Raw genomic sequence first — 161,890 nt, 5'->3', positions numbered from 1 at the left:
GGAACGGAGACTTCGGGGCGTTGCAACCTCCGGCCTCCGGCCCCGGCGGTGTCCCCCGGGTGCGGCGCAACCTTGAAATTGTCCAATATCCGAATCTGCGTGGGAAGGGCCTCCAGGGCCTTTTTGGACAAAATCAATATCGTACTGGACAAAATCGAAGGTTATTTGAGCGGTTTTGAAAATCAATTCTTCAATTCTCGGGGTCTCTCCGGAGGCTTATCGGTACTTTTGTATACCGAAAATACCCTGAACACAAAAACCTGAACCATTCATGAGAAAAAACCTCCTCCTGATTCCGGGACTTTTTTCCCTGTTAGTGCTGGGCTCCTGCGGTGCGGGTCCCGATCCCAAACTCGAGAGCGTGAAGCATGCCATCGACGTGGCCCGTTCGCAACTCGAACTTTCGTCGGCGGAGTTTGATTCACTGCCGGGATTTCCGCGCTCGCTGATGCCGAAATTCAAGGCCGTGGACGCCAAGGACTGGACCAGCGGTTTCTATCCCGGGACGCTGTGGGAAGCCTACCGTCTGACAGGCGACGAACATCTGCGCGCCGAGGCTGAGAAATTCACCGCACGGCTCGAGGGCATACAATATTATAAGGGAACCCACGATCTGGGCTTCATGGTCTTCTGCAGCTACGGACAGCAACAGCAGACGCTTCACGACGCCCATTCGGCCGAGGTGATTGTCGAGGCGGCCAACAGCCTCGTTTCGCGCTGCGACTCGACCGTCGGTCTGATCCGCTCGTGGGACTTCGGCGAGTGGAACTACCCGGTGATCATCGACAACATGATGAATCTCGAGATGCTCTTCTGGGCCTCGAAGCACACGGGCGATCCGAAATACCGCGACGTGGCTGTCCGCCATGCCGACCTTACGATGCAGAATCACTTCCGCGAGGACGGCAGTTCGTACCACGTGGTGAGCTACAACGACGACGGCACGGTCGAGAGCCGCGGTACGTTCCAGGGCTACTCCGATTCGTCGGCCTGGGCCCGCGGCCAGGGGTGGGGCCTCTACGGCTATACGATGTGCTACCGCGAGACGGGCGACGCGAAGTATCTGGACCACGCCCGTCGGATCGCCTCGTTCATCATGAACCATCCCCGTACGCCGGCCGACCTGATTCCCTATTGGGACTACGATGCCCCGGATATTCCCGATGCACCGCGCGATGCGTCGGCTGCGGCGGTGATCGCCTCGGCGCTCTTCGAACTCTCGACGCTGGTTCCCGAGGAGGAGGGGCGCAGCTACTTCGGACGTGCCGAGCGGATGCTGATGAGCCTCTCGTCGGATGCCTACCTGGCCGAGAAGGGGACCAACGGCGGCTTTATCCTCCGCCACAGCGTCGGCCACCTGCCGGCCCACAGCGAGATCGACACGCCGCTCAACTATGCGGACTACTACTATCTGGAGGCCATCGGCCGCTATCTGTCGCTGCGGGGAGTGTCGCCCCGGGAGCTTTAAAGCGTAAAAACCCTAAAACCAATAATCTATGAAACGAATCTTTACGAAGATCTCGCTGTATGGTCTCGTGATCTCGACGGCCCTCCTGACGGGGTGTCTGGGCGACGAAATCCGGGGCACCGATGACGGCAGCGGTTCGGAGACGACCGATTCGACGATTCCCGGCAACAGCGTGATTGATGCACGCGTTTTCGAGGCGTTGAATCTGGATCTTCCGGAACTGGCCTCCGTGAAGGCCTACTACGAGTCGGATCAGTACTATCTGGCTGCGCAGGCCCTGCTGAACTATTTCCGTACGCGGACGCAGGTCAATGCCAACGTCAACCTGATTGCGCCGTCGATCACGGCCGAGGAGCAGGCCCGGGCCGACTGGGCGCTTCCCGTCACGGGAGATGCGCAGGACGGCTATCGCTTCTGGGTCGACGGCTATGCCGACGGCGACCGTCCCTACTCCTACCAGACGGGCAGCAAACTCGACTGGACCAAACGCGCAACGGCCGAGACCGAGGAGCGTTTCCGCCTGCACCGCCTGCAATGGATGATCCCGCAGGGCAAGGCCTACCGCACGACGCTCGACGAAAACTACGTCACGTCGTGGATGTCGGTCTACGAGAGCTGGCTGGAGACCTTCCCGCTTCCGGATGGCGACTACGATTTCAATGCCGATCCTTCGAGCCAGCCCGAGGAGGTGCGTGAGGCACTCTACGCCTGGCGTCCGATCGACGTGTCGTACCGTCTGGCCGATCAGTGCGACCTGATCTATTATTTCATGCAGTCGACCGCCTTCACGCCGCAGATGCTCTCCTCCTACCTGTCGAATCTGGTCGAGCAGGCCGACCACGTGATGAACCACTACTCGGAGAACGGGGAGGAACTGGCCCAGGAGTCCTATGCCGTATGGCGGGCCGGTACGATCTTCCCCGAGATGAAGCAGGCGGCCGAGTGGGTCGAGAGCGGTTCGCAGGCGATGTACGACGGCGTCGACATTTCGGTTCTCAATCTGCTGGATCTTTCGTACGGCGGATTGTCGAAGGTTTCGGCAGCCTATGCCGCCGGAGACTACCGTCTGGCCCTGCAGGAGCTGCTCAACTACTACCGTACGCGCACCCACGGCCTGAACCCCAACGTGAAGATCGAGAGCGACGAGGCTACGGATAACGAGAAGTCGTGGGCCGACTACGCCTTCCGTGAAAACGGCTACCGCTTCTATGTGAAGAACTATTTCGATGCGTCGGCCGGTTCGAACGTCCCCTATTCCTACATGAATGGGGAGGGGACGGGCATCGACTGGACGATTTGGCCCACGAAGGAGCAGGAGCACCGCTACCAGCTGCACCGCCACCAGTGGATGATCCTGCAGGGCAAGGCCTACAATGCGACGCACGATGAGCGTTACGTGGCGAACTGGATGGAGGTCTACGGCGACTGGCTGCGTCAGAATCCCAAACCCGACGTGGATCTCGACTATACGGTCTATCCCGAGAATCTGCCTGCGGAGTATCGCAATGCGGGGTGGTCGTGGCGACCGCTGGACGTTGCGGCGCGGGTGATCGACCAGTGCGGGCTGCTGGAGTACTACCAGAATTCGGAGACCGTGACGGCCGAGTGGCTTTCGACCGTGCTCAAGCACCTCGACGAGCAGGTGAACCATATCATGAAGAACTACTCCACGACGTCGAACCATCTGATCACGCAGGCCCAGGCGGTGACCTTCGCGGGCATGCTCTTCCCCGAGCTGAAGAATGCCACAACGTGGCGGACGAACGGTCCGGGCGTGCTTGGACAGCAGGTCACGGCGCAGTATTTCAACGACGGCTGGCTCAAGGACGGCGACCTTTCGTACCACATTTCGGGCATCGAGGATTTCCGTTCGTCGCTGCTCGTGGCGCAGCTCAACGGCGGTGAGAGCTACTTCCCGTCGAATTTCGTGGCGTCGATGCGCAAGATGACCGACGTGGTGATGAACATGATCTACCCGGACTATTCGGTGCCCAACATGGCCGATACGCGGGCCGCGTCGTGGACCAAGAGCGTGCTGACGCGCAACCTGAAGAACTACATGACGCTCTTCCCCGATAATGCCGGGCTGGCCTGGCTGGCCACCGAGGGGGCGCAGGGAACGCAACCCACGACGAATGTCGTGACGTTCCCCGACGGCGGCTACTACGTGATGCGTACGGGCTGGACGATGCAGGACCTGATGATGGTGCTGCAGAACACGCCCGACGGCCCCTCGGAGCAGTGGCACCGCCAGTCGGACAACAACACCTTCGAACTCTGGGCCAAGGGTCGCAATTTCTTCCCCGATTCGGGCGCCGGTTCCTACGGCGGATCGTCGGAGACGAACGCCATCCGTTCGCGCTATGGCGCCACAACGGCTCACAATACGCTGACGCTCGACGGTAAGAATGTGGCGAGCGACGGCCGCATGCTCAAGCAGGAGTCGAAATCGACCTCGTCGTATGCCTACGAGGTGCTGGTGCTGGAGAACCCCTCGTACACGGGGCTGACCCACCGGCGCTCGATCTTCCTGGTCGACAACAAGTTCTACGTGATCCTCGACGAGGGCTACGGTTCGGCCGAGGGTACGGTCAACCTGAATTTCAACGTGACGCTGGGCGACGATTCGCAGGTGGTGCTCGATTCGTCGGAGGGTGGTTTCCACACGGCCTTCGGCGACGGCAACAACCTCTACGTGCGGAGCGTTTCGGACAAGACGATGACCTTCGCCGAGAAGCAGGGCTTCGTGGCCTACAACGTCGTGACCTCCACCTACAAGGAGACCGCTCGCAAGGCCTATCAGCTCAACGTGACGAAGAGCGCTTCGGACGAGGCGGTTCGTTACGTGACGGTGCTCTATCCGACGACGGATGCCACGGCCATGAAGGGCTTCGAGAGCGACCTGGGCGAATGGTCGGCCTCGGGGGCCTCGATCTCGGTTCGCATCGACGGCAAGACCTACAACCTGTCGTATACGCTGTAAACCTAAAACTGCAAAACGAATATGAAATCACTGTTTCGAAATATCTGTCTTGCCGTGCTCGGACTGTTGGGTGCGGCGGCCTTTACGGCCTGCGGAGAGGATGAGACGTCGGACGGCGGTCTGGATCTCTACTATGCGTCGATCGTCGACATCGGTCCTTCGATGCTCTTCAATTCGGATGCGCCGACGTGGTACGGCCCCACGCCGTCGGAGTTTGCCATCACGGCCATCACCCTCAATGATGCGGTGATCACGAGCGAGAGCTTCGCGATCAACTCGACGACGGGTGTGGTCTCGATCACCCATACGGAGAATCTCGAGCCGGGGGTCTACAAACTGACCGTTTCGTGCCTTTCGGGCGGCGTCCGCCATACGTTCAAGGATATCTTCACGGTACACATGTCGCCGGCCACGCCCGAGGCGCTGGAGCTCAGCTCCCCGACGCTGGAGATTCCCTATGCTGAACTGGAGACCAGCGAGGCCAAGGTGACGGTGACGCCCGTGGGTGAATCCGTATCGATCCAGAGCTACAGTCTGGTCCAGCCCGAGGGCGCGGAGTACTTCGCGATCTCGCTGGCTGGTGAGGTGACGCTCAACGCCGACTTCAAGGGCGAAGTGATGCCGGGCAACTACCCGTTGCCGATCACGGTGAAGACCTATGCCGGCGAGATGACCTACGAGGGCCTGCTGACGGGCCGCATCACGAGCGAACCGCTTTCGGTGAGCTATCCCACGTCGTCCGGCCGCATTGAGGCCGGGTTGTCCTTCCTCGGCACGACGCCGACGCTGAAGGGTTCGCCCGACGAGGTGGCATGGGCCATCCGCCAGGTCCGCCCGGGCGAGGGGAGTCCGGAGACGGATCTGATCAAGATCGATCCGGCGACGGGTGTCATTTCGGTCGACGAGGGCAACGACCTGCAGGTTGGTGCGGTCTACACGCTGGACCTGACGGTGACCAACAGCTTCGGGTCGACGGATTTCGACGGCGCCTACACGCTGACGGTTGTCGACTACATTGAACCCATCGACGCGTCGAGCTTTGCCTACGATCCCGTTGAGGCGATCCAGGGCGGCGAATTCAAGGCCGAGAAGCGCAGCGGCTTTGTCGGTGACGAGGCGGTCTTCGCCTTCGGAACGCTGCCGGCAGCCGTCGAGGGCCAGTTGACGATTGACCAGGCAACGGGTGCTGTTTCGGCCGCCAAGGGCCATTCGATTCCGCTGGGCGATTATGAGATTCCGGTGGTGGCCTCCAACCTGAAGGGTCAGGCCGAGACCACGCTCCGACTGACCGTGGGCGAGAATCCCTACTACTTCACGACGATCAGCTACGGCAATAATCTGGGTCTGACGCCGGCGGAGAACTACGCCAGCCAGTTCCGCTGCCCGACGTCGGGCGATCTGACGTCGCTGCAGCTCACCCCGACGACCGATGCCAAACCGGGTACGCAGCTGACGTGGTCGATCGCGATCAAGCATCAGTGCTCGGGCACGCTCATCGACTCGCAGACGGGCGTCATCTCGCCCAAGGGCTTCAAGGCCGGCAACGGCGGTCTGATTCTGGTGACGGCGACGGCCGGCAAGGGCCAGGTCGGCGAGACCTCGGTGACGGTTCCGGTCTTCTTCTCGTTCATCCAGGCCGTGAGCGGCGTGACGATCCACTATACGCCGTTCGTCTTCCAGGTGAACCCGCGCACGGGCGGCACGTCGGCTGCGCCGACCGTCGAGGGCGTCGATCCGTCGCTCTTTGCGATCGACTACCGTCGTACGTTCAACTATTACAACATTGCCGGTCCGCACACCGACGGACAGCCTTCGGTGGCAGGGTCGCTCATGAACATCGTCTGGAGTTCCTACTACACGAGCATCGGCAGCGCCACGGTCAACACGGGCTCGAAGGATCCCGTCTCCTACTATTCGAACTCGTCGCGGTTGAGCTCGGCGCTGTGCTACGTCGATCCCACGACGAAGGCGCTGGTTGTCAACCCGAACAAGTGGGTCGATGGCAACGGTGTGGCCGCCAACGGAGCGATGATCGGTCAGATGACCTTCGTCACGGACGGCAATTCGGGCAATGTGAGCAACGGTTCGCAGGTCTTCCCGATCTGGATCTGGTTCGACGAGAAATTTTAACCTAACGGAATGAAACCTATGAAACATATATTGAACCGGGCATTCGGGCTGCGGGGGGTATTGACCCTCCTGGCCCTGACGGTGGTCTTCGCGGCCACGGCCCAGAACAAGATAACGGGCAAGGTGACCGACGAGAACAACCAGCCGGCCATCGGAGCCAACGTCGTGGTGAAGGGCACGACGCAGGGCGTCTCGACGGACCTGAAGGGCACCTACACGCTCTCGGTGAAGAAGGGAGCCGTGCTGGTCTTCTCCTACCTGGGCTACAAGCAGCAGGAGGTGACCGTGAACACGCAGACGGTCATCGACGTCAAACTCGAACCCGAAACCAACGTGATGGACGAGGTGGTCGTGGTGGGTTACGGCGCCCAGAAGCGCAGCGACCTGACGGGAGCCATCGCCTCGGTCTCGGCCAAGGATGTCGAGGGCTTCAAGTCGGGATCGGTCATGGAGGCGCTGGGCGGCCAGATTGCCGGTGTGCAGATTACGGCGACGGACGGTACGCCGGGTGCGGGCTTCGACATCAAGATCCGCGGTATCGGCTCGGTGAACGGTGAGACGACGCCGCTCTACATCGTCGACGGCTTCCAGGTCGACAACATCGACTACCTCTCGAACTCGGACATCGCCTCGATCGAGGTGCTGAAGGATGCCTCGTCGTCGGCCATCTACGGATCGCGCGCCGCGAACGGCGTGGTGATGGTGACGACCAAGTCGGGCAAGGTGGGACGTCCGGTGGTGACCTACAACGGATCGGCCAGCTACCGCGACATCTCGCGGACGCTCGATCTGCTGACGCCCTACGAGTTCGTGCGGCTGCAGACCGAGGCGTGGCCCGACAAGTTCGGCGACACCTACTACAAGTCGGGCAACGACGACAACGGGGTTCCCTATCGTTACCAGACGCTGGACGACTACATCGGCGTAGCGGGCATCGACTGGCAGGGCGAGACCTTCCAGCCCACGTGGTCGCAGGATCACAATGTCTCGGTGTCGGGCGGTTCGGACAAGACGAAGTATGCCTTCTCGTTCTCGGACTTCCTCGAGAACGGTATCTTCAAGAACAGTGCCTTCAACAAGATCACGGCCAAGATGCGCGTGAACCACAAGATCTCGAAGCTGCTCTCGATCGACGCCACGGTCAACTACGCCTTTACGGACAAGCGCGGTATGGGAACGTCGGGCGACAACGGCCGTTTCAACATGCTGGGTCAGATTCTGCGGGCCCGCCCGACGGGCGGTCTGCGGATGACCGACGAGGAGCTGCTCAATTCGGCGATCGACCCGCTGGAGCTCGAGTCGTCGGAGTCGCTCTCGCAGGTGAACCCCATCAAGCAGGCCGAGTCGGTGACCAACACCAAGAAGGCGGAGATGTGGGGCGGCAACCTGGCGCTGAACTTCAACTTCGGCAAGGGGTGGAGCTTCCGCATGGCCGGATCGTACAACACGACCAACACGCGCAACTACCAGTTCTACTACGACGGATCGAAGGAGGCCTACCGCAACGGCCAGACCCCCTACGGCTCGACGCAGATGACGCGCGACGTGCGCTGGACGAACTTCAACTACCTGACCTACAAATATAAGCAGAAGAACGGCCACGCCTTCGACGTGATGCTGGGTCAGGAGACTTCGTTCCGCGGAACGGAGTATCTGAAGGGACAGGCGACCGACTTTCCGTTCGACAACCTGGGCAACGACAACCTCGGTCTGGGCGCCACGCCGAGCCAGGTGACCTCGTCGCGGTCGGACAACCTGCTGGTGTCGTTCTTCGCGCGCGGCAACTACAGCTACAAGGACCGCTATCTGTTCACGGCGACGATCCGAGCCGACGGTTCGACGGTCTTCTCGAAGAACAACAAGTGGGGTTACTTCCCGTCGTTCTCGGCGGCATGGCGCATCTCGGAGGAGCCCTTCATGAAGAAGCAGGAGGTGATTTCGAACCTCAAGCTGCGAGCCGGCTGGGGCGTCGTGGGTAACGACCGCATCACGAACTACCTCTCGCTGACGCTCTACACGCAGAACAAGTACGGCTACGGCAACAGCCTCATCACGGTGCTCTCGCCCAAGCAGCTGCCCAACGAGGATCTCAAGTGGGAGGCTTCGCAGAGTACGAACATCGGTCTGGATCTGGGTCTGTTCCGCAACCGGCTGAACATCACGGCCGACCTCTTCCTCAAGGATACGAAGGATCTGCTGATGGCGGCCAACAAGGCCTATGTTTCGGGCTTCGGGTCGCAGTGGCAGAACGTGGGCAAGATCCGCAACAAGGGTCTCGAGCTGGCGATCAACTCGACGAACATCGCCTCGAAGAGCGGCTTCCGCTGGACGACGGACTTCAACATCTCGTTCATCCGCAACGAGCTGCGTGCGCTGGCCGACGGCGCCCGGACGATGTACACGGCCGCCAGCTGGAACAGCGACTACACGGGTTACGACTACATGGCGCAGGTGGGTCAGTCGCTGGGTCTGATCTACGGTTATGTCTTCGACGGGGTCTACCAGTCGTCGGATTTCGAGGTGGACGCCGCCACGGGTGAGACGCGCCTGCGTGCGGGCGTGCCCGACATGTCGGAGCACTACACGAGCGGCACGTTCGGCCCCGGCGTGGTGAAGTACAAGGATGTGGACGGCGACGGCAAGATCACGACGAACGACCGCACGGTGATCGGCAACGGTACGCCGAAGTGGTACGGAGGTATCACCAACACCTTCTCCTACAAGGGCATCGACCTGAGCTTCATGTTCCAGTTCAACTACGGCAACGACGTCTACAACGCCACGCGCATGTACGCCTCGCAGACGCAGGACCAGCGTTCGAACATGATGGCCGAGGTGGCCGACCGCTGGACGGCGACCAACGCCTCGAACAGCGTTCCGCGCTGGGACGGCTACGTGAAGAACGAGCTCTACTCGCGCTTTGTCGAGGACGGATCGTTCCTGCGACTGAAGAACCTCACGGTGGGGTACACGCTGCCGCAGCACTGGACGCGGAAGTTCTACGTCTCGAAGCTGCGCATCTACTTCACGGCGCAGAACCTCTTCGTGGTGACGGGCTACTCGGGCTACGATCCGGAGGTGAACATGCGGGCCTCGAACCCGATGACGCCGTCGTTCGACTGGGGCGCCTATCCGCGCAGCAAAGTATATACGATGGGTCTTGACCTGTCCTTCTAAAAAGCAAACGAACTATGAAAAAGATCTTAATATACGGTTTGTCGGCCCTGGGCCTGATGTTTGCGGCGTCGTGCTCCGATCTGCTGGAGGAGGAGTCGTACGTGGAGGTCGGCAAGAACAACTACGTGAACAATGCCGAGGAGGCCGAGACGGTGCTGATGGGTATCTACAAGGATCTGGCCAACGAGTACATGTATTCGTACCATCTGTCGCTGCTGTTCACCATATCGTCGGACATCGCGCAGTGCGAGGGCAGTGCGACGACGTCGTTCCGCGAGATCCCGACCAATTCGCACAACCCCTCCACGTCGCAGATCATGCAGACGTGGCAGAAACTCTACTCGTCGATCTACGAGGCCAACGACTTCATCGAGACCGTTTCGGCGCGCATGGGTTCGTGGAGCTCGTCCAACCGCGAGCTGGCGACCATCTACCTGGGCGAGGCGCATGCGCTGCGGGCACTGTTCTATTTCGAGCTGGTGCGCTGGTACGGGAACATCGTGCTGATCACCTCGACGGAGCAGTCGAGTCTGCCGGCCACGGAGTACGTGCAGGCCGATCCGAAGGATGTCTACGCCTTCATCGAGTCGGATCTGAAGTATGCGGCCGAGGTTCTGCCGTGGGCCGTCGACGACACGAAACGCTCGTCGAACGCCTACCGCATGTCGAAGGGTGCGGCGCTGGGCCTGCTGGCGAAGGTCTACTGCACGTGGGCCGGCTATCCGGTGCGTGACGAGTCGAAGTGGGCCGAGGCGGCGAAGGTGGCGCGTCAGGTGATCGAGTCGGGCAAGCACCGCCTGATTCCCGACTACAAGACCGTGTGGAGCAACACGTGCAACGGCATCTGGGATGCGGGCGAGAGTCTGATCGAGGTATCGTTCTACTCGCCGACGAGTCTGGACAGCGACCAGACGGCCGGTCGTATCGGCAAGTGGAACGGCGTGGTGGCCGACGCGGTCGAGGGGCAGCGCGGGCGCAATGCCGCCAACTGGAAGGTGGTCTACACCTTCACGCGCGAGTGGGAGACGCACAACGACCCGCGCATGGCGCTGTCGATTGCCGACTACAAGTACGATTCGTCGAAGGGCGACGGCCCCGTCACCTATATTTCGACGGTGACCAACCCGACGGAGGACAATCTCAACAAGCAGCGTCAGCTCTATACGCCGGCCAAGTGGGATACGGAGAAGTATGTCAACTCGGCCAACTACATGGTCAACAACGACAAGTCGTGTATCAACTGGTACATTCTCCGTTATTCGGACGTGCTACTGCTGTTTGCCGAGGCGCTGAACGAGTCGGGCGGATCGATTGTCGATGCGGTGGATGCGGTCAATGCGGTACGTCGGCGCGGTTTCGGGGATTCGGACCACGATCTTTCGTACGGTCTTTCGCGTGAGGCGCTGCGCGAGGCGATCCGCAAGGAGCGTGCCTATGAGCTCTGCTTCGAGGGTCATCGCAAGCAGGATCTGATCCGCTGGGGCATCTACTATCAGACGATCCGCAATACGGCCCAGGAGCTGGTCAACTGGTTCTCGAATGCGAACTACACGGTGGGCCGCTTTACGATCGAGGGCCGCCACGAACTGCTGCCCATCCCGCAGCGGGAGCTGGATCTGATGACGCAGTGCAAGCAGAATCCCGGATGGGGTGAATAGCCCGTCCGTTCAGGAGAAACGGAAAATCCCGGTCGGAATCACTCCGACCGGGATTTTTTTGTGATTTTCGTGCCTGACGGCATCCGGCGAACCCGTTTCCTTCCGGCAGAACCCGTTTCCTTCCGGCAGAACTCGTTTCCCTCCTCCATCCGGCCGGTCTGTTTCCGCCCGGCGTTACCTGTTTCCCTACTGATGCCGGACGCACCTTCTACCTCCTCATCCCGGGCTTCACCGGTTGGCCTCGGGGGCGGCATTGTGGGACCGGTTTAGAGGCTGGGCGCTGCTTCCCGGGCATGAGAAAAGCCCCGACGTCGGACAGTCGGGGCTTGGGGTGTGCAGGTCGCGGGCGGCGGGATCAGTCGAGCGGCTGCTGGGTGAATCCGGCAAGGTTGTAGCTCACGGGAACGGTGCTGCCCGCCACGCGGTAGATGCCGTACTTGAAGTAGTAGCCGGCCTCGTCGTTGCGGCCGATGAGGATCTCGCGGTTGTCGACCAGTTTGCGCGTGCGGCCGTCGCAGCGCATCTCGATGTCGAGACGCCCGGGTGAGACGATCGTCTCCGCCTCACCGCCGTAGCGCGTCCAGTCGATCTCGACGGTGAACTCCACCCAGCAATCCTTCGGAAACTCCGCAAAGGGCATCTTGCAGGCGATCGTCGAGCACTTGTACTCCGAGCAGACGGGCTGCATGACCTCGGCTTTGGCGGGGTTGGCGTTGCAGCGGTCGTCCTTGTCCGAGAACCAGCGGCGGTCGGAGTTGGCCTTGACGTAGAACCACCCGCCGGAGAATCCGAAGGCCAGCGGGGGATAGCCTCCCTGTTCGACCTTCCAGCCCGTGGGCTCTCCGGCGCGCATGACGGGGCGTCTCCGGCGGTCGGTCGAGGCGACGGCGCGATAGACCTTCTCCTTCCTGATGACCGTTGTGTCGCTCATGGCGACGAACTCCCGCACGGGGAGCTTCATGACGCGGCCGTCGGGTGCCGTGACGAGCGTACGGTCGGGCATTCCGTGCCATTGGGCGAAGATCGTCGAGACCTGGCTGTCGAGTTTCGAAGGGATGTAGACGGCGAAGGTGTAGCGCCACGAGGAGCCCTGCGGACAGATTCCCTTGCCGTGGTGGTAGACGGTCTTCATCTTCTGGGCATCGACGTACTCCTCGGGGGGCAGGGAGGCAAAATCGGCCGCCGTAGCGTAGCAGTAGGAGAGTTCCGAGCGACCCTTCGTCTCGCCCGGGGCATACCCCTTGAGGGTGTTGTCCTCCACGCCGAGTGTGAAACGGAACGAGGGTTTCCCGGCGTAGGGACGGGTGAAGTCGCGGCACAGCGTCCCCTCCTTGCGGATCCCGACGGCGACCCACTGGCCGTCGATCACCTGCTCCATGCGGGCCGAATCGGCCTGAACGTTGACCCGATCGGGAATGGACTCCAGTCCCGGGGTTTGGGCTGCCGCCGGTGAAGCGGCCAGCAGCAGTCCTGCAATCCAGTGTGTCTTCATGGTCCGAGGGTCAGAGTTCGTATCGGAAATCGTAGGTGCGGGCCCCGACACGTACGGCCACCTGGAAGCGGTCGGCCGTCGAACTGCGGTCGGGGACGATGGCGATCGACCCGCTCCGCTCCTGGTCTTCGGGCGTGATGACGGTGACCATCCAGAGCTCCTCGCCGGCCGCCTTCTCCATCTCGACGACATAGGCCGGGCGCTGCTCCTTCTTGCGGTAGGCCGACGATACCCAACCCTCCTCCTGCTGGATGCGAAGGGGTTTGCAGCCCGTGCTTTTGATGCGGATGTTGTTCGCGTCGTCGAACAGCGTGCGGAGCGTTCCGTCCTTGGCGAAGGAGACCTCGCCGGGGCAGAGGTTGAAGTGCACGCCGACGGTTCCGGCCGCTTCGCCGCGGGCCATGTCGACGATGACGAGCAGGCCATCCTGCGTGGCGAAGAAGGCCCGGCGGTGGGTGAGCCCCTCATAGGAGGGGTTTTCGGTCACCAGCACGGTCTGCTCGGGCGACGTTTTCCACAGAAGCCGCTTCGAATCGGTGACCTCGAGGTTGCGGTTGTCGAGCGTCAGGGTGTTGTGGACGCGGGTCTGGCGGAACCAGTTGCGCTGGGCCAGCACGGCGCTGTCGCCTCCGTAGACGTAGCTGCCCGAATCGGGGAAGAAGTTGCGGCCGCGGTGCCAGTAGTCGAAGGTGCCGTTGTCGGGTTGGTTGTGCCAGAAGGCCGGGGGGCCGGCCTTGACGACGGTGACGGTGGCCTGCGGATCCCAGCCGGTGCGCAGGACGTAGAAACCCGACTGCGGGAACTCCTGCGAGGTGTAGTCGGGACGCGATCCGCGGTTGCCCTCCCAGGCGAACCATTCGAGCTGACGGTCGTCGGCGAAGACGCGGCTCCAGCTGCGGAACTGCTTGAGCAGCGAGGCCTTGTCGTGGCTCTTCGTGTCGCCGAACATCGGGTTCGAGTAGTCGGGGAAGAGGAGGTTCCACGTCACGGTGGTCATCCGGTGGACGGTCTCCGTGTAGCTGGCCGGGAACTCCTCCTCGAATCCGTTCTGACGGGCCATGCCCAACGCCTTGAGGAAGATGTCGATGGCGGCGATGTGGTATCCGAAGTCGAGTTCGAACTGCATGCCGTCGGGGTAGACCTGCACGCCGATTTCGCGGTTGAGGATCTCGATGCCGCTGCGGCGCCACTCGGCGGCCTCGCGGAATTCGGGGAAGTAGATGCCGGCAAACAACATGCGCTGCGCCTCGAAGAGCAGGTGGTTGCCCTGTTTGGAGTAGTTGTTCAGGATATGGTCGGCATGTTGGCGGTAGGTGCGCAGGAAGAGGTTCAGGAACTGGGGCGTGAAGCGCGGCGACTGGATGGTCAGGGCAAATTCGGTGAGCAGATCCTGCAGCCGTCGTCCGGCCTCCATCGGACGCCACGCAAAGCGGACGTTCTCGCGTTCGGCGGCGATCTCCTCTTCGGAGGCACCGGCGGCCCGGAGCCGTTCGACGCCGTCGAGCGGATTCTTCTTCACCCAGTCGGTGTACTGGTCGATCCAGGCGTCGATGTAACGGTTGTCGTGGGTCACGTAGTAGCACTTGGCCAGCGGGATGAACCAGTAGTGGCGGTGGAGCTGCCAGCGGAGTTCGTTGTCCTTGACGGGCCAGTATCGCCAGTTGATATCGTCGCCGTAGAAGAACGACGGCTGATAGCCCTTGTGGGCATAGAACTTGTGTTCGAGGGCCTCGTCGGCCTGGCGCTGTTCGAGTTTGCTGACCTTGACGTTCTGGAGGTCGAGCCCGAACAGGGCGACGGGTTTGCGCGTGCGGTAGTACTTGAGCAGCTCCTTGTCGGCAGCCTCGAAGTTGCCCTTCGAGACGGCCTTCTTCACGGCCTTGAGTTCGGGACGGTCGAGGTCCAGCAGGTCGTAGAGCGACTTTTCGTCGCCGAGAGTCGGAACCTCGCCGGCCAGGGCCGTCGTGCCGATTGCCAACAGGGCGCACAGCGCCATCAGGATTCGTTTCATGTCGGTTTTTCTGTTTTCGGTTATCGTTGTCTCGTGTTGTTTCGGCTTGTATCGCCGTTATTTCAGTTTGTATCGCCGGCCGTCGATCTTCACCTGCAGGCCGTTGCGGCGTTCGGCGAGTTCAATGCGGTGGCCGTCGGCTTCGGTGACGGGCAGCAGCACGGTGACCATGCGCACCGTCTCACCGGCCTTTTTTCCGTGCGTGAAGACGTAGGCCGGCCGCGGGCTGCGTTCGCGGTAGCGGTACGATACCCAGCCCTCCTGCGGCTCCAACTCTTCGGCTCCGAATACCTTCATCAGCAGGTTGTTGCCGTCGTCGTAGCGGGTTGCCACGGTACTCGTCGCCGCGTCGGCTGCGGGATTGCCCTCGGCCAGGTTCCAGTGGAGCATCACGCGACCGGCTGCCGGGCCTTCGGCGCGGTCCTCGATGACGAAGAAGCGCCGATCGACGAACCACACCGTGCGGCGGTGGGTGAGTCCCTCGTAGGAGGGGTTTTCGACCGAGAGACGGTCGGTCGGACTGTCCGTCTCCCAGCGGAGGCATTTCGAGTCGGTCGTCTCGAGGTTGCGGCCGTCGAGCGTCAGGGTGTTGTGCACACGGGTCTGGCGGAACCAGGCGCGCTGGTCGTTGACCTCCTTGTCGCCGGCGTAGACGTAGCAGCCCGAATCGGGGAAGAAGTTGCGGCCGCGGTGCCAGAGTTCAAAGGTGCCGTTGTCGGGCTGGCAGTGCCAGAAGGCCGGGGGACCGGCCTTGAGGATCATCACCGTGGACTCCGTGTCCCAGCCGTTGCGCAGGACGTAGAATCCCGAGGTGCGGAAGGCCCGCGAGAGGTAGTCGGGGCGGGCGCCCTGGCGACCCCGGGTGGCGCAGTAGCGGATGAAGTCGTTGTCGGGGAAGACCTCGAGCCATTCGGCATAGGAGGCGAGCAGATGGGCCTTGTCCTGTTCGCGGTTGTCGCTGAAGAGCGGGGTGGTATAGTCGGGATAGAGGCAGTTGAGGTGGACGTCGATCATCCGCTCGACGGTAGCCAGATACGAGGCCGGGAATTCGCCGCGGTAACCGTTGGCGTCCATCATCCGCAGCGCCTTGAAGAAGATGTTGATCGACTCCAGGTGGTAGTGCGGATCGAGTTCGTACTGCATGCCGTCGTCGTAGACCTGCTTTTCGATCTCGCGGTTGAGGATTCCGACGCCGGTCGAGCGCCAGTGGGCGGCATCGCGGAATTCGGGGAAGAAGGCTCCGGCGAAGAGCAGCCGCTGGGCCTGGAACAACAGGTGGTTGCCCGAGGCGGAGAAGTGGCCGAGGATATGCTGGGCGTGACGGTGGTAGTTCCGGAGGAACTGCAGCAGGAATTCGCCGTCGAAGGCCTTGGCCGGCAGGAAGTAGAGGAACTGATGGATCTGGAACTCCAGCCGGTCGCTCACCTCGAGGGGGCGCCAGGCGAAGTAGACGTTGTCGGCCTCGTTCCAGTCGCCGATCGAGCTTTCATCGTACGGCCCGAGGGGGTTCTTGCGGATCCAGTCGAGATACTCCGCACACCATTCCTTGGCGTAGCGTTCGTCGCCCGAGAGGCGGTAGGCCTTGCCCATGGGGACCCACCATTTCATGCGGTGCAGCTGCCAGCGGAGCTCGTTGTCGCGCACGGGCCAGTACTGCCAGTCGATGTCGTCGCCGTAGAAGAACGAGGGCTGGTAGCCCGTGTGGACGAAGAAGCGGTGTTCGAAAGCCTCGTCGGCCCAGCGCTGCTCGTCGGGGGAGATGGTCACCGAGTCGAGGTTGACCTCGGGGCATCGGACTCCCGTGCGCGAACGGTAGTAGGCGAGCAGGGCCCGGGCGGCTTCCGGGTCATTGCCTGCGGCATGGAGGCTGTCGACGCGTTCGAGTCCCGGACGCGAGAGGTCCAGCAGCGCAAAGACTGTCGTGTCGGCGGTCCGGACAGCTTCGGCGGCGCGGGCTCCGGCGGGGAGGCTTGTCCCCAGGGCGAGCAGTCCCAGCAGCGGGAGGAGCAGTTGGCGGTTTTTCATGGGTATGGCAGTTTTCGTGGTTTCGGTTGTCGGGGTTGGGGCCACGGTCCGGATATCGGAGACCGGCTCGCCGCAAGAACAAAGATACGACAAAGTGCGGAGCTCGTTTATCAGAATCTCGCAAACCTCGGCGGAAATTCTGCAAAGCGCTTTCAGTTTTGTGCAATCGGATGCGGAATTTGTCGAATCTGGCTCTGCGGAGCCCCATGGAGGGTGCTTTTGGGACAAAAGTGAGATCGGATTCTACAAAATCGAAAGGCTTTTGCACACGATTCGGGATTTTGGCAACAAACGCGGCGCCCGCGAAAGCGGGATTCCGTTAACTTTGTATTCGGAAAGATCGGCATGCGGCCTGCCGCCGCCAATGCCGGTCGACCCGACCAATCGATAACCCGAAACCGCCCATGAACCTCGTGAATCCCGCCCTGTTGACGGCCTCGTTCGCCGCACTGGCCTCCGCAGCCGACGCTGCCGCCGCCCCGGCTCCCGAACCCAAACCGGCCCGTGAGGCCGATCGCCGCCCGAATATCATCGTCATCATGACCGACCAGCAGACGGCCGGCGCGCTGTCGTGTGCCGGCAATCCGTGGGTCGAGACCCCGGCGATGGATGCGCTGGCGGCCGACGGCGTGCGCTTCACCCGGGCCTATTGCCCCTATCCGCTGAGCGGACCCTGCCGCGCCTCGCTCATCACGGGGCGGATGCCCTTCGAGACGGGGGCCACCGACAACGGCGTGCGCCCCTCGGCCGAGGCCCTGCGCGAGGGGATCGGCCATCGACTCTCGGCGGCGGGCTACGAGTGTCTCTACGCCGGGAAGTGGCACGTTCCGGAGGTCAACCTGCCCGATTCGGGGACGGGTTTCCGCCGCATTGCCCGGATGGGCGACCCGATGCTGGCTGCGGCGTGCGACGAGGCGCTGGCCGGGTATGACGGCCGCCGCCCGCTTCTGCTGGTGGCCTCGCTGCTCAATCCCCACGAGATCTGCGAATACGGCCGCCACGAGACGCTGCAGTATGGCGAACTGGCCCCCTTCGCGACGGAGGAGTGTCCCAATCTGCCGGCCAATTTCCGCCCGTCGACCTATGCGGCCGAGGCGCTGACGCTCGAACGCACGGCCTCGCCGCGCTACCACGATACCTACACCTTCACCGAGGATGACTGGCGCCGCTACCTCTATGCCTACTACCGCTTTGTCGAGCGGGCCGACCGCGAGGTGGGGCGGATCGTCGAGGTGCTGAAGCGTCGCGGACTCTACGACGATGCGCTGATCCTCTTCCTCTCGGATCACGGCGACGGCGTGGCGGCTCACGGCTGGAACCAGAAGTGGAACCTGCAGGAGGAGGTCATCAACGTGCCGCTGATCGTCAAGACGCCGAAGGGATGCGGACCGCGGGGTGTGGTCAACCGCGAGGCGCTGTCGAACGTCGGGCTGGACCTCTATGCCACGCTTTGCGACTATGCCGGTGTGGAGCTGGACCCCGAACGCTACCGGGGCCGGAGTCTGCGCCCGGTGGCCGAGGGGCGTTCGGCGACGCTCCACGACGACGTCTTTGTCGAGACGCTGCTCTCGGGGGTCGGCATGCGGGGCTGGAGCCTTGTCGGAGCGCGTTACAAATATGTCCTCTACCAGTGGGGCCGCAACCGCGAGGCGTTGTACGATCTGCAGCAGGATCCGGGCGAGATGGTTAATCTGGCCGTCGACCGGCGCTATGCCGACGAACTGGGCCGCATGCGCAAAGCGCTCTATGAGTGGGGAGTCCGGATCGGCGAACAGCGTCTGATCCGCAATCTGCGCCCCTATGCCGGGGAGGCCGAAGCGGCGGATTGACCCCGGGGCCGGCCGCCCGACGTTCCCACCGGCCGTCCGACGTTCCCCCGGCCGCCCGATGTTCCCCCGGCCGCCCGAATTACTCCGGATGCCGCCCGGCGTTCCCACCGGCCGCCCGAACCGTCCCGGCGTCCCGGAAAATCCCGTCGGCCATTCCGAAATCTCGCTGACGAACCGAACCTATGAAATCAATACCGTTGACCGGAACCACCTTATGAAAAACCTCGAAACCTTGCGGAGCGGCGCCCGATACGCCGCGCTTCCGCTGACGCTGACGGCCCTGGCGGGTTGCAGCGAGGGGCAGCCCAAGCGCCCCAACATCCTTGTGATGATGACCGACGACCACACGGCCCAGGCCATGAGCTGCTACGGGAGCCTGCTGGTCGAGACCCCGAATCTGGACCGTCTGGCCCGCGAGGGGATGCTCTTCGAGAACTGTTATGTTTCGAATGCCATTTCGGGTCCCTCGCGGGCCTGCATCCTCACGGGCAAGTACAGCCACGTGAATGGCTTCACGGACAATTCGCGCACCTTCGACGGCGACCAACAGACCTTCCCCAAGCTGTTGCACGAGGCGGGTTACCAGACGGCGATGATCGGCAAGTGGCACCTCAATTCCGATCCGCAGGGCTTCGACTTCTGGAGCATCCTCGTGGGACAGGGCGAATACTATGCTCCGCAGTTCATCGAGAACGGCGAGAACCGTGTCGAGAAGGGTTACGTGACGGACATCATCACCGACAAGGCCATCTCGTTCCTCGAACACCGCGATCCCTCGCGGCCCTTTGCCATGCTCTACTACCACAAGGCGCCGCACCGCAACTGGATGCCGGCACAGCGCCACCTGGGGATCAACGACTCGCGGGTCTATCCCGAGCCCTTCAACCTGCTGGACGACTATGCGGGCCGGGGCCGAGCCGCCCGGGAGCAGGCCATGGAGATCGGGCGTGACATGTGGCCCGAGTGGGATCTGAAGCTGATGACCCCCGAGGAGCTGTCGCGCTCCTACGAGCTCGAGAGCACGGGCGATGCCAACCGGGACGACGTTGCGCGGGCCAACGACTGGCGGAGCAGCGTCATGCAGTACCAGGCGGCCTACAACCGCATGACCGACGAAGAGAAGGCGCGCTGGAACGAGGCCTATGCCCCGCGCATTGCCGAGTACAAACGTCTGCGGAAGACGGCCACGCCCGACGAGCTGACGCGCTGGAAGTACCAGCAGTACATGAGGGACTACTGCGCGGTGATCCAGGCCGTCGACGAGAACGTGGGGCGCCTGCTCGACTACCTCGAAAAGATCGGCGAACTCGACAACACGATCATCGTCTACACCTCGGACCAGGGCTTCTTCCTCGGAGAGCACGGCTGGTTCGACAAGCGCTTCATGTACGAGGAGTGCCAGCGCACGCCGCTGCTGGTGCGCTATCCGCCGATGGTCGGGGCCGGGACGCGGAGCCGGGCGCTGGCCATGAACATCGACCTGGCGCCGACGTTCATCGATCTGGCGGGGCTGGCGGTTCCCGACGACATGCAGGGACGTTCGCTGCGCGGGGTGCTCGCCTCGGGCGGCGAGGCTCCCGAAGGGTGGCGTACGGGGGTCTACTACCATTATTACGAATACCCGTCGTGGCACTCCGTCAAGCGCCACTACGGCATCCGCACGGCCGACTACAAGTTGATCCACTTCTACAACGACGTCGACGAGTGGGAGATGTACGACCTGAAGCGCGATCCGCACGAGATGCACAGCGTCTACGACGATCCGGCCTACGCCGAGGTGCGCCGTGGGCTCCACGTGCAGCTCGAGGAGCTGCAGCGCGAATGCGGCGATACGGATCCCTGCGAACGCGAATACGAATTTTTCCGGGGCGCCGACCAACTGAAATAACCGGCCGGGCGACCGATTTCATCCGATAACCAGAGTCGGATCCACCGTGGCTTCACGCGGCCGGGTCCGGACCCCAAACTGCAACGATATGGACAGACGAGAATTTCTGAAAACTTCGGGATGGACCCTGTTGGGTCTGGCGGCGGTCAATGCGCTGCCGGGCTGCTCGCATCTGGGCGATGCGGAGTCGCTTCCCGACGACGTGAAGGGAGGATTCCCTTCGCTCCGCGACCTGAAGGTCTTCTGGGGCGACGTACACAACCACTGCAACGTGACCTACGGCCACGGCGATCTGTCGGATGCCCTGGCGGCGGCCGAGCAACAGCTGGACTTTGTCTCGGTGACGCCCCATGCCATGTGGCCCGACATTCCGGGTGAGAACGACCCGCGGCTGAACTGGGTCATCGGCTACCACACGGCGGCTTTCCGGCGGCTGCGTGCCGGCGGCTACGAGAAGTACCGGCGGATGATCGAGGCGGCCAACCGCCCGGGCAAATTCCTGACGTTCGTCTCCTACGAGTGCCACAGCATGGAGCACGGCGACCACGTGGCGCTGTTCCGCGACTTCGACGTGCCGCTGGTCGAGTGCACGTCGGTGCCCGATCTGAAGGAGAAGCTGCGCGGCTATGCCTGCTACGTGACACCCCACCACATGGGCTACCAGACGGGGTTCCGCGGCTACAACTGGGCGGCTTTCCCGGACAACGATCCGCAGACGCCGTTCGTCGAGATGTTTTCGCGCCACGGCCTGGCCGAGAGTGACACGGGCGACTACGACTACCTGCACGACATGGGGCCGCGCGTCTGGGAGGGCTCGATCCTCTACGGACTGGAGCAGGGCCACAAGTTCGGACTGATGTGCTCGACGGACCAGCATGCCGGCTATCCGGGCAGCTACGGCGACGGCCGCATCGGTGTCTACGCCCCGTCGCTGGAGCGTGAGACGCTGTGGAAGGCGATGGGGCAGCGGCACGTCTGCGGCGTGACGGGCGACAAGATCAAGATCGACTTCCGCATCAACAGCGGGATGCCGGGTGACGTCATCCGCGCCTCGCGCCGCGAGATCTACCTCAATGTCGAGGCGCAGAACGCCATCGACTACGTCGATCTGATCAAGAACGGACAGTGCGTGGCGCGTCTCAACGGTCCGTACCGTGCGGCGGCCCCCTCGGACGAGGTGATCCGCACGAAGGTGAAGGTCAACTTCGGCTGGAACCGCGAGGAGGAGTATGTCCACTGGACGGGCCGGCTGTCGCTCGACGGCGGAACGATCGACGATCTGCAGACCTGCTTCCGCGGGGCGGCCTTCACCTCGCCGCAGCCCGGCGAGACGGAGTTCCACACGCGGGTCAACCGCGTCCTGGAGCACGATGCGCACAGCGTGGTGCTGGACCTCTACTCGACGAAGAACCCCAACGTCATGACGCCGGCCATGCAGGGCGTGGTGCTCGACCTGACGGCTCCGCGCACGGCGCGCCTCGTGGCGGAGTTCAACGGCCAGCGCTACGAACACACGATCGGCGAACTGCTCGAAGGGGCGCGTGCCCACTTCCTGCGGGGATGGCTTTCGGAGGCGATCCAGTTCGAACGGGCGCAGCCCGAGGCGGCCTTCTGCGTCGGCCACCGCATGGTCGACAAGGAGCCGCAGCGCGATACGGACTACTATTACGTACGGGTTCGCCAGCGCGACGGACAGTGGGGCTGGTCGTCGCCGATCTGGGTGGAGAGAGCTTAGGAGATGGAACGTCATGCCATAGGAATCGACCTGGGCGGCACTTCGGTGAAGTACGCCCTGGTCGCCGCTTCGGGGCGGATCCTCTACGCCGGGGAGCATGGCTCCCGGGCTGCGGAGGGTGCCGAAGCGGTTCTGGATGCCATCCTGGGGGGTGTTGAGGCCTGTCGGGCCTTTGCCGCACGCGAGGGGCTGACGCCCGACGGCGTGGGGATCGGAACCCCCGGAGTGGTCTCGGACGACGGCCGCACGGTGCTGGGCGGTGCCGAGAACATCGCGGGGTGGGAGAACCTTCCCCTGGCGGATCGGATCGAGTGGGCGGCGGGAATGCGCTGTGCAGCCTGCAACGACGCCAACGCCATGGCATGGGGTGAGACGCTCTACGGTGCGGCGCGCGGTGCGACGGACGTGGTCTTCGTGACGGTGGGGACCGGCATCGGCTGTGGCGTGCTTATCGGCGGGCGGCTCTTCCGCGGCTACCGCAACCGCGGCATGGAGATGGGTCACATCACGGTCAAGTGCGACGGCGAACGGTGTGCCTGCGGCGGGGTGGGGTGCCTCGAGCACTACGCTTCGACGGCGGCGCTGGTGGCGCGTTACCGCGCGCTGAGCGGCGCGTCGCAGGCCGACGGCCGCGAGGTGGTGCGCCGCTACGGAGCGGGCGATCCGGCGGCGGTTCAGGCTCTGGAGGAGCACTGGATGTACCTCTCGCACGGCATCGCCTCGATGATCAACCTCTTCGCACCGCAACGGATCGTCGTCGGAGGCGGCATTTCGGAATCGGGCGAATTCTACTTCGAGCACCTGCGCGAGGGGGTTCGCCGCCAGGTGATGGCCGTCTGCGGCGGGGAGACTGAGATTGTTCCCGCGCAGCTGGGCAACCGGGCCGGAAGCCTCGGTGCCGCGGGGCTGATCCTCGGGGAGGGGGCGCAACGATGAGACGCAGCTACGCCCTGGTGGGGCTGATCATGCTCTTCTGGTTCGTCATTTCGTTCATCACGGACATCATCGGACCGCTGATTCCCGATATCATCGACAACTTCCACCTGCAGCACCTTGCGCTGGCGGGCTTCATCCCGACGTCGTTCTTCGTGGCCTACGGCATCATGTCGATCCCCTCGGGGCTGCTGATCGAACGCTTCAGCCAGAAGACGGTCCTCACGGCGGGCTTTGCGCTGCCGCTCATCGGGTCGCTGCTCTTTGCCCTCGTGCCGACCTTCCCGGTGCTGCTGGCCTCGTCGTTCACCATCGGACTGGGCATGGCCATGCTGCAGACGACGATCAACCCGCTGACCCGCGTGGCGGGCGGCGAAGAGAACTTCGCCTTCTTTTCGGTCATGGGCCAGCTGGTCTTCGGGGCGGCGTCGTTCGTCAGCCCGCTGGTCTACGCACGGCTGGTCGCACGCCTCACCTCGGGTGAAACGCTCCACGGCCTGACGGGCTGGCTGCAGTCGCTGACCCCCGCCACGCTGCCGTGGGTCTCGCTCTACTGGCTCTTTGCCGTGATCCTGGTGGCGGTGATCATCGTGGTGCTGGCGGTCCGCTTCCCGCGGCTGGAGCTGCAGGAGAGCGAACGCAGCGGCGGCCTGCACTCCTACCGGGAGCTGCTGAAGAATCCGCGGGTCTACCTCTTCTTCCTGGGCATGCTCTGCTATACGGCCTCGGAACAGGGCGTGGCCAACTGGATCTCGGAGTTCCTGCGGCAGTACCACGGCCTCGATCCGCAGACGGTCGGCGCCCCGACCGTCGGACGCTTCTGGGGCTACATGTCCGTGGGGTGCCTGGTGGGGCTCTTTGCCCTGAAACTCTGGGATGCGCGCGACGTGCTGAAGGTGGCCGGCGTGCTGGCCATCGCTTCGCTGCTGGCGGCGCTCTTCGGAAGTGCCGGGGTGGCGCTGGTGGCCTTCCCGGCCGTGGGATTCTCCATCTCGGTGATGTTCTCGATCGTCATGTCGCTGGCGCTGAACTCCGTCGACCGTTACCACGGTTCGTTTGCCGGCATCCTCTGCACGGGTATTGCCGGCGGAGCCCTCGGTCCGCTGATTGTCGGCTGGCTGGGGGATCTGGTGGGGCTGCGCCTGGCGCTGCTGTTCGTCTGCGTGACGATCGCCTATATCGTCGGCATCGCCTTCTGGGCCCGGCCGCTGGTCGACAACAAACGCTGCTCGCTGCGTGAGCTTTTCCATAAAAAGAACCGATCATGAACCGAATCGTCATCCTGGCCGCCGTGCTGCTGACCGCCGCGGCCGTCCCAACACAACTCCCGGCCGAAACGCGGCATCCGGCCGAACAGCAATCCGCCGCCGCATCTCCGTCTGCGGATGGTGAGTGGCTTCCGGCCGAACAGCACCTCGACAAACAGGCGTTGAGGCCCCGCTACCGGCAGAGGATGCAACCCGCCGGCGGCGTTCCCGTGACGCAGAACCCGCCGGCGCTGCTCTGGCCCGCGGGCGGTGACGACGTGACGGGCTACCGGATCGAACTCTCCCCGTCGCCGGAGTTTCCGGCCGCGCAGACCCTCACCAGCGAACAGCCGTGGGCCGTCTGGGCGCTTCACCGTCCGCTCGCGCCGGGCCGCTACTGGTGGCGGGTGACGACCTTCACCCGGAAGGGGGCACCGCAACGCTCCGCAGCGTGCGAATTTGTCGTCGCGGACTCCGCGCGACGCTTCGCCACCCCGACGGGCGACGAACTCATACAGCGCCTTGCCGCGCAGTCGCATCCGCGCCTCTACGTGACGGCGGACGGCATCGGGGCGCTGCGCCGCCGCTCTGCGGCGAATCCCGAGGCGCAGGAGTTCCTCACCCGGGCTCGTCGCCGGATCGACATGGAGCCCGTTCCGGTGGCCCCGACGCGGCCGCGCGACACGACGGGCATGAGCCCCTTCCAGAAACGCTCGCTCATCAACTTCATGTACCACAAGTTCGGCGAGGTGGTGACCCAGCCGATTGTCGACTTCTCGCTGGCGTGGCTGCTGACGGGTGACGAGGCGTGGCGTACGGCCGTGGTGCGCCATGCGCGCTATGTGGCCTCGCTGCCGGTCGACAGCGACGCCACGTCGGAGGATTTCAACCGCTCGGCCATCATGTACGGACTGGCCTTCGGCTACGACACGGCCTGCGAACGGATGACCGACGACGAACGGGCCGCCGTGCTGGAGGCGATCCGCGTGCGGGGCGAACGCTTCTACCGGCAGTATGTGCGCGATTTCGAGTGCCACTCGATGGATAACCACGTCTGGCAGCATACGTTCCGCAACTTCCTCTTCACGGCCCTTGCCACACTGGGCGACCTGCCCGAGGCCGAGCAGTGGCTGCGCTACTGCTACGAGGTGTGGTGCGGCCGCTTCCCGATCCTGGGGGGCGACGACGGCGGCTGGCACGACGGCAGCAGCTACATGCAGGCCAATCTGGTGACGTTCATCTACGTGCCGTTCGTCCTTTCGCGGCTCACGGGGAGCGACTTCTTCGCGCTGCCGTGGTACCGCAACCTGCCTTCGTTCCTGGCCTACTCCTTCCCGAAGGACTCCTACGCCACGGGGTTCGGTGACGACTACGAGAAGATGACCTCGCCGACACAGCTCTACATGGGTTTTGCCGATGCGCTGGCCCGCGAGACGCACAGCCCGCTGGCACGCTGGTATGCCGACCAGCTGATCGGTGCGGATCCGGCGAACCTCTACCGCTCGAAGGGCTTCATGCTCTACCGCATCCTGACGGACAAACCGCGTGATTGCGTGGCGCCGGAGCCTCCCGTACGCAATACGTCGCGCTTCTTCCCCGATGCGGGCTTCTCGCTCATGCATACCGATCCGGCCGATGCCGGGGACGATCTGATGGCGGCCTTCTTCGCCCTTCCGTTCGGCTCGACGGGCCACGCCCACGCCGCCCACAACGGCTTCACGATCAACTACGGCGGCCGGCCGCTCTTCGGCGGTACGGGCTACTACTCGAACTTCAACGACCGCCACACGCTGCTGCACTACCGCACGCGGGGCCACAATACGCTGCTCATCGACAGCCTGGCGCAGGTCATCGGCGAGAACGGCTACGGATGGCTGGCGCGCTTTGCCGACACCGAGGCGCTGACCTACACGCTGGGCGACGCCTCGCACGCCTACGACTCGATCCGCACGCCGTTCTGGATCGACCGCATGGAGAAATCCGGCGTCGAGTATACACGGGCGAACGGTCTCGGTGACCCGGGTGTGACCCGTTTCCGGCGTCACTTCCTCTTCCTGCGCCCCGACGTGATTGTCATCTACGATGATCTGGCGGCCCGCCAACCCGTCACGTGGACCTGGCTGCTGCACGGCAACAACCGCCTGACGCGCTGCGGTGCTGCGGCCGTCGAGACGACGAACGGCCGGGCTACAGGACGGATGGACCTCTTTACGGCAGGACCGCTGCAGTTGCGCATCACCGACGAATTCTTCTCGCCGGCCATCAACTGGAAATGCCGCACGGGCCCCGACGGCCGCGTGCTGGAGTATGCACGGCAGTGGCATTCGGAGTTCACCCCCGAGGGGCGGAGCCGCACGCAGCGTTTCCTGGCCATCTTCCGCATCACGCCCGAGGGGGCCCGGCCGCTGAAGCTCACGCAGCGTGCCGACGGAACGATCCGCGTCGGGGAGTGGACCGTCCGGGCCGAACTGGACGGCAGCCGGCAGCCCCGCCTCGAGGTGACCGACCGCCGCGGAAACGGCGTGCGCTACAATACCGGGGCATCGACCGTTGCCGGCAGTACGCTGATTCTCCGCCCGGGGGTTCCGGCTCGCGAACTGGTCGATACGGTGCCGGCTTCGGTGCGCTGACCGCCCGCGAAGTGGTCGATACGGTGCCGGCTTCGGTGCGCTGACCGCCCGCGAAGTGGTCGATACGGTGCCGGCCTCGGTGCGCTGACCGCCCGCGAACTGGTCGATACGGTGCCGGCTTCGATGCGCTGACCGCTCGCGAACTGGTCGATACGGTGCCGGCTTCGATGCGCTGGCTGCCCGTGTGCGTGGAGAAGGGGCGTCGCTGCTCTGCTCTCCGGTACAATCCGAAGGAGGGTCAGCTTTCCGTCCCGTCCCGATTTCCGAAAGGCCGATCGGCTCCGCCGCTGCGTCGGTCGGCCTTTTTGTTGCCCGGCCGGTACGGCCGGACAACAGCCCCGGAAGCGGAAAGCCGGTGCCTGCACGCCGAAAATAGCCATCCGGCCGACGGCGTTTGCGAAAAAAATCGTATCTTTATCTCCTGCAAATTCGGTTACGCTACTACGCCCATGGTTGGATTTCGACATACGTTCTTCACGCTGTTCCTGCTTCTGGTGACCTTCCCGCTCTTCGGAGCCATTGAATTCCGAACCCTCTCGGTCAACGACGGCCTCTCGCAGTCGACCGTACTGGCCATCACTCAGGATCCGCTGGGCCGCATCTGGATGGGAACGCAGGACGGTCTGAACTGTTACGACGGCTACACCTTCCGCGTCTACCGTCATGTCGAGGAGGATCCGCAGAGCCTCGACGACAATGCGATCAGCGCCCTGCTCAGCGAAGGCCGCTATCTCTGGATCGGCACCTCTTCGGGGCTTTCGTGTTACGACGCCTCGACGCAGCGTTTCGAGAATTTCCGCCTCGAGGGCTACCGCATGCAGGTCTCCGACATTGCCCGGCAGGGGGACGGCAATCTGCTGCTGGCCACCGATCTGGGCATCGTGCTTTTCGACCGCCGGAGCCGTCGGCTCGAGATTCGTACCTACCTGAAGGGAATCAGCGCCCATACGATCTGCCCCTCGCCCGACGGCTTTCTGGTCGGCACCTCCGACGGCGTCTACACCTACTCGTCGACCTACGGCAATGCCATCCGCGTCCTTCCGCAGATGGCACGCTTCGACGTGGCCAGCATCGTGGCCGCCGACGGCGGCTACTGGGTCGCCACCCACGGCAACGGCCTCTACCGGCTGGACACCCATCTGCAGGTGGTCGAACGCTATTCGGCGGCACGGAATCCGGGACTTGTTTCGGACTATATCCGCGTGCTGCGCCGCGACTCCGAGGGGCGTCTCTGGATCGGCACCTTCGACGGACTTTCGATTCTCGATCCCCGTACGGGGCGTTTCGACAAGTATGTCTACACCTCCCGCCCCGGATCGTTGAGCCACAACTCCATCCGGGCGATCTTCATCGACAGCCAGCGCGGCGTGTGGCTCGGCACCTATTACGGCGGTGTGAGCTACTACCATCCGCTGGCCCGGCGCTTCGGGGTGCTGAGCCACGATCCGGCGCGCAATTCGCTGGGTGACAATACGGTGAGCTGCATCGTCGAGGATCCTTCGGCCGAGAGCCTCTGGATCGGCACCAACGACGACGGCGTGAACCGGTATGACCGCCGTACGGGCCGCTTCGAGGAGTTCAACGTGGCCTCGGGTTCGCTGCTCTCGAACAACGTCAAGTGCATCCTGCCCGACGGCCCCGACCGCCTCTGGATCGGGACCCATGCCGGCGGACTCACCCGCATGGAGACGTCGACCCGGCGCACGCACCACTATCCGGTCAACGCCTCGATCCCGATCAACAACAGCTGCTACGCCCTGCTCAAGGACGACGACGGGATGCTGTGGGTCGGGACGCTCAACGGCCTGCTGCTGTTCGATCCGGCAACGGGACGCTTCCGGCCCCATCCCTGCGCGGACCTCGAACCCCGGCTGGGGATGCTGCCCGTCACGACGCTCTTCCGCGATTCGCAGCAGCGCGTATGGATCGGCACCCAGGCGGGACTTTATCGCTGGGAACCGGATCAGCGACGGGTCATCGCCTGCGATCTGACCACCGCGGAGGCTGAATTTACCCCCCCCCGACTGCAGGAGGTCGTAATCATGAGCGTTACGGAGGATTCGCACCACGATATCTGGATCGGTACCCGGCAGGGGCTCTACCGCTTTCGGTCGAAGATGCCCGGATTCAGACGCTATGCGGTGGCCGACGGACTTCCCAACGACGTCGTTTACGGTATTCTGGAGGACGAACTTTCGCGTCTCTGGATCTCGACCAACGCCGGACTGGCCTGTTTCGACATTCAGAAGGAGACGTTCCGCAACTACACGCTGCGCGACGGCCTGGCCAACAACCAGTTCACCCCCTATGCCTATTGCCGCAGCCGTGACGGGGCCTTCTGGTTCGGGGGACTGGGCGGCATCACCTGGTTCCGGCCTCACGAACTGGTCGACAACCCCTTTGCCCCCGTGGCCCGGATCACGGATGTCGTGGTGACCGATGCCGAGGGAGACCGCCGCGTGCGGATCGAACGCGATTCGGTGGGTCAGGTTGTGCGGGCGGCCTTTCCGTCGATCCGCAACATCTTCACCATCCAGTTCGTGGCGGTCAATCCGCTGGCCGGCGGGCGCAATACCTTCGCCTACAAACTCGAGGGATTCAATACGCGGTGGTACGAGACCTCGCATCTGGAGGCCAACTACTCGAACCTCAAGCCCGGACACTACCTTTTCCGGGTGCGTGCGGCCAACAACGACGGCCGCTGGAGCGACGAGGTGGCAACGGTTGCCATCCGCGTGCTGCCGATGTGGTGGCAGACGCTGGCGGCCCGGCTGCTGTGGGTGCTGCTGGCGCTGGGCGCCGTCGGCGGGGTGATTGCCGCCATTGCCGGGCGTATGCGGATGAAGGTGCAGCTGCAGATGGAGCGCCTCGAAAAGGAGTCCATCGAGGAGCTGAGCCAGGAGAAGATCCGCTTCTACATCAACCTTTCGCACGAACTGCGCACGCCGCTGACGCTGATCCTCTCGCCGCTGCAGGAGATCCGCGACCACGGCACGTCGGACAAATACGTCGTCTCGCGTCTGGACTATATCCGCCGCAACAGCCTGAAACTCCTGCACATCGTCAACCAGATGCTGGATTACCGCAAGGCCGAACTCGGCGTTTTCCGCATGCGGGTGGCGCTTCAGGACGTGGATGCCATCGTGGCGGAGGTCTTCTCGCTGTTCGAGGAGGCGGCCCAGAACCGGGACATGGATTATATTCTCAGTTCGGACCTCAAGGGCGAGGCGCTGCCCGTCGACCGGATGTTCCTCGAGATGATGCTGACGAATCTGCTCTCGAACGCCTTCAAGTTCACGCCCGACGGCGGGATCATCCGTGTGACGCTGCAACGCGGCGAGGGGTGTTTCCGCATCCAGGTGCGCGACAACGGTATCGGCATCACGCGCGAGCAGCAGGCACACGTCTTCGAGCGTTTCTATCAGGGCGACGAATCCTCGTCGGGTTCGGGGATCGGCCTTTCGATCGTCCACCGGATCGTTGAACTCCACCAGGGAAGCGTCACGCTGAGCAGCGAACCCGGCCGTTTCACGGAGTTCACCATTACGCTGTCGGACGATCTGGAGAGTTATCCGGCCGAGAAGCGGGCCCGGGAGAACGACATTCGGGGATCGATCATCCGTGATGCGGGGAAGTCGCTGCCCGAGGCGTGGCTGGGTGTCGACGGGAGTCCGCTTCCGGCGGAGGAGTCCGATGCCCAGACGCGCGGGACGATTCTCGTTGCCGAAGCGGATGCCGAGGTGGCGCGTTACGTGGCGGATTATTTCCGCCAGCACTATCGGGTCGTTACGGTATCGGACGGAAACGAGGCGCTGGAGCAGCTGAAGAGTCTTGAGCCCGATCTGATCATTGCCGACCGGATGCTGCCGGGGGTCGACGGACTGAAGCTTTGTCAGACGGTGAAGCAGAACATCCGCACGTGCCATATCCCGGTGGTGATGCTGGCTCCCGATGGGGGCCTCGAGGAGCAGATCACGGGTATCGAGGCCGGAGCGGACAGTTACCTGCCGATGCCGCTGTCGATCACGCTGTTGGCGGCCAAGGTCCAGAACCTGCTGAAGGCCCGTTACCGGATGCGGCACCACTATTCGGACGATGCGGAGATCGATCCCGACAAGATTACCTCCAATTCGATGGACGGGGAGTTTCTCAAGAAGGCGATCCGCATCGTCGAGGAGAATCTGGACAACGAGGAGTTTTCGTCGAACGATTTCAGCAAGGCCCTGTGTATGAGTCGTTCGAACCTTCACCTGAAGATGAAGTCCATTACGGGCGAGTCGGCCACGAAATTCATTCGCAAGATTCGGTTCAACCGGGCCTGCCAGCTGCTGCTGGAGCGTAAATATTCGATTGCGGAGATCAGTTCGATGGTGGGCTTCAATTCGCCGTCGTATTTTGCCACGAGTTTCAAGAAGCATGTCGGGTGTCTGCCGACGGAGTATGTTCGGGCCCGCACGCGCGGCGATCGGGACAAGGAGAGCCGCGACGGACGTGATGGACGCGACGGGCGTGAAACCGGCCGCTCCGGGCAGGAGAGCCGCGAAAACCGGGAGAAATAACTTTTCGGTCCGCGGCTTGCCCGGGGTCGGCAGAGTAATTCCAGTCGGATGGGATCTGCGTTAAAAAAGCCCCCGGCGACAGTCTGTCGCCGGGGGCTTTTCGTTTTCGGGCCGGAGCCTTTCGGGGCGGCCTATTTGAAGAAGATCGAGGAGATCTCCTTGTAGTTGTGGACGCGTTCGATGACGTCGGCAAAGATGTCGGCCACCGACAGCACCGTAAACTTGTGCAGATCCTTGTCGGGGTTGAGCGGAATGGTATCCGTGACGATCACCTCCTCCAGGGCGCTGTCGTTGATGCGCTCGTAGGCGGGACCCGACAGCACGGGGTGGGTGATGGCTGCGCGCACGCTCTTCGCACCGCGCGACATGAGCATGTCGGCGGCCATGCAGATCGTACCGGCTGTGTCGATCATGTCGTCGACGATCAGGATGTTGCGGCCCTCGACCTCACCGATGGCGGTCATCTTGCCCACGACGTTGGCCTTTGCGCGCTCCTTGTGGGAGATGATGATCGGCGTACCGAGGTGTTTGGCATAGGTGTTGGCCCGTTTGGCGCCGCCCATGTCGGGCGCGGCGATCGAGAGGTCCTCGATGTTGAGGCTCTTGATGTAGGGGACGAAGATACCGCTGGCGTAGAGGGCATCCACGGGGACGTCGAAGAATCCCTGGATCTGATCGGCGTGGAGATCCATCGTCATGACGCGGTCGACGCCGGCGGCCATCAGGAGGTTGGCTACCAGTTTGGCTCCGATCGGCACGCGGGGACGGTCCTTGCGGTCCTGACGGGCCCAGCCGAAGTAGGGCATCACGGCAACGACCTTGTAGGCCGAGGCGCGGCGTGCGGCATCGATCATCATGAGCAGTTCCATGAGGTTGTCCGAGGGCGGGAAGGTCGACTGGATGATGAATACCGTGCAGCCACGGATCGATTCGTTGTAGCAGGGCTGGAATTCGCCGTCGCTGAAGCGCAGGACTTCGACCTGACCGAGAGTCGTGCCGAAGCTGGCGGCGATTTTCTTGGCGAGATACTCCGAACCGCGGCCGGAAAAGATTTTGATTTTGTGGATAGCCATAGGTTACGAGGATTTTGACGATGCAAAGATAGGATAATAGGATGAAAAAATGCGCCGCGGGGGGCGCTATTTTTCAACAAATGTTAAACTTTCAGACAGGAGTCGATGAAATCGAGAATTTCGTCGCGTCCGAGCCCCTGTTCGGAGGAGCTGACCAGCATCGGAGGCAGCTCTTCCCACTGTTCGGCGAGGGCCTTTCGGAAACGTTCGATGCTCTTTTCGCGCTGGGTTTTGGAGAGTTTGTCGGCCTTGGTGAAGATGATGCCGAAGGGGACGCCGTTCTGGCCGAGCATCTCGATGAAGCGCAGGTCGATGCGCTGGGGTTCGAGCCGGATGTCGACCAGCACGAAGAGGTAGTGCAGTTTTTCGCAGCGCAGGACGTAATCGGTGATGATACGCGAGAATTCGCCGCGCTGGAGCTTCGACGTGCGGGCGTAACCGTATCCCGGAAGATCGACCAGATACCACGAGTCGTTGATCCGGAAGTGGTTGATCAGACGTGTTTTGCCGGGTGTTCCGGAGACTTTGGCCAGCCCCTGACGGCCGGTCAGCAGGTTGATCAGCGACGATTTGCCGACGTTGCTGCGTCCGATGAAGGCGATGTCCGGCAGATTGTCCTTGGGGACCTGGGAGATCCGCTCGGAGGAGCATTTGAATTCGGCTTTCGAGATTTGCATCGGTCCGGTTTTTTCGGCAAAGATAGTGTTTGTCACGGGGATCACCAAATTTCGGGTCGCGAACCCTTCGTGAGCAGGCATTTGCCGGGGCATCGGTTCAGACCGCCGTTCTCCGTCTCCCGGCCGCCGTTCTCCGTCTCCCGGCTGCCGTTCTCCGTCTCTCGCCCCGCCGGCGTCAGCGGTGGCGCGGGTACTTGTTGTTGAAGCGGTATCCGACGCCCAGCATCAGGAAGTTGGGCATGTGGAAGTCGCGCAGGCTGTAGCCGATGTGGACGAACGAACTGTGGGTGACGGCAACCTTGAGGGTCAGCATCTGGTAGAACGACCTGAGGTCGCCGCCCTTGTGCAGGACGTTGACACCCAATCCGATGCCGATGTTGAAATAGGGCATGACAAACTCGCCGCGGGCCGAAATCCCGAGGGCGATCTGGCGGTCGAATCCCGGATTGACGGTTTCGATCTCGGCCGTCGAACCGAGCTGTTCGATCGAGGAGGCCGCGATGACGTTGGCGCTGCCGTCATAGACGCCGTCCAGCGAGACGCCGGCGCGGAACTTGTAGCCGAAGTTGTACATCGGCGCAAAGTTGAATCCCACGACTGTGTAGGCATCCGGGGCGGCATATTGCTTGTCGCCGACCTCGATTCCCTTGCGGCGCCACGACCCGAAGAGGACCAGATCATAGCTCACGTGGCGCGGGAAGGCGGGACCGAGTGTCCGGGGAGTGGTTTCTGGCGAGAGGCGTCCGAAATTACAGGTCAGTCCGATGCGTCCGCCGAGCGAATTCAGCCCGGCGTTCGGGTATTTGGTGTTTCCGTTGGAGAAGTGGGTGAGGGCCACGCCGGCCGTGAGGTCCACCTCGCGCAGGATGCGCCAGCGGAGCAGCAGATCGACGTTGAGGTAGGCGTTGATCTTCGACCCCATCATCTTGTTGTTGGGGTTCGTGTTGAGATCGTAGGGCTGCCAGCCGAACGAGAGACCGAAGTTCCACTCGTAGTCGAAGGTCAGCCGCGGAGCCAGCCGTGCGATGCGGGCCCCCTGGAAGAGGTACAGGGCCACGGGATTGCCCAGTTCATCGGGGCGCTGGAAGTCGTAGTAGGCCACGCCGAGACCCTGATAGGCGCCGCCGTAGATGCGGTCGGGGGTCGACCCGGGGCGGAACTGGAACGCATAGCGGAGGTGTCCCGAGAGGGCGAGGTCAATGGGGAGTCCGGTGTTGTTTTCACCCCGCAGGAAGGGATTGGTCGGGAAGATGTACTCGGGGCGGAATTCGGCTCCGAGACGGTGCATGAAACGGCGTCCGGAGGTGTTGTCATCGGCAAAAGCCTTTTGACCGAGGTTCCGACGCTCCGCACCGAAACGGTTTGTCGAGGTGTTCCCGAAGCGCAGCGGGCTGTTTTTGCCGGTTTGGTTGCCGGTCCGGAGTCCGGTTTGTCCGTTCGGAGCGGTGCTGCCGCCTTCGGCCCGGCCGGCCCGGTATCCGGCCTCATAACCGGCTTGATATCCTGCTTCGTAGGCGTTTTGGCATCCCTTGAGAGAATCGCACTCCGTGCCGGGATTTTGTCCCCGGGCGAAGCCCGCACCGCATGCGATCACTCCGGTCAGGAGCAACAGGATTCGGCGTCGGAGGGATCGGTTCATGGCAGGTCGGATGCGTTTTTTGTCGTCGAAGATACGAATTTTTTCTCCATTCCGGCTCTGCGGGGAATGTAAAAATGAAAAAGACCCTGTTTCCGATTGAAAGCAGGGCCTTGGTTTTTTGCGTTTTGTGTGTCCGGGGCTTTTCCCGAGGGCTGGGACGGCCGGTTTGTCTTCCAGGGAGGCGCTTGGCCTTTTCCCCGTTCCGCGTCCGGGATTTTTCCCAAGGGTTGGGGCGGCCGGTTTGTCTTCCGGGGAGGCACTTGGCCTTTTCCCCGTTCCGCATCCGGGATTTTTCCCAAGGGTTGGAACGGCTGGTTTGTTGCTTTCGGGAGACTTGGAGGCTCCTTCGGTCTCTTTTGATCTCCTTCGGTTGCGGTCTCTCTCCCGTGGCCTCTCCGGCTCTTTCCCGTGGCCTCTCCGGCTCTTTCCCGTGGCCTCTCCCGGCTCTCTCTTGCCTGGCCCCCGCAGCCCTCCCCCCCCCTCAGGCCCACCTCTTGCGGGCCCCGGGTCAGTAGCCCAGGATGCGGAGCATCGAACGGTAGGACTGCTCCTTGGCGAACAGACGCGTGTAGTACTCGTTGTTGGACTTGTCGCGGTCGATGACGATGTGCTTCGGGGCGGGGATCAGGCAGTGCTGGATGCCGCCGAAACCGCCGAGCGACTCCTGGTAGGCTCCCGTATGGAAGAAGCCGATGTATTGGGTGTTGCCGGGTTCGAGTTTCGGGAGGAAGATGGCGTTCGAGTGGCACTCGGAGTTGTAGAAGTCCTCGCTGTCGCAGGTCAGACCGCCGAGGAGCACGCGCTGGTACTCCTTGTCCCAGTTGTTGATGGCCAGCATGATATAGCGCTGGTTGATACCCCAGGTGTCGGGCAGCGTGGTGATGAACGACGAGTCGATCATGTACCAGTTTTCACGGTCGTTCTGCTGTTTCTGGTTGACGATCGAGTAGAGGGCGGCGCCGCTTTCGCCGACGGTGAAGGATCCGAATTCGGTGAAGATGTTCGGCTCCTCGATTCCGTTTCGCTGGCAGATGTTCTTGATCTGGGCGACGATCTCCTCGGTGAGGTATTCGTAGTCGTATTCGAAGTTGAGCGAGTTCTTGATCGGGAAACCTCCGCCGATGTTCAGACTGTCCAGTTCGGGGCAGATGGTCTTCAGTTCGCAGTAGACGTTCATGCACTTCGACAGCTCGTTCCAGTAGTAGGCCGTGTCCTTGATGCCCGTATTGATGAAGAAGTGGAGCATCTTGAGCTGGAATTTCTTGCTGTTCTTGAGTTTCGACTTGTAGAACGCGACGATGTCGTTGTATCGGATACCGAGTCGCGAGGTGTAGAAGTCGAACTTGGGCTCCTCCTCGCAGGCGATGCGGATGCCGACCTTGCATTTTTTGGTGAAGGCATCCTCGAAGAGGTCGAGCTCCTCCTTGTTGTCCAGCACGGGGATGGTGTTCGTGAATCCGTCGTTGACCAGCTGGGCAATGTTTTCGACATACTGCGGGCGTTTGAAGCCGTTGCAGATGATGTAGCGGTCCTTGTCGATGATTCCACTGTCGTAGAGGGCGTTGATGATGTGGATGTCGTATGCCGAGGAGGTTTCCAGGTGGATGTCGTTCTTCATGGCCTCTTCGAGCACGAAGGAGAAGTGGCTCGACTTGGTGCAGTAGCAGTAGTTGTAGGAGCCCTTGTAGTCGACCTTTGCCATGGCCACGTTGAACATGCGTTTGGCGCGGTTGATCTGCTGGGAGATCTTCGGCAGGTAGGTGATCTTGAGCGGGGTTCCGTACTGTTTGATGATCTCCATGAGGGGGATGTCGTGGAAATTGAGCTCGTTGTCCTCGACGGAGAACTCATCCTGCGGGAAATCGAACGACTGTTCGATCAGGTCGATGTACTTGTCTTTCATGGTCGGTTCAGGGGCTTTTCGACAATCCGGCTCGGCTACATGGCGAAAATATGGCGGAAGTAGCTCGATTGGATTTTCCAAAATTTCGGGATGCAAAGTAGGTGAATATTTTTCTTTTAACCAACACTTTGTCCGAATATTTTGAAAAACCGGGTCATATTTTGCTTTTTTCTCTGAAAAAGGGTATTTTTGGAGCCGGATTCAAAGCTGCATTCGATCGTGTTGATAGCTGTTCTCACACAATATCTGGAGTCGCACAAGCGGCTCGTCATACCTCAGCTCGGGGCGTTCATCGTCAAGGAGCCGGGGCAAAGCATCCTGTTTTCGGAGCTGCTCAAGCGGGACGACGGTGTGCTGCGGGGCCTGCTGCGCGAGCAGGGAATGGGTGATCTGGAGGCTGCCGGGGAGATCGACCGGCTGGTTTTCGAGGTTCGCCACGCCGTGGAGCATGGCGAGGAGTACCGGCTCGAGGGGTTCGGAACCCTGAAGCCCGGTCCCAACGGAACGATCGCCTTCCATTACGAGCCGCGCCCTGCCGAATCACCGGCGGCAGGTTTGACACCGGCTGCGGCCGGAGCGGAGCCTGCCGGATCGGCGTCCGAGGCTTCGGAGCGTGAAATCCCGGCTGACGGACGCAAGACGCCTCATGCTGCGCATGTCCATCCCGAACGGGTGGCCGAGGCGGTGCGCACGGCCTTTACCGAACCGCATGTGTCGCGTTCGGCGAAGATGAATCCCGATCCGTCGGTGCGGGGTCTGCGCTACGGCAAGCCGCCGAAGAATACCGATGCCTACACCTATGTCGACCGGCCGCCGCGTCGGCGGGCCGACTGGTTCATCTGGATCGGGGTCGTTGTGGCGGTATTGGCGTTGGGGGCCATTGCCTTCGGGCTTTGGAACGATGCGCGCGAGAAGCAGGCGGAGACCGAAGTGATCGAACTGCCGGTCGTCTCGACCGACGAGGCGCCGCAGGCCGCTGCCGGGGCTGAATAAACTCCGTGCGGGGGGCGCCAGGTGCCGAATAACGTGCTGCGGGCGTGAAGCCGCTGCCGGGACCGAATAAACCCGAGTCGGGGGGGGGGGAAATCCGACTTGATTCGGATGTTTTTGACAGATTGAATAGCCCGAACAGACTGAAAAATGACAGAAATAACCACCGTAAAACAACGCTTCGGCATCATTGGCACCTCGCCCCTGCTGGACAGGGCGCTGGAGGTGGCGCTGCGTGTTGCGCCGACCGACCTGACGGTTCTGGTCACCGGAGAGAGCGGCGTGGGCAAGGAGTTCTTTCCGCAGGTGATCCACGCCTACTCTGCGCGCAAACACAATAAATATATCGCCGTCAACTGCGCGGCCATCCCCGAAGGGACGATCGACTCCGAGCTCTTCGGGCATGAAAAGGGGGCCTTCACCGGGGCCGTCGAGGCGCGTAAGGGGTACTTCGAGGAGGCCGACGGCGGGACGATTTTCCTGGACGAGGTGGCCGAACTTCCGCACTCGACCCAGGCGCGTCTGCTGCGCGTGCTGCAGACGGGCGAATTCATCCGCGTGGGGTCGTCGAAGGTTCAGAAGACCAACGTGCGGGTGGTGGCGGCCACGAATGTCAACCTTCCGGAGGCCATCTCCGCGGGACGCTTCCGCGAGGACCTCTACTACCGCCTGGCGACGGTTCCCATCACGGTTCCGGCGCTGCGCGAACGTCCGGACGACATTCCGCTGCTGTTCCGCAAGTTTGCGGCCGACGTGGCCGTGCAGTACCGCATGCCGGCCGTGACGCTCGACGATGCGGCACGCGATATGCTGAAGAGCTACTACTGGCGGGGCAATATCCGCCAGCTGAAGAACGTCGCCGAGCAGATTTCGGCCATCGAACAGGTGCGGGTCATCACCCCCGAGGTGCTGGCCAAATACCTGCCGCCGCAGGAGGGGACCTCGACCATGGCGGCGGCCGGCGCCCCGCGCATGGACGATCAGACGATGTCCACCGAACGCGAACTGCTCTACAAGGTGCTCTTTGATCTGCGGGCCGACATCAACGACCTGAAGCGCATGATGGCCGAACTGCTCCGCAACGGCGGAGTGGCGGCTTCGGAACCGGTCCGCGATATCCGGGCGCTGCTCCCGACCACGACCCCGGGGCGTTACGTTCCGGCGGTGCAGACCCCGGGAGCCTACGGCCATCAGGTGGCGCCGGGCTACGGACCCACGGCAGGCCAGCCCTGCGGCCCCTCGACGGGCCAGCCCTGCGGACCGACGGTGGGGACGGCCGACGTGCAGCCTTCGGCGCCGATCTATGCCGAGAGCGAGGAGGTGACCGACGAACCGCCCCGCGAGAAGACCAAGGCCGACATGCAGCGCGAGCAGATCATCCGCGCCCTGAAGCACAACAACGGACGCCGTCGCGAAGCCGCTGCGGAGTTGTTCATGTCCGAACGGACGCTGTATCGTAAAATCAAGGAGTTGGGCATCGAGGATGTCTGACCGCCAAATACCGCGAAATGAAACTGAAACACAGAAATCTGAAACTCTTCCTGGCGACCGCGGGCGTGTGCCTGCTGACGGCGTGCGGCGTGTCGATCAAATATTCGTTGTCGGGCGCCTCGATTCCGCCCGATGCGAAGACCTTCTCGGTGGCCTACTTCCCGAACAACGCCACGATGGTCTCGCCGATCCTGAGCTCGACGCTCACCGACGCGCTGGTCGACATGTTCTCGCGGCGGACGCGGCTCATGCAGGTCGACGAGGGGGGTGACTTTGCCTTCGAGGGTGAGATCACGAACTATACCTCGACCACCTCGTCGGTCTCGAGCGACGACTACGCGCTGTTGAACCGCCTGACGATCACCGTCAAGGTGCGCTTCACGAATGCCCTTGACGAGAAGGCGTCGTGGAACCGCACCTTCTCGGCCTACGAGGATTACGAATCGACGCAGCTGCTGACCGAGGTCGAGGGAACGCTCATTCCCGAGATTGTCGACAAGATCGTAACCGACATCTTCCAGGCTTCGGCCTCCAACTGGTAACCGGGATGGCGGATCTGAAGCAATATCTCATCGAAGCGGCCGCGGCGCAGGGCGGACTGGATGCCGCCGTGGCGGCCGTGCCGTGGTTCATGCCGCTGCGGGTGCTGCGCGTTGCGGAGCGGGGCGGGATGGACCCGCGGGTGGAGCTGATGGCGCCGTGGCGTGCGGAGAGTTCGCTGTGCGGCGAGTGGGTGGATGCCGGGGCGTTGCTCCGACGCACCTCGGAGGAGATCATCGACACGTTCCTTCAGGAGCGGGACCTGCGTATCGTGGCGCGAGACGACGAACCCGAGGTGGAGGTGCGTCTGCAGCCCGATCTGGACGATGACGACGAGGTTGTCAGCGAGGAACTTGCCGAAATTTATCTTTCGCAGGGGCTTCGGGAGCGGGCCGCAGCGATTTATCGCAAATTAAGTTTGCTAAATCCCGAAAAAAGTGTTTACTTTGCCGAGTTAATTCGCAAAACGCAGAACAATAATTAAAATTTGATGATATGTTATACACGATTTGCATTGCGCTGATCCTCATTGCGAGTGTTCTGGTTATCCTCGCGGTATTGGTGCAGAACCCCAAGAGCGGTATGGCCGCCAACTTCGGAGCCTCGAACCAGGTGATGGGTGTCCGTGAGACGACGCACTTCCTGGAGAAGTTCACCTGGGCGATGGCCATTGCCATTGTGGTGCTGAGTCTGGTAGCCACGCTGGCCATGGACAGCACGAAGGTTGCCGAGAGCAACTCGGAGATTGCCAAGGATGCCAAGGCTCTTCAGGAGCGGATGCTTGAGACGGAGGCTCCGGCCGCAATGCCGCAGGCCGAGATCCCGGCCGCCGGGTCGACGACGGAGACGCCTGCCGAGACGCCTGCCGCCCAGCCTTCCAAGTAGTCCGGGCCGACGGGGGGAGAGGAATGAACGCCGAATCGAGAACCTCCGATTAAGAATTGTGTACGAACGGGACCTGAAACCCTGAAAAACCGGGGGAGGGAAAAAAAAGGGGGACTGAAACCCTGAAAAACCGAGGACCTGAAATCCTGAAGAACCGGGACCTGAAATCCCGAAAGGAAAACCTGAAAAGATCGTGGTGAAAACCGCGATCTTTTTTTGTTCGAATAATCCGATAAATACCGATTTTTCGTGTAGGCATTGCCGCGCTATTTATTATCTTTGTACTTAATTATTGCTCAAATCATAATCCTGATGAACCTGAACTTTTTGAAAACGATCCCGGTGTTGCTGCTTTTTGCAGGTTGCGCCGGAAACGGGGGCTCTTCGACCACGGTAGCCTCCTACCTGAATGAGAACCTCCCGCTGGAAGAGCGGATCGAAGACGCTCTTTCCCGCATGACCCTCGAAGAGAAGGTGGCCGTGCTGCACGCGCAGTCGAAATTCTCGTCGGCGGGAGTGCCGCGACTCGGCATTCCGGAACTCTGGTGTACGGACGGCCCCCACGGAATCCGCCCCGAGGTGCTGTGGGACGAATGGAACCAGGCCCGCTGGACGAATGACTCCTGTACGGCATTTCCGGCCCTGACGTGCCTGGCCGCGACGTGGAATCCCCGCATGGCGGCCCTCTACGGCCGTTCGATCGGAGAGGAGGCCCGCTACCGCGAAAAGGATGTGCTGCTGGGTCCCGGCGTGAATATCTACCGCACCCCCTTGAATGGACGTAATTTCGAGTATATGGGCGAAGATCCCTACCTGGCCTCGCGGATGGTGGTTCCCTATGTCCGCGAGGTGCAGAAGAACGGCGTGGCGGCCTGCGTGAAACACTTTGCGCTCAACAATCAGGAGACGCGCCGCCACTCGGTGAATGTGGTTGTGGACGACCGGGCGCTTCGCGAGATCTACCTTCCGGCCTTTGAGGCGGCCGTCAGGCAGGGCGGAGCCTGGTCGGTGATGGGTGCCTATAACAAATACCGGGGGGAGCACTGCTGCCACAACCGGTACCTGCTCAACGACATTCTGAAAGGTGAGTGGGGCTTCGACGGAGCGGTGATCTCCGACTGGGGCGGAGCCCACGACACGAAACAGTCGGCCGAGAACGGACTGGACCTCGAGTTCGGCACCGGAACCGACGGACTGCGGGCCGGAACGCGCAACGCCTACGACAACTACCATCTGGCATTCCCTTACCTGGAGATGCTGCGCCGGGGCGAGGCCGATCTGGCGACGCTGGATGACAAGGTGCGCCGGGTGCTGCGGCTGAACTTCCGCACGGCGATGAATACGCACAAGCCCTTCGGGTCGTTGAACTCTCCGGAGCATCTGGCCGCGGCCCGGCGGATTGCCGGCGAGGGCATGGTGCTGTTGAAGAACGACGGCGGGGAGCTTCCGCTGGATTCCGTGGCGGTGAAGCGGTTGCTGGTCGTCGGGGAGAACGCCGTGAAGATGATGACCGTCGGCGGGGGCTCCTCGTCGCTGAAGGTGCGCCACGAATATACGCCGATGGAGGGGATCCTCGAGGCGGTGGGCGATCGCTGTGAGGTGACCTTCGAACGCGGATACGTGGGTGATCCGACGGGCTCCTACAACGGCGTCGAGACGGGCCAGGACCTCTCCGAAACGCGCAGCGAGGAGCAGTTGATTGCCGATGCCGTTGAGGCGGCAAAGCGGGCCGATGCGGTGATCTTCGTGGGCGGACTGAACAAGAGCGCCTATCAGGACTGCGAGGGCACCGACCGTCGGCAGTACGGGCTGCCCTACGCGCAGGATCGGGTGATTGAGGCCCTTGCGGCGGCCAATCCCCATCTGACCGTCGTGCTGGTTTCGGGCAATGCCGTGGCCATGCCGTGGCTGGATCGGGTCCCGGCGGTTCTGGAGGCCTGGTTCTCGGGTTCGGAAACGGGACATGCGCTGACCGACGTGCTCTTCGGACGGGTGAATCCGTCGGGCAAGCTTCCCTTCACCTTCCCCGTCCGGCTGGAGGACAATGCGGCGCATGCCATGGGCGAATTCCCGGGCGGCGATTCGGTCCGCTACAACGAGAGCATTCTGGTCGGTTACCGCTGGCACGATACGAAGGCGATCCGTCCGCTGTTTGCCTTCGGCCACGGCCTGAGCTATACGACCTTCGAGATCGGCAACGTGAAGGCCGACCGTACGACGCTGACGCCGAAGGGCGTGTTGCACGTGACGGCCGATGTGACCAATACGGGCGATCGGGCGGGCGCCGAGGTGGTCCAGCTCTATATCGGAGACGAGGAGTCGTCGCTGTCGCGCCCCGTGAAGGAGCTGAAGGGCTTCGAGAAGGTGCAGCTGGCCCCGGGCGAGACGCGGACCGTTACGTTTGAAATTGCCCCCGAGGCGCTGCGTTACTACGACGACACGAAGGGACAGTGGGTGGCTGAACCGGGACGCTTCACGGCCTATGTGGGGGCAGCCTCGGATGATATCCGCGGCCAGGTGGAGTTTACGCTCGAGTAACCCTTTGCGGCTTTTGGCCGCAGAAACAGCGGGCCCCGCAATCCGATCGGATTTGCGGGGCCCGCGTCTTTGTTGCGGAGCACCGAACGGGAGGGGAGTCCTCCCGCCCGCCTGCCCGAATGGGCTCAGAAGGTGTGCACGATGAAGGGCTTGCGGCCGATTTCGGCGGCGAACTGCGGGAATCCGCTTCGGTACATCTGTCCGGTCTGCAGCAGATGAACCTCTTCGGCCCCCATGATCAGGTAGAAATCGAGGAACGATTTCAGGAAGACCTGACTCTCGCCCGGATAATTCATGTGGGCTACCTCCCCGGGGATGACGTAGGTCCGGGGCAGCTGCCGGACGCGGTTGAGGAACGTGATGCTGTCGGAGGTCACCAGAATGCGGCGGGATTGGGGCACGCAGCCGATCAGTTCCGCGAGTTTGTCCAGACACTTTTCGATGAGTCTCTCCCGTTCGGGTTCCTCCAGCACCGGGAAGGGCCCCTCCCTGAAGTCGCCCAGCAGCTGTTGGAACCGGAGCGTGAAGGAGACGTAGGGGCCGTTCAGCTGTCGGCGATTCTCGTCGATGGCCTGCTGCAGCAGCGGCGAGGGTTTGAAGAGTTCACCGAAAGATCGGCTCCACGCCTTGCGGCAGAGCATCGTGTTGGTGTAGAGGTGATACTGCGTGTGGGAGTCAGAGCGCAGCTGCCGGGCGACTGCGCATCTGTCCCAGATCTCCTCGCCGGGGAGATCGAACGTATAGCGAGCCACGGGCTGTGAATAGGGGGTTTCGTAGACAATCTGCCGGGGATCGATCCGCCAGTCGTAGCGGGCGGGCTCCAGAAACAGCTGCAGGTCGAACGGATAGCACCAGTTGATGCGAAACGGGATGTCTCGTTTTTGGCACAGGGCGTAGATACCCAGACAGCCGCGGATGCGGTCGGCCATTCCGCCATGCAGCGTGCGGCCGTCGATCATCAGGATGACCATCCTCCGGTGCAGATCGAGCGGTCTGTCCGAGGCTTGGTAGTATTGGTTGGAAATCTCGGCCCGAATATGGCCCTGGTGACGCCTTTTGTCCCGGATCAGTTGATGGATCTCGTGCACGGAGCGGAATTTCATGCTTGCGGATATTGGTCGGGAAAAACTATCGGTTCCGGTACATCTCGTCGTAATACTTCTCGTACTCGCCCGAGGTGATGTTGTCCATCCAGGCCTGGTTGTCCAGATACCAGCGCACGGTCTTCTCGATTCCCTCCTCGAACTGCAGCGAGGGTTCCCAGCCCAGTTCGCGCTGCAGCTTCGACGAATCGATCGCATAGCGCATGTCGTGGCCGGGACGGTCCGTTACGAAGGTGATCAGATCCATGTCCTCGTCTTCGCGGCGGCCCAGCAGACGATCGACCGTCCGGATGACGACCCGGATCAGGTCGATATTCTTCCACTCGTTGAAACCGCCGATGTTGTATGTCTCGGCCACGCGTCCGCGATGGAAGATCAGGTCGATGGCGCGGGCGTGGTCCTCGACGTACAACCAGTCGCGGACGTTTTCGCCCCGTCCGTAGACGGGCAGCGGCCGGCGGTGACGGATGTTGTTGATGAAGAGCGGAATCAGCTTTTCGGGAAACTGATAGGGGCCGTAGTTGTTCGAGCAGTTGGTCACCAGGGTCGGCATGCCGTAGGTGTCGTGATAGGCCCGGACGAAGTGGTCGCTCGAGGCTTTGGAGGCTGAATAGGGGCTGTGCGGGTTGTACTTCGTCGTCTCGCGGAAGAACTCCTCGCCGTAGGCCAGGTGGTGCTCCGAGGAGGAGGCCGTGGTTGAGAACGGCGGTTCAATCCCCTCGGGGTGGGTCAGCTCCAGCGCCCCGTAGACCTCGTCCGTGGAGATGTGGTAGAAGAGTTTGCCCTCGAATCGCTCGGGACGCGACTCCCACCAGCGGCGGGCCGCCTCGAGCAGCGAGAGGGTTCCCAGGACGTTGGTCCGTGCAAAGGTGAACGGGTCGCGGATCGAACGGTCGACATGGCTTTCGGCGGCCAGATGGATGATTCCGTCGACCTCGCAGCGGCGCATCAGCTCGCTGACAGCCTCGAAGTCGCAGATGTCGCCGCGGACGAAGGTGTAGTTCGGCCGCTGTTCGATGTCCCGCAGATTGGCCAGATTGCCGGCATAGGTCAGCTTGTCGAGGTTGATGATGCGGTAGTCGGGGTATTTCGTGACCAGCAGCCGGACGACGTGCGAGCCGATGAATCCGGCGCCGCCCGTAACGAGGATGTTTCGTTTCATGATTGTTCCGAGGGTTGGTTCTGCATGGCCTGCAGACGTTTCAGACAGTAGAACATCGACTCCCGCCAGTGGGGGATCTCGATGCCGAACGTGCGTTTGAGCTTGCCCTTGTCGAGCACCGAGAAGGCGGGGCGTACGGCCTTGGTGGGGTAGTCGGCCGTGCGGCAGGGCGAGATGCGGCAGCGGTCGTGGCCCGCAGCGCGGGCAATCTCCACGGCGAAGTCGTACCACGAGCAGACGCCCTCGTCCGAGAAGTGATACGTTCCCTCGTGGCCGCGGTCCAGGCCGCCCTCGAGGATCGAGAAGATGGCCAGTGCCAGATCGCCGGCATAGGTCGGCGTCCCGACCTGGTCGAAGACGACGTTGAGCGTTTCGCGTTCGGCCGTCAGACGGAGCATCGTCTTCAGGAAGTTGTTTCCGTATTCGGAGTAGAGCCAGGCGGTGCGCAGGATCAGATGGCGGCATCCCGAGGCCCGGACGGCCTCTTCGCCGGCGAGTTTCGTGCGGCCGTAGGCGCTGCGGGGGGCCGTTGGGTCCTCCTCGGTGTAGGGGAGCGAGGCGCAGCCGTCGAAGACGTAGTCCGTCGACACGTGGACGAGCAGCGCATCGGCTTCGGCGGCCGCCCGGGCCAGATTCCCGACGGCGGCGCGGTTCAGCCGGTCGGCCGTAGCCTCGTCCTCCTCGGCGCGTTCGACGTTGGTGTAGGCGGCGCAGTTGACGATGGCCCCGATGCGGTTTCCGGTCACACAGCGGCGGACGGCCTCCGGGTCCGTGATGTCGAGTTCGGCGACATCCGTAAAGAGGTAGTTGTTGGGCGAAACGGCTCCCAGACGCTGCATTTCGCGTCCCAACTGGCCGTTGGCGCCCGTTACGAGTATATTCATCGCTCAATAGAGTTTTTCGTGGTAGTCAAAGAGCCACCCGGCGTCGCGCAGACGGTCGTGGTGACGGTCCTTCTCCGAGAGGAGGATCCGTTCGGCCGGGATCCGCCAGTCGATCCCCAGATCGGGGTCGTCCCAGGCCAGGGCCCCCTCCGACTGCGGGGCATAGAAGTTGTCGCACTTGTACTGGAAGATCACCTCGTCGGTCAGGACGCTGAATCCGTGGGCGAATCCGCGCGGGATGAAGAGCTGGCGGTGGTTTTCGCCCGAGAGTTCGACGGCGACGTGGCGCCCGAAGGTCGGCGAGCCGCGGCGGATGTCGACCGCCACGTCCAGCACGGCACCCCGGATGACCCGTACGAGTTTCGACTGCGCATGGGGCGGCTTCTGGAAGTGCAGTCCGCGGAGCACGCCGTAAGTCGACATGCTCTCGTTGTCCTGGACGAAGCGCGTGTTGCAGACCTTTTCCTGAAAATCACGCTGCGAGAACGATTCGAAGAAATAACCGCGTTCGTCGCGGAAGAGGCGGGGTTCGATGATGACCACCCCGTCGATATCGGTTTTGATTACCTCCATGGCATACAGGAATGTGAAGTCATTCTGCAAGGAGTTGCGGGTCGCCGGCCTCCGTCTCGTCGGCCACCTTCAGCAGGTATTGTCCGTACTGGTTTTTCGACATCGGCCGGGCCAGTTCGCGCAATTTGTCGGCCGAGATCCAGCCCATGCGGAAGGCGATGGACTCCAGACAGGCGATCTTCAGTCCCTGGCGTTTTTCGATCACCTCGACGAAGATCGAGGCTTCGGCCAGCGAGTCGTGGGTTCCGGTGTCGAGCCAGGCGAACCCGCGCTGCAGGGTCTGGACGCGCAGTTCGCCGGCCTGGAGGAAGGTCTGGTTCACGGACGTGATCTCGAGCTCGCCGCGGGCCGAGGGCCTGATGCCCTTGGCGACCTCCACCACCTTGTTGGGGTAGAAGTAGAGTCCGACGACGGCGTAGTTGGACTTCGGGCGGGCGGGTTTCTCCTCGATCGAGAGGCAGTTGCCCGCGGCGTCGAACTCGGCCACGCCGTAGCGCTCGGGGTCCTCGACGCGGTATCCGAAGATCGTGGCGCGGCCCTCCTCTTCGGCGGCGCGGACCGCCTGGCGGAGCATGCCCGTGAAGCCGGATCCGTGGAAGATGTTGTCGCCCAGCACCAGACAGACGCTCTCCGGGCCGATGAACCGTTCGCCGATCAGGAAGGCCTGGGCCAGGCCGTCGGGCGAGGGCTGTTCGGCATATTCGAAGCGCACGCCGAAATCGGAGCCGTCACCCAGCAGGCGTTTGAATCCGGGCAGGTCGACGGGTGTGGAGATGATCAGGATCTCGCGGATTCCGGCCAGCATCAGCACCGAGATGGGGTAGTAGATCATCGGTTTGTCGAAGATCGGGAGCATCTGTTTGCTGACTCCCTTTGTGATCGGGTAGAGGCGGGTGCCGGAGCCTCCGGCCAGGACGATACCTTTCATGGCGCAAATACGGTTTCAGATGGACAAAGATAGTTTTTTCCTGTCGAAAGGAAAAATATTTGCTTCATTTACATCGGGTGTTTTCGCCGGGCGCGGTTTTTGCGGCGGGGGGGGGAATCCCCGGCGTCAGGGGTGGAGGCTCCCGATGCCGCGATGTGGGAGCGGATTTTCCGGCGGCCATTCCCGAGGGGCTCTGGCGTGGGATTTACTTCCGATGGCGGCGCTGGCGGCGGTTCCGCTGGATGCGGCGGATGGCCTACGGCGACTCCCTGCCTGCGGACCTGCTGCGCACGGTATGGCGTCACCTCCGGCGGCATCTTTCGCCGCTTCGCCGGCGAGAGGCGGAAGAGCGTGTACGCCGGGCCGCCCGTCCATTCCTCTGATTTCCGGGCCTTTAAAAAAAAGCGGCGTCCGGGAAGCCGGACGCCGCAGGGCACAAAAAAAGGGTGAGCTACTTGCATCGCACCGCTACAACCACATACCCTTGCTCGATTCCTCGCCTGGGGGATTCTGCAGGAGCTGGTCGTGTAAGACTCACCCGGGATGCAAAAGTAGGAATATTTTCCTATCTTTGCAAAAAAATCAGGCGAAATGCAGAAAAAAACCTTGTTGCGCATCCTTGCGGGGGTTGCAGTTGTCGTGGTCGTGGGGGCTGTCCTTCTGTTTATCGAGTTCCGGGGCAGTGCGGTTCCGGCGCAGCGCGAACTCTTCGTCAGCCGCACGGCCACGTACGATCAGCTGACCGATTCACTGCTGCCGTCGATCCGTCGCCATGCCGCCTTCCGGGCCTATGCCCGGCGGCTTCGCCTGGCCGACAGCTTCAAACCGGGCCACTACGTGCTGCGTCCCGGCATGAGCGTCATCGAGATCGTCCGCATGCTCAAACTCGGCATGCAGACTCCCGTTCGGGTGACGGTCCAGAACGTGCGCACGCCGGCCCAGCTGGCCCGGCGCCTCTCGCGGCAGCTCGATGCCGACTCGGCGGCGCTGATGGATGTGCTGACCTCGCCGCAGATGGCCGCCGAGGTGGGTTTCGACAGCGTGACGCTCTTCTCGATGTTCATTCCCGACACCTATGAATTCTACTGGACGGTTTCGCCGCGGGACTTCGTGCTGCGCATGAAACGCGAGTACGACCGTTTCTGGACGCCCGAACGGGATGCCCTGCGCCAGCGCAGCGGTCTGAGCCGGCTCGGGGTGATGACCCTGGCCTCGATCGTCTACGAGGAGACCTCGAAGAGCGACGAGATGCCCCGCATCGCCGGGGTCTACGTCAACCGCCTGCGCTGCGGCATGCCCCTGCAGGCCGATCCCACGGTGAAATACGCCCTGCAGGATTTCACGCTGCGCCGCATTCTCCACCGGCATCTGAAGACGCCGTCGCCCTACAATACCTATGTAAACCGGGGTCTTCCGCCTTCTCCGATCTGCATGCCGGGCAAGAGTGCCATCGAAGCGGTGCTTCACTTCGAGGAGCACGATTATCTTTATTTCTGCGCCCGGCCGACTTTTGACGGCTACCACAACTTTGCGCGCACCCTCTCCGAGCACAATCGCAACGCCCGGGCCTACAGTGCCGAACTTAATCGGCGAAAGATTAAATAATTTCACTATATTTGCGGTCCCATGTTGGTGAAGATCTACGGACAGAATCCTTCGGAAAAGGAGTTGAAACGGGTTGTGGAGGCCCTGGAGCACGACGGGGTGGTGATTTATCCCACCGACAGTGTCTATGCCTTCGGGTGTTCGCTGCGTTCGGCGCGGGCCATCGAGCGGCTTCGCCGGTTGCGCGGGCGCAGCGAGGATTCGTTGAGCGTCGTTTTTTGCGACATTGCCCAGGTGGCCGAATACTGCAGGGTGGACAACGCGGCGTTCCGGATTCTGAAGCGCAATCTTCCGGGACCGTTCACCTTCATCCTGCCGGCCTCGTCGCGGGTTCCGGACAAGGCGCTGGAACGGCGCCGCACGATCGGGATCCGCATTCCGTCGCACCCTGTGGCGCGGGCGGTGGTCGAGGCGCTGGGGAGCCCGATGATCACCGCGTCGGTCAAGGACGACGACGAGGTGGTGGAGTACACGACCGATCCCGAACTGATCGAGGAGCGTTACGGCCGCGAGGTATCGCTGGTCATCGACGGCGGGATCGGCGACAATGTCCCCACGACGGTGGTTGACCTGACGGGCGACGAGCCGGAGATCCTGCGCGAAGGCCGGGGCGACCTGCAGTAAGCCGCCGGGTGCCGAGAGACAGCCCCCGGGGCCAAGAGCGAGGGGGGCGAGGGGCGAGAGACCGGGATCGGGCGAGATGCGACGGCGGCCGCGGCTGAGAGACTCCTCCCCGGCAGAGAGAAGCCCCCGGCAGAGAGAAGAGGCCGCGGCTGAGAGACCCTCCCCGGCAGAGAGAAGCCTCCCTCCCCGGCAGAGAGAAGAGGCCGGGGCGACCTGCAGTAAGCCGCCGGGTGCCAAGAGCGAGGGCCGAGGAGACGTTTAGGAAAAGAGCAATATAAAAAGTAGATGGAAAAGACGAATTTCTGGAAAGATGCCGCCTTCTACGGCGTAATCATGGCGTTGGTCGCCTTTGTGTTCGATACGTTGAACTTCTATACCCGGCATGCGATCATATCCCTGGTGTCCCTGCTTCTCTTTCTGGGTCTGCTGACCTTCTTCACGAAGCAGCGTGTGGCCCGCTACGGAGCCAACGGTTACAGCTATGGGCAGTGCCTGCGGTTTATTCTGGCGGTGATGCTCTGTGCGGGATTCCTCGACGGCGCCTACATGAGCGTGGCAGCCAACTGGCTCTTCGCCTCGAAGTACGAGGCGATGATGGCTCCGCAGATCGAATTGCTGGAGTCGACGGGCTTCTACACCGACGACCAGATCCTGCTGGTGTCCCGCATGCTCTACTCGCCGCTGGCGCTGATCTTCTCGGCCATCGTCGGGGCGCTCGTCAAGGGGGGCTTCTTCGGCCTGTTCATCTCGGCCTATGCACGTCGTGAAGCGCCGGTCTTCGCTCCGGCGAACGATTCGCGGAGCGGGGAGGGGGATTCCGACACCGACACCGACACCGACACCGACACTACCAAGAACGCGTAATGGACAAACTGGATATTTCGGTCGTCGTTCCGCTTTACAACGAGGAGGAGTCGCTGCCCGAGCTGGCGGCGTGGATCGACCGCGTGGCACGCGAAAACCACCTCACCTACGAACTGATCTTCGTCGACGACGGATCGTCGGACCATTCGTGGCGGGTGGTCGAGGAGCTCAAGCAGCGCTATCCGGCCATCCGGGGCATCAGCTTCGGCCGCAACTACGGCAAGTCGGCCGCGCTGTACTGTGGTTTTGCGGCTGCCGAGGGGGAGGTGGTCTTCACGATGGATGCCGACCTGCAGGATTCGCCCGACGAGATTCCGGCCCTGCGTCGGATGATCCTCGAGGAGGGTTACGACCTGGTCTCGGGGTGGAAGAAGAAGCGCTACGATCCGATCGGCAAGCGCTGGCCGAGCAAATTCTTCAACTGGACGGCCCGCCGGGCCTCGGGCATCCGTCTCCACGACTTCAACTGCGGTCTGAAGGCCTACCGCCGCAAGGTGGTCAAGTCGATCGAGGTCTACGGCGAGATGCACCGCTTCATTCCGATCCTGGCCAAGCAGGCGGGTTTCCGGCGCATCGGCGAGAAGGTTGTCGAGCACCACGCCCGCAAGTACGGGCACTCGAAATTCGGTCTGGAGCGCACGGTGAAGGGGTATCTCGACCTGATATCGGTGATGTTCATGACCCATTTCGGTCGATCTCCGATGTACTTTTTCGGGAGTCTCGGGACGCTGATGTTCCTTCTGGGCGGGGGTACGACCTGCTGGCTGATCGGCGAGAAACTCTGGAAACAGTCCCAAGGGCTTCCGCTGCGGGCCGTAACGGACCAGCCGTTGTTCTATCTGGCGATTCTGGCGGTGATTCTGGGCGTACAGCTCTTTCTGGCGGGCTTCCTCGGCGAGCTGATCAACCGCAATTCGACGGATCGCAATACCTATCTGATTGATAAAACCCTGTAAACGATGATACAACGCATTCAAACACTTTATCTGTTGATCGTAACGGCGCTTGTCACGGTCACGCTGTTCACCCGTCTGGCCTGGTTCGGCGGTGCAGGCGAGGAGTTTTCGCTCTATGCCTTTGCCTTGAAGAGTGCCGACGGCGAGGAGCTTTATTCGGCGGTTTATCTGGGCATTCTGCTGGTATTGGCGGCGGTTCTGCCTCTGGTGACTGTATTTCTGTATCGCAAGCGGATGCTTCAGATCCGGCTGTGTGTGGTTGAGATGGTGCTTCTGGTGGGCAGTGCGCTGATGGAGGGGATCTATTATTACCTGGGGTGCCGTGTCGTCGCGGAGCTGTCTCAGTCGGCCCACGGGATGCAGGCCACGATTGTTTTACCGGTTGTAGGACTGTTGTTTGCGTGGTTGTCGGTGCGGGCCATATTCCGGGATGAGCTGCTGGTTCGGAGCACGGATCGTATTCGCTGAAAGCAAGGAAATGTCCCGAATATTCCGATTTATATTAAAAGAATGTTACAAAACTTTGTAAAGCCGGGAAATAATTTTAACTTTGGGGCGTAATATTCATATTATGTATACTATATTTTAAAATATAAATAAATAAGATAGACTACTGTTTTTATTTTTAACTAACACTCACTTTTATGAAAAAAGTCAATCTTTGGAAGACATTGTTCCTCTCGGCATTGGCTGTAGCGGCCTTTACGGGATGTTCGGACGATGATCCGGATGATGGCGGCGGGATGCCGTCGATCACTGTGAACGGAGCGGAGTCGGCACGTGTTGCCGTCGGGCTCGACGGCGGCAAGACCGAAGCCGTTACGATCGAGTCGTCGGGCGACTGGACGATTACGTTCGAGGGCTCGGATACCGACGACTGCGTGGCCGTACCGGCAACGGGCGGCAAGGGCTCGACGTCGGTCTATTTCGAGCTGGGTTCGCGCTCGGCCGAGCGTACGATCACGGCCAAGGTGGTAACCTACGGAACGATTGCCGGTCTGAGCGTGCCGGTTCCCGCCAGCGTGACGATCACGATTCTTCAGAACAGCGACGGTACGACCGAGTTGCAGACCAACGTGAAGCAGGTTCGCGATGCATTGTCTTTTGATGGCAGTGCAGTGAGTGCATCCACGGTTATAACGGGTATTGTTGTTTCGGATTACGTGGGCAACAACATCAACAACCACCAGATCATGATTGCCGATAATTCGACGGAGGCTGGAGCCGGTATGCTGATTCGTTTCAAGGGTTATGTTGGCAGCAAGGATACGGATTACAACCTGACGAAGGGAATGCTCATCTCGCTTGATCTGCAGGGCGGTATTGCTCAACGTTATAACGATATCCAGTATCAGGTAGATTTTACCTCTGCTACGAAGGATCCTGATATCACGATTAAGGATGCGGGCGATAATACCCCGGCACCTATTACGGTGAATGATGTGGCTGATCTGGTCAACTATCAGTCGCAGTATGTTCAGCTTTATTCGCAGCCGATTGAATCGATTCGTGGTGAAAAGTATTACAATGTAAGTTCGGGCTATGCCAACCAGACGTTCCAGACCAAGAATGGATCGACGTTTGCTCTGTCGTTCATGAGCTTCACGTCGTCGTGGGCCAAGGATGTGACGATTCCGTCGAATGCCGGTTATATCAAGGGTTGCGTATCGTTCAACTATCAGACCCCGACGCTCTCGCCGCGCAATGCCGACGACCTGACGGGTATGACGGAGTCTCTCTTTGATATTGAGGCATCGGAGACGACGATTAAGGATATAGCCGAAGGCTCTTATAAACTTTCCGATGTTACGATTGTAGGTGTTCACCAGAAGGGTGTCATGTTTGCCCAGGAGGTATCGGGCACCGTATACTATGTGCTGGGCTTCAACAACGGTTGGACGACCCAGACCTCGAATCCCTATATCAATTCCGTTGGCAAACTGGCCGACGTGGAGGGTACGAGCGAGGATCGTTACGGACTGTATCAGTTCTCGACCTTCGAGGTGACGACCGGCAGCGATTCGTCGCTCAAGCTTCCGACTCCCGAGACCTTCGATGCAACCGCCATTGAGGCCTACACGAAGGCTCCCGCCTACAAATATGTGAAGCTTTCGGGTGTTCTCCACATCGAGAAGGGCTCCAGCTACAATACCTACACGATCACCGTAGCCGGCTCTTCGGTTCAGAATATCACGTTCGCCTACGGCCTGGATGACATGTTCTCGGGTGTAAGCGACGGTGACGTGGTTGACGCTACGGGCTTTGCGCTGGGTTATGATTCGAGCAGCTCGAAGTTGAACATCATGCTCACGGAGATCGCAAAGAACACCTCGACGGCCGCAGTTACGATTACGACGACCCCGACGACCTTCTCGGCAGATGGCGCCACGCAGGACATCGCCTTCACGGTGGCCAATGCCGGCAGCAACAAGACGTACGCCAAGATCGAGGGCACCGGCTTCTCGGTACCCTCGGGTGAGGTGACCAGCCCGGTCAAGGTTACGGCTGAAGCCAACTCGGGTGAGGCACGCGAGGCCAAGCTGACGATCTATGTAGCCGCATCGGAGAACGGCGCGGCCGTTGCCGAGGCATCGGTAACGCTGAAGCAGTCGGCAAAAGCCACTGGCGATGAGGGCGTTGCCTATACTTGGACGCTGGCTACTGGAGTATTCGAGACTACAGCCGGTGTTGCCGAAAATTGCGGTACTCCTGCAATGAACTGGAATTATCCTGACGCTACTTATATCGGATGGGATACACAGAATGGCAAGGGTGTTCAGATTGGATCTAGCAAGAAACCGGCGGGATCATATACTTTGACGACCTCCGATTATACGGGCTCGGTAGTTAAGATTGTAGTCAACGCAGCCATTGCATCGGGTGGAGATGGTAAGTTGACCGTAAAAGTTGGTGGAACTCAGATTGGAGAGACCCAGACTTTGGTTCTTGAGTCTACTGACTATACGTTTACGGCGTTATCGCCGGTTTCGGGTGATATCTCGATCGAACTGACGAATACGACGAAAGCAATGTATATCAAGTCGATTGCCATTAATCCGGAAGAATAGTTTCTCAGTCGAGGAAACCGACTTATAAACCAACCACTCTTGGCGGGGTATTGCAAGATGCCCCGTCAAGAGTTTGGTTTTCTAAAAACCAATCTCACAATTTTCTATTTCCCACCGCTGTTTTTGATGTTTTCTGACCTTTTCCACAAGACAGGCTTGACCGGCGTGATGCTCGCAATGCTTGTCCTTTTCTCGGGATGCAGCAAGGACGAGGACACTGCGGCCTCTTCCGCGTCGCTCGCCGCTACAACCGTGAATTGTAACGCTACATCGAACCGGATCATCACCCTCGGCCCGGCCGGCATGGCCTATGCCGCAACCCTCGCTTTCGACGGAGGGGAGAAGTGGTGCTCGTTCGAATCCAATACCACGGTGGCAGCCGGGGTTGTGGGGCAGGATCTGCCCCTCGTGCTGGAGGTGAATACCTCCGACCAGTACCGCACGGCCGAAATCACCGTAACCTTTGCCAACGGTTATTCAACCCTGCTGCAGATGTGGCAGATGCCCGCAGCCTCCTCAACGGATGCGGCCGACTACCAGCGCTCCTGGGGCGAGCAGCCCGCCTATCGTCAGGGTAGCGATTATATCTACAAAACCTATCATACGACGCTCCTCACGACGAGCAAGTACCTCATGGGGGGCGTACGACGCAACTATTCGATCTGCTTCGATGCTGCGAACCGCATATCGCTGTGGGTAGCCTACCCGCTGCACGGGTGCTACACCTCGCCCAATACGGGACGTACGGACGTTTGGGCCTATGATCCCAATGCGCAGCTGCCCGTGATCGAGCAGTCGCAGCAGGCCAATATCGTCCAGTCGTACGGCACGGGCGATGCCCGCGGTCACCAGTGCCCCTCGGCCGACCGCTACAATACGGCGGCCACCAACGAGATGACCTTCTACGCCACGAACATCATGCCTCAGAATTCACAGTTCAACAGCGGCAGCTGGGTGCGGCTCGAGACTCTGATCCGCAACTGGGCGCCGACGTCGGTCACCGAGATGCGTTACGATACGCTGTTCGTCGTCACGGGCGCACACCTTTCGGGGCGGACCATTACGGACCGCAGCGGCAAGCGGGTCGGTTATCCCGACAAGTGCTGGAAGGTGTTGCTCAAGCAGAAGCGCGGACAGAACGAAAACCGGCAAATCTGGGAGTTCTCGGCCGACGAACTGCAGGCCGTGGGCTTCATCTTCACGAATGACCGGGCGGGCGGCCAGACCAAACTGCTCGATGCGGCCTGTACGGTTGAGGAGGTCGAGCAGCGGACGGGCTTCACCTTCTTCCGGAACCTCGATCCGGCGGTGGCCGCCGAGGTGAAGAGCCGCGAACCCGATGCGACGCAATGGCCCGGACTGGCAATTAACTGACAGACATATGTTTACTTAACTGCACAACCTTATGAAGAAAAACCTTTTGACAGGACTGATCGCCGTATTGGTGGCGGTGGCGTGCTTTGCGCAGAAGCCCTATAAAGTGGTCTTCTACAACTTCGAGAACCTCTTCGACACGATCAACGATCCCGGAGTGAAGGACGAGGAGTTTACGCCCGACGGTCCCAAGCGGTGGAACACGGTCAAGTATGAGAAGAAACTGGGCAATCTCGAACGCGTGTTGTTCGACATTGCGGCCGAGGACAGGGATTTCCCGGTGGTGATCGGCGTTTCGGAGATCGAGAACCGTTCGGTGATGGAGGATGTCATCGCGCAGCCCAAACTCGCACACGGCAACTACCGCATCGTACATTATGATTCGCCCGATGCGCGCGGCGTGGATGTGGGATTCTTCTACCGTCCGGATGTCTTCAAGCTGGAGGGAAGCGCCCCGCACCGCTTCGTGATGCCGGGGATGCCCGATTTCCGGACACGTGATTTCGTGACGATGTGGGGTACGATCGAGGGCGAGCCGTTCTTCTTCGTGGTGAACCACTGGCCGTCGCGTCTGGGCGGCAAGGAGGCCTCGTCGCCCAAGCGTGAGGAGGCCGCCCGCCAGGTGAAGCACATCGTCGATTCGGTCATGGCGCGGAATCCGGCCACGAAGGTGGTGGTGATGGGTGACCTGAACGACGACGCCACGGACCGCAGCGTCGTGGAGTGCCTGCAGGCCAGGGGCAAGATCAAGGAGGTCCACAAGGGCGAGATGTTCAATCCGTTCATCGCGCTGCTGAAGGCCGGATACGGCACGCTGGCCTATCGCGACGAGTGGAACCTGTTCGACAACATCATCGTATCGGAGAATCTGGCCACGGGATCGACCGGCAAGCTGAAGATTCTGCCCGTCGGCCACTCGAAATTCTACGGAGGCATCTTCCGCCGTCCCTACATGCTGCAGAAGGAGGGTCAGTACAAGGGCTATCCGCTGCGTACGTTTGTGGGCAACGACTTCCAGGGGGGCTTCAGCGACCACTTCCCCGTCTATATCTACATTGGCAAATAACCAGCTAACAATAATTGTATGAAACTGAAAGCTCTACTTTTTCTGATGCTCGCCGCCGTGAGCTTCGTCTCCTACGCCCAGCAGGGCGGGGTCCGGGGCACGGTGGTATCGCGCAACGGGCGCGTGGCGCTGAGCAACGTCGAGGTGAAGATCGAATCGCTGGGCCTGACGGCCACGACCGACAACGACGGCCGGTTCCAGTTCGAGAGTCTTCCGGCCGGCAGCTACCGGGTGCAGTTCACGACCCCGGATTTCGAACCGCTGGAGTTGCTCGTGCGCGTCGGTACGGACCATGTGCAGGATCTCAAGCAGGTGATTCTGGTTCCGGGCAACCCCTCGTACGGAGGGTTCCTCGACGATGCGGTCTTTGCGGAGTTCGACAGCGACTCCTCGTCGTCGGACTCGCAGGCGCTTCCTTCGTCGCTTTCGGCCTCGAAGGATCTGTTCAACAACATTGCCTCGTACCGTTTCAGCGAGATGCGGTTCAACGTCCGCGGCTATGATTCGCAGTTTTCGGACATCTACCTGAACGGCATCCGCTTCAACGACGCCCTGACGGGCTACGGCCCGTGGTCGCTGTGGAGCGGTCTGAACGACGCCACGCGCAACCAGGAGAACCACACGGGGCTGGAAATGGCCGACTTCGGCATCGGCGGCATCGGTGGTCTGACGAACATCAACGCCCGGGCTTCGCAGTTCCGCAAGGGCTTCCGGGTGAGCGTCTCGAACGCCAACCAGATGTACCGTTTCCGGGCGATGATCTCCTACGGTTCGGGACAGCTGGACAACGGCTGGTCGTACGCCATCTCGCTGAGCACGCGTCAGGGCGGCAACGGCTATGTCGACGGTGTCTACTACAATTCGTATGCCTATTTTGCCTCGGTGGAGAAGCTCTTCGGCGACAACCACCGTCTGGCGCTGACCTTCCTGGCCTCGCCCACGGAGCGCGGCGCGCAGCAGGCTTCGACCGACGAGGCCTACGCCCTGTTCGGCAACAACTACTACAATCCCAACGTGGGTTACCAGGCCGGCAAGCTGCGCAATTCGCGCGTGCGTAACACGCACGAACCGATCGCCATGTTGAACTACACGTGGGACATCTCGGAGAATACGCGTCTGAATGCGGCCACGTCGCTTCGCTTCGGCAAGAACGGCTACTCGGCGCTGACGTGGAACGGCGGTTCGGATCCGCGCGGCGACTACTACCGTTACATGCCGTTGTCGGACATGACGCAGTATGTTCCGGGCACGACGACTGACCAGACCTACTACTACTATCTGCAGAGCGCCGTTCAGGGGGCCCAGGTCTGGGACGGCATGCTGAAGTTCGATGACTTCTACCACATGAACCAGTATGTCGATACGGAGCTGACGGATCTGATGGGCGACAGCCGCCGTTCGAACTACATGATCGAGGAGCGTCACACGGACCAGCTGGACTACAACCTGGCCGTGAACGTGCAGCACAACATGCGCAACAACATGAAGATCGTCGGCGGTGCGAACCTGCGGGTGAACCGGACGAACTACTATTCGCAGGTGAAGGATCTGCTGGGCGGCGACTACTGGTACGACATCGACAAGTTTGCCGAGCGGGACATGGCCAGCGAGACGGCCTACCAGAACGATCTGGACTACTACTGGTCGACGGGTCACGCACGTATTGCCCGCGAGGGTGACATGTACGGCTACTATTACCGGGCCCACCTGCTCGAATCGGAGGCCTGGGCCAACTACTCGTGGGCCGTTGGCGGATTCTCGCTGGGTGTGGCCGGATCGGTCGGCTATTCGCAGATGTACCGCGAGGGTATGTGGCGCAAGGGCCTCTTCCCCGACAACTCGAAGGGCGATTCGAAGAAACTCGACTACCTGACCTATGAGGGCAAGCTCTCGCTGGGCTACAAGTTCTCGGGCGCCCACTCGCTGGAGGCCAACGCGGTGATTCTGCAGCAGGCTCCGAAGTTCAACACGGCCTTCGTTTCGCCGCGTACGCGCAACAACGTGACGCCGGGTCTGAAGGCCGAGAAGGTCTTCGGCGTGGATCTGACCTACAACCTCAATCTGCCCTACATCAAGGCGCGTCTGTCGGGTTACTACACGACGATCGCGGACCAGGCCAAGGTGATCTCGTTCTACGACGATACGCGCAGTTCGTTCACGAACTTTGCCATGAGCGGCATCGACAAGCGCCACTACGGCGTGGAGCTGGGACTCTCGATTCCGGTGTGGAACGGCATTTCGGTCGTGGGAGCCGTCAGCTGGGGTGACTATACCTACACATCGAACGCCGACTTTGTCCAGACGGTGGACAACGTCGACCGCATCGTGCTGCGCGACAAAGTCAACTGGAAGGGAATGCACGTCGAGAGCTCGCCGCAGACGGCCATCAACGTGGGTTTGGACTACCGCGGAGCCCGCAACTGGTTTGCCGGCGTGAATCTGAACTACTACGATCGCCTTTACCTGTCGATGAACCCCTTCTACCGGACGAACACGGCTTCGGAGTACTTCACGAATCTGATTCTGTCGGAGCTTTCGATGCCGGAACCCAACATGACGACGATTGACGGAGCCCTGAGTTCGATCAACAAGTTGCGGGCTCAGGAGGAGTTCGGCGGTTACTTCACGCTGAGCGCCAACGTGGGCAAGAACTGGTATATCGGGCGCTACATGCTGGGCATGAGCCTCGAGGTGAAGAACATTCTCAACGATCAGGATATCCGCACGGGCGGTTACGAGCAGATGCGCATGAGCAAGGTCCGTGCGGCCAATACGGGCGATTATGTCTTCGGACGCTTCCCGTCGAAGTACTTCTACATGCTGGGTACGACCTATTTTCTGAATGTCTATTTACGATTCTAACAACCGAGAAGAGCACACATTATGAAAAGTCTTAAAATAGCAATAGCGGTTCTTGTCGGCGCATTGGCTGCGGGCTGCTACAACGATTTCGACACGCCGGCGCCCCGGAAAATCTATACCGATTCGGATATGGAGACGCTTGGTCTGGAGCAGGTGTCGATCAAGGAGGTCAAGGGATGGTTCGAGTCGGCCTTCGGTTCGATCTCGGGGACGGGAACCAACGACAACTGGGAGACGACCAATACGCTGAAATTTGGCGATCTGGCGCCCGAGGAGACGAAATTCGAGGGGATGAAGGGTTGGCCCGACGCCTCGAACAAGTACATCAAGGGCAAGGTGATCAGCAGCGACCGCCAGGGTAACCTCTACAAGTCGCTGTTCATCGACGACGGTACGGCCGGCATTGAGCTGAAGCTCTATAACGGCCTCTACCTGGACTATTACCTGAATCTGAATACGATGGAGAGCCAGTGGGTCTACGTCCGTCTGGACGGGCTCTTCCTGGGCAACTACCGCATGATGCTCTCGATCGGCGATGCGCCGTCGGATTCGAACAACACCGCGGGCAAGCACAAGTACTATGCGAACTCGAACCTCGACAATCCGAACATTGCCAGGCAGTATGTGCTGCCGGGCGAGCGGACGACGCTCGATGCGTCGAACATCGTGGAGGTCGACGCGTCGAACTACACCACGGCGCTGGGTCCCGATCAGTTCGGCCGTCTGGTCCGTTTCAAGGATGTGACGGTCTGCTATGCCGGAGTTCCGAACCAGGACCACCAGGTTCATCCGGCGCTGAAGAACGGTACCTACGAGAGCCTCTTCCCGACGTGGATCGTCACCGACTCGGGTACGCCGCAGAATGCTCCGTGGTACTATTGGGCCTATAACATCGACAACATCCGTCTCTATACGTCGGTACTGATCACCTACCAGTACGACGCCATCTGCAACAGTACGTCCGAGTCGCCGGTCTATACGTCGGATCCGGGCGTCTATTCGGTGCGTACGAGCGGTTACTCGCAGTTTGCGATGAATCCGATTCCGAAGGACGGCGCCGTGGGTACGGTGCTGGGCATCTACGCCATCTACTCGAAACAGAGCACCTTTACGGGCGGCAGCCGCGATTATGCACAGTACCAGATCTCGGTAAGCCGGCTTGAGGACCTCAATTTCAAGACGGAGGATCTGCTGACGGAGACGGAGGCCGATGCGCTGGCCCGTTGGGCCTATGATAGTGGATATTCCAACTACGATCCGTTCGATCCTCCCGTGAAGTACGACCCGATGGGAGGTATGGAGGGGGGTGAATAACCTCCATCCAAGAGACCGATAAGGAAGGCGGCCCGGGAATCCCCCGGGCCGCCTTTTTGCCGTGCGTCCACCGGCTTTTGCGGTGCGTCCACCGGCTTTTGCGGTGCGTTCGTTGGCCGGGACCCTTCCATCCCGGGAGGACCGGATCGGGTTCCGGCCGGAACCCGATCCATCCGCTGTTCCGGGAGCGGAACCGGAACTGCCCGGGAGAGAGGGGCGGAATCAGCCTGTTTCGGCTACAAATAGAAAGGGTCGGGACCTGTCAGGTCCCGACCCTTAACGTATCGGCGATTGCCGTCGTATGGGGTTATTTTGCCTCTTCGCCGGCGTCAGCAGCCTTTTCGGGACGCATAACCACCTTTACGAGATTGCCCTCGGCGAGGACCTTCCGGGCCATGGCCTGCACATCGGCTGCGGTCAGGGCACGCAGAGCCGGCTCGTAATCCTGAACGAAGTTGAGGCCCGAACCATACTTGGCCTGAATGTACCCGAGCCAACCGCTGTTGATCTCCAGACTGTTCTTCAGGCTCTTGAGCAGGTATTCCCGGGTCTTCTCGATATCCTCGCTCTTGGGTCCGTTTTCGGCGATCTGGCGGATCTCCTGCATGATGATCTCGCAGAGTTCGTCGGCCATCTCCTCGTTGGTGTCGAACGAGATGGTCATGTCGTAGCTTTCGTCGGGAATGTAGTCGGTCGAACCCTTGACACTGACGCCGTAAGTTCCACCCTTCTCCTCGCGGATCGACTCGAGGTAGCGCGAGTTCAGAGCCTGGGTGAGGAACGTCAGCGCGAGCTTCTCCTTGAACTCGTAGGGCATTTTACCCGAGAAATAGTAGTAAACCGAGACTTTGGGCTGCTGCATTTCGATGCGGAAGTCGTCGGTGATCTCCCCCTGGACGGGCTGGGTCTTGTCGTCGATCCAGTTCATGGGCTTCTTGGTCGTGGGGAGCGAACCGATGTACTTCTCGACCAGGGGCTTCAGGGTCTCCGGATCGACGTTTCCGACAAAGGTGAACACGAAGCTGTTGGCGCCGTTGTAGAGTTTCGAGTAGATGGCGGGCAGCCGCTCGAAGTCAAACGTGTCGAGGAGTTCGGGCGTGATGTTCTGTCGGCGCGGATTGTCTCCGTAGACGGCCTTCAGGATATGCGTCTGCAGCTGGAAATCGGGGTCCGACTCCGAGTTGGCGAGACTGGCTCGGAACATCGTCATGAGTTTGTCGTAGTCGGTCCGGTCGAAACGGGGCTGCGTGAAGTGGAGATAGAGCAGCTGGAGCATGGTTTCGAGATCCTTGGGCGAAGCCGAGCCGCTCATCGAACTGTTGTAGTTGCTGACAGAGGGTGCGACGCTGGCGGCCTTGCCCGAGAGTTGTTTGCGGAGTTCGGTTGCGGAGAACTTGCCGACGCCGGACATGAGGTTGATGGCGGGCATGATGCTTCCCATGTAGTAGTCCTCGTTGGAGAGGAGCGAGAGACCGCCCTTTGCCACGGCGCTCATCAGCACCTCGTCGGCCTTGAAGGTGGTGGGCTTGACGACGATCTTCACGCCGTTGGCGAGGGTCCACTCCGTGGTTCCGAAGAGCTTGTCGACGTGTGTTTTCTTCACGCGCGAACCCTTGAGCTGGGTGCCTTCGGGGATGAGCGGCTCCTTGACGACGTTGTCCTCATAGGGATCGATCTCCGAAGCGATCACCTTGTCGCGGATGGCGAGCAGTTCTTCGGCCGAGGGGTTTGCGAGGCCCTCCTTTTCGGGGGCGGTAACCGCAATGACCTGATTGTTTTCGGTGAGGGTTTTGCTGGCGAAGTCGTTGACCATGTCGACGTTGATCGAGCAGATGAGCATGCTGTCGAGCTGCCATTCGGTCTGGGCGTCGGGCATGGGTGTGTTTTTCTGGAAGTTGCTCAGATAGGTCTGGACGAACGAACCGTTGTAGCGGTCGTTTCGGTTGGTGTAGGATCGTTCGACGCTGCGCAGCAGGTTTTTCTGGGTGCGTTCGAATTCGCTCTGGGTGAATCCGTGGCGGCGCAGGCGTTCCATTTCGGTGTAGATCGCCTCGAAACCGCGGTTGATTTTTCCATCCTGCGTAGAGACAACGAAAGCCGTGGCGTTGAGCGTGGGGATGATTCCGACGACGTCACCCGTGGCCATTCCGGCGCTGAGGAACGGGGCATCGGGCTGCATGGCGATCTCCTGCAGACGGCCGTTCTCCATCGAGGAGACGTACGCCTGGATGATGTTGAGTGTCTCACCGGCCACGGTGTTGGCCAGCTGCTGGGGGAATGCGGCGCGTTTGATGAAGATCTGCACCTTGGAACCCTGCATTTCGGGGTCGGTGTAGATGCTGACGATGGGTTCCTCGTTGTCGGGGACGGTGATCACCTCCTTTTGGGAGGCATCGGCTCCCGGAGCCGGGATATCGGCCATGAGTTTGCGGACCTTGGCCTCGACGGCTTCGGCATCGATGTCACCGACGATGATGACGGCCTGATAGTCGGGGCGATACCACTGGTGGTAGAAGTCGACGAGCTCCTGGTGCTTGAAGTTCTTCAGCCCGTCGAGATAGCCGATCAGGTTTCGGTGTTCGTATTTCGAACCGCGGCCGAGCGCCTGGATGAGCTTCATCGAGGATCGCCACGAAGCGCCGTCACGTGTGCGGAGCTCCTCCATGATGACGCCGCGTTCGGAGTCGATCTCCTCGGGCTGCAGGGCGATGAAGTGCGACCAGTCGTGGAGGATCAGCAGGGCGGAGTCGATGATTCCCTCGCGCGAGGTGGGGACATCCTTGATGTTGTATACGGTCTGGTCCCAGCTGGTTGCGGCGTTGAGGTTTGCGCCGAACTTCACGCCGACGGATTCGAGGTATTGGGTGAGTTGCTTTCCGGGGAGGTTTTTCGTACCGTTGAAAGCCATGTGTTCGAGGAAGTGGGCGAGGCCCTGCTGGGCATCGTTTTCCTGGATGGCGCCGACGTTGTGGATGATGTAGAAGTCGGCCTGCCCTTTGGGTTTGTCGTTGTGGCGGATGTAGTAGGTCATCCCGTTTTCGAGTTTCCCCGTGCGTAGTTCGGGGTCGACAGGGATCGGCTGCATCTGCGCGGTGGCTCCATAGACGGTGAACGCCGCCAGGGCCATCAAAATCAATCTCTTCATACGATTTTGAAATTAAAGGAGTTTATTGGTTTTGAGTATTTTCGGGACGATATTCGATGATGTCGCCGGGTTGGCAGTCGAGTTCGCGGCAGATGGCCTCGAGGGTTGAGAATCGGATGGCGCGGGCCTTTCCGTTCTTGAGGATCGAGAGGTTTGCCGGGGTGATGTCGATCCTTTCGGCGAGTTCTCCGAGGGAGATCTTGCGTCGGGCCATCATGACGTCGATATTGATGATAATGGGCATGTCAGCGGGGGAGGTTTGTCAGATGGTGAGTTTTTGTTCCTCGCTGAGGTTCTGACCGATGGCGAAGACTTCGGCCGAGAAGAGGATCAGGATACCCATGATGATCATGGTGTAGGAGAGTTGGAATCCGGTATCGACCGTAAAGCCGCTACCATCGAGGAGTCTGGCAGCATGGAGGTTCATGATCCGGTCGGCCAGGGCATTGACCAGTTCGGAGAGGATGGTCAGCACGCCGATTGCACGCAGGCATCGTACGTTCCGGCGGTCGAGGGTCTTTTCCTGACGGATCGAGCGTCGGAGCGAGTGGATGATGAGCACCATCAGGACGATGATGGCGATAAAGAGCAGGGGGACCAGCAGGGTGAGCAGATAGAGTCCGATGCTGCCGCCGACGGAATGCAGTGCGAGGTGAATGGGCGAAGAGTTTTCGGCGGGTTCGTCGACGAAGAGTTCGAGTTGGGAGATTCGGGCCTTGAGGTTGATCTGCTTGTCGGACGATTGGATGTCGAGTTCGGGTTGCGCGATGATGTGGATGTTTCCGAGGAGATAGATCATGCGGGGGTCACCCGACTGGAGCCGTGCCGCGATCTCTTCGCCCATCTTCATGCCGGTTTCGGCGCCGCGGCCGAAGTCGCCCAGGACGTTGTGGATGATTCCCGCGACGATGACCAGGAAGAAGGCGATGTAGATGAACAGGAGCCTTTTGAGGAGCGATTTTTTGTTCTGCATGACACGTACGGTTGTCTGTTACGGAAACAAAGATAGCGAAAATTTCGAAAAACAAATAATATTTATCGTTTTTCGATAAATTTTTTTGGAATAGCGAAAAAACGGTCTCCCAATGACTCGGGAGACCGTGCGAAGCTTCCGCGGGGTATGGATTATTCGACGTTGTCCTTGAGCTGTTTCCAGAAAGATGCGTTGACGGCCATGTTGATCGAGATGGCCAGCACGTAGAGGATGAACATCACGATGGTGGTGATGATGCTGACGTTGATGGCGTTGCAGAGGGCCTGGAAGAGGGAGAAGACGATTCCGACGACGATACCGATAACCAGCGATACGAAGAACATGATCCATTTGCTGCCATAGGTAGCGTCGTTCGAGGCCTTGATGGCCTGAATGGGGTTCTTGCCCTTTTCGATGAGGAAGTAGTATGCCAGCGACCAGGAGATGGCCAGGACGACGGCCGGAGCGAACATGAAGATGGCGCCGATCAGGATCGGAAAGACCATCAGTCCCATGGTGATGAAGAATTCACCCATGTAACGGCGATATTTTGCGTCGAAGATTCCCAGCGGGTTGATGATTTCACCTTTGGCGAGCTGGGTGGGGAGCAGGGTGATTGCGATCGTGGTTCCGATGTTGAGATAGGGGATCCAGATGGTGATGAGCCAGAGGGCAACGGCAGCGATGATCGAGGGGGCATTTTTCACGCCGATGGTGATTGCATCCTTGAGCGTTTCCGAGAAGTCGAGTTTTTTCGTCTCCATGGTTTTGAATTTTAGGGGTTAAAGAATAGGGTTAATGGAATGTCGGGTTTCGAAACCGGAGCCGGTAGCGGGTAAAAAAAATCCCGGGAGTCACGGGCAAACCACCGATGCCGTTTGACAAATATACGAAAATTTCCTATCTTTGTTGCAACAAATGACGGATATGGCAGAAAAATCGCTTTATCACTATCGGATTGAGCCTCAGGATGTGGATTTCACGCTGCGGGCGACGCTGGCATCGCTCGGGGGTTCGATTCTCAATACGGCGGGTGTGGATGCCTACGGCAAGGGTTTTGGAGTGGATGTGCTCAATGCCGGGAACCATTCGTGGGTTCTTTCGCGCATGGCCATCGAGATTGACCGTCGGCCTGAACAGTATACCGACTATACGATAGCCACGTGGATCAGCGACTACGGTCGGGTGCTGTCGACGCGTAACTTCACGCTGACTGACGCTGCGGGACATGAATTCGGGCGTTCGGTGACGCAATGGGCGATGATCGATCTGACGACACGCTCGGCGGTGGATCTTTCGTGGGTGGGCCGCGAGCACAACGATGCGGTGGTGGCGGTTCCGCCTCCGGCCGAGAAGCCGCGCAAGATCCGCGAGGTGAAGCCCACACGCAGCACCGAACACCGGGTGGTCTACAGCGATATCGACTTCAACCGCCATGTCAATACGATGCGCTATATCGAGATGATGCTCGACATGCTGCCTCTCGAGCGGCTGACGCTGGAGGTTCCTGTCCGGCTGGATATCCACTTCCTGAAGGAGTGCCGTTACGGACAGACGCTGACGGTAGGGTGCGAGGAGCGGGAGCAGTCGGTGCTGTTCGAGATCACGGGCGACGGAGCGACGGCGGCCGTACGGGCTTCGTTGGAGTGGCGCGCGTAACGCCGAGCCGACCTGCCGAGCCGACCTGCCGAGTCGAGGTGCCGAGTCGAGGTGCCGAGTTGAGCTGCCGAGCCGAGGTGCCGAGTCGAGGTGCCGAGCCGATCGGTTGCGCGGTATCGGCTGTACACCGGCAACTGACCGACAAATGACCGGCGTGCTGCGGCGTCCTCTGCGGTACGCCGGGCCGCATGTCAACAATCGCCAGCGGACGGGACGTGATCCGTTCGAAAATTTCGTAAAACCGATTCCATGAAAATCACGATCGTGGGCCCCGCCCACCCGTATCGGGGCGGATTGGCCTCCATTCTGGAGATTCTGGCGCGGACATTCCAGCGCCGGGGGGCCGAGGTCCGCATCCGGACCTTCACGCTGCAATACCCCTCGCTGCTCTTTCCCGGCGAGAGCCAGACGGTAGATACCCCGGCGCCGGCGGATCTGCACATCACACGGTGCGTCAATACGGTCAATCCGCTGAACTGGCTGCGCATCGGGCGTGCGATCGGCCGGGATCGGCCCGATTTTGTGCTGATGAAGTACTGGACGCCCTTCATGGCGCCCTGCTTCGGTACGATCGCGCGTCTGGCACGGCGCAACGGCCATACGAAGGTCCTTTGCCAGATCGACAATGTCGAGCCGCACGAACATCACCTGATCGACCGTCCCTTCAACCGTTATTTCCTGTCATCGGTCGACGGCTTCATCTACATGTCCGAACAGGTTCACGGCGAACTCGGTGCCTATACGTCGGTTCCGGCGCTCTTTTCGCCTCATCCGCTGTTCGAGAATTTCGGTGAGCGGGTCGAACGTTCGGAGGCCTGCGTGCGGCTGGGGTTGAATCCCGACCTGCGTTATGTGCTTTTTTTCGGGCTGGTCCGCGACTACAAGGGGCTTGATATCCTGCTCGACGCGTGGTCGCTTCTGCGGTGTCAGGGCAAGACTGCCGGCCGGCGGCTGATCGTGGCCGGAGAGTTCTACACCTCGAAGGAGCCCTACCTGCGGCAGATAGCCGACAGCGGGCTGCAGGACGAAGTGCTGCTTCACGACCATTTCGTTCCGGACGAGGAGGTGAAATACTACTTTTCGGCGGTTGATTTCGTCGTGCAGCCCTACAAGACGGCCACGCAGAGCGGTGTGACGCAGATTGCCTATCAGTTCTGTGTGCCGATGGTGGTGACCGACGTCGGGGGGCTGGCTGAGATTGTTCCCGACGGTCGGGTAGGCTACGTCTGCGAGCCGACTGCGGAAGGGGTCGCGGCTGCCATTGAACGGATGTATGAAGGGGATCATCTCACCCGTTTTCGGGAAAACTGCGTCGAGGTACGTCGGCGTTTTTCCTGGGAGGAGATGTGCAACCGCATCACGGAGCTCTACGAACTGGTTGCCGGGAAGTGATTTCCTGAAGGGGAGGGGGTGAGCTTGCCCTCATCGCGGTTCCCGTCTGTTCCTGCCGAGTCTCTGCCTGCCTCCGTTGCAGTCCCAGTTTGTCCTCGTCCGAGGTCCCTCCTGCCTCCTGCCTCCTGCCTCTGCCTCCGCCGAGTCCCCTGCCTGCCTCTGCCTCCGCCGAGTCCCCTGCCTGCCTCTGCCTCCGCCGAGTCCCCTCCTGCCTCTGTCCCCGCTCGAGTCCCAGCCTGCTCCGCTGCAGTCCCCGCCTGTCCCCGCCTGTCCTCGTCCGAGGCCCCGCTTGCCCTCACCGCAGTCCCCGCCTGTCCTCGTCCGAGGCCCCGCTTGCCCTCGCCGCAGTTCCCGCCGCAGTCCCGACTCGCCCATGTCGCAGCTCAACCCCGGTCTTTCATAGATTCAGTCTGATTCCGGCTCGGTCCCACCCCGACACTTGCCTTGGTCCGGTCCCGACACTTGCCTTGGCCGACCCCGGCTTTTGCTATGGTCCCAATCCGCCCCGTCGCGGTTCCAACCGAATCCTTGCCGTCCTTTCCTTACGTCGTTGCCGCTCAAGCCGCTGCTGTCGGCCGACCTCATCCCTCCCCACCCACGAAAATCCCCTGCCCGGGATAAACCGCAGGCAGGGGGCTTCTCCATGTATCGTTCGGAGTTCGGGCTATTTCTTGATGTTGGGCAGTTCGAGGCCGTAACCCTTCTTTCGGTCTTCGATCTTGAGGTAGAAGCTGAAGATGAAGGCCAGCACGCCGAATGTCGAGAAGATCATCATCGGGACGGTGTATCCGCCCGTGGCATCGAGGACCTTGCCGATGAGCAGCGGCACGAGGCAGAGACCGACGTTCTGGATCCAGAAGATCAGACAGTAGGCCGAGCCGAGGATCTTCGCATCGATGATCTTCGGTACCGAAGGCCAGAGAGCGGCCGGCACCAGGGAGAACGAGACGCCGAGGACGACAACGAGCAGCAGGGCGAACCATTTCGAGGGGAATGCCGGGAGCAGGAAGGCGAAGCTCAGATGGCAGGCGATCATGATCACGGCTCCGACCATAAGCATCGTGGCCCCCTTGCCGCGGAAGTCGAGCATGGCGCCGAGGAACGGCGTGAGGATCATGGCCAGAATCGGGAAGCAACTGAAGAGACGAGCGGCGGATTCGGCGTCGATCTGAAGCGTCACCTCGAGGAAGTTGGGGGCGTAGCGCTGGAAGGGGAAGATGGCCGAGTAGTAGAGCACGCAGAGCAGTGCGACGAGCCAGAACATCTTGCTGCGGAAGATCAGGCCGAGGTCCTTGACATGGAACTCTTCGTCGGAGGATTTCTGCTCCTTCATCTCACCGGCCGCGATGAGCTGTCGGTCCAGTTTGCGGTCCATGTAGACGAAAACCGTGTAGCACAGCAGTCCGATGATGAGCAGCACGGTGCAGAAGGCGACCGGAGCGACGACCGAGTGGTCGAATCGGTTCGAGATCATCGGGGCGAGCCACATGACAGCGAAGACACCCAACCGTGCGATAGCCATTTCGAGGCCCATAGCCAGAGCCATCTCCTTTCCGTCGAACCACTTGGCGATGGCCTTGGAGACGGTCGTACCGGCCATTTCGCAGCCGCAGCCGAAGATCATGAATCCGAGCGAAGCCATCTTGGCGCTGCCGGGGAAGGAGACCCACCAGCTGTTGAGCCACTCGTTGAAGGCCGTGGTCTGGAACCAGTCGGAGATACCGACGAACTTGATTGAGGCGCCGATGACCATCAGCGATGCGGAGAGCAGACCGGTGAAGCGGATTCCCATCTTGTCGAGGATGATGCCGGCGAAGATCAGGAAGAAGAAGAATACGTTGAGGAAGTATTCCGAGGCGGCATAGGTTCCGAAAGTACCGCTGTCCCAGCCGCGGGAGGACTCGATCAGAGATTTGAGCGGGGACATCACGTCCACGAACATGTAGCCGAAGAACATCATCAGAGCGATGAGGACCAGGGCTGTCCACCGCGCCGCGGGCGAATCGTTGAGTTTGCGTTGGATAGTTGCTGTCATGTTTTATTGGGTTTGGATTAGTCGTCGAGTTGAGCGTAACGCTTGAGGATGTTGTAAGCCTCGGTGATTCCGAGTTCGCCGGCCTTCGAGAGGTCGAGACAGCCTTTTCGGGTATCCTTCATGAAGATCTGGATGACGCCGCGGTTGTAGTAAGCCTCGGCGAACGCGGGGTTCAGTTCGATGGCTTTCGAGTAGTCCTCGTAGGCTTCGGGCAGGCTTCCGGAGAGGGCCCGGAGGTTTGCGCGGTTGTAGTAAGCCTCGGCGAACGCGGGGAAGAGCTTGATGGCCTTGTTCAGGTCGGCCACGGCCTCGTCGTAGCTGTACGTTCGTTTCGAGTTGTTGTTCAGCCGGTTGGCCGGATCCGAGTCGATTGATATCCGCTGATAGGAGTTGTCGATCGAGGAGATGAAGTCGATCATTTCGGCGCGGGTCGTCGAACGGTTCAGATAGAGGAACGGGTTCGAGGGGTTCTGCTCGATGGCCGTCGAGAAGGTGTTGACCGAGTTGGTGTACTGTTTGATGAGCGACTGCGAGACGCCGCGTTGGAAGAGCAGCGCCCAGTTGGTTTCGCCGCTCTTGAGCCTTTGGACATACTCCTTGTCGAGCATCACGAGCGTATCGGGAGCGATGTTGCTTTCGCGGCACGAGAGGGTGAGGTATTCGTTGCCGATACGGCGTTTGAAGTCCTCGATGCGCTGCAGGCAATAGGGTTCGGGCATCGAGTCGGGGCGCATGAGCGTGAACTTGAAGAGCGGCAGCAGACGCATCTCCTCGTGTCCGCCGTTGTGTCCGGTGATGCTTTCGAAACCGGTCCCGGCCAGTTTGCTGTCGAACGACAGCAGACGGTCGAAACGCTGTGTGGTATCGGCGAAGATCGAGTAGGTGCTGTCGCTCAGCCTCGAACGGTATTCGGCGATTTTGCGCTGGGCGGTTTCGCGGTCGCTGCGGGCGCCCTTGGGGTCACGCAGCAGTTCGCGCAGCTGTCCGCGGTAGATGTATGCGTTCGCGAAGTCGGGATAGAGTTTGATGGCCTGGGTGTAGTCCTTGACGGCCTCTTCGATTTCGCCCAGCTGGGCATGTACGCCGGCGCGGTTGTAGTAGACCAGCACGTTATTGGGCGAATAGAGGGCCACGCGGTCGTAATCCTCCAGCGCGCGGTTGTAGTCGCCGATCTGGGTGCGGAGCATGGCGCGGTTGAAGTAGGTGAGCGAGTTGGTCGAGTCGAGCTGGATGACGCGGTCGAAATCGGCCAGCGCCTGCATCGGGCGGTTGGTGGCGTTGTAGACCAGTGCGCGGTTGAAGAACGAGAGCAGGTAGGTTGAATCGCACGAGATGGCCTTGTTGAAGTCGGCCTCGGCCTCCTTGTAATGTTTCTGTTCGAGATAGAGGCCTCCGCGGCGGTTGTACCCGTTGGGATCTTCGCGATTGGTGCGGATGGCGGTGTTGAAGTTCTCGTAGGCCTTCACCGTGTCCTTGAGGTGGAGATAGCTCAGTCCGCGGCAGATGTAGGCATCGGCGACCTTGTTTTCCTGGCGGATGAACTTGTCGAAGTCGGAGATAGCCTCCTTGAACTGTTGGTTAAGCAGACGGGTGACCCCGCGGCTGTAGTAGGGGCCGGGCAGATCGGGGCGCAGTTCGATGGCTTCACGGAAGTCCTGCAGGGCGTCGTCGTAGTTTCCGAGGCGCGAGCGGGTGATGGCGCGATAGGTATATGCCTGGGTGTAGACGGGATTGAGGCGGATGGCCGTCGAGAAGTCCTCCTCGGCGCCGAGCAGGTCGTCGAGGTTGTATTTGGCGATACCGCGCAGGAAGTATCCCTCGAAGGCGTCCTCGTCGAATCGCAGCAGGATGTTCAGCGTGCGGATGGCCTCCTGGTAGTTGTTGTTCATCATGCAGGTGCGGCCCATCCAGAAGAAGTACTCCCGGTTGTATTGGGCGTGAGCCGCGTGAGACCCCAGCAGGGCGATACCGGCCAGCAGGGCGATGATGAATTTCCGCATTTTTCGAGTTTTTGTTGTAACGTCCTTTTGAGGGACTTTATTGTTTTGTTACGGTTCGGGCCTCTTGTGGGTGCCGGGATCCGTTGGTTTTGGGGCCTTGCCCCGGGACTTCTTGCGTGACTGCGGTCCGGAGCCCCTTCCCAAGCCTTCACGCGCGATTGTGGCCCGGGTCTCACGCGACCCTTCCCGTCCCCTTACCTTCCCGCCGGCCTTTACGCGCGAGTGCGGGACGGGCCCCGGGAGTGTTGCCCCGGGCCGGGCGGTCGGCTATTCGGTTTCGTATCCGAAGCGGCGGAGCTGCCGATCGTTGTTCCGCCAGTCGTCGCTGACCTTGACGAAGAGCTGCAGGAAGACCTTCTTGCCGAGGAACTGCTCCATGTCTTCGCGTGCGGCCTGCCCGACGCGTTTGAGTTTTTCGCCCTTGTGTCCGATGATGATCCCCTTCTGCGATTCGCGCGAGACGAAGATCGTGGCCGAGATGCGGTCGATCGTGGGTTCCTCCTTGTAGCTTTCGATTTCGATTTCGCAGCAGTAGGGGATCTCCTTGTCGTAGAAGCGGAGGATCTTTTCGCGAATGATCTCCGAGGCGAAGAATCGCAGGGTTTTGTCCGTGAGTGTATCCTTGGGGTAGAAGGCGGGGCCTTCGGGCAGCAGTTCGAGGATGGTCTTGAAGAGCCCCTCGAGGTTGAACTGCTCCTTGGCCGAGACGGGGACGATCCGGGCTTCGGGGAGGATCTGGTGCCACTTTTCGACCAGGGTGTCGAGAGCCGCGGGGTTCGAGAGGTCGATCTTGTTGATAACGACGATGGCGGGAATCCCGCTGTGGCGGATGTTCTCGAGGATCTGGGCCGAGCGGTCGCTCTGTTCGACGGTGTCGGTGACGTAGAGGATGACGTCGGCATCCGTCAGGGCGCCGTTGACGAATTTCATCATCGACTCCTGGAGTTTGTAGGCGGGTTTGAGGATCCCCGGGGTATCGGAGTAGACGATCTGGAAGTCGTCGCCCGATACGATACCCATGATTCGGTGACGGGTAGTCTGGGCCTTGGAGGTGATGATCGAGAGCCGTTCGCCGACCAGGGCGTTCATGAGCGTTGATTTTCCGACGTTGGGATTTCCGATGATATTGACGAAGCCCGATTTATGCATGTTGCGGGATAAATTTCTATTTAATGGTCCAAAGGTACGATTTTTTTAGTATTTTTGTGCAGGACAAACATAAAACACTTGCCTATGAAACAATAAAGGATTGAAATTCAGTTTTACGAAACTTATTATGTGCCGTCCCCGCACGAAAAGCGCCGGCACGAACATATAAAAAGCGTTAGCTTTACACTTGTCTTTCGAAATCTGGAAAATTTCAAGCACAACAAGCGTAAGGTGTAAACGCTCACGTACTGCGTGGGCTTTACTCTGTTTGTTGTGCACGGTTATTCCAGAACCTCGAAAGGCAAGCAAAAGTTCTGTCCCACGTTTTTTATATGCACATATTTGAAGGGCAGAATTATAATAATGAATGAATGTTATGATTGCAGTTTGGCAATGGCAGTGCTCAAAATGCGGCACTCAGGCGATTAGTCCTATGACACCTCTTTATGGAAAGTGCCCTTGTGGAGGAACGCACTCTTGGAGAAAAGTAAGCAAACTTTTTTAATGTAATTTGTTATATTAAAGCCTCTGTCTTTTGTAAGAGACAGAGGCTTTCTATTTTTGTCCGACAGATTATTACCGCCGCCGCATCATGCCGGGCATTTTGGGCATCTTCATGCCGCCGCCGGCTACGGCTTTCATCATCTTGCGCGTGTCGTCGAACTGCTTCATCAGGCGGTTGACGTCGGCCACGGTCGTTCCCGAGCCCTTTGCGATGCGTTCGCGGCGCCGGGCGTTGATGATCTCGGGGTGTTCGCGCTCGGCGGGGGTCATCGAGGAGATGATCGCCTCGGTCTGCTTGAAGACGTCGTCCGGAATGTCGACATTCTTGAGCAGCTTGCCCATGCCCGGAAGCATCGAGGCCAGATCCTTCAGGTTGCCCATCTTCTTGATCTGCTGGATCTGTGCGATGAAGTCGTTGAAGTTGAACTGATCCTTGACGAGTTTCTTTTTGAGTTTGCGGGCCTCCTCCTCGTCGAACTGCTCCTGGGCGCGCTCGACGAGCGAGACGACATCACCCATGCCGAGGATTCGATCGGCCATGCGCTCCGGGTGGAAGACCTGCAGGGCATCCATTTTCTCGCCGCTGGAGATGAATTTCAGGGGCTTGTTGACCACCGAACGGATCGAGATGGCGGCACCGCCGCGCGTATCACCGTCGAGCTTGGTCAGTACGACGCCGTCGAAATCCAACCGGTCGTTGAACTCCTTGGCCGTGTTTACGGCGTCCTGACCGGTCATGGCATCGACGACGAACAACGTCTCGGAGGGTTTTATGGCGGCCTTGATGGCCGTGATCTCCTGCATCATGGCTTCGTCGACGGCCAGACGGCCGGCCGTATCGACGATCACGACGTTGCAGTTCTTCTGCCGGGCATACTGAATGGCGTGCCGGGCGATCTCCACGGGGTTTTTGTTTCCCTCTTCGGTGTAGACCTCGACGCCGATCTGCTCACCGAGGACCTTCAGCTGGTCGATGGCCGCGGGACGGTAGACGTCGCCGGCCACCAGCAGCACCTGACGTCCCTTCTTGCTTTTGAGCATGGCGGCGAGCTTTCCGGAGAAGGTCGTCTTACCGGAACCCTGCAGACCGGCGATCAGCACGACGGCGGGCGTACCCTCCAGCCGGATATCCGTAGCCGTACCACCCATCAGGGCGGCGAGTTCGTCGCGGACGATCTTCGTGAGCATCTGCCCGGGCTTGACGGCCGTGAGGACGTTCTGTCCCAGAGCCTTCTGCTTGACCTCGTCGGTGAACGACTTGGCGACCTTGTAGTTGACGTCGGCGTCGATCAGGGCGCGACGGATCTCCTTGAGGGTTTCGGCGACGTTGATTTCCGTGATGCGGCCTTCGCCCTTGAGGATTTTGAACGACCGTTCGAGTTTATCGGTAAGGTTTTCGAACATATTTCTTAAAAAGGATTTCGAGCGTTTTGGTTTCCAAAGCGCAAAGTTAATAAGAAATTCAGAAAGCGCAATCCGGGGCCGGGAAAATTGTCCCGTGAGCGCGATCGGTCGGCCGCGAAAAAACGGGGAGCGACGTGCATGCATGTCGCTCCCCGTCTCGGGATGGCCTGTGCGGGGTGCGCCGCGGGGCGCATCTGCCGCAGGGGTGTTCGGTTCGGTCTATTTTTCGCTCTCTTCGGCCTCGATTTCGTCCTTGTAGGCATCGAGGATCTCCTGCGGCACGCCCGGGCAACGCTTGTAGACGGAGACATTCCGGGCGTCGTCGGTGGCGATCCAGGTCATGCGGTCGGAGAAGAGGTCGCGGATGATGTAGCGATGGTTCCAGTCTCCGTTCTCGTAGTCGTACATGCCGCGGATGACCGAGCCGAGGGATTCGTCGGTCGAGAGGTTGTAGACACCGGTGATCCGGCGGGGACCGAAGCTGTCGAGATTCTGGTAGATGGTGAACTCGTTTCCGTCGCGGTAGGAGAGCTCGATGTAGACGTAGCTGCCGTCGGCCAGGGCTTCGCCGTTGTTCCAGGAGTCGAGTTTCCACGTACCGGAGAGGTTGTAGAGCGAGACTTCGAGTCCGGGGTCGTCGTAGCTTTTGTCGTCATCGCAGGCGGTCAGGCCGAATGCGAAGAGCATCAGGAGCGAGATTTTGAGCAGATTTTTCATATTTCGTTAGTTGTTGTTCACAGATTTGGATTCGTTGGTGGCAGGGTCGAAGTAGACCGTCACGGCGCTTTGCGAGGGCGGGAGCCCCACACCGCGCAGGAAGAGCGGCACCCGCTGGGGGGCACGGCCGGCCGTCGGATCGAACTGCACGATCAGCTCGCCGATCTCTCCCGGCCGGAGCACCTCGGGCTTGAATCCGGCCCGGATGCAGGGGGGCAGGATCCGCGTATCGACGCCGATGCGCAGGGTGTCGTTTCCGCCGTTGAGGCACTCGATTCGTTCGACGGCCTTCAGCTGCGGGTCGAGGTGGATCGCCTCCTGCTTGAGGAGCAGATTCCCGCGGGCATGGGGGTAGGCGTAGGTCGGACGGGCCGAGGGGATCACCTCGCCGGAGAGTTCGAGGATGGCCGTCGGCGCATTCGCGGCGAGTTGCGTGAAGAGGAAGATCTTCCGCGTGAAGCTGCCGGGATGGCCTTTGGGGTGGTAGGTGACGGTAACCGTCGCCTTCTCTCCGGGTTTGACCGGCTGGCGGTCCCACGACGGGGCGGCGCAGCCGCACGTGGTCGTGATGCGGGTGATGACCAGGGGTTTGTCGCCGACGTTCTGCCACTCGAAGCGGTAGTTTTTCGGGCCGTCGTCTTCGCCGATCGGACCGGTTTCGATCCGTTTGGCGACGAACCGCATTGCCTGAGCGCCGTTGGCCAGTGCGGGGTTGGCCATGCTGTCGAGCCGCTGACGGGGAACGATGTGAAACTGTCCCCGGACGGGGGAGGCGGCGCCGAGTGCCGCCGCCATCCCCATCGGGACCAGAATCTTCGTTATGAGCGATCTTCCGGGCATAAGCCTTCCTTCTCCGAATTAGAGCCAGCCGTTACCGTTGGCCGTCTTGCGGACGGTGATGTTGAATTTCTGTACCGTGCCGTTGGCTTCGATCGAGGCGGTCGTTACCCCCTCCTTCAGGCCGGTGAAGACGGCTTTGCCCTCCTTGATTTCGCCCGTTGCGACCGAGGTATTGTCGATCTTGAGCGTGTAGGAGAGGCTTTCTCCGTTGACGAAGTAGCGGGCGGGATCCTCCTTGACGGCATTCTCCGCCCCGATTCCGAGGTAGATGTTCGGGAAGGTGACGGCCGTACCGGCCTCTTCGCCCTCGATGGCGGCCAGGAGCTTGTCGGCATTGACCAGACCGCCGGTCTTGCCGACATACTGCGACAACTGGATGATCTTGGGATAGTTCTTGCCCATATCGCTCACATAGTGGTAATACTTCTTGTTCCCGGTCTGGTAGTCGTCGATCGGGGTAACGCTTTCGACGAGCAGTTTGCGGAACTCGGCGGCGGTGAAGTGCTTGCGCAGCTTGACGGCGTAGGAGAGGCCCAGGGCGGCGACACCCGATACGTGGGGGCAGGCCATCGAGGTACCCTCCATGTAGCCGTATTCGGTTTGGTCGCTGACCTGCGGCGGCAGCGTCGAGAGGACGCATCCGACGGCGCCGCGTGCTGCCGTGTAGGCGGGATTCTGGTTGTCATCGGCCACATTGACATAGTCGAAGTAGTAGTCCTGATCGCCGCCGGGAGCGGAGATGTTCGAACCGGGGCCGTAGTTCGAGAAGGTCGAGATGGTGTAGTCGGCGGCGATGGCATTCACCGAGACACAATAGTCCGCGGCGCCGGGGAATCCGGCCGAGGGGGCATACTCGTTACCCGACGCAAAGACGGGAATACCGCCTTCGATGGGTCCGTTGGGCGAACCGGCGTTGTGGACGAAGTAGTCGAGCGAAGCCTTCTCCAGCGGGCAGTTGGTCTCCCACTCCTCCTGGGTGGCGAATCCCGGGGTGTTTTCATAGCCGTTGGCCGTACCGGAGGTGTAGCCCCAGCTGCACTGCAGGATGACGGCCCCGTTATCGGCCGCGTACTTGATGGCGCGGGCCAGGCTGACCGTATTGCTCGAGACGTCTCCGGAGAAGATCTGGCAGGACATGATCTTCACGCCGGGATTCTCCTCCGTGCCGCCGGCGATCGAGGTGATGCCGATTCCGTTGTTGTTTCGGGCGGCGATCACACCGGCCACGTGGGTTCCGTGGCCCGTATCGGCCGACTTGTCGCAGGAGATGATTCCCGTATTGTTGATGAAGTCGTATCCGTAGTAGTCGCCGACATATCCGTTGCCGTCGTTGTCCTTGTGTGAGCCGTAGGTTTCTCCCTCGTTCTCCCACATGTTGTACTGCAGGTCGGGGTGGCGGAAGTAGATGCCCTCGTCGAGCACGGCCACGATGATCGACGGATCACCCGTCGTACGCTCCCAGGCCTTTTCGCAGTGGACGTCGGCACCGATCTGGAACTTGGCTTTGGCTACCTCGGCATCCTCCTCGGCATCGATGGTGAAGTGGTCCTGATAGCCGCGGTTGATCATGTGCCACTCCCATTTGAGGAGCTGGTCGTTGTAAACGTATCCGTTCTCACCCTCGGCACGGGTTGCGGGGGCATTGAGCAGCTCCTTGGGGAAGGGGATAGGCTTCCGGTCGGTGCGATAGGCCCGTTTGATGGTGCGGTTGGGCGTGGCGGTCTGGACCTCGCCGAGCGTCGAGAGGCGGTCGACGACCTCCTCGACGCTGTACTTGTCGCTGAAGCGGACGACATACCACAGATGGAGACCGGCCTGACGGGTCTGTTCTTCGTGGAGGGCGTCGACCGGGAATACGCGTTCGAGCTGGCACTCGCCGAGCATGTCGAGCACCTCGTCCACGGAGTAGATACCGCTTCGGGTTGCAGCGGCGTCGCTGCGGGTCTGAGCCAGGCCGCGTTCATCGAGCAGATCGCTGACCGCGGGGTCGAACTTCACGATGACCTCACCGCTCATCTCCGTGGGCTCCGACTGAGTGTTGGAGGCGGAGGGTTCGACGAGATCTTCGGTCGAGCAGGCATGGAAGGCGAACAGCGCCACGACGCTGAGGGCCGATACAAGATATTTGTTCATTTTCATATTGTCTGTCAGATCATGGTGTTAACGGCTGCCGGTCTGGGATCCGGAGTCGGTTCCCGTCTCCTGGTCGCTGGAACTGCCGGCCATCTCCTTCTTGGTGTACTTTTCGTAGTAATAGTTCAGGTTTACGGGCGTATTGGAGAAACCTGCCAGGTTACCCTTTTCGTCCTTGCCTTCCTGAGTGAAAAGCAGGGTGTAGGGGTCCCACCAGTCGAGAGCCGGGTGGTAGAGGATCCATTCGGGCAGCTCTCCGGTCAGACGGTTGAGGTTCAGGGCGAACATCTTCAACTGGGGCATGACGCGTTTGACATGTATGGCCGGGATGGTGTCGGGCCGGATGAAATCTTCATCGTCGTAATAACCGATCGTGGCGTCATCCTTGAAATCGGGGATTGAACCCTGGAGGTAGTTTACCGAGAGGTTCAGCGTGTCGAGACCCGCGATTCCCTTTGCCGCGTCGGGCTCCCACTTGAGCAGCCACGTGGGGAATTCGCCGAAGGTCTCCTGGGCCGAATCGTACTTGGTATGCTGATAGAGACCGCCGAAGTTGGTCGAGATGCTGTTGCTCAGGTCATAGATGAGCAGTCGCTGGTTGTTGGCCATTCGCAGTGCATGGAGCTTCGGGAAGTTCTCCGGGTTGATGACGGCAGGCACCTGTTCGAAATTGTTGCTGCTCAGATCGAGGTACTCGAGGTTCTTCAGTTTGGTGAAGTTTTCGTCGAGTTCGGTCAGACCGTATGCACCGATCGTCAGCCGTTTGAGCTGCGTGAGTTCACAGATGTAGGGACCCGTGCCGAGGTTGAGCTGGAAGGTATTCACGTTGCTGTAGAACCTGAGTTCTTCGGCAGCGGTCAGATACTGCACCTCGTAGGGGATGCCCTCCTTGGTGGAGAACGAGGTGAACTCGGCCGACTTGACACGGCCCTTCAGCGAATCGACGTATCCGGTCATGCCCTCTTCCCAGAGAACTACGCCGTCCCAGTTGTCCATTCTTTCGCCGGAGCTTTCCCAATCGGAGGCCCAGACTTCGAGCGACCGGGCAATGCCGAGCAGGGCTATGGAGTCACCGCCGCGTCCTGTGACGATGCGTTCAGCGGCATCTTGGTTGATGGTCAGTTCGTCGTTCCGGTCGAGTTTGACATCCGTTTCGGCAGGCGTGAACGAGAGGCGGGCATTGCGCTGCATCGGGGTGGAGTTGATCCCCCAGGTGATGCGCAGGGAGACTTCGCGGGGGCGACGGCCGTGGTCGAGGTTGACGTTGAACTGACCGACATCGATCCAACTGGGTTCGGCTCCGGTCTCTTCGTCGACGACCTTGACATTGAAGGCGACATTGGTTTTCACCTTCACGTCGAAGTAGCGTTTGTCGAGCGTTGCATAGTTTTCGATGTTTACCGATGGCTCATCAAGGGTGATGGCATAGTCGAAACCCTTCTGCGATACGTCGACACGCTTGTATTCGGTGTTGTTGTCGGTATTGATAAAGAGGACATAACCGTCGCGAGGCGAGGTGGTGATGGCGGAGTCGATAATCAGGCTGCACTCTTTCGAACCGCTGCCGTTTGCGGGCAATACGGTGATCCAGGGTGCGGAGGAGGTAGCGACCCAGTTTTCGCCGGCCGATACGTTGACTTTACGGGTGCCGCCGACGGCTTCGATGTCGATCGAATTGTTGTCGACCCCGAACTCGATCGTCTTGTCGGCCTCGGAGCAGGAGGCCATGAAGGCGACGGCAAGCAGCGCGAGTAAGATATGATTGCGTACTTTCATGGTTATTCGAGCATTTCAGGACAGTTGATGATATTCTGCGTTTTGTCGTAGGTCAGGGTATACGCTCCGGCTTGCCAGTAGTAGCAGATGTCCGTAGCGTCGAACGTGATGTTGGGGTTGTCGCTGATATCGAGGTTGTAGATCAGATAGGAGATCGTGTCGTCGACTTTGCGCAGGTCGTTCGACCCCAGATAGAGACCGCGCAGACCGGTGTGCTTGTAGATGCCCGTGGGCCACTCCTTCAGACAGCGGTTGCCGTTGTCGTCGCGCTGGCCGCGGACGGCATAGACCGTCAGCGTGAGGGCGTCGGTCGGTTCCCAGGGGAACTTCGAGAAGGCGTTGTAGGAGAGGTCCACACCGTAGAGGTAAGGCATGTTTCCGGCATGGAAATCATCCGGAAGCTCCTTGATCCGGTTGTAGGTCAGGTCGATGGAGATCAGGTTAGCCTGGTTTTCGGGTTTGGGGGAGGTGAAGCAGTCCTTCTCGAAACCCTCCAGACCGTTTCCGGCCAGCAGGATGTAGCTGATCCGCGACTGGCTCTTGGCCATGCAGGCGGGATAGGTCTTGATCCGGTTGCCCGAGAGGGTGAAGGTCGTGACGTTGATACCCTGATAGCCGTTGTCCTGGTTTTCGAAACCGTCGATCTCGTTGTAGCCCAGCGAAACGCTCGACACGTAGTAGGGGGTGTCGCTGGTGAAGATGTCGGGGACCTTCTTAAGCTTGTTGTACGAAGCGGAGAAGGTCTCCAGGTTGTCGGTGTTGCAGAAGATGCGGCGGCCGTTGACCGTTTCGGTTCCGAAACCGGTGATTTCATTGTTCTCGAAGTAGAGCTCCGAGGGCATGAAGTTGTTGCCTAACGCGGGAATCACGCCCTTGATCTTGTTGTTGGCCAGATCGAGCAGGCTGAGGCGCTCCATCTGCTTGACATCCTCGGGGAACTTCTCGAGGTTGTTGTCGCGGGCATAGAACATCTGGATCAGATCCTGCGACTTGCCATTGGCCAGGTATCCGATCGACTGGGAGATCTCGTCGGCCGTCCAACCGGGATGCTGGGCGGTACCCTGGTTGCAGGAGATGTTGACCTGTACCAGGGCGGGCATGTCGCCGACCTCTTTGGGCAGGCCGTGGAGGTTGGGGCAGTTGTAGATCTCGAGCAGCGTGCACGACGCGAGTTTGGCGATCGTCGTGGGGATATTCGAGATGGGGCTGTTGGCGATGTAGAGATACTCGAGCTTGGTCAGGTTGCCGATTTCGTCGGGCAGGCTCTTGAGGTTGTTGCAGAAACGTCCGGCGATGACATCCTTGGGTTGGATTTCTATCTGGCGGCCGCTCTTGCGGTCAAAGATCTGGTTCTCGGTGTAGCCCTGCTCATAGAGATAGATGGCCGGGCTGGTGAGGTTGTGCTCTTTGAGGGCCAGGGCGCAGGGATAGGACATCTGGGGCTGGATGTGCGTGGCTGCCAGATACTGCTTGTTGTAGGCGAGCCGGTTTCGATTGCGGTCTTCGAGCGACTTCGACTGGTCGAGCATCGGGTCGTAGGTGCCGGTGTTGGTATCGCTGTGCGAACCGAGGTAGAGTTCGACGAGCTCGGTGAGCTGACCGATAGCGGCGGGCATGTCGCCGCTGATTCCGAACTCGCTGAGCACGAGCTTGGCCACACGGCCGTTCGAGTGGACCTCGACACCGGGCTGATCGATCCACAGGTCGGGCGACTTGTTGAAGTCCCAGTTGCAGCCCTTGTTGTAGTCCTCACCGCCGTAGTACCAGTTCGGGCCGTCGAGGGCCTCCCAGATGGCCTTCAGGGCGTATCCGTCCTGAATGTACTCATCGGCCTCCTGCATGGTGACGGGGGCTTTGGCATCGATCGTCTCGTTGTCCGAGACCGTAAAGTTGTACTTCTCGGGGATTCCGCCGGAGATGGTTTCGAGCAGGAGTTTGTTGGTGTCGTAGGTGACCAGGCCGGTGATTTCGTAGTTTCCTGCGGGGAGGAAAAGGAGCGAGTCACAGGTGATCGACGAGGTCTGGTATCCGAATTTGTCGCTTTCGGCATTCTCTTCGTCGAAGTGAACGTCGAAGTTCGCCTTCAGGTTTGTGAAGGTGATTTCCTCTTCGTCGGAGTCGATCTTGTGGACGGAGACGTCGAAGTAGGCGATTTCGTCGAAGGTATATTCGCGGTTGCGGGATGAGCTTCGTGTAGCGTTCCATTTCCCGGTGAGTTCCGAGATATCCTTTACGAGGTTGAAACGGACCTTTCCGCGGGGGGCGACGTTTGCCGTAAGGTCATGGATGGTCAGGCCGCCGGCGACGACCGAAAGCCGGTTGTCGGAGACCGTACCGCTGTAGATCGGGGTATCGGTGATATCGTAGAGGATGAACGAGATGATCTGATAGTCACCGGCCATGAGTTCGAGTTTGTCGCTGCGCAGGCCGAACTCGGCAGCTTCGCTGCTGGTGGCCGAGAGGGTAAGGGTCTGCGAGATGGTCGTCGATCCGGACAGGAGTCTGATCCGGAGCTTGCAGGCCTGGGAGAGGTAGTCGAGCTGATCGACCATGTGGTCGGTCTGGTCGGCACGCGAGAGGCGCTGGGCATCCTGTGTTTGCGGATAGGAGGCCTCCTTGTAGAGCTTGAACTGGACATAGCCGTATTCGAGCTCGCGGTTGTCGATACCGTCGTCGTCGGAGCAGGCTGCGGAGCAGAGCGCGGCGCAGGAGACGACGAAGGCGAATAAGGATTTGATATTGAAAAGTTTCATGGAAAACTTGTGTCTTGTAAACTCTTTAATCATCGTATTTTGAAAACAGGGACCCCGGCCCATTCAACGGGGCCCCTGTTTTTGCAGTGTCAGAAAGCGTCAGTTGCCGAAGACTCGCCGCCTGTGCCTTCACCTTGTGCAGGTTCAGAACCGTAGTCATGGACGACGATAATAACACCGAGCGTACCTTTTACCCAACCTTCGGGAGCGAGTTCCTGGAACACGATGGTTGCCGTATCTCCTTTCTGGGCCGTATCCGTACCACTCATTCCCTCCGTGCTGATGAAAAGCTCGGTCTTCCCATTGACAGCCTCCATCGGTTCGCATGCCAACCATGTGGTTCCTTCGGGATCTATCTTGATCTGATTGTAAGTGGCCTCTGCGAAGAGAATGCCGATACCGCGATCGGGGTCGTTCGACTGCATCGGATTGGCCTTGCAGGTCAGTAGATAGACCGGGTAATTTTTGTTCATCCAGCCTTCGGCATAGTTGACGATGTGGCTATCGTCCATGTGATCCATGAAGAACTGGAAGTCGTCCTCCTTGTCCGGATCGAGCTTGGTAAGGGTTGCAATGGCATCTGAACCCTCGAAGCGGTCTTGTACCTCCGGGTTGATGGTGATGAAATCGTCGGTATCGCCGCTGGACGAAGCGTCGCTCTGTTCGATGGTAGCATAGACGTAGGGCTTGTACTCCGCCTTGAAGTCCGTCCCCTCCAGCATGTTAAATGGATCATCATCCTGCAGTTCATCGGCCAGACTCTTGGGCAGGGCGATCAGCTTGGCCGTACGGGCGGCTCCGGTTTCGTTGGGAGCTACCGTCACGGTGTACTGGTGCTCCTGAAAAACGTCTTCGAGTTCGGAGTTCCATGTGTCGGCGATGGTCACCCATTGTGCCGGGCCCTGTTTGAATACATATCCATACTCAGTCTCCTCGGCCACGTAGAAGGCCAGCCCTTCCGTACTGGAAACCGTCGTGGAGAGATTTTCCGAGATGGTTTCGTTCCCCAGTGAGTTGCTGATATACTTGCCTTCGTTGTTGAAGGTGAAGGTGGCGTTGGTGTTGGCCAACGGATGGCGGACGATGTCGCGGAATCCGGGGATGCGCAGACAATATCGGTTGTGGGCGTTGTTTCCGGGATCCTCATCGCGGTTGATGGACTTGTCGTAGAAGTCGATTACGGCCGTGTGGGTGTCCAGATTGGTTGCGGAGAAGTCACCGGTGACGGTGATCTGGTAGCTGCCGGGATCATCCGCAATGGCCATTGAGGAGATCTCCAGCCCCTCGGGTTTCGAGATCAGCCAGTTGAAGTTGCCCTTGGCCTTGAAGACATACATGAAACTGCTTACGCGGAAGGGCCATTTCAGCTCTACGATATCTCCGGAGTCCTGATCTGGACCGGAGTATTTCTTCAGAGCGGTCTCCGGGTAGACATAGGGGATGGTGAAATCATCCTTTGTGGAATCATCCGTCTTGTTGTACTCCGAGGCGTAGAGTTCGAATTCGCGGGCCTTGTTGCCGCGGGTGATCTGGGCGATAACCTTGGTTTGGCCGTTCATCGTGAGCGAGACCTCGCAGACGGGGTTTTCGTCGAAGGTTCCCGTGGAGATGGATTCGACATATAGGGTGACGGGCTCCGTGCTGGCTTTTCCGGATACGGATACGCCTTCGAAGGGGTCGTAGCGGAGTGTGAACCAGCGTGAAGTTACCTCGTCGGTGGGGATCGACGCGCTCCAGTCCATGTTGGGGGTGAAGGTCACGGCGCAGGAGTTCTCACCGGCGGGAATGGTCGCCTGCAGCAGCTCCGGGAACGCGGGAGTGATCGGTGTATCAACGCTGTCGTCCTCCGACTTGCAGCCGGAGAGTATCAGGGCTGAACTCGCCAACAGAACCGATGTCCAATATAAAATCGTGTTTTTCATAAGACATTGCGTTTAGTGGTACTATAATTGGAGAATGAGAATTTGGATGGAATTTTCGGGTTTCTCATTCTTGGGCATTCCCGGGGTAGTTCGGATCCTCGCGCGGATCGCGTGCCCCTGACATGTTCTCTTCGGTTTTGAGCCGGACGGCCTCCTCGAGCGATACCCACTCCAGGGTGTTGTAGTAGTGTCCGACCGCACCCACCATGGTTCCGACGTTCTTTATATATACGTAGAGCCAGGCGGAGATGGATTTCTGGCACGTATTGTAATACGAGTCGTAGTAGGGGCTGACGGTACCGAGGATCTTGTCATCGCCGTTGATCTGTCCGAAGACGGTCTGCTCGTCGCTGAGGACCTGGTCTTCATCCATCTCAATGATCGGATTGTTGGGATCGTCGTTCGTCAGACGCATCGTGACATCGTATCCGTTGTAGAGGAAGTCGTGCAGGATGATGGTGTTGGGTTCCGTGGGGTGCTTTTCGGTGTAGATGAGCCGCTGGTAGTTGGTGTCCAGTGCGCTGGGGTAGTCGTAGAGCAGCAGCGACGTGACGACGCACCAGCCGCTGAACGTATCCAGATCATAGTTGCAGCCCTTGTAGAGGACAACCTTCGTGTAGTCGCTCTCGGGATAGAGGCTCGTCCAGCGGAGCTGGTCGGGCATCACCAGATGGAGTTTGAATCCCAGCGAGTCGGTATCCTGAATATGATCGTAGCACCCGGCGATTTCGACATTGGCGGTACGTTCACCGGCCTTGATGGTAATGGTATTGGATAGGATCCGGTAGTGGTAGCCGTCGATGGCGTTGCTGCCCTGATCGATGGCCTCGACGGCGAACGTGCGGTCGTAGTCGCAGGCGACGGTCGAGGTTACCGGGACGGAGAAGCTGGCCTCGTCCGGGAAAACCCTGTAGGTCGACATCGTGTCGGCGAACATGATGTATTCGGCATCGGAGTAGGTCTTTTTATCCGCGTTGCATCCTGTGGCGAGGAGTCCGCCCAGGGCGGCCGTGCACAGTATGACAGTAATTCGTCTCATGTTTGAAAGGTCTTAGTAAACGGTGAATGCGTTAGTTGTTGCTCTCGTTGGGCTCGATTTCGGCGCCGGGCGATTCGAGTTCGTGGCGCGGGATGGGCCAAACGAAACGCGGGTCGTCGGCCTCGATCTTGAGCGAGCTGCCTTCGGCGAGCGAGCACGACTGGGGTTTACGTTCGAATCCCATGTGCCAGCGTTTGAGGTCGTTCAGACGGAAGCCCTCCATGTAGAGTTCGCGGACGCGCTCGGCGGAGATGGTTTCGAGCCAGTTGTTGGCGCTGACGGTGATGGCTCCGGCGCCGCCCGAGTAACGTTTCTGACGCAGCGTGGTGAGATCCTTGCCGGCTGCCGAGTAGTTGGGCGTCGGGAGGTTGCAGTAGGCCTCGGCACGGATCAGATACTGCTCGGCCAGACGGAAGAGCTTGGGCATCGAGACCATGTAGAGGTTTACCGAGGCGATGAACGACTGGTTGCCGAAGTACTTGTACAGCAGGGGCCACGTCAGTCCGTTGGCATAGCCGGTGGTGTACTCCTTGAAGTAGGCGTCGTAACGCAGGTCCGTATCGGCATAGGCGTCGAGCACCCACTGTGCGGGCACGTAGTCGGGATAGGTGTACGTGTAGTCGCGGTTGGCGTTGAAGAACACCTGACCCAGGGCGCCGCCGTAGGAGGTGGTCGTGAATCCGACCTTCCAGATGATCTCGAAGCTCGAGTCGTAGTTCCACATGTAGGTCAGATAGGTATCCGTGGATGAGTACTGCTCGTTGGCGTCGGCCAGCTTGAACATCTCGTTGTCGATGACCTTCGAGGCGTAGTCGACGGCCGTCTGATAGTCCTGCATGTAGAGGGCCACGCGGGCATGGAGGGCCTGTGCGGCAGCGGCCGTGGCGTAGATGGTGTTGTACTGGTCGTTGTCGTTGTCCAGCAACTCTTCGGCACGGTTCAGGTCGTCGATGACGAACTGGTAGGAAGCCTTGAGCGAGGCGCGCTTCATGGGTTCGGGCGTGGAGTACTTCGAACGCAGGACGACGCCGAGTTCGTTTTCGGCCGTTGCGGGGTCGTATGCCTTGCAGAAGCACTCGATGAGTTTTGAGTAGCAGAGTGCGCGGATGGTGTAGACCTCGCCGGCGTAGGTGTCCAGGGCATCGATGTTTTCGTAATTGGTCTCCTGCTGCTTGACGGCGTCGACGCGCTCGAGGAAGAAGTTGCAGCGGCTGATGACGCCGTAGAGAGCGGCATAGACCGATTCGACATCCTGATCGGTCGAGAGGAGGTTCCAGAGCCATGCGGGGCCGTAGACGTTCGAAAAGTTTTCGACGGCGTAAGCCAGGTCGGCTTGAATGTCGGGCATGACGGTAAGGGTCCCGCTGAAGAGCGAGCTGCTCATCAGACCTGCGTAGATGCCCGTGACGATCTGTTCGGCATCGTCGAAGGTCTGCATGGCCTCGTCTTCACGGATGGACGATTCGGGCAGTTTGTCCAGACACGACGAGGTGCCGGCTACCAGAAGAATCGCGGCGATGAGTGACTTGATATTTCGTAACATATTCATTGGCTGTCGATTAGAACGTGAGGTCGAGACCGAACGTGAATTGGCGGGACATGGGATATTGCGCCTGATACATGTTTCCGATACCTTCGGGATCGAGGCCCGAGAATTTGGTGAACGTGAAGAGGTTCTGCGCCTGGGCGTAGATTCGTATTCCGTTGATGAACCGGGTTTTGCGCAGCAGTTCCTGGGGGAACGAGTAGCTGAGCATGAGGTTTTTCAGACGCAGGAACGAGGCATCCTCCAGCAGACGGTCGTCAAACTCGGTGTAGACGCCGTGACGCGGGATGTCGGTGATGTCACCGGGCTTCTTCCAGCGGTCGAGCAGCTTGCGCGACTGGTTGTAGGCGCTGTAGCGGCCGTTCGACTCGTCGAAGTATCGGTCGTTGTTGATCATCCAGCGGTCGGCCACCCACGAGAACTGGGCCGAGAGCGAGATTCCCTTCCAGGAGAGGTTCGTGCCGAAACCGCCGGCCCAGGGGGCGTTCATGCTCTTGCCGACGAGCACCTTGTCTTCGTCGCGCATTTCGGTAGTGATTTCGCCGTCCTTGGTGTACCAGAGGGCGTCTCCGTTTGCGGGGTTGACGCCGGCGAAGCGGTTGACGTAGAATTCGCCGCTGTCGTGACCGACGACGAGCTTCATCGACGTAGCGGACATTTCATACTCCTGCACGCCGTTGTAGAGTTCGAGGATCTTGTTTTTGTTGTAGGAGAAGTTTGCGTTGAGCGACCATGCGAAGTCTTTCGTGGCGACGACCGTACCGGAGAGGTTGACCTCGGCGCCGCGGTTGACCATCACGCCGATGTTGTCCCAGTAGTAGCCGTATCCTTTGTCGGCGTAGGACTGGGGGACCTGCATGAGCATGTCGGAGGTGCGCTTGTTGTAGAGTTCGAAGTCGACGTTCAGGCGGTTCCAGAAACCGAAGTGGAAACCGAGGTTTGTGGTCCAGGTCTTCTCCCAACCGAGGTCCTCGTTACCGGGCTGGCTGGGGGCCATACCGGCATCGCCGTAGTAATTCAGGCCTCCGCTCACCAGGGCGAGGTGTTCGTAGTTGGGGATGGAGGAGTTGCCCGAGGTACCGGTGCTGAAGGAGATCTGTGCGTTCGAGAGCCAGCGGCTGACGTTCTCCATGAAAGCTTCGTTGCGGAGGTTCCACATCAGGCCGACGCTCCAGAAACCGCCCCAGCGGTGTCCGGTACCGAAACGCGACGAGGCGTCGGTACGCAGCGCAATGTCGGCGTAGTAACGCTGGTCGTAGTTGTATTCGCCGCGGCCGAAGACCGACATGTAGGAGTAGTCGTCATCGGTCGTGTCGCTCCACGAGGTGACGCGCGTACCGGAGGTGATGTTGACCAGTTTGTCGTTGTTCTGACCTTCGGCCCGCAGCGTGAATCCCTCGTAGTGGTAGTTGACGCCCTCCTGACCGAGCAGGAAGTTGAACGAGTGCTTGTCCTTCTGGAACTGATAGTTGAGCGTGTTGGTGACCGAGAGGGTCAACGCATCGCTCGAGAGGCGCTGGGCGTTGCCCTGACCGAGATTCGGGGCATAGCTCGGGGCCGAGGTGCTCAGACCGGTCATGTGTGAGAAGTCGACGTTGAACTGCGACTTGAAGGTCAGCCCCTCGATGATGGTAGCCTCGGCGAAGATGCTCGACACGAGTTTGTATTTCTTGTAGGAGCGCTGGTTGTTCTTGATCCACTCCAGGGGGTTCTGTCCGTCACCCTTCCACGATCCGTCGTTGACCGAAGCGAGCGATCCGTCGGGGTTGTAGGGGTTCCAGTAGGGGAGCATGAATCGGGCGGCGGAGATCGGGGTCACGAGGGTGTATTCGCCATCGTCGGCCTGTTCGATATCCTGGTAGTTGAGCATGGTGTTGGTCCCGATCTTGAGCCACTTGGCGGCGCGCTGTTCGATATTGGCACGGATGGAGTACCGGTCGAAGTTCGAGCCCAGGGCGATACCCTCCTGGCTGTAGTATCCGCCCGAGACGTAGTAGTTTGTCTTCTCGTTGGCGCCCGACACGGAGAGTTCGTAGTTCTGGAGCATGGCGGCGTTGTTGTAGACTTCGTCGAGCCAGCAAACGTCGGTTTGGCTGAGGAGGTTGTAGTCCTTTCCGTCGGTCAGTCCGATCTCCTTTTCATACTGGATGCGCTCCTCGGTGTTCATCAGGTCCCAGTTGCCCTTGGCGATCTGGGAGAAACCGAGCTGCATGCGGTAGGAGATGATGGGCTTTTCGGCCATTCGACCGCGTTTGGTGGTGATGACGACGACGCCGTTCGAGGCACGCGAACCGTAGATCGAGGTCGACGAGGCGTCCTTGAGGACGGAGATCGACTCGATGTCGGAGGGGTTGATGGCGTTGAAGTCGGAGCTTGAGATGGGAATACCGTCGAGGATGTACAGGGGGGCGGTACCGGAGTTGATGGAGTTTGTACCGCGGATGGTGAACGTAGCGGCGACGCTGGGTTCACCGGTGCTGGACATGACGGTCAGACCGGGGACCTGTCCCTGGAGGGCCTGGTCGAAGGCGGCCGTAGGAGTTGATTCGACCTTTTCGGCCTTGACGGTTGAGACCGAACCGGTGATTGTTCCCTTTTTGCGGACACCGTAAGCGATGACCACGACATCGTCGAGGGCCTGAGCTTCGGGCTGGAGCTCGACGTCGTGAGTGAGTTTGGCAGTTCCCTCGGGGACGGTGAATTCGGCGACCTTGAAGCCGATGTAGTGATAGGAGAGAACTGTTCCGGGAGTGACGACGATGGAGTAGGATCCGTCGCCGAGGGTGCTGACACCGCTGGTGCTGCCGGAAAGTACGTGGACACCGACCAGAGGAGCCTTGTCTTCGGCCGATGTGACGACACCGCTAACCGTGATACTTCCCCCCCCCTGGGCCAGGGCGGGTAATGAACACAAAAGGAAAGCGAATTTCAGTAGTAGAATTTTTGATTGTTGCATAGTGAAATTACTTTCTGTCGCCACAAATGTGAATAATATAAATGATTTAAACAAACCGGTGAATGGACCGAAATGTAATCTTTCTGTCGGCAAAGTGTATTGCCGCCTATTATTGAAATAATTTAATATCTTGTTTTACAGTCTTTTAATGTGAAATAACAGTTTGTAATCTAAAAGGCGAAAAAAATATAAAAAAATTTTTTTCAAAACTCGGAAAATGGGGCGGAAAAGGGGGAATTTGGCAGAAAACAAGGAGGAGTTCCCGGAGCGGAGACAGGTTGATTCTTGAAGGTTGCCGAGGGGACGTAATGTACTAAAAGTAGCCTTATATGCCCTTGTAGGGCGGTTTTTTGGATTGATTGCCAATTTTGGCAAGGAACGGGGATTGGCTTCCTCAACTCTTGAATGACCCGTTGTGTCGATCGTTTATGTGGTGGGGGGGGGTAAAGTAACAGATTGTAATCAAAAATGGCCAAAATGCTTTTGATACGAAATTTTGATGCGATTGGTAACCGGATTTTACGAGCGTTGTTTCCGGAAAACTATTTCGGCCATTTTCGTTTATATGATCGGATCTGCTTATTGTTGGATTTGGGGGGCGGGGCGATCCGATTCGGCTGGATCCCGTTTTGACGCGCAAAGTCCTGTAAATGTATATTTTCCGGATATTGACAGCACTCCCGATGGGTTTTGTCCGGAGCGGGGGGGTGACTGTCCGGATTGTCCGATGGGGAGGGGTTGCGGACCGGGCCGGGTCAGCGGATCAGACCGGCTTCGTAGTAGATGATGATTTGTTCGATCATCTTGTCTTCGCCCTCGCGGTCGTATTGCGATTTGAGGTCCTGTCCGAAGACCTTCGAGACGCCTTGCCAGAATCCGGCGATGAATCCACCGCGGAACTCCTTGAGGACCTGGTAGGCGGTGTATTCGGTTTCGCGGTCGATGAGTTTGAGCAGGACGCGGCCCTGGGTTCGTGTCATGTGTTTCAGTACGGGGGTGTACTCCTCCTTGATCTGGTTGTACACCTCCTTGATATAGGCTTTCTGGGCTTTTTTGGTTGGGAGGCGGCAGAGTTCGTCCTCCATTTCGGCCATTTTGGCGCGTGCGATCTTGGCGATGGGGTATACCTTTCGCACGGCATCGACCAGCCGGCGGTAACGTCGCAGGTCGACCGGTCGGCTGAAGACGTAGACGGGCAGGATATGGACCAGCGCGATGGAGTCGCCGTTTTTCTGGACTTCCCACTCCTGATGCCAGAATCCGCGACCGCCCTGGGCCATCACTTCGGGGAGTGCGGCCGTGATCAGGAAGAGGAGCAGGAACCACTTTTTCATGATCGGCAATGGGGGTTCAGTCGATGGAAAAACGGGCGGCCCGGGGTTAAAATTGCGTCGAAAGGTCGTTTTTTGCGCCCGATTTGCTTATCTTTGCCGGCGTCACACCTGCGCAAATATACGACAACTTCGCGGGAGAAGCAAATCCTGGGGGTGCGGAACGGATCCGGATGTCGGGAGCGAGTGGTGTGCGAATGAAGAAAAACGAACCAAAACAGGAAAAGGAGATGCTTGAAGCAGGACTTTCGGGCCGCAGCACCACGACGGTGACGGCTGAGAATACGGCCGCCGCGATGGGATCGGGCGACCTTGCGGTATTTGCCACGCCGGCGATGGTGGCATTGATGGAGCATGCGGCGATGGAGGCCGTGGCCGGGGAGTTGCCCGAGGGGTCGACGACCGTGGGCTCGGAGATGAACACGACGCACGTGAAGCCTTCGAAACTGGGGGCCGAGATCACCGCCACGGCGGTTTTGACGGCGGTTGAGGGGCGCAAACTGACCTTCAACGTCGGAGCGCGCGACGAGGTCGGACTGATCGGCGAGGGGACGCACGTCCGCTACGTGGTGGACCGCCGCCGCTTCTTGGAAAAACTGGGCTGATTCAGCGGTCGGTGAACGACGCCGGCCCGTGCCGTACGGCAAACAGGGTGGCTGCCCCTTGGGGCGGTCACCCTGTCTGCTCTCGGGGGTTGCCTTGTCTGTTCTCGGGGCGGTCACCCTGTCTGTTTTCCGGGGGTGGTTATCCGCCGAATCCGAACCAGAGGTGTTCGATCCAGATGACGCCGATTCCGGCGGCATATCCGGCCAGAGCCAGGAGCGAGATATGACGGGCATACCATCCGAAGGAGATTCTTTCGAGTCCCATGGCGACGACACCGGCGGCCGAACCGATGATGAGCAGACTGCCGCCGACGCCGGCGCAGTAGGTCAGCAGATGCCAGAAGAGGCCGTCGGGGAGGAATGCCCGGGCAAAGGCGGGATCGGCCGCCGCGGCCACCGCGGCGGCATCGGCCACGGGATACATGCCCATGCAGGCGGCCACCAGCGGGACATTGTCGACCACCGACGAGAGCAGGCCGATGACCGAAGCGATCGGGAAGGCGGCGTGTACGTGCAGGTCGAGCCAGCGGGCAGCCGACGCGAGCATTCCGGCCGATTCGAGGGCACCGACGGCCATAAGGATTCCGAGGAAGAAGAGGATGGTCGGCATGTCGATGTGCTTGAGGACCTTGGCCACGCGGGGTTGGATCGACTCCTCGAGATTTCGCAGCGCGCGTTTTCGGTAGTAGATCACCTCGGAGAGAATCCACATGGCGCCCAGCGAGATCATCATGCCCATGTAGGGAGGCAGTCCGGTGAGGCTTTTGAAGAGCGGGACGAAGAGCAGGCTGAGGACACCGGCGAGGAGCATGAAGCGCCGCAGCCGAGGGCCGATATAGGGAGGACAGACGTTCGGGAGAGGTTGCGGAGCGGGGGTGCTGCCCGGGGTGATGAAACGCATGGCGAGCAGCGTGGGGAGGGCGACCGAGACCAGACAGGGCAGCAGCAGTGCCGCGACGAGCCGGGCGGCGGTGACATTTCCCCGCATCCAGAGCATGATGGTCGTCACGTCACCGATGGGCGACCATGCTCCGCCGCTGTTTGCGGCGATGACGATCACCGAGGCGAAGATCCAGCGTTCGCGCGGATCGGCGATCAGCCGCCTGGCGAGCATCACCAGAATGATCGTGGTGGTCATGTTGTCGAGTGCGGCCGAGAGCAGGAAGGCGACTGCGGCGACGATGAGGAGGAGTTTGCGATGGTTTCGGGTGGAGATGTGGTCGGTGATGACGACAAATCCGCCGTAGGAGTCGATGAGGTTGACGATGGTCATGGCTCCGATCAGGAAGACGAGGATTTCGCACGTGTCGCCCAGTTGTTCGACGAGTTGCTGCTGGATCGAGGGGTCGTTTCCGGCGAGGCTGAGCAGGGTCCAGATTCCGCCGGCCATCAGCAGGGCGATGGCTGATTTGTCGATATGTGTTTTGTGCTCGAGAGCGATCAGGAGATATCCGATCGCGAAGAGCAGAGCCATGGAGGTGATCATGCTGTCGTGGTGGTGAAGGTTTGGGGTCCGGAGGAGCGGGCCAGAGGTTACAGATTTTGAAACCGGGCTTTTTTTGAAACCGGGCTTTGGAATTGGAAAAAATTTCGTATCTTTGTCCCGCTTTCGAGCAAGAGATTGAGCTGTGGTGTAATGGTAACACAGCAGATTTTGGTTCTGTCGTTCTGGGTTCGAATCCCGGCAGCTCAACCTGAGAAAGGTGGCCATCCGCAAGGAGTGGGCCACCTTTTTTTGGATGAAGAGGGATGAGGTGGGGGGGTGAGAATGGAGTGAGGGCAGGGGAGGCCCACTTTCGGGAGGGGCGGTGAGAACTCCTTTTTGTCCGGAAGGAGCCTCTGTCGGAACCCATCCGAAAGTTTTCCGGAGTTTTCCGGAGTTTCCCGGAGCCTTGGAGCGAACCTGCGGACCCCCCCCCGTGTCAAAGCCCGGGCCAATGTCCGACGCCGGAGCCCGGTGCCGGAACCGCACATCGCCCTCTTCCTGCCGAAATCCTTCCCCTGCCGGAGTGCCGGAGCCGGTTATTGTCGGTGCTTGTGCGCTTCCGGCCGGGACTCCTGGTCGCACTCCTGCGTTTGAGACCCCTCGGCGGGATTTTCTCGGGAGCAGCGGGTGCGGCTGTCGATGCGGGAGGAGAAGAGTGCCATGGTTTCGAGATTGTCCGGGTCCGTTTCTGCGGAATTCGCGTTTTCGTTCGAAGGACGTGAGGTGTCGTGCGTGGATTGTTTCATGCGCTTGTCCGTTCGAGGACTATTTGCGGTTTGTTTTTTTGCGGTGAGAGATCAGTGCGGCGATCCACAAGAGCAGGATGGCGCCGATGACGGCCGTTACGAGACTGCCGAGAGTTCCGACGGGAACGAGCCCGATCCAGGAGAGGACCCAACCGCCGAGCATGCCGCCGATGAGTCCGACGAGCAGATTGACAAATAATCCCGAGCCGCTGCCCTTGACAATGAGGTTGGCGATCCATCCGGCCGCCAGACCGATCAGAAGATACCAGATAAAATACATGGGTCGATGCGTTTTTTGATTACGCATCGCAGGGGAGCAAAATCCGTTCCGAAACCGGATCCGGGCGACGGACGGAGCCATTCCTTTCAGCGCTTTGCCGTCGGAGCGGGGCTCAGCACCCGGTTTTGAGGGCCCGGGCCAGCTGATCGGGACAGGAGGTTCCTTTGCCGTGGCAGTCGATACCCTCGAGGCGGGCGATCACCTCGTCGGCCTTCATGCCGCGGACCAGGGCGGCAACCCCCTGCGTATTGCCGTGACAACCGCCCGTGAAGGAGACGTTGCGGACGATTCCGTCTTCGATATCGATGTCGATCTGCCGCGAGCAGGTTCCCTGGCAGGGGTGGGTTATGTGTCGGATCATGGAATGAATCGTTATTTGGGTTTTCCGCCTGCAAATATACGAAAGCGGAGGGCTTCGTGCAACTCCCGGTGCCGGAGCGAGGATCTTTCCGTCAGAGGGGTAAAGGAAAGAGGGCCGCAACTTCTGAGTTGCGGCCCTCTTTGGCGGGGGATCCGAGCGGGAATATTACTGACGCTGGAGATCCGAGTTGTCGGCAACGACCATGTTTTTGTCGATGCGGAGCGTTACGTTGCTGTCCACCTCGATCAGGAGGGTCGTCTCCTTGATCTCCTTCACGGTACCGTAGATACCGCCGGCGGTGATGATCTTGTCACCCTTTTTGAGGCCGTCGCGGAACGCCTGCATCTGCTTGCGGCGCTTGGCTTCGGGTCGCCACATGAAGAGCCAGAGGACCAGCACCATCAGGACGATCATGATAATGAAACTGTACTGCTGCATGAATCCGGGCTGCGGTTCCACGGGCGGAGTTTGAAGGAATTGAATCATAATGGTTATTCGGTTTTTTTGGTGAAAATTTCGGGTGTTTGGAAAACTTAACGCGACAAAGATAGAAAATATTGTCGAAAAAACAAGGATTTATTCGATGTCGGCCTCGACGAAGATCCGCAGGGGCTTTTGGGCGCCGGAGAGGATGAGATCCATGCGTTTGAGCTGCCAGCCGTATTCGCCGCGGGAGTCGAATGTCATTTCGAGGGTTCGGGCCTGGCCGGGTGCAAGGGGTTGGGCGTCATGGTCGAGCGAGATGCAGCCGCAGCTGCGTTGGGTGGAGAGGATGACCAGAGGTTTGGCCGAGGTGTTTTCGAGTTGGAAGCGCAGGACGGCGATTTCGCCGGATCCGAGGCGTCCGAAACGAAGCGTATCCGTGCTGCCGTGCATAAGCACCGAGTCTGAAATTGCGATGATTCGGCCTCGGAAAGGCTTCCGTTTTCCGGGCTGGGCGAGACTCTTGCCGTCGGATTGCGCCGATGCTTTTCCTCGGAGAGCGTCGTGGCCCGCCGCCGCACCATCCGTTGTTCCTGCCGCCGCGCCATCCGTTGTTCCTGCCGCCGCTCCGGTTCCCGTTGCTGCATCCGCCGTCACGCCATCCGTTGTTCCTGCCGTCTCTTCCGCCGCCGTTTGCCCCGTTTCGGCCCCGGCCGTAGCCCCGGCTTTGCGGGACGCGCCGCCACAAGCGGCCAAAGCCGCCAGGATGGTGCCGGCGGCAAGGATTCGGATCAGGAATCGCTGCATATGCATGATCCGTGAGGATTTAGATCAGACCGCGTCCGGCCTTTTTGATGCGTCCCTCTTCGGTGAGCGATGCGACGATCTTGTCGAGCACGCCGTTGATGAAGGTGCTGCTGCCGGGCGTGGAGTAGTATTTCGAGATTTCGATCCACTCGTCGAGGGTCACCTTGACGGGGATCGAGGGGAAGGAGGTCAGCTCGGCGATGGCCGTACCGATGATGAGGTTGTCCATGAAGACGATTCGGTCGACGTCCCAGTTTGCGGTGAACTTTTCGATGTAGTCCTGATAGGAGTTGTAGTTGACCAGAGCCTTTTCGAAGAGGGTCTTGACGAATTCGGGATCCTCCTGGCTCTTGAATTTGGGCGGGATGCGGATTTCGGAGTGGGAGGCGCGCAGGCCTGAGAGCGAGCGCAGGATCATCATGGTGATGTAGGGCAGGTCGTCGCTCCAGAGCAGGGAGATCTCCTCGAGGGCCTCTTCGAGGGCGTCGGACTCCTGCAGCGACTTGAAGAACTCTTCGACGAGCTGTTTGTCCTCCTCGAACGAGCGGCTGTCGTGCTGCATGTACTCCTTGTAGGCGGGGGTTTCGGCGAACTGCGCGTAGAGGGTCCGGATGAGTTCGGGGTATTGGCTCCAGCCGAGTTTTCGGGCGGCGATCCGGTCGTTGACGGCATCGCTGTTGGCGATGATGCGGATGACGGCGTTGTCGACGAACTTGGTATTGGGGTTGAGGTCCTCGTAGGTGGGGAGTTTCTTCTGTTTGGCGATATCGATCCGCTGCTGGGCGTAACGGGCGACCTCGACGGGCAGGATGAGGATCTGGAAATAGAGGTCGTAGGCCTTGTCCACGGAGGCCATCAGGGTCTTTTCCGAAGCCATCATGTTGTCGGCTCCCGATTTGAGGTGTGCGAAGAGGGCCTTGATGACCTTGATGCGGAGTAATCTTCTGCTCAACATATATAGAACGATGTTTTTCGGGCGCAAAGGTAGTGAAAAGGGGGCAAAAAATGAAAAATTTCGCATTAAATTCCTAATTTTGCAGCGTATGGAACAGAATGAAGAAAAACAACCCTGCGACGTGATCGTCATCGGGGCTGGAGCCGCGGGACTGATGGCTGCGGGCACGGCGGCACAGAACGGCCATCGGGTGCTGCTTCTGGAGAAGATGGAGAAGTCGGGTCGCAAGGTCCGCATAACGGGCAAGGGTCGCTGCAACGTCACCAACGCCCGGCCGGCCGAGGAGTTTGCCTCGCAGGTGCGGACCAACGCGGAGTTCTTCGCCCCGGCCTTTGCGGCCTTCAACAACCGGGCGACGATCCGTTTTTTCGAGCGCCGGGGGGTGAAACTCGAGATTGAACGCGGCGAACGGGTCTTTCCGAAGAGCGGCAAGGCGTGGGACATCGCCAATGCGCTGCTGGACTACTGCGTCGAGAACGGCGTGAAGATCCTCTACGATACGCGCGTGACGGGGATCCTGACCCTTGCCGGTCGGGTCTTCGGGGTGAAATACATCAACAAGCGGGGCTTTGAGCGCAAGGAGGAGGCTCCGCGGGTGATCCTGGCCACGGGGGGTGTTTCGTATCCGGCCACGGGGTCGACGGGCGACGGTTACGCCTTTGCGGCGGACCTGGGCCACACGATCGAACCGTTGCGGCCGTCGCTCACGCCGCTTGTGACGTCGCACCCGCAGGTCCGCTACCTCCACAAGCTGCTGCTGCGCAACGTGCGGGCGACGCTTTACGTCGATAACGCTCCGGTCCGCGAGGAGTTCGGCGAACTGGGCTTTTCGGAGCGAGGCATCGAAGGGGCCGTGGCGCTGCGGATGAGCCGCGATGCGGTTGATGCGCTGATCGACGGCCATCGGGTGAAACTCGTGGTCGACCTCAAGCCGGCGCTGACCGAAGAGCAGCTGCGCGACCGCATCGCACGTGAGCGGGCCGAGATGGCCCCGACGGAGTTCTTCGGCGAGTTGCTGCGCAAACTGGTTCCGCAGCCGCTGGTGCAGCCGCTGGCCCACGAGATAGACATCCACACGAAGGATTACGTTTCGAAGATTACGGACGAACAGGTGACGCGCCTGATCCGCACGTTGAAGGGGCTGACCTTTCCGATCTCGGACTACGCGCCGTTCGAATATGCCGTGACGACGGCCGGCGGGGTCCGCTGCGACGAGGTCAACCCGCAGACGATGGAGTCGCTGAAGGTCCCGGGGCTCTACCTGGCGGGCGAGGTGCTCGACCTGGATGCCAATACGGGGGGCTATAACCTTCAGATTGCCTTTTCGACGGGGCGTCTGGCAGGCCAGCTCAGGAAATAATCGGGGGGGGCGCAACAGAATGAAACTTACCGGACACCGTTTGTCATTGCACCTTCCGCGACGGATGGCCGAATTGCGCAACCGCCTTTCGCGGGCGCGCTATTTCCGGGGTCACGGTGTCCATTCGCCCTTTGTCTACGATATCGTGCGGGAGGTTTTCATGCGACACACGCTGCTGGACGGCGACCGGCGGCTCTACGAGACGCTGTTGTCGGCCGGCATTCCGCACCGGCGGGCCGTGCAGCTGCAGAATCTGGCGATCCATTGCGGCTATGCGAGCTTCGGCATGAATCGTGCGGATGCGGATCTGTGCATCGTCACGCGGGATCTTCCGCGGGCCGAGACGCTGGCCCTTCTGCGCCGGGCGCGGGAGGAGGGTCATACCGTGGCGGTGATGTCGCCCTACGACGGACGCGAGCGGCAGGCGCTCTGCGCGCAGATTGTGGCGGGCCACCGCTCGACGACGGTCGACAACCGGGGTTACCTGCTTGTATTCAATAATTATTTACCGAAACAACATTTCCGACTATGAAAGTGTATACGAAGACGGGCGACCGGGGCCAGACCTCGCTGATCGGGGGAGAGCGGGTCCCGAAGAGCGACGAACGGGTCGAGGCCTACGGTACGGTGGACGAACTGACGGCCTTCACGGCGCTGTTGACCGACCAACTGCGGGGCGATGCCGCACTGGCCCCGACGGTCGACGATCTGAACCGGATCCTTTCGCGGCTGATGACGGTCGAGGCGTTGCTGGCGGCTGACAGCGAGGGGCGTAAGAGACTCTCGCCGCTGTCCGGCGAGGCGGTTGCATGGCTTGAGGGGCGGATCGACGCGATGCAGACCCAACTTCCGGCGATCGACAAGTTCACGATTCCGGGGGGTCATCCGGCCGTGTCGTGGAGTCACGTCTGCCGGACGGTGTGCCGCCGGGCGGAGCGGGCGGCGCTGCGTGCCGATGCAAAATACGGGGCTGACCCGACGGCGCTGGTGTGGTTGAACCGGCTGTCGGATTACTTCTACGTGCTGGGGCGGATGCTGACGGTCCATTTCGGCGTTGAGGAGACGCTGTGGATCCCCTGACCCGCTTCGCAGGACTTTTCTTTATAAACCGGCATTCCACGGATGCCGGTTTTTTGTTTCCGCCGGAGTCTCAGCCCGAGTTTCCGCCGGTTACTTGATCAGCATGATGATGCTTCCGCAGGTGATCAGCAGGGCTCCGGCCACTACGCGGGGCGATGCGGGTTCTTTGAGGAAGAGCATCGACAGGACGATGGTGATGACCACGCTCAGTTTGTCAATGGGGGCGACGCGCGACACATCCCCCGTCTGGAGGGCCTTGAAGTAGAATAGTCAGGAGAGTCCCGTGGCGATTCCCGAGAGGACGAGGAAGAGCCACGTGTGGGTTTCGATCTCGCGGATGGCAGCGGCCTGATGCCGGAAAATCACGATACCCCACGTCAGTATCAGGATGATGGAGGTGCGAATAGCTGTGGCAAGATCCGAATTGATCTCCCTGACGCCGACTTTGGCAAAGATGGCCGTCAGAGCGGCGAACAGGGCCGAGAGCAGGGCATAGTATTTCCACATGGTTTCGAATGGTTAAAGGTTTGGGAGGGGGCGGCGGCAGGGTTCGAAAAAAAATGCGACCCCGCGGGTCGCATTTCAGTTTTCGAGACAAGTTTCGGGACCGGGGCCTCCGACTCTGAACTAATACTCCTCCTCGTTGAAGAAGAAGTCGTCCTTGGAGGGGTAGTCGGGCCAGATATCCTCGATGGATTCGTATATTTCGCCTTCGTCCTCGATCTCCTGAAGATTCTCGAGCACCTCGAGTGGGGCACCCGAACGGACAGCATAGTCAATCAACTCGTCTTTTGTTGCGGGCCAGGGAGCATCTTCGAGCTTCGAGGCCAATTCCAGCGTCCAGTACATAGCTATAAAATTTTAAGTTGTTAATAATCAGCAGTTTGGTCGCTTTCGGGAGGATTGCCTTCCGATGATTGAATTGCAAAAGTATAAAAAAAACGAGAAAAACAAAAAAAATTGCAGAATCTTGAGACCAGTGTGTACGAAGTGGACAGAAAACGGCCCTGGCGGTGCTTTTAGGGCCATTTTTCGGCGAAATCAGGTTTCGGGACCGATTGTTTTGCTGAGCGGTGCAGGCTGACGTGTGGAGCGGCGTGGAGCAGCCTTGGCGGAGTGCAGCCGCGCCCCTTCCCCACTGGCCGGCCGCACCGTTTTGCACACCTATTTTACGGCGACGAAGAAGAGGTCGTAACACCCGTCGGCCACGGGCGCAATGCGGTAGTCGTCCATGCGGATGGAGACGGTCAGATCGCTGTTTTCGCGCAGGAGCCGGCGTCGGTTGAGGCGGTTGAGCAGGTCGTAGGGGATCTGGAGCATCCAGCGGGGCAGCCGGTGCTGGAGGTCGAGCACATCGAAACGGATGACACGTTCGACGCCGCGGCGGTTTTTTTCGTAGTACTCCGCGACGCGGTCATTTCCGAAGACGCCGAGCGCCTCGACCTGGCTGAATACGCTGCCAAGCAACTGCCGGAGCTCTGCGGCGGAGTATTCACGTACGTGCCAGGGGTTCCTCGTGAGCGACATCGGGGCATTGGGGGTGGTGACGATCAAGCGGCCGCCGGGGCGCAGTACGCGGTGGATTTCGTCGACGAAGCGCCGGTCGTCGCGGATGTGTTCGATGACCTGGAACGAGATGACGCAGTCGAACGACTCGTCGGGGAACTCCAGCGGCGGGACGACGGCCTGCCGGAACTCGACGTCGGGCCGTGCCAGCAGCTCGGGGGCCGGAATGTGCTTGTCGAGGGTGACGAATCGCCGGGCATGGGGAGCGACGACCTCGATTCCGTAACCGGCACCCGTACCGATCTCTAGCACATCGCCCGCAATGCGTTGTGCGGCGGCGTGGTAGGCGAGCAGCGAACGTTGGAAGACGAAGTTGTCCGAGGCTTCGCGCGAGACCCTTTCGGCAGTATTGATCGCAGCCATTTTTCGGGGGGGGTTAATGTTTCTCTTTCTCGGGGAGTTTCTCCACCAGCCGCATGCCCTCCTCGGAGGTGACGACGGCGCCGCGTTTGAGGAGCATGCCGAGCGAGCGTTTGAAGACCTTCTTGCTCATTTGCGTCAGGTGTTTGACCGCTTCGGGCGACGAGTCGTCGTTCAGGGGGAGGAATCCGCCGTTTTCGCGGAGCAGCCGCAGGAGCACCTCGGCCGAGTCCTTGACCTGGGCGAAACCGGTCTGCTGGAGGGAGATGTCGATGCGGTTGTCGTCGGTGATGCGGCTGACATAACCTGAGAGACGGTCACCGACGGCCACGGGGCGGAAGATCTGGTTTCGGTAGATCATTCCCCAATGGCGGTTGTTGACCACGACGCGGAATCCGATCGGGCTTTCGGAGGCGACCAGCAGCGAGACTTCGTCGCGGGGTTTGACCGTGATAGAGTCGTTGTTGACCCAGGCCTTGAACTTTTCGGTGGCCACGCAGCGGCCGGTGATGGCATCCTCGTAGAGATAGACGACGTAGGAGTGCCCGACCAGCACGCCGCCCTGCTGATTGCGGTTCGGGAGGAAGAGGTCCTTGCCGTGGAGGCCCCAGTCGAGGAATGCGCCGTGTGGGGTTTTGTCGACGACGCGCAGACAGCCGACCTCGCCGACCTTGAGCAGCGGGGTTTCGGTCGTGGCGACGAGCCGGTCCTCGGAGTCGTGGTAGACGAATACCTCCTTCTGGTCGCCGACCTTGTCGGAGAGCGAGGTGTAGCGGTTAGGCAGCAGGACCTCCTGCTGCTCTTCGTCGGCGAGATAGAGACCGTGGTCCGAGACGCGGCTGACGGTCAGGGTTTGCATGTATCCGGCTCTGAGCATAACGTGGTGGAAATAGTCCGGTGCAAAAGTACGTTTAATTTCGTGGGTTTGCAAACTCCGGTGGGGACAAGGCGAGAAAAAAGGCCGTTGGGAGTTGGAAAATCGGACGAAAATGGTTACCTTTACAAGAGTCCGGGCCACAGGTCCGGAGCCAGGCGACAAAAACAGCAACATTTTATGAAAAACGACGAAATTTTCGATCTGACCGTGCTGCAACTCGATGCGGCAACCGTTTCCGCGCAATCGCTCGAAACCATCGGCGAAGCCGTTCTCCGGGCCCCGGGCGATCTGGTCCTGCTGCCCGAGATGTTTGCCACGGGTTTCCGCCCGGATGCCACCGCGGTGGCGCAGCCCGCCGACGGGGAGATTGTCACGGCGCTGCGTGGGTGGGCGGCCGAAAGCGGCAAGGCCGTAGCGGGGAGTGTGGCCGTGCGTGACGGCGCGACGCTGCGCAACCGCCTCTTCTTCGCCCACCCGGGCGGAGAGCTCGCCTGGTACGACAAGCGCCACCTCTTCCGTCCGGGGGGCGAGACCGGGCACTTCACGCCGGGCAGCGACCGCACGGTGGTCGAATACCGGGGGCTGCGTTTTCTGCTGCTGGTCTGCTACGACCTGCGCTTTCCGGTGTGGAGCCGCTGCCGGCGGGATTACGACGTGATTCTGTGCAGTGCGGCGTGGCCCGAGTCGCGGCGCGACGTATGGCGGACGCTGCTCTGCGCGCGGGCGCTGGAGAACCAGGCCTGGATCGTGGGGACGAACTTCTGCGGCGAGGATTCGTCGGGGCGTTACGCCGGCTCGTCGGCCATCATCGACTGCTACGGGCGCTTTCGGGCCGAGGCTCCCGAACGCGGGGCGGCGTGCCGCACGGTCCACTTTTCGCTCGACGAGCAGAACCGCTTCCGGGAGCGCTTCCCGACGTGGTGCGACGCGGATGACTTCGTTTTGAAGCAATAAATCGCGGAAAATATCGTATCTTTGCACGATTCCCCGCGCCGCGAGGGGCGGGGAGGAGAGGGAGGTTGTGTGCCTCCCGGGCTACGATACGCACATTATGGAGGAAACGATCAAGATACAGGGTGCGCGGGTCCACAACCTGAAGAACGTGGATCTGGAGATTCCGCGCCACAAGCTGGTGGTCATCACGGGCCTTTCGGGTTCGGGCAAGTCGTCGCTGGCCTTCGACACGATCTACGCCGAGGGACAGCGGCGCTACATGGAGACGCTGTCGACCTATGCGCGTCAGTTCGTGGGGACGATGGAACGTCCGGACGTGGACAAGATCACGGGTCTGAGCCCGGTGGTCGCCATCGAGCAGAAGACGACGAACAGGAATCCGCGTTCGACGGTGGGCACCGTGACGGAGATCAACGACTTTCTGCGCCTGCTCTACGCGCGGGCGTCGCGGGCCTATTCGCCGGTGACGGGCGAGGAGATGGTCCACTATACCGACGACCAGATCGCCGATCTGATCCTGAAGGGGTTCTCGGGCCGGCGCATCGCGCTGATGGCGCCGATCGTCAAGGGGCGCAAGGGCCACTACCGCGAGCTGTTCGAATCGCTGGCCAGGAAGGGGTATATCTACGCCCGCATCGACGGTGAGATCCGCGAGATCTCGATCGGCATGCGTCTCGACCGCTACAAGATCCACACGATCGACCTGGTTGTCGACCGGCTGGTGGTGAGCGAGGATTCGCGCGAGCGGCTGATGTCGTCGCTCAAGGAGTCGATGCGGCAGGGCAAGGGGACGATGGCCGTCTACGACTACGGGACGGAGCAGCAGCGCTTCTATTCGCGCCACCTGATGTGCCCGACGACGGGCATTGCCTTCGAGGATCCGGCGCCGCACACCTTCTCGTTCAACTCGCCGAAGGGGGCCTGCCCCCACTGCAACGGTCTGGGCGAGGAGGCGGTCTTCGACGTGGGGAAGATCATCCCCGACCGTCGGCTGTCGCTGCGCGAGGGGGCTGTCGAGCCGCTGGGCAAATACCGCAACAACATGCTCTTCGCGACGCTCGAGATGCTGGGGCGCCGCTACGACTTTACGCTCGATGACCCGATCGAGAGCTTCTCGGAGGAGGCGTTGAACGCCGTGCTCTACGGCGATTCGGAACCTTTGACGGTCGATCTTTCGGAGTTCAGCTCCTCGGGCGGGCGGCAGTTTCTCTCGTGGGAGGGGGTCGCCGAGTATATCGGGCGCACGGAGGATGACGACTCGAAACGCGGGCAGAAGTGGCGCGACCAGTTCCTCGTCTACCGCAAGTGCTCGGTCTGCGGGGGGACGCGCCTGAAGAAGGAGGCGCTGCAGTTCCGCGTCGCGGGCAAGAACATCGCCGAGGTTTCGGCCCTGTCGATTGCCGAATTTTCGGAGTGGGTGCCGACCATCCGCGCCTCGATGACCGACAAGGAGTGGCGCATTGCGCAGGAGATCGTCAAGGAGATCTCCGAGCGGCTGCGCTTCCTGATGGACGTGGGGCTGGGCTACCTGTCGCTGGCGCGCTCGTCGCGATCGCTGTCGGGGGGCGAGAGCCAGCGCATCCGGCTGGCGACGCAGATCGGCTCGAAACTGGTCAACGTGCTCTATATCCTCGACGAGCCCTCGATCGGCCTCCACCAGCGCGATAACCGGCGGCTGATCCGCAGCCTGGAGGAGCTGCGCGACGCCGGCAACTCGGTGATTGTCGTCGAACACGACGAGGACATGATGCGCGCGGCGGATTTCATCGTCGACGTGGGGCCGAAGGCGGGGCGCCGCGGCGGCTACATCGTGGCCGCGGGGACGTTCGACGACATCCTGCACGCGAATACCATCACGGCCGACTACCTCACGGGCCGTCGCCGCATCGAGATTCCTTCGACGCTGCGGCCGGGAACGGGCGAGTCGATCACGCTCCGCGGGGCGCGGGGCAACAACCTGCGCAACGTGACGGTGAGCTTTCCGCTGGGCAAGTTCATCTGCGTGACGGGTGTGAGCGGTTCGGGCAAGTCGACGCTGGTGAACGAGACGCTGCGTCCGATCCTCTCGAAGGCGCTCTACCGGTCGCTGGACCAGCCGCTGGAGTACGACTCGATCGAGGGGATCGAACACATCGACAAACTGGTGGTCGTCGACCAGTCGCCCATCGGACGCACGCCGCGGTCGAATCCGGCGACCTATTCGAACGTCTTCGCGGACATCCGCAAGCTGTTCGAGCTGACGCCCGATGCCCAGATCCGGGGCTTCAAGGCGGGGCGCTTTTCGTTCAACGTCAAGGGGGGACGGTGCGAGGAGTGCCGGGGGGCCGGTGTGCAGACCATCGAGATGAACTTTCTGCCGGACGTCTACGTGCGTTGCAAAGCGTGCGGCGGCCACCGCTACAACCGCGAGACGCTCGAGGTGCGCTACAAGGGCAAAAATATCGACGACGTGCTGAACATGACGGTGAACATGGCCGTGGAGTTCTTCGAGAACATCCCGTCGATCTACCAGAAACTCAAGGCGATCCAGGAGGTGGGGCTCGGTTATCTGACGCTGGGGCAGCCGTGCACGACGCTGTCGGGGGGTGAGAGCCAGCGGATCAAGCTCTCGGCCGAGCTTTCGAAACGCGATACGGGCCGTACGCTCTACATTCTCGACGAGCCGACGACGGGCCTCCATTTCGAGGATATCCGCCTGCTGCTGGAGGTGCTGAACAAGCTGGTCGACCGGGGCAATACGGTGATCGTCATCGAGCACAACCTCGACGTGGTGAAGGTGGCCGACCATCTGATCGACATCGGGCCCGAGGGCGGGGTAGGCGGCGGTGAGATCGTCGCCCAGGGGACTCCGCACGAGGTGGCGCAGTGTGAACGCAGCTATACGGGCCAGTTCCTGAAGCGAATGGGCCTTTGAGGAAACGCTCCCGGACGCCATGATGGGTGTCCGGGTTTTTTTTGCCGCGGGGACGGTCGCGGGGCGATCGGGCGGGCGGTTGCGGCATTGGTTTTGCGTTCATGGACGAAACCAAACCTTATCGTGCCATGAAAAAAACAGCCATTATCCTCCTTGGCCTTCTGCTGTGTGCGGGGGCCGTCGCCGTGATTGGACAGAAGAAGGTTCTGTCGCCGAAACAGGAGCAGCGCGAAGTGCGCGAGCAGCGTCGGGCCGAGCGCCTGGCCAACTACCAGAAGACGATGGATTCGATCATTCTGTCGCGCAACTTCCAGTTCAACCCGCAGACCATGCAGCGCCAGCCGGCCGGGCCGCTTCGCCAGATCATGAACCCGACCTTCAACGTGGGGATCTGGGACGGGACGGTGGACATCTGCCTTCCGTACGTAAAGGGGTACGTTCCTCCCTACTACACGACGGTTCTGAACTGTACGGTTCCCAGCGTACAGGGCTACACGACCGAACAGACCCACGAGGGGTGGATGGTAACCTTCTCGACGTCGCTGTTCACGGCCTCGACCTATACGTTTACGTTCGAGATCTTCTCGCAGACGGGCGGTGCCAACCTGACGATCACCAACCCGTGGTACAATCCCGTTCAGTATTCGGGGACGATCTCGCAGCTCTATTGATCCGGAAGGAGCTGCCGGTGTACAAAAAACGGACTGCAGCCATCCTGCAGTCCGTTTTTTGCGGTACGGGGTGTAGCTGCATCCGCGTGTAGGTCTCCCGGTTGTAGTGTTCGTAGCTGTATTCCGGCTGAATGGTGTGCTGGACGAGAACCGGCTGTGATTCGGAGAGCTCCTCCACGGTATGGGTTTTCCGGTCGCCGTCGGCCTTCGGGAAGGAGACGGCCAGCGTCTTGCCGGTTTCGGTGTATACCCATTCGACGGGCTCCGTCGATTCGTTTTTTTGTGCTTCAATTTCGGAAGATGAGTGCCACGGCCGAGACCGAGACGCCCTCTTCGCGTCCTTCGAATCCGAGCCGTTCGGTGGTCGTGGCCTTGACCGAGACGCGGTCCGGGTCGATGCCCATGTCGGCGGCCAGTGTTTCGCGCATGCGGTCGATATGGGGACGCAGCTTGGGGCGCTGCATACGGATGGTGCAGTCGACATTTCCGATCTGATAGCCCTTTTCGCGGACCATCTCCGCGACGCGGCGCAGCAGCCGGCGGGAGTCGATTCCTCGGAACTCGTCCGACGTGTCGGGGAAATGGAGGCCGATGTCACCAAGGGCGGCGGCACCGAGCAGGGCGTCACACAGGGCGTGAATGGCCACATCGCCGTCCGAATGGGCGACGCAACCCTTCGAGTGAGGGATCTCCACTCCTCCCAAAACGAGGCGCAGCCCGTCGGCCAGCGCATGGACATCATATCCGTGTCCGATTCTGAAATCCGTCATAACGTGCAATTTTGGTTGCCAAAATAGGGAAAAAAGTGTAACTTTGCAAAAATACAAGAAACCTATGTCAGCAATCTCAACCCTTGAACCGCGCCTGGTATGGGAGCAGTTCGACGCCATCACCCAGGTACCGCGCCCCTCGAAGAAGGAGGGCAAGATCATCGATTTTCTGGTTCGTTTCGCCCGGGAACACGGGATCGAGTATCAGAAGGATGCCATCGGCAACGTGGTGATGCGCAAGCCGGCGACGCCGGGCTATGAGGATCGTCCGGCGGTGATTCTTCAGTCGCACATGGATATGGTGTGCGAGAAGAATTCGGACGTGGAGTTCGACTTCGAGAACGACCCGATCCGCACGCGCATCGACGGCGAGTGGGTGAAGGCCGAAGGGACGACACTGGGCGCCGACTGCGGCATCGGCATGGCGGCGGCGCTGGCCGTGCTGCTCGACGCGGAGGTGCAGCACGGACCGCTTGAGGCGCTGTTCACCGTCGACGAGGAGACGGGCCTCACCGGAGCCTTCGAGCTGGGCGAGGGGATGCTCACGGGCAAATACCTCATCAACCTCGATTCGGAGGACGAGGGCGAGCTTTTCATCGGCTGCGCCGGCGGCATCGACACCATTGCCACGTTCCACTGTACGATGGAGCCGGCCCCGAAGAACTATTCGTTCTTCCGCGTGGATGTCTCGGATCTGCTGGGCGGCCACTCGGGTGACGACATCGACAAGGGCCGTGTCAATTCGAACAAGATGGTGGCGCGTCTGCTGTGGGACGGGATGCAGTCGTGCGAGCTGCGGCTGAGCTATTTCAGCGGCGGCAACCTGCGCAATGCGATTCCGCGTGAGGCTTACGCCATCTTCGGAGTTCCGACGCGTCTGAAGGGCGATTTCGAGAAACGCTACCGGCTCTTTGCGGCGGATCTCGAGGCGGAGTTCCGTTTCCGGGAGCCGAATTTCAAGATTACGCTCAACGAGATGCCCGAGGTGGAGGAGGTGCTCGACGCGCGGACGCAGTTCGGACTGGTCTACTCGCTGGTTGGGGTTCCGAACGGCGTGGTAGCCATGTCGTTTGCGGTTCCGGGTCTGGTGGAGACGTCGACGAACCTGGCTTCGGTGAAGTTCGAGGGTCGCGACCGCATCGTGGTGACTTCGTCGCAGCGCTCGTCGGTCGAGAGTGCCAAGACCTACGTGATGCAGATGGTCGAGTCGGTCTTCGCGCTGGCGGGAGCTGACGTGGCCCATTCGGACGGCTATCCGGGCTGGACGCCGAATCCGACGTCGCACCTGCTGAAGGTGACCGAGGAGGCCTACCGGCGTCTTTTCGCCACGGATCCGAAGGTTCGTGCGATCCACGCCGGACTGGAGTGCGGGCTCTTCCTGGAGAAGTATCCCGATCTGGAGATGGTGTCGTTCGGTCCGACGCTGCGGGGTGTCCACTCGCCCGACGAGCGGCTGGAGATCTCTACGGTCATGAAGTTCTGGCAGCTGCTTTGCGAGACGCTTCGGACGCTCTGACGCCGGCGGCGTGAATTCCCATACGATGCGGGACCCCGGCCGATCGGACCGGGGCCTGCTTGTTTCCGGCGGGGCGTGTTACGGAAATCTAACCGCCGTGTTACGGTGTTGCAACAACTGTTTCAGACCTTTGCCGACACAACAAGTAACGTCCATGAAGAGATCCATCCTCTCCCTGATTCTGGCTTCGTTTCTTTTGATCCCTGCGGCCGAAGCCGCAAGCCCCGTTGCAGGTCCCGCTGCCAGTCCTGTCATAGACCCCGTTGCAGGTCCCGCTGCAAGCCCCGTCACAGACCCCGCCACGACTCCCGTTCTGAGCCCTGCCGCGCCGGATTCACTGCGTACGGAGTCTTCGTCTTCTGCGGTTCCCGCACCTTCGGGCGTCTCCACCCTCTCTGCGGCCGCCATGCCCGTTTCGGTTTCCCCGACCGCCGATGTTCCGACGACTCCGACTGCTCGGGCATCTGCGATTTCTGCCACGGCCCCTGCAGCCCCTGCGGCTTCGTCCGCATCGGCCCCGGCTTCGGCGGTCAAGGAGCCGCCCTTCACGGTGCAGCTCCACGGAACGGTGCGGGCGAAATTCGAGTACCAGCCCGACCTGGGGAAGAGCCGCTTCGAGGTGCGCAACGCGCGCTTCAGCCTTTCGGGCCAGGTGACTCCGCTGGTGAACTACAAGGCGGAGATTGACCTTTCGGACGAGGGTTCGATCAAGATGCTGGATGCCTACGCACGGTTGAACCTGCTGCAGCGGCGTCTGCGGTTCACGATCGGCCAGATGCGCGTACCCTTTACGATCGACGCCCACCGCTCGCCCCACGAACAGTACTTTGCCAACCGCTCGTTCATTGCCAAACAGGCGGGCAACGTGCGTGACGTGGGTGCGACGCTGGCGTGGAGCTTCGGCCGGCGGGTTCCGGTGACGCTCGAAGGGGGGCTCTTCAACGGCTCGGGGCTGACCAATCAGAAGGACTACTGGACGCGGTCGTTCAACTATTCGGCCAAGGCGCGCTTCCGCTTTGCCGAGCGGGTGAACCTTTCGCTGAGCATCCAGAAGACCCACCCGGATCTGGTCGACATCCACATGTACGACATCGGCGCCTACTACGAGAATAGCCTGTGGCACATCGAGGGGGAGTACCTGCGCAAGAACTACGCATCGGAGGCCTTCCCCGGGGTGAATGTCGTGGATGCCTTCGTGTGCCGGAACTTTCCGCTGCGAAGCCGGGCGCTGCGCCAGATTTCGGTGCTGGCGCGCTACGACTATATGTCGGACCACAGCACGGGTATTGCCGGAGCGGGAGGCGTGCTGCTTGTCGACGATCCCGAACGCCACCGGGTGACCGGCGGTCTGACCTTCAGCCTGGGTCTTCCCTTCCGGGCCGACATCCGCGTCAACTATGAGGCCTACTTCTATCGTCCGACGGCTGAGCCGGACCTCTCCGAGCAGGACAAGTTCGTAGCGGAGTTCATGGTTCGCTTCTGATTCCGGGGCGGCAGAAACCGTGCAGAATATTTCCGCAATTGACATATTTCGCTATCTTTGTATATGAAAAAGTTTTTCGGAATATGTCGAACGGGCATTTTTCTCTGCTGGCCATCGTCATGGTGGGGTTGTCATACCCCATGACGTCCGCGGCCCAGCAGCATCCCGACGATGCATATTATCCCTATGCCGGGCGGGAGGAGCGACCTGTTCGGCTCCAGACCGATACGACACTCTTCTACCGGGCGATTCAGGGTCCGGCGGATCTCTATGGCATCTCCACCGATTTTACGCTTCCGGGAGTGGCCCTTGCCCGTCGGGGGTGCGGCTATGCGTCGGAACGGACGCAGCTTTCCGGAATCGACATCTCCTATCGTTATCTCGGGCTGATGCGTCTGCTGGGCGCCGGGGAGCAGCGTATTGCGGGACTTCAGAGCTCACCGGCCCCTTTCGGGGGTGCCGTCTCCACGACGCAGCTCCACTTTCCGGCCGGCGAACCGCTCCAGCCCTACCTGGTTTCGGTGCGCTTCTCCGACCGCAACTACCGTTTCGGTTCGCGTGTGGCGGCCACCCGCCGCCTGGGTCACGGCTGGCAACTGACGGCCGCCGCGGACTTCCGCACGGGCCGGGACCTGCACGTCGAGGGGGTCTTCACGAATGCCCTGACTGCGGGAGTGCGCTTGACGCGCCGCTGGGATGAGCAGGGCGAACTTTCGCTCGTCTGCATCGTCCCGGCCTCCGTGCGGGGCACCCGCCTCACGACCTCGGAGGAGGCCTTTCAGCTGACGGGCGACCGGCTCTATAATCCCGCCTGGGGCTATCAGGACGGCCGGGTGCGCAATTCGCGGGTCCGGCGCGAGACGCTTCCGCTGGCCGCGGCCGTGTGGGAGCGGCAGCTCACCGCTTCAACGCGGCTTTCGGCCTCGGCGGGCGTTGAGGCGGGCAAGAGCCGCTACAGCATGCTGGGGTGGTACGACGCGCGCACGCCGATGCCGGACAACTACCGCTACCTGCCGAGCTATACGGGCGACCGGGCCACCGAGCAGGCGTGGCTGACGCGGGATCCCCGCTATACGCAGATCGACTGGGACGAACTGATCCGCGAGAACCGCATGGCGGGCGGCGAGGCGGTCTATGCGCTGGAGGACCGGGTCGAGCGGCTTTGGGACGCGACGCTTCACCTCAGCTTCACGACGGAGGCCGAACGTCGCCTGACGCTTCGCTACGGGGCGCAGCTGCAACTCGACGACCGCCGCAACTACAAGCAGATGCGCGATCTGCTCGAGGCGGACTACCTCACGGATATCGACCAGTTTCTGGTCGACGACGACACCTACGGCACGCTGCTTCAGAACGACCTGCGCCATCCCGGCCGGAAGATCCGTCGGGGCGACCGCTTCGCCTATGACTATTCGCTCACCACGCGCTCGGCCGAGGTGTATCTGCAGGCCGACTACCGTTCGGACCGCTTTCGGGGCGAGGTGCTGCTGGCTGTCGGTAGCGGGGCCGTCAGCCGCCGGGGCCACTACGAGAAGGAGCTCTTTCCGGGCAGCCAGTCCTTCGGACGCTCACGGGTCATGCGCTTTTCGCCCTACCGGCTGAAATTCTCGGGCGGTTGGTCCTTCACGCCGCGCCACTACGTCGAGCTGTCGCTGCTGGCCGCAGCGGAGATCCCCGACGCCGAAGATCTCTTCTACCAGCCGCTCTACAACAACCGCACGCTCACCGATGCAAAGGCCGGGCGCACATATGGCGCCGAGTTGACCTACCGCCTGACGGGTCCGACCGTCAACCTTCAGACGTCGCTTTTTGCGTTGTTGCGGCTCGACGGCTCGCAGACTCTCCGCTATTACGACGACATGTCCTACGTCTATTGCGACCTGGCCGTCACCGGGATCGGAATTCGGAGCCTGGGTATCGAGACGGCAGCGAAGATTCGTCTGTCGGATCGTTGGCGGCTGACGCTTGCGGCCTCGGCGGGGAGTTATCGGTATGTCCGGGATCCGCGTGTTGAGGTGCTCTCCGACGTGGACAATACGCCGGTCGACCGGGGTTCGGCGAGCCGGATGGGCGGATGCCGGGTGGGCGGGGCTCCCGCCGTGACCGCCTCGGCCGAACTTTCGTGGTTCGGGCGTCGGGGGTGGGGAATCCACGCCTCGGCGGGGTATGCCGCGGAGCGCTACGTCGAGCCGATGGCGCTACGGCGTACCGATCGGCTGGCCGGCCAGGGCGGCATCACGCGGGAAGCCTTCGCTGCCTTCACGCACCAGGAGCGGCTGCCGGATGCCTTCACGCTCGATGCATCGCTCTTCAGGAGCTTCTGGTTCGAGCGTTCGCGGCTGACCGTGGCGCTGCTGCTTCGCAATCTGCTGGGCGATTCCGATATGGTCTACAACGGTTACGAATCGCTGCGCGTGCGGCGGATCCGGAGCGGCGATGCGACCTTCTACACGCCGCAGGCGACGCGTTACAGCTACGTGCCACCACGGTCGTTCTATGTGACGGTCTCCTGCCGATTCTGAGAGATCGGTCATATTGTCGGAATTTTTTTTGGGAATTAGCTGACGATTTCGTATTTTGAGAGGCGAAAACCTTAAAAACTTCAAACCCATGATTGTCGGTATTCCAAAAGAGATCAAGAACAACGAGAACCGCGTTGCTCTGACCCCGGCGGGCGCCCAGGAGCTCGTCAAGCGGGGACACAAGGTGTATGTGCAGGCTACGGCCGGAGAGAACAGCGGATTTGCCGACTCGGCCTATACGGCCGTCGGGGCGGAGCTTCTGCCCACGATCGAGGATGTCTACGCCACGGCGGAGATGATCGTGAAGGTCAAGGAGCCGATTGCCCCGGAGTACAAACTCATCCGTCGCGACCAGCTGGTCTTCACCTATTTTCACTTTGCGAGCAGCGAGGCGCTGACCCATGCGATGATCGACAGCGGGGCCGTGTGCTGCGCCTATGAGACGGTCGAGCGTGCGGACCGGTCGCTGCCGCTGCTGATTCCGATGTCGGAGGTTGCCGGGCGCATGGCGGCACAGGAGGGGTGTTATTTTCTGGAGAAGCCGCGTGGAGGCAAGGGCGTACTGCTGGGAGGTGTTCCGGGCGTGAAGCCGGCGAAGGTCTTCGTGATCGGAGCGGGTGTTGTCGGGACGGCTGCGGCGCGTACGGCGGCGGGCACGGGAGCCGACGTGACGATCTGCGACATTTCGCTGCAGCGCCTGACCTATCTGGCCGACGTGATGCCGAAGAACGTCAAGACGCTCATGTCGTCGGAGTATAACATCCGCGAGGAGCTGCGTCATGCCGATCTGGTGATCGGTTCGGTTTTGATTCCCGGGGCGAAGGCACCGAAACTCGTGACGCGCGACATGTTGAAACTGATGGAGCCGGGAACGGTGATGGTAGACGTTGCGATTGACCAGGGAGGGTGCTTCGAGACGTCGCGCCCGACGACGCACGAGGATCCGGTCTACTACGTGGACGGTATTCTGCACTATTGCGTGGCGAATATTCCGGGAGCCGTGCCGCGGACCTCGACGCTGGCGCTGACCAACGCAACGCTTCCCTACGTGCTGCAATTGGCCGACAAGGGCTGGCAGCGGGCCGCGCGTGAGAATGCGGAGCTGGCGCTGGGGCTGAACGTGGTTTCGGGCAAGGTGGTCTACCGGCCGGTAGCCGAGGCCTGGGGGCTTCCCTGCGAGCCTCTGAGCCTCTGAATCCGAGAAAACGGAATGTCTGAGCTCCTGAGTCTTTGAGCCCCATGGCCCCCAAAGACTCAGGACCTCCTTATTTTTTTGCGTATTTCCCCGATTGGCGTATCCGTTCCGATCGTCCTTTGGGAAATGTTATATCTGACGGAATATCTGTCCGTTATGCCGTCTTTGTTTTATTTAATAAATTTAAGAAAGGGACTGTATATCTGAAAAAAGAGTCAATAAAAAGAATATCATGCGCTTTTTTTATATATTTGTAGCGTTAGTTAGGCTATTATGAGACGATATCTACTCCTGTTGGTATTGTTTTGGGCATTACCGACTGCCTTAATTGCACAGCAATACAACGTGTCGGGACGTGTACTGGTCAAGGGGGGGGGAAAGAAACCGACCCCGATCGGGCTGGCCGTCGTGGAGCTTCCGAAGGCGGGTTTGTGGGCCGTAGCGGACAACGAGGGAAACTTTTCGGTGAAGAACGTACCGGCGGGCAAGGTGCTCTTTTCGGTCTCGTGCCTGGGCTACGTGACGACGCTTACGGAGGTTGAGGTTCACCGCGACCTGGATTCGTTGTGCCTCTACGCCCCGGAGGACAACCTCAAGCTGGAGAGTGTGGTGGTTACGGCGCGTGAGGCGACCAACGCCATGGCGACCTCGCGTACGATCGAGGGGAATGCCATCAACCACCTGCAGATGGTCAACGTGTCGGACATCTCGACGCTGCTTCCTGGCGGCAAGACGGTGAATCCGGACCTGATGGAGAACAACACTTTTTCGTTGCGCGACGGCGGGTCGACGGCGGGCAATGCCTCGTTCGGAACGGCCGTAGAGGTGGATGGCGTACGCCTGTCGACCAACGCTTCGCTGGGGGACCTGACGGGCGTCAGTACACGCAACATCTCCTCGACGTCGATCGAATCGGTCGAGGTGATCACGGGCGTGCCGTCGGCCGAGTACGGGGATATTTCGTCGGGTATGGTGAAGATCTCGACGCGCAAGGGTCGCACGCCCTACATGCTGGTTCTCTCGACCAATCCGCGGACCAAGCAGATTGCCGCCTCGAAGGGTTTTGATCTGGGCGACGACCGCGGAGTGCTGAATTCGAACATCGAGTATACGCGGGCGACGAAGAATCCGACCTCGCCCTATACCTCCTATTCGCGCACGGGGCTTTCGCTCAACTACCAGAATACCTTTGCGAAGGTGCTGCGCTTTGATTTCGGGGTTTCGGCCAACGTGGGCGGCATGAACTCGGAGGATGATCCCGACGTGCAGGCCGGCGAGTGGGAGAAGGACCGAGACAATGCCCTGCGGGCCAATACGTCGCTCAAGTGGCTGCTCAACCGCAAGGCGATCACGAGTGTGGATTTCGACGCCTCGATCAACTATGCGGACAATCTTACGCGGATCCATACCTATAATACGAGTTCGACGATGAGTCCGGCGGTCCACGCGACGGACGAGGGTTACTTTGTAGCGGATCTGCTTCCGTCGACCTACTATACGACGCAGTGTGTCGATTCGAAGGAGCTGGACTATGCGGCCAATCTCAAGGCGACGTGGATCCGCAGTTGGGGAGACATTCACAGCAATGCCAAGGTGGGCGTATCGTGGCGAGCCGACGGCAACGTGGGCCAGGGGGCCTACTACGAGGATCCGACGCTGGCGCCGAACGGCTACCGTCCTCGGCCCTATACCGACATTCCGTACATGCACAATCTGGCGGCCTACCTTGAGGAGACGCTGACACTGCCCGTGGGCAGCGGATCGGTGCAGCTGATGGCGGGACTGCGTGCGGAGAAGACCTTCATCAAGGGGACGCGCTACGACAAGACGCAGAGCCTCTCTCCGCGACTGAACCTGAAGTACCGCATTACGGACTGGCTGACGATCCGCGGCGGGTGGGGTCTGACCGACAAACTGCCGTCGTTCAAGATTCTCTACCCGGACCCGAACTATCTCGACCGTCAGGTCTACGGCGTTTCGTACGGCGGCCAGAGCCTCTACGTTTTCCACACGCGGCCCTATGAGATCATGTACAATCCCGACCTGCGTTGGCAGCGGAACCGCAATTCGGAGGTGGGAGTCGATCTGCGCATCGGCGGGACGTCGATTTCGCTGGTTGGCTACTTCAACCGCACGAAATACCCCTTTGAGCTCAAGAACGAGTACGAACCCTATACCTACCGGCTGAGTTCGCTGCCGACGACCACGCCGGACGGCGAACCCTTCACGATGCCGACCCATCCGCTCTTCAAGGTGGACAGCCAGACGGGCGAGATGTTTATCCGCGATGCGGACAACATGTCGCAGGGATGGATCCTGATGACGGGGAGTGACAAGCAGACCTTTGTTCGGAACACTTACCAGAGCAACGGATCGCCGGTCGACCGCATGGGACTGGAGTTTGTCTTCGACTTTCCGGAGATCCGGCCCCTGCGGACGCAGCTTCGGCTCGACGGAGCCTATGGCTATACGAAGTACATCAATACGGGTGAGGCGTGGTACTATCCGAGTGTCACGACGGGCGGAAACTTCTACCCCTACGTGGGCATCTACGCCGACAACGGGAGCAACTCGACGATCACCTACAACGGCACGAAGACCCACTCACTGGATGCGAACCTGACGGCGACGACGCACCTGCCGTCGATCCGGATGATCATCTCGCTGCGGCTGGAGGCGTCGCTTCTTAAGCGTTCGCAGCACCTTTCGGAGTATAACGGCGAGGAGTACGCCTTCAACGTCGACGAGAACCGCAATCCGACGGGCGGGAGCATCTACGACGGCAACAGCTATACGGCCATCTGGCCGATTGCCTATATCGACCAGTCGGGCGAGCGGCATCCCTTTACGGATGCCGAGCGGAACAATCCCGATTTTGCGTCGCTGCTGCTGCGTTCGGCCAACACGTACGCCTTTAACGAAGATGGCTACGACCCCTATTTTTCGGCCAATCTGAGCATAACGAAGGAGATCGGCGACCATGTGTCGATTTCGTTCTACGCCAATAACTTCACCAATTCGCGACCGTTCATGCGCTCCTATGCGACGGGAGTACGGGTGGTCTTCACCCCGTCGTTCTACTACGGCCTGACGGTACGCCTCAAATTCTGACGACGATGAAGAAGCTGACACTTATCTGTTTTGTGATGTTTTCGGCGGCCTGCACGTCGTTCGGAAGTGATCCCTACGGGCGTTCGGTCCGCAGCCTGCATGTGGCGGTGAGCTACCCGGAGGAGTATGCGGACTACCTGCGCGAGGGCGTTGCGGTGACTCTTTCCGACCGCAATTCGGGCAATGTCTATACGGCGCTGACCGATGCTGCGGGAGATGTTGATTTCCGCGTTTCGGCGGGCCACTACAAGCTTTCGGTGCTGGACCTTGCCGATGAAGAGTCGGTTTTCAACGGTTCGGTGGAGCTGGTGGATCTTTCGTCCGGGGACCAGAACCTGACCGTTGCACTGTCGTACTCCAAGCCGGGTACGGTCATCATCAAGGAGATCTACTCGGGCGGCTGCCCGCAGGATTACCCCTCGACGGGAACCTATACCAACGACAAGTACATCATCCTGCACAACAATTCGTTTGAGACGCAATATCTCGATGGATTGTGTCTGAGTACCGTAGCGCCCTATAACTCGTCGGCGACGAACAACCCGTGGACGACGACCGATGCGACGGGCAATCTGGTTTTCCAGGATTTCGCTCCGGTTCCGGACTGCGTCTGGCAGTTCCCGGGCAGCGGGGAGGATTATCCGCTGGCACCGGGCGATGATGCGGTGATCGCCTACCACGGCGTGGACCATACGCAGACCTACTCGATGTCGGTGAATCTGAACCGCAAGGGCTATTTCGTCCTCTACGATCTGCTGAACTATCCGGGAACGACGACCTACCCGACGCCGGCTCCGGGCGACCAGATCGACGAGGCGCACTACCTGAAGATGCTCAAGAAGACGGGCAAGAGCAGCGCCTATGTGATATCGAACAATTCGCCGGCGATCATCATCTTCCGGGCCCCGGAGGGGTATGATCTGACGTCGTATCTGGCGTCGAAGGATTCGGAGACGCAGGACGGATCGCTGCTCTATACGAAGATTCCGTGGGACTGGGTCATCGACGGTGTTGAGGTGATCGACAAGACGGGAGCGACGCGCACCAAGCGTCTGCGGGCGGACATCGACGCCGCGGGTGTGGAGTTTTCGGCCATGTCGCAGGGACATACGCTTCACCGTCGGCTGAACGAGACGACCACTGCATCGGCCGGTTTTGACGTCTATTACGATACGAACAACTCGTCGAACGACTTCTATGAGCGGGAGACACAATCGCTGCGAGAGGGCTTATGAGACGGATTGTAACCATACTGCTTCTGATCGCCGCCACGGGAGCCGTGGCGCAGGATCGCTTTGAAGAGACCTTCCGGCGCAATGCGTGGAACGGGTCGGTCAACGCGGCGGGGCTTCGCCAGGACAGCGTGAGCCACTCCTACGCGGAGGCCTACTTCACGAAGGAGAACGGCGGGCTGACGGACCCTTCGTCGTCGGACAACAGCTGGAACGCCGGGGTGCGTACGGAATCGATCCGCCACCTGAACCGGATTTCGTTTGCCGGCGGCTTCAACTACGACTATTTCGACGGCCGGAACATGTGCGGGTCGATGTTTACCGTCCCGGGCTACTATCCGGTTGATATCGTGGAGTTCACGCCGGGACGGAAGGTTCGTGAGAGCTATAACTTCCGTGCGGGGCTTTCTGCCGAGCTGACCCGGCGGTGGCTGGTGGGACTGAACGTCTCGTTCGAGGCGCGCAACTACGCCAAGCGCAAGGACCTCCGCCACAAGAACACGCGTCTGGATTTCGAGTTTTCGCCGGGCGTGATGTATCGTTCGGGACGTTTTGCCGTGGGCGCGGCCTATATCGTCGGGATCGACAACGAGAAGATCGAGGCCGAGGAGATCGGCTCAACGCCGGAATCGTACCAGGCCTTTTTTGACCGGGGGCTTCGCTACGGAACGCTGCAGTTGTGGGAGAGCAACGACCTTCACCTGACGACGTCGGGCGTGACGGGCTTCCCGATCCGCGAGACGACCCAGGGCGCGGGGCTCCAGCTTCAGTACGGTCCTCTCTACGTGGATGCGGCCTACCGCAACCGGCAGGGGCGCACGGGCGAGGGCGGTGCGATCTGGCACGAATACGATGCCGATCTGGTGACGGCAAACGGTGTGCTGACCCTCGGCGAGGCGTCCGACCTCCACTACGTACGACTCGGTATGGAGTGGGAGTCGCTTGCCAACCGCGAGAACATCCTCACCTACGAGTCGGTCAACGGCGTTTCGACCCCTCACCTGCACGGCTCGACGCCGATTTTCGGACGCAAGCGGCTCGACCTGAGCGCCGAATACGAATGGACGACGACACGCATGGACTGGCGTGTGGGTATAAACCATACGGATCTGAACCGCGAGTCGACGCTGATGTACCCGCAGACGCGGGGTCAGCGGCTGCAGTGGACGATGGTCTGGAGTACGTGGCTTTACCGCTTCGGGGCGTGGGAGCTGACCCTTGCGGCTGATTTCCGGCGGGGCGGTTTCAGCGAACGGGAGGAACTGGGCGAGTCGCCGGCCCGGCCGGGTGAATACCCGATGCAGCTGACCGACTTCTACAACTGCGAGAACGAATACTGGACGATGCCGCGGGTTGGGGCCGGAGCGGGCGTGCGGCGCAACATCCGGCGGTTCTATATCGACCTGTCGGCGCGCTACGAGCATGGATTTGACGTGCATTACGTGTCGCAACCCAACCGGGTTCGGGCGACACTGGGCGTAGGATATAATTTTTAACCGATAAAAACTGACGCTTATGAAAAGGATTCTGACGATGGCAGTGGCTGCTGCGATGGTGGTGGCCTGTTCGAAGGAGGAGAGCGGGCCTTCGGGTCCGATGCAGTTGACGATCGATCCGACGATCACGCGAGCCACGGAGGTGGATTTCGAGACGGGGGATGCGATTGGCGTAACGGTGACGACGGCAGCGGAGGCCTACGTGGCCAACCGTAAGTTTGTCTACGGCAGTGACAGCCGCTTTGCGGGCGAGGAGAGTCTGCTGTGGTACGAAGATGTGAATGCCCCGGCGACGTTATTTGCCTACTATCCCTATTCGGATCCGGCGCCTTCGGAGTTTACGGTGAAGGCCGACCAGGGAGGTGACGGCTACGGTGCTTCGGACCTGATGACGGCCCTGAAGACGGGCGTCTACCCGACGAAGAATGCCGTGGGGATGACCTTCCGCCACAAGATGTCGCGTCTGGTCTTCACGATCGACAACGAGACGGACTTCCCGGTGACGCAGCTTGTGGTGACGGGGACGATCGGCACGGCCGTGATCGACGCCGCGGCCAATACGGTGACGGTCAAGTCGGATGCTGCGACGCAGGACATTACGGCGCGTGAGGTGACGGCCAATTCGAAATACTACGCATTGGTAGTTCCGCAGTCGGCGAAGTTCAGCGTAACGGTGACGACGGCCGAGGGCACGCGCTCGCAGAGCTACAGCGAGACGGAACTTGAGGGCGGCAAGAGCTACCCGGTGACGGTCCGTGTCAAGCCGACCAACATGGAGATTGTGATGGATGGCCCGATCGAGGGCTGGGAGGATGCCGAAGAGATTCCGACCGAGGGTCAGGGTACGAGCGAAGCAGCCACGGTCGAGTGGGGCGGTGTGAAGTACAAGATCGTGACGCTGAAGGACGGCCGGACATGGATGGCCGAGAACCTGCGCTACGTACCCGAAGGCAAGAGCATTTCGAGCAATCCGGCCGATGGCAACGGCGTATGGTACCCGTGCAACCTGGACAAGGAGGTCGATCCGGATCTGGCCGAGACGAACGGCCTGTTGTACAGCTATCCGGTGCTGCTGGGTCTGGATGGCGAGCTGACAGCGGAGAACTACAATACGAAGGAGGGTGCTCAGGGTATTTGCCCCGACGGCTGGCACATCCCGACGAAGGATGAATGGATGAAACTGGCCGGAGCCGGTTCGGGCGGACTTTCCGATCCGACGGCTCCCTATTATGATGCGGCCCAGAACGGCGGTTCGATGGTCAAGCTCAACGAAGACGGCTTCAACTTCTCGGGCTGTGGTTATATCAACGCCAATAATGCGACTGCAACGCCTGCTTATATGGCGTCGGTATCCAAGGCTGATGATACGGCCTACGGTATGGGCTACTATGCCGGATCGACGGCCTACCAGATCACCTATAATACGGCAGGCGATGCGATGAGCGGCATCAAGAATATCCAGTATTTCGCGGCTATGATTACCTATAATGACACCTATAACCGCGTGACGGTCGCCTACAACAGCGGCTTCTGCGGAGTCCCGGTCCGTTGTATCAAGGATGCGGAGTAGCACCGGGGCTGAACAGGCAAAGACAACACACACAACACTATTAACGATTCATGAAAAGAAAACCCAATTACCTGAAACACGTGCTGCAATGGGGCGTTCTGGCCGCCATTGTGGTCACGGTGCTTTGGAGCACGTTTGCCGACAAGGCGGTTGACGTGGAGAAGTATTGTCCGTTCGGCGGACTGCAGGCCTTCGGCACCTATGTGGTCAACAATTCGCTGGCCTGCTCGATGTCGATGCTTCAGATCATGATGGGGCTGGTGCTGGCCGTCGGGGTGATCCTCTTCTCGAAACTCTTCTGCGGCTACCTCTGCCCGGTAGGCACCGTGGGTGAAGCGATGGGCCGCGTGGGCAAGAAGCTGCACGTACAGGTTGAGATCCGTCCGGGGAGCATTGCCGACCGCGCCTTGCGCGTCGTGAAATACGTGCTGCTGTTCACGATTCTCTACAACACGCTTTCGTCGAGCGAGCTGTTCTGCAAGCAGCTGGATCCCTACTACGCCGTGGCCACGGGCTTCAAGGGCGAGATCGTCCTCTGGATGTCCATCACGAGCCTTGTGCTGCTTCTGCTGGGCGGTTTTGTGGTGAAGATGTTCTGGTGCAAGTACATCTGCCCGCTGGGCGCCGCGAGCAACATCTTCAAGTTCACGTGGCTGCTGCTGGCCGCCGCGGTTGTAGCGTGGATTCTCGGACTGACGGGAGTCGAGGGGAGCTGGCCGTGGATCATCGGTGCGACGTGCCTGGCGGCCTACCTGATCGAGATGATCAAGCTGCGCAGCTGCACCTTCCCGCTGATGTACGTCGTGCGTGATGCGGAGGCCTGCAACGGGTGCGGACTCTGCACGAAGAAGTGCCCCTACGGGATCCGCGTGCAGGATCTCGGGAAGGTGAAGCATGTCGACTGTACGATGTGCGGACAGTGCATTTCGTCGTGTTCGCAGGATGCGCTTCAGTTCAACGGGCGGCGGTCGCTGCGCTGGGTGCCGGGTATTCTGACTGTGGTACTGTTTGCCATAGCGCTGTGGCTGGGCAACACGCTGGAGCTTCCGACCATCGACGAGAAGTGGGGTGACTATGAGAAGGTCGAGAACCTGACGACCTACGAGATGCAGGGGCTGCAGACGGTGAAGTGCTACGGCTCGTCGAAGGCCTTCTCGGCCAAGATGCAGACGGTGCCGGGCGTCTATGGCGTGAAGACGTATGTCCGTCACCACGGCGTCGAGATTCTCTATGACCCGGCGAAGACCGATACGGTGAAGATCCAGGAGGCGATCTTTACGCCGACGATGCGCAAGTATGCCATGCCGACGGCCGATGTGCCGACGCTGCGGGTGCTGCAGTTGGGCGTTGAGGGGCTCCACGACCGGATGGACATGGTCTATTTCGGCATGGTGCTCCAGAAGATCGAGGGTATCTACGGCTTCACGTCGGAGTTTGCCTGCCCGGTAGCGGTGACGGTCTATACGGATCCGTCGGTGACGATTACCGAGAAGCAGATGGCCGAGGCAATCGATGCCAGGGAGCTGATCATTCCGATGAAGGAGGGTGAGAAGACGATCCCGATGCACACGGTGCTGAAGAGCTTCGAGTGGGCGGAAGAGGTTTCGCGCGAGGAGTTTGCCCAGGTGATGTTCCGCGAGATCGAGGAGATGAACGGACGCTTCGTGGCCAACCAGGAGAAGTGGGGCGACGACGCGGCCTTCCCGAAGGCGGTCTACGAGATGGAGTTCCCGAGCATCGAGAAGCCGCTTATCCGCCGTACGTTCCCCTATTTCAAGAGTTTTCTGTCGTGCCAGGATGGCATCACGTCGCTGGACTTCGTGCTTCGCGACACCGTACCGGTGATGCGACTGCACTACGTGAAGTCGATGTGGGACGATGCGCGGATCTGGAAGGAGATTTTCCAGGCCGAGAAGTGGACGCTTCGCATGGCCGACGGCACGTTCCAGGAGTCGGCACCGCGGCTGAAGTTCACGGTTGAGGGCCACACGGTCGAGGAACCGGCCGCCGCGGCAGCTACGAAGTAGTGTTCCGATACCGGTAAACCGCAGCAAAGCGACACACACCCGGGCCCGATGGGGGCATCAAGGGGCGTGTGTCGCTTCTGCGATGAGGAGAAAGCAGACAACAAGCGAAAAAGAGACAACATGAAGAGATGGATTACGGGCGCCCTGGCGCTGTTGACGATCCTTCAGTCGGTACGGGCCGACGAAGGGATGTGGCTGATGACCGATCTGGGGAAGATCTACCCCCGGATGCGAGCCGAGGGTCTGAAGCTGAAGGCTTCGGCCATCTACGACGAGCAGACTCCGGCATTGTCGGATGCGGTGGTTGCCGTTGACGGAGGCATGGGTACCGGAAGCATGATTTCGGACGAGGGGCTGATGATCACGAACCACCACGTGGCCTACAGTGACATCTGCGCTCTTTCGACCGAGGAGCACAACTACCTGGAGACGGGTTTCTGGGCGCGGACGCGCGGGGAGGAGATCCCCGTACCGGGCAAGACGGTGTCGTTTCTGCGTCGAATCGAGGATGTGACGGCGGAGGTCGAGGCGATCAAGACGCGCCTTAGGAACGAAGGGAAATGGGGCCCGATGTCGATGCGTCGGGTCTACTCGGAGATCGAGAAGAAGTACGCCGCGACGACCGACCTTGAAGTTTCGTGCATGTCGATGTGGGGCGGCAAACTCTACCAGATGTTCTACTACGAGGTTTACCGTGACGTGCGTCTGGTTGGTGCGCCTCCGGTTTCGATCGGAGCCTTCGGCGGCGACTACGACAACTGGGGCTGGCCGCAGCACAAGGGAGATTTCGCCCTCTACCGGGTCTATACGGCTCCGGACGGCCGTCCGGCGGAGTACGCAGCGGAGAACGTTCCTCTCAAACCGCGCACGGTGCTGCGGATTGCGACGGGGGGAGTCCACGACGGCGATTTCCAGATGATCCTGGGCTTCCCGGGCCGCACGAACCGCTACGCCTCGTCGTATGCCATTGATGAGAAGCAGTACGTCAAGAATCCGGTGGTGGTCCAGAACCGCCAGGAGCGCATGGACATCATCCGGCGCCACATGGAGCGGGATCCGCTGGTTCGGATGGCCTATTCCGATGCCTTCTTCTCGCTGAGCAACTACGCCGACTACGCCAAGTGGGAGACCCGCTGCCTGCAACGGTTCGGCGTGTCGTCGATCCGCCGAGCCGAAGAGGAGCGCCTTCAGGCGTGGATCGACGCCGATTCGGCGCGGCGGGCGCAGTATGGCGATCTGCTGGAGTACCTTTCGGCGGGCTACGCGAAGCGCCGCGACGCCGAGGTGGCGCTGAACTACTTCCGCGAGGCATGGCTGGGTCCGAGCGAGGCGCTGTTGACGGCCAATCGGGTAGCCTCCTATCTGGGCAAACTCGAGCGTACGCATCGCGATTCGCTGCGTCGTTCGGACGAGGACGTTGCCGGCGTACTGCGTGCGGGCTTCCGCCTGCGCAAGAACTATGATCCGGCGACGGATCGCGATTTGTTCGCCCGCATGGCGGTGAACTTTACGGCAAGTGTTCCGCGCGAGATGTGGGGAGAAGCGCTCTGCCGGCAGTACGATGCGGCGGGCGGCGATGCCGACCGCATGGCGCGTGCAGCTTTCGATGCATCGTTCTGCTCGTCGGCCGACCGCTTTGACGCCTACTTTGCCTGCGACCGTTCGGTTGCCGAAATCCAGCAGGATCCGCTGGTAGCACTGACCGAATCGGTTCCGGTGCAGACCTTCACCCACTGTGTCGACCGGGCCGAGCACGAAGCCTGCTGCGGCTACGGCGCCTTCCGGGGCGAGGGTCGTGGCAAGGGCCCCGGCATGGGTCGTGGCAAGGGCAAAGGTATGGGTCGGATGCTGGGGGGCAACTACGTGATGCGCCTCGAGTCGATCTATGCCGATCTGCTCTACGATTTCCGGGACTCGGAGGGGATCCTCCAGTACCCGAACGCCAACTCGACGATGCGCCTGACCTACGGCACGGTGGGCCCGGTTTCGCCCTCGGACGGAGTGCACTACGATTCGCGCTCGACGACGGCGGGCTACATGGAGAAGTACAATCCCGGACAGTATGAATACCGGGTCGACGACCATCTGCGACAGCTTCTGGCGGCCCGGGACTGGGGTCGTTGGGGCGAGAAGGGGACGCTCTACGTCGATTTCCTGACCAACCACGACATTACGGGCGGCAATTCAGGCAGTCCGGTTCTCGATGCCCGGGGCCGTCTGGTGGGTCTGGCCTTCGACGGCAACCGCGAGTCGATGGCCGGCGACGTGTGGTTCCATCCGGAGCTGGCCAAGACGGTCTGCGTCGACATCCGCTACGTGATGTGGGTGATCGAGAAGTATGCCGGAGCGACGTGGCTGCTCGACGAGCTGACGTTTGAAAAGTAGGCCATTCCGGAGCCGAATGTTAACGGGACTGCGGATTCGCAGTCCCGTTTTTTTGTCCGTGAGGTGATGTAACGGATCGATATTTTGCGGATTTGTTTTTGAAAATCTTAAAAAATGATTATATTTGCCAAAGAACGAGCGCGTTATGAACGGGCTTCGATTCTGGAGTGATAGGGTGGATGGCGGTTCTTGGCTGAAACAATCGTAAAAAAAGCGTCTTTAGGTTACGGATTGTAATCTACGGGCGAAAAAAATAGAAGAACGGTGGCGTATGCAGCACGGCGATCGTGAGGCTGCGTCACTGAAATTTTTACCCATTAAATACGACGTATCGAGTATGAGCGAAAGACTGTACATTTTCGACACGACCCTGCGCGACGGGGAACAGGTTCCCGGATGCCAGTTGAACACGACGGAGAAGATCGAGGTAGCCAAACTGCTGGAGGCCCTTGGGGTGGATGTGATCGAGGCGGGCTTTCCGATCTCGAGTCCGGGCGATTTCAATTCGGTGCTTGAGATCTCGAAGGCGGTCTCGGAGCCGACGATCTGCGCGCTGACGCGGGCCGTGGAGAAGGATATCGACGTAGCGGCCGACGCCTTGCGGCTGGCCAAGCGCAAACGGATCCATACGGGGATCGGGGTGTCGCCGCAGCACATCTACGACAAGCTTCGCTCGACGCCGGATGAGATCTACGAGCGGGCCATTGCGGCGGTGAAGTATGCCAAACGCTACGTCGAGGACGTGGAGTTCTACGCCGAGGATGCGGGCCGGGCCGATACGGAGTACCTGGCGCGGGTCGTCGAGGCGGTGATTGCTGCGGGGGCGACGGTGGTGAACATCCCCGATACGACAGGCTACTGCCTTCCGGACGAATACGGGGCCAAGATCCGCTACCTGATGGAGCACGTGCCCAATATCGACCGAGCGATTCTTTCGACGCACTGCCACAACGACCTGGGCATGGCGACGGCCAACACGCTGAGCGGCATTCTGAACGGGGCCCGGCAGGCCGAGGTGACGATCAACGGCATCGGCGAACGGGCTGGCAACACCTCGCTGGAGGAGGTGGTCATGACGCTCCGCTGCCACAAGGATGTGGATATCGACACGGGGATCCGCTCGCAGCTGATCACCAAGGCCTCGCACCTGGTGTCGAGCCTGATGAACATGCCCGTCCAGCCGAACAAGGCGATTGTCGGGCGGAATGCCTTCGCGCACTCGTCGGGCATCCACCAGGACGGGGTGCTGAAGGATCGGCAGACGTACGAGATCATCGATCCGCACGATATCGGGCTGAACGAATCGGTCATTGCGCTTACGGCGCGGAGCGGGCGTGCGGCACTGGTCCACCGGCTCGAGCTGCTGGGCTACGACCTCACGCCGGAGGAGCTGGACGCCACCTACGAGAAGTTCCTGGCGCTGGCCGACCGCAAGAAGGAGATCCACGACTACGACCTGCTGTATCTGGTGGGCGACATCGACCGGATGAAGCAGCAGTCCATTGCGCTGAAGTTCCTGCAGGTGACCACCGGTACGCTGGTTCCGACGGCCACGGTGGTACTGAAGTTCGGCGACCACGAGCGGATGGCGATCGGGACGGGCAACGGACCGGTCGATGCGGCCGTTACGGCGATCAAGAAGCTCATCAACGAGAAGGTCGTGCTGACGGAGTTTCTGATGCAGGCCATCACGCGGGGCTCGAACGACGTGGGCCGGGTTCATGTGCAGGTCCAGTGCGGCTCGCGGACGGTTCACGGCTTTGCCGCGCATACGGATACGACTCGGGCGTCGATCGAGGCCTTCCTCGATGCACTGCGGGCGCTGAACGTGACGGAACGTAAAGGGGAGGAGTAGCTTATGGGACGGACACTTTTGGACAAGATCTGGGATGCGCACACGGTGCGTGTCGAGGACGGAGGGCGGTGCGTGCTCTATATCGACCGCCAGTATATCCACGAGGTGACCTCGCCGGTGGCCTTTGCGGGGCTCGAACGCCGGGGAATCGGCGTGGCGCGGCCGGCTCAGATCACGGCGACGGCCGACCACAACATCCCGACCGTGAACCAGCACCTGCCGATCGAGGACCCCGAGTCGCGGCGTCAGGTGGAGACCCTTGCGGCCAACTGCGCACGGTACGGCATCGAACATTTCGGAGTGGGGAATCCGCGCCAGGGGATCGTACACATCATCGGCCCGGAGCTGGGCTTCACGCAGCCGGGAATGACGATCGTCTGCGGCGACAGCCACACCTCGACCCATGGAGCGCTGGGGGCCGTAGCCTTCGGCGTTGGGACGTCGGAGGTGGAGATGGTCTTTGCGAGCCAGTGTATCCTGCAGACCAAGCCCCGGACGATGCGCATTACGGTCGACGGACCGCTGCGCCCGGGTGTCGAGGCCAAGGATGTGATCCTCTACATTATTTCGCGGATCACGGCCTCGGGCGGCACGGGCCACTTCATCGAGTTTGCCGGCTCGACGATCCGTTCGCTCTCGATGGAGGGTCGCATGACGGTCTGCAACATGAGCATCGAGTGCGGTGCGCGGGGCGGGATGATCGCCCCCGACGAGAAGACCTTCGAATACCTCCGGGGGCGTGAACGGGCGCCGCAGGGAGCGGCCTTCGATGCGGCCGTCGGACGGTGGCGAGAGCTTTACAGCGATCCGGACGCCGTTTTCGACAAGGAGTACCGCTTCGATGCGGCCGACATTGCACCGATGATCACTTACGGCACCAACCCGGGCATGGGAATGGCCGTCGACGGGACGATCCCGGCGGATGCCGACCCGAAGGCGCTGCACTATATGGATTTCCGGGCGGGTGAACGCCTGCAGGGCCATCCGATCGACTACGTCTTCGTCGGGAGCTGTACGAACGGTCGGATCGAGGATCTTCGGCGCTTTGCGCAGCTGGTCCGGGGGCATCACCGGGCCGACGGCGTGACGGCCTGGATTGTTCCGGGTTCGAAGGGCGTCGAGGCGCAGGCGCGGGCCGAGGGGCTCGACCGCATCCTTTCGGCGGCGGGCTTCGAGCTGCGGCAGCCGGGATGCTCAGCCTGCCTGGCGATGAATGCCGACAAGATCCCGGCGGGGAAATACAGCGTTTCGACCTCGAACCGCAACTTCGAGGGGCGACAGGGCCCCGGCGCCCGGACGCTGCTCTCGGGAGTAGCCGTTGCGGCGGCCGCGGCGGTTAGGGGCCGCATTACGGACCCGCGCGAACTCTTCGGCGAGGAACTTTGACAGAAAGAATCGGAAATATCCCGGCACGACGGAACCGGCACGACGGAACCGGCACGACGGAACCCGCATGACGGAACCCGCATGGCGGAATCTCCATGACCGCCCCGATGCCGGATGCAAAATGCAGTTAAAACCATGTCCATACCCAAATTCACAACCCTCACTTCGCGGGCGGTACCCGTCGAGGTGGAGAATATCGATACCGACCAGATCATCCCGGCCCGCTTTCTGAAGGCCACCCAGCGCCAGGGCTTTGGCGATAACCTCTTCCGCGACTGGCGTTACGACGCCTCTGGAGCTCCCGTTGCGACCTTTCCGCTGAACGATCCGCGCTACGGGGGAGAGATCCTCGTGGCGGGGCGCAACTTCGGCTGCGGAAGTTCGCGCGAACACGCCGCGTGGGCGCTCGCCGACTACGGTTTCCGGGTGGTGGTGTCGAGCTTTTTCGCGGACATCTTCCGCAACAATGCGCTGAACAACGGGCTGCTGCCGGTTCGGGTCGAGGAGTCGTTCCTGCAGCGGATCTTCGAGGCGATCCGGCGTGATCCGCAGGCGCTCTTCACGGTCGATCTGGACCACCAGCGCTTCACGATCGAGGCGAGCGGCGAGAGCACGCCGTTCGAGATCGACGCCTACAAGAAGCGGTGCCTGCAGAACGGCTACGACGATGTGGACTACCTGCGGAGCATTCTTCCGCAGATCGAGTCGTACGAAAAAACACACGCGGTCCGATGACGACGCCGATGCCCGCAGGGGTGGAGATCCTCGACACGACGCTTCGTGACGGCGAACAGACCTCGGGTGTGTCGTTCAACGCGCGGGAGAAGCTCTCCATAGCGCGTCTGCTGCTCGAGGAGCTTCGCGTCAACCGGATCGAAATCGCCTCGGCGCGGGTCTCTCCCGGCGAGGAGGCGGCCGTACGGGCCATTACGGAGTGGGCGCGCAAGCGGGGCCATCTCGACCGGATCGAGGCGCTGGGCTTCATCGACGGAGGGATCTCTGTCGAGTGGCTTTGGCGGGCGGGCTGCCGCGTGGTGAATCTGCTGGCCAAGGGTTCGCGTCGCCACTGCGAGGAGCAGCTTTGCCGTACGCCCGCGCAGCACCTTGCCGACGTGCGGGCCGAGATTCTGCGGGCCGCGGATCGGGGCATGCGGGTGAATCTCTATCTTGAGGACTGGTCGAACGGCATGCAGCACGCGCCGGATTACGTCCATTCGATGGTGGAGGGTCTTTCGGATCTTCCGGTCGAACGTTTTCTGTGCCCCGATACGCTGGGGATCCTCGATCCGTGGACGACGGAGCGCATCTGCCGGGAGATGACGACGCGCTATCCGACCCTTCGTTTCGACTTTCACGCCCACAACGACTACGATCTGGCCGTGGCCAATACGGCGGCGGCCGTGCGGGCGGGTTTCCGGGGGGTCCACGTGACGGTCAACGGACTGGGCGAACGGGCGGGCAATGCGCCGCTGTCGAGTACCGTGGCGGTGCTCCACGACCGATTGGGGTGCCGGACCGACATTGTCGAGCGGAAGATCTACCGCGTGAGCCGCACGGTGGAGTCCTATACGGGCGTCCGCATACCGGCGAACCGGCCGATTGTCGGAGAGAGCGTCTTCACGCAATGCGCGGGGGTTCACGCTGACGGCGACAATAAGAACGGCCTATACTATAATGAATTGCTTCCCGAGCGCTTTGGCCGGGTGCGCGAATATGCGCTGGGCAAGACCTCCGGGAAGGCGAACATCCTGAAGAACCTCGAACTGCTGGGCATCGACCTGGACGATGCGGCGATGCGCAAGGTGACCGAGCGGGTCGTGGAGCTGAGCGACAAGAAGGAGCTGGTGACGTTGGACGACCTGCCGTATATCATTGCCGACGTGCTGCGTTACGACCAGACGGACGCACCGGTTCGGATTCTGAACTACAGTCTTTCGCTGGCACAGGGTTTGCATCCCGTTGCGACACTGCGCATCGAGATCCACGGCGAGCCCTACGAGCAGACATCGGCGGGCGACGGACAGTACGACGCCTTCATGCGGGCCCTGCGCCAGATCTACCGCGAGCAGCTGGGGCGGCGCTTCCCGATGCTGGTGGACTATGCGGTGTCGATTCCGCCGGGGGGCCGCACGGATGCCTTCGTGCAGACGATCATCACGTGGGAGGCCGACGGCCGCACGTTCCGGACCCACGGGCTGGATGCCGATCAGACCGAAGCGGCGATCAAGGCGACGATCAAAATGTTGAACATCATAGAAACCAATCCAACGAATCATGGAAATCAGGATCGCATTGTTGCCCGGTGACGGAATCGGGCCGGAGATTATTTCGGAGGCGGTGAAGGTGCTGGACCGGGTGGCCGAGCGCTTCGGTCACCGGATCACATACCGTCGGGCGCAGGTTGGCGCCGCGGCGATCGACGCCACGGGGGATCCCTACCCGGAGGAGACCCACCGCATCTGTCAGACGTCGGATGCCGTGCTGTTCGGGGCCATCGGGGACCCGAAGTACGACAACGACCCGACGTCGAAGGTGCGTCCCGAACAGGGTTTGCTGCGCATGCGCAAGTCGCTGGGTCTTTTTGCCAACCTGCGTCCGGTGACGCTTTTCGAGTCGTTGGTTGACCGTTCGCCGCTGCGGCCGGAGGTGGTGCGGGGGACGGACTTCATCTGCGTGCGCGAACTGACGGGCGGTCTCTATTTCGGACGTCCGCAGGGTCGTGACGAGGATGGCCGCCGGGCCTTCGATACATGCAGCTATACGGTTGAGGAGATTGACCGCGTACTTCATGTGGCTTTCCGGCTGGCGATGTCGCGACGGCGCCGTCTGACGGTGGTTGACAAGGCCAACGTGCTGGAGACGTCGCGGCTGTGGCGGGAGCGGGCGCAGCAGGTGTCGAAGGAGTACCCCGAGGTGAAGGTTGACTACATGTTCGTCGACAACGCGGCGATGCAGCTCATCCGACAGCCGGCGCACTTCGACGTGATCGTGACGGAGAACATGTTCGGGGACATCCTGACCGACGAGGCGAGTGTCATCAGCGGCTCGCTCGGCATGCTGGCCTCGGCGAGTGTCGGGGCCGAGGTGGCTCTGTTCGAACCGATCCACGGCTCCTACCCGCAGGCTGCGGGGCGAAACATCGCCAATCCGATGGCGACGATTCTCTCGGCGGCGATGCTGCTCGAACACCTGGGGCTCGAGGCGGAGGGTGCGGCCGTTCGCGAGGCGGTGAATACGGCCCTTGAAGCAGGCGTTGTCACCGAGGATCTGGTCCGCGAGGGCGGGCGTTGCTATTCGACCTCGGAGGTGGGTGACTACGTGGCGGCGCACGTCTGAGGCTGGGGGCCGGTGATGCCGGAGGAGAGCCCATCCTCCCCGGGGCAGCTCCTCTCGGGCCGGACTCTTCCGGATCAGATCTTCCCGGACCCGTCCCTGCTGGTCGGATCTGGTCATGAATCTCTTCCTCGGTAAAGGCTCAAGTGCAGACCGTTTTCGCGGTCTGCATTTTTTGTACTATCTTTGCAGGCGGATTTATCCGGATACCCCTAATAAATACAGCGTATGGCAGGATCGAATTTTGTGGATTACGTCAAGATATTTGCCCGATCGGGCCACGGCGGAGCGGGCTCGGCCCACTTTCGGCGGGAGAAGTTCGTGGCCTTCGGCGGCCCCGACGGCGGCGATGGCGGCAAGGGCGGAAGCATTGTGCTGGTGGGCGACCGCCAGTACTGGACGCTGATCCACCTCAAATACCAGCGCCACCAGTTTGCCGAGGATGGCGAAAACGGCTCCGGAGCGCGCTCATCGGGCAAGGATGCCAAGGATATCGTGATTCCGGTTCCGCTGGGGACGGTAGCGCGGCGTGTGGTGGAGCAGGAGGACGGCACGACGACCCTCGAGACGGTGGGGGAGGTGACGGCCGACGGCGAACGTCTTGTGCTGCTGAAGGGGGGCCGCGGCGGCTTGGGCAACTGGCACTTCAAGAGCGCCACGAACCAGACGCCGCGCTATGCGCAGCCGGGCGAAGAGGGCGACGAAGGGGCTTTCGTGCTGGAGCTGAAGGTGCTGGCCGACGTGGGACTGGTGGGCTTTCCGAATGCCGGGAAATCGACGCTGCTGTCGGTCGTATCGGCGGCCAAACCCAAGATCGCCAACTACGCCTTCACGACGCTCGAGCCCAACCTGGGGATCGTCGAGGTGCGCGACCACAAGTCCTTCGTCATGGCCGACATCCCGGGCATCATCGAGGGGGCCCACGAGGGACGGGGCCTCGGGACGCGCTTCCTGCGCCATATCGAGCGCAACTCGGTGCTGCTGTTCATGATTCCGGCTGACAGCGACGACATCTGCCGCGACTATGAGATTCTGCTGGGCGAGCTGACGCAGTACAACCCCGAACTGCTGGACAAGGAGCGGCTGCTGGCCATCACCAAATGCGACATGCTCGACGACGAACTGATCGGGCAGATGCGCGAACATCTTCCCGAGGGAATTCCGTCGGTCTTTATTTCGTCGGTCACGGGGCTCAACATCCAGACCTTGAAGGATATGCTTTGGGAGGCTCTGCAGCGTTAGCTGCGGAGTCTTTCGTTTTTTCCGACGCGCGCCATTTCATTCCGGGAGTTCCATTTCGGGAGCGTAATCTTACACCGGGTGCGCGCAATCTCACACCGGGCACGCAATCATCTCCGGCGGATAATCATTTCCGAAACACAATCAGATCCGGGCGCGATCAACCCCGGAGGAGCCATCGTATGACTGCTTGTCAGGGCCGGATGTCGTATTCACGACCGACAGGCGACTGACAGGCGACCGCAACGACGGCGAAAGGCCGTTCGGAGGACCGTCCGAGATGACCCGTTCCGGGAGAGCGTTGGTCTGGAAGACGAATTCATGAAAGGTGACCCGCAGGGAAAATTCACCGTTGAAATAGTCGATCACGCCGAACAGGGAGCCTTGGCCGTTGGGCAACGCTTCGCCGGCATAGTGACATTTGCCCAACGTTCTGACACGAAACCGGTTTCCGTTGGAATCGATGATTTCGCGTTCGGTCGTCACGAGTTCTCCGGTTTCGGGATCGGTGTCACACCAGGCGTTTCCGGCCTCGGCGAATCGCACTCCGTCAAAACGCACGCGGGTGTCGACATGGCGGCTCTGCACCTCGTCGAACGAGAGCTTTACGGCCCGTGGCAACTCGCCCTGGGGCTCTTTGACGCGAATATACCGATTGATTTCGCTGCTTGGAATACCTCTGTTTCCGTAGGCGTCGGGTGCGGCTCCGAGTTCGATTTTTCCGCCGTAGTCATGCAGCACCAGACCGTTGCAACGCACCTCGACCCATGCACCGAACGGGAACGTCTTGTTGAGGTTGTTGTCGTTGATGGCGATTGTGATGCCGCCGCTGTCGTCTTCGATGATGATTTCGTGGTAGAATTCGTCGTAAAGATCGTTAGCCACGACTTTACCGCAAATGGCGGCATCGCGGGAGATGGTGGTGCTTCCCTGCGAGTCGCACAGGGCCTTGAGTCCGGCGATTGAGATTTCGGTTTCGAGGGGAGTTTCGTTGAATTCGGAAGAGGAGCTCCTGTCGCAACTGCCGGCCCACATCAGCACCCCCAGACTAAAACAGGCAATCGGTCTCATCGCGGAGTTTGATCAGGAAATGGCCTTCGCCGGAGTCGTCGTACTGGAGGATTCCGATCAGCGAGATGACCGTTTCGGGGATCTCTCTGTCGGCGAAGTCGGCATAGTCCCGGACATAGGAGTGGATGGCGCAGCCGTCCGGGTCGACAAATTTTCGGTATCCGCTCCACCCGCTTTCCGTTTCGGATTCGGGGGTGTATTGGAGGTTGTCGATTCTGACGAGCGTACCGCATAGCAGGGGGTCGAGCTCCGGGATGGTCAAGCGGGCGGGCTGCGGATCGACGAGTTCCTCGGAGTTGCGGACGAGACACTTTTCCAGAGCGGGGAGCGAACCGATGTAATCGACATCATATCCGCTTCCGGACCGGGGTTGGGCGCCGACCTGCAGGACCCCGAACTTTTCGGCGACGGTGAGTCCCTTCAGACGGAGTGTCACGGAGCACCCCACGGGGAACAGGTTGTGCGACTGATCGATGCCGGTCAGGATTTCGAGAGCGGCCTGCTCCTTTTCGATGCAGATCGAGCGATAGAAGTTTCCGGCCTGATCCGACGAGACGACCCGGCCGTTGACGGAGATGTCGCTGTTCACGACGAACGGGGTTCCGAGGAAGCGTTTTCTCAGTTCGGCAATGGAGGATGTGACGGGTTCCACGGTATCATCCCGCTCCGGGGATCCGAATCGGGAGTCGTAACAGCCGCAGAGAAGTCCGCCTCCGAGGAGGATCAGCACCGATCGTCGGGTCATCCGTCCAAGTCGGGATCGAGCCGTAAGCGCGGCCGCAGCGGACGGAACGCCGGTGCCGTCCGACCGGTTGATGGGACAAAGCGTCATGCTTCGATTCGGGAGTCTTTCAAGCCGAGGAAATAGAGGATTCCGTCGAGGCCGATGGTTGAGATCGACTGGCGGGCCGTGGCCTTGACCTTCGGTTTGGCATGGAAAGCGATTCCCAGGCCGGCGAGGTTGAGCATCGGGAGGTCGTTTGCGCCGTCGCCAACGGCCACGGACTGGGCGATGTTGATCGACTCGAACTGACAGAGCAGCCTCAGGAGTTCGGCCTTGCGCCGGCCGTCGACCACCTCGCCGACGTAACGGCCCGTCAGTTTGCCGTTTTCGATTTCGAGTTCGTTGGCATAGACGTAGTCGAAGCCGTATTTCTGGCGGAGGTAGTTTCCGAAGTAGGTGAAACCGCCGGAGAGGATGGCGGTTTTGTAACCGACGCGTTTGAGGACGGTCATCATGCGTTCGAGACCTTCGGTGATGGGGAGGTTCCGGGCGATATCCTCCATGACCGAGACGTCGAGGCCCTTGAGCAGGGCGACGCGGCGTGTGAAGCTTTCGCAGAAGTCGATTTCGCCGCGCATGGCGCTGGCTGTGATTTCGCGGACCTGGTCACCGACGCCGGCGCGTTCGGCGAGTTCGTCGATGACTTCGGTTTCGATGAGCGTGGAGTCCATGTCGAAGCAGATCAGGCGACGGCTGCGGCGGTAGATGTCGTCCTTCTGGAAGGAGACGTCGAGGCCGAATTCGGACAGGTTCATGAATCCTTCGTGCATGGTGCTTCGTTCCTCGTCGGTGAGCGATCCGCGCACGGAGAGTTCGATGCAGGATTTTGCGGCACGGTTGTCCTCCTTGAGGGGCATGCGACCGGTCAGACGCTTGATGGCGTCGATGTTCAGGCCGTGTTCGGCGACGACCTTCGTCACTTCGGCGATGTGCCGAGCGGTGACGGTCCGTCCCAGGAGGGTGATGATGTATCGGTTTTTGCCCTGGCGGCTGACCCAGTCGTTGTATTTTTCCTCGGAGATCGGGGTGAATCGGATCATCACGCCCAGCTCCGAGGCCTTGAACAGGAGCTCCTTCATGATGAATCCGGACTTGTCGGAGGAGGTTTTGATCAGGATGCCGAGGGTCAGCGACTGGTGGATGTTCGCCTGACCGATGTCGAGGATGAAGGCATCGTATCGGGCGAGGATTTCGGTGAGCGAGGAGGTCATTCCGGGTTTGTCTTCCCCGGAGATATTTATCTGGATGATTTCGACGTTGTTCTGCATGCTGTCACGGGTAGGATTTTGTGATTGGGGCAAAAAGCCTATACAAAGTTAATAAAGTTCTGCAAAATTTGGTTATTTTTGCACATAAAACAGGAGAGTCCGGCGCAGAGAGGCACAGGTGGATGCATTTTTGCAGGGGACGACAGGTTGATAAAACTGGAGAAAGCTATGTGGAGAATACTTGCGACCGTTGCGGCCGAGGAGCCGGCGGCTCCGCTCATTGTACCGGACAGTGTGCAGAAGGCGAATTTTGCCGAGGCGGTGAACCGGCTGGTGAATCTGGATTTCAGTCAGGTTGCTCAGAATCTGTTGTCGGAGACGCTGTGGGTGGTGATCAAGATCGTCATCGCGCTGGTGATCTACTATATCGGGCGCTGGCTGATGCGGCGTCTGGTCCGGCTGATTGACGTGGCGATGGAGCATCGGAAGGTGGAACTTTCGCTTCGGGCCTTTACGCGGAGTTCGGTGCGTGCGGTTTTCATGCTGCTGCTGATCCTGATCGTGGTTTCGACGCTGGGCGTCAACGTGACGTCGCTCATTGCGGTGGCATCGGCCGCGACGCTGGCCATCGGTATGGCGTTGAGCGGCACGGCGCAGAACTTTGCGGGCGGCGTGATGATCCTGCTGATGAAGCCCTACCGGGTAGGCGATTACATTTCGGCACAGGGAGAGTCGGGCACGGTGCGCGAGATCAAGCTCTTCTCGACGGTGATCACGACCAACGACAACCAGACGATCTACATCCCGAACAACTCGATCGCCACGGCCATCATCGACAACTATTCGACAGCCCCCGAACGACGGGTCGACTGGACGGTAGGGATCTCTTACGGCGACGACGTAGACGTGGCCCGGGCGGCGATTCTGGCGATGTTTGCCGCCGACGAACGGATTCTTCCGCAGCCGGCACCGGTCGTCGTTGTCGAGGCACTGGCCGACAGTTCGGTGAATCTGAAGATCCGGGCGTGGACGGTGAATGCCAACTACTGGACTGTCTTCTACGAATATAACGAACGCTTCTACAAGGAGTTGCCGAAGGCGGGGATCAACTTTCCGTTCCCGCAGATGGACGTTCACGTGAAGCAGGATTGACGGGCCGGCATTGGGTCGGTTGCGAGCGAGAAACGATCATTTATGAACCCAACAAGCAATAAGAGAAACAAATTATGGAACTGAAAGAGATTCTGGCTATTACGGGGCAACCCGGATTGTATAAATACGTGGCGCAGTCGACGCGAGGCGTGATTGTGGAGTCGCTTCTGGACGGCCACCGGATGAATGCTTCGGCGAGTGCACGAGTGAGTGCGCTGTCGGACATATCGATGTTTACCGAAGGGGATGACATTGCCTTGGCCGATGTTTTTACGCGCATCTACGAGCACACGGGGGGCAAGGAGACCATCAGCCCGAAATCGACGCCCGAGCAGTTGAAGGCGGCTTTTGCGGAGGTTCTTCCGGAGTACGACCGTGATCGGGTGCATGTATCGGACATCAAGAAGTGCTTCTCGTGGTATAATATCCTGCTGCAGGCGGGCTTCACGGAGTTCAAGCCTGCCGAAGAGCCTGCCGGCGAGGCAGACGCGAAGTAGCGCCGGCCGCCGGGGGGGGGAGAGAACGACCGGGAGAGAGAACAGCCGAGGAAGAGAACGGCCGAGGAAGAGAATGACCGGTAGAGAGAATGACCGGGGGAGAGAACGGCCGAGGAAGAGAATGACCGACGGAGCGGTGTCAGCCGTTCCGCTACTTATCAAAAACAGAGAGGGATATGGAAAAGCAACCGAAAGTGTTGGCTTTGGTCGCGCACGACAACATGAAGCGTGACCTGGCGGAGTGGGTGGACTGGAACAGTGAGAAGCTGAGCCGTCATCACCTTGTGTGCACGGGAACTACGGGCAAGATGGTCGAGCGGACGCTGCGGGCTCGAGCGCACCATCTGGAGCAGCAGACGGAGGGCAACGAGACCCCCGAACTGGAGATTACGCTGTTGAAATCGGGCCCGCTGGGCGGCGATCAGCAGTTGGGCTCGATGATTGCCGATGGCAAGATCCATGCCCTGATCTTCTTCTGGGATCCGATGTCGGCCCAGCCGCACGACGTGGACGTGAAGGCGCTGCTTCGGCTGGCGACGCTGTATAATGTTCCGACGGCAGTGAACCGTTCGTCGGCGGATTTTTTGATTTCGTCGCCGCTGTTCGAGGACGAGAACTACACGCCGGTGGTCAAGGACTACAAGGCCTATATTGAGCGGGTGCTGCTGTAGGACGCAGCTCCGGACGAATGACAGAAGCCGGTCTTCCTGCGGGGAGGCCGGCTTTTCCGACCTTCTTCCGGCACCTCCTAAGCCTCTTCTCCGGGGCGTCAGAGGTCGTGGGAGAGGGGAGCGGGCACGGCCGCCGAGAGGTCATAATCGCCCCAACGCGCGGCGATGTAGTCGAGCGTTGAGAACAATTCGTCGATGTCGAGCGAGGTGACGAGCTTCAGCCGTGTCGACTTGAAGTCGGGCAGCCCCTTGAAGTAGTTGGTCAGGTGGCGTCTCATTTCGAGAATACCGACATGATCGCCCTTGATTTCGAGCGACTTGTGCAGGTGCTCCTTGGCGATGGCCACACGTTCCGAGACCGACGGCTGGGGCATCACCTCGCCCGTCGCGAGAAAGTGCTTGATTTCGCGGAAGATCCAGGGCCGTCCGTAGGTGGCACGGCCGATCATCACGCCGTCGACGCCGTAACGGTCGAACATCTCCCTGGCTTTGGGGCCCGAATCGACGTCGCCGTTTCCGATGATGGGGATGTGGATTTGGGGGTTGTTCTTCACGGCTCCGATGAGGGTCCAGTCGGCCACGCCGCGGTACATCTGGGCTCGGGTCCGGCCGTGAATGGTCAGGGCGGCGATGCCGACATCCTGCAGACGGAGGGCGATCTCCTCGATGTTTTTCGAGGTGTCGTCCCAGCCCAGCCGGGTTTTGACGGTGACCGGGGTGTGGACGGCGCGGACGATCTGCCGGGTCATTTCGACCATCAGGTCGGGCGTTCGCATCATGCCCGAACCGGCGCCTCGGCCGGCGATCTTCTTGACCGGACAGCCGAAATTGATGTCGATGATGTCGGGGCCGGCGGCTTCGGCCATACGTGCGGCCTCGACCATGGGTTCGATCAGATGTCCGTAAATCTGAATGCCGACGGGACGTTCTGCGTCGTCGATTTCGAGTTTTTTGAGCGATTTTGCGGCGTCGCGGATCAGTCCGTCCGAGGAGATGAACTCGGTGTAGACGACGTCGGCGCCGAAGCGCTTGCACATGTATCGGAACGAGGGGTCGGTGACATCCTCCATGGGGGCGAGCAGCAGGGGCTGTTCGCCGAGTTCCAGATCGGCTATTTTCATGCTTCCTCTTCGGTGGTGGGTTTGTGGTATACGGCGAGGATCTTGTCGATTCGGGCACCGTCCATGTCGACGATTTCGAAGGTAAATCCCCGCCATTCGACCTTTTCTCCGGTCGAGGGGATGTGTCCGAGCAGATCGAGGATCAGGCCGCTGAGGGTGTTGTATGCGTTCGACGGGATATCGTCCTCGATTCCGTATGCGGCCAGGAAGTCGTAGAAGGGGCACTGCCCGTCGATGAGCGAGCTGCCGTCGTCGCGGCGGACGATGTCGGGCTCCTCGCGCGGATCGGGCAGTTCGCCGACCAGGGCTTCGAAGATATCCTTCAGGGTGATGATTCCGCGCGTAACGCCGAATTCGTCGCAGATGATGCCGTATCCGAGTTGTTCGGATCGGAGCTGTTCGAGGGCGTTGTAGACTTCGAACTCTTCGTGGAAGAACTTGCCTGGGGTCAGGATCTTGCGGATGTCGAAACCGGGCTCGTTGAGGTGGAGGAAGAGGTCCTTGAGATAGACCACGCCGAGCAGCTTGTCGAGGCTTCCGTCACCGACGGGATACCGGTTGTGGGGGGCTTCGGCGACGATCCGGTTGATCTCGTCGACGGACATTGCCACGTCGATCCAGGCGATTTCGCTGCGATGTGTCATGATTGACTCGACGGTCCGGTCACCGAGCGAGAAGACGCGACCGACGATCTGCTGTTCGACCTCCTGGACCTCGCCGTCCTCGGCGCCCTCCTGGATGATCGATCGGATTTCGGCTTCGGTGACCTTGCTTTCGGCCTTCTGGAGCCCGAGCAGACGGGTTACTGCGGCGGTGCTTTTTGCGAGCAGCCAGACGAACGGCGAAGCGATCGTGGAGAGCGCGCCCATGGGTCGGGCGAGGATCGATGCGGCCTTTTCGGCGGCATTCATGCCGATACGCTTGGGGACGAGTTCGCCGAAGATGATGGTCAGATAGGTGACCAGGATGACGATGACGACCTGCGCGATGGCCGTTGCCGAACGCAGCGAGAGTCCCAGGCGTGCGAGCTGTTCGCCCAGGCGTGCGGCGAGTGTATCCCCGGAGTAGATACCCGTGAGGATTCCGATCAGCGTGATTCCGATCTGTACGGTCGAGAGGAAACGGTCGGGATCCTTTGCCAGCCGCAACGCCTTGCGGGCACCCCGGCTGCCCTGCCGGGCCTGCATTTCGAGGTTGGACTTGCGGGCGGAGACGAGGGCCATTTCGGACATGGCGAAGATGCCGTTGAGCAGGATCAGCAGGGCGATGATGAGGATTTCCATGATTGGATAAGGGGTGATTCGATGTGCAAAGATAATGGAAGTCGGGTGAAAAGCCAAAAGAAAGGGGCGGAAGGGATTGGTAATTCGATGAAAAACGTTAAATTTGCGGTCAAAATCGGACAGAAAAATGAATATTGAGAGTTATCTTACGGAAGCGGTTCGGCGGTCGGTCGAGGCGCTGTACGGTCCGCTGGGCGACGAGCAGCTGCAGCTTCAGAAGACGCGGCGGGAGTTCGAGGGCGACTATACGCTGGTCACGTTTCCGCTGCTGCGCCGGAGCCGGAAATCGCCGGAGGCCACGGCGCAGGAGATCGGCGAGTACATGACGGCCAACGTGCCGGAGATCCGCTCCTATAACGTCATCAAGGGCTTCCTGAATCTGGTGCTGGATGCGTCGTTCTGGAAGGGGCGCTTTACGGATCTTGCCTCGGACGAGCACTACGGCGAGGCGCCGTCGACGGGTCGAACGATCATGATCGAGTACTCGTCGCCCAATACGAACAAGCCGCTTCACCTGGGCCATATCCGCAACAATCTGCTGGGCTATTCGGTGGCCCGGATCCTCAAGGCCAACGGCCACACGGTGATCAAGGTCAACCTGGTGAACGACCGCGGCATCCATATCTGCAAATCGATGCTGGCGTGGAAACTCTACGGCGGAGGCGAGACCCCCGAGTCATCGGGCATGAAGGGCGACCACCTGGTGGGCAAATACTACGTCGAGTTTGACAAGCACTACAAGGCGCAGATCAGGGAGCTGATGGCGCAGGGGCAGAGCGAGGAGGATGCCAAGAAACACGCACCGATCATGCTTGAGGCGCAGGAGATGCTGCGCAAGTGGGAGGCGAAGGATCCGGAGGTCTACGCGCTGTGGGAGAAGATGAACAGCTGGGTCTACGCGGGTTTTGACGTGACGTACAAGGCGCTGGGCGTCGATTTCGACAAGGTCTACTACGAGTCTCAGACCTACCTTCTGGGCAAATCGCTCGTTGAGGAGGGTCTGAAGAAGGGGGTCTTCTACCGCCGTCCGGACAATTCGGTGTGGATCGATCTTCGCAACGACGGACTGGACGAGAAGCTGCTGCTTCGCGGCGACGGCACGTCGGTCTACATGACGCAGGATCTGGGTACGGCCTACCGCCGTTTCGAGGACAACAAGCTCGACGACATGATCTACGTGGTGGGCAACGAACAGAACTACCACTTCCAGGTGCTGAAACTGGTGCTGAAGAAGTTGGGCTACGCCGAGTGGAGCGACCACATTACGCACCTTTCGTACGGCATGGTGGAGCTTCCCGAGGGGAAGATGAAGTCGCGCGAGGGCACGGTGGTTGATGCCGACGACCTGATTGCCGACATGGTGAAGACGGCGCGCGAGATGTCGGCCGAGCTGGGCAAGCTGGACGGCTGCACGGAGGAGGAGGCCAATGCCGTCTCGACGATGGTGGGCCTCGGGGCGCTGAAATACTTCATCCTGAAGGTTGACCCGAAGAAGACGATGCTCTTCGATCCGCGCGAGTCGATTGACTTCAACGGCAATACGGGTCCGTTCATCCAGTATACGCACGCGCGGATCTGCTCGGTGCTTCGCAAGGCAGCGGAGAGCGGGGTAGAGGCATCGCGTGAGATTGCCCCTGAGGTGACGCTGCTTCCGGAGGAGATCGACCTGGTGAAGATGCTGACGGAGTACCCGGCCACGGTGAAGGCCGCCGGGGAGAACTTTGCGCCGTCGCTCATCGGGGCCTACGTCTACGACCTGGCCAAGCAGTTCAACGGCTACTACCACGACCACTCGATCCTTAAGGAGGAGGATGCCGCCACGCGGTCGATGCGCCTGGCGCTGGCTGCACAGGTGGCCCGTGTAATCCGTAAGGGCATGTCGCTGCTGGGCATCGACGTCCCGGAGCGCATGTAGTCGGGGCGGGTAGCCAGGGATGGGTGCCCCCCCCCTCCCGGGTCGACTGGGACAGGGGGCTCGAGGATAAGCCGCATCCAGTCTCCATCCTGCGGACAAGCCCCGTAACGAGAGAACGAAACGGAGGTTCCGAATTTCGGGACCTCTGTTTTTTTGTGTCCGGGCTTTGGCGTGGCAACCGATGCCAGGGGTTTTGTGGTACGAAACTTGTGAATGGGAGTGTTCGTAAACCAACACTCAACAAACGTGAAAACAATTGTATCAACCATCGCACTGTCGGTTGCGATGATGGGCGCTGCCGGAGCGACGGCGCAGACGGCGGTCAAGGCCACGTGTCCAGCCGCCGATACCGTGATGTTGTCGGATCGGGTCGAGGGCGACTACCAGGTTCGGCGTTATCTGATCCGCAGCATGTCGGATGTGGACTATTCGGTTCTTTATCGGATCAGCGTGGCGCAGCTCAATGCGGCCCTGAAGGGCAATGCCCAGGCGCTGAGTGAGCTGAACAGCTTCGTGGAGGGATTGATGCAGGACACGACGCGTCGGGTCTGCGAGGTGATCATTACGGGCTATGCCTCGCCGGACGGCAGTGTGGCCTATAATGAGGAGCTGGCGGCTCAGCGGGCGAATGATTTCAAGGCGTACGTTGACGGCAAGTATAACTTTTCGAAGCATTATAACGTAACGGTGAAATCCGTAGCCGAGGATTGGAAGTCGACCCACGCAGCGATAGCCTCGTCGTCGGTTCCCGACCGCGCGATGGTTCTCGGGATCGTCGACGGGACGCAGCCGCCGATGGCGAAGGAGCAGGACTTGAAGCGCAATCCGGCGGTCTGGAACTACCTGGCCGAGGAGATTCTGCCACCGATGCGGCGTGTTGAGGTGATGATCGGCTACGCGACGGATCGGGTTGTGGAGGAGCGTACGCTGATCAAGAAGCCGACTCCGGCGCCGAAACCGGCAGCTCCGGCACAGGATTACGTGGTGGTTGAGGAGGATGTGAACGGCGTGATTGTCGAGATGCCCGACAAGGGGGAGGTTCGCAAGGCGGTTCGCGAGGAGACACACGCCGTAAAGAAGGATTCGAAGGCGGCCGTACGACAGGCCAAACGGGATGCACGTAAGGCGGCCAAGATTGCCCGGGCACAGGAGAAGGCCGCGAAGAAGATTGCCAGGAAGGAGGCCAAGGCAGCCAAGAAGGCGGCCCGAGCCACGGGCAAGACCTATAAGGAGCTCGAGAAGATGTGATGGTTCGGAGTTCTGCGTTTGGAGTCTGATTTCCGGCGTTCGGGTTCCGAATTCCGGTTCTGTTTCCCGGTTCCCGGACCTCGTTCCCGGACCTCGTTCCCGGACCTTGTTCCCGGACCTTGTTCCCGGACCTTGTTCCCGGACCTTGTTCCCGGACCTTGTTCCCGGACCTTGTTCCCGGACCTCGTTTCCGGACCTCGTGCCCGGACCTCGTGCCCGGTCCCCGTTCCCGGTCCCCGCTCCTCGTTCCCGGACCTCGTGCCCGGTCCGGATCCCGATTCCAGCTCCTCGGCCCCTGGAGCCTGACCCTTCGAAGCCTCGATGCGGGCCTTGCGATATCTTTTCAGCCCGGAGAGTTTTTCCGGCCAGCCTGTTTTCCGACCGACTGACAGCCGAATGGAGACCCGACCTGAACAGGCCGGGTCTTTTGTGGTTGGTTTTCTGTAGGGTAGGGCAATAGACAGCAAATCGGGGGAAAAGGTTTGTTAATCCGAAAGGAATTGCTACCTTTGTCGAAGCAAGAATTCTAAAACCGAGATACAATGGCAAATTTACGTGTCCTGAAGAAGGAGATCGACTACCGCCTCGAGGAGGTTGTATTCGACTGCGACATGGCAATCTGTTTTCAGCCCTCGAAGGAGAAGGAGATCTTCGAGGTGATGCAGGAGGCAGTTTCCGTTCGTAACGATCTGTTCGTCAAAGCGATGAATCCGGCCGAGCCTCATAATCGTTCGTTGGTCCGCAAGCACTACGCGGCGCTTCGGGCCGAGATGGAGGATTCATTTGGCAAGTTGTTCGAGAAACTGAGCGCGATCAACGGCGCCAAGTAGCCGTTCGATTGCCGGAGGATGCCGGAGCAGATCCGGCCGACGATAAGACAGGGAGAGCATCCGTTGGGATGTCCTCCCTGTTTGTTTTGCAGGGGCTGCATCCACCTTGGAAGCGTCAATGCCGGCTTTAGTCGTAATACGGTGACTCCCAGTGGTATAGTCGAATTACGGTGACTGCCGGGCCTATTCGTGGTCGGAGCAGCAGTCGCCGGGGTGGTGCTCCAGGACGGTGTGCGGAATGGTTCCGTGGGTGATCAGCTGAATCGGGCAGTCGTAATTGTGCAGTTGTTCGGGAGTAAGGATGTTCGAGTGGTGCCGATGTACGTGTCGGTTGACGCAAACGATCTGCTTGACGACGCTGGAGATGGTTCCGATGTCGTGCGAGACCATGACGATGGCCATGTGGCTGTTCAGCTCTCGGAGCGTATTGTAGAGCTCCTTTTCGAAGCGGTTGTCGACGAAGTTCGTGGGTTCGTCGAGGATCAGCAGGCGGGGTTCGGAGATGATGGCGCGGGCAAGCAGGGCGCGTTGCATCTGCCCGCCGGATATCTCGCCGATGGGGTGGCGGGCCACGTTTTCGAGTCCCGATTGTGCGATCAGCTCCATGGCCCGCAGTTTGTCTTGCCGGGAGTATCGCGACCGGAATCCGTGATGGCCTTGCAGCCCGGATAGAACGACCTCGAATACGGAGATCGGGAAGGCGCGGTCGAAGTGTGCGATCTGGGGCATGTATCCGATCAGCCGTTCGCGACCCCGGAAGAGTTCCGGAGCATATTGAATGACTCCGGAGTAGGGTATAGCCCCCAGAATAGCCTTGACGAGGGTTGTTTTACCGCCGCCGTTGGGTCCGATGATCCCGAGGAAATCGCGGTCGAATATTTCGAGGTTGACATGCTGTAGCGCCTCATGGCCGTCGTAAGCGACCGAAACGTCGTGTAGAGAGACCAGGGTCATGGCAGGGTGATTAAGTCGGTGATTCGGTCGATATTTTCGATGACCTGTTCCTCGAGGGGGTCGATTTCGATGTACCGGGCCTGCATGTCACGGGCGATGACCTCGACGACCGACTTCGGGAACTGATTCTGATAGAATATCTTGTTGATGCCGTCCTGCCGGGCCTGGCGGATGATTCCGGCCAGTCGTCGGGCCGAAGGCTCCTTGCCTTCGGATTCGATGGCGACCTGGCAGATTCCGTAATCGCGGGCGAGATAGGTGAGAGCCGGGTGGTAGATGATGAAGTATTTGAGTCCGCTGCGATTGATTTTTTCGCGGACGCGCTCATCCGACTTTTCGATTTTCTGGATCAGCCGTTTGTAGTTTTCTTCATACTTGATGGAATCCGGATAGGCAGTCCGAATGGCGTCGAAGGCATTTTTCGCCATGATTTCCAGAGCTTTCGGCGATGTCCAGATATGCGGGTCTACGCCATGCGCATGGCTGTGTTCCTCCGGGCGGTTTGCAGTCTGGCCCTCGTTTGCCACGGCATCGTTTGCCGAACGGTTTGTGACGTGAGCACAGGACCCCTCGATGAGTTGAATCCCCCGACTGAGGTTTACGATCTTGTCCTTGTCCTGAATTTTGTTGATCAGCGAGTTTTCGAAGTCGATCAGGCCTACACTGAAGATCATCCGGGCTTTGTTTATTTCGACGAATTGCCTGGGAGTAGGTTCGAAGGTTTCGGGGCTGGCGCCTTTTGGGACGATGACCTGGATTTCGAAATCGTCTCCGACGATCTGTTCGACGATGCTTTTCAGGGGCAGAATGGATACACAGAACGCTCTGTTCTGAACCGGTTCCCGGGTCGAGCAGGCCATGCAGAGTGCGAGTGCAGCCAGGAGGATTGTAATTTGTTTCATACTTTTTAGCGCGGGGGAGTCGGGAATTTCGACTCAATTTCTTCCCGCAAAGGTAATAAATAATGGAGTGAATTGTGCAGCCTGGAGTTTTCGGATTGGTTTCGTCCGTACATTTTGCCGTCAATTATCGCATCCCAAAGTTGCTTTTCCGGAGGGTAGGGGAGTTCCCTTCTCTGCTTGGTTACGAGTCTTTGTTTGCAGGCCTGCGATCCGGATAGCCGGCTGGACATTTGATTGTTTCAAGTCCGACCGTGTTTTTTACGTTCTTCCTTGAAGATTCCTGCCAATATGCGAGAGCCGAAACTCCTGATTCTTAGGTTAGCCGAGCGATGATCCGGATACGACTGCGATCACTTATGTTGTGAAGAGTTTGTTTCGCCGCGTTTAGTTCGTCGATTTTTCACATTCTGAGGGGCAAGGCACAAGTCAGCTTCCGGACTGCATTTCCGGGATCTCTGCGATGATATGCTGCTGTGTAATCATTTTTCGAATCGTCATTTGTCGTATTTTGTCCGTATGGATTTACCGGGCGCAGATTCTTTTGTTCCGAACCGTATTTTGTCTGTTCGAAACCGTATTTTGTCTGTTCGAATTTACCGGGCGCAGATTCTTTTGTTCCAACCGTATTTTGTCTGTACGAATTTACGGGCACAGATTCCTTAGTTGCTGAGTTCGTAACCTGACCGCTGATCGGAGGCCAGCCAGCTCGTAAATTTCGTGTTAATCGTTAGACAGTCTGTTATCCTCTTATTGTAATTTAACATAATATAAATATTATTTCATATCTTGGTAACGGATTGATACTCGGATAGGTCGAAAAATTACGTACTCAAATATCGTAACTTACCTAAGGTAACATATGTAAAACAACCTCAAAAACAACAACTTGCTATGCTCTCACCAAAACAGAAAAAGGCGCTCTTCGGAGCGTCGATCGAATCCAGACCGCGTTACGTGCGGGTCCCTCTACAAATGGTAAACTCAGTGCGCGAACTCAATACCGATGTCAACTTCGCACGCCTCGTCGCTCAATTCGAACAGACCGACTGCGTTTTGGCGTTTTCTGGCGGTTTCATGCCCATCCATCGAGACGAGAGGCAATGATGCCTCCAGCCACCGTTCGACTATGTACATTGTGCGAGTTCGGATGCCGATGACTCTTCGGATGGACGGTCACGGATGGACGGTCACGGAAGCCCTGCATTTGTTGCCATTTGAGAAAAAGTCGCGAACGATCCACAGATTTATTCGCAACCTGGCTGCTGATTGAGGCCAGCCCCAGTCTGTTTTTCAGAGTGTGCGTTTTTCCGGGAATCCGAAGTTGTCCGAAGTCGTCCGGAGTCGTCCAGCCTCAGCCTCATCAAAGCCCGGACTTCACTTACGTACGCAAACAACCCCTGGCAAACAGCGCTTAATTATGCGTTCTGAGAGTGCCGTATTTGGGAACGTGTGTATATGGAACGGTCAGCTTTAGCGTATTCTCGCGCACCTTCGCGGAATGACACCCCGTGTGCTTCCGGTTGGACCAGATTTCCTTTCCGACGACGTTGCGGCTCTTCTTTACCGGCTTCCGTTTTAGAGGTTGGCCGGAGTATAGGTTTCGAAGGTTTGATCCTCGTAAAAGATGACGATCCGTTTTATACCGGCTTTCGAGAGATTGCCGGTCGTCGGAATGTTCGATGCGACCGGATGACCACCGTTTGCAGATTCGGGGAGGGCCGTATTTCCAGGCGATGTAATTTTGGGAGTCCCCGACTTGCTGCCGCCATTTGACGTATTTCCAAACAAGGTATTGTCCAGGTTGTTTTTCTCCGCTTGGGTTTTGTCGGTCGGACTTCCCGAAACGGGATTGGGGATTTCGGATCGGTAGATCTGGTCTGAATCGAGCAGGAGCCAGTCGGGATTGATTTTGGGAAAACGCCGGAGGATTTTCTGGAGCAATTCGAAACTGGGTTTGTTCCGTCCGGCGAGAATGTGGGAGATTCCTGCCGGATTGATTTCGAGGATTTCAGCGAGCTGACTGGGTCTCAACCCTTCGCGATTCAACAATTCGAGCAATTTCTCCCTCATCTGCATAATTTTTTACAAATATAAACACTTTTCTTTTGTAAAACAAGAATTTTCTACATTTGTAAAATGTTAATAAGTGTTGATAGAGTTTACAAAAGTAAAATTGAAAATATGGTAAAAATCAGCTCTGCTTTTATTTGTTGTTTTACTTTAGGTAAATAGTTGTTATACGTTGATAATAATCAATTTATTAGTGGTTTTTTCATAGAGTCGCCTCTTATGGAGCCCCCAGTTGTGATTAACCTCCTCTCTGTTATATTTTACTTTATATATTTCATGTAAATAACTGACTATTAACGTTTATTCTGCATATAATTTAATATTTTAACCAGGTATTCCGCGGTCTTATTCCGCCATTTCTCGCCTGCTCCCCTATTATTTACAAAAATAACAATTAACAACCTGACCGCAGCTTGTTAATTGATAAATGTAATTACATTTGGAAAGCAGAGCTCTCTTGATGATTTACAAATGTAAATTTACTACCCTTTCCGATGAATTTTGAAGTAAATTTTTCATATTCCGAATCCTTGTAAATCAATTTTGTTAACAACTCTTGTTTTACGCTACATTATGTTAAATAAAAAAGAGTCGGGCAGTGTTTACAACACGCTACCCGACTCTCTTACAGAGTCTTTTCTATTTGTTAACAGTCTTTTATTTGGCGAGTTTTTCGGCGATTTCGTGGAACTCTTCTGGCGTCAGTTTGAGCTTTTCGCGGTGGAAATCGACGTCATTTTCGCTTTGCATGGGGATCAGATGGATGTGTGCGTGGGGAACTTCGAGGCCCAAAACGACAACGGCGACCTTTTTACAGGGGAATTCGCGACGGATTTTGGCGGCCACCTTCTTGGCAAAAACCATCATGCCGCCAAGAGTCTCGTCATCGAGATCAAACAGATAGTCGACCTCCTGCTTCGGGACAACGAGTGTATGTCCTTTTGCCAGCGGATTAATATCCAGGAAGGCGTAGTAGCGGTCATCTTCGGCCACTTTGTACGAGGGGATCTCCCCTGCGATGATGCGTGAAAAAATTGTTGCCATATTTTTCGATTTAATGGTTTTCTTTTCTAAAACACCCTGTCGGCGGACCGGTTCTCTGCGTTTGCCGTCCGACGGTTCACCTGCCTCTATCGGCTTTTGGGGCCCCTGTCCCACCCTTGATAGGAGCGGCGGGTTTTGTGGTTGCAGGCGGAGCCCGGACATATCCCTACCGCACCCTCGGCTAAGCGACAGTACGCGCTATGCGACACCCTTCGCTATGCGGCCAGTTCCGCTATGTGACCATCCTCCCCCCCCCCGGCTAAGCGTCACACCCTGCTATGCGATACCCTCCGCTATGTGATCTCCCCCGGCTAAGCGACACACCCTGCTATGCGGTACCCTCCGCTCTGTGACAGCCCCCGCTATGTGTCAGCTCCCGTTAAGCTGCAGACTGCATGCCGCAGACTTCAGGCGTCAGCGCCTGCAGGACGTATCTTTATTCCCTTTCTGCCTTTGATCGACGTTGCGAACGGACGTCTCTCTGCGGTTGAATTTTTCATTGCGTAGTGCCGCTTGTGAAGACTCATCTTTGATTGGCCGGATTGAACTCCTCATCAAATTTGGGTTTCAGAATTTCGGAGTAGATGACCGCACGGCGCAGATCAAACTCTTCCACCATTTCAGCGAGGCTGTCCGGAGCAGGAGCGCTGTTCTGAGACTGTTTTCCCTGTTTAGCGCCTCTCCGTTCATTTCGGACGGTTAATTGGCTGCCCAGTCCCGTGAGTGGCGTAAAAGAGGCCGTTTGGGGCTCTTCTTCCGTGTCGAGATCGGAAGCCGTGTCGAGATCGGAAAAGTACTCTTCGGAGAAAATCTCCTCCAGACTCTGGCATTCATCGGTGAAAGTCTCGGATACGGGATGTTGATCGCCACTCTTTCCGTCCTTCTGCCGATTGTTGCCCGGGTTGCAAGTTTCCTGTACGGTCGGATGAATGCTCGATAAGGGGGTGCTTTTCTCCCGATTCGGCCACCTTCTGCCTCCGTTCACCGATTGAGCCGTTTCAGCCACCGGAGCCGTTTGGGCGGGCGTTTCAGAACGGGTGTTGGCCGTCGGGACGGACGGCTTCGTATTATCCTCTTCGTCCCAGGGTATCGAAGGCCAGGCCTCACCGTGCTGTGGAGGGGGATTTCCGCCCTCCTGGCGGGCTTTGCGGGCCTTGCGGGTCTTGGATATGTAGCTATTGACCATCGCTCCGACGATGATCACGATCCAGAGTATGGTTAATGTGTCCATTACGGGGTCAGTTCATGGTCCGTTTGATGGTTTCTATTCCTTTGATCTGGCGCAGTTTGTCCATGACGGCATTGAGACTCTCGGCATCCTTCACATAAAGGCTGACGCTGCCTTCGAAAATTCCGTCGTGGCTGTGGATGTTGACCTCGCGGATGTTGATGTTGAAGTCGTTTGTGACGACTTTGGCCAGGTCGAGCAGGAGCCCCTGCCGGTCGATTCCGCGCAGTTCGGTGGTTACCAGGTAGGACATGGCCTTGTGCTGCGACCATTTGATCTCCTCCTTGACGATATTTTTGCCATACTGGGCGGCCAGCCGGTTCAATTCGTCGCACGTGGCCTTGTGGACGATGATCTTGCCGGTTGCGGGATCGCGGTATCCGATGACCTTGTCGCCGGGGATGGGCTTGCAGCACTCGGCGATTTCGAACTGCGGTTCAGCCGAGGCATCCGACGTCGATGAAGGGGTGATCTCGCCGTCGGTCTGCGTCGTATCGTCCCCCTCGTCCTCCTCCTTCTTGGGGATAAAGAGGGTCCAGAACTTGAGTATTTTGCTTTTGGCGTTGACCTTGAGGGCCTTGTCGAGATTCTCGAGCGTCACGATGCCGGCTCCGATTTTGCTGTAGAGCTCCTCTTTGTTGCTGCAGTCGTAAATGGGGACGATTTTGCGCAGGACGCGTCCGCTGAGCTTGACGTTCAGGGATTTCATCCTTTCGTCGAGCATCTGCATGCCGCGCTCGATGTTGTTCTGGCGCTCGCGCTTGAGGAAGCTCTTGATGGCTTGCTTGGCCTTGGCCGTGGTGACCACATCGAGCCATTCGGGTTTCGGACGGGCCGTGTCGGCTGTGATGATCTCGATCTGATCGCCGCTGTTGATCTGCGTGGTGATGGGCTCGAGCTTGTGGTTGATCTTGGCGCTGATGGCGTTGTTGCCGATCTTCGAGTGAATATCGTACGCGAAGTCGAGGGCCGTGGCGCCGTAGGGCATTTTCCGAGCCTCCCCTTTCGGTGTAAATACTACAATCTCTGACGTATACAGCGATAACTTGAAGTTATCCAGGAAGTCGACGGCATTCTCCGTCGGGCTGTTCAGCGCCGCGCGGATCTGCTTGAGCCACTTGTCGAATTCGTCCTCGTCCTGCGAGATGGTGGCATGTTTGTATTTCCAGTGGGCGGCGAAACCGCGCTCGGCGATATCCTCCATGCGCTGGGTGCGGATCTGCACCTCGACCCAGACGCCGTCGGGGCCCATGACCGTCGAGTGCAACGCCTCGTATCCGTTGGCCTTGGGCATCGAGATCCAGTCGCGGAGCCGGTCGGGCTTGGGGGTGTAGATGTCGGTGATGGTCGAGTAGATCTGCCAGCACTGGGTCTTTTCCGAGGGGAACGGCAGGGGCTTGAAGACGATCCGGATGGCAAACAGGTCGTAAATCTCCTCGAAGGAGATCTGCTTGCGCTGCATCTTGCTCCAGATGGAGTAGACGCTCTTGACGCGGCCCGAGATCTCGTAGTTGATGTTGTCGCGGTTCAGGGCGGCAATGATCGGGGCGTTGAACTTGTCGATGAACTCCTTGCGGGAGGCCTCGCTCTCCTGAAGTTTGCGGGTGATCTCGGCATACTGCTGCGGGAAGCGATACTTCATGCAGAGATCCTCCAGCTCGCTTTTGATCGAGTACAAGCCGAGGCGATAGGCCAGCGGCGCGAAGAGGTAGATGGTCTCGCCGGTGATTTTGATCTGCTTGTTGAGGGGCATCGAGCCGAGGGTTCGCATGTTGTGCAGCCGGTCGGCGATCTTGATCAGGATGACGCGCACATCGTCCGAGAGGGTCAGGAGCACCTTCCGGAAGTACTCGGCCTGCTCGGAGGTGTCGGCGTTGAAGACGCCGGACATTTTGGTGAGCCCGTCGACCATCGAGGCGATCTTGGGACCGAAGATGCGCTCCATGTCCTCGACGGTGTACTCCGTATCCTCGACCACGTCGTGCAACAGGGCGGCGACGACGGATTTGACACCCAGACCGATCTCCTCGATGACGATCTTGGCTACTGCAATAGGATGCAGGAGATACGGTTCGCCGGAGCGGCGCCGTACCCCCTCGTGAGCCTCTTTGGCGAGGAAAAACGCACGTTTGATCAGATTCCAGTCCTCATCGTTTTTGCAGATTCGGGTACAGGAGAGCAGCAGATCGTCCCATTTTTCCTTGATCAGGGCCTCATCCTCGGCAGTATATCCCATAGGCTACTCCTTTTTGGGGTTTTTCAGAGCTTCGCGGACCTTCTGTTCGATTTCGTCGGCGAGCTCCTTGTTGTTTTTGAGCAATTCCTTGACGGCATCGCGTCCCTGGCCGATCTTGCGATCGCCGTACGAGAACCACGAACCGGCCTTTTTGATGATCCCGTAGTCGACGCCCAGGTCGATGATCTCGCCGATCTTGGAGATACCCTCACCGAACATGATGTCGAACTCGGCGCGTTTGAACGGGGGTGCCACCTTGTTCTTGACGACCTTGACCTTCGTACGGGTACCCAACTGCTCTTCGCCGTCCTTGATGACCGACATGCGGCGGATGTCGATCCGCACCGAGGCGTAGAATTTCAGGGCGTTACCGCCCGTCGTGGTCTCGGGGTTTCCGTAAACGACGCCGATCTTGTCGCGCAGCTGGTTGATGAAGATGCAGACGGTCTTGGTTTTGGAGATGCTGGCGGTGAGTTTTCGCAGGGCCTGGGACATGAGTCGGGCCTGCAGACCCATCTTCGAGTCACCCATTTCGCCTTCGATTTCGGCCTTGGGGGTCAGAGCCGCCACGGAGTCGATGACGATGATGTCGATGGCGCTCGAGCGGATCAGCGAATCGGCGATTTCGAGGGCCTGCTCGCCGTTGTCGGGCTGCGAGATCAGCAGGTTGTCGACATCGACGCCGAGTTTCTGGGCGTAATAGCTGTCGAAGGCGTGTTCGGCATCGATGAAGGCGGCGATACCGCCGGCCTTCTGGGCCTCGGCAATGGCGTGGATGGCCAGGGTGGTTTTCCCCGAGGATTCGGGGCCGAAGATTTCGATGACACGCCCCTTGGGGTAACCGCCGACGCCGAGGGCCATGTCCAGAGTGATCGAGCCCGTGGGGATGACCGGGATGTCGTTGACCTCGGTGCTGTTCATGCGCATGATCGAGCCTTTTCCGAAGTCCTTCTCTATTTTTTGCATCACCGCGTCCAAAACCTTGAGTTTGTCCGCGTTAACAGGTACTTTTTCTGCCATTTTGTGTATAGGTGTTACTTTGTTACTTTTTCTTTGTCTTTTTTTGTTCGGTCCGGCCGACTTTTCTGCGGCAGGGCCATTCGCGAAGGCCGTCTACCCTTTCCTTTGTGCCCGGTTGCCTTTCCCCGGTAGCCTTTCCTGCGTCCGGTTGTCCGTCTCCGGTGATTGGCTCCCCTTCCTTTGTGTCCGGTTGTCCATTCCCGGTAGCCTTTCCTGCGGCCGCTGTCCATCCCCGGTGATTGGCTCCCCTTCCTTTGTGTCCGGTTGCCTTTCTCCCCCCCCCTCCCGTGATTGCCCCTCCCCTCTCTCGATACCTCTCCTTGGGGCCCGGTTGCCTATTGCCGCTTTTCCTGCCTCATGCGTTCGAGCGCCTTCTCGGCCGGCGTGCGGTTGTCGGTTTTCATCCGCAGCGGGAAACGGATGTTCCGCGCATCGAGCTCCCGATCGGGATAGGGACTCCAGTTCCCGTTGTTGCCGATGCTGAAACGCCAGTCACCCACGTCAATTCCAGGATCGGTCGGCGTGCTTCTACCCTGCTCTGTCCGGCTCTCCAGCGCCCTTTCGCGCATGGCGAGGTGGATTTTCCGCCGGGCCCTCTCGATGGGGTCGACCTCCAGACGCAGCCACCCGATATTTTCATCGAGCGGCTCCACGCCGAACGAGATGGCTCCATGCGGGATCCCGATCTGGGGGAGGCTCCTCGTTGCGGGACCTTCGCCCGGCCGTAACTCCTGCCCGACGCCCGATATCGGGGCGGCGGCCAACAGCAAGGCAGTCAGGACGATATGTCGCGCAGCGGGCATAGCTTCGGCTATTTGTAGGCGTCGACGATCTGCTGATAGTGATTCTTGGTATCGACCTTTGTGAAGACCTTTTCGATGCGGCCTTCGGCGTCGATGACGAAGGTCGTGCGCAGCACACCCATGTATTTGCGTCCGTACATCGACTTTTCGGCCCACACGCCGAAGGCTTCGCATACCGAGTGGTCGGTATCGGCCAGCAGCGTGAAGTTCAGGTCGTGCCTGGCACAGAAATTCTGGTGCGAGCGTTCGCTGTCGGGGCTGACACCGACGATCCGGAACCCCATGCGGGCGAGCTCCTCCTTACCGTCGCGGAGGCTTTTGGCTTCGAGCGTACACCCCGAGGTGTTGTCCTTGGGATAGAAGTAGAGGATTGTCCGCTGTCCGCGCAGGTCGGCAAGCGTCAGAGTTTCACCATTCTGCGTGGTGGATCGGAAATCGGGGGCCATATCCCCGGGTTGCAAGGTTGTCATAGGTCTTACCGAGAAAAAATCAGTTGTTCAAAGGTAGGAAAAATTCTGGTTATTTCCGTGCTTTTCGGGGCGAAAAATTGGCTCAGTCCCACTGATAGGTCACTTCGATCTGCTCTTCGAACTCCTCCTGCGAGGCGTTGAGCCGGCGGTGGCAGGCCGGGCAGCGGATGGCCGTTTCGGTCTCGACATACTCGCCGCAGCCGACGCACATCGGCAATACCCCGTAACCGGGCTGCATGTAGTGGTCAAACCGGGCACCGCAGTGCTTGCATCTGATTTTGTAGGCTGTTCCCATAATCGTAAGTTTTTATTGGTTCACGATGCAAAGGAACAGTCTGTGAGTGACAGGTTGTGACACACCAATGGTGAGGACCGAATTTTTTTCATCCCGTCCGGGTCAAGGCGCAAGCAATCGGTCGAGACGCCCGGATCCGGTCTACATGAAAGCCGGTTTTCAGTCCTGACGGGATTCCGCCAGGCTCCGGAACCTGGCGGTTTCTCCGCTATGTCCCGACCCGGACGCTTCCGGCGTGGGATCTTCGCACCAGCGGAATACTCCGGAGCTTTTCAGTCTGACCGGCAGCGTGTTTCAGCCGGTCTGGACCCTACTTCTCAGCCGCTTCCGGCTCCTGAATCGGACGCAGTTCGCCCGTGGTGGAGTCCATGATGTAGCCCTTGACGACGATGTCGCCGGGGACGAGCGGGTGGTTGCGCACCAGATCCACGGTCTCCAGCACGGCGGCTTCGGTATCGTCGAAGCCGTGAAGCCACTGGTCGAGGTCGATTCCGCAATGCTTCATCAGCGAGATATGGTGCTCGGGGATTCCGCGCTGCTTCATCAGGTGCTGCATCTCGGCGCTGTCCATGCCCTGCACGCCGCAGTTGGTGTGTCCGATGATCATCACCTCGTTGACGCCCAGTTCATAGATCGCCACGAGCAGGCTGCGCACCGTGCTGTCGAAGGGGTTGGTGATCGTTCCGCCGGCGTTCTTGATGATCTTCACGTCGCCGTTCCGCAGCCCGAGGGCCGCCGGGAGCAGCTCCACCAGCCGGGTGTCCATGCAGGTGACGATGGCGATGCGTTTGTTGGGATATTTGTCCGTGATGAATCGTTCGTAACCCTTTTCGGCGACGAAGCGCCGGTTGTATGCGAGAATTTCGTCGATCATGTCGTTGTCGTGTTATTTCAGATTTCTGGCTATGTATGTTTTGATGTATTCGGTCAGTTCGGGGGAGTCGACGATGCGGATGTCGTCGAGCAGCCCCACGACGAAACGCCCCACGCCGGCCATTCCGGCCACCTCGGTGTCGAGCATCCAGCGTCCGCGACCCAATGGCCGGATGTCGCGTTCGGCCAGCGGATACTCCTCGCAGAGAAGGTTGTAGGCCAGCAGTCCGAGTTCGAGCCGCACGCGGTGGCGCTGCTGGCCGTGGATGCGGAAGATGTCGATGAACCCCTCCTCGTGCTGCGCTTCGTACTCCCAGGGCGAGTCGGCGAGTTCGACCTCGCCGATTCGGGCCGTCTTGAAGAGTTTGTTCGAATGGCTTTCGGGGTCGTAGCACCATACCTGCACGTAGTTGGTCGTAAAGGCGAAGGGTTCGACCCTCCGGTCGCGGACCTCGCCGCCGTGACCCGACTGGTAGCCGTGCAGCACGGCCTGGCGGTGCTCCTCGATGGCCTCGATCAGCCGGTGGATGTTCGGGGCGTTCTTGCCGCGCACGACCGTATCGGCCAGCGAGCGGTTGTCGTAGACCGAGTAGAGTTTTCGTTTGAGGTTCTGCTTCAGCAGGTTCGTGTCGTCGATGTTCTCGATGGCCCGCTTCAGGATGACGGCCTCCTCCTCGGTGAAGTGGACCAGCTGGGAGATGTCGCGGAAATGGGGGGACTCCTTGTCCAGGCGGATGCAGTCGCCCGACTTCTTGATGACGAAGCCCGCTTCGCGGAAGGTGTCGATGTATCGGTAGACGGTCCTGCGCGACATGGCGAGGCGTTCGGCCAGCTGGTCGACGTTGTAGGTGGTGTTTGCCGTGAGCATCTTCATGAGGCGCAGCAGCCGTTCGAGCTTGGGTTGATCCATGCGGGTGTCGTTTTTACCGGGCAAAGATACGAAAAAGTCGTGACATGGGCTGTCACGACTTTAGTGCATTATTGAGAAAAATGGTTTCTATAAATTAAAGTACAGATTGGCATATGTTCCGTCAAATCTTTTCATGTTGAACATATATCGATACCCTTGGAGGTTGGAGTTGGTTACGTAATAGTCGCCTTTACCGGGAACATATATGATTAATTTGCCATTTTCTGACCTTACAAAACCATTTCCCTGACATATGGACTCGCCTGTTCTGTAATCGTAGTAATAATACCATACTTCTACGGGCCGATTATCGTTTGTTTGGATTGTTTTACTCTCAGGATAGGTTGTCGTTATTGCTACATTGGAAGCACTTGCTTTTGATATTGTACTTATCATGGCCAATGCAAAGAGGCAAAATAATAGAAGTGTGTTTTTCATTGTTTGCGGATATTGAGGTTCCTACTCACTTAAAGGCTTTTCGGCTTACTCCGTTGTACCTTGAAAGAGAAATATCTGTCATACGCACATAAAAAAGCGCGGTACTTTCAGTATATTCTCTACCCAAGGTGTTTGGCGTTACCTATTCAGCAGAATAACCAAAAGCCCGCGCCATCAAGCGCGAGCATTTTTGCAATATTCCTGCTGAACATCCTTTAGTCGCCAAACTTTTGGGTAGCAGAATAAAGCTAAAACGCTTTTCCAACTAAAATGTGCGTATCAACTTATACGCGATGTTTCATAGGCCGGTATGTTGGTGATCGATGCAAAGATACGAAAAAACCGCAACAATAAAGTTGCGGTTTGCTCTTTTTTTCTCCATTCGGAGCCTTTCTGGCGCCCACTTGCCCCCTCTCCTCCCGACTTATTGGGCCAGGACGCGCTTTTCAATCTCCTCGACCTGACGGCGGAAGGCCTTGTCGGTCTCCATGAGGTTGGTGACGGCCTTGCAGGAGTGCAATACCGTGGCGTGGTTGCGGCCTCCGATGGCCGATCCGATGGCCGTCAGCGGGGCCTTGGTGTGCTGCTTGGCCAGATACATGGCGATCTGGCGAGCCTGGGCGATCTCCCGCGTACGCTCGGTGGAGTTGAAGCGGTCGTGATCCAGATTGAGGTACTGGCAGACCACGTCGATGATGTGGTCGATGGTGATCTCCTTCTGGTTGATCTTGACGTAGACCTTCAGGATCTCCTTGGCCAGCGACGTGGTGATCTTGCGTCCGAGGAACGAGGCATTTGCCACCAGCGACGACAAGGCTCCTTCAATCTCCCGCACGTTGGCCGAGATGTTGTCGGCCAGGTAGGTGACGACCTCGTCCGAGATCTGGGCGCCGAGCTTCCGGGCCTTGGCGCGGATGATCTTGAGTTTGGTGTCGTAATCGGGTGTGTTGAGCTGTGCGGACAACCCCCACTTGAAGCGGGTCAGCAGACGCTGTTCGATATCCTTCAACTCGACGGGCGGCTTGTCCGACGTGAGGATCAGCTGCTTGCCGGCCAGCTGCAGGTGGTTGAAGATGTTGAAGAAAGCGTTCTGCGTACCGGTCTTTCCGGTCAGTTCCTGGATATCGTCGATGATCAGCACGTC

The 161,890-nt window shown here is 60.0% G+C and carries 119 protein-coding genes, 1 tRNA gene, 1 other RNA gene and 1 pseudogene (1 of these 122 cut by a window edge); 61 read left to right on the top strand and 61 right to left on the bottom strand.

The annotated features are described in order from the left end of the window. The first annotated feature begins 271 nt into the window (after positions 1 to 271). From B5G09_RS03700 to B5G09_RS03680, 5 genes are read left to right on the top strand one after another with little or no spacing between them, the layout of a single operon-like run. Positions 272 to 1,468 (top strand): glycoside hydrolase family 88 protein, encoded by a 1,197-nt coding sequence (locus tag B5G09_RS03700; RefSeq protein WP_087404073.1) that lies wholly within the window; start codon positions 272 to 274, stop codon positions 1,466 to 1,468. Between the two features lie 28 nt (positions 1,469 to 1,496). Then, positions 1,497 to 4,451: a heparin-sulfate lyase HepC gene (hepC, locus tag B5G09_RS03695; protein ID WP_087404072.1), complete on the top strand. Its 2,955-nt coding sequence runs from the start codon at positions 1,497 to 1,499 to the stop codon at positions 4,449 to 4,451. Between the two features lie 21 nt (positions 4,452 to 4,472). Next, positions 4,473 to 6,581, top strand: coding sequence for a surface glycan-binding family protein (locus tag B5G09_RS03690; RefSeq protein WP_087404071.1), 2,109 nt, complete (start codon positions 4,473 to 4,475; stop codon positions 6,579 to 6,581). Positions 6,582 to 6,599: 18 nt separating this feature from the next. Beyond that, on the top strand, positions 6,600 to 9,758 hold the full coding sequence (locus B5G09_RS03685) for a TonB-dependent receptor (protein ID WP_087404070.1): 3,159 nt from the start codon (positions 6,600 to 6,602) through the stop codon (positions 9,756 to 9,758). A gap of 14 nt (positions 9,759 to 9,772) precedes the next feature. Further along, positions 9,773 to 11,416, top strand: coding sequence for a RagB/SusD family nutrient uptake outer membrane protein (locus tag B5G09_RS03680; protein WP_087404069.1), 1,644 nt, complete (start codon positions 9,773 to 9,775; stop codon positions 11,414 to 11,416). A gap of 355 nt (positions 11,417 to 11,771) precedes the next feature. Here B5G09_RS03680 and B5G09_RS03675 read toward each other — a convergent pair whose 3' ends face one another. The 3 genes from B5G09_RS03675 to hepC (B5G09_RS03665) are packed head-to-tail and all read right to left on the bottom strand — an operon-like array spanning position 11,772 to position 16,944. Continuing rightward, positions 11,772 to 12,908 carry a heparin lyase I family protein gene (locus tag B5G09_RS03675; RefSeq protein ID WP_087404068.1) on the bottom strand — a complete coding sequence of 379 codons (1,137 nt, stop codon included), beginning with the start codon at positions 12,906 to 12,908 and terminating at the stop codon, positions 11,772 to 11,774. Positions 12,909 to 12,918: 10 nt separating this feature from the next. Further along, the gene (gene hepC, locus B5G09_RS03670; protein WP_087404067.1) at positions 12,919 to 14,919 is read right to left on the bottom strand and encodes a heparin-sulfate lyase HepC; all 2,001 of its coding nucleotides are present in this window, start codon (positions 14,917 to 14,919) and stop codon (positions 12,919 to 12,921) included. Positions 14,920 to 14,976: 57 nt separating this feature from the next. Beyond that, positions 14,977 to 16,944, bottom strand: a complete 1,968-nt coding sequence (hepC, locus tag B5G09_RS03665; protein WP_087404066.1) for a heparin-sulfate lyase HepC — start codon at positions 16,942 to 16,944, stop codon at positions 14,977 to 14,979. A gap of 404 nt (positions 16,945 to 17,348) precedes the next feature. Between hepC (B5G09_RS03665) and B5G09_RS03660 the strand changes: the two genes are divergently transcribed. The 7 genes from B5G09_RS03660 (at position 17,349) to B5G09_RS03630 (ending at position 31,765) form a co-directional block, all read left to right on the top strand. After that, entirely contained in the window at positions 17,349 to 18,773 is a 1,425-nt protein-coding gene (locus B5G09_RS03660; protein WP_087404065.1) for a sulfatase-like hydrolase/transferase, read from the top strand. Positions 18,774 to 18,987: 214 nt separating this feature from the next. After that, positions 18,988 to 20,661: a sulfatase gene (locus tag B5G09_RS03655; protein WP_087404099.1), complete on the top strand. Its 1,674-nt coding sequence runs from the start codon at positions 18,988 to 18,990 to the stop codon at positions 20,659 to 20,661. An 88-nt stretch (positions 20,662 to 20,749) separates the two neighbouring features. Next, positions 20,750 to 22,396, top strand: a complete 1,647-nt coding sequence (locus B5G09_RS03650; protein ID WP_087404064.1) for a Tat pathway signal sequence — start codon at positions 20,750 to 20,752, stop codon at positions 22,394 to 22,396. Positions 22,397 to 22,399: 3 nt separating this feature from the next. Beyond that, positions 22,400 to 23,332, top strand: coding sequence for an ROK family protein (locus B5G09_RS03645; RefSeq protein WP_087404063.1), 933 nt, complete (start codon positions 22,400 to 22,402; stop codon positions 23,330 to 23,332). Beyond that, positions 23,329 to 24,597, top strand: coding sequence for an MFS transporter (locus B5G09_RS03640; protein WP_087404062.1), 1,269 nt, complete (start codon positions 23,329 to 23,331; stop codon positions 24,595 to 24,597). Before B5G09_RS03645 ends, B5G09_RS03640 begins: the two co-directional genes overlap by 4 nt. Further along, positions 24,594 to 27,206: a DUF4962 domain-containing protein gene (locus tag B5G09_RS03635; protein ID WP_087404061.1), complete on the top strand. Its 2,613-nt coding sequence runs from the start codon at positions 24,594 to 24,596 to the stop codon at positions 27,204 to 27,206. The genes B5G09_RS03640 and B5G09_RS03635 overlap by 4 nt, the downstream gene beginning before the upstream one ends. A gap of 449 nt (positions 27,207 to 27,655) precedes the next feature. Continuing rightward, on the top strand, positions 27,656 to 31,765 hold the full coding sequence (locus B5G09_RS03630) for a hybrid sensor histidine kinase/response regulator transcription factor (protein WP_087404060.1): 4,110 nt from the start codon (positions 27,656 to 27,658) through the stop codon (positions 31,763 to 31,765). A 131-nt stretch (positions 31,766 to 31,896) separates the two neighbouring features. Here B5G09_RS03630 and B5G09_RS03625 read toward each other — a convergent pair whose 3' ends face one another. The 4 genes from B5G09_RS03625 to B5G09_RS03610 all read right to left on the bottom strand — a co-directional run bounded on the left by B5G09_RS03625 (position 31,897) and on the right by B5G09_RS03610 (position 37,057). Beyond that, on the bottom strand, positions 31,897 to 32,838 hold the full coding sequence (locus B5G09_RS03625; protein ID WP_087309152.1) for a ribose-phosphate pyrophosphokinase: 942 nt from the start codon (positions 32,836 to 32,838) through the stop codon (positions 31,897 to 31,899). Positions 32,839 to 32,921: 83 nt separating this feature from the next. Further along, positions 32,922 to 33,515 carry a ribosome biogenesis GTP-binding protein YihA/YsxC gene (gene yihA, locus B5G09_RS03620; RefSeq protein ID WP_087404059.1) on the bottom strand — a complete coding sequence of 198 codons (594 nt, stop codon included), beginning with the start codon at positions 33,513 to 33,515 and terminating at the stop codon, positions 32,922 to 32,924. Positions 33,516 to 33,690: 175 nt separating this feature from the next. Beyond that, a complete protein-coding gene (locus tag B5G09_RS03615; RefSeq protein ID WP_087404058.1) occupies positions 33,691 to 35,154 on the bottom strand; it encodes an acyloxyacyl hydrolase in 1,464 nt (487 codons plus the stop codon). A 508-nt stretch (positions 35,155 to 35,662) separates the two neighbouring features. Further along, on the bottom strand, positions 35,663 to 37,057 hold the full coding sequence (locus B5G09_RS03610; protein ID WP_087309154.1) for an arginine decarboxylase: 1,395 nt from the start codon (positions 37,055 to 37,057) through the stop codon (positions 35,663 to 35,665). Between the two features lie 219 nt (positions 37,058 to 37,276). Here B5G09_RS03610 and B5G09_RS03605 point away from each other — a divergent pair, with 219 nt between their 5' ends. The 6 genes from B5G09_RS03605 (at position 37,277) to B5G09_RS03580 (ending at position 43,501) form a co-directional block, all read left to right on the top strand. Next, positions 37,277 to 38,050 (top strand): hypothetical protein, encoded by a 774-nt coding sequence (locus B5G09_RS03605; RefSeq protein ID WP_087404098.1) that lies wholly within the window; start codon positions 37,277 to 37,279, stop codon positions 38,048 to 38,050. A 147-nt stretch (positions 38,051 to 38,197) separates the two neighbouring features. Continuing rightward, the gene (locus B5G09_RS03600) at positions 38,198 to 39,538 is read left to right on the top strand and encodes a sigma-54 dependent transcriptional regulator (RefSeq protein ID WP_087404057.1); all 1,341 of its coding nucleotides are present in this window, start codon (positions 38,198 to 38,200) and stop codon (positions 39,536 to 39,538) included. A gap of 17 nt (positions 39,539 to 39,555) precedes the next feature. Continuing rightward, positions 39,556 to 40,080 carry an LptE family protein gene (locus B5G09_RS03595; protein ID WP_087309156.1) on the top strand — a complete coding sequence of 175 codons (525 nt, stop codon included), beginning with the start codon at positions 39,556 to 39,558 and terminating at the stop codon, positions 40,078 to 40,080. Positions 40,081 to 40,085: 5 nt separating this feature from the next. Next, positions 40,086 to 40,562, top strand: coding sequence for a hypothetical protein (locus tag B5G09_RS03590; RefSeq protein WP_087404056.1), 477 nt, complete (start codon positions 40,086 to 40,088; stop codon positions 40,560 to 40,562). Between the two features lie 11 nt (positions 40,563 to 40,573). After that, positions 40,574 to 40,963, top strand: a complete 390-nt coding sequence (secG, locus tag B5G09_RS03585) for a preprotein translocase subunit SecG (RefSeq protein WP_087404055.1) — start codon at positions 40,574 to 40,576, stop codon at positions 40,961 to 40,963. Between the two features lie 312 nt (positions 40,964 to 41,275). Then, positions 41,276 to 43,501 (top strand): glycoside hydrolase family 3 C-terminal domain-containing protein, encoded by a 2,226-nt coding sequence (locus B5G09_RS03580; protein ID WP_087404054.1) that lies wholly within the window; start codon positions 41,276 to 41,278, stop codon positions 43,499 to 43,501. Between the two features lie 125 nt (positions 43,502 to 43,626). Here the strand turns inward: B5G09_RS03580 and B5G09_RS03575 are convergent, their stop codons facing one another. The 5 genes from B5G09_RS03575 to rfbA are packed head-to-tail and all read right to left on the bottom strand — an operon-like array spanning position 43,627 to position 48,151. Then, complete coding sequence (locus B5G09_RS03575) at positions 43,627 to 44,604, bottom strand: hypothetical protein (RefSeq protein WP_087404053.1); 978 nt, start codon at positions 44,602 to 44,604, stop codon at positions 43,627 to 43,629. A gap of 25 nt (positions 44,605 to 44,629) precedes the next feature. Further along, positions 44,630 to 45,766, bottom strand: coding sequence for a dTDP-glucose 4,6-dehydratase (locus B5G09_RS03570; protein WP_087404052.1), 1,137 nt, complete (start codon positions 45,764 to 45,766; stop codon positions 44,630 to 44,632). Next, on the bottom strand, positions 45,763 to 46,650 hold the full coding sequence (rfbD, locus tag B5G09_RS03565) for a dTDP-4-dehydrorhamnose reductase (protein ID WP_087404051.1): 888 nt from the start codon (positions 46,648 to 46,650) through the stop codon (positions 45,763 to 45,765). Before rfbD ends, B5G09_RS03570 begins: the two co-directional genes overlap by 4 nt. Positions 46,651 to 46,653: 3 nt before the next feature. Continuing rightward, positions 46,654 to 47,223, bottom strand: a complete 570-nt coding sequence (rfbC, locus tag B5G09_RS03560) for a dTDP-4-dehydrorhamnose 3,5-epimerase (RefSeq protein WP_087404097.1) — start codon at positions 47,221 to 47,223, stop codon at positions 46,654 to 46,656. 19 nt (positions 47,224 to 47,242) lie between these two features. Next, positions 47,243 to 48,151: a glucose-1-phosphate thymidylyltransferase RfbA gene (gene rfbA / locus B5G09_RS03555; RefSeq protein ID WP_087404050.1), complete on the bottom strand. Its 909-nt coding sequence runs from the start codon at positions 48,149 to 48,151 to the stop codon at positions 47,243 to 47,245. 155 nt (positions 48,152 to 48,306) lie between these two features. Between rfbA and B5G09_RS13835 the strand changes: the two genes are divergently transcribed. After that, positions 48,307 to 48,534, top strand: coding sequence for a hypothetical protein (locus B5G09_RS13835; RefSeq protein WP_143256468.1), 228 nt, complete (start codon positions 48,307 to 48,309; stop codon positions 48,532 to 48,534). A 58-nt stretch (positions 48,535 to 48,592) separates the two neighbouring features. Here B5G09_RS13835 and ffs read toward each other — a convergent pair. Continuing rightward, positions 48,593 to 48,691: signal recognition particle sRNA small type (ffs, locus tag B5G09_RS03550), an RNA gene on the bottom strand. Positions 48,692 to 48,742: 51 nt separating this feature from the next. Between ffs and mltG the strand changes: the two genes are divergently transcribed. The 10 genes from mltG (at position 48,743) to B5G09_RS03500 (ending at position 61,884) form a co-directional block, all read left to right on the top strand. Further along, on the top strand, positions 48,743 to 49,756 hold the full coding sequence (gene mltG, locus B5G09_RS03545; RefSeq protein ID WP_087404049.1) for an endolytic transglycosylase MltG: 1,014 nt from the start codon (positions 48,743 to 48,745) through the stop codon (positions 49,754 to 49,756). Positions 49,757 to 49,777: 21 nt separating this feature from the next. Next, on the top strand, positions 49,778 to 50,380 hold the full coding sequence (locus B5G09_RS03540) for an L-threonylcarbamoyladenylate synthase (RefSeq protein ID WP_087404048.1): 603 nt from the start codon (positions 49,778 to 49,780) through the stop codon (positions 50,378 to 50,380). A gap of 285 nt (positions 50,381 to 50,665) precedes the next feature. Further along, a complete protein-coding gene (locus tag B5G09_RS03535; protein WP_087404047.1) occupies positions 50,666 to 51,244 on the top strand; it encodes a DUF4199 domain-containing protein in 579 nt (192 codons plus the stop codon). Beyond that, on the top strand, positions 51,244 to 52,200 hold the full coding sequence (locus tag B5G09_RS03530; protein ID WP_087309168.1) for a glycosyltransferase family 2 protein: 957 nt from the start codon (positions 51,244 to 51,246) through the stop codon (positions 52,198 to 52,200). The genes B5G09_RS03535 and B5G09_RS03530 overlap by 1 nt, the downstream gene beginning before the upstream one ends. A gap of 3 nt (positions 52,201 to 52,203) precedes the next feature. Continuing rightward, complete coding sequence (locus B5G09_RS03525; RefSeq protein ID WP_087404046.1) at positions 52,204 to 52,668, top strand: DUF4293 domain-containing protein; 465 nt, start codon at positions 52,204 to 52,206, stop codon at positions 52,666 to 52,668. Positions 52,669 to 52,844: 176 nt separating this feature from the next. Continuing rightward, the gene (locus B5G09_RS03520) at positions 52,845 to 55,268 is read left to right on the top strand and encodes a hypothetical protein (RefSeq protein WP_143256467.1); all 2,424 of its coding nucleotides are present in this window, start codon (positions 52,845 to 52,847) and stop codon (positions 55,266 to 55,268) included. A gap of 252 nt (positions 55,269 to 55,520) precedes the next feature. Beyond that, positions 55,521 to 56,642, top strand: coding sequence for a DNA/RNA non-specific endonuclease (locus B5G09_RS03515; RefSeq protein WP_241147559.1), 1,122 nt, complete (start codon positions 55,521 to 55,523; stop codon positions 56,640 to 56,642). Between the two features lie 31 nt (positions 56,643 to 56,673). Next, the gene (locus B5G09_RS03510) at positions 56,674 to 57,708 is read left to right on the top strand and encodes a nuclease (protein ID WP_087404044.1); all 1,035 of its coding nucleotides are present in this window, start codon (positions 56,674 to 56,676) and stop codon (positions 57,706 to 57,708) included. Positions 57,709 to 57,726: 18 nt separating this feature from the next. Beyond that, positions 57,727 to 60,570, top strand: coding sequence for a TonB-dependent receptor (locus B5G09_RS03505; protein ID WP_206384409.1), 2,844 nt, complete (start codon positions 57,727 to 57,729; stop codon positions 60,568 to 60,570). A 21-nt stretch (positions 60,571 to 60,591) separates the two neighbouring features. Then, positions 60,592 to 61,884: a DUF5689 domain-containing protein gene (locus B5G09_RS03500; protein WP_241147558.1), complete on the top strand. Its 1,293-nt coding sequence runs from the start codon at positions 60,592 to 60,594 to the stop codon at positions 61,882 to 61,884. A 307-nt stretch (positions 61,885 to 62,191) separates the two neighbouring features. Here the strand turns inward: B5G09_RS03500 and B5G09_RS03495 are convergent, their stop codons facing one another. The 4 genes from B5G09_RS03495 to B5G09_RS03480 form a co-directional block, all read right to left on the bottom strand. Further along, a complete protein-coding gene (locus B5G09_RS03495; protein ID WP_206384408.1) occupies positions 62,192 to 65,029 on the bottom strand; it encodes a pitrilysin family protein in 2,838 nt (945 codons plus the stop codon). A gap of 22 nt (positions 65,030 to 65,051) precedes the next feature. Then, positions 65,052 to 65,273, bottom strand: coding sequence for a helix-turn-helix transcriptional regulator (locus B5G09_RS03490; RefSeq protein WP_087404041.1), 222 nt, complete (start codon positions 65,271 to 65,273; stop codon positions 65,052 to 65,054). An 18-nt stretch (positions 65,274 to 65,291) separates the two neighbouring features. Then, positions 65,292 to 66,002, bottom strand: a complete 711-nt coding sequence (locus tag B5G09_RS03485; RefSeq protein WP_087309175.1) for a DUF2975 domain-containing protein — start codon at positions 66,000 to 66,002, stop codon at positions 65,292 to 65,294. 152 nt (positions 66,003 to 66,154) lie between these two features. Further along, entirely contained in the window at positions 66,155 to 66,766 is a 612-nt protein-coding gene (locus B5G09_RS03480; protein ID WP_087404040.1) for a hypothetical protein, read from the bottom strand. Positions 66,767 to 66,929: 163 nt separating this feature from the next. Here B5G09_RS03480 and B5G09_RS03475 point away from each other — a divergent pair, with 163 nt between their 5' ends. Next, on the top strand, positions 66,930 to 67,661 hold the full coding sequence (locus B5G09_RS03475; protein WP_087404095.1) for an acyl-ACP thioesterase domain-containing protein: 732 nt from the start codon (positions 66,930 to 66,932) through the stop codon (positions 67,659 to 67,661). A gap of 249 nt (positions 67,662 to 67,910) precedes the next feature. Further along, the gene (locus B5G09_RS03470; protein WP_087404039.1) at positions 67,911 to 69,053 is read left to right on the top strand and encodes a glycosyltransferase; all 1,143 of its coding nucleotides are present in this window, start codon (positions 67,911 to 67,913) and stop codon (positions 69,051 to 69,053) included. A gap of 664 nt (positions 69,054 to 69,717) precedes the next feature. Here B5G09_RS03470 and B5G09_RS03465 read toward each other — a convergent pair. From B5G09_RS03465 to B5G09_RS03400, 14 genes are all read right to left on the bottom strand, one after another. Further along, complete coding sequence (locus B5G09_RS03465) at positions 69,718 to 71,088, bottom strand: MFS transporter (RefSeq protein WP_197714860.1); 1,371 nt, start codon at positions 71,086 to 71,088, stop codon at positions 69,718 to 69,720. Positions 71,089 to 71,105: 17 nt separating this feature from the next. Next, positions 71,106 to 73,088 carry a tetratricopeptide repeat protein gene (locus B5G09_RS03460; RefSeq protein WP_087404038.1) on the bottom strand — a complete coding sequence of 661 codons (1,983 nt, stop codon included), beginning with the start codon at positions 73,086 to 73,088 and terminating at the stop codon, positions 71,106 to 71,108. A 267-nt stretch (positions 73,089 to 73,355) separates the two neighbouring features. Further along, entirely contained in the window at positions 73,356 to 74,237 is an 882-nt protein-coding gene (gene era, locus B5G09_RS03455; RefSeq protein WP_087404037.1) for a GTPase Era, read from the bottom strand. A gap of 576 nt (positions 74,238 to 74,813) precedes the next feature. Then, entirely contained in the window at positions 74,814 to 76,145 is a 1,332-nt protein-coding gene (ffh, locus tag B5G09_RS03450; RefSeq protein ID WP_087404036.1) for a signal recognition particle protein, read from the bottom strand. A gap of 219 nt (positions 76,146 to 76,364) precedes the next feature. Continuing rightward, positions 76,365 to 76,862, bottom strand: a complete 498-nt coding sequence (locus B5G09_RS03445) for a lipocalin family protein (protein ID WP_087309181.1) — start codon at positions 76,860 to 76,862, stop codon at positions 76,365 to 76,367. 6 nt (positions 76,863 to 76,868) lie between these two features. Further along, positions 76,869 to 77,702, bottom strand: coding sequence for a DUF1573 domain-containing protein (locus B5G09_RS03440; protein ID WP_241147557.1), 834 nt, complete (start codon positions 77,700 to 77,702; stop codon positions 76,869 to 76,871). Positions 77,703 to 77,720: 18 nt separating this feature from the next. Continuing rightward, positions 77,721 to 79,835 carry a S8 family serine peptidase gene (locus B5G09_RS03435; protein WP_241147556.1) on the bottom strand — a complete coding sequence of 705 codons (2,115 nt, stop codon included), beginning with the start codon at positions 79,833 to 79,835 and terminating at the stop codon, positions 77,721 to 77,723. Positions 79,836 to 79,862: 27 nt separating this feature from the next. Continuing rightward, a complete protein-coding gene (locus B5G09_RS03430) occupies positions 79,863 to 81,611 on the bottom strand; it encodes a BACON domain-containing carbohydrate-binding protein (protein ID WP_206384407.1) in 1,749 nt (582 codons plus the stop codon). 2 nt (positions 81,612 to 81,613) lie between these two features. Next, positions 81,614 to 84,364, bottom strand: coding sequence for a DUF4458 domain-containing protein (locus B5G09_RS03425; protein ID WP_087404033.1), 2,751 nt, complete (start codon positions 84,362 to 84,364; stop codon positions 81,614 to 81,616). A gap of 89 nt (positions 84,365 to 84,453) precedes the next feature. After that, positions 84,454 to 86,286 carry a hypothetical protein gene (locus B5G09_RS03420; RefSeq protein ID WP_143256466.1) on the bottom strand — a complete coding sequence of 611 codons (1,833 nt, stop codon included), beginning with the start codon at positions 86,284 to 86,286 and terminating at the stop codon, positions 84,454 to 84,456. Between the two features lie 64 nt (positions 86,287 to 86,350). Further along, positions 86,351 to 87,325 carry a DUF4984 domain-containing protein gene (locus B5G09_RS03415; RefSeq protein WP_087404031.1) on the bottom strand — a complete coding sequence of 325 codons (975 nt, stop codon included), beginning with the start codon at positions 87,323 to 87,325 and terminating at the stop codon, positions 86,351 to 86,353. A 31-nt stretch (positions 87,326 to 87,356) separates the two neighbouring features. Next, a complete protein-coding gene (locus B5G09_RS03410; RefSeq protein WP_206384412.1) occupies positions 87,357 to 88,868 on the bottom strand; it encodes a RagB/SusD family nutrient uptake outer membrane protein in 1,512 nt (503 codons plus the stop codon). 16 nt (positions 88,869 to 88,884) lie between these two features. Continuing rightward, the gene (locus tag B5G09_RS03405; protein WP_087404029.1) at positions 88,885 to 91,827 is read right to left on the bottom strand and encodes a TonB-dependent receptor; all 2,943 of its coding nucleotides are present in this window, start codon (positions 91,825 to 91,827) and stop codon (positions 88,885 to 88,887) included. Between the two features lie 755 nt (positions 91,828 to 92,582). Then, positions 92,583 to 93,161 carry a DUF4294 domain-containing protein gene (locus B5G09_RS03400; protein ID WP_087309189.1) on the bottom strand — a complete coding sequence of 193 codons (579 nt, stop codon included), beginning with the start codon at positions 93,159 to 93,161 and terminating at the stop codon, positions 92,583 to 92,585. A gap of 227 nt (positions 93,162 to 93,388) precedes the next feature. On the opposite strand from B5G09_RS03400, the gene B5G09_RS03395 reads away from it, so the two are divergent. Next, positions 93,389 to 93,763, top strand: coding sequence for a thioesterase family protein (locus B5G09_RS03395; protein WP_087309307.1), 375 nt, complete (start codon positions 93,389 to 93,391; stop codon positions 93,761 to 93,763). 139 nt (positions 93,764 to 93,902) lie between these two features. Here B5G09_RS03395 and nhaD read toward each other — a convergent pair whose 3' ends face one another. Next, positions 93,903 to 95,249 (bottom strand): sodium:proton antiporter NhaD, encoded by a 1,347-nt coding sequence (gene nhaD, locus B5G09_RS03390; protein WP_206384406.1) that lies wholly within the window; start codon positions 95,247 to 95,249, stop codon positions 93,903 to 93,905. Positions 95,250 to 95,385: 136 nt separating this feature from the next. Between nhaD and B5G09_RS03385 the strand changes: the two genes are divergently transcribed. Next, positions 95,386 to 95,456: transfer RNA gene (locus B5G09_RS03385), tRNA-Gln, on the top strand. Between the two features lie 329 nt (positions 95,457 to 95,785). Here the strand turns inward: B5G09_RS03385 and B5G09_RS13830 are convergent. The 6 genes from B5G09_RS13830 to B5G09_RS03360 form a co-directional block, all read right to left on the bottom strand. Then, positions 95,786 to 95,995: a hypothetical protein gene (locus B5G09_RS13830; RefSeq protein ID WP_143256465.1), complete on the bottom strand. Its 210-nt coding sequence runs from the start codon at positions 95,993 to 95,995 to the stop codon at positions 95,786 to 95,788. A 19-nt stretch (positions 95,996 to 96,014) separates the two neighbouring features. Beyond that, on the bottom strand, positions 96,015 to 96,275 hold the full coding sequence (locus tag B5G09_RS03380) for a GlsB/YeaQ/YmgE family stress response membrane protein (RefSeq protein ID WP_087309190.1): 261 nt from the start codon (positions 96,273 to 96,275) through the stop codon (positions 96,015 to 96,017). A gap of 112 nt (positions 96,276 to 96,387) precedes the next feature. Beyond that, positions 96,388 to 96,636: a TIGR03905 family TSCPD domain-containing protein gene (locus tag B5G09_RS03375; RefSeq protein ID WP_087309191.1), complete on the bottom strand. Its 249-nt coding sequence runs from the start codon at positions 96,634 to 96,636 to the stop codon at positions 96,388 to 96,390. Positions 96,637 to 96,801: 165 nt separating this feature from the next. Further along, a complete protein-coding gene (gene yajC / locus B5G09_RS03370) occupies positions 96,802 to 97,122 on the bottom strand; it encodes a preprotein translocase subunit YajC (protein WP_162992884.1) in 321 nt (106 codons plus the stop codon). A 90-nt stretch (positions 97,123 to 97,212) separates the two neighbouring features. Continuing rightward, on the bottom strand, positions 97,213 to 97,872 hold the full coding sequence (locus tag B5G09_RS14285; protein ID WP_241147555.1) for a DUF1573 domain-containing protein: 660 nt from the start codon (positions 97,870 to 97,872) through the stop codon (positions 97,213 to 97,215). A gap of 13 nt (positions 97,873 to 97,885) precedes the next feature. Beyond that, entirely contained in the window at positions 97,886 to 98,821 is a 936-nt protein-coding gene (locus tag B5G09_RS03360) for a transcription antitermination protein NusB (protein WP_087404027.1), read from the bottom strand. Positions 98,822 to 98,909: 88 nt separating this feature from the next. Here B5G09_RS03360 and B5G09_RS03355 point away from each other — a divergent pair, with 88 nt between their 5' ends. Genes B5G09_RS03355 through B5G09_RS03345 form a run of 3 tightly spaced genes read left to right on the top strand, consistent with a single transcriptional unit; the run spans position 98,910 to position 101,261 of the window. Beyond that, positions 98,910 to 100,181 carry an NAD(P)/FAD-dependent oxidoreductase gene (locus tag B5G09_RS03355; protein WP_087309194.1) on the top strand — a complete coding sequence of 424 codons (1,272 nt, stop codon included), beginning with the start codon at positions 98,910 to 98,912 and terminating at the stop codon, positions 100,179 to 100,181. 19 nt (positions 100,182 to 100,200) lie between these two features. Continuing rightward, positions 100,201 to 100,713, top strand: a complete 513-nt coding sequence (locus tag B5G09_RS03350) for a hypothetical protein (RefSeq protein WP_087404026.1) — start codon at positions 100,201 to 100,203, stop codon at positions 100,711 to 100,713. Continuing rightward, positions 100,710 to 101,261, top strand: a complete 552-nt coding sequence (locus tag B5G09_RS03345) for a cob(I)yrinic acid a,c-diamide adenosyltransferase (RefSeq protein ID WP_087404025.1) — start codon at positions 100,710 to 100,712, stop codon at positions 101,259 to 101,261. The genes B5G09_RS03350 and B5G09_RS03345 overlap by 4 nt, the downstream gene beginning before the upstream one ends. Before the next feature lie 90 nt (positions 101,262 to 101,351). Here B5G09_RS03345 and B5G09_RS03340 read toward each other — a convergent pair. The 4 genes and pseudogenes from B5G09_RS03340 to B5G09_RS03325 form a co-directional block, all read right to left on the bottom strand. Further along, a pseudogene (locus B5G09_RS03340) lies at positions 101,352 to 101,768 on the bottom strand (EamA family transporter). Positions 101,769 to 101,888: 120 nt separating this feature from the next. Beyond that, positions 101,889 to 102,110, bottom strand: a complete 222-nt coding sequence (locus tag B5G09_RS03335) for a DUF2795 domain-containing protein (RefSeq protein ID WP_009597992.1) — start codon at positions 102,108 to 102,110, stop codon at positions 101,889 to 101,891. A 315-nt stretch (positions 102,111 to 102,425) separates the two neighbouring features. Beyond that, a complete protein-coding gene (locus B5G09_RS03330) occupies positions 102,426 to 103,190 on the bottom strand; it encodes a class I SAM-dependent methyltransferase (RefSeq protein ID WP_087404024.1) in 765 nt (254 codons plus the stop codon). Between the two features lie 13 nt (positions 103,191 to 103,203). Next, on the bottom strand, positions 103,204 to 104,064 hold the full coding sequence (locus tag B5G09_RS03325) for a S1-like domain-containing RNA-binding protein (RefSeq protein WP_087404023.1): 861 nt from the start codon (positions 104,062 to 104,064) through the stop codon (positions 103,204 to 103,206). A gap of 177 nt (positions 104,065 to 104,241) precedes the next feature. On the opposite strand from B5G09_RS03325, the gene B5G09_RS03320 reads away from it, so the two are divergent. From B5G09_RS03320 to B5G09_RS03310, 3 genes are all read left to right on the top strand, one after another. After that, positions 104,242 to 105,018, top strand: coding sequence for a nitrilase-related carbon-nitrogen hydrolase (locus tag B5G09_RS03320; RefSeq protein ID WP_087404022.1), 777 nt, complete (start codon positions 104,242 to 104,244; stop codon positions 105,016 to 105,018). Positions 105,019 to 105,115: 97 nt separating this feature from the next. Continuing rightward, a complete protein-coding gene (gene uvrA, locus B5G09_RS03315; protein WP_087404021.1) occupies positions 105,116 to 107,932 on the top strand; it encodes an excinuclease ABC subunit UvrA in 2,817 nt (938 codons plus the stop codon). A 128-nt stretch (positions 107,933 to 108,060) separates the two neighbouring features. Beyond that, positions 108,061 to 108,603 carry a DUF4251 domain-containing protein gene (locus tag B5G09_RS03310; protein WP_087404020.1) on the top strand — a complete coding sequence of 181 codons (543 nt, stop codon included), beginning with the start codon at positions 108,061 to 108,063 and terminating at the stop codon, positions 108,601 to 108,603. A gap of 287 nt (positions 108,604 to 108,890) precedes the next feature. On the opposite strand, the gene ispF is transcribed toward B5G09_RS03310, so the two are convergent. Next, complete coding sequence (ispF, locus tag B5G09_RS03305; protein ID WP_087404019.1) at positions 108,891 to 109,373, bottom strand: 2-C-methyl-D-erythritol 2,4-cyclodiphosphate synthase; 483 nt, start codon at positions 109,371 to 109,373, stop codon at positions 108,891 to 108,893. 64 nt (positions 109,374 to 109,437) lie between these two features. On the opposite strand from ispF, the gene B5G09_RS03300 reads away from it, so the two are divergent. The 16 genes from B5G09_RS03300 to obgE all read left to right on the top strand — a co-directional run bounded on the left by B5G09_RS03300 (position 109,438) and on the right by obgE (position 135,726). Continuing rightward, positions 109,438 to 110,889, top strand: a complete 1,452-nt coding sequence (locus B5G09_RS03300; RefSeq protein ID WP_087404018.1) for an aminoacyl-histidine dipeptidase — start codon at positions 109,438 to 109,440, stop codon at positions 110,887 to 110,889. Between the two features lie 469 nt (positions 110,890 to 111,358). After that, positions 111,359 to 112,372 carry a porin gene (locus B5G09_RS03290; RefSeq protein WP_087404093.1) on the top strand — a complete coding sequence of 338 codons (1,014 nt, stop codon included), beginning with the start codon at positions 111,359 to 111,361 and terminating at the stop codon, positions 112,370 to 112,372. Positions 112,373 to 112,455: 83 nt separating this feature from the next. Then, the gene (locus B5G09_RS03285) at positions 112,456 to 114,894 is read left to right on the top strand and encodes a TonB-dependent receptor (RefSeq protein ID WP_087404016.1); all 2,439 of its coding nucleotides are present in this window, start codon (positions 112,456 to 112,458) and stop codon (positions 114,892 to 114,894) included. A gap of 88 nt (positions 114,895 to 114,982) precedes the next feature. Next, a complete protein-coding gene (ald, locus tag B5G09_RS03280; protein ID WP_087309206.1) occupies positions 114,983 to 116,089 on the top strand; it encodes an alanine dehydrogenase in 1,107 nt (368 codons plus the stop codon). 345 nt (positions 116,090 to 116,434) lie between these two features. Then, entirely contained in the window at positions 116,435 to 119,200 is a 2,766-nt protein-coding gene (locus B5G09_RS03275) for a TonB-dependent receptor (protein WP_241147553.1), read from the top strand. 5 nt (positions 119,201 to 119,205) lie between these two features. Then, on the top strand, positions 119,206 to 120,435 hold the full coding sequence (locus tag B5G09_RS03270) for a DUF4876 domain-containing protein (RefSeq protein WP_087404014.1): 1,230 nt from the start codon (positions 119,206 to 119,208) through the stop codon (positions 120,433 to 120,435). Beyond that, a complete protein-coding gene (locus B5G09_RS03265; protein WP_087404013.1) occupies positions 120,432 to 121,928 on the top strand; it encodes a DUF6850 family outer membrane beta-barrel protein in 1,497 nt (498 codons plus the stop codon). The genes B5G09_RS03270 and B5G09_RS03265 overlap by 4 nt, the downstream gene beginning before the upstream one ends. A gap of 19 nt (positions 121,929 to 121,947) precedes the next feature. Next, a complete protein-coding gene (locus B5G09_RS03260) occupies positions 121,948 to 123,498 on the top strand; it encodes a fimbrillin family protein (RefSeq protein WP_241147552.1) in 1,551 nt (516 codons plus the stop codon). Between the two features lie 50 nt (positions 123,499 to 123,548). Continuing rightward, positions 123,549 to 125,525: a 4Fe-4S binding protein gene (locus tag B5G09_RS03255; RefSeq protein WP_087404011.1), complete on the top strand. Its 1,977-nt coding sequence runs from the start codon at positions 123,549 to 123,551 to the stop codon at positions 125,523 to 125,525. 120 nt (positions 125,526 to 125,645) lie between these two features. Then, positions 125,646 to 127,910, top strand: a complete 2,265-nt coding sequence (locus B5G09_RS03250) for a S46 family peptidase (protein WP_087404010.1) — start codon at positions 125,646 to 125,648, stop codon at positions 127,908 to 127,910. A gap of 337 nt (positions 127,911 to 128,247) precedes the next feature. Next, complete coding sequence (locus B5G09_RS03245) at positions 128,248 to 129,765, top strand: 2-isopropylmalate synthase (RefSeq protein WP_087404009.1); 1,518 nt, start codon at positions 128,248 to 128,250, stop codon at positions 129,763 to 129,765. Positions 129,766 to 129,768: 3 nt separating this feature from the next. Further along, entirely contained in the window at positions 129,769 to 131,151 is a 1,383-nt protein-coding gene (leuC, locus tag B5G09_RS03240; protein WP_087404008.1) for a 3-isopropylmalate dehydratase large subunit, read from the top strand. Positions 131,152 to 131,286: 135 nt separating this feature from the next. Next, on the top strand, positions 131,287 to 131,886 hold the full coding sequence (leuD, locus tag B5G09_RS03235; protein WP_087309213.1) for a 3-isopropylmalate dehydratase small subunit: 600 nt from the start codon (positions 131,287 to 131,289) through the stop codon (positions 131,884 to 131,886). Between the two features lie 8 nt (positions 131,887 to 131,894). Continuing rightward, positions 131,895 to 133,457, top strand: a complete 1,563-nt coding sequence (locus B5G09_RS03230) for an alpha-isopropylmalate synthase regulatory domain-containing protein (RefSeq protein WP_087404092.1) — start codon at positions 131,895 to 131,897, stop codon at positions 133,455 to 133,457. Continuing rightward, on the top strand, positions 133,426 to 134,487 hold the full coding sequence (gene leuB / locus B5G09_RS03225; protein ID WP_087309214.1) for a 3-isopropylmalate dehydrogenase: 1,062 nt from the start codon (positions 133,426 to 133,428) through the stop codon (positions 134,485 to 134,487). The genes B5G09_RS03230 and leuB overlap by 32 nt, the downstream gene beginning before the upstream one ends. A 225-nt stretch (positions 134,488 to 134,712) precedes the next feature. After that, entirely contained in the window at positions 134,713 to 135,726 is a 1,014-nt protein-coding gene (gene obgE, locus B5G09_RS03220) for a GTPase ObgE (RefSeq protein ID WP_087309215.1), read from the top strand. Between the two features lie 141 nt (positions 135,727 to 135,867). On the opposite strand, the gene B5G09_RS03215 is transcribed toward obgE, so the two are convergent. The 3 genes from B5G09_RS03215 to serB form a co-directional block, all read right to left on the bottom strand. Next, complete coding sequence (locus B5G09_RS03215; protein WP_206384405.1) at positions 135,868 to 136,794, bottom strand: DUF5689 domain-containing protein; 927 nt, start codon at positions 136,792 to 136,794, stop codon at positions 135,868 to 135,870. Continuing rightward, positions 136,772 to 137,539: a DUF5689 domain-containing protein gene (locus B5G09_RS03210; protein ID WP_087404007.1), complete on the bottom strand. Its 768-nt coding sequence runs from the start codon at positions 137,537 to 137,539 to the stop codon at positions 136,772 to 136,774. Before B5G09_RS03210 ends, B5G09_RS03215 begins: the two co-directional genes overlap by 23 nt. An 83-nt stretch (positions 137,540 to 137,622) precedes the next feature. Continuing rightward, complete coding sequence (gene serB, locus B5G09_RS03205) at positions 137,623 to 138,846, bottom strand: phosphoserine phosphatase SerB (RefSeq protein ID WP_087404006.1); 1,224 nt, start codon at positions 138,844 to 138,846, stop codon at positions 137,623 to 137,625. A gap of 168 nt (positions 138,847 to 139,014) precedes the next feature. Between serB and B5G09_RS03200 the strand changes: the two genes are divergently transcribed. The 3 genes from B5G09_RS03200 to B5G09_RS03190 all read left to right on the top strand — a co-directional run bounded on the left by B5G09_RS03200 (position 139,015) and on the right by B5G09_RS03190 (position 141,106). Continuing rightward, positions 139,015 to 139,938: a mechanosensitive ion channel family protein gene (locus B5G09_RS03200; protein ID WP_087404005.1), complete on the top strand. Its 924-nt coding sequence runs from the start codon at positions 139,015 to 139,017 to the stop codon at positions 139,936 to 139,938. A 74-nt stretch (positions 139,939 to 140,012) separates the two neighbouring features. Beyond that, positions 140,013 to 140,435, top strand: a complete 423-nt coding sequence (locus B5G09_RS03195) for a DUF5606 domain-containing protein (RefSeq protein ID WP_087404004.1) — start codon at positions 140,013 to 140,015, stop codon at positions 140,433 to 140,435. Positions 140,436 to 140,611: 176 nt separating this feature from the next. Continuing rightward, on the top strand, positions 140,612 to 141,106 hold the full coding sequence (locus B5G09_RS03190) for a methylglyoxal synthase (protein ID WP_087309220.1): 495 nt from the start codon (positions 140,612 to 140,614) through the stop codon (positions 141,104 to 141,106). A 98-nt stretch (positions 141,107 to 141,204) separates the two neighbouring features. Here B5G09_RS03190 and dusB read toward each other — a convergent pair whose 3' ends face one another. Together dusB and B5G09_RS03180 are read right to left on the bottom strand one after the other, a co-directional pair. Further along, positions 141,205 to 142,227 (bottom strand): tRNA dihydrouridine synthase DusB, encoded by a 1,023-nt coding sequence (gene dusB / locus B5G09_RS03185; RefSeq protein ID WP_087404003.1) that lies wholly within the window; start codon positions 142,225 to 142,227, stop codon positions 141,205 to 141,207. Next, positions 142,224 to 143,510 (bottom strand): hemolysin family protein, encoded by a 1,287-nt coding sequence (locus B5G09_RS03180; RefSeq protein ID WP_087309222.1) that lies wholly within the window; start codon positions 143,508 to 143,510, stop codon positions 142,224 to 142,226. Before B5G09_RS03180 ends, dusB begins: the two co-directional genes overlap by 4 nt. A gap of 127 nt (positions 143,511 to 143,637) precedes the next feature. On the opposite strand from B5G09_RS03180, the gene argS reads away from it, so the two are divergent. The 3 genes from argS to B5G09_RS03165 all read left to right on the top strand — a co-directional run bounded on the left by argS (position 143,638) and on the right by B5G09_RS03165 (position 147,503). Next, positions 143,638 to 145,425 (top strand): arginine--tRNA ligase, encoded by a 1,788-nt coding sequence (argS, locus tag B5G09_RS03175; RefSeq protein WP_087404002.1) that lies wholly within the window; start codon positions 143,638 to 143,640, stop codon positions 145,423 to 145,425. Between the two features lie 246 nt (positions 145,426 to 145,671). Next, the gene (locus B5G09_RS03170; RefSeq protein ID WP_241147551.1) at positions 145,672 to 146,673 is read left to right on the top strand and encodes a hypothetical protein; all 1,002 of its coding nucleotides are present in this window, start codon (positions 145,672 to 145,674) and stop codon (positions 146,671 to 146,673) included. A gap of 542 nt (positions 146,674 to 147,215) precedes the next feature. After that, entirely contained in the window at positions 147,216 to 147,503 is a 288-nt protein-coding gene (locus B5G09_RS03165; protein ID WP_087404000.1) for a hypothetical protein, read from the top strand. A 183-nt stretch (positions 147,504 to 147,686) separates the two neighbouring features. On the opposite strand, the gene B5G09_RS03160 is transcribed toward B5G09_RS03165, so the two are convergent. The 13 genes from B5G09_RS03160 to dnaA form a co-directional block, all read right to left on the bottom strand. Next, positions 147,687 to 148,457, bottom strand: coding sequence for an ABC transporter ATP-binding protein (locus tag B5G09_RS03160; protein ID WP_087403999.1), 771 nt, complete (start codon positions 148,455 to 148,457; stop codon positions 147,687 to 147,689). Next, the gene (locus tag B5G09_RS03155; RefSeq protein WP_087403998.1) at positions 148,454 to 149,359 is read right to left on the bottom strand and encodes a zinc ABC transporter substrate-binding protein; all 906 of its coding nucleotides are present in this window, start codon (positions 149,357 to 149,359) and stop codon (positions 148,454 to 148,456) included. The genes B5G09_RS03160 and B5G09_RS03155 overlap by 4 nt, the downstream gene beginning before the upstream one ends. A 1,575-nt stretch (positions 149,360 to 150,934) precedes the next feature. Continuing rightward, the gene (locus B5G09_RS03145) at positions 150,935 to 151,429 is read right to left on the bottom strand and encodes a helix-turn-helix transcriptional regulator (RefSeq protein WP_087404091.1); all 495 of its coding nucleotides are present in this window, start codon (positions 151,427 to 151,429) and stop codon (positions 150,935 to 150,937) included. 657 nt (positions 151,430 to 152,086) lie between these two features. Beyond that, positions 152,087 to 152,473: an HIT family protein gene (locus tag B5G09_RS03140; protein WP_087309230.1), complete on the bottom strand. Its 387-nt coding sequence runs from the start codon at positions 152,471 to 152,473 to the stop codon at positions 152,087 to 152,089. 523 nt (positions 152,474 to 152,996) lie between these two features. Then, positions 152,997 to 153,704 carry a hypothetical protein gene (locus tag B5G09_RS03135; RefSeq protein WP_087403996.1) on the bottom strand — a complete coding sequence of 236 codons (708 nt, stop codon included), beginning with the start codon at positions 153,702 to 153,704 and terminating at the stop codon, positions 152,997 to 152,999. Positions 153,705 to 153,711: 7 nt separating this feature from the next. Beyond that, positions 153,712 to 155,937 carry a RelA/SpoT family protein gene (locus tag B5G09_RS03130; RefSeq protein WP_087309232.1) on the bottom strand — a complete coding sequence of 742 codons (2,226 nt, stop codon included), beginning with the start codon at positions 155,935 to 155,937 and terminating at the stop codon, positions 153,712 to 153,714. Positions 155,938 to 155,940: 3 nt separating this feature from the next. Next, the gene (recA, locus tag B5G09_RS03125) at positions 155,941 to 156,957 is read right to left on the bottom strand and encodes a recombinase RecA (RefSeq protein WP_087309233.1); all 1,017 of its coding nucleotides are present in this window, start codon (positions 156,955 to 156,957) and stop codon (positions 155,941 to 155,943) included. A gap of 335 nt (positions 156,958 to 157,292) precedes the next feature. Beyond that, positions 157,293 to 157,760, bottom strand: a complete 468-nt coding sequence (locus tag B5G09_RS03120; RefSeq protein ID WP_087403995.1) for a hypothetical protein — start codon at positions 157,758 to 157,760, stop codon at positions 157,293 to 157,295. 8 nt (positions 157,761 to 157,768) lie between these two features. Further along, positions 157,769 to 158,230, bottom strand: coding sequence for a thioredoxin-dependent thiol peroxidase (gene bcp / locus B5G09_RS03115; protein ID WP_087403994.1), 462 nt, complete (start codon positions 158,228 to 158,230; stop codon positions 157,769 to 157,771). A gap of 82 nt (positions 158,231 to 158,312) precedes the next feature. Next, the gene (locus tag B5G09_RS03110; RefSeq protein WP_087309236.1) at positions 158,313 to 158,525 is read right to left on the bottom strand and encodes a hypothetical protein; all 213 of its coding nucleotides are present in this window, start codon (positions 158,523 to 158,525) and stop codon (positions 158,313 to 158,315) included. Between the two features lie 310 nt (positions 158,526 to 158,835). After that, a complete protein-coding gene (locus B5G09_RS03105; RefSeq protein ID WP_087403993.1) occupies positions 158,836 to 159,399 on the bottom strand; it encodes a carbonic anhydrase in 564 nt (187 codons plus the stop codon). Positions 159,400 to 159,411: 12 nt separating this feature from the next. Further along, a complete protein-coding gene (locus tag B5G09_RS03100; RefSeq protein ID WP_087309238.1) occupies positions 159,412 to 160,308 on the bottom strand; it encodes a WYL domain-containing protein in 897 nt (298 codons plus the stop codon). Positions 160,309 to 161,170: 862 nt separating this feature from the next. Then, positions 161,171 to 161,890, bottom strand: partial view of a chromosomal replication initiator protein DnaA gene (gene dnaA / locus B5G09_RS03095; RefSeq protein WP_087403992.1) — the 3' portion only. The gene runs 693 nt beyond the window's last position; 720 of the gene's 1,413 nt are visible here — the last part of the coding sequence; its start codon lies off the right edge, out of view; the stop codon is at positions 161,171 to 161,173.

It is taken from the genome of Alistipes sp. An54 (assembly GCF_002159375.1).
Classification (GTDB): Bacteria; Bacteroidota; Bacteroidia; order Bacteroidales; family Rikenellaceae; genus Alistipes; species Alistipes megaguti.
The sequence above is the reverse complement of the archived record's forward strand: the minus strand, read 5'-3'. Positions and strand labels throughout refer to the sequence as shown.

What these genes read in the sequence shown, in the direction of transcription:
- B5G09_RS03700 (WP_087404073.1), top strand. Translation starts at nt 272, where the DNA reads ATGAGAAAAAACCTCCTCCTGATTCCGGGACTTTTTTCCCTGTTAGTG.
- hepC (WP_087404072.1), top strand. Translation starts at nt 1,497, where the DNA reads ATGAAACGAATCTTTACGAAGATCTCGCTGTATGGTCTCGTGATCTCG.
- B5G09_RS03690 (WP_087404071.1), top strand. Translation starts at nt 4,473, where the DNA reads ATGAAATCACTGTTTCGAAATATCTGTCTTGCCGTGCTCGGACTGTTG.
- B5G09_RS03685 (WP_087404070.1), top strand. Translation starts at nt 6,600, where the DNA reads ATGAAACATATATTGAACCGGGCATTCGGGCTGCGGGGGGTATTGACC.
- B5G09_RS03680 (WP_087404069.1), top strand. Translation starts at nt 9,773, where the DNA reads ATGAAAAAGATCTTAATATACGGTTTGTCGGCCCTGGGCCTGATGTTT.
- B5G09_RS03675 (WP_087404068.1), bottom strand. Translation starts at nt 12,908, where the DNA reads ATGAAGACACACTGGATTGCAGGACTGCTGCTGGCCGCTTCACCGGCG.
- hepC (WP_087404067.1), bottom strand. Translation starts at nt 14,919, where the DNA reads ATGAAACGAATCCTGATGGCGCTGTGCGCCCTGTTGGCAATCGGCACG.
- hepC (WP_087404066.1), bottom strand. Translation starts at nt 16,944, where the DNA reads ATGAAAAACCGCCAACTGCTCCTCCCGCTGCTGGGACTGCTCGCCCTG.
- B5G09_RS03660 (WP_087404065.1), top strand. Translation starts at nt 17,349, where the DNA reads ATGAACCTCGTGAATCCCGCCCTGTTGACGGCCTCGTTCGCCGCACTG.
- B5G09_RS03655 (WP_087404099.1), top strand. Translation starts at nt 18,988, where the DNA reads ATGAAAAACCTCGAAACCTTGCGGAGCGGCGCCCGATACGCCGCGCTT.
- B5G09_RS03650 (WP_087404064.1), top strand. Translation starts at nt 20,750, where the DNA reads ATGGACAGACGAGAATTTCTGAAAACTTCGGGATGGACCCTGTTGGGT.
- B5G09_RS03645 (WP_087404063.1), top strand. Translation starts at nt 22,400, where the DNA reads ATGGAACGTCATGCCATAGGAATCGACCTGGGCGGCACTTCGGTGAAG.
- B5G09_RS03640 (WP_087404062.1), top strand. Translation starts at nt 23,329, where the DNA reads ATGAGACGCAGCTACGCCCTGGTGGGGCTGATCATGCTCTTCTGGTTC.
- B5G09_RS03635 (WP_087404061.1), top strand. Translation starts at nt 24,594, where the DNA reads ATGAACCGAATCGTCATCCTGGCCGCCGTGCTGCTGACCGCCGCGGCC.
- B5G09_RS03630 (WP_087404060.1), top strand. Translation starts at nt 27,656, where the DNA reads ATGGTTGGATTTCGACATACGTTCTTCACGCTGTTCCTGCTTCTGGTG.
- B5G09_RS03625 (WP_087309152.1), bottom strand. Translation starts at nt 32,838, where the DNA reads ATGGCTATCCACAAAATCAAAATCTTTTCCGGCCGCGGTTCGGAGTAT.
- yihA (WP_087404059.1), bottom strand. Translation starts at nt 33,515, where the DNA reads ATGCAAATCTCGAAAGCCGAATTCAAATGCTCCTCCGAGCGGATCTCC.
- B5G09_RS03615 (WP_087404058.1), bottom strand. Translation starts at nt 35,154, where the DNA reads ATGAACCGATCCCTCCGACGCCGAATCCTGTTGCTCCTGACCGGAGTG.
- B5G09_RS03610 (WP_087309154.1), bottom strand. Translation starts at nt 37,057, where the DNA reads ATGAAAGACAAGTACATCGACCTGATCGAACAGTCGTTCGATTTCCCG.
- B5G09_RS03600 (WP_087404057.1), top strand. Translation starts at nt 38,198, where the DNA reads ATGACAGAAATAACCACCGTAAAACAACGCTTCGGCATCATTGGCACC.
- B5G09_RS03595 (WP_087309156.1), top strand. Translation starts at nt 39,556, where the DNA reads ATGAAACTGAAACACAGAAATCTGAAACTCTTCCTGGCGACCGCGGGC.
- B5G09_RS03590 (WP_087404056.1), top strand. Translation starts at nt 40,086, where the DNA reads ATGGCGGATCTGAAGCAATATCTCATCGAAGCGGCCGCGGCGCAGGGC.
- secG (WP_087404055.1), top strand. Translation starts at nt 40,574, where the DNA reads ATGTTATACACGATTTGCATTGCGCTGATCCTCATTGCGAGTGTTCTG.
- B5G09_RS03580 (WP_087404054.1), top strand. Translation starts at nt 41,276, where the DNA reads ATGAACCTGAACTTTTTGAAAACGATCCCGGTGTTGCTGCTTTTTGCA.
- B5G09_RS03575 (WP_087404053.1), bottom strand. Translation starts at nt 44,604, where the DNA reads ATGAAATTCCGCTCCGTGCACGAGATCCATCAACTGATCCGGGACAAA.
- B5G09_RS03570 (WP_087404052.1), bottom strand. Translation starts at nt 45,766, where the DNA reads ATGAAACGAAACATCCTCGTTACGGGCGGCGCCGGATTCATCGGCTCG.
- rfbD (WP_087404051.1), bottom strand. Translation starts at nt 46,650, where the DNA reads ATGAATATACTCGTAACGGGCGCCAACGGCCAGTTGGGACGCGAAATG.
- rfbC (WP_087404097.1), bottom strand. Translation starts at nt 47,223, where the DNA reads ATGGAGGTAATCAAAACCGATATCGACGGGGTGGTCATCATCGAACCC.
- rfbA (WP_087404050.1), bottom strand. Translation starts at nt 48,151, where the DNA reads ATGAAAGGTATCGTCCTGGCCGGAGGCTCCGGCACCCGCCTCTACCCG.
- mltG (WP_087404049.1), top strand. Translation starts at nt 48,743, where the DNA reads ATGCAGAAAAAAACCTTGTTGCGCATCCTTGCGGGGGTTGCAGTTGTC.
- B5G09_RS03540 (WP_087404048.1), top strand. Translation starts at nt 49,778, where the DNA reads ATGTTGGTGAAGATCTACGGACAGAATCCTTCGGAAAAGGAGTTGAAA.
- B5G09_RS03535 (WP_087404047.1), top strand. Translation starts at nt 50,666, where the DNA reads ATGGAAAAGACGAATTTCTGGAAAGATGCCGCCTTCTACGGCGTAATC.
- B5G09_RS03530 (WP_087309168.1), top strand. Translation starts at nt 51,244, where the DNA reads ATGGACAAACTGGATATTTCGGTCGTCGTTCCGCTTTACAACGAGGAG.
- B5G09_RS03525 (WP_087404046.1), top strand. Translation starts at nt 52,204, where the DNA reads ATGATACAACGCATTCAAACACTTTATCTGTTGATCGTAACGGCGCTT.
- B5G09_RS03520 (WP_143256467.1), top strand. Translation starts at nt 52,845, where the DNA reads ATGAAAAAAGTCAATCTTTGGAAGACATTGTTCCTCTCGGCATTGGCT.
- B5G09_RS03510 (WP_087404044.1), top strand. Translation starts at nt 56,674, where the DNA reads ATGAAGAAAAACCTTTTGACAGGACTGATCGCCGTATTGGTGGCGGTG.
- B5G09_RS03505 (WP_206384409.1), top strand. Translation starts at nt 57,727, where the DNA reads ATGAAACTGAAAGCTCTACTTTTTCTGATGCTCGCCGCCGTGAGCTTC.
- B5G09_RS03500 (WP_241147558.1), top strand. Translation starts at nt 60,592, where the DNA reads ATGAAAAGTCTTAAAATAGCAATAGCGGTTCTTGTCGGCGCATTGGCT.
- B5G09_RS03495 (WP_206384408.1), bottom strand. Translation starts at nt 65,029, where the DNA reads ATGAAGAGATTGATTTTGATGGCCCTGGCGGCGTTCACCGTCTATGGA.
- B5G09_RS03490 (WP_087404041.1), bottom strand. Translation starts at nt 65,273, where the DNA reads ATGCCCATTATCATCAATATCGACGTCATGATGGCCCGACGCAAGATC.
- B5G09_RS03485 (WP_087309175.1), bottom strand. Translation starts at nt 66,002, where the DNA reads ATGCAGAACAAAAAATCGCTCCTCAAAAGGCTCCTGTTCATCTACATC.
- B5G09_RS03480 (WP_087404040.1), bottom strand. Translation starts at nt 66,766, where the DNA reads ATGGAGACGAAAAAACTCGACTTCTCGGAAACGCTCAAGGATGCAATC.
- B5G09_RS03475 (WP_087404095.1), top strand. Translation starts at nt 66,930, where the DNA reads ATGGCAGAAAAATCGCTTTATCACTATCGGATTGAGCCTCAGGATGTG.
- B5G09_RS03470 (WP_087404039.1), top strand. Translation starts at nt 67,911, where the DNA reads ATGAAAATCACGATCGTGGGCCCCGCCCACCCGTATCGGGGCGGATTG.
- B5G09_RS03465 (WP_197714860.1), bottom strand. Translation starts at nt 71,088, where the DNA reads ATGACAGCAACTATCCAACGCAAACTCAACGATTCGCCCGCGGCGCGG.
- B5G09_RS03460 (WP_087404038.1), bottom strand. Translation starts at nt 73,088, where the DNA reads ATGCGGAAATTCATCATCGCCCTGCTGGCCGGTATCGCCCTGCTGGGG.
- era (WP_087404037.1), bottom strand. Translation starts at nt 74,237, where the DNA reads ATGCATAAATCGGGCTTCGTCAATATCATCGGAAATCCCAACGTCGGA.
- ffh (WP_087404036.1), bottom strand. Translation starts at nt 76,145, where the DNA reads ATGTTCGAAAACCTTACCGATAAACTCGAACGGTCGTTCAAAATCCTC.
- B5G09_RS03445 (WP_087309181.1), bottom strand. Translation starts at nt 76,862, where the DNA reads ATGAAAAATCTGCTCAAAATCTCGCTCCTGATGCTCTTCGCATTCGGC.
- B5G09_RS03440 (WP_241147557.1), bottom strand. Translation starts at nt 77,702, where the DNA reads ATGCCCGGAAGATCGCTCATAACGAAGATTCTGGTCCCGATGGGGATG.
- B5G09_RS03435 (WP_241147556.1), bottom strand. Translation starts at nt 79,835, where the DNA reads ATGAACAAATATCTTGTATCGGCCCTCAGCGTCGTGGCGCTGTTCGCC.
- B5G09_RS03430 (WP_206384407.1), bottom strand. Translation starts at nt 81,611, where the DNA reads ATGAAAGTACGCAATCATATCTTACTCGCGCTGCTTGCCGTCGCCTTC.
- B5G09_RS03425 (WP_087404033.1), bottom strand. Translation starts at nt 84,364, where the DNA reads ATGAAACTTTTCAATATCAAATCCTTATTCGCCTTCGTCGTCTCCTGC.
- B5G09_RS03420 (WP_143256466.1), bottom strand. Translation starts at nt 86,286, where the DNA reads ATGAAAAACACGATTTTATATTGGACATCGGTTCTGTTGGCGAGTTCA.
- B5G09_RS03415 (WP_087404031.1), bottom strand. Translation starts at nt 87,325, where the DNA reads ATGAGACGAATTACTGTCATACTGTGCACGGCCGCCCTGGGCGGACTC.
- B5G09_RS03410 (WP_206384412.1), bottom strand. Translation starts at nt 88,868, where the DNA reads ATGTTACGAAATATCAAGTCACTCATCGCCGCGATTCTTCTGGTAGCC.
- B5G09_RS03405 (WP_087404029.1), bottom strand. Translation starts at nt 91,827, where the DNA reads ATGCAACAATCAAAAATTCTACTACTGAAATTCGCTTTCCTTTTGTGT.
- B5G09_RS03400 (WP_087309189.1), bottom strand. Translation starts at nt 93,161, where the DNA reads ATGAAAAAGTGGTTCCTGCTCCTCTTCCTGATCACGGCCGCACTCCCC.
- B5G09_RS03395 (WP_087309307.1), top strand. Translation starts at nt 93,389, where the DNA reads ATGCTTGAAGCAGGACTTTCGGGCCGCAGCACCACGACGGTGACGGCT.
- nhaD (WP_206384406.1), bottom strand. Translation starts at nt 95,249, where the DNA reads ATGATCACCTCCATGGCTCTGCTCTTCGCGATCGGATATCTCCTGATC.
- B5G09_RS13830 (WP_143256465.1), bottom strand. Translation starts at nt 95,995, where the DNA reads ATGAAACAATCCACGCACGACACCTCACGTCCTTCGAACGAAAACGCG.
- B5G09_RS03380 (WP_087309190.1), bottom strand. Translation starts at nt 96,275, where the DNA reads ATGTATTTTATCTGGTATCTTCTGATCGGTCTGGCGGCCGGATGGATC.
- B5G09_RS03375 (WP_087309191.1), bottom strand. Translation starts at nt 96,636, where the DNA reads ATGATCCGACACATAACCCACCCCTGCCAGGGAACCTGCTCGCGGCAG.
- yajC (WP_162992884.1), bottom strand. Translation starts at nt 97,122, where the DNA reads ATGATTCAATTCCTTCAAACTCCGCCCGTGGAACCGCAGCCCGGATTC.
- B5G09_RS14285 (WP_241147555.1), bottom strand. Translation starts at nt 97,872, where the DNA reads ATGCATATGCAGCGATTCCTGATCCGAATCCTTGCCGCCGGCACCATC.
- B5G09_RS03360 (WP_087404027.1), bottom strand. Translation starts at nt 98,821, where the DNA reads ATGTTGAGCAGAAGATTACTCCGCATCAAGGTCATCAAGGCCCTCTTC.
- B5G09_RS03355 (WP_087309194.1), top strand. Translation starts at nt 98,910, where the DNA reads ATGGAACAGAATGAAGAAAAACAACCCTGCGACGTGATCGTCATCGGG.
- B5G09_RS03350 (WP_087404026.1), top strand. Translation starts at nt 100,201, where the DNA reads ATGAAACTTACCGGACACCGTTTGTCATTGCACCTTCCGCGACGGATG.
- B5G09_RS03345 (WP_087404025.1), top strand. Translation starts at nt 100,710, where the DNA reads ATGAAAGTGTATACGAAGACGGGCGACCGGGGCCAGACCTCGCTGATC.
- B5G09_RS03335 (WP_009597992.1), bottom strand. Translation starts at nt 102,110, where the DNA reads ATGTACTGGACGCTGGAATTGGCCTCGAAGCTCGAAGATGCTCCCTGG.
- B5G09_RS03330 (WP_087404024.1), bottom strand. Translation starts at nt 103,190, where the DNA reads ATGGCTGCGATCAATACTGCCGAAAGGGTCTCGCGCGAAGCCTCGGAC.
- B5G09_RS03325 (WP_087404023.1), bottom strand. Translation starts at nt 104,064, where the DNA reads ATGCTCAGAGCCGGATACATGCAAACCCTGACCGTCAGCCGCGTCTCG.
- B5G09_RS03320 (WP_087404022.1), top strand. Translation starts at nt 104,242, where the DNA reads ATGAAAAACGACGAAATTTTCGATCTGACCGTGCTGCAACTCGATGCG.
- uvrA (WP_087404021.1), top strand. Translation starts at nt 105,116, where the DNA reads ATGGAGGAAACGATCAAGATACAGGGTGCGCGGGTCCACAACCTGAAG.
- B5G09_RS03310 (WP_087404020.1), top strand. Translation starts at nt 108,061, where the DNA reads ATGAAAAAAACAGCCATTATCCTCCTTGGCCTTCTGCTGTGTGCGGGG.
- ispF (WP_087404019.1), bottom strand. Translation starts at nt 109,373, where the DNA reads ATGACGGATTTCAGAATCGGACACGGATATGATGTCCATGCGCTGGCC.
- B5G09_RS03300 (WP_087404018.1), top strand. Translation starts at nt 109,438, where the DNA reads ATGTCAGCAATCTCAACCCTTGAACCGCGCCTGGTATGGGAGCAGTTC.
- B5G09_RS03285 (WP_087404016.1), top strand. Translation starts at nt 112,456, where the DNA reads ATGTCGAACGGGCATTTTTCTCTGCTGGCCATCGTCATGGTGGGGTTG.
- ald (WP_087309206.1), top strand. Translation starts at nt 114,983, where the DNA reads ATGATTGTCGGTATTCCAAAAGAGATCAAGAACAACGAGAACCGCGTT.
- B5G09_RS03270 (WP_087404014.1), top strand. Translation starts at nt 119,206, where the DNA reads ATGAAGAAGCTGACACTTATCTGTTTTGTGATGTTTTCGGCGGCCTGC.
- B5G09_RS03265 (WP_087404013.1), top strand. Translation starts at nt 120,432, where the DNA reads ATGAGACGGATTGTAACCATACTGCTTCTGATCGCCGCCACGGGAGCC.
- B5G09_RS03260 (WP_241147552.1), top strand. Translation starts at nt 121,948, where the DNA reads ATGAAAAGGATTCTGACGATGGCAGTGGCTGCTGCGATGGTGGTGGCC.
- B5G09_RS03255 (WP_087404011.1), top strand. Translation starts at nt 123,549, where the DNA reads ATGAAAAGAAAACCCAATTACCTGAAACACGTGCTGCAATGGGGCGTT.
- B5G09_RS03250 (WP_087404010.1), top strand. Translation starts at nt 125,646, where the DNA reads ATGAAGAGATGGATTACGGGCGCCCTGGCGCTGTTGACGATCCTTCAG.
- B5G09_RS03245 (WP_087404009.1), top strand. Translation starts at nt 128,248, where the DNA reads ATGAGCGAAAGACTGTACATTTTCGACACGACCCTGCGCGACGGGGAA.
- leuC (WP_087404008.1), top strand. Translation starts at nt 129,769, where the DNA reads ATGGGACGGACACTTTTGGACAAGATCTGGGATGCGCACACGGTGCGT.
- leuD (WP_087309213.1), top strand. Translation starts at nt 131,287, where the DNA reads ATGTCCATACCCAAATTCACAACCCTCACTTCGCGGGCGGTACCCGTC.
- B5G09_RS03230 (WP_087404092.1), top strand. Translation starts at nt 131,895, where the DNA reads ATGCCCGCAGGGGTGGAGATCCTCGACACGACGCTTCGTGACGGCGAA.
- leuB (WP_087309214.1), top strand. Translation starts at nt 133,426, where the DNA reads ATGGAAATCAGGATCGCATTGTTGCCCGGTGACGGAATCGGGCCGGAG.
- obgE (WP_087309215.1), top strand. Translation starts at nt 134,713, where the DNA reads ATGGCAGGATCGAATTTTGTGGATTACGTCAAGATATTTGCCCGATCG.
- B5G09_RS03215 (WP_206384405.1), bottom strand. Translation starts at nt 136,794, where the DNA reads ATGAGACCGATTGCCTGTTTTAGTCTGGGGGTGCTGATGTGGGCCGGC.
- B5G09_RS03210 (WP_087404007.1), bottom strand. Translation starts at nt 137,539, where the DNA reads ATGACCCGACGATCGGTGCTGATCCTCCTCGGAGGCGGACTTCTCTGC.
- serB (WP_087404006.1), bottom strand. Translation starts at nt 138,846, where the DNA reads ATGCAGAACAACGTCGAAATCATCCAGATAAATATCTCCGGGGAAGAC.
- B5G09_RS03200 (WP_087404005.1), top strand. Translation starts at nt 139,015, where the DNA reads ATGTGGAGAATACTTGCGACCGTTGCGGCCGAGGAGCCGGCGGCTCCG.
- B5G09_RS03195 (WP_087404004.1), top strand. Translation starts at nt 140,013, where the DNA reads ATGGAACTGAAAGAGATTCTGGCTATTACGGGGCAACCCGGATTGTAT.
- B5G09_RS03190 (WP_087309220.1), top strand. Translation starts at nt 140,612, where the DNA reads ATGGAAAAGCAACCGAAAGTGTTGGCTTTGGTCGCGCACGACAACATG.
- dusB (WP_087404003.1), bottom strand. Translation starts at nt 142,227, where the DNA reads ATGAAAATAGCCGATCTGGAACTCGGCGAACAGCCCCTGCTGCTCGCC.
- B5G09_RS03180 (WP_087309222.1), bottom strand. Translation starts at nt 143,510, where the DNA reads ATGGAAATCCTCATCATCGCCCTGCTGATCCTGCTCAACGGCATCTTC.
- argS (WP_087404002.1), top strand. Translation starts at nt 143,638, where the DNA reads ATGAATATTGAGAGTTATCTTACGGAAGCGGTTCGGCGGTCGGTCGAG.
- B5G09_RS03165 (WP_087404000.1), top strand. Translation starts at nt 147,216, where the DNA reads ATGGCAAATTTACGTGTCCTGAAGAAGGAGATCGACTACCGCCTCGAG.
- B5G09_RS03160 (WP_087403999.1), bottom strand. Translation starts at nt 148,457, where the DNA reads ATGACCCTGGTCTCTCTACACGACGTTTCGGTCGCTTACGACGGCCAT.
- B5G09_RS03155 (WP_087403998.1), bottom strand. Translation starts at nt 149,359, where the DNA reads ATGAAACAAATTACAATCCTCCTGGCTGCACTCGCACTCTGCATGGCC.
- B5G09_RS03145 (WP_087404091.1), bottom strand. Translation starts at nt 151,429, where the DNA reads ATGAGGGAGAAATTGCTCGAATTGTTGAATCGCGAAGGGTTGAGACCC.
- B5G09_RS03140 (WP_087309230.1), bottom strand. Translation starts at nt 152,473, where the DNA reads ATGGCAACAATTTTTTCACGCATCATCGCAGGGGAGATCCCCTCGTAC.
- B5G09_RS03135 (WP_087403996.1), bottom strand. Translation starts at nt 153,704, where the DNA reads ATGGACACATTAACCATACTCTGGATCGTGATCATCGTCGGAGCGATG.
- B5G09_RS03130 (WP_087309232.1), bottom strand. Translation starts at nt 155,937, where the DNA reads ATGGGATATACTGCCGAGGATGAGGCCCTGATCAAGGAAAAATGGGAC.
- recA (WP_087309233.1), bottom strand. Translation starts at nt 156,957, where the DNA reads ATGGCAGAAAAAGTACCTGTTAACGCGGACAAACTCAAGGTTTTGGAC.
- B5G09_RS03120 (WP_087403995.1), bottom strand. Translation starts at nt 157,760, where the DNA reads ATGCCCGCTGCGCGACATATCGTCCTGACTGCCTTGCTGTTGGCCGCC.
- bcp (WP_087403994.1), bottom strand. Translation starts at nt 158,230, where the DNA reads ATGACAACCTTGCAACCCGGGGATATGGCCCCCGATTTCCGATCCACC.
- B5G09_RS03110 (WP_087309236.1), bottom strand. Translation starts at nt 158,525, where the DNA reads ATGGGAACAGCCTACAAAATCAGATGCAAGCACTGCGGTGCCCGGTTT.
- B5G09_RS03105 (WP_087403993.1), bottom strand. Translation starts at nt 159,399, where the DNA reads ATGATCGACGAAATTCTCGCATACAACCGGCGCTTCGTCGCCGAAAAG.
- B5G09_RS03100 (WP_087309238.1), bottom strand. Translation starts at nt 160,308, where the DNA reads ATGGATCAACCCAAGCTCGAACGGCTGCTGCGCCTCATGAAGATGCTC.